This window comes from Xanthocytophaga flava (assembly GCF_030068545.1).
In the GTDB taxonomy this organism is placed as follows: domain Bacteria; phylum Bacteroidota; class Bacteroidia; order Cytophagales; family 172606-1; genus Xanthocytophaga; species Xanthocytophaga flava.
Window position 1 is genome coordinate 115,343 of the sequence record NZ_JASJOR010000005.1, and the last position, 230,686, is coordinate 346,028.

Below are 230,686 nucleotides of genomic sequence, written 5' to 3' on the forward strand. Positions count from 1 at the left end.
TTGGCATCAACTGATGCAGGTGGGAAAAATGCTGTACGAAATTTGTCTTTCCGTTCAGGAAATATAGAAGTAGCAGCTACCGGTATATTTGAATTTTATTCTTATAATAAATTCTTTAATCAACGCCCTCTTTTTAGCCCTTATTTGTTTGCGGGTATTGGAGTTAGTTACTTTACTCCTCGTACCAAGTATCAGGGAAGTTGGTATACCTTGCCTCGTTATGATACTGAAGGAGTAGACTATAGCCAGTTTACACCTGTAATACCTTTTGGTTTTGGGGTGCAGATTGCATTGGCAAACGAGTGGGATTTAAGTATTGAAGTGGGATATAGAAAGATATTTACAGATTATCTGGATGATGTAAGTACAGTTTACCAGAACAATGCAACAATGGATCCTATTGCAGCTGCTTTGGCAGACCGGACAAAAGAATTAGGTGGAGCAGCTCCTACCTATGATTCAAATGATAAGGTTCATTGGAATGAAGGACATAAGAGAGGTAATCCAGATAGAAAAGATTCTTATATTATTGTTGCCGCAAAATTAGAGTATACAATCAATCCATTGGTTAAAACCCGTCGTAGCAACGTTAAATTCAGAAGACCTAAATTTTCTGGAGGTACAGGTGGCTCTCGTCAGAAAAGAAGAAGATAAATCAGATAAATATATTGTGTGAGGCAGTCTGGATAAATACAGGCTGCCTTTTTATTTTGCTATAAATCGTTTTACCTTCGTGTCCATATTAAATGGCCTTCTAAATGACAGAGAAAAAAATTGTTAAAGAGTCACTTACCACAATGACCGAGATGGTATTTCCCAATCATACCAACGGCTTAAATAATCTGATGGGAGGGTGGCTTATGTACTGGATGGATATAGTAGCTGCGATTGCTGCTCAGCGGCATGCCAGTGCTATTGTTGTAACTGCTTCTGTAGATAATATTTCTTTCTCAGAACCCATTAAGGTGGGAGATGTAGTAACACTAAGAGCACAGGTTACTCGCGCTTTTAACACCTCTATGGAAGTATATATTGAGGCTTGGACAGAAAATATTCCTAATCGTCGGAAGCTGGCTACTAATAAAGCTTTTTTTACATTTGTTGCTTTGGATAAGGATGGCAAACCAACTACAGTGCCAGAGGCAGTTCCTGAAACAGAGGCAGAAAATTCGTTATATGAAGGCGCCTTACGTAGACGCCAGTTACGGTTGATTCTTGCTGGACGTATGACTCCCAATGATGCTAATGAACTGAAAGCAATTTTTGATATAAAAGAATAAAGAAAATGCCCCTTACACAAGGGGCATTTGTTATTGTGTGGCAATATAATGTAGTGTAGAAGTATTTTCAGGTTTTAATGTTTCGATTGCCATTTGATGAAGGGTGGCAGGTGTGATAGCTTCAATTCGTTCTGTCTCCCGATTAACCTCTTCAACATCTCCCATATTGGCATAAAATGCGAGGTTCATGGCCCGATTAAGAAGTTCTACTTCTGAATATATCAGAGAGGATTCTGCCTGGTTCTTTACTTTAGTTACCTCTGCTTCTGGAATGCCATCTGCTACTATTTCCTCTATAATTTCCTGAATAGCCGCATCCGCTTTTTCCAAGGAAATACCACCATTGATCTGCCCCTGAATTACCATTAGGCCAGGATCTATAGAATTAAGAGTATAGGCGGATATGTTGCTGAAAAGTTTCTGCTCCTTAACCAGATTATCATACAAGCGGGATGACTTTCCTCTCCCCAGGATATCGCTAAGAAGATCTGCATTGAAATAGGCCGATACATCTGTTTTTCCTACAATATGAAATGCCTTATAAATGGCATTCAAAGGAACAGACGCCTCTACTTTCAGTTTTCGTTCAGCAGTTTGTAGAGGCTCTTTAGGTAATTCCCGAACATAGGATTTTCCAGCGGGAATAGGTTCAAACCATTTTTTACACAACTGCTTTACTTGTTCCAGTGTTATATCTCCAGCAACAACCAGAATGGCATTATTTGGGAGATAATACTTGTAAAAGAAATCCTGAACATCTTGCAGGGTTGCTTGTTCTATATGAGAAATGTCTTTCCCGATGGTAGCCCAGCGATAGGGATGTACCTGATAAGCTAGTGGACGAAGTTTTAACCAAACATCACCATATGGTTGGTTATAATATCGCTGTTTGAACTCCTCTATCACTACTTTTTGTTGAATTTCCAACACTTTTGGATCAAAAGAAAGACTCAGCATCCGATCACTTTCAAGCCAGAAAGCCGTTTCGATATTGGCTGCTGGCAATGTGATATAATAATTGGTAATATCAGGAGAAGTGAACGCGTTGTTTTCTCCTCCTACCAACTGCAGAGGTTCATCATAGGATGGAATGTGTTTACTACCACCAAACATGAGATGTTCAAAAAGATGTGCAAACCCTGTTCGGTTTTCATCTTCGTCTCTCGATCCCACATTATAAAGTATATTTACTGCTGCCATGGGTGTACTATGATCTTCATGTACGTATACCTGTAAGCCATTGTCTAATATGAAATTTTGATAATGAATCATGATAATTTCGTTGGTTTTAAGATTGTATTCAGGCAACCTATACTGCTAAACCCTTATATGTTGAAAAGGTTGCATAGTCCGAAAGAAATTGAAAATTATGAATATAAACAAATGAACCGTCAAAGTAGTAATTTCTTATAGTCCATACTTCAGAAAAGTATGAGGATTGAATTTCTAAAAAACATTTGCACATTTGCGATACGCTATTGTTTTCCTATATGAAATTTGACCGCAAACATTACTCTGACGATACACTACGTAACCTTTACCATTCTTTGGTAAAACCTCGTCTGATAGAAGAAAAAATGCTGATTTTGCTTCGACAGAACCGTGTTTCAAAATGGTTTTCGGGTATAGGCCAGGAAGCTATTGCTGTAGGGGCTACTGCTGCACTGGAATCAGATGAATATGTATTACCCTTGCATCGCAATCTGGGAGTATTTACAGTGCGTAATTGTCCGTTACCTAAATTGTTCGCACAATGGCAGGGAAAGCAGGATGGGTACACCAAAGGAAGAGATCGGTCTTTTCACTTTGGGACACATGATGAACACATTATTGGTATGATTTCACACCTAGGTCCTCAGTTGGCGGTGGCAGATGGAATTGCTCTGGCAGATAAACTGGCTGGAAATCCAAAGGTTACTCTGGTATTTAGTGGAGATGGTGGTGCAAGTGAAGGTGATTTCCATGAAGCCTTAAATGTAGCAGCTGTATGGGATCTCCCTGTTATTTTTTTAGTAGAAAATAATGGATATGGACTTTCTACACCCAACAACGAACAGTTCAGATGTCGTTCCTTTATCGATAAAGGAATTGGTTACGGGATGGATGCGTTTCAGGTAGATGGCAATAATGTCCTTGAAGTATATGATACGGTACAGCAACTGTCGCGTAATCTGCGAAAAAGACCTCGTCCGATTTTGCTGGAAGCCTTGACCTTCCGAATGAGAGGGCATGAAGAAGCATCAGGTACTAAGTATGTTCCTCAGGTGCTTTTTGAGGAATGGGGAAAAAAAGACCCGGTTTTGAATTATGAGAGATATTTACTGGAACAAAATGTTTTGACAACAGATGAAATCGAGAAAGTACGCCAAGACATTCGACAGGAAATAGAACAGGCATTGTCTGTGGTTTTTGATCTTCCTGAAGTTGTGGTAGATACAGAAGAAGAACTGGCAGATATGTATTATACTCCTACTTCTTCAGCACACTCTTCTAATGAGAATCCTTCAACAGGTGAGCGGTCAATCCGATTTATTGATGCCATTTCCGAATCACTACGGCAAAGTATGGAACAGTTTCCGGAACTAGTGCTTATGGGGCAGGATATTGCAGATTATGGTGGCGTATTTAAAATTACAGATGGCTTTGTAAACAAGTTTGGTAAGGATCGGGTTCGTAATACACCCTTGTGTGAATCTGCAATTTTAGGTGCCTCATTGGGTTTATCTATCAAAGGATATAAGGCTATGGTAGAAATACAGTTTGCCGATTTTGTAACCAGTGGATTTAATCAGATTGTCAATAATCTGGCGAAGAGCCATTATCGCTGGGGACAAAATGTAGATGTGGTTGTACGAATGCCTACCGGAGCTAATACTGCGGCAGGTCCCTTTCATTCTCAGTCTAATGAAGCGTGGTTCTTTCACACTCCTGGATTAAAGGTTGTCTATCCATCCAATCCCTATGATGCCAAAGGATTATTAAATGCTGCCTTAGCTGATCCTAATCCTTATTTATACTTTGAGCATAAATATCTTTACCGATCTATTTCTGGTCCAGTCCCTGAAGAATACTATACAGTACCTATTGGAAAAGCTGCCTTAGTAAGTGAAGGGGAGGATCTGACGATTGTAACCTATGGATTGTGTGTGCACTGGGCAAAAGAAATTATTGCTGAGCTAGGAGAAGGTGGTTCTGTTGATATCATTGATCTGCGTACTTTATTGCCCTGGGACAAAGAAGCCGTAGCAAAGAGTGTCCAAAAGACAGGCCGCGTCTTGGTGGTACATGAAGATACACTTTCAGGAGGAATCGGAGCGGAGATTGCTGCCTGGATAGGTGAAAATTGTTTTATGTATCTGGATGCACCTGTTATGCGTGAAGGCAGTCTGGATACGGCAGTGCCGTTTTCTCCTGTGTTGGAAAAGAACTTTCTACCCCGAAAACGTATGGAGGAAAAGATTAAGAAATTATTAGTTTATTAATTTTTATAATACTCAAAGAGAATCCCATAGACAATTCATCATATTCAAACTATCTATGGGATTCTCTTTTATTTATTTCCCCGTATTTTTGGTGGTACTATACTATCAAGGAAAGACAGTTGGCACAACTCATTTTTTCTTATTTCTGATAGCAGACTTATTTCCAGAGCTGCCCAACCACAATAGTCCGTCTATAATCAACTTGTTTTGTGTCTCATTGGCAAAGGTAAAGGATAACTCCTTATTGGTGCCATGCTCATAATCTATATCATTGTGACCCATATTAAGATAGAGCATCTTATACTTTTTGTTAGTCCAGACTACAGGATAGTATCCACTATGCCATATCTCATGAGGCTTAGGCCCTGTACCTAGAGGAAAGCTTGTTGAATCAATAGATAATAGTATATCAATATCAGGATTTTTTCGTAAGTCATTACTCCAGCGATACCATTCATTGGGTGATGATTTGAACGTAACAGGCAAATTTTTGGCAGCAGGGTGCTTCGGCTTTTCTACACGTAATACGGCTGAAGTAGGTCTCCATGTATTACTACCATAAGAACCTGAGCCAAGAAAAGTGTTGTGATACCAGTCCCAGTTTTGGGGATAGGTAGAAGGAGTTAAAGCAAAACCTGCAAAGTGAAAACCCATCCATGCCCCTCCATTTTCCATGTATTTTTGGAATGCTTCCCGTTGGGTAGGTAGTTCAGGGCGTGTGTCCAGAAACAATACTACCTGATAGCCAGATAAAAACTGTTCATTCAAATTGTTCCAGTTAGAAGTAGTATCATAGGTAAAATTATATTTGTCTACCATTTGAGGAAACCACTTATTGGCTTCATGAACAAAACTAATATGTGCCTGATCATTCTTTGCCGTATAAAAGGCAATTACTTTGAATTTGGAAGCTACTGTTTGAGCCTGAAGTAGGCTAAGGCCTGTAAGAAGGTAAAGTAAAATTGATTGCAAAAAACGTGTGAATGGTTTCATACGAATTTATAAGTAAGTAGTTTACAAGTGTGGGTTATAACTGAGAGTACAATTTTAAAATCCAAAGGCAAGGCCTGCCGTAAGGGCGTTCTCGTAATTTTTTTCATGAAATCTATAATAATAGGGTGATTTGTGTGGGCCTACACTTTTTCGTTCTTCTAACTTTTCTAAAATGCCCAATCCCAGTATCTTCTTTTGGAAATTACGGCGATCCAGGGGTTTGTCTACTATTGTTTCGTAAAGTTTCTGTAATTCGGGCATAGTAAACTTATCCGGAAGCAAATTATACCCAATAGGCTGGTAATGTAGTTGGGCTTGAAGTGTCTGCAATGCTAGGTCTACCATATGATCATGGTCAAAAATTAATACAGGTAGTTGATGAATGTCCCACCAGACACATTCTTCTGTAAAAAGATCAGGTGTAGGAGTAGCTTTTGAAAATTCTACCAAGGCATAGTATCCAATGGATACAATTCTTTCCATTAACCAGTTATTAGGTGGTATAGGTAATTGCACAGCATTGAGAAAATACTGACTACTTTGCGTTTTCAGACGATCCGGATCTCCAAATGTCTGGTACTGCTTCAAAAATATTTTATCCAGGCCAGTCCGTTCTTTCAAAATGCGTTGTGCTGCTATGTCAATGTGTTCATTCCTCTGTATATGTCCACCTGGTAATGCCCATCCATCCAGATATTTTGACCGCAAAAGCAGAATCTTTAATTGATTGTCATGAAATCCAAACACTGCACAGTCTATTGAAAGATGTGGAACATAAGTAAGATGGCCATTAAAAATGAAGTCGTGTAGTTCTTTTGTTACATTCATACTGAACAAATCTAATATTTTTTATTGCGTAACTAATACATTCTATATTTTTTAGTATTATTGTGTATTAAGTACGCAATAAAAATTTTCTGAGTCAACTTCTTGCCTTATAACGATTACAATCTCCAGTTCTAACACCTGTTTATCTTTCATATTTAATTCTTTTTTATGACCAATTATACTCTCTCTCTATGGTCAATTACGCGGATGGCCTTCCCAGGTATTATTGCTTTGGGTTTATGGAACTATCATTCCAAGCCAGAAACCAGTCAGAATGTAGTACAGCCTACTCCTCCTGAAGAGAATCGTTTTACCAAGATTGTTCTGGCAGAAAAGCTGGATGAACCTATGGAAATGGCACCCTTACGTGATGGAAGGGTATTGTTTATTGAACGGAAAGGTAATGTAAAGCTTTACAGTCCAGACACAAAGCAGGTAAAAGTGATTACAACAATACCTGTGAGTACCAAATACACAGATAAGGAAGGAAAGAAAACAGAAGCTGAGGATGGATTGCTGGGATTAACTCTCGACCCAGGCTTTGAACAGAATCATTGGTTGTATCTTTATTATTCACCTGCAGGAGAAACGTCTGAAAATATATTAGCCAGATACGAACTGAGAGGCGATGAACTGGTGATGGATTCAAAGAAGGTTATTCTCCATGTTGCCACACAAAGAGAACAATGTTGCCATACAGGAGGATCTATGGCATTTGATGGAAAAGGAAATCTATTTCTTTCTACTGGAGATAATACAAGTCCACGGGCAACAGGATTTAGCCCTTTGGATGAACGACCAGGACGTAGCCCTTGGGATGCACAGAAATCATCAGGTAATACCAATGACTTACGTGGAAAAGTACTTCGTATACATCCGGAACCAGATGGTAGTTATACTGTTCCGGAAGGTAATTTGTTTCCCAAAGGTACTGCCAAGACTCGTTCTGAAATTTATACGATGGGTCATCGCAATCCCTATCGTATTTCAGTAGATAAAAAGACTGGCTATTTGTATTGGGGGGATGTAGGAGCTGATTCTGGGGTAGATTCTACCGGGCGGGGAGCCAGAGGTCACGATGAATTTAATCAGGCAAAACAACCAGGTAATTTTGGCTGGCCTTATTTTCAGGGAAATAATAAGCCTTTTTGGGATTATGATTTTGCTACCGGAAAATCTGGTTCTCCTTTTGATCCTACCAAACCTGTTAATAATTCTCCTAACAACACCGGACTTACTGAGTTACCTTCTGCCCAGAATGCTATGATTTGGTATCCTGCCAATGAGTCAATTCTTTTTCCTCAATTGGGTAAAGGAGGACGTAGTGCTATGGCAGGCCCTGTCTATTATAAAGATGATTTTCGTACTGCCAAACGAGCCTTTCCTGATTATTATAATGGCAAACTATTTATCTACGAATGGATGCGGGGATGGATTTTAGCTGTGACATTGGATGAAGATGGAAATTATCTGCGTACAGAACCTTTTATGCCGTCACACAAATTTTCGAATCCGATTGAACTGGAGTTTGGACCAGAAGGTGACTTGTATATGCTGGAATATGGAACTGGGTGGTTTCAAGGCAATGACGATGCTCGGTTAGTACGGATTGAGTACAATGGTGGTAATCGGAAACCTATCGTGGAAGCTACTGTCAATAAGAAAATAGGAGCCACTCCTCTGGCTGTTAAGTTTTCTTCAGAAGGAACACAGGATTATGATCGCGATGCTCTAACATATGACTGGACTATTACAGACAAAAAGGGAATAGCTATACAGACATTTAAAGAGTCTAACCCTGCATATACTTTCACAAAGCCAGGTGTGTATAATGTGGTGCTTACTGTATCAGATGGTAAAGGTGAACCCTCTACCCGTTCAATGGAGATTGTTGCTGGAAATGAAGCACCTAAACTCACTTTTTCTATGAATAAGGGAAATCGGTCATTTTATTTCCCCAATAAGCCATTTGAATACGCCGTTGCTGTAACAGATAAAGAAGATGGCAGCCTGGCCAATGGAAAGATTTTACCTGCTCAGGTAGCTGTGACCATAGATTATCTGAAAGATGGAGTAGATCCTGTAGAAATCGAGGCTGGCCATCGTACTGCTGAAGCTTCTGCTTCATTAGCTACTGGTAAAAAACTGATGGATGCCAATGATTGTAGATCTTGCCATTTTGTAGATAAGAAATCTGTTGGGCCTGCTTATCAGTTAGTTGCACAAAAGTACAAAGGCGACCCTCAGGCGGCAGACCGCTTAACTACCAAAGTAGTACAGGGTGGTGGTGGTGTTTGGGGAGATGCAGTTATGCCTGCACATCCGCAATTATCTGTTTCAGATGCCAAGGAGATTGTGCAGTATGTTTTAAGTCTGGGAGACACCAAAGCCGCCGCAGTGTCTTTACCTGTAAAAGGAAGTTATACTCCTAAAGTTACTACTGGTAATGATCAGGGAGCATTTATCATTCGGGCCGCTTATAAAGATAAAGGTGCCAATGGCGTACCATCTGCCAGTGCAGAAGATGTACTGGTATTGCGTAATCCATCTGTTCCTGCTGGCAATGCAGATAAATCAGGAGGGATTCAGAAATTTAAGCTTCCTGAGCCACCTGTTGAAATGGTGATTGCTATGGCACCTGATAACTACATTGGATTTAGTAAAACCGATCTGACAGGTATAGACTATGTTACTTTTGTTGTAAGTGCTCCTGTCCAGCAATTAAATGCTGCCGGAGGGGTTATTGAAGTGCATCTGGATTCTCCAACAGGACCGATGATTGGACAAAGTTCCACTATAGTACCTAAAGATGCACCAATTACAGGGACTTCATTTACGCCTGATATGGTCAAAGCCAAACTTACCCCTACTCAGGGTATTCATGATGTATATTATGTATTTAAGAATGATAAGTCTGGCGGAAAACCACTATTTATTGTTTTGACGTTGCAATATAGTGCCGGAGAGAATGTTGCGTCTGGAAAATAGAAGTGGTATAAACTAACAGGTTCTGATTTATACAAAGACATTTATCCTTTCACTTTTTAACCCTATTATTATGAATACACATACATCACGTCGCAGATTTATTGAGAAATTAGGTCTTTCGGCAGCTGGTCTCGGACTGGCTGCGGCTATACCTGAAGAATTATTTGCAACCCCTAAAAAGCTGTTTTTTGAAATCTCATTAGCTCAATTTTCTCTGGCTGGTTCTTTGTTTGCTGGCAAGCTGGCAAATCTGGACTTTCCGGCTATGGCAAAAAACGATTTTGGAATCAGTAATATAGAGTATGTCTCTATGTTCTGGAAAGACAAAGCTACAGATCAAGCTTATCTAAAAGAACTTAAAATGCGTACAGATGACCTGGGAGTACGTAATGTGTTGATTATGGTCGACTCAGAAGGTGATTTAGGCGATACAGATGATGCCAGACGAAAACAGGCAGTAGAAAATCACTACAAGTGGATTGATGCCGCTAAGTTTCTGGGCTGTCACTCAATTCGGGTGAATATTAGCGGCAAAGGAACTGATGATGAGATTGCGAAGGCAGGAGTAGATGGGTATGGGCGATTGGTGGAATATGGAGCCAAAAATAAGATGGGAGTGATTATTGAGAATCATTTTGGTCCATCTACTAACCCTGACTGGTTGGTGAAGTTGGTTAAGCAAATAAAGAGTCCCTATGCAGGAGTATTACCTGACTTTGGAAACTTCACTCGTCGTACAGAGCCCGAAGCACAGACAATGGAGGCATTTATGAAAACGCAGGTAATCAAGGAATATGATAAATACGATGGGGTAACGAAAATGATGCCCTATGCCAAAGGTGTTAGTGCTAAAACCCATGTGTTTGATGATAAAGGCAAAGACACAGAGACAGATTTTAATCGCATGTTGAAAATTATTAAAGATGCTGGATTCAAAGGATTTATTGGCATTGAGTATGAAGGTGGTTTTATGAAGATGATGGGCGCTCCTGGAAATTACCTTACTGAGTATGAAGGTATCATGGCAACAAAACGTTTGCTGGAAAAAGTAGGAGGGCAACTTTCCTAAACTTTAGTGCTTGAATTGATTAATGGAGCCTGCACTTTTCCCAGAAAGTGCAGGCTTTTTTATTTGAATAAATTTGTCTGTTTTAGTGAAAAAATGTTAAAATATTAGTTGGGCAATCCGGTCTTTGGAGATACTGATGTATATTTAACGCATGATTATGGATTGTAGATATTTGAGGATTGCTTGTATAGCTATTATAAGCCTTCTCTCCAGGGCTGGATACTGTTTGCCCGTTCAGGACTCTTCCACTGCTGTAGTCACTAAGATTGAACAGATTGTACGGTTATCCCCCACTGTACGGAGTATGCTCAGTGAAGAAAGTTTTCCTGACTATATTAGTCTGGACCCCAAACTACAGGCTGGTATTATATCAAGTGTAAAGTCTGCTGTTAGTCGTAAGTTTGGCGTAAAAGAGGTGGTGATAAATCAGTCTGCCGGAAATTGGCTTGATTTCAGAAATATAGCGGCTCCTGTACAAGTAGATGTCAATCGGGGAAATGGGACAGTCTATATTGCTATTCAGCAGGTAATACAGCTGACTACCACTTCTGCTGATACACTGGGAATGACTATTAAAAACTTTATGAGTACGTGTTCTATTCTGGCACAGGATAAAGATGGAAAGACACTGTTTACGTCTAAGTTGATTCAGCCTTTTAGTACTGCCAATCGGGCTGGACAGGTGTATGGTTTAGTGGAAATTAGTGCAGAAGACTGGAGCAAATTGCTAACTAACGCTATCAATACAGGCTTTGAGAATACTAACAAGCGATTGCCTCATCAAACGTTTTATCGACCTGCCACAGAAGTTTCAGCCTATGGTTTGACAGGTGCATCTCCCCGTTTTTATATTTTACAGGAAACAGAAAAAACAGCAAGCAGTTTCAAAGGATCTAACCGTGAAAAGATTATTTCCTTCCGGCAGTCTGGACGTGTGCCCAGAGTATGGCAATTCAGTCAAAGTTATTCATTAAGTGAAAATTATTTAAGAGGAGAATACCGTACTCGTATTTTACTTAATGATAAAGCATTTGGAACTGAGTATGAGATTACGGTTACAAGTAATGTAACAAAAGACTCCACAAATATATATTCTCGTAATGTGTCTCCTATACAAATCCGGTGTACTGCTCAACGCTTACTGGTAGGAGATTACACATTGAGTGAAAAACGTTTTGAAGGTCAGGTTGGCTATGATGTTTTTGCGATCAGGGCAGTGCCTCCCCGAAATACATTTGAGGTGACTATAAACGATAAAGTGAAGGCCTTGATCCAACGTGGTGGGATTCGAAACCAGAATGGACAAAAACGCCTGGATACGTATACTTTTATTAGCAGAGACATGGATGATAATATGACAGATAAGATATTTTTATCTTATCTCATTTTTCAGATAGCAAATGAATTGGGAAGGGATTTTCTAGGGTATTAAGTACTATGTTACTAAGAGAGCCTTACCAAAAGGCTCTCTTTTTCTTTAACGGGATATATTCTCTATAGATTTCAACCGTGCTTCAAGTTCTCGTTCCTTACGGAACATTTCTTCTTGTGTAGCAGCCAGCTCTTCCATATTTTGGCGCAACTCTTCTTCTTGCGATTTTAGCATCTCGGCTTGTTCCTGTGATTCCTGCAAAAGCTTTTCTGTTCTCATGGCAGTTTTTGCATTGGTAATGGCAGATGCCATAAACTCTCCTGCTTTTTCCAGAAAACGAACCTGATACTCTTCAAATTGATTAAAGCCCGCAAGTTCTATCAATGCCTCAACCTGGTCATTGTATCTCATTGGAACAATAACTAAGCAACCTGGAGTAGCATCACCTAATCCTGAAGTAATTTCAATATAACCTTGAGGAATATCCGTAAGTAGGATAGATTCTCCTTCGAGATAGGTTTGCCCTAGCAGTCCGGTGCCTGCAGGTATTTGTTTCTGAATAAACTTCTTTCTGTCAAAAGCATAACAGGCTGTTAGTTCCAGATAGACATCTTTCTCAGTACCTTGTACTACAAATAAACTTCCTTGTTGTGCATTGATATATTTTGTAAGGAAAGAAATAACCTCATAAGAAAGCTTCTCAATATGGTGCTGATGATTGCGGACTATTTCAGAAAAACGAGCCAAGCCTTCATTGGTCCAGTTTCGTTTTTCTTCCTCTGCTTTTAGTTTTTTCATTTGCTCTCGCATTTGTAACAACTCTCCTGCAAGATTAGACTGATTGAGATGGATATTCTGCTGAGTGAGACCTTGCCAGTCTACATTGTAATTTCCCTGACTTATTTGCTTAACAAAGGAAGATGCTTTCTTGATATTATCGATAGAGTGTTCGATGCTCTTATGAGCTTCATTTGTGTTTAGAGCAGTGCCTGGATCAAAAAGATACTTTCGGTTATTAGTATCCAGATCCGTCAGAAGCTGAAACCGTTGTGTCCCTTCCTTACGAAGTCGTTGAATAACGAATAAGATAGATGGAATACCAATTAACGTTAATAAGATCTGGATGTATAAATTAGTACTGTTGGCATTTGCATATTCCTGTTCTGCTTTCTGAAGGCGTTTTTCTTCAAATGCGTTAATTGTAATTAACAGCTTTTCATATACTTTCCAAAGAGAGAATCCTTTATCCTTACTGAACTCTGCCAGAAAGTCCTGCATGTTATCTTGCTTTATCAACTTTATCATGGATTCATGAAATGTTGCATATTCACGCATTGCTTGTTTCATTGCCTTCAGTTGCTCCCAACCTTTGGGATCATCGTACTGCTGTACTCGCAAAAGACTATCCAGACGTGTAAATGCCCGTTCCATGTCACCACGAACTTCTGATGGTTTAATATACAGAAATCTATCCTCGTGAATAAGAGCATACCCTCGCAAACTTACATCAATGTGTCGTACAGGAAGTTCATAACAGTTCTTTAGCTCTCTGGCAACAGCTTCTGCCTGTAATTTCATGTTGGTGGTATTTTGTACCACAGATCTATTATAAATACTAAGAATACTACCCAGAAATAGTGTAGCAAGCGTAATTAGCAATGAAATGTATATGACATACCGTCTCTGAAATAACTTGCGTACCAGCATAATGGAGAATAATGATGAATGAATAGACTCCTTGATAATAATAGAAGGGCTTGTTTTTCAGGCAAATGTAGTTTAATGGATCAACATTGACACTGATGTTTTACTGGTTTACTAGGAGGCGTAATATGAAACGGTATTTTGTTTGTGCAAGCGCCTGATGAGAATAATTATTTGGTAGTTAAGTAAATAAAATCGGTATTGAAATAGTTTTTTGAGGATATTTACTCTGTACTTACTCATTTTTCAGAATTACTCTTAAAATAATGATAAGGGCTAGTAACTATAGGGTATGTAACTTTTAATAGAGATTTAAACGCTTGATAGTCTAAGGGAGTAAAATACGTGTTAAGTTCACATGTTTACCACAAAAATACTATTCTATTGGCTTACGTATGAATATTCTAGTATGTGACAGAATATAAATAAGTATTGTTTTAAGCACCTGTTGATTTATTTGATTTTGTATTATCTCTGATTTCCCGTAGCAGATCTCGGATCTCTGTCAGAATAGCTGTTTGGGATTCAGGTGGTAATGTGCCTGAACTCTTTGTAAGACTTCTTTGAGTCAATACTTTGCTTCGAAATTCATGAGCATTGATAACACCAATAAGTTTCATCTGGCTTCCATATTGGTGAGAAGATCCTGCCGTTTCTACTTTAATCATTGATAAGTGCCATGCTTTTAGAATGGGGCCTTCCAGAAACGTCAAATCCTGAATGTTTTCGAGTGGAATAGTTTTCTCAATCTGAAAGATAATACCATTACGAAGACGTAGGTTCTTTGTTGTTAAGACACACACCATGTTTTCGTAGAACTTGCGACTATACCATTGTCCCCACCCTAAAACCCATACCAATGCTACAGGTATGCCAATTATAGTAGATACCAAAATAACGAGTATGTACCAGAAGATATACGTTTTTACTACAGGGTTAAAATCTGCCTTTACAATTGTGGATTCATCGGGAGACAGATGAAATTCAGTAGACTGATCCATTACAGAATATAAGCTGAATAAAAAGAGAAAGGATATAAAAACTCCCCTGACATCACATATATCAGGGGAGAAGAGAGGTATATTTTAATTAAATAGCATCAGATAAACTGGTGAAAGTAAAATCGCGAATCTTAAGTGGTGGTATCAGATAATTTATATCTGATTCTGTACTTACTACTCGCTCTGCTTTTCCAATAGCTTCCAAATTGTTTAGCATAATGATTGGGCTTTCATTGAAACGGAAGTTTTTAACAGGATATTTGATTTGTCCGTTTTCAATGTAGAAAGTACCATCACGGGTAAGACCTGTGAGTAACAATGTCTGAGGGTCAACTGGACGAATATACCAAAGTTTGGTAACCAGTATGCCTTTTTCTGTCCCTTTGATTAACTCTTCCAGAGATGCTGTTCCTCCAACCATAATCATATTGTTGGGTTGAGGAATTGCTTTTACGCCTTTCTTTTGAGCCCAATACCGTGAATAGGATAAGTTCTTGACTACACCTTTTTCTATCCAGTTAATTTTTTCCTGCGGTAGACCATCACCAGACCATGGAGAGGCAGGTAAGTCAGGATTGGTAGGGTCAGAGTAAAAAGTGACACGTTCATCTACAATCTTTTCTCCCAATTTTGTTTTACCACCTGCTTTACTGAGAGAAGAACGTCCTTCATCTGCACTACGGGCATCCATATCAAAGAAAAGATTTTCTAAAAGAACAGCCGCCGCTGTAGGCTCCAGTATAACAGTGTACTTACCCGGTTCAATAGCCTTTGCTCCAACAGAACTTACAGATTTCTGAATAGCAATAGTAGTAGCTGCTGCTGTGTCCAGCTTTTTAAAATCACTATAACCACGTATAACATATCCAGAACCTGTACCTTCTTCTGTGCGAACAGTTAGGGAGAAGTTTACATTTGTGCTTGGATAATAGGCAAATAGACCCTTGGAGTTCATCATAGCAGAATATCCGCTGCGATCTTCCATAAATCCTGCTGCAACCAGTTTCTTTGCCTGAGCTAGCTGGAGACTCTTTGCTACTGCTTCAGCCCGAACATCAGGGGATACAGAAGCGGTACTTTCAAAGTAACCTGTTGCTTTAATGTATTGCTGAGGTCCTAATAATCCTACATACTCAGGATTTTCCGGAGCGAGTTTGGCCAGCTCTTCTGAACGGCGTACTACCTTTTCCAGAGATGCTTCATCAAATTCATCAATAGTGGCTGTACCTACTTTTTTTCCAAAAGCAGATTGTACAACCAGGTTTTTATTGATCAAAGATCCACTGGTAGAAACGGAACTGCGGGCATAACGGATGTTACCTCGTTGTTCTCCCGATATATTTACTTCACATTCATCTGCTTTAGAATAGCTTAATACTTTCTGAAGCAATGCTTTAGCTTCAGCTTCTGTTAATATAACTGACATAATTATTCTTGTGTAGGTGTGGTTGACTTTATTTTCCTTTTCTCATGCATTAGATAGAGTTACGAGTATAGTTTCTTCTATCTATACCATTGTACTCTCCATACCATAGACACCATTGTTATAGCTTACGGGCAGTGTTGATGACATTGACACCATTAAATCGGGCAGTAGAACTTCCGTGTGATACTGCACTGGATTGAGAAGGTTGCCCTTTGCCATCAAAGAATGAACCTCCCAGACGGTAGTCTTTCTCGTCGCAAACCTTTACACACGAGTTCCAGAATTCCTGCGTATTAGATTGATAGGCTACATCTTTCAGCATACCTACAATCTGGCCATCTTTTATTTCATAGAAAAGCTGTCCGCCAAACTGGAAGTTATAACGTTGTTGGTCGATAGAGAATGAACCATCACCAATAATATAAATACCACGTTTTACATCTTTGATCATCTCTGCAACTGATAGTGGTGTTTTTCCGGCAGCAAGGGAAACATTTGCCATCCGTTGAAACTGTACCGAACTCCAGCTATCGGCATAACAGCAGCCTTGTGATTCAGCTTCGCCGATAATATGGGCCTGGTCGCGAATAGCCTGATAGTTAACAAGGATACCATCTTTAACCAGATCCCAACGTTTGGTTTTTACGCCTTCGTCATCATATCCTACTGCGCCTAATGAACCGGGTTGAACTTTGTCGGCAAACAGATTGACTTGTTTGCTACCATAGTTAAAGTTTTTTGATTTCCATTTATCGAGTGTGGCAAAGGAAGTACCTGCAAAGTTGGCTTCATATCCAAGCACGCGATCGAGTTCCAGCGGGTGACCTACTGATTCGTGGATCGTAAGCCATAAGTGAGAAGGATCTAATACCAGATCATATTTACCTGCTTCAACAGACTTGGCTGTTAGCTTTGCTTTTGCCTGTTTTGCTCCTGCTATTACATCTTCCAGCATGTCATATCCTTTATTATAACGGGTTGTAATACCTGTCACCTTATCTTTAGGATTAACTTGCAAATATTCATATCCCATTCCCATAGGCGCACTTAGTGATTGACGGGTCTCAAACTTACCTGTCTTGGGATCAATAGCCGTTGCTGTAAATACAGGCCATATCCTATGTATATCCTGATCGATATAAGACCCATCTGTTGACGCAAAGTACTTCTGTTCGTTTACTAAGAATAATAGAGAGTTAATATAATTGGCTCCATTTTTTAAGGCTTCCGCATTAACATTCAACAGCAGGTCCACTTTTTCCTTAATAGGCACTTCAAACGCATTTTTCTGGATAGGTGCTTTCCAGCTTACCTCTCCAAATCCTTTTTGAGGAGCTAACTGAACAGGTTCCTTTAATAATTTGGAATTGGCCTTCGCAATGGCTACTGCTTGTTCTGCAGCTTTGGCAGTGTCAGCTTCACTTTTAGCATCTACCACAGCAGCAAATCCCCAGCAACCATTGGCAATGACACGTACACCTACTCCATAGGACTCTGTATTCACAATGTTCTGTACTTTGTCTTCGCGGGTTATGACAAATTGGTTCAAATAGCGGCCAATACGGATGTCAGCATAAGTTGCACCTTTGGATTTAGCCGCATTTAATGCTGCATCTGCTAAACGTTTTTTAACGGCGACGTCCATGGGAGATTCCAGCATGGCTTCTACTGCAATAGGACGACCGGAAACTGGAATGTTAGGTAGCATAAATGCTCCTGCTCCCATACCGGCTAGTTGGATGAAGTCTCTACGATTCAAGGTAATTTCCTCCTTGGTTTAAGTTAGGTTGGTTTTGAAAAAATGACTCTTCTGCAAACTCTCTTCGGAGAAATACACAATAAGCCATATAAAATTACAGATTTTTAAATTACATAAGATTAGGAGTGGCAGCAATAAAGTAATAGTCAAATTTTTTGAACGGCAGGATTCAGGGAAGTATGGTCTATGTATCAGGATAAGTGGGATGGTAGGGTTAGTCAAAATTGAAGATTTTTTATAATTTCTGTAGTCAGGCTAGTCTATTATTACCTTGTTTTCGGCATTGTTGTATACGATATATAAATAGGAAGTACTCTTCTTTGGTGAAAAAAGTATGGCAAATTCGCTTATTTGATATAATTTGGTGAAGGATGCTTTTCGCAAAAGAGTATAATGTTTTACATACTACCGCCCATCATTTTTTTCTTCCATTCATATAAACAAAAATTATATTTGGGATAATTGAAGAATATAGCTTGTTGGATTTGACTTATAGCAACAGGATATATAATATTTCCAATAAGAGGAGTTGTCAACCTAAAAACCAATCAAAGTGAAAAGAAGAAACTTTATTCAAGCAGCCGGACTTGGATTAGGCGGACTTATGATGCCTATACCTATGTTTGGAGAGTCTGTTGATCCCTCCGTATTTCTGAACTCAGGAATGGAAGTATCTCAGAAAAAACAATTGGCTGACGTGGCATTGCAAGCTGCAAAAAGTAGTGGAGCCTCATACGCAGATGTTCGTATTGGTCGCTACCTGAACCAGTATCTGTTTACCAGAGAAGATAAGGTACAGAATATTGTGAATACAGAATCTTTTGGTGCTGGAATTCGCGTTTTGGTAAATGGCACCTGGGGATTTTCTGCAACTTCTGAAGTAACAACTGAAGGCATTGCCAAAGCAACCAAACAAGCTGTTGCGATTGCTAAAGCAAACTCCCGTTTGCAAAAAGACCCGGTTCAATTGGCTCCACAAAAGGGATATGGAGAGGTGACCTGGAAGACACCTATTCAGAAAAACGCGTTTGAGGTACCTGTTTCTGAGAAAGTGGATCTATTGCTGGCCGCTAATGCTGCTGCCATGAAAAATGGAGCCAACTTCGTGAACTCTGCTATGTTCCTTATAAACGAGCAAAAATACTTTGCCTCGACGGATGGGTCTTACATTGATCAGGATATACATAGGATATGGCCTAATTTTACAGTAACTGCCATTGATCCTAAAACCAACTCTTTCAAAACCCGTGATGCGTTGAGTGCTCCTATGGGAATGGGATATGAATATTTGACTGGAAAGGGAGCAGGCAAAATTGCAGGGCCAACAGGTACAGGTCTCTCTTTATATAAGAACTCATACGACATTATCGAAGATGCTACTGCAGCAGCCAAACATGCCAAAGAAAAGCTGACTGCTAAATCTGTAGAGCCGGGAAAATACACAGTTGTACTGGAGCCTAACCACTTGGGTCTAACGATCCACGAATCGGTAGGTCACCCGCTGGAACTCGATCGTGTACTTGGATATGAAGCTAATTATGCAGGAACCTCTTTTGCCACACTGGATAAGTGGAAAACGAAAACATTTAATTATGGTAGCAAACAGGTAACCATATTTGCTGATAAAACTCAACCTGGTTCATTAGGCGCAGTAGGATATGATGATGAAGGTGTAAAAACCAAACGTTGGGATCTGGTTAAAGATGGGATACTTGTTAATTACCAAGCTATCAGAGATCAAGCCCATATCATTGGCGAAGCCGAATCACAAGGATGTTGCTATGCCGATAGCTGGAGTTCGGTACAGTTTCAACGGATGGCGAATATCTCTCTTGCTCCAGGAAAAGAGAAATGTTCTGTCAATGACTTGGTTAAAGATGTAGAGAAAGGTATTTACATTGCAGGTCGTGGGTCTTATTCCATTGATCAGCAACGCTATAACTTTCAGTTTGGCGGACAGCTTTTCTATGAAATAAAAGGTGGAAAAGTTGTAGGTATGCTAAATGATGTAGCCTATCAATCCAATACGCAGGAATTCTGGAACTCGTGTTCGAAAGTATGTGATGAAAGTGATTATCGTTTATTTGGGTCTTTCTTTGATGGCAAAGGACAACCTTCTCAGATAAGCGCGGTTTCACATGGAAGTTCTACTGCTCGATTTGATGGTGTTAATGTCATCAACACTGCCCGGAAAATCTAATCATCTATTCTTAAAACAAACCTAACCAATGGCAATATTAAGTAAAGAGGAAGCAAAACAATTGCTTACAAAAGTATTAGGCTATTCGAAGGCTGACGAGTGTTCAATAAGCTTGAACAGCAATCATGGAGGAAACATTCGTTATGCACGGAATACAGTTTCTACCAGTGGTGAAGAAACGAACATGACACTGTCTGTACAGTCTTCATTTGGAAAGAAAACCGGAACTGCCAGTATCAATGAGTTTGACAGTGCATCTCTGGAAAAAGTAGTGAAACGGGCAGAAGAACTGGCCAGATTAGCACCTGAGAACCCCGAATATGTAAGTATACTCGGTCCGCAGCAATATGCTGAATCCAAAGCGTATTTTGACAGCACAGGGAAAATCGATCCTGAATTTCGGGCTAATGTAGCTGAAAAAAGTATTTTGCCTGCTTCTAAAAAAGACATAACAGCAGCTGGTTTCCTGGAGCATTCATCTGGTTTTTCTTCCATAATGAATTCCAAAGGATTGTTTGCTTATCATACGCAGAGTGACCTGAACTTTACTGTCACCATGCGTACAAATGATGGGCTAGGTTCAGGATGGGTTACTCGTGATTTTAATGATGCTGCCAAACTGGATTCTGGAGAGGCTTCTGAAATTGCTATTCAAAAGGCAATAGGTTCTCGTAGTGCAAAAGCTATTGAACCAGGTAAGTATACAGTTGTGTTAGAACCTGCTGCTGCTGTAGATCTGATTGAAAATATGATGCGTAGCTTCAATGCGCGTAATGCAGATGAAGGTCGTAGTTTCCTTTCTAAAAAAGGAGGAGGTAATAAACTGGGAGAAAAACTGCTGGACGAACGAATCAGTATCTACTCTGATCCATTGAATGCAGAAGTTCCGGGCTCTACCTGGACCAATGATGGGCTACCTCGCAAACGTACAGACTGGATACAGAACGGTGTAGTAAAGACGATGGCTTATGATCGTTTCTGGGCACAGAAAAAAGGCACGGAAGCTATTGCCTTCCCTTCTAATATTATCATTCCTGGGGGAAACGGTAGTCTGGAAGACCTGATTAAAGGTACAGAAAAAGGCATTCTGGTTACTCGTTTCTGGTATATCCGTTCTGTTGATCCTCAAACATTGCTCTATACAGGTCTTACGCGTGATGGTACTTTCTACATTGAAAACGGACAAATCAAATATCCTGTCAAAAACTTCCGTTTCAATGAAAGTCCGGTCATCATGTTGAACAATCTGGATGCCATGGGAAAAGCACAACGTGTAAATGGCAACCTGATTCCTCCTATGCGGATTCGCGACTTTACCTTTACCAGTTTATCTGACGCTGTTTAAGAGATGAATAGCATTACAGTTTAATTATCTTAGACTGTAATGCTATCTCTGTTACAAAAATATGGAGTTTAGCAAGGCTTTTTTCTTTACACGATTACAATACACTTCCGGTGACTGGAATACTGATCAGCGTATGCCTACCAATCTGATGAACTCGCTGATTGAGTATACAACCATACCTGTCGATATTGAAGAAAAGGTTGTCTCTTTATCAGACAAAGCTGTCTTTTCTTCGCCATTCTGTTATCTGAGTGGACATAAACTGGTTGAGTTTACCAAACAGGAGAAAGAGAACTTTAAGGCATATGTACAGCGTGGTGGTTTTGTGTTTGTAGACGATTGTAATCATGATATCGATGGTCTGTTTGCCAAGTCCTTTGAGCGACAGATGGAAGAGTTGTTTGGCGCCAATGCTTTACAGAAACTCCCTAACGATCATGCCCTCTATTCTTGCTTCTTTGAATTTGAAGATGGCCCTCCCGCTACCAGTGTAGAACTGAATGGTTGGGGTGATGATCTGGTACACGATTATCTGAAAGCCATTCTGGTAAATGGACGTATTGGAGTTTTGTACAGTAATAAGGATTATGGCTGTGAATGGGACTACGATTATCGCAATAAACGTTGGCTGGCCAAAGACAATACGAAATTTGGTGTCAACATTGTTGTTCATGCTCTGACCCGTTAAGCACCTCATGATAAAGAAGACTTTATTATTTTAAAACATCACTTACTATACGGAACTTCCGTATCAGCAACTAATCAAACCATACAAATGTTGAATACGACGACTTATGTACAGGAACTTCAGCAAAAACTAACCCTGTTGAAGAAGGAAATTGGCAAGGCTGTGATTGGGCAGGAAGATACAGTAGAGCAGTTGTTAATTGCTTTGCTGGCGAGTGGACATGCTTTGTTGGAAGGTGTTCCTGGATTAGGTAAAACACTTTTGATACGTTCTGTAGCGCAAGCATTACATCTGAAATTCCGACGTATCCAGTTCACTCCTGATCTGATGCCTTCAGATATTGTAGGAACATCTATTTTACAGGAAGATGAGTCTGGCCAGCGAAAATTTAAATTTATACCTGGACCTTTATTTGCCAATATTATCCTGGCGGATGAGATCAACCGAACTCCTCCAAAGACACAGGCTGCCTTGCTGGAAGCCATGCAGGAAAAGTCGGTAACTTACTCTGGGAAAACCTACAAAATGCAGGCTCCCTACTTTATTCTGGCAACCCAGAACCCGCTGGAGCAGGCAGGCACTTTTCCGTTACCAGAAGCGCAGTTAGACCGCTTTCTGTTATATATCCAGATGGAATATCCAGAGTCCGCAGATGAATTGGAAGTGTTGCGTCAGACTACAGGAAGCAAACAAGCGGCTATTGAACCTGTACTAAGCCAGCAGGAAGTATTGGATTTGCAACATTGGGCTCGAGAAGTGACAGTCCATGATGATTTACTTTCCTGGATTAACCGTCTGGTGCGCGCTACTCGTTCCGGATCTGATAGTCCACAGGAAGTAAAAGATTGGGTACAATGGGGAGCTGGTACACGTGCAGGACAGGCACTAGTTGTTTGTGCGAAAGCGCGTGCCTTAATAAAAGGTCGATATGCTGTGACACCTGAAGATATTGAAGCATTAGCAAAACCTGTATTACGTCACCGCATTCTGTTAAACTTTAAAGCAGAAGCAGATGGTGTATCTCCTGACCGGGTTATTGAAGCACTGCTTTCAAAAGTACGTCCAGCAAAAGGCGCTTAGTCCAGGTATTCTATTTCACCATAAATCCTTCTGCATAAGATTACATCTGTTACTTGATGTCTCAGTCTGTTAAAGTTGAGATATTAACCCATCACCTATTAGGACTATGAGTCAGTCTAAAAACAAACCTATTTCCTTAACCCAATGGTTTACTCCTGAAGAACTTCGAAGTTTAAAAGGATTGGAGTGGCTGGCCCGTAAAGTAGCCCATGAGGCTATTTCGGGTTTGCATGGAGGCGTGCGGCTAGGGCAAGGTACAGATTTTAGTCAGTACCGGACGTATATGCCCGGCGATGACCTGCGCCGGATAGACTGGAAGATTTTTGGACGTACAGATCGGTTGTATCTGAAAGAATCTGAATTGGAAAGCCGTACCCGTTGGTATGGATTACTGGATGCTAGTTCCAGTATGATATACGAAGAGAACGGGATGAGCAAATGGCAGTATGCAAAAATACTCTGGGCTGCTATTGCCTTTATCGCCCGCCAGCAAGGTGATGCGGATGGATTAGCTTTGATTAATGATCAGCAGGTGTTGCATCTGCCTCCTAAAGCGGGTATGGAAAATGCTCGGATGCAGATGCTTTTTCAGGCAGATAGCAAAGGGAAATGGCCTGAGAAGATTCAATTACCTCTGCAACAAGGAGGGTTTCAACATAAATTCATTCTTATTACTGACTTGTATGAACATACTGATGAGCTGGGAGCTTTTATTCGCAGCCTATTGCCTGCCCGCAATGAGGTAATGGTCTTTCATCTGATGGGAAAAAAAGAATTGAATCTGGATTTTTCCGGAGTTACAGTATTTGAGGATGCCGAAACCGGTCAACAAGTACAGACAGATCCTAACCGCATTCGTAGTCAATATGAGAAGCAGGCAACTGAGTTTATACGGTCATCCCGCGATCAGATTCTGAAATGGGGAGCCAACTATTATTTATGTACGATTGAGGACTCTCCAGTTTCTGCATTAAGAGCATTTTTAAAAGGTCAATCTTCTGAAGCATATGTGGCAGGCAGTTAATCCGGTTTATTGGTGGGGATTGGGAGCATTGGCTATTCCCATACTGATTCATTTATATAACCGGCGTCCTACTAAAGTAAAAATATTAGGTAGTCTGAGGTGGCTTACAGAAGTGCAGCCTGCTCAGGCTAATTTTCGTCGTGTTCAGCAATGGCCACTATTGTTGATTCGGCTTGCATTATTGGTAGTGGTGATTTTGTTACTGGTAGATCTCTATACTACTCATACCAATAAAGCCCTTGGTAAGCTTAAAATAGTAATCCTGATTCATCCGGAAGCAGGAGATTCCATACAGTTCCGGCAACTAGCTCAGAAATGGCAAAATGATTCGGTGCAGGTTCGTTGGCTTACACCCAGGTTTTCAGTTATAAATGATCCATTGGAAAAAGATACTGGTAACGTTTTCATATGGTCACTGTTAGCAGAGGCAGATAAAAAATTCCCTTCTGATAGTATTCATGTAATAGCTCCAGACAGATCTGATTACTGGCATGGCAAACGAATACCTACACAAGCTTCACTCTCATGGGAACTGACTCCTGTAAAGAAAGATACTTTCCAGTTAGTACAAGCTTCTCTGATCAATAAGGAGCCTGAACTCCTATGGTTTTATTCCTCTCCAGAATACACAGGTTATGTATGGGAGAAAGGAACTACCAATACTTCTGGAAGGAGGCCACAAGTAGAGTATCTGAAAGATCGACAAATTATAAAAGTAAGTCAAAACCAAAAAAGCTATGAAGTTTCAGTAGGAAGGATCGACACTTTACAAGTAGCAGGAGCAATTGCCGATCAGTATCTGAACGAGTGGCATATTTTTCAGGCATCTGTTCGGGCGGTTGCTGCATTTCATAAAATACCTGTTCGATTTGTTGGGGTTACTGAAAAAGCAGACTGGTTGGTTAGCATGGGAAAAGACTTATCAATAGGTAATTCTGCACAACCAGATCTTTGGTGGAATTACTATCCAGGTAATCATGCAGGATGGATTCAGACAGTAAAAATGGACAGTCTTATTATACATAAGAAACTATCTACAGGGCAAGTATTGGAAGGTGGATGGTTGCAGGCTATAAGACCCTATGTACTGGCTTTCAAAACGAAGAACGTCATCCCACCTGCACTTGATTACAGAAAGATTGATTTGCTTAGTGACAGCCTCACTGTAAATCCCAACATGATAATTGCTGGAACAGACCATTCTGCCTCATACGATTACAGAGTGTGGTTTGGAATGGCAGCATTAGTACTATTAGCCTTAGAAAGGATATGGCCAAAACAAGCGAAATAGAAATACAAGCACAGTCTGTTTGGAAACAATTGCGTTTTCAGCATCAGTTGGGGCATTTTGTACAGCTATTCTTTATAGCTGCCTCTTGTTATTTGTTGGTAGACTTACTTGCACGAATTTTTAACCTAGCCACAGGTTTTGCTTTGCCTGCTTTTATAAGTTTAGTTGTAGTTGCATTTCTGAGTATTCGGTTTAGCCGATATTTACAGGCAGAAGCATTGATTCAATACCTCAATCATCAGTACTCCTGGTTGGAATTTAGTGCTCAGCTAATTCCTATAAGTCCAGAAGGTGTGTTACCACAGTTGCAACGGCAGAGAGTATTGAACACATTGATAGATAAAAAACGTGAAATAAAGGCATGGCCTGATCTGTGCCGGATTACTGTTGTATTTGCTGGTATAGCTCTTATTTATTCGGTTTGGTATATATGGTTTCCCAAAGGATATACTTCGACTGCAGAGTCAGGGAATATAGAATCTACTGCCTTACCCTCAGTTCCTAAAGCACTAACTGGGAAATTACCGGAAGTTGTTTCCATAAGGGTAGAAGTGACGCCACCTGCTTACACACATAAAAGCAATTGGACGGCAAAAGAGCTTTCTTTGGAAGCTCCTGAACAATCTGGGATTCAATGGGATTGCCAGTTAAGTGGAGTAGCAGAAGCTTTTCAGGTAATTTGGAACGGGAAGGATACAATGACTGTCTCTACCACAAAAAAGAATCACTATACCTGGAAATATAACCTAAGGTCTGCTGTTTATTATCAGTTTCGGTATGGTATACATGACAAATGGTTTCTCAGCTCAGTATATACATTGCATGTCATAGATGATCAGGCACCTGTAATTACAGTGCAGAAGCCCGGACCTTATACACTGGTGCTATATGGACAAAAACCAGAAGTGCAGGTAGGGCTGCAACTTACGGATGATTATGGATTGGATCGGGCACATCTGATTGCCACAGTGAGTCGTGGAAGCGGAGAGTCTGTAAAATTCAGAGAAGTAGAATTAACATTTCCAGATAATATAACAGGTAGCCGTACTGCTTCATTGCAAAAGAAGCTCGATTTTACCAGTTTGAAAATGGAGCCGGGAGATGAACTGTATTTTTATGCAGAAACATGGGATCAGGCCAGCCCTTCACAAAAGAGTCGTACGGATACCTATTTTATTCAGTGGGAAGATACTACCTCGCAAAAAACATCCGTAATGGTAGGTATTGCCTTGGACAATATGCCCGCGTATTTTCGGAGTCAACGGCAGGTGATTATAGATACAGAGAAGTTACTGGCTGAGAAGAAAGGATTGGATAACCAGACCTTTAAGACTCGTAGTAATGATCTAGGAGTAGATCAGAAAGTACTTCGCTTGCGGTATGGTCAGTTTTTGGGCGAAGAATTCGAGACAAGTATAGGTAGTGACAGACATAACCATGAGGAAGATGAACATGAAGATGAAGACGAGCATGACCATGATGAGCATAGTGAAAAAGAAGGATCGCAGGAAAAAACCGTTGAGCAGTTACATAGTCACGATCATGGGAGTAATAACTCTCCCACTAAGTTTGGCGAACTAGGAGATATGCTCAATGGGTATGCCCACCGCCATGATATGGAAGATGTTGCTACCTTCTTTGATGAGACTATGAAATCTCAGTTGAAAGCTGCACTGGCTCAGATGTGGGAAGCCGAATTGCGATTACGCACCATGCGTCCTGCCGAGGCACTTCCTTATGAATACAAGGCATTGGAGTTAATCAAATCTCTGCAACAGAAGAGCAGAGTTTATGTTGAGAAAGTAGGCTTTAAACCTCCGCCACTCAAACCTGCAGAGAAAAGGCTTACTGGTGAACTGGAAGATATACAGAGTCCTCATGAAGCATGGGATGCTCACACCATAACTGTGGTTTATCCGCATCTTCGACAAGCTGTAAGCGTTTTGGAAAAGATGCATAATCAGTCTAATTACGCTACAACTACCCCGGATCGACAGATACTGGAAAAAGCCAGTGGTGAATTAGCTTCTTTAATCCTTAAACAACCAGGTATTCGGGCAAGCACATTGAATGATCTCCGGAAAGTTATAGCAGGAGAGAAGATTTCACCAGATACTATCCGACGTATGCAGTGGCAATTACAGCGACTGCTACCAATTGAGAACAAACAGCCTGGATTAGTAGGGAAGGGAAATGAACCAGAACTTGATAATTTTGTAAACGAACTTCGTAAATAAGTATGCATTGGAGTCAACTTCCAACAACAGAGACACTACTGACAGGTTTGGTGGCAGTTGGTATTTTAGGGTTATACCTTTTTATATCACGACAAAAGGTAAGTGGGAGAGAATTGTTATTGCGTAGTTTCCTACTGGCTGTAGTAGCGTTTAGCCTTTGTTTAATTATATGGAAGCCTCAATATGCAAAAGAACAACAAACAGGCCGTGCTATTTTACTAACTGAAAATGGATTGTCTGTACCCGATTCTTTACCTGTATTTGCGTTGCATAGTGTAAAGGAGGATGAATCTGTTACTTCCATCACTGACCTTGCTAAGCTGGAGCGTAGCCATCCGGAAATAAAACAAGTGTTTGTCGCTGGGTATGGACTAGATCCGGAAGAAGCAAAGTCCCTACATAGAATTCAGTTAACTTTTTTACAAAAAGATAGACCGGAAGGATTCAACTGGCTGGATTATCCTCATAAGGTAAAGGCTGAAGAAGCATTGAGGGTGAGTGGAAATTACTATATTCATTCTTCAGATAGCCTCAAGATTCGGTTAGTGACTTCCGAAGGAGCTCAGGATTCCGTCTGGATAACTGAAAAACATCCGGATTTTACGCTGAATGCATATCCTCTGTTACCTGGGAATTTCGTTGGTGAAATACAGGTAATACAAAACAAAGAAGTTCGACATGAACCTTTACCTTATATTGTTACTCCCAAAGAACCTCTGAACGTTATTGTACTCCAGGCTTATCCGGATTTTGAAACCAATTATTTAAAAGACTGGCTGTCTGACCAGAAACATAAGGTACAAGTTCGTGCTCGTATTAGTCGGGATAAATATTCGTTTCAGCAAATCAATCTTCCTATTCAAAAGCAGCAACCGGCTATTTTATCCAAAGCTTCGCTTGGGAATGCAGACCTATTAATTACCGATGCAGAAAGCTTGGAACAGCTCTCTGCCCAGGAGAAAAAGCAGGTGCAGACGGCTATAGATCAAGGATTAGGGTTACTTTTATTGCCAGATGACAAATGGCCTCAGAAAGCAGATGTGTTAGGTAATAAATTTGCTGTTCATACTACTGGTATAAAGCAGTTTATTCCGGTACAGTTATCCGCTTCAGACATTGTCTCTGATGCAATTGAAAAGCTGCCAGTTGCATTCAGTGATAGACAAATTATTGTCCCGATTGTTTACAGCAAAGACAAAGAACCTGTGGCAGCTTATATGCCTGTTGGATCGGGTAGAGTAGGGGTACAATTGACTAATGGCACATATACATGGATACTTAATGCGAAGGACAAAGTGTATAGCACATTCTGGACAGAAGTACTACAGGAACTTGGTCGTAAAAAGGAGCAGACAGAAGTTAAGTTTAAGCAGTTTCCATTTGCATGGGAAGATAATATATCTAGTCTAGTATACACGGATACTGCTGTAGCTGCAATGACTGTTCAATATTTGTCTGGGATTAAAGAAAAAATACAACCAAAAATTGAGTTGCCGGAAACAAGAGTTGCCACCTATCCCTTTTATCCGGCTGAAGCAGGTTGGTTAACGGTTACGTCAGACAAAGATACTACTCATGCAGCAAGTGTTTATGTAGTACAAGCTGACAAATGGAAAGATTTAAGACAGGCAAGCTGGTTTCAGGCTAATTCCCAAATTCGAAGTGTTACTACTATCAATGCAAATCAGACATTTACAACCTGGAAGAATATTCCACTGCTCTGGTTCTTTATGACTTTGCTCATAGCCTTGTCTGTACTATGGTGGAGAGAGAAGGGATAAAATAAAAAATCCCTCTTTATCTAAATTGACGAAGAGGGATTTTAACTAACTTCAGAGATAAATACTTTTATACTTCACGAATCTGATCTAACCTCTCATAGGTTGAGTTATTGCTAATATATTCTGGCACAATCTTCTTCATTTTCATAATAATAGAATCGTTGTCCTGAATAGACAGCAAGTGATTCATTTCTCCCAGGTGTTCCTGAATCAGATTGAAATCATATTCTCTAACCTTGGCAATCATGATTTGAGGATGGTGAGTAGGTACTGTGTTCTCCTCATTACTCAATAATTCTTCATATAATTTTTCACCTGGACGCAGACCTGTAAATACCAGTTGAATATCTTTTCCAAGTGTCAAACCAGACAGGCGAATCATTTTCTTAGCAAGATCTACAATTTTGATAGATTCACCCATGTCAAAAAGGAAGATCTCTCCACCATTGCCCATAGATCCCGCTTCCAGTACTAACTGGCAAGCTTCAGGAATTGTCATGAAATAACGGGTGATCTCAGGATGAGTAACTGTAATCGGACCGCCTATATTGATCTGTTTCTGAAAACGAGGGATTACAGAACCATTGGAACCCAATACGTTACCAAAACGAGTAGTAATGAACTTGGTATGTTGTAAGACTTCATTTGGCTGACGGCTTTCCAGCTCTTCATTCAACGATTGAATATAAATCTCTGCAATCCGTTTGGAGGCTCCCATCACACTTGTAGGATTCACGGCCTTGTCAGTGGAGATCATAACAAACTTTTCAGTATGATATCGAGCAGAGAGATCTGCTACAATCTTAGTTCCCAGTACATTGTTAATGATTGCCTCTGAAGGATTATCTTCCATGACAGGAACGTGTTTGTATGCTGCTGCATGAAACACAATTTCAGGCTGATATTTTCGGAATATTTTACCCATGCGTTCTGCATTGGTAATATCACACAGGATAGTTCTGAAATTAATTCGTGACGACAACGCAAGTTCCTTTACTTCCAACTCCAGATCATACAAGGCAGATTCAGATTGATCGACCAATAATAGCTTTTCTGGTTGAAATGCTGCAATCTGTCTGGCTAACTCACTTCCAATAGAACCTGCCGCACCTGTTACCAGCACAACTTTTCCCTCAATATCTTTCTTAATCCGGGTTTTATCCAGTTGAATTGGTTTGCGTCCGAGTACATCTTCGATATTTACATCCTTGATTTGTTTCAGACTAAGCTCTCCATTGATCCATTTGTGTACAGGAGGAATGTTACGCACTTGTACATTCAGTGCAAGACATTGATCAATGATACGTTTTTTACGTTCAGGAGTAATATCCTGAATCGCAATAATCAGAATTTCTGCTTGTTTATTTTTTACGATCTTATGAAGGTTTTCCGGTGTATTAGGAAGAATAGGCACTCCATCAATTGTATTACGTGCCTTGGAAGGATCATCATCCAAAAAACCTACTACATGCAGGTGTGTATCTTTATCCTGTGATATTGTTTTTTTCGTAATAACCCCAGCTTCTCCTGCCCCATAAATAATAACATTGATTTTCTCACTTTGCTGATTTTTCCATTCAAAGTAAATGATCTTTACCAGAATGCGGAATGCCCCCATGAATAACATGGAGAAAAAATAATCAATAAGCAGAATAGAAACAGGAATCAGATATTGTCCGTAAATATTAGAGCTTCTGTAGGCAAAATCTATAGCACCTACTACCAACATGCTATAGGTGAGAGCTAAAAAAATACGTTTTGCATCTTCTATACTTGTATAACGGATGATGCCAGCAAAACTCTGAGTAACTAAGAAGAAAATAGCTTTTACAATAACAACAACCAGTAAAGAAATCCAGAATTCAGAAAAGTTGATTTGTTCCCATTCAAAATTAAATCTAAGCAGATAAGCTAGTGAGAGTGCAAGGCTACAGAGTAAGAGATCTAATTGCAATACCGTCCATCTGGGAATAACTTTTATAAGTCTGAATAGATTTAAATATCTCATATAGTGCTGGTTTATCGGTCGGTTGCTTATTTTAATATTTTAATAATCAGTAATTTATGCATAATGTGTGCTGGCGGGTTTTTAGCATAAAAAACTGTACCAGCACACATGAAATAAATCAATATCAAGCTACACTCATTGCTTCAGCAGAAGAACTAATCTTCTTGACAAGCCCTTGTAAAACTTTTCCTGGACCACACTCTACAAATTGTGTTGCCCCATCTGTCAACATGTTTTGCACACTTTGTGTCCAGCGTACAGGAGCTGTCAATTGATCTATCAGGTTTTGTTTAATGATTGTTGTGTCTGTAGCAGGTTGTGCATTTGCATTCTGGTATACAGGACATATAGGTGTACTGAAAACTGTTTTTTCAATAGCTGCTGCTAGCTCAGCACGAGCTGGTTCCATTAAAGGCGAATGGAAGGCTCCTCCAACTGCCAGAATCAATGCCCTTTTTGCTCCTGCTGCTTTTAGTTTCTCACAAGCTAGCTCTACTCCACGTACAGTACCAGATATTACAAGTTGACCTGGACAGTTGTAATTAGCTGGGACAACAACATCATCAATCTCCCTACAGATATTTTCTACAACTTCATCATCAAGGCCAAGTACGGCTGCCATTGTAGAAGGTTGAAGTTCGCAAGCTTTTTGCATAGCAGCAGCTCGCTGTGCAACTAAACGTAAGCCATCTTCAAATGAGAGTGCTCCATTGGCTACTAGTGCGGAAAACTCACCCAGCGAATGCCCTGCAACCATATCTGGCTGAAAGTTAGAACTTATCTTAGCTAATACAACAGAATGTAAAAAAATAGAAGGTTGAGTAACATTCGTTTGTTTTAGTTCCTCTTCAGTGCCAGAGAACATCGTATCTGTAATTCGAAATCCTAAAATCTCATTTGCTTGTTCAAATAATTCACGAGCTTTGGCAGATTCTTCATAAAGGTTTTTTCCCATACCCGTAAATTGTGCGCCTTGACCCGGAAAGATGTATGCTTTCATGTGGTTAATAAGAGAAGTTGGTTAAAAGTAAGAGTATTTTTTTATAGTATAAATTCTTTTCCATAATTGAACTTTTAAATCAGAAAAGAACCAAATACACTTCAGCATGTATTTCTTTTACAAACGATTAATACTACAAAGTATAGGAATTCATTGCTGAAATGCAACTCTCTGACTAGCAATGAATGTATTTCCAACGGTTGATACGTACGAAAAAAACAGGAGAAAGGTTTGATTACATACAGATATTTGCCGGTCTATTATATAAAAAATACAACAACTAATGAGACTTTGTTGACTATCAGGTATTCTGGTTAGGGCTATCTTATTTATGGCAAAACCTTGCATAGCTAAATATATGCAAGGTTTGTTCACAATCTGTATGTTGTATAATGATTAAAATACTTGTATCCAGCCTTTGATCTTTACTATTTCATCTTTTCGTTTTAACCGAATGAATTTTACTTCTGCCAGATAATAATATACTCCTGATGATACTATTTCTGGTAGCGTATTTTCTCCAGAACCTATTCTTCCTGACCAATTTATATAAATGCTTTCATTTGTCTCATATACTTTTCGGCCCCACCGATTATAAACCGAAAATTTTACTGACTCAACAAAACGTGGACAAGGATAAGGTTTGAATAAGTCATTTTGGTGATCTGGTAGTGTTGGTGTAATCACATTGGGCAAAGCATAATAGGGACAATTATCCTGACAAACAATATTACTCGGTGCACTCTCATTGCCACTCCTGTCTACCACTGTCACATAATAACAGCCGGCAAACGAAGTTAGATTGATGTGGTTGTATACCTGAACAGGACTCCATACACTGTCGATCAGGGTGAACTCCGTGTCTTCTTCATACCGTTTGTAATAAATCCGGTAGTGTGATAAATCCTGATCACATTCTTTGTCTCCTTCTGTTTGTGGATACACCCAGCTCAAATGATTGGAGTAAGTGCTCACACTACAGAATGAAGGAGACGAACTGCCTTCTTCGGATGCCCATTGGGCACACGGAGTCGGATCAATAGCCAACACCACCGCACACGGTTTGACCGTATCCAAGGGAGTGCTACACAATTCCTGTGAGGCATTGATCAGCGGATCTTCCAGCAAGCGCTCATTGTAAGTGCCCACCGTCTCCACATAATAACAATACAGCGAATCCTTGTTGAGTTTGATTCCATTGCCGGTGTCAATATAGGTGAAACTAGCGGCACTGCTGACCGGTACTTCGGCCAGTTTGACATAGGCTTTGGGCACCTGATTCTTTTTAGTCTGATCTTCCCGGTAGACAATGTGAGTTGAGTTGGTATTGTCCCACGGCACCTGAGCTGTCCACTTGAGCTGAATGGCATTGGGCAAAGGAGTGGCCGACAAACGAACACTCGAAGCGGGCTGAGAGGAATCTGCCCTGGCTCCATTGGACGAAAGCAACACCACTACATAGGTGTACGGATTCACTTCAGTGTTCAAGCCACTATCGGTAAAACTCAGATACGATGTCGTATCTGGAATACTTGTTTGTAAATCAGAGGTGAACACGGGAGTGGAGCCAAAGCTGGTCGAAAAGCCAGTGGCCCGAAACACCTGATAGCGGTAGGGGCCTGGGATTTCTGCCGCATTGATTTCAAGCGGTTGTGCCCAGCGCACCTTTATTTGTCCCTGAGCCAGATCGGTTTTGCTCACAGAGACATGGGTGATGATCGGTACAGTGAGTTTTAAGCGGGCACACACCTGATCAGATAAAATGCCTGCCCCACCGGAAGTGCCCGTGAAAGCGGCACTGACCCGGTAGGCATACTGAATCCCTTTTTTCACTGTCTGATCCAGAAAGCTAGTGCTTGTCGCAGTCACTCGTCCTACCAGGGTGTAACCTGCCGGAACAGATTTGGCACAGGGGTCAATCTGATCAGGAGAACAGCCCTGTTTTCGCCAGATCAGCAGTTGGGTGGCACCCGAACAGGTGTATGGGTCCCAGCTAAGGCGGATGGCATTGGCCTCTACGATAGGTTTGAGCCCTGTCACCGGTGGACCGACCACGGTGATGCGCCAGGTTTTGGTATCGGTCAGTTGATTGGGCACAGGAGCATTGTCTTCTGCTTTGAAAACCACATCATACGGTTGGGCCCGCACCTGTTGACAAACCGTTTTCCATTCAAAGTTGCTTTGTGCCGGATTTCCCTGATACTGGTACTGATCTCGGACCTTGGGTGGATGGTTGGGAGGGTCCAGGGTAGCAGCTGGTTGATGGGGAAACAAGGCGGTGGAGGTAGAGAAAATAGCCGATTCGGAGGAAATGCGAATCGATTGGTTTTTGTCCGGATCGGTGGCTCGGATAATGGCTTTGAGCACGGTTCCGGCTATAATACAGGTGTCTTTGGGAATGATCAGTTCGGGTCGTTTGTTGGGTTGATCGCGGACAGTGATTTGCATGTCACGGACAATCTCACCGATTTTGATGTAGCCAGCAGCGGTTTTACGCCATTCCTCAACCACAAAGGCAATGTTGTATTCGGCATATCCTTTCGAACCGATGCCATAGGCACCGGGTGCATCCCAGGTAATGTCTCCGTTTAGAGGATTGAGCACAAAGGTGGGAGCCCCTGCTCCGGCTTCGGGAATACCCAGTGGAGGAGCAACAGTTTCGGGCGAACGATAGTTAGCCACCGTGAGGGTGACACTTTGTCTGGGAATAATCATTTTGTAGGAGAGGCTATCTCCATCGGGATCAAAGGCAGCGGGGTTGTGGGTAAACTTTTGACCTACTTCGGCATTGTCGACCGGAGGATTCCGTAACTGGGGGGTGCTGTTGGAACCAATACTGGGAATAATATTGAGTACAGTTTCCACATAAAAGGGGGTTAGAACCGAATTACTCATATTGACAATTTCTGCATTTCGGAATTGTTCCTGAAAGTAAATCACATAAGAACCTTGACTTGGAAAAGTGTAAGTGAAGGTATACGTGAGCTCTTCCGTTTCATAACCTACTACACGTTTTGGAAGATTAAGGCTATCATTCAGATTGGCAATAGGTGATAATCTCTGTCCATTTGAAATGGGAACCACTATAATAGTTGCGTTAGGCTGCTCAGCACATGTAGGACATGCATCTCTGTAAAGGGTAAGGGTAAAGATATAAGTAGGAGTACTCAGATTGTTTGGGTCTCGTACGGCTGTTATTTGTCCCGCACGTATATGTGTCGCATAGCACATCTGTGATGTGAGTACTATAAAGGTAAATAGTGAAAAGAATGGTATATAGTGTTTCATAAGTGGATTGTATTTTGACTACAAAACGCTTATAGTAACAATGAAAGTATATCTGGAGAAATAAAGTTTGAATAGATTTTATTGTGAAGTAGATTTTACTCCAGAATAATAGTAAAAGCACTTTTAACTAAAATCTTACTGCAATGCAAATTGTAAAAGTGATTAAGTAATCAAGAAAGTAAATCTTTAAAACAATATGTAAGCACAGAGTGTTTTATCTACTAATAGGATACGGAAAACAAATACATGACAATTTACAAGTCAGTGGTAGACAAGTTTCTATTGTTGGATTTCATAGATGGCATTTGTCCAAAGAGATTAGTAGATATTTATATAGTAGAGTGTAGAAAAAGAACAGAATTGCTTGTAAGGTTTGTTCAGTTTATAAGAATAGACTCTATAAATGTTTGGGAGACCCTGATTTCCATTCAAGTAAGTTATTTAGATTGAGTCAAAATAAATGGATTCTTTTGCATGCTATTATTTCCAAATGTACTTTTGAGCGATAGTAAAATATCAAAATAATATCTGTTTCACGTCAAAAACTATCGAGTTATAACATTTATGAATTGGTTAGTAAACGCTTTAACCAGTACCATTGGCCGCAAAGTTCTGATGGCACTTAGTGGCCTGTTTTTAATACTATTTTTGGTAGTGCATTTGGTAGGAAACCTACAATTATTGAAAAGCGATGGAGGGATAGCTTTTAATACATATGCAAAGTTTATGGGCCACAATCCTTTAATCCAGACTGTTTCTATTCTGAACTTTGTTTTTATTCTGACTCACATCTTTGTTAGTTTATTTTTAACAATCCGAAATGGTAAGGCACGTCCTCAAGGGTATGCATATGTGAATAACAGCAGTACCTGGAGTTCACGCAACATGGGAATTTTAGGAACGATCATTCTGGTATTTCTTGTTGTTCACTTAGTGAATTTTTGGGGGAAAATGAAATTAACAGATTTCGGGATTGGTTCTTATGTAGAACATGACACAACTCAGGATTATCTTGATCTATATACAACTACAAAGGCTGCATTTCAGGATTGGTGGTTAGTATTACTGTATGTAGTTTCTATGATTGCGCTGGCATTTCACTTGTCGCATGGCTTCCAGAGCGCCTTTCGCACATTAGGAGTTAACCATCCTAAATATACTCCTTTTCTAAAAGGTTTAGGTCTTGCTTTTTCTATTATAGTACCTGCAGGCTTTGCTATAATTCCTGTTTACATGTTTTTACAAGGATAATTACCTGTCAATTATTCTTCAAAATATAAGACTCCGATAGATACAGCGTTGAATGTCTGAATAATATGGAGCAAAAATCTGAAATCTTAATTGTTTCACCTGTATGAAATTAGATTCAAAAATTCCAGAAGGTCCTTTAGCAGAAAAATGGACTAAACATAAATTTAATCTTAAGTTGGTTAACCCTGCCAACAAGCGTAAATATACAATTATTGTTGTTGGTACTGGATTAGCAGGAGCTGCCGCAGCAGCTTCTCTGGCTGAATTAGGATACAACGTAAAAGCATTTTCATTTCACGATAGCCCACGTCGTGCACACTCAATTGCTGCACAGGGTGGAATTAACGCTGCTAAAAACTATCAAAATGATGGTGATAGTGTTTATCGGCTATTTTACGATACAATCAAAGGGGGTGATTATCGTGCACGTGAAGCAAACGTATACCGTCTGGCAGAAGTGAGTGTCAATATCATTGACCAGGCTGTAGCACAAGGTGTACCTTTTGCCCGTGAATATGGTGGAACACTGGCTAACCGCTCTTTTGGTGGTGCTCAGGTATCACGTACATTCTATGCACGTGGTCAAACTGGTCAGCAGTTATTGTTGGGTGCTTACAGTGCACTGAACCGTCAGATTGCCAGTGGAAAAGTAACGATGTATACACGTACTGAGATGTTGGATGTAGTGACAGTTGATGGGAAAGCACGTGGTATCGTAACTCGCAATCTGGTGACAGGAAAAATAGAGTCTCATGCTGGTGATGCTGTATTGCTATGTACAGGAGGATATGGAAACGTGTTTTTCCTTTCTACCAATGCAATGAACAGCAATGTGACTGCTGCATGGCGTGCACATAAAAAAGGAGCCTTATTTAGCAATCCTTGTTATACTCAGATTCACCCTACCTGTATTCCGGTATCCGGAGACTATCAGTCTAAGCTGACACTTATGTCTGAGTCATTGCGGAATGATGGACGGGTTTGGGTTCCTAAAAAAGTAGGAGATAACAGACCTCCGGACCAAATTCCTGAAGAAGAACGTGATTATTATCTGGAGCGCCGTTACCGGTCATTTGGTAACCTGGTACCTCGGGATGTGGCTTCACGAAATGCTAAAATGGTATGTGATGAAGGACGTGGGGTAGGACCTACCAAACTGGCAGTTTATCTGGATTTCGCAGATGCTATCAAACGCGATGGAGAGCAGAAGATTTCTGAGAAATATGGTAACCTGTTTGATATGTATGAAAAGATCACAGGCGAAAATCCATATAAAATGCCTATGCGTATTTATCCTGCTGTTCACTATACAATGGGTGGATTGTGGGTTGATTATAACCTGATGACAAATATACCAGGGCTATATGCGTTAGGAGAGGCTAACTTCTCTGATCACGGAGCTAACCGTTTGGGTGCAAGTGCACTGATGCAGGGATTGGCAGATGGTTATTTTGTGATTCCTTATACTATTGGTGATTACCTTGCCGGTATGAATCCTTCTACGGATAAAGTGTCTGTTGATCACCCTGAATTTAAAAAGGCAGAACAGGAAGTAATGGATATGACTAAAAAGTTATTATCTATTAATGGGACTAAAACAGTAGATGACCTGCATAAGGAACTAGGCAAGGTGATGTGGGAGTATTGCGGAATGGCTCGGAATGCTGAGGGTTTGAAGATTGCCAAACAAAAGATCAAAGAGATCAAAGCTGATTTCTGGAAAAATGTAAGAGTGTTAGGCAAAAATGAAGAACTAAATCAAAGTCTGGAGAAAGCACACCGCGTTGCTGACTTTATTGAATTAGGTGAGTTAATGGTAGATGATGCTTTGGCTCGTAATGAATCATGTGGCGGTCACTTCCGTGAAGAATACCAGTCGGAAGATGGGGAAGCAGAACGGGATGATGAGCATTATGCCTATGTTTCCTGCTGGGAATACAAAGGACCAGGTCAGGAAGAAGAATTACATAAAGAAGAATTGATCTTTGAAAATGTGAAACTGACAAAACGAAGCTACAAATAAGAGGCTTCTCTTAACTTATTAAAAAAACAAGACCTTTTCTGCTGGATAAGGTTAACACGATACATATGAAACTGAATCTGAAAATATGGCGTCAGAGTGATGCTTCTGCCAGTGGCAAATTGGTGGATTATAAAGTGGATATCAATCCGGAGATGTCTTTTCTGGAAATGCTTGATGTGTTGAATGAAGAGTTAGCCAGAAAAGGGGAAGATCCGGTTGCTTTTGATCATGATTGTCGTGAAGGAATTTGTGGTGCGTGTAGCTTATATATAAATGGCCGTCCTCATGGACCTATGCAGACTACTACATGCCAGTTGCATATGCGTTATTTTAAAGACGGAGAGACCATTATTATAGAACCATGGCGTGCTGCTGCATTTCCTCTTCTTAAGGATTTGGTCGTAGACCGTTCTGCTTTTGATCGTATCAACCATGCAGGTGGCTTTGTTTCTGTGAATACGGGTTCTGCACCAGATGCAAATGAGATACTTATTCCTAAAACAGAATCTGATGAGGCGTTTAACTCTGCTGCTTGTATCGGATGTGGTGCGTGTGTAGCAGCTTGTAAGAATGCTTCCGCTATGTTATTTGTAAGTGCTAAAATCTCTCACCTGGCTTTACTACCTCAGGGACAACCTGAGCGGGAACGTCGGGCAGAAAATATGGTAGCTCAGATGGATGCCGAAGGTTTTGGTGCATGTACAAATACTGGGGCTTGCTCTATTGAATGTCCAAAAGGAATCTCTATGAGCAATATTGCTTTAATGAACCGTGATTTTATTTTCGCTTCTCTTACTTCTAAACCTGAATTAAAGGTGTCTGAAGGCGCATAGTTTATTTCTATATATAGTTAGAACCTGGCATTTGATATACTATTAAATGCCAGGTTTTTCTTTTTTAAGAATGGCATTTCCTTATATGCGGGTAAGAAGGGTAGGAAGCGGGTCGGTTGCGGGTCAGATGTAAAATCCTGATAGTCAATAGGGGTAAGAAGGGTAAGATGTTTAGGGCTAAATGGTAGCAGAAGAATAGGAGCAGAAAGGGTTAGTATATACTATATTTAGTATTTTCTTTTTATATAGTATATATAATACACGTAGTATAGAAAATATTCTTACCCCTTCTTACCCTAACTGATTATCAGGATTTTACATCTGACCCGCAACTGACCCGCTTCCTACCCTTCTTACCCGCATATAAATAGTTTTACTTCAAAGTATTTTAATATTATTTTATGCTCTTTTAGTTTGAAAACTAATTAGTCAACACAGGAAAATATAGTTAATTATAAACAAATATGGAATATGTAATTATAGTGGCAGGAGGTTCTGGGAGCCGTATGAGATCAGATATACCTAAACAATTTCTGGAAGTCAGAGGATTGCCTATTTTAATGCATACTATAAGACGGTTTTATGAATATTCCCAACATATTCAGATAGTTCTTGTATTACCTGTAGAACAATTAGAGACATGGGAGAATTTAAGAGAGAAATATACCTTTACGATTGATGTGAAAGTAGTAATAGGAGGAAAAACGCGCTTCCAGTCTGTCAGGAATGGCCTTCAGATAATTGATAATCTGGAAAGCATGGTTGCTATTCATGATGGAGTACGTCCATTTGTTCCCATAGGGGTAATACAGCGTAGTTTTCAGGTTGCAAAAGAAAAAGGTTCCGCCGTTGCAGCTGTATCTCTAAAGGATTCTATTCGTCAGGTTCTATCAGATGGAACTACACAAAGTGTAAACCGGGCTGATTTTCGTTTAATTCAAACTCCACAAACTTTCCAGACATCTCTCATTAAAAAAGCATTTGAAGTGCCAGAATCTGAACTATTTACAGATGATGCTAGCGTGGCAGAGGCTGCCGGACATAAAATTTCATTAATTGAAGGCGATTACCGGAATATAAAGATTACTACTCCAGAAGATTTGGAATGGGCTCAGTGTGTCTCTTATTAGATGTCTTTATCCTTTTTACTGTTAATAGGTAACTCCAGAATATAATTACAGATGTATGATTTATGTTCTATTTTGTAATTTATTAGGCAGAAACTGTAAATATTTCTTAGTTTAAAATAGAAATTGCATTAGTGAGAAAATATAATGAGCTTATAATAAGCTTGTTGTATTTTTTTTATATATGCAATTTTCTTGTATTATTGCTTGTGATTTTAGTGCACAGCATAAACTTGCATATGTAAGAAAGTAAATAAAACTATTGTAACCCTTTCATTTTAAAAGGATTACTTTGATATACTGAACTACTGTACTGAAAGGTGATACCTTTTGTTACTTACAGACTTAGAGGCTTTTACAGAATTCCAAGTTGCACAAATGATATGAAACAACTCTACATTATGGGAAGATTAATCTTACGCCAGCCATTATTTTTTCTTCTTTCACTTTTTTTTATCTGTAATATCTCTCAGGCACAACCTGGAAAAGATGGTCCTCTTACAGTTTCAACTTCCGGATTAGTCGTCAATAAATATACACGCTTAACAGCAAACATCACTGCCGGAGCCAATACTGCTACTGTAAATAATATTGCAACCGACTTAGGCGGGTTGCAAAACGGAGATCTTATAATGATCATTCAGATGCAGGGAGCCAGCATTACCACTACAGACGATATCAATTATGGGAGTGTTTCTGCTTACAATAATGCAGGTAAGTATGAGTTCAAGTATGTTACAGGTATCAATAGCAACACGTTTCGTGTGAATAGCGCCTTTGCCAATAGCTATACGGTAGCCGGACATGTTCAGGTTGTAAAAGTCCCTCAATACTCAACTCTAACTGTCAATTCTGGTGCTTCTATGACCGCGCCTGCATGGGATGGTGCTACAGGAGGGATTGTTGCTATTCATGCACAAACTACAATTACTGTTAATGGTACGATTACAGTTGATGCTAAAGGGTTCAGAGGTGGAGCTTTTCATAATGCAAGTGATGCAGTTACTAATCCTCCCTATACTAGTTATAGAAGTACTGTCAATACCAACGGGGGGGAAAAAGGAGAAGGGATTGCTGGAAATCAAAGTGAATATACGGCTTTAGGTGGTAGATATAGCCGTGGGGCTCCTGCCAATGGTGGGGGTGGAGGTAATACACACAATGCTGGTGGTGGCGGTGGTGCTAATGGTGGAAATGTTGCGCTATGGACAGGGCAGGGGGTTATGTGTAATACTTGTACAGGATTTGCTGCATGGGCACTTGATCCAGGATATACTGCTAATGGTAATACTCGGACTACCTCACAGGGTGGAGGAAGAGGAGGATATACTAGAGGTATTAATGACGCTAATGCTACTACTACGGGACCTGGTAATGCAGCCTGGGGTGATAATAAAAGAAATGAAGTAGGAGGTTTGGGTGGACGTCCATTAACTGCCGCGCCAGGAAATCGTATTTTTTTAGGTGGTGGAGGTGGGGCCGGTGATGCAAATAGTAATTCAGGAGGCAATGGGGGTAATGGCGGCGGCTTAATTTATTTGTTGGCTAATACTGTAACAGGCACAGGTAGCCTATCTGCCAATGGACAGAATGGTTCCAATACAACTAATCAGAATATTGATGCAGCCAGTGGTGGCGGTGCTGGCGGAACTATAGTAATAGATGCTACTTCTATTACAAACGTATCGCTAAATGCCAGAGGGGGTAATGGGGGGAGCCAAGTGACTCCTATTACTATTACAGGTGAATCAGAAGGTCCTGGTGGTGGTGGCGGTGGTGGTTTTGTTGCTGTACCTACAGGTTCATCGCCTACTATTGATACTTCTCCAGGTATTAATGGTACAACGGCATCTACAGCATTAAACGAATTTCCGGCCAATGGGGCAACTTCGGGTAATAACGGAAGTTCAACTACTTTTTCTCCAACTACGCTGGCTTTTGTTTCGTCTATTACAGATAAACCTATTATTACTGTAAGTAAGCGGGTAGAACCTATAGGACCTATTACTCAGGGAACTCCACGAAGCTTCTATTATATTATTACTGTTCAAAACTCAGGACCAGGCACTGCAACCGGTGTTGAAGTTCGTGATGATCTTGCTTTGATCGGAGCTGGAGTAACCTATACAGGATCTACCTATACCAACCTGGATGGTACAGCCTCTGGTGGGGGAGTAGTGCCGGGTGCAGGTGTTACAAATCTTACATTTGGAAATTATACCCTACCTCCCAATAGTGCAATCGAGTTATATTTTCAGGTGAATTTTAATGGATCACAAGCTGTAGGTATTTACAATAACTCAGCAAGTGCTTATTTTGATGATCCAACATCCGCTGCAAGCCCTGTTATAAAAGTCACTCCTGGAGGGACATATACTGATGGAAGTGGTACGGTAGGAGGTAGTAATTACAATGGAGCTGCTGCAACACTAGAAGATGTAACCATCAACAATACAAACAATGCCCCAACAGCTACAAACAATTCCTACACAGCCAAGCAAAGTGTGCTGATGTATGGAAACGTGATCACTGATAATACCGGAGCAGGAGTAGACTCTGATCCGGATGCAGGTACACGTATTACTGTAGAGACAGATCTGGTTTCCTATAACACAGCACAAGGAAAACTCGTTATTGCAGACAATGGGCAGTTTAGCTTTGTCTCTGCACCAGGTTTTACAGGTGTTTTTACATTTACATACAATTTGATTGACAATGGTTCACCTGCAAGGCAATCCAATACTGCTAGCGTTACAATTCAGGTAAACTCAATGCCTGACACAGATGGTGATGGCATTGCTGATATTACTGATCTGGATGATGACAATGATGGTATTCTGGATATTATGGAAGCTGGTTGTGGTGGTACAGGTGTCATCAACACAGCTTCAAACCTGATTGTCAATGGTAATTTTAATCAAGGTATTCCTGCCTCTACTACTCCTGATCCACAATATATAGCTCCGGGAGGAACCTGGGGTAGTGGAACATGGACAAGTGGGGTTGCTTACAATGGATACAATGTATATCCGGTTGATACACGGATTGCAATTCAGCGAGGTGTAGTTACCTATTCTCCAATTGACCCTACAGACCCTGCTGTTCCAGAATATGGTGTACCTGGTGGGTATCGTGTAGTACAGGGACCTTTTGCCGGAGATGCACCTTTTAATGTACCTGCCTCTGATACCTATTTATATTCCAATGGAAATAGTTTAGGGGTTCAGTATGTTATCTGTCGTCAGACTATTTCTGGTTTAACTCCCGGACGTGATTATATTCTGGTATCCTATACTTCCAATGCTATTAACCCAATACTGACAGATCCTGCGGCACCAGAAGATGGGATTATGCAGTTCTATGTTGATAATGCGGCTCCTTTTGATGGTGCGGATGCGCAGCCTGTGGGTGAAGGATATGTGGTATACAAAGATGGAGACCCTAAATCAGGTCATAATGGAAAAGATTTATGGGATCGTCGTCAGGTAGTTTTCCGGGCTACTGCTCCTACAGCAGTGTTTGAACTTCGGGATGCTCAGTTGGGTATCAATGGAGATGACTTTGTAATTACCTACGCAGGGGTATTTCCTTATAATGACTATTCTTGTGCGAGTCTGCCTGCTGACCCATCCGGAGATGAGGATGGTGATGGGGTCGCAAACTGGCAGGATGCAGATGATCCGGCTCTGGGTGCATTGGGTTTAACAGCCAGTGGCATTCGTACTATATATGCAAGCCTCGACCCGGATGGAGATGGTCTCCTCAGCCAGTTCGATCTGGATTCAGATGGAGATGGTTGTCCTGATGCCAAAGAGGCTGTATCTGGTGCCACTGTAAATGCAGATGGTACGGTAGGTTCCGGAGCCGTATATGGATACAACGGATTTTTCGATTCGTTGGAGTTAATGTCTACTACAGGAGGAACACCTGTTGAAACAGGCACAATCAACTATACGCTGGCTGCTACTTCCGGAAAGTATAACTTTTTAAATAAAACGATATTTACTGCTTGTAGTAATAATGCTCCAACAGCAAGCAACATAATTATTAGAATGCGAAAAAATACTGCCGCATACCCAAATAGCCATACATTCACTACTGGTGAATTTGGATTTGCAGATGCGGATGGTAATTCTCTGGCAAGTGTAATCATTACTTCTCTTCCTTCCCCAGCAAAAGGAAAACTAACGTTCGATGGAACGGATGTGGTACTTGGTCAAGAAATTGCAGCAATTGATCTTTCCAAGTTAGTATTCACGCCTAAGGAGAATGAAGTAGGAGATCCATATAACTCATTTCAGTTTAAGGTGCGTGACAACACAGGTGTTTACAGTGTAGCTGCTAATACCGTCACAATTATTGTCTATGACATTGAAGCCGTTGATGATCTTCCAGGTGGTACACCAATAACCGGTACGCAAAAAGGATTAGGAACTCCTATTGATGTGTTGGCTAATGATATATATCCTGCAAGTCCTGTTATTAATTTAAATATAATAGGTGGCCATGACCCTTGCTTCACAGTATCTGTTGATAACATTAGTGATCCTGCTCATCCAAAATTTATAGTAACGCCTGGAAATGGTTGTACTTCTGGCACAACATATACTTTTAACTACAATTTTGAAGCAATTCCTGGTGTACCTTCCAATAATGCAGTAGTAACTTTTACTGTTGTTGACCCTATTAAACCTATTGATAAGACAATTGTTGTTAGGGTAAATAGTTCCTATACCTTTAATCAAGGTTCATTTGGACAAGGCGGAACTTCTGACTTTAGAATAAATCCAGCAACTGGAAATGGAGTACTACAAAAAATCGCGATTACACAATTACCTCTGGTTGCTGACGGACAATTAGTATTAGATAATGGTACTCCTACACCCACCCCTGTAGTAGTAGGTACAGTAATTGATGTTGCTGATATTCCAAAACTTCGATTTATACCTGCTCCAGATAAAACAGGTACTACAAGCCCAATACTATATGCGGCTATTGATGGCAATGGTTCTACTAGTCCAACAACTGGAACGATTACATTTAATATTGTGGACGCGGTAGATGATCTTGATGTGGATGCATATACGTCAATTGATGTTCTGAATAACGACATAAAAGCTTCTATTGGTACTCCAAGCGTCAGGATAATAACCAATCTGCCATCTTCTTTCTGTGGTAAAATGGTCGTAGATCCTACAGATAATACGACTGTCATCTATGAACCAAATAATGTTGACGGCTGTACAACACCATCCGGGGATTATTTCTTTGAGTATGTATTTGATACTAATATCGGTGGTGTATCTACTGTTACATCTGATACTGCTAAGGTAACTTTTAAAATTACACAGCCTACTTCGGCTGACAAAAGTGTAATTGTTGCTGTAAGTACTCCTACTGTATCTAATTACTATACTTTTAAAGCAGATGACTTCAAAGTGAATGGTGGCTCTGGAACGTTAGGGGCAGTATTCATTGAGAGTGTTCCTTCTAATGCGCCTGGTAATCTAACATATGATGGTGTTCAAGTGACTGCGGGAACTGTAATTCCTGTTAGTGAACTAAGTAAACTAAAATATACATCCAGTGTTAGTGGGGTGCCTTACACTACATTTACTTTTAAAGTAAGAGATACCTATATGGTAGAAAGTCCGACCGCCTCTACAATGACAGTTAATGTGATTGAGGCAAAAGATGATCCCACTATTCCTGAAAATCGTATTTTGGTAGTGCAAAAAGATAATATCACTATTCCTGTACTGGCCAATGATGTTATTGTAGCTGGACCTACTACATTAACAGTATCATTACCTCCTGGAGCATGTTTTGATGTTAACGTAATCAATAATGGATCTACTGATCCTACTATTAATTTTGTCAGTAAAGATTGTCCTGCAGATGTTTATACTTTTACTTATACTGTTACTCAAGGTGCTCTAGGTGAAGAAGTTACAACACCTCCTGCTACTGTAACCGTAACTGTAGTACCAAAGAAGCCTGTTATAAAGCCCGGTGCCACTATTACTGTTACATTCCCTGAAGATAATAGAACTATATCGTTTGACAATCCTGTAAATACTTTTAAGGAGGATGTACAAAATGCATTTGACTACGAGCCAGGAAATGACCCTGGAAATAATCCTCCTATTCCAGGATTAATTACCCGAATCAAAATCGGAAGTCTTCCCCATAAAGGGACTTTGGTTTTAGTGAGTAGAGTTACAGGTGATACTACTGCAGTGACTGTAGGTCAGGAAATTCTTCTTACACAGTTAGATAGCCTACTTTATGAACCAGTACCTAATGAGAATGGAGAACGTTATACAAGTATGACAATCTATGCTGCCGGGGCTATTGGAGAGTATAGTCAGGATGCTGCGCTAGTTCTGATTGATATTACACCAGTACCAGATTATCCATTGGCACAGAATGACTACAATGTAACTTTAATCAATACACCAGTTATTGGAAACGCATTGTCGAATGATAGCGATCCGGATGCTGGCGATTTACTGACTGCAACTGAGGTAGTTGGTGGTACTCCAGGAGGGACAATGACAATTACAAACAATGGTACGTATACCTATACACCACCACCTGGTTTTTTTGGTATTGATACTTACACATATACTGTATGTGATCAGACAGGTTTATGCTCAAAGGCTGTTATTACCATTGTTGTAAATGATACAACAGGTAAAGGCGCCAAACCTCCTATTGCTAGAAATGATAATTATACTACCATTCAAAATAAACCGATATCTGTTCCTGTTTTAGACATAAAAGGTGTATTGGATAATGATAGTAACCCTGCACCCGGTAAGCAGAGCGAACTGGTAGTGACGGCTGTAACAAATGCTCTAACTGCGCAAGGTGGTGTGATTACAATCAATGGAGATGGTTCTTTTACCTACACACCCAAAACAGATTTTGTAGGCATTGATACCTATACCTATATTATTACCAATGCTGTAAATCTTAAGTCTGCTGCTACCATTACAATATTTGTTAACTCATTATTGCCTACCGGACATGAGCCTCCGGTGGCAAGAAATGATTCTAACAGGGTAAACTTTAATAAAGTTAAATCTGTATCAGGAGATATTGATGATCCAAAAAATCTTTTGCATAATGATGACCCTAAGGGTGTTCTTTCAATTGCACCAGTGTCTAACTGGCCTACTACACAGGGAGGAACGATAACCGTTGGTCCAGATGGAAGCTATACGTATCACCCAAGAACTGACTTCTTAGGTACAGATACGTACACCTATACTGTTTGTGACGATAAAGATCCAAAAGGATGTGCTACCGCTACTTTGTTTATTACGATAAATATTCCGCCAGTAGCGCATAACGTAATAGATACACTGATCAATCCAAACCGTCCATCCCCTCCTGAGCCTGCTGGACAAGCATTACAAGTGGTGGCTTTGGATAAACCATTGATAGGTACAGATGAAGATGGTACAGTAGTAGGCTTCTTGATTAAAACTTTGCCAGAACATGGAATTTTATATTATACAGATGCTTCAAATAAAGAATTCGCTGTGTCTATCACAGATACATTAACTTCTTTAGAAGCCAGTACATTAGTATTTGAGCCAGAGACTAATTACTCTGGAATCACTACATTTACCTATATCGCAATAGATAATGAAACATCTGGATCTTTGGTAGATTCGACATATACATTGGTAATCATTAACCGTCCGCTGGCTTTTGATGATGAACAGGTAGTTGTGCCTAATACACCGAATGTGCCTATAGATGCAGCGGCTAATGATTCTGACCGGGATGATGGTACGTTTGATCCTGCTTTCTCTGAGTTAGATCCAAAGGCTATCACTATCATTACACCTCCAGCTCATGGTACTGCTACTGTAACGGATGGTATTATTTACTATTCATCAACAGGTAGCTATGAAGGTTTGGACTCACTGGTGTATGTAATCTGTGATAGTACCACTCGTAATCCAAGCTTGGGTATGACAGATAACCATTTATGTGATACCGCTGTCGTACGCTTTATTGTAAGACCTCCATTCATACCGGAAGGCTTTACACCAAATGGCGATGGACAGCATGACTTCTTTGTGATTGAGAATCCGAATAATGATCAGATTCATTTGCAGGTATTTAACCGTTGGGGTAATCTGGTTTATGAATCCAAGGACTTCAAGAGTACTTATACTGGTGTGGCCAATGACTTCCCAACGAGTACCAGTGACTGGAATGGCAAGTCAAACCGAGGCGTGCGTGTAGGGGAAGAGCTACCAGACGGAACGTACTTCTATATCATCAAATTCAAGAACAGCGGTTTCAATAAATCCCGTTACATGACTATAATCCGGTAATGTTCTCTGCCGAATCTTGTTTGATAGAATAACTCAGGCAAGATTCGGTATAAAGACAGGTTTTCATATATATAAGATACTATTTCCAAGTTTCGTAATTGAAGGTACCAATGAGAAAAAAGATACTATTGTTCCTGTTCTTTTGTGGGGGCATGATCTCCAGCTTTGCTCAACAAGATGCTCAATATAGCCAGTATATGTTTAATATGATGGCTGTAAATCCTGCCTATGCGGGGAGTCGGGATGTACTGAGTATTACCGGTCTGTACAGAAACCAGTGGGTAGGTATGGAAGGTGCTCCGGTAACACAGACCCTGACAGCCGATATGCCTATCCGTAAAGAGAAGATAGGGATAGGTCTATCATTATTTAATGATAATATAGGTTTGACAGCTACACGTGGTATTTCTGGCGTGTATTCCTATCGGATTCGGTTTAATAAAAAAGGAACGCTTGCTTTTGGTATTCAGGGTGGAGTGCTTTATTTCAATGGAGAATATTCCAAGATGGTGCTTAACCCTAATCATACACCTGACCCAACTGTACCTAATGACTATGTGCGGTATGCTCCTGTTGTCGGAGCGGGGATCTATTATTCTACGGATCGTTTTTATCTCGGCGCATCACTTCCCAATCTGGTTAAATATACCCTGACAGATCAGCGTATTATTACATCTGCTGATCCGAATGAACGGGCTATGAAGTTCCGGCACGTTTTCTTAATGACGGGTTATGTAGTACAGTTGAGTCCTTCTGTAGTCTGGAAGCCTTCTGTACTGGCCAAGTTTGTAAAAGGGGCACCACTTCAGTTTGATCTTAATACCAACTTCTGGTTCTATGATCGGTTTGCTGTAGGAGCTTCTTATAGAACAGGAACGGCTATTCTGGGTATGGTTGAGTTTCAGATTACTCCTCAGCTACGTTTGGGGTATGCGTATGACTATGGTCTCAATGCGTTACAACGATACAATGCCGGTACACATGAGATCATGTTACGATATGAATTTAGCTTTGATAAGGCTAAGGTACTGTCGCCACGTTATTTCTAATAGCCAGCAAGTAAAGGGATGAGTAGAAGAGTAAAAACATCTGACAAGAATTTAAACTGCTAAAGTACAATAAGGCATTCTGCGTATAAATATTCATGGAAATGACAAAAAAAATTACTTTTTGGACATTGCTGCTTACATGTTTCCTCAGTTATCAGGCATTCTCCCAGGGGTTAGGGTTAAAAGCTCAGGGGGATAAGGCGTATGCTCGCCTGAAATATGCGACAGCTATCGATCTGTATGAGCAATACTTACAACAGGATAGTACAGATCTTTCGGTAAAAAAGAATCTGGCTGATTCGTATCGGAAAGTAGGAGACAGCAAGAATGCCGAACGACTGTATGGAGAAGTTGTTACAAAAGATCCCAATGATGCCAAGTCCGCATTTGCCTATGCTCAGATGTTATCTGAAAACGGTAAATATGAAGAGGCTAAAGTCTGGTATAGCAAATACCAGCAGCTTAATTCAGGAGATCCGAGAGGAACAGCCTTTACACAAGCCTACAATAATCTGGGAGAACTATATGCAGATTCCTTAGAGTATAAGATTTTTAAAGTAGATATTAACTCAGACCAGTCAGACTTTAGCCCAACCTATTATGATAAAGGGCTAGTATTTGTATCGGGAAGACGTCCTGATAAGAGTTCGAAAAAAGTATATGCCTGGAATAACACAGCTTTTCTCGATCTGTTTTATGTTGACTCAACAGGTATACGGGCTCTGCCTTATGATACTGACACAAAAGTAGATCGCTACACCTCTGCTGATTCGTATAAAACCAAACAAGAAAGCTTACACTCGGATCAAACCCGTAAAACTAGTAACGATAACAGCACACTGGGATACTATGGAGACAATTTCCCCAAGGACAATGGAGGCGTAAATCAGGATACCCGTGTTACGCCTTTTGATAAAAAGATTAACAGCAAATTCCATGAAGGACCCGCTGCCTTTACGAAAGATGGAAATACGATCTATTTTACCCGAAACAATTACCTGGGTAGTTCTCAAAAAGGGGATGATGGCATAGTAAAACTAAAGATTTATACCAGTGAAAAGAAAAATGGAGAATGGAGTCGTCCAAAGGAATTACCATTTAATAACAAAAACTATTCTGTAGGTCATCCAGCTCTAAGCCCGGACGGAAATACATTGTACTTTGTTTCAGATATGCCTGGTGGTTTTGGAGGAACCGACATCTATAAAGTAGCCAAAGGAACGGATGGAAAATGGAGTACTCCTGAGAACCTGGGTAAGGCTGTAAATACAGAAGGCAATGAGATGTTTCCGTATGTAGACAATACCAATAAACTGTATTTTTCCTCAAATGGCCATGCTGGATTAGGTGGTCTGGATATTTTTGAGACGGATCTGAATTCACTGGGGACTGTGGAAAATATTGGTTTCCCTATCAACTCTAAAAAGGATGACTTCGGGATAATCGTAGATTCTACCGGACGCCAGGGATACTTTAGCTCCAATCGTGGCAAAGGTGGTTCGGATGATGATATTTATATGTTTCGTAAATTGGCTGCTCCTATTCAGTTGTTTGTATATGCGTATGAAAATGAGAATACACAGGATACTTTACGGGACGTACCTATCACGGTAAAAGAAGAAGGCAAAGAAGGAGTAGTACCTGGTAAGAATACAAACGGTTTATATACCTTCAATCTAAATCCTGATAAGAACTATACGATCACTGGTAAGAAGGATACAGCAACAGTAACCAAAAATGTAAGTACTACAGATCGTAAGCCTGGCGAAAAGATCAATGAAGCATTACAGTTTATTACAGATCCGGATCTGATTGCAAAGTTGAAAGATCCTAACGGAGGTAAGAAAAAACTGCCTGCCGATTGTGATGAAAACCGCAAACTGTATTCACTGGATAATGTGTATTATGACTTTGACAAAGCTTCCGTTCGGGCTGATGCCAAACCTGTACTGACATCTGTAGTAAAGCTGATGAAAAAATATCCGGATATAGAGATCATTGTATCTTCCTATACAGATGCACGTGGTACCAACGATCCCTATAACATAAAGCTTTCTGCAAAACGATCTGATGCGGTTTACAATTACCTTTTGAAAAACGGTGTAACAAAAAACCGTTTATCAAAAGAAAGCAATAGCGAAAATGCACCTGTAAATGACTGTAAAGATGGTATTGCCTGTACAGAGGTACAGCATCAGTTAAACCGTCGTACTGAATTTTATGTAGTAAAGAACGGTCGTAATATCACCAAAGAATGTGAACTGATCACCTATAAGCTTCCTAATCGCATTGACCCTGCGGATGTACGGTTAATCTATTTTGATCTGAATAAATCAGAGATACGTTCAGATGCAGGCCCTGTACTGGATGAGCTGGTAGAGACATTAAAGCAAAACCCTGGTATTAAAATCGCTGTGGCTTCTTTTGCTGATTCGAGAGCATCTCAGAATTACAATTATGCGTTATCCCGTCGTCGTTTGCAGGAGTCTGTAAACTACCTGATTAATAAAGGTGTAAGCGCTTCCAGAATCAGAATGAAGGAGTTTTATGGCGAAACTCACTTGGCAAACGATTGTCGTGATGATGTAAACTGTAACGAAGAACAACATCAGGCCAACCGCCGTACTGAGATACGAATTATCAGATAATGAGGATTACATAAACAAAAAACCTGCTTTTCAGAAAAAGAGCAGGTTTTTTGTTTATAGTGATATTTATCTTGCGTCAATGCCAGATAGAAAAAGCCGCGATTATAGATTCATTTTAATATTCATCTTCATTGAAGAAGAAATCATCTTTTGTTGGGTAGTCAGGCCAGATCTCTTCAATACTCTCATAAGGCTGACCATCATCTTCTAGTTCCTGGAGATTTTCAACTACTTCGGTGGGAGCACCTGAACGAATAGCAAAATCAATTAATTCATCTTTGGTTGCAGGCCAGGGAGCATCTTCTAGGTAAGAAGCTAATTCTAATGTCCAATACATAGGCATTCTCTTTTATCTATGATAAAATAAAAATTGGTTTGAAAACAGATTAATGCGATACTGCTTTTCTTTGATGGAAAAGCTACAAAATCTAATACCGAAAAGTTCAAAAAATGTTTCAAATAATAAAATAAAATACTATAATTTTTTTGAACAGACTAATAGTACGCATTTTTAACGATACGGACGGTTGGTTCGTATCTCTGCCAACTCATTTTTAAACTGATTTAATAAATTTTCTTTTACCTGAATCTTCCGTTTTTGTACGTTCAGATTAGTTGCTGGCCGCTTATTGTCCTGATTCTGGTCATCGCCATATCCTTGCCGGTTGTAACTGCTGGTTTGACCAACAGAGCCACCTGCTGCTTCACTTTCCTGTAGTTCTAACTGTTGTTTATCTTTGCGTACAAGATCGCTCATGGTGGCTACCTTGATGGTAAGCTGCTCTTCTTTTGACTTTTTCTCAAAGAAGAAATGCTTCCGTTTGATCACACGCATCAGATAATTCATTTCAAAAATTTTGTCACACGCCAGACGGAAACGTTCACCTAATGCTCTATCCTGTTTAAAGGAAGGCACATTGAGATTTTTCCACTCCATCAGCAATGCTTTGGCTCGTTCAGCCGCCACATTCATATCCGGCTGTGTAAATAATGATTCTGCTTCAGCAGTCATTTTTTCCTGAGCCGCCTGCTTAGGATCAACACGTTTGGTAAAGCGTGGAGGTAGGCCTTTAGCCTGATTATAGCGTTCAAAGAAAATATCGGTAGCCTTGCGGAATCGTTTCCAGAGTTTGGTAACCTTATCCGGAGGGAGTTTGCCTACGTTTTTCCAGCGTTCCTGAAGTGCCTTAAATGCAGTCACTGTAGCGTCCCAGTCCTGAGAATATTTAAGTCGCTCGGCCTGGTAAATAATCTCCATATACGAGTCCATACGAGTCTTTTGCTCGAGCATCTTCTGGTTGAAGAAGTCTTTTCTGCGAGCAAAGAAATCATCTAGTACTTTGCGGAAAGATCCTTCAATTTCTTCTTCCAGTTCTTTGGCAACGGCACCGGTTTTAATCCACTTTTCTTTTATCTCATGCAATTTGTCCGCAGCTTCTTTCCACTCTTCACTCAGCCGATGAGGTTCTGCTTCTAAAAGTAGAGCTTGTTTGATCTCAAGATTTCGGTCCCGGTTAACAGATATGTTTTTGCGGAGATCCTCTTCGAGTACATCCAGCTTTTGGTAAAGGGCAGGAAAATCCCCCAGGGCATCATAATCGGCAAAGTAATTACGCAGATGAACCAGTTTCATCAGGTAAGAACCTTTGTTCTGAGCAGTTTCTACAAGGGTATACAGTTCCGCAACTTTTTGTTGTGCAACTTCATAGCGTTTGCGGAAGTATTCCACACTGGCCTCAATACTTTGGCGTACTTCGCCAATTTCACGGTCGGGAAAATCGAAATAACCCTTCAGATATACTTTTCCTTCACTGACGTATCCGTATTCGTCAGACCAGTCAACGTTGTTCATGGTTTGGTTGTATTAAAATTTACTATACTGTTTAGGAAGCAATACTTCGTTCAGTATCGAAAGTCTTGACGGACAGACGATTTGAGTTTGAAAAATAATGGAAATACCAAAGATTACCAACAAGGCAACCAATTTATCTGAATAATACTTTATTTTTTTGTTACTGCAAAATAATGTTTTTTAAAAAAAAGTATACAATACTTCATTACAGTATTTTTCAGATATTTGTCCCACTCAAAAAACGGGAGATGCTATTTTAGTAAAAAAACACTGAACAAGTAAGCATATTCCGGGAACTAAAAAAAGGAAAATAGCCGATCTTTTCTTTGTGATCGTAGTATCTACTTGCTAATCAGGAAGTAGTGAATGTCATTAAAATCTACATATTTGCCTTTGGAAGGTCTGAGCTGTTTTTCAAAACAAACGTATATTAACCTATTTAGGAGAACGCATTATGAGTAACGAGAAAATTATATTTTCTATGAACCGGGTAAGCAAGATTTACCCGTCTACCAACAAGCAGGTTCTGAAAGATATCTATCTGTCATTTTTCTATGGTGCCAAAATAGGTGTCTTAGGTTTAAACGGATCTGGTAAGTCAACCTTGCTGAAAATTATTGCAGGGATAGATAAAAACTATCTGGGTGAAGTAGTATTCTCTCCGGGTTATACAGTAGGTATGCTGGAGCAGGAACCTCAGTTTGATCCTGAAAAGACTGTCATTGACGTTGTGAAAGAAGGAACCAAAGAAATTGTGGATCTGCTGAAAGAGTTTGATGAGATCAATGAAAAGTTTGCCGATCCGGATGCTGATTATGACAAGTTGCTAACCCGTCAGGCTCAGGTACAGGAGAAACTGGATGCAGTAGATGCCTGGAACCTTGACAATAAGCTGGAGAAGGCTATGGACGCTCTTCGTTGTCCTCCACCTGATGCATTGATCAAACACTTGTCTGGTGGTGAAAAACGCCGTGTGGCTATGTGTCGTTTGTTATTACAGGAACCCGATGTATTGTTGCTGGATGAGCCGACCAACCACCTGGATGCAGAGTCGGTTTTGTGGCTGGAACAACACTTACAACATTATAAAGGGACAGTCATTGCTGTAACGCACGACCGGTACTTCCTGGATAATGTAGCTGGCTGGATTCTGGAACTGGATCGTGGAGAAGGTATTCCATGGAAGGGAAATTATTCTTCCTGGCTGGAACAGAAAAAAGACCGCTTAGCTAAAGAAGAGAAGCAGGAATCCAAACGTCAAAAAACGCTGGAGCGTGAGCTGGATTGGGTACGTATGGCTCCAAAGGCTCGTCAGGCTAAGTCAAAAGCTCGTTTGCAGGCATATGATAAGCTGCTTGGTGAAGAGGCAAAACAGAAAGAAGATAAACTGGAGTTATTTATCCCGCCAGGACCGCGGTTAGGAGCAAAGGTAATAGAGGTTCAGAATGTGGCTAAATCATTTGGGGATAAGCTATTATTTGAAAGTTTGAATTTTTCGTTACCTCAGGCAGGTATCGTAGGTATTATTGGACCCAATGGTGCTGGTAAGACAACTTTATTCAAACTGATAACCAATCAGGAAAAACCAGATGCAGGTACGTTTGAAGTAGGCGATACAGTAAAAATTGCCTATGTAGATCAGGAACACGACAAATTGGACGCTACCAAAAGTGTATTTGAGACGATTACAGGAGGTACAGAGCAGATGATGTTAGGCGGACGTATGGTAAACTCCCGTGCCTATGTGAGCCGTTTCAACTTTACCGGAAATGATCAGGAAAAGAAAGTAGGTGCCCTGTCAGGGGGAGAACGCAACCGGGTGCATCTGGCAATGACATTGAAAGATGGGGGTAATCTGTTGCTACTTGACGAACCTACCAACGACCTGGATGTAAACACCATGCGTGCGCTTGAAGAAGGTCTGGAGAACTTTGCAGGTTGTGCTGTAATTATTTCTCACGACCGTTGGTTCCTGGATCGTATCTGTACACATATCCTGGCTTTCGAAGGAGATTCACAGGTATACTGGTTTGAAGGGAACTTCTCTGAATACGAAGAGAACAAGAAAAAACGCCTTGGTGATATTACTCCTCATCGTATCCGCTATAAAAAGCTGGTGTAATCACAGTAAGCAATATATACTCAAAAAGCGTATGATAATCATACGCTTTTTTCATTTATGGAAATATCTTAAGTAAGGCTTTTATATGTTAGTTTATAGAATCTACAGGTGAACTTGAAATGGATTGTAAAACCTGTTGAGTGACATCTTTACCCCCTGACAAGTTTGTAATCAGTGCCATTGGAGTATAGATAATACCCCAGGGAAATCCCCACCAGCCAAAAAATAAAGAAAGCAACGTAAATGGGAGGCTTTTCCCCCAGTGCGATTCGCCACTTCTGATAAAATAGATATCAGTAGGTTTTTTAAAGGTCATAACAAGAACGGAGACTGTAAATTCGAAGTATACGAATTTGCCTCCATATTGAATTTCGCCTAGAATGTCCTGAACGGTAAGACCTTCTGTATTTTTAATTGTCATACGAGTGTATTTGGGTTAGTATGTCTCTTGATCTGTTTAGATTAGAAAATGTAACTTTGCAATAGTTACCGACCTGTAAGTTGTGGTAGGAAAATAGACTATTAAGGGAAAATATGTAGAAAGGAAGAAAATAAACCTGGTGAAAACATACCCAAAAATGTAGAAACTCTATTTATACTACAGCCTGGTATACTTATTTCTGAGATAGATTTATTTCTACTCGGTATGAATAATTATCCAAGACTAACCAAAACAGTCATCATACTGGCAATCCTGGTGTTGATTGTCATTATTCTGGTCTATGCAAGACCTTTTCTGATACCTTTGACATTTGCCGCATTGCTGGCTATGCTCTTATTGCCTTTTACAAAATGGCTAAGGGATAAAGGTATTCATGAAGTTGTCGCTATCGTACTTTCGATATTGCTATTGGTAGGCTTCTTTGCATTGATCTTTTTTCTGATCAGCTTGCAGATATCTGATCTTGCCAAAAATACTTCTCAGATTGAAAAACAGGTCACAGAACGATACCATCAGGTCCAGCAGCTTATTACAGATCAGCTGGGTATTTCACCTGCTAAACAGGAAAAGATGATTAAGGAACAGCAGGCTTCTTCTCCTGGGAAACTTGCTTCGCTTGTCACTGGTTTCCTTGCCGGATTAGGTGGCGTGTTGACAGATACTATTCTGGTACTGGTGTATATCTTCCTGCTTATCTGTTTCCGCAGCAGATTGAAAGGTTTTATTGTACGACTGGTTCCGAAAAAGGAAGAGCCCAAAGCACTTGAAATCGTGAATAATGTACAGCAGGTGACACAAAAGTATTTGAGCGGACTTTCTCTAATGGTTGTGTCTCTGTGGGTGATGTATGGAATTGGGTTTACCGTTGTAGGAGTAAAGAATGCCCTCTTTTTTGCTATACTCTGCGGCATTCTGGAAATCATTCCTTTTGTTGGAAATCTGACAGGTACTACACTTACTATTGTTATGTCTCTGGTGCAGGGAGGTAATACCAATACTATCGTAGGTATTCTGATTACTTATGGATTGGTACAGTTTATCCAATCATATATACTGGAACCCCTGATTGTCGGTTCTGCGGTAAATATCAATCCCTTGTTTACCATTGTGGGATTGGTAGCAGGGGAGATGGTGTGGGGGATACCCGGCATGATCCTGGCCATTCCGTTGTTAGGCATTACAAAAATTGTTTGTGACAATGTAGAGTCTTTACAACCATATGCCTATCTGATTGGGGAAGAGGAAAAGAAGGAAAATGGAATCAAGAAATTCCTTAACAAAACAGGGAAAACAATAAAGGGCTGGTTTCAGAAGAAATGAAGGTGACAGGTTGCATTCTGTATTTGCAATAAATAATTGGGGGATTTCTAAAAATGAGAAATTCCTTTTTATTTAGGGTCAATACTGTTTTACCTATGGTTGTAATCGTTCTTTTTGGGATATGTATAATTGGGAGTGTGGCTGCATTTCTGGTAGCTCTGACACAGCTGCGATGGATACGAAAAGTAAAAACGTATAGTAGAGTAGAGGCACAAATAACAAAAGTCGTGAATGCCAGCTGGAGTGGGGATACTGCTGATCGCGATGGAGGGGAATATAGCGTACCGGTTGCTGAGTTCAAAGTCGAATCAGGCCAAACGATGACTTTTACACTACATGGAAGTGAATATAGAAACTATTCTATGGGACAAGGAATACAGATGGTATACCCTCCCGGACAACCTGAATTAGCAATAGTATTTGAGAAGAAAGAGATAATTAATACAGGCATTAAATATAGTGTAGTCGGAGTAATACTTGCAGGGCTGGCAATACTCCTGTGGTATTGGACTGGGCTGAAATAAGGTGGCCTAAGATATATAAATAATAACTTCCTTAAAAAACAAACAGGCAAGCCAATTAAGACTTGCCTGTTTGTTTTTTATCAGATTTATCGAAAGAATTAATTGCCTGTACTATCTGAATCATTGGTGCGACTTACTACCTTGATCTGTCCGGCTCCGTTTACAGAATGATATTCGCCATTGTACATAGCGTCAGCCTGTACAGGTCCCATACGGAAGGTCCCTGTAGAAACAGCCCGCACTACATAATAATAGTTGCGTGGATAGCTGGTCGCTGTAGCAAACAGATTAATCCGGTCGTCACGGATATCTGAGTAGTCTGGATTGGTTACATCCTTCGCCCAATTCATGGATGGCACTTCTGAGATACGAGGGTTTTCAATTTCAAATCCTGCAGGTAGCATATCTGTAATGACCACATTCGGTACAGTAGAACCATCTGTTGTTGCCAGCGTTATCTTAATCACTACCATATCATTCTGTTTGAATGAATTGCCAGAGATAGGATTGCCAAAGCGGTCATAGAATGTTTTACGTACTTGCAGAAAACTATCTTCTTCTTTCACTGTACTGCTTCGGGTTAATCCCTCTGCTTGCCAGAAGTAATACAAGCTACCCGAACCATTCGGTGATATACTGATAGTCTGATTAATTACACCTTTGCTGGCTACCAGATCCTGTTCGCCTGCTTCTCCTAATGATGTATTACCTGCTTTTACTTCTCCAGTTACATTGGCAGCATTAGAGCCTTTAGCCAATTTACCCAGAGCCAGTAAGCCAAAGGCACGTTCCTGTGTATTCATATAGGATTTCTGCTTCATCTGTTCTGACAAATGTTTCGCCATGATTGGAATTTGCAGGTTCTTAGGATCGCTGTCAATAAGTGCATTCAATGAAATCGCCTCATCACGAATGTATGAATAGAAGCTACCACCCAGCGCTTGTACAGATCGCTCTCCTGAAAAAGCTGATGGAACAATGTTTTTAGCAGAAGTACCATCGCCTAACATTTGATACGCTGCTGCCAACAGATAGCGTGAGTCAATGGCAAGTAATGCCTTACTTGCCTTATAGTAGTTCATGGTAGGTACATCCTGACGACGGGCTAAGGCCAGTACATACAAGGAGTACGCAATCTCTTTTGGCGCAATCTGTTTAGTTTGACGTGTGTTAGATGCATTGTAATAAAAATATTCCTCTAGGTCTTTCTGCTTTACTTTCTGTTGCAGGAAGGAAAGAATCTTATCCAGGAATGTCTCACTCACATCAAATCCGGCACGTTGGGCTTCGATCAGGAAGTGAGCTGCATAGGTTGTTCCCCACCAGCTTGCCTGTCCACCTTCCGGCCAGTAGCTTAATCCTCCATTATACATCTGGAATGTTTGCAGTCGGTTTATGGCTTCCTGAACATTGTAGTTGGCTACAGATGTTTGTGTGGCATTGGCTTTGCCTTTGGAAAGTGATTTGCTCAGTTCTGCAAAATAGAGTTGAGGGAATGCTGTAGAGGTCGTTTGTTCTACACAACCATATGGATACCACAACAATTCATCCAGATCATCAGCAAACTGTACCAAAGGTGAACGGGATACTACCAGCTTACCAGTAGTGGTTGAAGGGATAAAATCAGTAGTCAGATTGAAGTTTTTAGTACCTCCTGCCACTACACCCGAGCCACTCCGTTTAAGCAATGACTGAATCGGACGAATAGTAATATCATTCTTCTCAGTATAAGTACCTCCCAATCCGTTTACTTCCACAATCACCTGTCCTGCCCCCACAGCATCTTTGGCATTGATTGCAAATGTTACACGACCTTCACTATTAGGGTTCACATTTATAGTTTGAGAATCATCTCCTTCTACAGATAAATTGCCTGTTACTTTTACTTTAGCTGTCAGGCTGCCTGCTTTGTTTGTCGTATTGCTCAATGTTACTGGCATTTCTAACTGATCTCCAGGACTAAAGAACCGTGGCAGTGAGCTACTGATGACTACCGGATCGGCTACTTTCATATTGGTGTTGGCAGAACCAAAGGCATCATCCTTATACGCAACTGCCATGATGCGTAGATCGCCTGAAAACTGAGGTACATCAATTGTATACGTGATTTCTCCACTACCATCGGCCGTAAGTTTACCACTCCAGAAAGATACCAGTTTTACGCGTTTGTTGGTTAACGGGTTAACACGTTTTTCCAAACCTGCACCATCCCCACCCACGCTGCTTTTGCTTACTCTCAGATCAGGAAATAATTGTGGATACAGGTCATAGGCATTTACCTCCAAAGCCCGTTTTTGGAAGAAATATCCATGTGGGTCAGGTGTTTTGTAGTTGGTTAACTGAAGAATACCCTCATCTACAACCGCTAGCGTAACTTCCGCATTCGGACGGGTTTTAATTGTAATCGTCTGCTTTGTTTGCGAACGAGACTGGGCAGAGGCCACAATCTCAACAGGCATTTTACGATCCGGATCTTCTACAGTCACAGCTGCATAGCCATGAGCTACTGTTAACGGCATTGCGCCATCATCCAGTGGCTTGATCAGGGTAGCTGAAATATACATGTTAGGCAGATGGTCTGCTTTTATTGGGATACTGATTTTAGCCGACCGTTTGTCTGTATTGACATAATAGTATTCAAATACGCGATTACGTTCTACACTCACCAATATCCGGCCAGGGAATGGTGTTTTCATCAACACTTCGGCTGTTTCACCTACCTGATAGGCAGCTTTATTGGTCTCAATAGTAATTTGCCCTTCACGATTTACTTCAAATGAAGTATTGGCTGTCATACCCCATCCATAGGCATATAGTTCTGCTGAGATGTAGTTTTCTGCCCCTGGACGCATCAGGCGAACTTCATATTCTCCGGATACGCTTGGCACAAAGCTAAAGTTAGTACTTGTGCCATTGATGGTAATAGAACGGTCTATCAGTACTTGTTCTTTCTTCTGAGATACATAACTTAGCTGTCCATAATCATTTTTTTGTAATACAGTCTGCCAGTTTAATTTTACTACCTGCAAATGTGCTTTTACACCCTGCAATGCTTTACCATCTTTGTTTACAGCAATTAATGGTAGTTGTACGGGTTCTTTTGTATTGACATACGAATCTGCCAGTTTCATTCCATAGAATACATCCTGTGTATAGACATCAAAGCGACTGACACGGTTTACAGGTCGTCCGGTTTCATCAAACACAGTGGTAAATATGCTTCCTTCCAATACACCTATATCCTGAAAATCTGCTGGTATAGTGAAAGATTCTTCTGCAATACCTTCGTCATTGGTAGTACCCTGGCGCACATCCTGTTCAAAACGGAAAGGTTTTTCACTGGCAGGAGAGAATATATAGTCTGGATATTCTTTAGCAGAGAAGTATTTCTTTGTCAGGTTAAAGGCCATCTCATAGGAGCGGTTAGCTGCCGGAGGACCAAACAGATTTACGGCTGTAGCTGTTGCCATAAGCTCATCTCCTGACTTTACAAAAGGCTTGCTGGTCTTAACTGTTACCTTGATGCGATCAGGTACAAATTCTTCGATACTCATGGAACGGCTCGTAAGCAATACATCATTAGATGTATACACCTCAGCATTGTAGGTTCCGGTAATGGCGCTAACCGGAAGTTTTACAGATGTTAAGAATGCACCCTGGTCATTGAGTGTGCCTTTCTGGGTAATATATTCTTTGCCATTAGGAAGGACAATCCGGACTTTAACAGGAATGTTACCTGCACTTTTCCATTTGCCATCCCGGATTACAGTATTCAGATTGATCGTTTCTCCTGGGCGATATATATTCCGATCACCATAAATAAAAGCTTGATAGCCTGACAGATTTTCATGAATACCTCCTACTTCATAACGGGAAGTTCCTACGGAAGTCTGACTAAAGAGTAAATAATTGAAATCTTTATCGACGGTACCTGTAATCATCCCAATACTGAATTTGGGAAACTTTTTCCGGATGTCTGCAAACTTGGCTACTCCATCTCCATCTGTCTCGCCTGTTGCCAATACCTGATTATTGGTACTTACCAGATTCACCTTGACTCCTGTCATCGGTTGAGCGGAAAGAATCGAATTGGCAAATACATACACTTCGTCAGGAGTTTCCTTAACCATAAAGCCAATATCTGAAATAGAGACCAATTGCGTGGCTTGCAGGTATTGTTCATCATCTGAACGCACTTTCACAATATAGATACCCTTGAAATCATCAAACTGGGCAAAGTCCAGATTTAATAAGTGGACCCCATTGCCCTTAGGTAGTGTATTCGTCAGGATCTTCTTCTCATAGACAATGTCTCCATATGGGCTGCCATATTCATCAAAATAATATGAAGGGCCATAGTCTGACTCATATTCATAGGAATAATCATAGCTATTCTGGTTGAAGAAGGCATTGATATTATTTTCATATACCTTAAAGATCTTAACCTCAATCTTTGGCACATTGATAATACGTACCCCTATGTTTTTACTCCCTTTACTGGATAGATAAATGGATTTCTTATGTGTAAAGGCAATGGTTGGTTTCATCTCTCCAAATACAACTACCTGAGTGAAATCTTCTTTGAGTGCACCTCCAAAAATGCCTCTGAGCCGTTTGGAAATAATCAGATCATAATTTCCCTCTTTAAAATTACCTTTGATATCAAAGCCATAATCCTGTTTTTCAATGGTAAAGCTGGCAGATGGAGAAAGAGTAATGTGCCGCTGAATATCTCCCTCTTCTACAGTTTGGTTGGTATACACCCGAATCACACCTTTTTCATATTCATATTCGTTGAGTACCTGTACTACCTGAAAATCGCTTTTGTCTGGTGCTTCTGTTTTGAATTCCAGTGGTTTGGGTGTTGCATAGGCACTCTCTGCACATTTTAAGCCTTCCCGGATGGTAAGCTGAACAGCTTTCTTGTCAAAGTTTGCACCACCTTGTACTACTGCTACTGGGATGGCAGAGGCAATTTCAGTGCTCAAAACCTTCGCTGTAACATTTTTACCATCAATATTCATAGCTAACAGGCTTCCTAATTGCATAGGGTTGACCCGATAGTTGAAGTTGACATTAAAACGTAGTTCGGTATTTCCTTCACTATTTTTCACCCAGTACATATCTGTTCCTGCCAGGTTCAGATAGGGTGTGTGAAACTTAATGGGGTCAATACTACCAACAGACAACTTCTCCTGTTTCTCTTTGTCCAGTGTTTTGATATGACTGGTGAGATCATCAGTCACTTTGGCTTCATAGTCAGTGCTGGGAGCAAAGCCTGCATCAGGCGAGAAAGACAGCTCATTAGGAGCGGTCCATTTGAATTTACCACGCACTTGGGGTTCAAATTCAATGTAGTGAGTGGTATCCCATTTGTCTATCAGGGTGTCACCTACCAGATCGTGGGAGAAAGTAAATATGAGATTTTGTTGCTGGGCAATCTCATCCTGAAAATTGCGTCCGTTAATTTCTACCTTATTGCCCCTGCAGGAAATAAGCAGAAAAATGACGCCCAACATCCAGAGGGCACCAATCTTTTGTTTCATAGTGGTTAAAATGAGTGTAGAATAAAAAGCGGGAAAAGTTACAGAAAAAAACAGAGGTTTTGCAAGAAGAAACCGTCGATTATTTTTTGCTGGTTCTCAGAATATTGCAATCTGCACTTGAAACGAAATTAGTGTGGGTAGTAATAAAAACTAATAGCTTCAGATTGTATGTTTTGTAGTGATTTTAGCTACTAGAATACAACTATTTTGTCAGAAAAGGATTTTCAGAAGGGGTGTAAGGTTTGTTCTATTCCAGACAGATAGCCGGAGCCAAACAAATTTAAATGTACCAAAAGCGGATACAGATTATAAATAGCTTTACGTTCCGCAAAGCCTGGTTCTAATGGAGTAGTTTGGGTATATGCATCATAAAAAGCAGGCTCAAAACCTCCAAACAGATAGGTAAAAGCTATTTCCGCTTCTCGGTTACCATAGTACACTGCAGGATCTATAAGGCTGGCATAACCATCTTTACCAGTTAGTACATTTCCATGCCAGAGGTCACCGTGGAGAAGAGCTGGTTTTTCGTTGGGAATGATATCGGGCAATCGGGTATAAAGATGTTGAAATTTAGTATAGAGTGTTTGGGGCATAAGCTGGTTATATACTGCTAAGCCTATTTGTGGCTTTAAACGACACTCAATAAAAAAATCAACTCCGTTGGTATATGGGGTATTAGTTTGTGGAAGTGACCCAATATAGTTGGGGTAGGAAAGTCCGAATTCTGGTTGAGAATGTGTGTGCAAACGAGCCAGAGAGGTTCCAAGATTTGCCCAATAGTTGCTTTTGGCATACATGAAAGGTAAAAACTCCAGTATCAGATAGGTTTTCTGTCCGTTTTGACCATATCCTATCACTTCCGGAACAGATATTTCTCCGGCTTCTTTTAATAGAGTTAACCCTTTTGCTTCACAGGCAAAAAAATCCTCCTCCATGCTTTCATTCCACTTAACAAAAAAAGTCCCGGCACTAGTAGTTGCCTGTATGGTTTGATTGATACATCCACCAGAGAGAAAATGATAATCCAGTATGGATACTTCCTTGCCAAGGGTTGTAAAGAATATTGTCTCCAGAAACTGAACATATTCTTCATGTAAACCACGAAAATCCATAAGTCAGAATATGTTTAGCTGAAGATGATAATAAGAAAGCTATTGTTCTCCTGATGTTTTATTGAGATGATGTTTTTCAGTCAGAAACTCAATAAAACCTTCATTGGCCTTCATTAGCATATGATACACCCGTTCAAAGCCATCCATACTACCAAAGTAAGGATCTGGAACGTTGAGATCAGAGGCTGCTGTATCAAAATTACGCATCATTACTACTACTGCCCGACTAGAAATATAGCCTGGATGTCGTGTAATATTTAGGTAGTTTGAGTGATCCATTGCGACAATGTAGTCATATTCCTGAAAGTCATTCTCGCTGAGTTGACTTCCTTCGTGATGGATCTCAATACCATGTTTACGGGCTACCTTAATCGTACGACGATCGGCAGGTTCGCCAATATGATAATCGGCAGTACCCGCTGAACGACTAACGAGAACGTTCTGCAGACCTTTTTTTACAACAAGATGGTTAAAGATGCCTTCTGCAAGAGGAGAACGGCATATATTTCCCAGACAAACAAATAATATTTTTACCATGAATAAAACATCGCTGGATGAGACAAGGGATATAGCTGGTTTTCCACCTGTTTCACTATAAACTTGCTAATAATTATTTAATAACTAAATATATTATCAGAGACAGTTTTTTGTTGATTTGCAATCTTTTTTTCAGTATTTCTACTTACCTTGCGCCACATTTCAAGCAAATGTATGATTTTAGAAACCATTATGGAAAGAAAAAATACAAATCTGTTCTTCTTATCAGGTATTTTTTTACTTTTTACTTTATTATTGATCGGAAGATCAGTCAAGGATCAATCTGTTAAATCCGATAAGACACAGTCTCTCCAAAAGTCAACAAACCGTAATGTGCCCCCTCCGGCGTGGCTTAAAAATGTAAGCTTGGAGAATGCGGACAACACGGTAGCCCGATAAGGACATTAAATTTCAGGTCTTGGCTAAAAGAAAAACCTCTGTAAAATATGAGGTAGCGGGATTTCTTTGTCATATTACTAACCTGTATACATATATACGTTATAACATTTACAGGTAAGTAGATGAGATGGAATTATTCCTCTTCTTCTACAATCACAAATACATCTTCTGTGTTCTTTTTCATCAGGTAACGCTCACGGGCAAATTTTTCAAGTAGTTGGGGACTTCCCATCAATTCTTCCCGTTCCTTCTTCACTTTTAATACTTCTTTTACGTAGTGCTTTTTTTGTTCTTCCAGTTCAACTGTCTGTTTCCAGAGTTTAAACTGAGAGATCATATCATTGGTATCAAATAACAGCATCCATACAAGGAAAACCGCAGTGGTAGCAAAATAAAAGTTGCGGGTAAAGGGGGGGAGTTTAACAGGCATAGAACAATAATCTACAACACAAAGCTCTGAGAAATACTGGCTACAAGTTGAAAAACCTGTAGCCAGTAATACTAAATTAGAAATTGATGCCTGGGAAATAAGCTGTATTGCCCAGTTCTTCTTCAATACGTAATAACTGATTGTATTTTGCCATCCGGTCAGAACGAGATGCTGAACCAGTTTTGATTTGACCTGTATTCAGAGCAACTGCCAGATCAGCAATAGTGCTATCTTCTGTTTCTCCCGAACGGTGTGACATTACACTCTTATATTTATTGCGTTTTGCCAGATTTACCGCATTGATAGTCTCAGTCAATGAACCAATCTGATTTACTTTAACCAGAATAGAGTTAGCAACACCTTGGTTGATACCATCTTGCAGACGTGTTACGTTTGTTACAAACAAATCGTCACCCACTAACTGGATTTTCTTGCCAGTCAAGTCTGTTAATTCTTTCCAACCTGCCCAGTCATCTTCTGCCATACCATCTTCAATGGAAAGGATAGGATATTTATCAACCCACTCTTTCCAGTAGTTCGCCATCTGAGAAGATGTCAGTTTTTCACCTGTAGATTTTTTGAAGTGATACATTTTGCTGTCTGCATCATAGAACTCAGAGCTAGCTGCATCCAGTGCGATGAAGATATCTTCACCTGGTCTGTAACCAGCTTTCTCAATAGCCTGTAATACTACTTCAATAGCACCTACGTTAGAAGGAATGTTAGGAGCAAAACCACCTTCATCACCTACGTTAGTGCTCATTCCTTTATCCTTCAACACTTTTTTCAGGTTGTGGAATACTTCTACACCCATACGTAAAGACTCAGAGAATGTCTCAGCTTTTACAGGCATAATCATAAATTCCTGGAAGTCGATGGAATTATCCGCATGGCTACCACCATTGAGGATATTCATCATTGGTAGAGGAAGTGTATTGGCATTTACACCACCCAAGTAACGGAATAGTGGTAAACCTGCTTCCTGTGCTGCTGCCTTGGCAATAGCCAGAGAAACGCCTAGAATGGCATTTGCTCCCAATTTACCTTTGTTAGGGGTGCCATCCAGTTCCAACATTAACTGGTCCAGCATATTTTGTTCAAATACAGAATAACCAGTCAGTTCTTCTGCAATAATTTCATTTACATTGGCAACGGCTTTCAATACACCTTTGCCTACATATACTTTTTTATCATCATCGCGCAATTCTACGGCCTCGTGGGTTCCCGTAGATGCTCCTGATGGTACAGCCGCACGGCCTAATTTTCCATTTGCAGTGATTACATCCACTTCTACAGTAGGATTGCCACGGGAATCCAGAATTTGTCTGGCTCTGATTTCTTCAATAAAAGTCATGATCAAGGTTAAATTGGTGATACAAAATATTGAACTCTCTCTGCTTAACGAGATACTATTTTGGCGGGCGAAAATTAGAACTTACTACAGGATTTTCAAAGAAAAAATATAATTAGTAGGTAATTTCCTCGATTTAGAGGCAGATTCTGGTACCTTCATCTCCTCTCAGGAGTTTACATGAGCAACTGGCAGGACGATAGTAAACTTTGTACCCTTACCTTCTTCACTCTGTACTGTAATCTTTCCATGAAGTCTATCCACTGCCTGCCGCACGATATAAAGGCCTAACCCTGACCCATCTGCCCGTTGGGTAGCACGAAAAAACATCTGAAATATTTTTCCCAGATATTCCGGCGCAATGCCTATTCCATTGTCCTGGATCCGAATATTTGTATAATTATCTGTATAACTCACACATACCCATACTTTGCTTTCAGTACGGGGATTGTGGTATTTGATTGCATTGGATAATAAGTTTTTAAATATAATTAATAATTGAAGTTCATCACTTTGAATACTATCGGATGCTGGCATATCAATGACAACCTGAACCTGATCAAAGCCAGGATAATATTCCAGTTCATGCAGACATTGCTGAATTATTTTGTTTAGGGAAACGGGTTTATACTCCAGTGCATTAAACAAACTACGGGAATGGTTCAGAATTGAGTTGATGAATTCTTCAAGCCTGTCAACCCGATTACCTATGAGTTTAATATACTGGTGTTTTTTTTCCAGATCAGATTCAACATCTATCAGACTAAGGAGACCTGCAATAGAAGCTACCGGAGAGCGGATATCATGTGATACTTTATATACATACTGATCCAACTCCTCATTTCTTTGTTTCAGTTCGGAAAGTGTTCTTTCCAGATGTGCTGTTCGTTCAGAAACTTTAAACTCAAGATCTGCTTTTAATGCTGTTAGTTCTTCATTGCTTACCCGTAATGCTCCATTACTCAAACTTAGCTCCTCACTCATTACCTGTAACTCTTCATTCGTAGATTGTATTGCTTTATTTCGCAAGGTTAGCTCACGGTTGAGTTCCTGTAATTGAGCTTCCTGTTGTTTGGTTACCGTTACATCCATAGCTGTACCTTTGGCACATAGAATACCATCCTGATTTTTATATACACGAGCCTTGATATAGATATATTTTAGTTGTCCATCCGGAAGGATTACTCTATAGTTTATACTATAGGGCGCGATGTCTTTAAGCGCCTTGTCCACAATTACTCTAACACGCTCTACATCATCAGGATGAATAATGTTATAAAGGAGATCCAGAGAACTGTCAGTGTAGGCCAGTTCGATTGGCCAGCCAAAGATGCGGTAAAGTTGTGGAGTGCCTCGAAAAGTAAAATTTTCATACTCCGTTTCATAACTTCCAACCTGACTTAGTTCTTCTCCTAACAATAATTGTTCATATCTTTTGTGAAGTTCCTGATCCAAGCGGTTTACTTTGGAAAAAATAAAATGATAGATTAGGAAAATAGTAGTAAAAAAGAATATTAGGATCAACAGTGCTCCCATTGCAGGAGTATAAAGGTTTTGATTGAGCCCATATAGATAGAGTACAATAATGGGTGGTACTCCCAGCATCGCAATACCAAATACATATCGTGCCATTAGATTGCCCAGATAAGGACCAGTAACGATAGATACAATCCCATGTTGAGGATATAAAAGGAGGAGTCCTTGCGCTATACACAGAAATGCAAAACTGCTATGCACAGACATAGCCGAATAACTTTTGAAATCGTAGTAGTCATTGATCTGAAACAAATGCCCCAGAAAAATCAGGTAGCCAGTCAAAAATACAATAATGGCGAGTATGTGACCTGCACTATATCTTTTGTAAATAAAACAGGGAAAGGCTATCCCAATACAGAAAAAACAGATGGCACCTGCAATGGATATTCTGCCTGGCGAGGAGGAACCTATTTTGGAATCAGTTCCCAGTAACTCATCCAGATTTAATGAAAGAATGTGCCAGTGTTCAAGCATAATAGCAAGGCTAATCAGTACAATGATTCCAGACAAAAGAAGCACTAGCCAGAAATAAGGCTTTTTGCTTGCCATCTGAATAAGATTACCTGCTGCTAAAATGAGTAGAATTGCTGTATTAACTTTCATTACAGCATTGCTGATCAAGAAAGTACGTAGGGGTAAGTAGTTAAATAACCATCCTATAAGACCAAGAATAGCAAGCACAATGGTAATACTTGCCAGTATTCTAACAAATAATGTTATTCTGTTGGAGAAATGCACAGCTGCCTCCATTATATAAATGATAAGGTAAACAATATGGAATGGATTTGCCTGATAAAGTATGTCTTTGTGACTCTCCGCTGTCTGATTGATTAACAGGATAGGAGAATAACAAAACAGGTATTGACTGTTAGCTTTGTTTCTCAGATGCTTCTGTAAAGTAAAGAAAAAAAAGTATACAAAATAAGCCTTGCCCGGCATTCACCAGACAAGGCTTATTTTGTATACTTTTAATCCTTTTTAAAGCAGACTCTCTACATTATTACTTTATAATGAATCATTTATAAATTCAAATGTTTAGCAACAGATTGTCTAAGTAACGTCAAGCAGATTTCTGATAGAAAGAAAGTTTATTTGGATGATGCCTGCTCAATGCGACTTTTGCGTTTTTCCAGCACATCCCATACTTCATCCTGCCACTGAAGCGTATTGCCAGTTTGAGAAGTAAGAGCCTGAATAAAATCCGATAGCTTTCTAACAGGATCTTTTCCTAATTTATATACTCCAGATTTGGCTTCCAGTCGTAGCGTAATATCTCCTACTTTGATAGAGGCGTCCTGGTCTTGATAGTATACATTTCTGAAGAAGGTAGATTGGCCATTTTTATCAAACAGCAGTCTTATATCAAGGGTCTGCTTGTAGAAGTTTTCAACCGTTTGACACATATGATCCAGTTTACGATGTTGGATTCTGCGCCATTGTGTAGGAAAAATATCCTGCCACTGCTCCAATGTAATTAACTGTCTACTCAGTTGCTTAGTCATAGGATTAAATCATTATTTTGTTTGTGTGATGTTGAGTATGATTAGATTTACTAAATAACGGGGTCTTAAATTTATACGAAATATAGTGTGGATTCAACTATATTTTTTTACTATAACTTACTAGTAAAGTGCGCATTAACTTATATGAATGAAGTGAATTCATACATACTGTACGGGAATATTTATTGCATGAGAATGCAACAGTTTAGTGAAAACATCAGATAGATTTAGAGAATTGGATTCTCCTGATAATGCAAGTATGTCTACGCTTAGTTGATATAGGTATATCGAAGATGGGTTAGAAGTGTATAACTGCTTAATATGTTACCTGATATGTGAGTTTATTGGACACAAAGATATGAACAAAAGTATTGTTTTTTTCTCTTTCTGAAAAGAGAAAAAAACAATACAAAGAAAGAAATTCCAAAAGATATACTGAGGTCTGTCCAATTTGGAGAATTGTTCCGAATAAAAGGTGTCTTACAGAAATATATTCCTGTTGGACTTTTCCTGATCATTAGGCTTTATCTTTAAATCGTTTGTATAGGAATAATTGCCATTTTTCTTCTGCTACTCCTGCTTTGTCCATTTCAGCTCTGGCTAATGTAAAAAACAAGTCAGATAGCCGGTTGATATAGGCAGGTATTGCCTCATGTACCTCATCTGTTTTAATTAATGATGTGAGGCTACGTTCTCCACGACGCATCTGGGTCCGAACCATATGACACAAAGCGGAGATCTCATTACCACCTGGTAGTAAAAAATAGTCTGACGGGGAGGTCATCTTTGATTCTAACTCATCAATCCAGTTTTCACAAAACTCAGCGCCATCTTCAGGCATAGGATTCGTGTTTACTTTTTTGGTATCCGAAGGTCGGGCCAGATGTGACATCATATCCATCATATCTTTCTGAATTTTATGCAGATTTGCCTGCCACTCATGCTCAGAACCTAGTTTGACACGTAGTAAGCCAATGGTTGAATTAACTTCATCCAGTGTACCGATACATTCAACTCGGACATCGTCTTTGTCAACACGTTTGCCTCCGAAAAGTCCTGTAGTACCTTTGTCTCCTTTACGGGTATATATTTTCATGGTTTTGTGAAATTTAATAGTAAAGTTATAAGGGAATGGTTACCATTCTCTTATAACTTTACATTCTATATTAGAAGGTAAAACTGTAACGCAATGTGAAATTTCTGCCTGGCATATTGTAGCCTCGTTTTTCATAATAGTTTTCGTCTGTGATATTATTTACCAGCAGACTTACTGTGTGCTGATGGGCATAGATATAAGAGGCTGCCATATCAATCACCATAAAGACCGGATACTGAATTTCCGGATATAATAAATCATTATAGTCTGTATCCTTTCGATGACCGACATACCGTCCGTTGATCCGTAAGGAAGCACCTTTCATGTTATTGTATTCAATACCATAATTCATGGTAAGCGATGCTATATTGTAAATGTCTTTACGAGTTGTACTACCATCTGTACCTATGGTGACTTCCTTTGCATGAGAGATAGAGGTAGCGTTTGCAAATACACGGAATGAGTATGCATACTCTTTTAATGCTCCAAAGTCATAGGCTACCTCTGCTTCCAGACCGCGTATCTCACCTTTATTCGCATTTATATAGGTTGTTCGGGATTTGATTGTATCTCCATTGACCGTAAATTCAGGTGTTGTATAACGGGTAGTACGACTCGTAATACGATCTTGTACTACTGTAGAGAAATAGGTGATATCTGCTGTAAATCCAATAGCAGGTTTGATAAACCGGATTCCTGCATCCCAGGTAATGCTGTTTTCATTAGTCAGCTCTGGGTTACCTTGAGTAATGGCAACTGATTTGTTGCTGCCCAATTGAGAAAATCCCGCCACCTGATAGGCATCCGGAGTCACAAATGCACGGCCAATAGTAGCATGCACTTTCAACGGTTCGATAATCTGGTATTGTGCACCCAAACTTGGACTTAGAAAAGGATTGGTTTCATTGCCTGGCGTATAAGTAGTAAGAAGTGGAGTTGCTTTTACATCAAATGTAATTCTGTCAAACCGAAGGCCTGGTGTTACTGTCAGGCGGTTATTCAGGAAGAAAAACTGACCTTGTGCATAAATGGCTGTTGAGTGTAATGCATAGTTAGGACTGTAAGGTCTTGTTTCTGTCGTATCATTGGAATAGGAATGTGTTTGAATAGATACACTAGTATAGTCTATACCCAGAGTAAGTTGATGAATACCTAGTTTCAGTACATCTTTTACCTGTATTCCCTTCCAGGAAGATTGACTTTGGTAAGAACGATAAGGTGGTATTTTTACACCATTATTTTCGAGTGTATAATTATCAGATGTTTCCTGAGCAGTATATCCCTTTAGGCTAAGCTGGTGAATGCCCATTGTGCCAGCCAGACTTACTTCGCCATTTGCCCGACCAATGTCTTTGGTACTAGGCTGGGTATTTCCATATTCAATGTCACTAGGTGATTCTATACTATGTGCCAGAAAACGTTCTCCCCGAACATCCAGACGCCAGTTGGAAGTAAGCTGATAACCTGCCCGTAGCGAACCCGAATAATAACTCAGTTGTGTATAATCTCTGCGGATTCCATCACCACGGCTGTCATTGATTTCAGTAGCAGGTTGTTTTATATAATATTTGATGGCCGTACCTCCATGAAGTGCATTGCGCAACCAGTTGTCTTTTCCGGTTTTATAGTCATCATTGCGACTAAAGGATTGAAAAGACAAATCAAAGTCTAGCTTCTCTGTCAGATTGCCTCCCGTTTGACCACCAATACGTAAGGAACTATAGGAACCATATTCTGCCAAAAGAGAAGAGTGAATTTTATCTGTTGATTTTCGGGTAATGACATTCACCACACCACCCATTGCCTGAGCTCCATAGAGTGCAGAGGCTGGTCCTTTAAGTATTTCAATACGTTCAATACTACCCGGATCAATAGTTGCCAGGTTTACGGTACCTGCCGGGCGACCATCTACCAGCAAAAGTGTACGTTGATTGATGCCACTAAACTGAGGCCGAAATCCCCGTATACTTACACCTCCCAGCAAACCAGGATACTGTAATACACTGACTGAAGAGTTCTTCTTTACCAGATCTATAGCGTCTATAAAGGATGTTTGTTTAATATCCCTTTGGGAGATAATATCGATTTGCTGAGGGATTCGTTCTTTTTCTATAGAAGAACGGGTTGCCGTAACTACTGTTTCTTTTAATTGATAAGACCAGATAGAATCAGCTACCTGTTGTTGAGCAATACCTGATTGAACAGTTACAAGAAACAGAATAACAGCGAATATAAATAGAATAATAGATAGCCTTAAGTTCACAGTTCAATTTAATTAAATGAATAAAAACAATGAGCTGAACGCAAGGACAGGCATATCACTTCAATCTTAATAATAGATTGATGATGAGTACTATGCACTGTACTTTTCTCCCGAAAGCTCAGCGGGTATAAATCTCATCCAGGCAGGTCTTCTGGCTCTCCTGACTTTTGATTGTCTTCCCATCTGATAACAGACAGTGACATGGTATATCAAAAGCTTTGTAAACAGGATTACAGCAGCGGGGACTGCTCCGGATTTGCACCGGATTCCCTTTTAAGTCTACCTGATCAGATCGAAGAGGTAAACACCTGTATGTGAAAGCTAAACAAGCTTCTACTGGTATTTTTGATTTAAATTAGTATCAGGTAATTGTACTTATTTGTTTTTTCCATAGTTGAAGTGCAGCTAGCACTTCAGCCATAGAGTTGTATTTTACAGAAATTCCGTTCTGATAAAGAGTCCAGTCAGGTTGATTGTTAGTAAATAAAGCCTCTATTCTATATGCACTTGTCTGGTCTGTTTCGATACAAAAACCTTCCCGTTGTAGTGCGCGACGTGTCCAGAATACCAAATCCTTATGACCACTAAGTCCAATGACAGGACCCTGGCTATCGTTATGTAATACAAAGCTTCCTGTTGCTTGGTCAAAGTGAAGTCCTTTGCGGGCGAAGGCTGATTCAAAGGCTCCTTTGAGTACAAGGTCTTCAGGTGTACCCACCTCTAAGCTGCCATCAGGTAGTAAGATCCATACTTTGTCTGCTGCCTGTAATGCTAAGTCCAGCTCATGAGTGGAGAGCAGAATAGCTTTCTGGGTTTTCTTTGCCAGTTGATGCAGCAATTGCATCATTTCCACACGACTGGGTAGATCCAGATGGGCTGTTGGCTCATCCAACATAATCATGTCCGTATCCTGTGCCAAGGCACGGGCCAGCATCACTTTTTGGCGTTCCCCATCGCTCAGGTACTGAATAGAACGATGCTGGTAGGCTGTTATACCTATCACATCCATTGCTTCATATACTTTGGTCACATCCTTAGCTGTAAGAGTACCCAGCCAGCTTGTATAGGGGTAACGTCCCAATGCTACTAGTTCATAGACTGTCAGATTGCCTGTTCCTACCCGTTCTGTAAGTACCATACTTAGCTTTCGAGCTAAATCCTGGGGTTTTAAATCAGACAAGGGTAAATTGGTAATACTAATATAGCCTTCCAGCGCAGGATGTAAACCTGCAAGTGTACGCATCAGCGTAGACTTACCTGCCCCATTTGGGCCTAGCAGGCATACCAGCTCTCCCTGCCATAAGTTCAGCTGCAAAGGACCCGCTATTTTATATGTTTGTTCTTTAGATAGACGATAGCCAATTGACAAATCAACAGCAGTGAGTATAGATTTTCTTGCTGTCATACAAAGGATGCTCTTAGATTACTTCGGGTCACAATAATCCATATCACAACAGGAGCACCCAACAGGGATGTCACTATATTGATAGGTAGTACTGTCTGGCTGCCTGGCATATGTGCAATAAGATCACAGGCCAGCATTAATAATGTACCAATGAGACAAGTGCAGGGAATCAATACCCGATGATTGGAAGTATTAAATAACGAACGTGTTAGCTGTGGTACTGCGATACCAATAAAGCCAATGGGTCCACAGAAGGCTGTAATACTACCAGTAAGCAGACTGGTGCTTGCCAGAATAATGGCTCGTGCCCATCCCACTGTCAGGCCCATACTTCGGGCATAATTTTCACCTAATAACAAAACATTCAATGCTTTGGATGAGGCAAATGCTAATACTAGTCCCACTATTACTGTAGCTGCCAATACATATAGATGATAGTCTGTTACCCCTCCCAGTGAGCCGAATGTCCATAGTATATATTCCTGTAACTGTTCTGGCTGACTAAAATACTGCCATATACTGATAACAGATAAGGTTATAGTTCCAATCATAACACCAACAATCAACAGTACTACATTGTCTCGTATACGTCCTGCAATCAGTACTACCAGAAATAAAACCAAGGCCGAACCCATTGAAGCTGCTACTACAATCAGCCAACTACCAGAAATACCCAGTTGCCGGATAGCTGGCATACTGGTAATATGTCCATTGGAAAGCATTACTACTGCTACACCTAGTGCTGCTCCTGCTGTGATACCTAGTTCTGAAGGGCCTGCCAGTGGATTGCGAAACAATGTCTGCATTTGCAGGCCACTTACAGATAGACCACATCCAACCAATACAGCTGTAATGGCTTTGGGAATACGAATTTTCTGAACAATATAAAGCCAGGCTGTTTGTTCGGATGTCTGCTCAAATAGAATACGTACTACCTCCCGAAAAGGAATAGATACAGAACCCAGCATAATATCCAGCAGAAAGCCTGTAATGATGAGAAAAATTAATGAACTCACCACGATCTTTCGGAAGGAGGAATGGGATTTGGACATAGTACGGCCAGCCTCAGTATTTTGGGAAATCATTGTACCTGTTTGTAATACACCAGTTCGTGATCAGGCAGTAATTCCGGATGAAGTATCTTAATCATATCTGCTAGTATCAGGTGAGGACTTACCGCGCCAGACTCCCAGTAGTCGTTAGCTCCCTGTTCATTGGTCCGTTTGTTATAATTATATACTTTACCTGTTTTGAAGGAGATAAAGTCCCCATATCGTTTGTCTTTGGCCAGAATATCCTGTTTGGTATCAATGAATCCTACATTGAGCCAGTATTCAGCTTCCAGTGCTATTGGATACACAGCTTCAAAACTGAGAGGCAGGCTACCTGTAGTTTTCTCATTTCGCCAATGATAATCTGTGCCCGCATCTTCAAAAAAGTGAGCCATGTAGCTATCTCCATCCGGAAGAAACCAGGTGTCCTTGTATGTCATACCAGTAATGATACTTGGCTTATGTTTCACATTGCGGGTTAGGTCCGACAATCGTTTATACTCTTGCGCAATTTTTACAAACTTTTCATTTGCAAGTGCTTCTTTGTTGAGTAAGGCTGCCATTAACTTCACCCATTCAGCACGTGCCAATGGAGTAGTTTCTACCCATTCAGAATTAATCAGCACAGGAAGGCCTGCATCTGTAAGGGTTTTATAGTGATCCATCCGGGCTGTTGCGCTTCCCACTGTCATAACCAGGTCAGGATGCATCGTAATCAGCTTTTCTTCATTGATTGCTTGATCGTTGCCAACTTCTGTGATTTCTCCTTTGGCAATTCGTTTGAGTACTTCTGGGGAGGAAACATATTTCAAATTGCCCAACCCGATTAATGTATTCTGGGCATCAAGAAAGCTAACCAGACCTACGTGCATAGACGACATGCCAACCAGATTACGGACAGGGATCTCAATTTTCTGATACAGATCATAGCCTGCGGGACGTGGGGTGCCACGTTGTAGTAAAAGGTAACGTGCTGTATCTCCTTTTGCTTCAAAAGGATTGAAGATATGCACTATCTTATAATGGTTGAAGTATTGGATGGTAAATCCTTTGGCATACTCAATCTCAACTTTATCCGGAAAATAGTTTTGCTGGATAGCAGTGGTTTCTTCTGCGGAATCTGATTTGGATGAGGAACGGCAACTGGTCAGTATTCCAGTCAGACAGTAGAGAGCTACTATCCAAGATGAACAGCGAACCAGTGAAGGCAGCGACAAAATCCTTTTGTGGCTGCTTCGGGTTAGGTTTTTTTTTGTTTTCATGAATACATGCGCCTTTCTTCCGAAAGCGATAAGTATGAAACCCCAACAGGCAGGTCTTCTGACTTCCCCAGATCTGACTCCTTCCCGCTCAATGTAAAAATGAACAGTGGAATAGCAACTTGTCAGTCTCGGATAGGACGGGGTTACAGCAGCGGAGACTGTTCCGGATTTACACCGGATTCCCTTTTAAAGTAAACACTACGAGTTGTATCGCTTACTACCTTCAGGAATGGCAAAGCTAAGAAAATTTTATGGATTTGGTGAGAGAAACAAAAAAGCCCGATGTTATAAGTATGAACATCAGGCTGGTAGTGGAGATCTATATAAGATAAGTTTTACAACTGACTTAACAGTTTATCTCGCATTCCCCAAGCATTTTTATTCTGAGGATTTGTCTCTGTTGCTTTGGTATAGAAAAGGATTGCCATTTGGGGGAGTCCCTTTCGCATATAACATTCACCTATAAGTTCATAGTTATAGGACGTATCCTCAGGCTTGCCGTTCAATAACAAACTTAGTTGGAAAATACGGATTGCTTCATCAAATTTTTGTCTTCGCATCAGGTATTTGCCCGTGCTGATGAGATCGCCAATCTCAAATGAAAAGTCATAGATGTCTTGTTGTGTTTCCCGAATATGACGATAAAAAGCCAGCCCCTGTTCAAAATCCTTTAGAACCTTTTCCCGTAGGTCCAGATATACTGATTTTTTGGGTAGAGAATAGGGTTTGTCATGTAAAATAGCATAGATAGCATCTTTCAGTGGATATACTTTAAAGTTCTGATTGTTGGTCATCAGAATAATGGTGATGCCTTCTTTTACATTGCAGGACATCAAAGCCTCATAGTTAAAATTGGAACCATGATGCTGATGCCAGGTCAGTTGTTGGTTTTCAAATTCAGTGCTGCCGAGACTGGTTTCATTATCTCCAAAGCTTTCTGCCAGTTCCTTAAAAGAAGTTTCAGAAATGAGTTGATAGGAATGCAGACAAGTTGTCCATTTGTAAAGATCTTCTACGGGTAATCTAAGCCATCCGGTAAGGCTTTGAGTAAAGTTGGCAGGCTCTACAAAATTGTTATCAAACGGACGTGCTGTAGTTACATCGACAGTATAGGCGTCAATAACTGTTTGGGACATTTTACAGGGTTTGAAAATGTATTTCTTTACAAATTCCGTATAAGAGAGTCCAGAGATCTTTTCAATGATCCAGCGTTGCAGATACACATTGAGGTAACTATAAATAAAAGCAGTACCTGGTTCAAATTCCAGTTTAGGCAGCTGAGTCAGAAAGGTGCGAACCTCTTCTTCGGAACTTGCATTGGACGCAGGTAAGCCACTCGTATACTGAATCAAATGTTTTATCTGAATCTTATCAGCCCAGGATGGAAGAAAGGTAACATATTTTGATACTTTGTCCTCCAGCTTTAGCTTTCCTTTTTCTTTTAAAATCATGATACTTACTCCATTAAACTCTTTCGAGATAGAACCTATGTCAAAGCGCATAGAAGGAGTAAGCATTTTGCTTTTTGCCGCATCAGCGTAGCCAAACGAAGACAGATAGATAATCTTGCCTTTTTGAGCTACCAGTGCATTGCCATTAAAGATTCCGCGTTGGTTTGCAGCTTGTAACAGTGAGTCAATGCGTTTGATCTTATCTGTCTGTGCATAGCTACAGGTAATAAGAAGTACAAATACAAAAATGAAGATAGATTTCATAGTTTACACAGATTGCCTGGGGATAGTAGTTTTTTGCAATAGTATAAACAAGGATATGCTTTGTGATGGAAAACTAGCTAAACTGCTCTATATTCTTGTGAATGACTTGAGTTCAGTTTCTAGTATATACATATTCGTTTTACCTTTAGGAAATTAAAACCTCATATGAAGCAACTGTATATATGGAGCTGGTATTTTGTCTGTATTACTTTTTTATCTTCCTGCCAGTCTCAATCTGTTGCCAATCTGTCTACTGAACCACTAATTTCCAAACCACGGTTTCAGATAGGTGATAACCTTCAATGGGCTGCTACAAACTATAATGATAGCCACTGGATGTTGCAAAGAGGTGATACAAAAGATAAAGTATTTTGGATAAGAATTGCTGTTACACTGCCTCAGCCATCTACAGATCATCTAGGGCTTGCTATTCATTCATTTGGGGCATTTGAGTGTTATTGGGATGGAAAACTAATAGGAAAGAATGGTATTGTACAGGATAGTCTGAATCAGGAAATACCTGGAATTGTCGACAGTTATTATCTGCTTCCTGATTCTGCAGTAGTGACTGGTACACATACACTAGCTTTGCGTATGTCACAGGCATATATAAGTGATAACTACCGACGAGTTAGTGCTCGAATTACCGACTATACCTCTCTGATACGATCACCTTTATTGCAAACCTCCTTTATGTGTATGCTGGCTGGCGCATTTCTTATGACATCATTGTATTACCTGTTTTTATATAGCCAAAACCGAAAGAGATATGTGGTATTGATGTTTGGTGTGGTTTGCTTTCTTTTTTGTGCATTGCTGATGCTGGAATACCTGAAATTCTATATAGATATTCCTTACACACATTTTTATACGCGACTGGAAGTTATAGGTATCCTGACACTTATTATCGCTTTTTTGATACCCTGGTACTTTGCCATACAGTTTACATTACCTAAAAAGTCTGTCTTTTTATCTGTTATGGGAGCCTGCCTGCTTGGTATCTACATATTTTACTATGGTCATTATGATTTGACAGCCCAGTTACTTAGTTTCTCTATGTGGATTTTTTCCGTTGGTATAACTGTAGTTTCACTCCAAAAGCATTTCAAAGAAGCTTTGATTGTACTCGTAGGTTTATTGGCAAGTCTTGTGGTACATATTCTTGTATATTATGATATCAGTCTGTTTGTAAGTTTTGTATTGATTGTTTTGTGTATGTTGTACCTAATGGCTGTACGTACCCGTGAACAGGAAAAAGCGTATGAGTCGTCGTTGTTGCTTTCGGAGAGATTAAAAAATGAATTATTGAGAAAGCATATTCAACCTCACTTTCTGATGAACACACTAACCTCTCTTATCGATTGGGTCGAAGAGTCTCCTAAAGAGGGAGTAGTTTTTATTGAAGCACTGGCAAAAGAATTTGAATTGCTCAGTGTAGTGGCTGAGCATTCCCTGATTCCCATCCGACAGGAAATAGACCTATGCCAAAGCCATCTGATAGTGATGAAATACCGTAAGGAAATTAACTACCAATGGAAAGAATTAAACATTGATCAGGAAGAGTATATACCACCAGCAATTTTACATACGATTCTGGAAAATGGTATTACTCATAGTCTGCCATTAGAAGATGGCTCTATTCGATTCCAATTACATTTTGAATCTACTCCACAAACAAAAAAATACGAACTAACTGTCTTTGCCAGAAATCGTCCGGTTCAGCCAGGGAAGACGGGTACAGGTTTAAAATACATACAAGCCCGGCTGACAGAAAATTATGGTTCGTTATGGAGTTTGGAAAGTTGTGCAGTCCCAGAAGGTTGGAAGAGTACCATTACCATTTATCATCCTCACCGTGCTATCAGATAGACAACCAATACTCCTAATGCTGCATACAATGTACCAATTTTAATCAGCATGGCTGTAGTTTGTCTGCGGTCTTTGATAACTTCTCTTTTAAAAGTCGAATTGGTTTCTGTCGCTCTGATTTTTTGAATAGCTTCCTTTCCCTGAATAGAATACAAAAGTTTTTCTTTTAGAGAAGGATTATCGTCTGCCAGTTTAAAAAGCAGATCTGTACGTTGCATACAAACAGCATGGACTATGGCACTAAAATAACGTCTTTCACTGTCGTCAGATAACTCTATCAGGTTATTTTTTAATTCTGTATAGGAGATAGTAGAAATGTTGTTGACTGTATGCTGAGTAAGTTGACTGCGGGAACTTTTGGCTTCTATGACACTGTCTCGTATAATTTTGAGTCTGTTATCTGCAAAAACCCTGAAGTCCTGATAATAATCCTGGGTATTCGTAAACCTATCCCAGTATCTGTATCCTTCATAGAAGCTATAGTGATCAATAGGATACATAGCATTGACTTCTACACTTAAGGTAGAAAAGTTAGTATGCCAATAGCCATTATTTATGTATTGGTTAATTTCTGTTTCATTAGTAACTGTATCTATTTCTATCTTTAAGACTTTCTTGTCAGGTGTATCTGATAAGAGTACATATAACTTATTCTGATCTTTTTGGATCTTTGTGTTTGTGCCAATGAAAAGATATGTATCTGTACTTCTCTGCCTTGATAATGTATCAGTTTGAATGAGACTATAACTAGACCCCATTGGTTTATTCCAGTAACCTAATCTGAACAGATAAGCTGACTGATCATTTATTTCAATGAAAACAGTGTGTGTTTTTTTTGTACTGGAGAGAAATAGTTTTTTAGAATTACCTTGTCCATAGACAGTTACCAGACAGAAGCTAATTGCCCAGATAAATACTATATTTTTCATCTTTGGTGAGTGTAGGTTTATAGTTGTAGATTACCATATAGATGCTGTTTTAACTGAATAGTTTTATAATAAACCTAAAATAATTTTAATTATATAGCATATTTATGTGTTTCCTGAATTCTTATTTAAAACAGAAGCAGAATTACTACAATGAAAATCCTTATTGTAGAAGATGAAGGACGTATTGCCCGGCGACTGGAACGAATGACTCGTCAGTTTTTTACAGATACACTAGAAGCACTTCATGTTTGTGAATCACTGGAAGAAGGTCAAGCTTACTTAACTACTCACACCTTTGATCTGGTGTTGCTGGATCTGAACCTGAATGGTGCAGATGGCTTTGAGTTATTAAAAGTTGTTGTTGCAGAATCCTTCCATACCATTATTGTCTCTGCTTATAAAGACAAAGCTATTACCGCCTTTGAGTATGGTGTGCTGGATTTTGTACCAAAGCCTTTTAGTGAAGACCGGTTAAATCAGGCTTTTTTACGAGTTTCTGCCAGAGAGAAAGTTATTACCATGGGAGTCCGGTTTCTGGCTGTGAAAAAGAAAGGGAATAGTATACTTATAGATGTTCAGGATATTAGCTATATCAAAGGATCTGGTATTTATTCAGAGCTTCATTTGAAAAATGGTAAGAAAGAGATCCATGATAAATCACTGGAACGCCTGGAACAACTCCTACCTCAGACATTTGAACGAATCCATAAATCGTATCTGGTGGAGACTTCACAGATCAAAGAAATTATAGTCCAGTCAGGGAGTAGCTACAAAGTTCTGCTTACCAATGGAGAGTTATTACCTGTGGGACGTACACGATATAAGATATTAAGGACAAAATTATTTGGAAAGGAATAAGTTTGAATGCAGATAGGGATTTAAGGAAAAATATCAGGCTTCTGATATTATTGGAAGTTTATCATAAGTCTGATGTTTTCTAAATACAATCAGAATATTGATATTTTAAAAAACTGACCAGAATTCGAATATTTCCGAGATGTGACCATAATTCAGGTCAAACTCAAAAATGATTCGAATTCTGGTCAAAAACAGTTTTGATCAACAGGCTTTCCTTGCTATTTGTTGTTGTACTGGCAACCAGAATTTAAATCTTATTTCTCATAAATCAGGTGCTCATCAAAGCCCATTTCTACCAGTTGTGTATACGCATCCAGGATGTCTTCTGGAACATCCTGATAACTTTGAAACCCTTTTTTGGGGTAGAGCTGGATACGCTGAAGATCACCGATCATAATATGAATCACATCTTCCAACTGGATGTCTGGAGTGGCGTAATCTTCAAATGCAATTTGTGGAGACGTAACCCGTATATCAATCTCAGGACCTGGCCATTGTTTCTGAAAAGTAGCATAGGCTCTACGTTCCATATAGGGCTTTTGAACCAGAATCAGACTTTTTACATCTATATTATGGTAACGAAGAAGAGCATAGGTCAGAGAAATGTTTTCACCTGTATTTCGGGATCTGCTTTCTGTCAGAATCTTTTCCGGAGGTACTCCCATGTCCATCGCAATACGAGAAAATATTTCAGCTTCAGAGTCGGACCATAAGCCTTCTGTAAGTCGGCCTAATCCTCCGGAGAATACAAGCAATGGGGCATACCCATCAAGTAAAAGCTGTGCTCCCCGTTCGGCAACCCGGGTATCATGGCTTCCTAATACAAGTATACAGTCAGCTGGTTGAATGGTATGGTGGACATGGTGATAATCCCATATGCGTTTGGCAAGGGAAAGAGTGTGAGGATCTAAAGACATAGAATTTAGTTTGTAACAGAGTGGCAATTGGATTAGTACGAAGAATGATAAATATCTGCTTGGTTTTGAGTTAGATAGATAATTAGGTCATTCATATGATTTGATTCTGCGCCGAATTTCCCTCATTTGGGGATAGAAAAAATTTTCTTTTTTTATTTTTAAATTGGATTTAACAAATATATAGCATTAAATTGCTTTTATCAAGCCACTTTCACCACTTATTATGCCTGTATTTTTAGCATTATCAGGAATTCTGCTGTTAATTTTTCTTATCTCCTATGTCCGGCTGGACACATTTATTTCATTCATTCTGGTTTCTATTGGGCTAGGCCTTGCTACAGGTATGTCTGTAACCAGTATTGGCAAATCTATTCAGACCGGTATCGGAGGGACACTGGGTGACTTAATATTGATTATGGGGTTTGGAGCCATGCTTGGTAAGGTAGTGGCAGAAAGTGGTGCAGCACAACGTGTCACCCAAGCCCTGATACAGGTATTTGGTAGACGATACATCCAATGGGGTGTTGCACTGGCTGGTTTTATTATCGGGATTCCTCTTTTTTACAATGCCGGATTTATTATCATTGTGCCTCTAATCTTTACTATTGCTTCAAGCACTCAGTTGCCCTTATTATATATTGCTATACCTATGTGTTCTGCCTTATCGGTAGCACATGGCTATCTGCCTCCTCACCCTTCTCCACTGGCAATTTCTATCCAGCTTAAAGCCGATATAGGTGAAACGTTATTATACGGATTTCTGGTAGCTATACCCGCTATTGTTGTAGCAGGGCCATTATTTGGTAAAACCTTACGAAACATTCAACCTTTGATTAAACCGTCTCTTTTTCAGGCTACACCCTTAAAGGATTCTGAATTGCCAGGTTTGGGAGTTAGCTTATTTGTTACATTACTCCCATTGGTATTGTTGTCTCTTACCTCTATTATTAAAAAATTTGAGTTCGACTCAGTAATTATTCAGCTGGTTGCAGAACCTTATATTGCTATGCTAATTTCTGTATTACTGGCAGTATATCTGCTGGGATTACGGAGAGGGAAAACAATGAAAACTATGATGGTTCAGCTGGAAGAAGCTTTTAAAGCTACTTCTGTGATTTTACTGATTATTGCAGGAGCAGGAGCTTTGAAACAGGTGTTGAATGATAGCGGTATCAGCCAATACATTGCAGAGCGCCTGATCACTTTACCCATATCTCCTCTGATACTAGGGTGGCTGATGGCTGGTGCTGTTCGGATTTGTGTAGGGTCTGCAACTGTGGCAGGTCTGACCGCTGTAGGTATACTGGCACCTATGATTCAGCAACAAACAGGGATTAAGCCTGAACTAATGGTACTATCCATTGGAGCAGGTAGCCTGATGTTATCTCATATTAATGATGGCGGATTCTGGATGTTTAAAGAATATTTCAATCTCACTGTAAAGCAAACCTTGCGTACCTGGACTGTGATGGAAACCATTGTCTCTGTAGTAGGACTGCTGGCTGTATTAGCCGTAAACGCACTAATTGTATAATGGTATCCACTGGCTCTTGTCTTGGCATTTATTTTTTTGATATCCTTTACATACAAGACCTTTACAATTTTCGTATAACTGATTTACTTCCTGAATCTGGAGTTGATTACCTCTTTGAATTATAGCAGGCTTCCAACAAGAGCAAGACGATTTTATTCTGAAAAGCAGATAAACTGGGATTCTGTAAAGATTTTTCGACCGAAATCCGGTGACCTTATGTATGTAAGACTTATACATAGATAAGATTTTACTGGACAGAAGTTGGAAAACTGATTTATGATCTATAGAATATGCTTGTACTGTTTTGAATATCAGTCAATTATTGTATTTTTTCAGAGGAAGTACATAATTGAAGAGGAAGTACATAATTGAAAATGAATTACTTACAGAATATACCAGCTTTGAAGCAAACAATCTATATAGAAAAAAGTTATAATTCAGCCTTCATATCTCCAGCTATTGATATACAAACCAAGTTGCAGCCCAAAAGATGTCTTTGCAGCTTTATAAAATTATACTAACTAACTTCTCATGAAAAGACACTAGCAAAATAGGATAGACCCTAATCTTATTGCTAACAATAAAGCTGAGGATGAGCATTGTTATGCCTTAGAAAACGAATTGAGTAGCTTTATAAATCAAAGAACGGAAGCAGAAGTTCTGACGTACAAGTATATTTCTTTAGAATTATTTAAACGAATTCATAAACGTTCCTATGTCTGAGTTGACTGTTGCACATGCTTATGAGGATGAAACTGAGCAACTATTGTCTCAATTGCGAATGATATTAGATCAGTTGCAGCCCAATTTGCAGAAGATTAATCAGATGAATGATACAAAGAAACAATTGAAAGAACAATTGTCTCTGGCTATACAGAATCTTTCTGCATTTAGACAAGTTGCTTCAGAACTCAAAAGTGGAGGCCGTCGGACTAAATCTATACCCAAAGGAACATCCGCCCAGGAACAGGAATTTAACCTGTTTCGTCTTGTGAGTGATGTGGTGCCTGACGGGATGTTTATTGTAGAAAGTGGTATTATTCAGTATGCTAATCAGGCAGTAGCTAAGCTTCTGGGTGTTGAAAATCCTTCATTACTTCTTGGAATGCTTGTTACAGATGTGATCGTAGCGCCTGAAGAAGATATGATTTTGCTACAGATGCAGAAAGCAACAGCTGGAGAACCTGCCCAGCCATTGATCGGAAAGTTCCTGCGTCAGGATGAATCCAGGCTGGATGTAGAACTATTTATCTCTAAGGTATCTGTAGGAGCCCTTCCAACGCTATTAATCACAGCCCGTGATCTGACTGATAAAATACAGGCACAGGATGCAAGAGAACGCTTGGAGTATTTGCTAAAGGAAACTTCTTCTGTTATTTATGCGGCCTCTCATATGCCTCCTTATCATGTTACCTACATGAGTGAGAATGTATGGTTTATGACGGGGTACTCTGCACAACAGTTTATAAACGATACAGAGTTCTGGATGTCCCGTATCCATCCGGAGGATAAAAATATCGTTTTATCCGGGCTGACGCATATTTTTGAGGTAGGGTTTCTGTCTATAGAATGTCGGTTTTTGTTTGCAGACGATCAGTATCACTGGGTATATAATCAGTTTCGGCTAACCTATGATACTGATAGAAATGTAAATGGGTTGGTTGGGTGTTTGCTGGACATTACAGACAAGAAGAAAGCTGAACAGGAAGCAGCTTTACTATTGGAAGAAACACAACGTTTCAATGAGGAACTTCAGGCAAGTGAAGAAGAATTAATGCAGACACTGGATAAGACAGTCGAATTAAATAATGAGCTGGCTGCCAGTGAAGAATTTAACAGGCTGATTATTGACAATGCCAATGAAGGAATTATCGTTTTTGATAACGATTGCAAGTACCTCGTCTGGAATAAATACCTGGAACGGCGAACTGGACGATTGGCAAAAGATATAATTGGACAATCACCCATAGAACTATTTCCTGAGATTTATGGTGAAGATGCTCCTTTTGGTGAAATTCTGAAACGGGCGTTAACTGGTGAAACTATCATATATCCAGATACAAAGATAACTCTTGAAGGGAGAGAATTATGGGTTTCCGGATCTTTCAGTCCTTTTCGGAACAGAGATGGCGAGATGACAGGTGTCATTGTGATAGTTAATGGCCGCACCGAACAAAAGCAAGCTGAATTGGAGATAAATCGTCAGAAAAACCTCTTGCAGGCTTTCTTTGATGCTGCACAGTTTTTTATATGTATTTATGAGGTACAGGAAGATGATTATTCCCTGTTATTGCCTAATAACTATCTGGCTAAAAGATTTGGTCTAACTGTAGAGGAACTTAGTGGCAAAAAAGCTTCTGAACTACCTATTGCTGAAGCTGTACGGGAAAATTGGCTCAATCTTTTAAAGCGGTGTCTGAAAGAAGGAGTTATAGAGCAGGTTGAATTTGTCCAAAACTATGCTGATCAGGGACCACGATGGTTTTTCTGCAATTTTAATAAAATAGAAGGTACAAACAATGTCTGTGCAATTCTGATAGATATAACCGAGCGGATGCAGATTGAGGAAGAAAAGAATAAGGTTCTTCTGGATATGCAACTGCTGAACACTGAATTGCAGAGAAGTGAAGCCAAATTACAGGAGGCACAGAAAATTGCCAGGTTAGGAATGTGGGAATATGACCTTGGATTGGATTATGCTGAATGGTCAGATGAACTATTCCACATATTTGGTATCACGAAAGAACAAGGATCATTAAGTAGAGCAGCTTTAATTGAAGCTACTGATCCTGAATATAGAGACTTGCTTATACTATCTTCGCAAAACGCAGTTGAAAAACAACAAGAGTATAGAATTGAACTGAAAATATGGAGGCCTGATGGAGACTTTCGCTGGCTTTTTATGATGGGGCAACCTATAGTTGATGAGACTGGAGTGGTAATCCGGCTAAGAGGTGTATGTTACGATATTACACAGCTAAAAGTGGCCGAGGAAGAAAAAAGCAGATTGCTTCAGGAAACACAACAGCTAAACAAAGAATTACAAGCTAGTCAATCTAAATTAAGAAAAGCTCAACGTATTGCCAGGTTAGGTATATGGGAAGTAGATGTGGCAACCCGAACCTTAGAGTGGTCTGAAGAGTTGTTTCACATATTCGGTATTGAAGATACTTCTGAGGCACCTACACTCAGCACATTCTATGAAATGGTCGATCCTGAGTTTAGGGCTTCTCTGAAGGCATTGGGGGAGGCTGCCATTTTCTTTGGGGAGTCCTATGAGATAGAGATGCGTATCTTACCAAGGGATATTGCGTTTCGCTGGGTGATTGGAATCGGACAACCTGTATATGATGATTCAGGGAAGGTGGTACGGGTAGTAGGCGCCTGTTATGATATCACGGAACAAAAGTTAGCACAAAATAAGATCAGAGAGTTACTTATCCTCTCCAATGAGATCAATGACAGATTGCTTACCAGTGAAGAAGAACTTCGGCAATCTCTGGAAAATACACTGGAGTTGAACGAACGGATTATGGAAAGCGAACAACGATGGCAGTTTGCTCTGGAAGGAAGTGGAGAAGGGCTATGGGATCGAAATATGCTTACCAATCAGGTGTATTTCAGTGCACGGGCCAAAGAAATACTAGGCTTCCATACAGATGAGATTGTAGACAGATCAGAACAATGGCTGGATAAAGTACATCCGGATGACAGAGAGTCTGTATTACAGGCTCAGTTACAGCATATTAATGGAGAAGTAGAAGTATATCACGCCGAATACAGAGCCATGGGCCGAAATGATGAATACTTATGGTTTCAAAGTAGAGGCAAGGTTATCGAAAAAGATGCACTAGGGCGTCCTTTACGAATGATTGGTGTGATTCAGGACATTACTGAACGAAAGAAGATCGAAGAGCAGCTCAGACAACAAAATGAGGATCTGAAAAAGATTAATGCTGAGTTGGATAGTTTTGTCTACCGGGCTTCCCATGATTTGCGATCTCCTTTGACATCGGTCTTGGGGTTGATAGATATATGCCGCTCCGAAGATGAAGAAAAGGAAAGAGTACATTATCTGAACCTGATGGAAAAAAGTATTGCCCGTCTAGATACATTTATTCAGGATATTATCAACTATTCTCGTAACTCCCGTATTGAAGTAGTTCAGGACCCGATAGACTTTGGACAACTTATTCAGGAAACTATGGATGGGTTAAAGTTTATTGATGGATTTGATAACATAGAAAAAAAGGTCACGATTAATCAGCATATACCTTTCTACTCAGATGAATTTCGTTTGAAGATCATTTTTAATAATCTGATTTCTAATGCTGTAAAGTATAGATCTTCTGCCAACCGTACACCTCAGATCCATATTCAGATCACCGTAAATGCACAAATGGCTATTATGGTATTTAAGGACAATGGAATGGGCATCTCAAAAGAAAATCTGGGTAAAATATTTGATATGTTTTATAGAGCGTCTATGACGAGCAAAGGTTCAGGACTGGGACTTTATATTGTAAGAGATGTAATAGAACGGCTAAAAGGACATATCTCTGTTGAATCGGAACTGGATAAGTGGACAGAGTTTGTCATTCGTGTTCCTAACATACTTCCTCAGGAAAACACAGACGAATAAAAGAAATCTAACTAACCAAAAGCACCAGAAGCAAATCACTTCTGGTGTTTTTGTTTTATGTCACCAGAACAAGATTAGAAAACCTGATTTATAGTTCTGGATGAAATAATCGGTTTGGCCTCAACAATATGGCGTTTCGTCGCTTAATGGGGAATGCCTATGGTATAGGGAAAAAGATAGTTTGTCTTTGCTGTATAAAATCTGAACGTGATCCGTGAAAATTTATGGCTGAGAAAATCAAACAAATCACACCAGAACGGAGAATCACATTTGATTCTGTTATCAATGTTCTGACAAGTCATTCTCTACGGGATTTTCCCCGCGAGGAATGGAAAGAAATACCAGGATTTGAAAACTATCATCTGTCTAATTATGGACGATTGAAGTCTCTGTCCCGACGAGTAGAAATGCCTCAGGGGCGTTTTCGGATGCAACCCGAGCGAATTATGCGGCTTTTTGTAACCAAAAGCAAGAATACCTATCTGAATACAGAGTCAATCCATATCAACTGTTCGCTAGGTAAAGAAGGAAAGAAGAAACGGATAGCTCTGGCTCGGTTGGTGTATTACCTGTTTGTGAGGCCCTTCGATCTGGAAGATTATAGTCTGGTGGTTTCATACAAAGACTGTAACAGTCTCAATGTCCACTACACCAATCTGGAACTGCTATCTATCAGCGAACAGAAATATAAGATGTTTGCGAAAGGCAGAGCCCGAAGCTGGCGCGCAGATCATAAGCAAGCTGTTATTCAGTATACAGTGAGTGGTACCGAAATAGCACGTTTCGAAAGTATTTATGCCGCTGAAAAGGCAACTACTATTCCTTCTGGTAGCATCTACACTACGGTATCTGGCAAAAGTTATACAGCAGGAGGATATCATTGGAGGCTCGTTGATCCTGCTCTTCAAGCAGCAAAAAAGGAAACAGAAATAAAGACAGAAGATCCTATTGAGTTTAATCTTTCTTTATGGGAAAAGGCCGGTAAACCCAAAATAGACAAAGTCCTAATTCCTCCTTATCTGAATCTATCACTGGAGGATATGGAAGGGGAACAATGGGCAGATCTGGCACACTACCAGGGATTGTATCAGGTATCTAATCTGGGGAGAGTCAAAAAGCTGGCTGGCTGGAGTAGTGCTACACGAGGTAAAATCTGGTTGCCTGAACAAATTATGGCTCTTCGTCTGAATAGTGGTAAGACAAAAGATTCGGAAGGACAAAACGGCAGATACCTATCTGTAAACCTGACAAAGAACCGACAGAAAAAACAGATCTCTATCGCCAGGTTGGTTTATTGCTGTTTTGTGGCACCATTTGACCTGGCAGATCGTAACCTGGTAGTTATTTCTCAGAACTCTTTGCTGCCAAGTACCAATAACCTGCAGCTTATATCTGTAAAACAACGCAAAGAAAGAGAAAAAGCCCGAAGACTACAGGAAAAAGTCTTGGCTGATATTTTCTGAGTATATAATGGCATTACTGCCCTGTAGTTACTAGTATTTCTTTAGTAATTGCAGGGCAGTTTGCTTATCCTGTAGCAATTGAGCTTTTAGGGCGTCAAGGCCATTAAACTTCTGCTCATTGCGAATCTTTTCAATGAAGGAGACTGTAATATCTGTACCATAAATGTCTTCATCAAAATCAAAGATATTTACTTCGGCTGTACGATGTGTACCATGTATAGTGGGACGCATACCAATATTCATCATTCCTCCATGGATTTTATCAATCACCTGTACCCGTACTGCATATACTCCATCTGCCGGAATCAACTTATAGGACTCTGAAACATGTATATTCGCCGTAGGATAACCAATGGTACGACCCAACTGATTCCCTTTTACTACTACTCCTGTCAGGCTGTAAGCCCTACCCAGGTATTCTGCAGCTATATGTACATTACCTTCCAATAACGCCTGCCGAATCTTGGATGAACTTACCCCAACATGGTCTACATCCTGGCGGGGGATTTCCTCCACTTCAAAGCCATACAATGATGCATTCTGTGATAAATGCTCGAAGCTACCTTCTCTATTACGTCCAAACCGGTGATCATAGCCAATGACTAGCTTCTGGGTACCAATCTTATCTACCAGTATCTGGCGGATAAATTGTTCAGAAGTTAACTCAGAAAAGTCACGGGTAAAGGGTATGATTAACAAATGCTGTACTCCCTGTAGTTGAAGCAGTTCTATCTTTTCTTCTATAGTAGATAGAAGGTGTAGATCTGTGGCTTCTGATACGACTGTACGTGGATGAGGCCAATAGGTAATTACTACACTTTCCCCACTAGTAGTTTGAGCTATTTCGCGTAATCGTGTCAGAATCTTCTGATGACCCAGATGTACTCCATCAAATGTACCACTGGTAACAATAGCGTTTGATAGTTTATGAAATTCTTCTAATGTATGGTAAATATTCATCTGGTAGCTGATTAAAGACAGATAAAGGATTTTCAGCAATGACTCACGATCTCACTATACTCTTATCTGTTTACACATCCTTTTTGTGCAAATTTATAAAATCTTCAATGCTCTGTGCATTTTCTAATCGAAACTCTCCGATACGGGTTCTGCATAATTCAGACATATAGGCTCCAGACTCCAGCAATTGACCGAAATCTCGTACCATACTGCGTATGTAGGTGCCTTTGCTGCATACAATCCGAAAGCTTACTTCTGGAAGCTGTATCTGAGTAATCTCAAATGCTGAAATCAGTACTGTACGAGGTTTGATCTCTACATCTGCTTCTGTTTTACCTTTGCGTGCTTTATGATAGGCGCGCTTGCCATCAATACGGATAGCAGAAAAGATTGGAGGGATCTGTTGTATTTCACCTGTAAGTTTTTGTGCTGCTTCATGAATTTTCTCCACCGTAATATGATCTGTGGGGTATTCTGCATCAAACTCTGTTTCCAGATCAATAGAAGGTGTTGTTTTACCCAATACCAGTTTACCTGTGTATTCCTTTTCCTGAGCCTGGTAGGTATCAATCTGCTTGGTCATTTTTTCGGTACAAAGTATCAGCAGACCTGTTGCCAGCGGATCAAGTGTACCTGCATGTCCGATTTTTTTGGCTTTTATAGCGAATTTGAGTTTTTTAACAACATCAAAAGACGTCCAGCGTAAAGGCTTATTAATAAGAATAACCTGACCCGGATTAGGAGGTATGGGTTGATTTGACGTAAGAGGTGTACTATCCGACATGTAACATAAGAATTTTTTCGGGTTCTATCTTTTGCAGGCAGTTATGCAGAAGTTCTATAGCCAGTAGTAGTGATTCTCCACTTGACTGTTTTTCTTCCGGAGTTTCGTAATATTCCTCTGCAAAATAACGCAGCTTGTCTATGGACAATTGCGAGGGTGCAAGTTTATGAATAATTTTCTCTTTATCTCTGTATGTAAACAGAGTAATTGTTGCTCCTCCCGTGCTTATGCGGTTTGCTTCCTTTGCCAGTTCCAGGTCACTATAACCAAAAACATCATCAAAGTATAGAAACACTTGTGTATATATCCAACCAGCATAAGGGTAGTCTTCTAAAAACGTTGTATAGGTGTAAAAATCTTGTATGAAAGGAAACGTTGTTTTCTTTCGTCCCCACCACAATCTGGTCTCAACAGGTTTCCATGCTTGTTCAACGGCTTTTAAATGTTCCTGATTCAACAAATAAAATGAAGCATGACCCGACATAGAGGTATAAATAAGTTGTTACAATTTTTATAGGCTGAGTCTCTCTTTACAGATAGAGGAAGATCATTCGATTACCGTTTCGCTTTTCTGTAAGACCCCTGCTTTCTTTTGAAACAATTCTATAGGAAAGGCAAAAATAATCACCAGAATACAACCAATTACATTATACCAAAGGAACGCAATAGGAGTCAGCCAGTATAGCAGAAAAACAGTAATCTGAGCCAGAATAGCTCCATAGAATACTGCATAGCTACGAATGCGGCGTATATAGAAGGCACAAAGGAAAATTCCCAGAATTACGCCATAAAACAATGACCCCAGACGGTTAACAGCCTCCAGCAAATTGCCCAATTGGCCTGCATACAAAGCCACTACAATGCTAAATACTCCCCAGCCAACAGTAATCCAGCGAGACGCAGTCAGGTAACGGGCTTCTGATAAGTCCGGGCACAAAATGCGTTTGTATACGTCTATAATAGTAGTAGAGGTAAGCGAGTTTAGAGCTCCGGCTACGGAGGACATAGAAGCCAGTAACACAATGGCAATTAGCAAGCCTACCAACCCGGAAGGAAGAAAACGTGTGACAAAGGAGAGAAATACATAATTGGTGTCCTCTACTTTTTCTACCTTCTTGTCTTGCTTAATCAGATTTGTAACCTGAGTACGTACCTGCTGCATATGCGAACGGGTAGTATGAAACTTCTGTTCGGCTTCCACTACGCCTTTGTCATCCCGCATTGCCTGTATTAGTGTGCGGAGGTCGTGTTGTTGTATCTTGAATAAGGAGTCTTGTTGATATTGTAATGCATTTACCTGCTGTGTATATCCATGATTGTGGAGTGCATCCAGCTCTATATGGTTGAAAAACAGAGGAGGTTGTACAAACAAATAAAAGACAAATACCATAGCCCCAATAAACAGAATCCCGAACTGCATAGGTATCTTCACAATTCCATTCATCAATAAGCCAAGACGGCTCTGAGTTACAGAGCTTCCGGACAGATAACGCCCTACCTGTGACTGATCAGCACCAAAGTAGGAGAGAGACAGAAAGAAACCGCCTATAAGCCCTGACCAGATATTATATTGATTATTAGGATCAAACTTGAGATCAATTACATTGAGCTTGTCAGCTTTGCCTGCTACACGCAATGCATCTGCAAAGGTAATATCCGGCGGCAGTAGCTGCACAGTCAGAAAGCCGGCCACCGCCATTCCACTCAGAATAATAATCATCTGGGTAAGTTGGGTATAGCTTACAGCTTTGGTGCCACCACTTACAGTATACAGCAATACCAGTATACCGTTAAGTACACAGGTCCATTGTACACTCCAACCCAAAATTGATGACAACACAATGGCCGGAGCATAAATACTTACGCCTGTAGAAATACCTCTTTGAATAAGGAACAAGGTCGCTGCCAGCGTACGGGTTTTCAAGTCAAATCGACTTTCAAGGTACTCATACGCTGTATATACGTGTAATTTATGATAGATAGGTACTGCTGTTATGGACAACACTACCATAGCTAGTGGAAGCCCGAAGTAAAACTGCACAAAGCGCATTCCATCGCCATATGCCTGACCCGGTGCAGACAGAAATGTGATTGCACTGGCCTGAGTGCCCATAATTGACAGACAAACAATATACCAGGGAAGGGAGCGGCTTGCCAGGAGGTAATCCTGCATATCACGATTACGGCGCCCTTTCCAGATACCGTATACAACAATAAGAGTGATAGTGGCTATAAGTACCAGCCAGTCAAGTTTGGTCATTCCGGTTCCGAAAGGTGGTTTTCGAATGTATATGAGTAAAGCTGTTTAGTCAGGAACAGCTGAAATATCCTGGCTGCAAAAAGATAGGATTTTTGCCACAGATACAATACTTACGTGGTGAACGGTAAATATATTTTACTCAAATGATTTTGTGAACCAGTAAAACAGCAGAATAAGTGCTACCAGATTCAAAAGGACAAAGCTGTACATCCGAGGCCAGGTATTGAGAAAAGGAGGAAGTTCGTTTGTTGTATCGTTATCCCTAATCGTAAGCATTGAATCAAAACAGAAAGCAGCGTAAATACTAATTTAATTTCAGTTTCAGAATAGCCGGATCAATTATAGAGGCTATATATAAATTGCATGGTCTTAACAGCATTTACGAGCAAAAAGCCCGCCAAAAATAGCGGGCTTTTGTTATTTTTATAAATTAAAGCTTATTTTTTAGCTGCTTCATAGTGTTGGTTTGCTGCATCCCAGTTTACTACGTTCCAGAATGCACCGATATAATCAGGACGCTTGTTCTGATATTTCAGGTAATAGGCATGTTCCCATACATCCAGACCCAATACAGGAGTTCCTTTTTTCTCCGCTACATCCATCAGAGGATTATCTTGATTAGGAGTAGAAGTGATTGCCAGTTCTCCGCTAGGCTCAACAATTAACCATGCCCAGCCAGAACCAAAACGACCTACACCTGCTTTGGTAAATTCTTCCTTGAATGCATCAAAAGAACCAAATTTTTTGTCAATAGCAGCAGCCAGTGAACCTGTAGGTTTGCCGCCTTCATTTTTCTTCAGGATGTTCCAGAAGAAAGTGTGGTTCCAGTGACCACCACCATTGTTGCGAACAGGTGCTGGGTATTTGCTTATATTCTTAATCAAATCTTCAAGGCTTAGATTGGCCAGGTCAGTCCCATTTACCGCGTTATTTAAGTTTGTCACATAAGCCTGGTGATGTTTGCCATGGTGAATTTCCATAGTTGCTTTGTCAATAAATGGTTCTAGCGCATCATGAGCGTACGGAAGGGGAGCTAATTCAAATGCCATAAAAATAAATAGTTTAAGGTTGAAAGTTGAAAAATAGTATAAGTTATTATTACTAAAAAAGGGTTATGGATAATCTTTGTTTAGTATTTTAATTAACACGAGAAAAAACAATTAGTTTCATTGAATTGGCTTTTCTTTCATAAAAGAAGCATTCTTTGACTCCTATTCTCCCGTTATATGATTAGTTTCTAAGGCGTTGAAAAAAGGCTTTTATCAGCGATTCGGATTCTGCTGCCAGCACACCTGATACTACCTGTGTTTTGGGGTGAAGCAGGTTCGTATCTTTCCCTGCATACCCTCGTTTATCATCCGAAGCCCCATACACCAGCCTTCCTATCTGCGCCCAGAATAGTGCTCCTGCACACATTACACAAGGTTCCAGAGTGACATACAGTGTGCATCGGTTCAGGTATTTAGCATTCAGATGCTGAGCTGCAGCTGTAATCGCCAGCATTTCTGCATGTGCTGTCACATCATGCAGCTTTTCGGTCTGGTTATATCCTTTGCCAATGATTTTTCCTTCCGCTACCACAATCGCTCCTACAGGTATTTCTCCTTCCTCAAAAGCATAATAGGCAAGTTCAAGTGCCCGATACATCCATGTCTCATATGTAGGTTGACCAATCATTATCTGTGAATCATGTAGTTTTTCTGCAAAAAAAGAGACTTTCCGGAGAAAATTTAAATCTTTAAAGATTTTTTTTGGAGTTTATATTTTTATCTCTACCTTTGCAGCCCGTAAACGATAGAACAACACGTTTTATGTTTATACGGACTCGTAGCTCAATTGGATAGAGCATCTGACTACGGATCAGAAGGTTTGGGGTTCGACTCCCTACGAGTCCACAACATGTTAAGTACAGCCCGCAGATTTAATACTGACGGGCTTTTTTATTTTCTGCCCTTTCAGGATATCCCCAAAAAAAGCCACTTACAACTATTTTCAAGCCCGATTTGACGGAATTCGCTTGCTCATTTTTCAATAAAAATTGAAAGTGGATTTTTGCGTAATTTCTTATGTATACTAAATAGTGAAAAATTTTTCGGTTACTTTATTACACAAAAGAGATTAAGAACTTTTCAATCCTAATCTCATAGTAACATGCTTAAAAAATGATTACTCTTTTTTGGTTGCGTAAAAATCAAGCCAATCGCAAAGGCGAGTGTCCTATCTGGTGTAGCATATCGATGCATCAGTCCAAAGCCGAATTCTCCTGCAAAATATCTGTTCACCCTGACCAGTGGGATCAAAGAACAGGGTCTGCAATAGGCAAAAACGCCGAATATATCAATCCCCATCTTGAATTGATAGAAGAGAAACTACTTCGTATCAAACGCCAGTTGCAATCAGACGAGAAAGAAATCTCTCCACAAATAATAAAAGAGATGTTACTTGAGAAGAAAGCAAAAGCCGCTATTTTTAGCGATTTGGAGAAAGAACATTATACTATTAAGATACTACGATTAAAGTCCAATTCTGTTAAAAATGAAAACTCACACAGAGCCAATCTTAACAATTTTCTGAAAGAGACTAAACAGCAGAATATTTCAGCTGAGGAAATAGATGAATCTTTTATGGATGATTTTGAAGCCTATCTGGATTACCATGTCAGTAAAAATCATAATTATAAAATCAGACATCTTCGACTTGTAAAACAGATCCTAAAGTGGGCAAAGAAGAAAAAGAAGATAAAAGATAATCCAATCGAGAACCTTGCCTGGGTTAATGGAGAAGATGATGCCACACCCATACTTTCTTCCTATGATGTACATAAGATTGAAAGTACCATCTTTAAGAACGAAGCGTTGCAACAGGTTGCTGATCGGTTCCTGATCCAGGTTTATACTGGCTTCAGCTATATCGACCTGGTGAACTTTCAGCCAGACATGGATATTGTTGAGAACTTCATAAAGAAGGAAAGACAAAAAACGAATGTAGAGGCAATTATACCCGTATTGGACAAATTAAAAGCTCTCCTGGCTAAATATGGAGGAACACCACCACATATATCAAATGTGAATTATAACGGTCATTTGAAGAGTCTGGCTACTATCTGTGGCATTCGGATTAACCTTACTACACGTGTTGCCAGGAAGACTGGGGGGCAGCTCTGGCTCGATTCCGGACTTAGTATAGAGGCTGTTTCCAGGATATTAGGACATTCCAATATTCGGACAACACAAAAGTCTTATGTCAAAGTGACTGAGACCAGGATAGAAATGGAGATGAAGAAAAACGGTCTGTGGTAATAAATTTGTAGTTACAAAAGGTATTTTCCCCGTATTTATTTGGGTGAAAATACCTTTTTTCTTTCAGTAGGAAAAATGCTTTTTCACGGCTACAAACCATTTTTTTATAAATATCTAATTATTTATTCTGTATCAATCTGTACTTTAAATGAAAACATTAGTTTCAATTGCTTTACTACTCATTTCTTCTTTCTCCCTTTTTGCACAAGTTACCCTACCAATCGATCCAACAACTAATAAAGTGTCCTATACGGAAGTTGTTGAAGTTCCAGGAATGACAAAAGATCAATTGCATGCAAAAGCAAATGAATGGCTGGCCAAAACTTATAAGTCTGCAAATGATGTAATTCAGATGAATGATAAGGAAGCTGGAAAGATTATAGCCAAGGGAACAACCAAAAGCTATCTTCATTCAATGGGTAAAGATTGGGATGCAGGATACTTTAGACATACTCTTACCCTTAGTTTTAAAGATGGAAAATTTAGATATGAGTTTACAGATTTTACCCATGATGGAACTGGAGGAAATGGAACTGTCTCAATGGGACCAGTAGAAGGCGAGAAGGGAGCTGGAGGGATGAGTGCTCCAAATACTAAACAATGGAAAACTATGAAGGAGGATCTTGATAAGAGAATGAAAGCTATTGTTGAAGAGCTGAAAAAAGCAATGATTTCCACCAAGGACTCTGAGTGGTAATGAGAAAGGTTTATTACTTTATATCTGCTATTCTCATAGTAGTTGGTGTGATTTGCTCTGGAGTCTTTCTAGGAGTCTTTTTACAAAAGACTCCAGATGTAAAATCAGAGTACATGATAGATCCTGCTATATGGGGCCAATTTGGTGATATAATGGGAGGCGTAGTAGGAACAATATTCTCACTAGTAGGAGTCATTCTCCTTTTTGAGACCTTAAGCGAACAGCGAGCAATATTGGCAGAACAACAAAAAGAACAACGCAATCTTTTTTCGGAAGAACAAGAAGAACAACGTAAGCTTTTTTCGGAAGAGCAAAAAGAGCAACGAAGACTCTTTCAAATACAACAAATTGAATCCAGATTTTTTGAATTACTCGCATTGCATACAAGTAATGTAGAAAAAATGTCTTATGCAGTTGATGGAGACGTGATTGGAAATAGGTCGATTCCTAATCAAAAATTTGAAGGGAAAGACGTTTTTAATCGGATTAAGGTGGAATTTGATTATGTCTACGAATATATCACCAAACATTATTCGTTTGAAAAATCTAGAAAAAGTAATACAGAGTGGATATTAGATTGTATTAGAGCTACTTATAATATAATTTTCTTTGGTATTGAACCTAAAACGCAGGAACTAAGGCTTCATGTATTACGAGCATTCATTTCTGACAATTATTTTTTTGAAAATTTAGCTGCTCATGGTTTTTCTCAAGGGAGCTCGCCTATCAAAGAGCAGGGTCTATTTATGATCAGATTACAAAGGGGTTTATATGGTGGCCATCAATCCCGATTAGGTCATTATTATAGGACATTGTTTCAAATTGTAACATATATAGATAATCAGGATTCTTCACTTCTAAGTGATACAGATAAGTACAGGTATATTAAAGTGCTACGTTCTCAGCTCTCTACTCAAGAACAAGCTATTTTCTTTTTGAATGCCTTATCCCCACTTGGAAACAAATGGAATGCAAACAGCAATACTAAAGAAAGTTTAAGTTTAATAGCTTTTTATAAGCTTATAAAGAATATCCCACTCGGATATTATGAAACTATTAGTCCAAAGCATTTCTATCCTGAGATTATATTTGAAGATATTCTTCAGAATGAAGTAGTTGGTTATCGCATATTTCAAATTACAGGAGAGGCATTGGCTAAGGCAGGTTTTACAACTTTAGATGAGGTAGTACATAAGGTTCAAGTAAACAAAGATGTACCATATATTGATGAGGTTATTGTTACACCTTCTTTAACACAGTTCTTGCCAAATGATGTTCTTCATACTGTTCTTATGCCTTTTACAATAAATTTTACTTATGATGAAATGTACACCCTAGTAACTGCACTGGAAGATGCTGTTAAATCACAAACTAATTAATATCTGTGTAGCATAAAGTGTAGTAATTATATATTTAAAAAGAAGTCAATCCAACAAAATAAAAGATGGACCAGAAAGCTATTACTGATTTACTAGGATTACAACCTATAGCAAACGCAGCTGAATCAATTACAGAAAAGTTTTTAACTGCTATCTCTATTGTTTGTAAGCCCGCATTCGAAGAGCTAGGCTATCTAGCCAAAGATCAAATACGTCGTTGGAGGCTAATGAATATTTTAAAAATGCTTCAAAAGGCAAATGGAAAGCTTGAGTATACTGATGGAGAATTGCAAATTAAGGCAAATCCAAAAGTAACTTTAGCTATTATGGAAAATGCATCGTTAGAGGAAAAGGATGAAGTACAAGAGTTATGGGCAGGGCTTTTTGCTTCCTCTTGTACAGATTCCGGAGAAGATGATCAAAATATAATTTTTGTGGATTTACTAAAGCAACTTACAGTAGTTCAATCCAGAATTTTAAAATATGCTTGTGAACATTCTATAAAAGTACTTTATCCAACTGGCTTTGTAATGTCAACAGAATTGAAAGTAGATCTTCAAAAACTACATGAGATAACTGGAATTAATGATATTTATCGACTTGATAGAGATATGGATCATTTAAGCTCTATTAAATTAATTCATGGTTTGGTAGCTGGATTTGTTGCAAATACTGAAGTTGTAGAAGCAGTTATTACACCTTCTCCCTTAGCTTTAAACCTATATGTTAGATGTTTAGGCAGTAGTAAAACTATAAGAGAATATTGGAAAGAGTCTTTAATAAGTGAAGAAGAGATGAAAGAAAGGAAATTACATACTGCTCCTATCTTCATTTCAGCAACAGAGTAAAGTATTGAGAGGAATTTCAGCAATAAAGTAAATTGCACTAACCCGTTATTTGCCCTATACCCCACAATGGAACAAGCTTACTAACGAGTTTAGTTTTTCCTTAGAAAAATTTCTTAACATAAGAGGTGTTATTTTACGTCCCTCTTTTATGTCCTATCCGGCATAGGCAAAAAATCATAAAAAAAGCATTGTATTTTTCTTATATCACTTATTAACTATGTTTACCACCCAAATTGACTAACTCAAATGATTTCTATTGAGAAAATTAGTATTGTAGATAGAGGGCTCTTTAAAAAAGTATGTGTATTAGATGAGCTTAAGCATATTAATGTTATTTGTGGAAAAAACAATTCTGGAAAATCAACATTACTTGAGGCTATCCAAAATGTTGAGAAACTCCAACAAATGACACTTCAGATTCCAATTGAGGAACTTAGTTCAAGTATACTATTCCATTCTAAAGAGGAACATAGAAAAGGATCTACCATTTACAATAATATAGTTCCAGAATTGATTGAAAATCTCAAAAAGGCAGATATCAGTTATGTATCTATTCAAACTGGAGAAGAAAATTTTTACGATTTTTATAATGAGATAAGTAGGTTATGTGGGTTTTTACCTCTTGACCGATCAAGTCAACAATCTCTAAACTCAGGAGTAAGTATTGAACTAATATTTGCTAATAGTCCTTTTGACATGTTCAGATTTAACTTGTTAAAGCAAGTATTTTTAACTATACCTATAGGTACTTCTCATACTTTTTTAATGATTCCATCTAAAAGAGAACCTGAGATTAGTGCTAATCTAGTAAATTCAATTCCTTCCACATTCAATTTTTCAAAGGGAAACGATTTAATCTATTATTTATTTTATGCCAAAAATCAACCTACAAATAATTATTTGTATAAAAGATATATTTTATTAATACAAGTGTTTTCTGAAGTATCAGGAGGCTATAATTTTGATGTAAACTATTTTGCACGTGATAATGCACAAAAGCAGTTATCATTACACTTAGTTTTTTCTTCAAATACAGTAGCAGATCCAAATTGGTATTATGCTGATAGAGCTAGCTTGGGATTAAGAGATCTACTTGTCATTCTTTCTTATATTATACTTCTTGATTCTCATATTATTCTTCTGGAAGAGCCTGAAAGTCATTTACATGCAGAGGTGCAACGTAAATTGCTAGGATATTTTAATCGATTAAAGGATAAACAATTCTTTATCACTACACATTCTAATGTGTTTCTAGATAGTAATTTTGTTGATAGAATATTTCATACCTCTATTGAAGATGGAGGTCTAAAGTTGAAAGATACTACCAATAAAGCAATCTTACTCCAAGATTTAGGATACTCCGTATTTGATAACTTAGTTGCGGACTTAATTATCTTAGTAGAAGGACCAAGTGATAAACCTGTATTGGAAGATTTCTTAACAAAAATGGATATATGGGGAAAATATAATATTAAGATATGGGCATTAGGAGGAGATATAATGGATAAACAAGATTTAAAGGTTTTTTCTGAATCAGCAACAGTAATTGCTTTAGTTGATAATGATCCTGGAAGTGATGATAAGCGAAAAGCATTTATTGAAAATTGCCAAGTGGTTAAGATCGATGCCCATAGATTAAAAAGATATAGTATTGAAAATTATTTTACACTTGAAGCTTTAAGAAAAGAATTAGGGGAGCGTATTCCTTCAGATTTGTCTACAATTGATCCTGATAAAAAACTGGAAAAACAGATTAACTGGGATTGCAAGAAGAGTAATCGAAATATTGTACGACAAATGTCTTTAGACGACATCTTGGGTACAGACTTATATGATTTTTTGGAAAAAGTAAGAAAACTATGTGAAACCAAGCTACCATCAATTAAGGCTTAATTACATAGTGAGAGAATAAAACTCAAGGCAAAGAATATGATATTATATACATTTCTTTGCCTTGAGTTTTATTGTTATCCAAAAGAACTCTCAGTGTCTATCTCATTCTGCAATTGTTGCATTGCATTATGTTCTGAAAGAACTGTATAGGCTTTGAGAAGTGTTGGAAAGTTTCTTACTCCTATACTAATATCCTGAAGTAAGGTGATCATCTGTCCAGTCAGATCCGGAGCTGATGCGCTTGATTGATTGTTGGAAGAAAGAGCACCTGAAGCAGAGCCTGTAGTTATAATCCCTCCATCCTCAAATCTACGGCTCACAATAGGAGCTCCATTCCGGTATAAACTGCTGTGCAATAAAGAATCGACAATCTCACGATTATTGGCATATGTATTCCTGGATAATATCATATAAGGCTCACCACGTTCCCATTCTCCCAGGTGTTCACCAGTTGCTCCATCAATCATTTTGATTCCTCCATTACTATGAAGCTGGCCAGCTGAAGGAATACCAGCTGTCGCATTAATTTTACCACCCTTCGCATATTGCAATGGAGTCGATGCTACTTTGGCAATCTGTAAAGCACCAATTACACCCGCTGCAATGGCTGAAGGAAACGGAGGAATAGCAGGTTTTGCCATAGCTGCAGTAACGGCAACAGCTGTATTAATAATAGCTTCACCTAACTTTACCTGCTTATCGATACGTGCCTGGCGTCTTTTAATCTCAGTAGTTTTCTTTTCCGTTTCCGCTTCAGCAGCCTGAACAGCAGCATTATATTGATCCTGGTTTAGGCGTTTGGCGTTCAACTCAAACTTTAGAGCATTTACCTTTTGGTTCTTGGTATTCTCTGCAGCTTTGATTTCCTTTTGTGCACTAATTCCCGCAAAATCAGAAATTGACTGTAATCCTGTCTGAGCAATATTGATTAAAGCTTGTTGTACTTCCTGGCGTTTTTGTAGTTCATAGGCTGCTCTTTCATCAATAGCTTGCCTTTCTAAATCTCCTTTCTGGATGATGAACTCAGCTTCAATTAGCTGTTTCTCACTTTCAGTAAGATTCTTGTTTTCTAATTCTATTTGCTTTTGGGTTTCCAGCCGTTTGATCTGCATATCCAAAATCACCTGCTGCTCTGCCTCATAATTTGCCCGATCCTTAGATGTCAGAATCCATTTTTTACTTCGTATTTTATCCTGTTGATCTGCTACTAATTGTGCCTGTACCAAATCGACGTCTGCACTGGCCAGCATAGCTCTACGTCTACGATCATCATACTCTTTGGCAAAGTCTTCATCGGATTTACGACGTTTTTCTTTATACTTATCCTGGATCTTGGATACTTCAGATTGCAGACTTTCCTCAATGGTTGTAATCAGTTCCTTTTTAGTATTAGCTGATGCTTTACTTTGTTCTACTCCTTCTACTTCCCGTCTGGCTCTGAGAGCTGCCTGAGCAATCTCCCTTTGCTCATCATCTTTGATGGCTGCCACCCATAAATCCTGAAGTCTTTTGATAGAATCCGCTTCTGCTTTTTCCTGTTCTTTCCGGAGTTTGTCAGCGTCTTTGGCTGCCTTTTCTGCATCTTTTGGATCAATAGGTTTTGGCTTGGCTGCTTCTTTCTGTTTTTTGATATAGTCATCTAAAGCTATTATCCGGTCATTAATAGAGGTCTTTTCCTGTTCAGTAAGATTCTGACTTGATTTAAGTGTACCTGCAATAGATTGTTTGACACTTTCAGCAGCCTTGATCTGAGCCTGGCTTGCCGTGTTGCCCAACTCCATAAGACCTTTGGCGATAAAGTTGATTTCCTCCATATCAGCCTTTAACTCTGTATTAAGCGTACTAGCTGCCACACTCTCTTTGATCTGTTCTATAGACATAAAAGCTTTGTTAGCCATATTGACCATATCAGCCAAAAATTCAATCACTGCACCAAACAAACCCGTTTTGCCACTACCTAAGGTATTGAGCAAATTGTCCCAGGAATCACCTAAGTTGGAAACTTTACCAGAAGCCGTTTCGGCCTGGTTAGCCATGCCACCTAAAACACCAGGCATTTCTCCTAATCCATACAAGTATTCAGAAATAGCTTCTGAGTTATTTTTAACTACTGCAGTCTGATTTTTAAAGGAAAATGTAACCTGATCACCGCTCTTACTGGCTTTAATACCAAATTCTTTGAGCCGTTCAAACTCTCCAGTCTGAGCATCCAGGAATGCTTCAATATATTGATCCAGTGATTTTCCCTGACTGGAGGCTGTATCTCCCAGTGCTACCAGCTGCTCACGAGTTGGAGTAATGCCTCGGTTTATGAGTTTGACATAGGAATCTGTCCATTCCTGAACGGACATCGGAGTAGTTGCTGCCAGATCCTTGATCTCAGCCATAGCCGCTTTTGCCAGTCCCTTCGATCCTAATGTGGTTGCCAGTACAGTTTCCAGTCGCTGAAACTCTGAAGTAACATTATAGATTGCTTTTCCAAATTCAATGATGGCTGTGATGGAAAAAGCTGCAAGCATAGCAGGACCCAGCTGTCCTACCATGTTTTTAAGACTGGTAAACCCTTTTTGCAGAAAACCACTAGGATTCAGATTGTCATTGATTCCTTTGATTTCTGCATTGACATCGGCTATTCGTTTCTTTACCTGGTCGAACTCCTTGGCTTTATTGATAAAACTTTCTGTACCTGGTGTGAGTGTTTTTAAATCTCTGGCCAGCTGAGCTGCATACCGATCCAGTTGCTGCAGGTTCATGCCCATGATTCCATACTCCTTCCGGAGTTTTTCCATGTCAGCATTGACCTTATTCAATTCCTTCTGCTTGGCAATGAACTCCTCACTGCCTTTTTTCATGGTTTTGAGTTCCTGGTTGACCAGATCTGCTTTTCGCTGCAAGTTGTCCAGTTCGGTTTTCGCCTCCTGACCCATGATCTGCAGATTGACCTGGACATTATCCTGTCTTACGTTTGCCATAGTTATAGCTTACTATTGTTGTAGATTAAAAACCATCCCGGATACTGCCACCGATTACTTGTCCGGTTGTCTGTTGGTATCGGGTTATGATGTTATCGACTAATACATTCAGGCTGGAATAGAAAGTTTTGGCATACCACTTTTTGGGCTTAGTGGTGTTCTCTCTGCGTTTAGCTATGCGGATTCCCCAGGCAATGCGTCTGACTGCAATGTCTTCTGTGGGAATGTGGCCAAACTTATAGCCTGGCACATAACGGAAATTGCTTACCCCTACTTTGCGAACAAACGCTTCGATTTCACTTTGAGGTGGCAATTGCCGATAGGTGAGATTACGCATTTCCCGTATCCTGCCAGACTCGTTGAAATATAAAAGTAGTCTGGCCACATTGTTCTGTGAAGCCTGGAGCACTTCAGCATGCAAGCTTTTGAGTGTTTCTCCGGAGAGGATCACACCTGCTTTGCGCATCGATTCCGAAAGCCTGTTTAATGCATAGGTCCGGTAATAGGTTAGCTCCTCATTGAGTATCCGGGAGAGCTCTTCCGATGTTATTCTATCTGCCATGCACGAAAGTTCGGCAGCCAGCGAGAGGCAAAGTAGGACGGAAAAATGGGATTGATTATTCTTGTTTAGCTATAGGACGAAAGTGGCAAATCCTGGGACGGATTCGATCAATTTATTTTTACGTTTTTTTTGTTTTTTAGAAGATAAAATGTGCCTGTACCACTCATTTCAAACTCTCCAATCTTAGACTCTCCAGGCTGTGAGCGTTCCAGGACTACCGATTTTTAATGGAACAGAGATCTTTAGATTTTCAATCAGATAATCGTTGCCTCGAATGTGTACTTTCTTTTTCAGATCCAGGCTGGTCAGATCCTCCGGACGAAGGGTAACAGGTATCTCTAGGCGACGGCTTCGCTTTTGAAAAGCAATCCAGTCTTTCCAGAAGGTATTGTATAAACCTTTCTCTCCATTCCATTGCAGACTATAATTTCCATCTGGAGAAACATTGGAAGCTTTGGGATATAGTTTGCCCTGTGTATCGTTACTCATGCCATACCAGAAGAGTAAACGAGGTTGAGCATCTGTTTTAACTCCTCCAAATAACACAGTGGTTGCTTTCTGCAATGCATAGGGAACCAGTCTACTGCCAATGGTTTTTACTGGCAATGGGCTTACTTTGGATTCAATGCCTTCTGTCTGGATATCCTCCTGATCGGAATCACTGGAAGCCAACGTATAGGATGCCAGTTGAGCCGTAACAGTCGTATCTGAATCTTTGAATGCACTATCCGAGGAATCTTCCGTAAAAGAAAAGGTATATGTCTTTTCATCTTCAGCCTCCTGGCTCCAGGTAGGTACTACTCTATCTGTCCAATCCAGTTCACAAGGAGCGGAAAGAATATCTTTTAATGGAATCAGTTCTACTTTGCCAGATCTGAGATTAAAAAAGAATCCAAAGTTGAACGGAATCCGGATGGCATTTAAAAACTCCCCAACTGTGATATCAGGAAGCTGCTGCGCATGGTTGACTATATCTTTAAAATGACAAAAATCCTTTCCTGGTATAGCACCCCGTAAACCAAAAACACTATAGGTTGCCTGCATATCCAGAGCATAGTTATTATAAACTATTAATTTCTGCAGCTGGCTATCGGATAAGAGTAATCCGGAAGGAGTAAATCCTGCCAAAGCAAAAATGCTATTGAGTACCTTGTGCAAAAACGGCATAGCGACAGCTGAATAGCGCGTCAGATCATCCGAGCTGTTTTGCTGGTAGTGTGGACCAACTCCATACAAAGTTGTTAAAACTGAGTCTAGCGAGGAGCCGATAGGGACAATCTCATTGATAAACCCATTAAAGTTAGCATCATCCTCATAGAACGCTGTATTACTGACAACTGGAAAAACAATGTCCTCTGTGTTACGAATATTGACATGTTTGTGCTCAGCCGGATAAAAAGAGTAGATTGTTGTTAAGGTAGGTGTATTGATATCGGCTGTCGAAATACCACTACCCAGAATATTAAACTGCTTGGAACCTGCAATACTCACAGATATGGTATTGCCTTTTACATAGGAAATGTGTCCACCTGTATTAATCAGATCTGCATTGAGTTGAGCGGCCAGTCCTGTCAATGTACTTTCCACCGAACCATCAAACATGGAATAATAGGAGCCATAATAACCATCCACCACACTGACAAACAGATCAACTTTTGTATTAACCGTCCATGTGTTGGCTTCCGGAAGCTGTAGAAAGTAAAAACGGGATTCCTCATAAAACTTGTCAAACGAAGTAGAACCCAGATCCAGGGAGCGTAGGCTTTTCTTTCCTACTTCCTGTTGCAAAGATCCAGCTGCAGAGACCAGATATCCCGGATAACTGTTATTGGTGGGTTTATTGAGTTTAAACTTTCCTTTCAGAATCAGGCTGCCATGGGCGAACAGTTCCGCTTTAAATGTCTTTCTCAAGCTACCTGCTGACTGCAGGTTATTAATTCCTCCAAAAATCAAATCTGTCTCTTTGCTTACTGGTAAAGTGAATGGATAGGATTTAGTGCCTTTAACCACTTCCAGATCAAATACAGAGCTGGAGATATCCAAAGCAATCGATGTATTTAAAGAAAAGGGAACCGTAGTTCCCTCTATGCGTAATTCGATCATATACTCAGCTTAAAAGGTCAATAGCTTAAGTTGTAAATGAAAAGCTTTGTGTATTCCATCCGGTAGGACCAGCCAGGAGCGAGAGTACATACGTAGTTCCAGGAGTCAGTATATCCAGTGTGACTACATTGTAATTATATCCCTGATCGTTTACCAGCATTACATCTTGTCCCATGAGCACATTATGGAAAACATTGTTATCTACTTTGCGCATCACCTTGTAATGAACATAATAAGGTAAAGCAGGCAGGGCAGTGCCGGACATAGGCAGAACCGTAATAGCAATCTGGTTAGGTTGGATAAATGGATTTACTCCAGGCTGCTGGCAAGTCAGACGAATGCCATTGGAACCAGAAACATATCCATCAGGAAGAATAGTTGATATAGACTTGCTGGCAGATCCACGTCGAACATAAATCACCAAAGCCCCACTGATCGGTAAATTCAGTACTTGTGGATTACCATAGCCACCGGCTCCTGGCAGAGCTGTCCAGGTACGATTGTTAAAGCTCCATTCAAAGTTTTGATTGGGATCTCCACCGATCAGATTATCAATCGTTACTTTACCAGCTACTGTACTATCGGTAATATTGAAACTCAGCGATGGAATATAGCCACACAAAGTAGACTGTGCATCCAGGAGCTGACCATACTTTTCCCCTCCATTGCCATCGGCCACGATTGTCCAGCGTTCGGTGGTATTGGGTTTACAATCTTCCCGGATATAGGTTCCTTCTGGTTTAAAACTACATACCAGTTCTGACTCAGCTAATGCCTGGGCTTTGGCGAGCGCCTTCTGATCAGCGTCGGCCTGGCTGATTAAACTGGTTTGTGTGGCAGATTTAGTAACGGAAGCTCCTGTCTGATTAGCCGGACAAGTAGCTGTATAGGTTTGAGTAGCCGTAAAGGTAATAGTGGGTATAGTAGAATACCGATTGACGGTATAGGCTGCTTTTAATTTGACTTTCGTACCAAATAAGGTCTCATCATCTATATCATAGAGTAGATCCTTTGTCTGGATCGAGTAGGGAACGGGTCCTTTTGCGCCAAGCAGATAAATCCTTTCCGACAAAAAGAAATCCTGGAAGTAAGCAAAATACTTTTGGCTAACAAAGCCAGTGGATATTTCAATGGTACTTTCTCCGGAAACTTCACTAATCTCAAACTCTCCATCCCGGACCGCATAATCTTCAGATAAAAACCGTTGTACCAGACTCGAAGTAACCGAAAGCGTTTTCTGACTACGACCTGTAAAACAAAGCGTATCAAAGCCTCCCATTCCATTTTGAAAAAGGATATACTTCTGATTGCGTCTGTAACGCGAGTCAAGTTGAAAGCTACGAACCTCAGAAACGGTTGTACCTATCTGGTTTTCCAGCCAGACTTCATATCTAGTCACTGATGCATCCAAACCTAACTGAGTGAAACCTACAGCACAACGGTAAATAGAATTAACCTGGATACCTCCAACAGTCGCTTTTGTCTCTGTAGTACTTGTGCCATTTGCCTGGAAAGACTTTACTTTTAAGTGAAGTGTAGTTAATCCGGAAAAATTAGTCAGAAAGTCCAGGTATTCGGGCTGATCAATCTGAACAGTCTTTGTAACAGGTTGCCAGGTAAGAAACATCTTTGTTGCCTGGAGCACATCGGTTACAAAGACATTGCCTGCAAATTCTTCAAATCCTAAACCTGCCTCTAATGCATAGCGGGTTTGAAGCTGAGTCCAATCTGCATCAAGTGGATCTCTTTTATAACGGATATAGTAAGGCAGTACTGCTCCTGAAATACGAACCAAGCGATCTGCTGCAGCGGTTTCTGTCCCATCCGGAACAGGATTAGTAAACTGACGTTTTAAAAAGTCTTCTATATACAATTCAGCATCCTTGTACACTCCATTTTTAGCTGGTCTGTGAGTTGTCTCCAGATCTGCCAGTTTGATAAATGTAGTAGAATCCGGAGCATCCGGAATATACAGCTCTGCCAGATAGCGTAACTTTTCAGGAGCTATATAACCAGTTGGGAAAGGGATAGTGAGCCGAATGGGATTGTAAACAAGATCCAGGGAATTGTATGGCATAGAAACAGCAATTAGGTATTAGTCCACTTTTCAGGATGATAACAGATCGGTATGGATTTATCCGTCCGAAACTCTACTCTCCAGCCATAGTCATTATCAACAAAAATGGTATGAATCGGATCAATCGAAATACTGTTCAGATCAATCTTGAATTGCAATTGACGGGATTCTTTTCTAAGCCTGCTGATAATATCCAGAGCAATAACTTCTGTATCCTGCCAGATCTGATCCTGCTTGGCATAATCATCCGTATCTGAATTTTTGAAAACAACAAAAGCTGTTTCTCTCCATCCCTGCACATCTGAATTGTTATCAGCCAGGCGCATCGAAGGTGTTTCCAGCCATAAACAGGGATACTTCAACTCAGACCGGGATTGAGAGATTATCCGTTCAGAGGCTCCATGCACAAAGAATTTAATATCTACATGTTCTTTGGCAATGGTGCGGAAATAGCCTATAAAATCAGAAAATTGTGGACTTTCCATAATGAACCAATAGTGTTACGAAGCCAGACGCTCCTGTTTTTTCTTTTGCAGATAAAATAAAATGGTATGGATATCGGTATGGTATACCTTATCAATATCCCCAAATACACCTGTTTCCGCTATATCAAATAGCATTTTTACCCATAATACAGCTGAGTCACCTTTGGGCTGTTCTTCTTTTGTGGAGCTTTTATCAAATACATCATACTGTTTGAAAATGTATTTCTCCAGGTTGATAAAGTACTGCAGCACCATGATCTTATAGGTGATATCCAATTTTTCAAACCTGGCAGCCCGGACATCCGCTGCAGGCGTGGAATACTTCTCTCTACGTTCACCATCAAAATCCGGAGACATTATATTTTTGCCTGGATCTAAAGGCCTGCAAATAGTAGATACCAGTTTATCCAGGTGCGTATACTTACCTCTCAAAAAGATCTGCATGTGTAAATGTCCCATAGCAAACTCAATAGCTGACATATGGGAAAAATCTTTCAAAGGCAGGTAATAGTCTTTCCCTTCAAAACTAAAGTACTCAATCGGGCAGGCATCCATAGGTGTATTCCAGCACCAGCGGACCAGCTCCAATAATTCAAATCTTTCAAAATCGGTCAGCTTTCTAAGTTTCTTTTTAGAGAGAGCCGGACTGATCAGCTCCTGCAGTACATACATGCGCTGTGCAGGTAGTGGGTTTTCTCCCAGTACTGTGGGCAGTATTCTACGGATCTGCTCAATACTACATTCCTTCCAGTTAGAAGGGATCTTATAGGGCTTTTGAAAGATTTTTAATTCAATCATGGTAATGGAAACTTAGAATATAAATTAGAGTTGGGTTCCAAGTACGAACATGACTACAGCTGCCACCACTGCCCAGGTACGTGTACGTTTTGCTTTCTTTTCAGCTTTCAATGTCTTTTTCATCTGTTCATTTAGCTGCTGTTTCTGAAAAGCAATAAAGTCCTGCTGTCCGGCAATAGTAGAATCACGGGCTGTAATCTGAGAAGTCAATATCTTTTTCTCTTCCTTCTGATTGATAATAATCTGATCTTTTGCATACAGATTTGCCTGCTGATGCGAAATGATCTTTTCCTGTTTTTGAGCTGTCTGCCCTGAGAAATAGCCTTTTGTAGTAATTCTGGCTATTTCTTTTAACTGATCCTTTGTAAAGCAAAACATAACCTGGCTCGTATCCTGAGCATTTTTAGGTCCATAAAGCTTTGGGGTAAGATCAATTTCCTGAGCAAATACATTTTGAGCAAATACGCTTGAAGATAGGCAAGTGAAGAAACCAAAGCCTAAAATTACAAAAAACGTTTTCATAATTGTTACTGAGGTTTATCCAGTTTCTGCAAAGATTTAAAGTAACGCATTAATTCTTCATCACTCATTCCATCAATCCGGTGCAAAGCATTCTTTTCATCCTTCCGTAAATGTTGGATATCATTTTTCAACTGTTTGATAAACACATCATGACTGATTACCTTTTCCTCCAGCTGTGCCTTTTCCCTTTGAATGCGCTTCATTTGTATCAGCTTCATTTGATCTGATACCTTTTGAGCAATAGTCAGAGAGTCCATTTTCTTTTCAACACTCTGTACCTTCACCTGAGTAGTGATTACTTCTGCTTTATCATACTGACGTAAAATCAGAAATAAGGAAAAGAAGAGCAGTGTCAGAATAAACAGACACCAGGTGTACATTTTGGTAAAGTCAATGTGAGACTTCACTAGTTGAGTTATCAGGCTCCAGTGATTTTTGATCCACTGAATCAATTTCAGGATTAGAGACAGGTTCATTTTCATTTAATTTTTGGGTAGATTGATTGATTTTCTTTTCAAGAAAGACAGCTATTTGTGGAGAAAGAATCTCCAGCTTAGAGGAAAACCGAACGATTGTAAGTAGAATCGCTGTAAACAAAAGTGTCATCAGTAAGTCCGGCATCCAAAAGAAAGCAATAGGTGTATAACGAGCTACACCACTGGCGACAAACAATAAGAGCACAGCACCAAACAGAGAGCCTGTTACAGTCTTTATTTTCTTTCTTGTCAGTTGCCAGTTTAATTTGTGCTGTTTATGCAACCAGTATAATTCCAGAAACAAGCCAATGTGATAAATGGCAAATAGAAACCAGACACCACCTGCAGGTTTAAAAATGTATTGTTCGATTAGTCCTGTTAATGTGGTAAACAACCAGATCAGTGACAGACTGATTTTGTCTGAATGCACAGACATGTTTTTTCCAATAGATAGGAATAGTTTCATTTGACACGAAAAGAGTTAGAATTGGAGTTGTCTGGCAGCTGGTAGCGTCTGCGAGTAGTGCTTTTATAAACTGTACTGTTCTGGTAGGTTTCAATGGTAGCCGCATTCTCATCCAGGTAGCGTTTCAGCTCAGTTAAATACCGATCTGCCAGCTGCCAGGCATTCTCCTTAATAGGTCCTATGTCAGCCAGAGCGGGTGTAAGTTTATTTCCTGCTGCCAGCATTTGTCCCTGCAGCTTTAAACCAAAACCAGTAGTCACAAACTGTACCTCCGGAATGGATAGAAACAAGGTAAGCTGAGCAAGTGCCTTTTGGATAAGCCCGTAAACAATCGGTTGATAGGGTTCAGGCTGCTCAGAATCCAACACATACGCCTTCATTTCTGCAAATAGTTCTGTTCCAATGGCAGGCTTTATATACAGATCTTCAGCCCTGGCAATAAAGGGACGTAAAGCCAGATAGACTCTGCGTGAGTTGTTTGTTAACAGATATTTACTGAGCTCTTTGGCATTATTGATAAAGAGTTCTTTGCTTTGGGTATAGGCATCCGATTCTTTCCAGGTAGTATAGTCATCTGCTTTCTTTTCCAGGAACTCCAGTGCATTGTCCAGAAATGTATCTGCATTCTCAGTTGTAGTAGTGATCAGCTCGACATAACTCCACTGACGAACGGGAGATGATTTCTCGGAGTTGGACTCCTGTACACCAATATTGCCAACGGTTACATTCAGGAATGGCAATGCATCCAGCAAGGTATAATAAGCCAGGGAGCGTTGAATCCTGGCAATTGCCAGATCCAGTTTGCTATTTGCCTCTGGTGTATCGCCTTCGGCTGGATTATAGTACTCATCCAACTCAGTGAAGAACTCATTCCCAATTACCGGAATGATATAGCGGATCTCTGCCTGCTCGACAAAGGGCATAATCGTATTTTCGCTCAGGTTCTTTTGATTGCCTGCCAGAAAGCGTTTTATATCATCTACGTTCTTAAAGAGTGCCATCGTATTAGTATTTACTGATCCTGATTTATTGAGCCTGGTTAACGGTAGGCTGCATACCTGATTTATTATCTGCCAGTGTGGTTACATCCATATCGACAAACCCGACAAAGATGTCCCGCTCCCAGTTCAGGATCTTTTTGGCGACCTTATTGAAGGGTTCGAGTAGGATTGATCGTTTGGTTTGTGTCCTGAGCGCAATGTGCAACTGATAGGATATCCGTTTCTCTGATCCGGAGCCACCCAGTTTGGAGTTCTGATCAATACCAGCCAGAGATGGATCTATGCCATGACCTGAAGCATGGGCAGTATTAGCCTGTTTGTCCAGTTCGATATAAGCAGCCTTGTCCATTTTGTCATCTATGGATTCAATCTTCCAGCCTGGCAGCTCCTTCCCTGAGGTAGGATCTACTCCATATTCACTGACAAAGGCTTTATTTACGTTCTCCACACCTGAGAGAAACTTGTTCATTTGTTCGAGTAGCTCCGTGCGGGCTTTTTCCTGCTCGTCTTCATCCCCACAATCAGCAAAGTAATCGGCTGGTATCCGGATGTGATACTTTAAGTTATAGCCATTCTTTAAGCCTGAGATATGAAACTTAGGGATCTCATTGGATACCTCTGTCCATTTGCGGGTTCCGAAATACGACATCAGATCATAGTAGATCTGTCCGGGTGTTTCATCCCGTCCATGGTAAAGGAACTGTTTGTATTTGTAAGGGTCTTTCTTGTTCCAGGCTGGAAGGATCTGCGCTTCTGCTTCTTTAAACTGTGACCAGTCCGGATGTATAATATAGTTTTCTATATAGCCGACTTTCGGATTCATGGTAGCTGCCCTCACATTGATTCCATCAAAACACTGCATCGATTCAATACCCAGGGTTTTATCCAGACCAAAAGCTGTATAGGTATTGCCAAAATACTCCAGGTTATAGGCAGCCCGGCGCATGTATTTTTCGGCTTCTACTTCTTCCATCCAATCTTCCTTTTCCGGATCTTCAATGGGTTCCAGGATATGTTTCCGACCTTCAATAATCCGTCTGAAAAAACCCATCCGGCTCCCGATCAGAAAGTCCCTGGCTGTAAGAATCAGTTGGGGCTTGAGATGGTTTTCCCATACCAGCCGAAACATTTGCTGTGGCAGTAGGTTATTGGCTCCCCAGGGAGCTACCTTCAGATTACCTTTCTGTAAAGGTTTACCTCCATTGAGTGTATCAATGGGTTGTCCTCCGGAGAAAGTTACAACGGCTTGCGCATCCTTGAGCACCCAGAAACCGTCTGCCATTTTAACTACATTACTCATAGATAAACAAAAGGATTAGTGCTTAGAGGGTTAGTGCTTGATACGAATACCGTTGTAATGAGTGAGCAAAGCAATTTTTAAGGAGAATGGCTGATCATTCACTACATCATGCAATAAGAGAATACCTTTTTCTTTGATGTTGTACCGAAAGTTGGATGTCTCCTCTTTATCATCTGACAGAACATGATCTGTACTAATTGATTTATCTGCCTGGTTTCCCTTTGCTGGATTGGTACCTGACTTTCTCACACGTGTTTTCTTTCCTGCAGTCCCGTCTTTTTTTATATACTGTAGGGAAAATTCATGAGGCTTGTTATCCCGGACAGCCTGGTCAATTTCTGCCAGTACCACATGTAGTTTAATGGATTTCATAGCTGCTATTTTTTGACAATGTTAGGCAGGCAATTGCCAACAGAGTAGGACGGAATCCGAGCCAGAAAACCATTATTGTCTATTTTTTAGCATGAGCCTTGTAAATGAGTCAATTAGGGGTGAAAAGGACTAGTTATTTTCTTATGGATTATCTTTCACACACGCGCCCGCCCGCGCCCTGTAGCGTAAAGGCAATTGCCACGCTGGTTTTGCCCGAATATATGCCTGGGGGTCTGGGTAGGGGTAAAAAGCAATTGCCAGGGTCATTCTCAGTGAGTTACTGAGCCTGCCCTGGCAATTGCAATAGGATCTTTATCAATTGCTAATTCAGGAATCGTACTTTGGTTGCGCCACCCAGTGACAAACCTAACAGCTTGGCATAGCGACGGTAAATCAGATAGTCAAAGGTATCGGAGAAGTGAGTGGCTCTCTCCTGGTCAATAGGTCGGGACTCATCCTTTTTATCTTTCTTCCAGTCTGTTTTGATTGGACTGTTCTGGATAGATAGAATCAGGAACTTGCATGTGTTCTGATTGATCCTCACCCTTGGCAATCGGGTGTTAGTTTCTGCCAGGATCGCATTGAGTACTCTATGCTTGAGCTGATGAGAAGGATAGGAGTTGATTACGTTCATTGTCCAGCTCCATCCATGCTTACGTAGCTTATCCATGATCTGCTCATAGAATGTTTGATTAGATCCTGCACTCCGCTCATTCCCATTCCTGTCACCATAGATATTGATTCGTTGAGTAGGATGATCCTTGTACGTATCAAGGAGCTTATCCAGTAGCGCATCAACCAGGTTGGTATCTGAGTGCTTTACATATAAGGCATTGACTATCCGGTATTCCATACCATGTTCCTGTCCTATGATACAACAGGTAAAGTCAGCATTGAAGTCAAACGAGACATCCAGTGGCTTTTTAGCATTTACATCCGAATGACTCACATGCGTGAGCCCTGTCAGCTTATCATAATCATAGGTAAAGGATTCATAATATAAATGCCTTCCTTCCTGAAAAGCAGGATAAAAACAGTTTGGCAGTTTATTAATCCGTTCATTCATTACTTCTACCCGAAAATCCAGATCAGGTAATTGAAGCTTCAGGTTTTGGATATAGCGTTCGCCTAACACATGGATATTGTCATAGGCAGTAGATTCGACAAAATGGAACTGATCCGGATAGGTTTTGGCATGCTCCTGGGTCTCAAACACCCACTGTCCGGAAGCCATCCAGGGAACTGAGGTAAAATCACAAAGCTTCTGGTGCATGTAATGAGAGAACCGATGGATGTTTCCCCGGATACTGGGTTGAAGCACCTTACTGATCACTTCATGTTTGATCAGTCCGGATTCATCACAAAAACCTCCATCAAAGGAGCCTCCCCGTGCTGTATCTGCCCGATCCAGGGACAACATTTCAATGGCAAATCCATTGATAAAGGAAATCACCGTATCATACTTTTTGGGAGCATGAAAAGGAATCGGCCAGTAATCCGGTGGCCGTCTGCCTATCACATAGTGACCTGCACGAAGTCTGTGATCATAAGGCAACAATCCCAGACTTTTCCAGGCATCTTCCATAGCTGGAAGTGTTTTATTCAGGATCTGGTTATAAGTAAGTCCTGCCAGGAAGAATTTAGCTCTGGGCAGATGCTCATAACACAAATAGCTTTCAAAGCCTAATGTGGTTGTTTTTCCCGATCCCCGGCCACCCACAAAGGTTTTTCGCTTGGCTGTATGATTGAGAAACAAGGTCTGTTTCTCATTAACATAAACTTGTTTTACTCCCATCACTCCAGATCGGTTATTTCTTCAAAATCAGTATCCTGAATGGATGTATTCTCTTTTTGCTGCCGTTCCAGTATTTTCGGATCATTGGTAAAGATGACTGTAGTAGGCTTTTTGAAGTCTGCCGGATTGAGCAAATCCATTTTGTCTTCAAATAATTTCATGAGTTTACTGGCCTGGTCCTCCAGGCGAGCAGCTGCTTTAAAATCACCTGCTTTTTCTGCTTTCCTGGACAGTTGCTTGAGACGTTCAATCTGAACAGCTCGTAAGCCTTCTTTATCTGAATCGATAATGTTGCCAAAAAGCTGCAGGGATTCACGAACGATCTGGTAACACTGAGGCATGGATAGCCTGGTTTCTGAAATCAGGATCTTGACAGCTTGCTGGAGAAAATAGCCGGCACTGAGTAGGGCAAAAGCACGTCGATACTGTTCCAGCATACGTTGCTGGGTATCATTCAAGGGCTGCTCATCAATCAGGTAAGAGCGATAGATATCCAGTTTGTCGGGTGTTCCTTTGGACATAAAAAAAGCGTTTAAGCAAAATTCGCTCAAACGCTTTGTTAAAAGTAGGACGTGAATTTTATGGTTACACCAGGTGTGCTTCCATTAACTCTTTCCCTATTTTATGAATAGCTTCTTCAATCAGCTTCACATGCTTGTCTGAAGCTTGTCTTAGCCCAGTTGCATACTGTCTTAAAGAACTTCCATTGATTCCGGCAATTTTAGCTATATCTGTTATTTTTAAATACGAGTGCTTTTCAAAAAAAGCTTGTAGATCGTATTCATATATAAATTCAATATCGTTTGCTGTTAATCCCGCAAAATCCGGATTGTCTTTTCCTTCGTTTTCCAGATAATCGGTTAAAGAGTTTCTTAAATCCTGCTCCAACTCTTCTATGGTTTCACCATGACCGTTAGGTCCATAGTCGCGGATCGTTTCAATTCTTGCCCAAAAGCCATTGTCGGCTTTTTCCAAGATTACAGTTAATTGTTTTAAATTTTTCATTGTATAGAACGAATGATATGAGGTTAGGAAATAGCATTTGACCTTTTCAACTTTTGAAGTAGCAGGGTTATTTCAACCCTGCTTGTTTAAGAATAGAATTCACAAGTCCGGGACCTAAATCTTTCTTTCCGTGATCGGGTACAGAGATCGTATTAGTTCTCTCGTTGTGTTTATACATCTTATGGCTTCCACTTTGTCTGACAAAATACCAGCCGTTTGCTTCAAGTCGTCGAATCAGATCATTTGCTGTCATCTTGTTAAAGTTTAAAATTAAAATCAGTGACACAAATGTAACAAATTTGTTGCAGTGTAACAAATTTGTTACAAGGTGTTTTATAAAAAAAAGCACCTGGATTTCCCTAGGTGCTTTACGCTATGTTAAAACTTGTTTTTTAAGATTCAACACCTTCTGTCAGTAGTTTAATCTCAAGATCCAGCTCTCTGATCTGAGTTTCCAGAATAGCGAACTTTTCAGCTTTTTTGATATCGGTTGGATTTTCTTCAGCTGCTTTTTTTGCTTTGCTCAGGTTCGGAGCTAATGCTTTTCGCTGAAGCTTGAGCCGATCCAGCTTGGCCTGAGCTGCTGCCTTTGCTTGCTGCTCTTCAGCTGTTGGTTCAACTGGCTGTTGGTAGTCTGGCTGAGCAATAATTACTTTTCGATCAGCTAGCTGATTGTATTCTGCTTCGATAGCTGAGATATGCTCAATAATAGCTAATCTGTTAGCTACTACAGCTGGCTCATTGCTATCACCTAACTCTATGAGTTTATTGGATAACTCGCTTTTTTCTTTGTAAAGAGCGGATTGCAGCAAAGTAATCTGCTCCAGCTCGCTTTCAGCTGCTGGCTGCTTTGCTGGTTTTACTTCAGCTACTATTTGCTCAGCTGGAGTTTGTTTAGCTGGTTTTGCTGGCTCAGCTGAAATCTGATCAGTAGCTGGCTGACTTTGGTTAGCTGATTGAGCTGACTCCGGAAGCTGATTTTGCTGAGTAGCTTTTTGCTCTGTTTCATCTGTTGGATCTGCTTTGGTAAGATCTGTATTATTGGTGAGATCTTCAGCAGTATCTTCCGGAGCAAAGGCTTCAGGTAGTGCAATACCCTCAATTAACTTTTCCAGCTCATAGGTAAGCTTATCCATGTTATACGGGTTTTCCCGTTTAAGCAGGTTATTGAGCAATATCTTGTTTCTACAATGCTTACTTAATAAGGCGAGTCCGTGAAAGTATTCTTTGTCTTCACTCCTAAGCCAATCAAAGATGGTCTGAGCTTGTTGTGTTTCCATGGGAACAATGTTTTTGATGGCAATTGCTGATTGAGATTGCAAAAATGGCAATTGCCAGGCTGACCAGGTAGGACGAAAAAAGCCACCGGAATCCAGTGGCTTTTTACTGTGTACACTCAATTATACAAATACAAGTATGAAACTATGAGCTAACCTTACTTTTTCTTAGACGTTTCTAAAGCTTCGGTTGTAGTTGCTTCAGCTGTCTTTTTGACGTATCGGCTTTTACGTTCAAATAATGTTGCCATATGCTCCTGTGTAATACTAGTCAATGGAACAGTGTGCTTGTCGATAATAAGGGCACGTAAGCCCTGGGTATTGATTAATTCATACATAAAATGGATCTCCTTTCTTAACCTGCAGCAGGAGCTGCTAATGGAATAACACCTGTATAGAAATAGGGCTCGTTTGGCTGACCACCTGCGAAACCGACCTCACGTCCGTTTTTGTCTTCAAACTTTTTACCGGAGGTATATTTTGATGTAAACATCAAACCACGTGACAAGTTGCCTGCAATCTTTTTCTGACCTAACGCATCCACCCCAATCACAACAAACTCCGTATTGTAAGACTGGTTGATAACCTTATCTACTTTTGGATTAGAGCGTGGGACATACACACCTACACCTACTTTACAGGCCTGGTTACCCTGATCGCCTGTAGTTTCAGAGGTTAGCTCTCCTGTATCGAGGGCAAAGTCCCATTTGACAAAGCCTTTTCCAGTTTTAGGTACAATGTCCTCTGATATTGTGTGAGTTGCTTCATCTGCATCCGGAATCGATTCCAGGTCGCGTTTGGCAATAATGTACAGTTCGTTTTGACCTCCAGGATTAGGTCCACATTCTTCCTGAATACCTCCTAGCGAAACGCAACCAAAAACGGCTCCGACAGCGAGAAGGTAGATAAGCATGGAAATAAATTCAATCATAGTTGTAGTAAAATAGCTGTTTGAAAGATCAAAACAGACCTTCCGTAGAAGGTCTGTTGCTGTAAAGAATTACTTGGTATTAACTTTTAAAGCTGATTATGCAAGCTTGTTAGTATACACATACTCAGGGAAAGCATAATCCACCCCTGAACGCCAGTCCAGCATGATAAGCAGATCACGCTTATCTTCCTGAACCCGTAAACGGTCAATATCTCCTGTTCCTGCAGTGATGTATTTGAAGTTATAGCGAGGAGTGATGATGATGTCATTTTTACCTTCCAGACCTTCTTCTGCAATCAATTCGATCTTAGTGCCATCCAATACCGTTTTCTGATACTGCTGGTTATAAGGCAGAGCCCCAAACTGAGCTCGATAATCTTTGTTGTAGTACTCAATGGAAGTTGGTGAGGCAATGGCCACCCAGTCACGCATCCAGAAACGGGAAGGAACAGCCATTTTCATCAGTTCAAACTTATCTACGGCATTAGTTCCTGAAATAGCTCCTGTTACTACAATCTGCTCATTCTTGATCTTACCAGCAGTGATGTCATTGGAAATGATCTTTAAAAAGCCATCATACATGTCTTTCGGCTCAGTGCCATCATCATCGCGGACACCTTTAAACAAAGCTTCCAGCTGATCATCCTCTTTCAACTGAGCAAAGATCATATCAAAGATCTCAGCCTGGAATGGCATATCCAGTACCGATTCAGGCATCCGGTTTTCCAGTTTGCCCAGGTATGATTTCCAAAGCGCCTCGATGTCTTCTTCATCAAATTCCAGATCCACTTTATTGGGTTTTACATACCCATAGCGAGGATCAGGACGCAATGCATCTTCCTTCGGATCAAAGGTGGAATCTTTCTTACTTGGACGGGCAATGCGCTGCATTTTCAGACGGTTCATTAATACCCGATCCAATACACCTGGCACCAGTGACACATACGAGAAAAAACTACGGTCATCTTTAAGGACCATACGAAGCACTTCCGGATTTTCTACCAGGTGCTGCTTCAATTCGGCTGCTACAGCCGAAAAATCTAAACTTTTTGACATTACAATTCGATAGTTGTAGTAAAAGAAATAAGAAAGGACTGGAGAAAGGTATAACCGTTTAGGCTATACCTTTTTTAGCTTTGATGTTTTTGGTTTCATTCAAATGTTCCTGTGCTTTTTGCGCATTGGGAGACAGCTGAGTGGCAGTTTGCGTAATGGTATTTACCAGATCCTGTGTTCCGGAATTGACAACTTGTTGCTCATTGTGCCATTGTTCCAGGCGAGCAATCTCACCCTCTTTTTGTGTAATGGCAGTATCTTTCTGGGCAATCTGAGTATTGAGCTGGTCAACAGTTGCCTGGTGAGTGGCTTTCAGATCAGTGATCTCTTTGTCTTTGGCAGCCAGTTGTGTCTGCAAAGAGCTGATTAGATTGTCTTTTTCGATCAGGGCATTTTCAGCATTAGCTGCCTGGATCTCGGTTACTTCTGCGTCTGCAGACACTTCCTGGCCTCTGTTAAAAAGGGCAGATAATTTTGGGAAACTCATATATGCGTTGGATTTGGGTGACTGAGTAGATGAACTGACATTTTTTCTTGCCAGGGAAGCAGCAATGTTGATGGCATCCTTTATTGTACCGATGCTGTCAGCTAAACCATGTTGTATGGCTTGATTGCCATTGTATACTTTGGCTGTAAACACATCTTCTTTGCCGGATAGCTTTTTGCCACGTCCATCTTTGACAGTTGAGATAAAGGTGTCATTAATGGAATTCAGACGGGCTTTGAACATATCCAATGCTTCAGCACTGAGTGGCTCGGAACTATTACCTAATACCTTGTGAACAGATGCATCGGCTGTGATGTAGGTAACCTTATAGCCTTCTTTGGCTAACCACCCGGATTCATCCAGGTGAGCCACTAACGTACCAATAGAACCCACATAGGATGTGGTTTTGGAAGACATGACTATATGCTGACTTTGGGAAGCTACCCAATACCCAGCTGAAGCAGTCAAGCCATTGACAAAGGTTACGACTGGCTTTGGTGCATTTTTTACTGTATTTCCAAGCACCTCTGTACCATCAACAGCACCACCCGGTGTGTCAGATTCTAAAACGATAGCTCCAACATCGGGATTCTTAAAAGCTTCCTCCAGGGCAGCTACCACACGGGCAGTACTGGTTCCAGCCTGACAAGCTCCTACTTCTTTCAGCATCGTGCCTTTGATCTTGATAACCTGAACAGTTACCGGATTGCCAGCCTGTGAACCGGAATTGTAAGCAGATTGATAAAAGGTAGATTGGTAAGGAGCGGAGCTGCTCTGATGATCATCTTTCTCTGTTGCAAAGAAGTCCTGGAAAGATTTGCCTTCAGCCAGGCGTTTGAGAATGATAGGCTGATAAATATTCAGGTAACGGCTGTCAAGAGCCCAGGCGTTTACAGATAAAAGAATGTCCAGCATATTTTGCTACATGTTTTCAGTGTAGCAAAATTGCTGGACAATAGACAAGTAAAGTAGGACGGAATTTTACATATGAAATTTAGTTCAGACTATAATTCATGGTAATGACTTCTGTCTTTATTTTGGCTGGTGTACCGGGTCTGTTATTCACTGAGATCTTAAATTGCTTTTCGATCTGATTCCAGTTCATTCGTCTTGTAAAACTCTCAAGGATTGGATCGGGATAACTGGAAAGGATAAACTTGCCTTTAATGGTTGAAAGCTTAGTTAATAGTTTTGCGTAGGCCTCCGGAGTATAGCCTGTGTAGTGGCCACAGTCACTTTCAATATAGGGTGGGTCACAATAAAATACAGTTGATTCCGAATCATAGGAATCGATGACTTTCAAAGCGTCCTGGCATTCGATATTTACGTTTTGCAAACGATCTTTATACTCCTTTTGAGTTTGTACCGCTTCCTTTTTTCGGTTATAGGCTTTGGTACTTTGGCCTGCCCGGTCAAAGCGATATCCACCAGCAATCTTGTTTCCAAATGAACTATTGGTTTGAACAAAGACAGCCCATGCCTTTAGGATATCATCTTCTATGGTATCATCCCGATATACTTTTTTCGCGTAAGCATGTTGTGCACGTGAGTGAAAGGTCTCATCCAATACATCGGAGAACTCTTCGAAACGGTATTTGAGTACTTTGTAGAAGGTGATAAGCTGGTGATTCAGATCATTGATTACCTCATGTTTAGAGGATGGCTTTTGCCAGAAAACGGCTCCACCACCAAAAAAGGGTTCTACATAGACTGAGTGCTCAGGAAGTAAGCTAACAATGAAGGAGGCTAATTTTTGTTTGCCTCCATAATACGAGATTGGGGTTTTAGTTTTAACAGTTGTAGTTGACATAAAAAATATAGAAATAAAAAAAGGTTGCAAGAAAGGGTAGAATCTGAAGCCTTAGAGTGGCTTCAGATTCTTGTAATCAATTAAATAGGTATACAGCTCACCAGGTGAGATATCCCACGGATGTGGACAATCCACTACCATTGCACATAATTCAGAGCAAAAGACAGCTTTTTTTGCCTGCTCCCATTTGGGACCATACCAGGAGCCGGTTATGATCTTGATAATTTTCCACCAAAGGATGCTTACATAATCATAGCGTTTGCCAATGGCATCTGTGAGCCAGAGTGGATAATATTCTCCATTCATGAATACAGTTTTACGCCTAGCCCTTAGCTCCCACACAGATCGAGGTGTCATGGTAACTCCTTTACCGAGTGCTTCGACAATCCAATCCTGGCCACCTAATTCAACTAGTAAGGCACAATGATTCCAGTAAGACTGGGTAAGGAGCCGGATCGGGTACCAGACAAACACAGCAGAAAAAAAGGACTTCCATTCAAAGAAGTTATGTACGAAAATGATACTCTTTACTTTCATAGTTATGTAGTAGTTGATTGTTTCAACGGATGATCAGCTGGAAGAGTAGCCAGCCACTCAGGTGTTATGACAAATTGATAGGCAATACTGCTTATTCCCATTCTCCGCTTCATTCCTTCCTCAATCAGTGATTCGATAGCAAACTTTTCAGGGTTTCTTTTATCGAAAGCCCACCAGATCACGGCATCATACTCTCCGATCTTAAACTCTTCCTGGACATTGGCATAAACAGGCTGGTTATAGTCCGTATATGTCTCTCCACTCACCTGATCGGTGACCTGCGCATAAGCTCCAGTAGGCTTTGAAACGGTAACAATGACAGGCTGACCATTTGCATCTATTGTATCTACAGGTGTACCATTGTCGATTAACATGGGTTTTTGATCAACTTCTAAAAATGGTAAACCTGGATTCTCATCTGCTAATGAATAGAAAATGTGAATGAAGTTTTGTTTTCTGTTATGATAAAGTCCATTATAAATGCAATAGCTTTTTACAGCGCCTTCGGTTTTGATGATAATTTCCATAGTTATAATTTTATAGTAGAGTCAAGTATTATAGTCCATATTTTGCCTTTAGTGCTGCGATTTCAGCATTCACAATGGCAGTTGTTGGATTTTGTAAAAGTCTGATTTCACAGATATTTGCATTGGTGTAAACAGAACCCGCAGAGCTTAATCGGGAACCTATATTGTTTAAAACTGTGGGTTGTGTGCCTGGCTCATAAGTACCACCAGACATTGTTCCTGCAACGGACCCTGTTGGACTGTAATAGGTATTAGTTGTTAGTCCTGCTTGCCAATATTCACCATACACACCATAACTGCTATAGATATTTACAGTACTGCTACTTTGTGTGTAGACTGTTTGATTGTCACGATTTGTGTAATACTTGCTATCAGTGTAATTAAAACCCATCTGATTATACACTAAACGTGTAGAATCTCTATCACCGAGTGTAACAAGGGATACACCTGCACTATCTTTTTTTCCTACAACCAAACAAGCATAGGCTCCTAGTTGGCTAAATCGGGTAAACTGCAAAAACTGGTTTGTTGTAAACCTAACAGCGGGATAGCCATTTAACAGACCAGTCACAAATGTGGGTCTGGCTGTTCCTGTATTGCTGGCATTTCTTCCATTTCCGCTCAAATCCTGCCAGCTGTCAATGGTGGCTCCATTGGCATAGGAACTGAGTAATGACTCGGCCTGGAATAAAAGCGCATACTGTACAGCTCCAGTCCGTATATAGCGTGTTGCCATGATTAGTTAGTATTTGCCTGTTAGATTCAAAAGTCCGGAACTTGTAGAGCTGGTAAGGGCAACTGTGATTGTAAGGGTATAATTGCCACTTGTTGCCTGGATATCTGTATTCACATCAGCAAGAGCCGTACGTGCTGTTCCTCCATTGACTTTATAGCTAATCGTTGCCGAATTGATATTACTTGAAGCGACAGATGAGAAAGTGATTTTTTTGGTATAAAGAATATTAGCCGTTAAAACGGTAGGCAAAAACTCAATTTTCAATTCTTCAGCCAGATCATTAAACTGCTTTTGAGTTTTGCCTGCCTGCTGCAAAACTGTGTCAGTGGCTACAATTGGACCTGAAAGGGTAGTATCTAAGCCTGTCAGAGCCGTATTCCGGATAGTCGCTGCAATATTGGTAATAAAGTAAGCTACTTTGCTAAAGCCTAAAATGATAGAGTCAGTTGCTAATAAAGTTCCGCTTACAGATCCCAAACCTGTCAGCAGCTTTCCTATCACCGCACTATTCAATAAAGTAGCATTGGAGGCTGTACCTGTCACTTGTCCTCCCATCGTGGGATCTGAGGTAATAGTTTTATAGGTTCCATCATCGGCCAGGTACTTGGAACCATCTCCACTTGTAATCAATGTCTTTACCTTTGCCAGGATCTTATCCAGTACATGGGCAATCTTGGCAATACCACTTGTCAGAGTGATACCAATGGCAGTGGCATCAGCTGGTGCACTGGGTGAATAATCGCCCTGAGCTGCTGCATTGACTTTGGTTAGATAAGCAGACAAATCAATATCCAGGCTTTCTTTTTCGATTACCTTTTCCCAGGTTGATCCAGACTGAAAATACCGATAAATAGCCCATCCGGATGTAACAGTAGGATCTCCAGTCGCATCAGTCACCCAGATACTTTCCCCATCCTGGAGCGGTGGCGTGGCTGATGCAATCAGTGCATTCCGTGCTGCAATAGTTGCTACAGGTGCTCGGTTAATGGTTGTTACACTGGAAAGACGCTCTTCCAGATATAGTTTAATCTGGTCAATCGACCAGCCCACATCATTCCCACTATCAGCCAGATCATCGAGAATATTCTTCAAAACGGACTTATCCAGTAAACCCGTTTCATCCAGGCCTAATACACCATTGGGTTGGTTGATGAGTTCTATTCCAATTTTTGCCTGCAATTGTTGCAGGATGTACAAAGCTGTGAGTACACTTCCGTCTGGGAGCTGCAGCTGAGTGTCTGTGTTCTGGATATGAGATCCGGATATTTCCTTCCAGGCAGAGCCTTCAGAAGGAGGGATGTTTTGGTTATTATTGATTTTGGATTGCCAGATCTTTTCCTGATAAGTGACCTGTTTGCCAATTCCATAAATAGTTGTATTGATCCAGACAGGTATACCTGCCAGATCTGAAGCAGAAATAGGCAGTTGACTAAGTTTAAGCTTTCCATTTTCCAGATCTGCTTTATTGCCTAACTCATCCAGTAATGTCCCCGTAGAATCAATAATGGAAAAAACCACATCCCGTGCATCTTCCGGAGTGATGGCTTCCATAACATTATCGACAAATCGCGCTGCTGCGAAATCTTTTAATTGTTGACGATTTAGAGGTGTTTGAGGTACTGCCATATAAGGAAAGCATTAAGAACGTAGAAAACCATAGCTGAATCCGGAAGAGAATGCCTTTCTGGGTGGGGGTGTATCTCCTTCGTACATTAAATAAAAAAAGGCTTTATGAATGGAATCGGTTTTAAAACTGAGCTTGTATCCGTTTTTATCAGAAAAGTCGCTACCTGTATCGAGTTCAGAGCTGAACGTAAGAGGAGCCTCCAGAGAGCCGACAAGCTTTGCATTTTTATTGCCATCTACATACTGACAAATACACCGAACGCCAGTCAGCTCCTGGATAGCAAAAGCCAGATCCGGAGCATCTTTTGGAACATATACCTGTATAGCTTGTTTGAAGTATTCTCCATTTGCCTCATCTGTCATTACTTCCGTAAAGCCTCCAGTCACAAACCAGATATCAGCATAGTGCTGTGGATCATACAGCTGGATAGGCTGCTGTATCACATGCGCGACAGATCCAGGGATGGACTTTACATTATAAACAGGATTGATTCTCAGGTAATGGATTCCTCCCAGGTTATGCCCACAATCCAACGGGATATCATTTAGATTGATGCTCATAAAGTTCCTTTACCCTTCCTGCAATAGAGACAATCAATAAACCAAACCAGAGCACACCTATTACCAGCATACTGAAGAAAGCGACGTAAATGGTCTGATGCTTCTTAGGAGCAGCATAAAAGCTATTCTGAAAAATCTTTTTCAGATTTACGAGCACATAGACAAACCCACCGATCAGGTATAGAAACAGATAGATCATAAGTCCTCTTCAGTTAGAAGTGTATAGGAAAACCAATTTGCACGGCCTGTTCGTAGCGATTCATTAACATTAAAAATCAAATGGTCAAAGCTTAGAGGATTAGCTATTACCTGACAACCGGCTGACCATTTATCCACTTGTATGCTTTCAGTCTTTTCATTTGCCCGATGGATGTTGATGCCAAACACACCTGTGTCCAGGCTGGCAGTGGTAAAATCAAGGACATTATTTTTGTTGTTGTCACGGATTACCGTTACTGGCTTACGTTGTACCAGTGCCTCGTATTTGCCCTGGTGTAATCCCAATTGCCAACAGTCTACATACTGACCAGGCTTTAATATGGCTGTTCCCTTGACGTTTCCCGGATTCAATAGCCAATAAGAGCCTGGATCAGTTGTAGCTTTCCACTCCATGTATACCCACTCTTTTCCATTAAAAACACTAAGCGTCACATAGTCATCAAATTTGTTGGGGACAGGGTTGTTCTTGCGGATTCCTATTATGTTCAGGTGAAAGGGTTTACCGTCATCGAACCATCTGTAATTTTTTGATGCTACCGCTTTTTTAAGTAATGAGAGACTATACTGTGCCATATCCTTAGCTTTGAAGTGATGGCACGAAAGTAGAATTACAAACAGGAGGAGAGTAGGACGGTTTTCTATAATGTAAAACGTCCTATGCAATCAGTCAGAATACTGCTGATTCACATAGGACGAAAGTGGCAAATCCTGGGACGGATTCGATCAATTTATTTTTAATCAGGCTACTGCCTGGAATAGAGCAAAATCAGTTCTTTCATTCTGTTTGGCAATCCGATCTTTGTAATCTCTCCAAACCTTCCTCAGTGTATCCATATCATAATGATCCGGATTGATTTCATACTGATCATAAAATCTACGTACAGCTGACCAATCGCTTTGACCAGCTATGACCTGGCCTATCATATAATGAATGAAAGAGTTTTGCATGTACTTCTCCAGGTATTCACCCAGTTCTTTTAACTTCTGATCTGAAACAGTATAATGCTTCAGATCCTGAGGGAGCTGTACTTTGAGCATATACTTTTCCGGTTGCTGGACAAGTCTTGGCTTTACCTGACGGAATGGTTCCTGGTGAACAATCAAACGCATTAATTTACCGATATCGGATGTCTGATGTATTCTGATCGGCTCAGGTCCGAGTGTTTTAATGAGAAAATCCTTGACGTGTGGACGGAGTGGAATAGTAAGGATTTTTGGCATAGCTATAGTTTTTAACCAAAAATACATTTTTGCTATACCGTACGCCTAATCATAATTAGTAAAAATCCTACATTGTTAGTTTACACAGAAGTGAAATAGGCTTTTTTACTAATATTAGTGCGATTTTTCCAGGTTTAAAGGAGGGAGTTCAGTTCTGCTTAGCTTTTCAACCTTTGAAAGAAATAGTTTTTGCTTATCTGTATTGCCATAGATATCATTCCATTCTGCCCATCGTTCACTCCCTAACATTACATAATTTATATCTGTAACCCAGATTCCAACTGTTGCTCCCAGGCCTGGATCGGTACAGATGTGAAGATCAATCAGACCTCCATTATTATCTGATATAGTAAGAATGTGCATAGTCATTAATTATCCCAGAATTTTATACTAAAGCCATTTTGATGATTATCCCTTTTAAACTCGTTGATCATATTTTCTGTTGCCTGATGCATTCCCTTTCCAGCATTATAAAACTCTTTTTCATAATCACGCCAGGAGAAGATTATCTGATCTTGTGGTATGAGATTTAGAATAATACATTTTATTCCAAGTGCCTCCAGAAATTGCATAAGCACAGACCTCTCTCTACTAGAAGGTAGGTAAGCAACCAGAGGCAAACCTTCACTTTCAATCTTCTCTTCCATATCAGGAAACTGTGCAAGTAAAGTTACCATCAGTAAATCTTTACTTGCATTTTGAAAAGGATTTATGCTATCTGATTTCATAATATCATTCGAAATGGGATGGCTTTTACTTCTTCAGATGGTGCTTTGTGTTTCTGCAGCTCCTGGTCAAATTCTTCTTTACGTGGTTCCTCCTCCTCAACAGCAATACGAGTTATATAACAATGAACTTTAATCCCGCTATTTGTCTCACCTTCCCAGATCCGGGCAGGTACATTATTCAGATGAACAATCTTGTCTGTACTCTCTAGTGTGATTTTCATATTAGCCTTTATTTATCAGTTTTAAACACTTTTTACAGGTAACTCTAGCTGGATTGCTATTACTACTTACTGTACATGAATCCCATCTTTTATTGGATTTACAAGGCACTCCTTTATAATGGATTTTCATAAAGGTTCAGATAATTGTATTGATGAGTGTTTAGCTTTCGGGTTCTGTTTGCATCTGCCCACATGAGCATTTAGAGCTGACTGATTTTTAAAATCTAATCGCTGACAGTACTGGCATATGAGCTGATCAGATGAAGCTAATTTTGATTTTACTAAGGGCTTCTTAACAGATTTTGGAAATCTGATCGGCTCAGCTTCTGGATGATCATCTAATACACTTGTTTTTTCCTCAACTGTTATTTGAGTATTCGTCAATTCGTCAGACTTTTCCTGAATCTCTGCTTCTTTAGAACCAAACCAATTGACCACTGAATTATTATAATAGAGTGCAAATAACTCACAGAAGTACCAGAGTAGATAACTACTTAAACCATAGATCACTATTTTGGCAGCCGTAAAGCTCCAATCATAGTCAATAACACGATTAGCTAACAGGTTTACCAGACAGCTCCCCAAGGCTAGAATCATTGCCTGGCGTTTGGCTCCTGCAAGTACGCTCACTAAAACTCCCAATTCAATCCCAATCGCCCAGGTGAAGGCAGCTGTTATTTTCAGATCTAAACCAAAAGCCTTTTGCCAGTCAGGTCCTCCCATGGTAAGTACCAGAGAGAGATTCATAATCTGGTTAAACTGTATACAGGTAATGGCAACAATCAGAATAACTATAAAGAGTATTCTCATCTTCTGGATATAGCTTTTAAATAGTCTTCATACTCTCTTACAGTGGCCTTCAAAGCAGCATTAAAGGATTCCTTTGACATACCATAAAAAGATTCACAAGCTCCTTCCCGGAATGGCTCTGATCCTTCTATAACACTAAATACAACTACATATACCACTCTTTCAGAATCTTTGTATCTAGTTACTGTTTTGCTGATTTCTGTATAGTAGTTGTCTGGACAGTGATAGTCTATCAGATCATATAGATCCTGATCAAGCTCAGGTTTGGTTTCAAAAAACATAAAATACGATTTTGAGACAGTTTTAGTGGGATTTCTCTTTAGGTCCAACCAGGATTGGATCAGGTATCGGGATTTCAAAACCTCTTTTTTTCCATAAATGCAAGACGTGGGGATGGCAATTCACATATAGTTCTTTGGGAGGGTGAAATTGTATCACACATTCATCCTCATCCCAGAATGTATCTTTTACAAAACACATTTCCTCCCAGGAGGGACAACGATTTCCTGCAAATACAGATACGCTTACATGTTCCCATTGCCCAAACTTGTTTGAGCTATCATTGGAAACCATACACTTTAAAAAGATTTCTCCTGCCTTTAATATAAACATTCCATTGTTACCAGCAGAATCATCAGAAGCCATAAATCCAGTTCTAACTCTACAGTCGTTAGGTGGTGTGTTTTTCATAGGTTGTTATAAAATTTTAGAGGATTATCGACCTGTAAAGGGATAATCCGGGTTGTCATACCCGGATTATGTTTAGATCTTAAAATGGAAGATCATCATCTGGATTCGAAGGTAATGGAGGTGTACTGGAACCATTACTGTAGTTGGTTACTTCTGCCACCTGTTGTGTTTCATTGACATGTTGATTCCCTTGCTGCTGTTGTGGCTCTGATTGCTGTACTATACTTTGCCGTTTGTATACATCAATCTTGTATGCTCTTAGGTTAGTAGCAACGCCTTCTTTTTGTGTCTCTCTCGAAACGAACTTACGGCCATCCAGACGGAAAAAGACTTCAATCAAATCCCCTTTTTGAATCTTGTCAACATGAGTGACCTGATTGCCGGATAATTGAAATTCTGGAGTATTGGGATACTGAGCATTTTCAGTCAGATCTACATAGAATTCACGTACAGCAAGATTATTATCTCCGACATAACGAACTGGCTTTGCTCCCAGGAACTTCCCGGTAACAGATAAAGTATTTGAAATCATAAAATAGTGGGGTTAAAAGGTTTATAACTTAGAAATTAAGTTCAATTGAATCAGCCAAACTCATCCTGGGGCTTATAGTGTTTCATAGCCTCATGTTTCCCTAAAAAGAATTCTTTTAATATTTCCTTCAATGGCACATCAAACGGCCTCTTATGCACCATATCCCACAAGCTGCTATACTGGGGTGGTGTGTCAGAGGAGTATTGACTAAGATGTGTAGGGCTGCAAAAGATGATCGTGCAATCTTCCGGATTAACCTTCTGCAAGGTTTCTGGATCAATCATCCGATCCTGATACCCATCCACAGATGACATGACATCCTCTTCATTGGCTGCATTGGCCTCTTCTTCACTTTCTGTTTCTTTATCCAGATTGTTAAAATTCAGCTCTTTGCATTTATAAAAGGCTCCGAAACGGCTATATAGACGCATTCCTTTGGTGTTATCCAGGATCTCCTGGATCAGATCTATATCATATTCATAGATCTTTCCATAATCATCTACCTGGTACTTTTCCAGACACTTGGGTTCAAAGTGGTATTTGATACATTCCAGTACTCCAGCCAGATATTCTTTAATGCTGCTGCGTTTATTCAGTGCCTTTTTCTTACCAGTTTCCCGGTTAACTGTATATAGAGTTTCAAAATGAATACCTGAGTAATCCGATTTATTAGAGGTATTCTGTCTCCAGTGTTGCTCTATTAAACTTCTTACCTTATTGACTGAGCATCCTGGACGAAGTAAGACCAGACTGTGAACGTGGATGTGTAATCCATGCTTATTGTTCTTTTTTACCTCCACACCATATTCACCTGCATACACCTGCTCTTTCCAGAATGGTAGTTTTCTCAGTTTATTAAACTCAGACATCAACTCACGTGCATAAAACCTTTTGCCTTTATAAAGCCCTTCACTATGTGGTACCGTAAGTACTAAGTGACAGGGATGATACTTAGTACGGATCAGCTCCCCTGCATCATCCTTACCTTCCATCAGATACTGATAGTATTTTGATCGTATAATCTGAGCTTTCCGGAAGTTCCAAACCTGATCCAGCCGATGACGTGAATAGATGGCACAAACAGGTATGGCTATATTACTCAACTTCTTTACTGCATAACACATGGTTGTATATCCCAATGCATACCTGAGATTGATAATCTGCTCTACATGGTTGGCTAAAGACTCACCATATTCATCATACATCAGGATTTTTGCCTTTTGCTGATTGAACTCTGACTTTTTAAAAGGCAGGTTGACAATTCCATACTTTTCCAGCCAGGCATCGATATCCTCAATCAATCGGTTATTTTCCTCCTGTTTGTTTTTCATCAGGTAAGCAAACCGATTATTTTTTTGTACTATTTCCGACTCAGTAAATTTTTTCTTTTGCACTCTGCTGATGAGTTTTCTGGCGAGTTTTTCCGCCAGTTGTTTCTATATTTATCTAGTGAGGTATTAAAATGCTGATTTTCAGCGTTTTATATCGAAAATTTAAGGGAATAAATTTTCGGCGTTTTTCAGGTTCTGATGGACCACTTTAGGAGCTCCGGTATTTATCCAATCTTTGTAATCCTTCTGGATCTCGTCCAATATTTTAAGAGCCTCTTCCAGCTCTTCTTCTTTAAGTATCAGATTACCAATCTTAAGAATGCCACCTACCTTCTGTACTTCTTTCAGCAAGGGTTTAAAAACGTTTACAGGAAACGTTTTTAAGAAGGTATGCTTCTGTTTTGTTGTCGGAGTTGCCATAAGGAAAAAAAGGTTTAGGGTAAAGAAATAGTCACGTACGTTTCATTCCGCTTCGCTACATTACACTACCGTGACAGCCGTTTGATTCGCTATTTTGCTCGAGGAGAATTTTGGGCTCCGTTAAGGAAGGGACGGCTAAGTGCCTGCTTATGCGTCCGTCCGTTCTCCCGTCGCATGGGTCGCTACGTTGTTGACACGGCTAAAGTCAGAGCAACGATACTATACCCAAAGTCTTTATAGATAGGCTCATGTATAAGGATCTGAGCTGAGTCGTGAATCAATGATGTGGTAAACGTTGATCAATTGGCTCAACTGTCGCTCCCTGATGGAGTCAGCCTGGCGAGAGGGAATCCGGAGGAGCTTCCGGACTTCAAACAGAACGCGGATGAGTTTCTCATCGTCGTCTGTATAGTGCTGTAACTTGAGACTTAGAGAAGTCTCTTCTGTTTGAAAAAGTAAAGTGACTTTACCTGGTTTTTTAGTAACTTGGCTATCTGTAAGCCTATTGGGAATCTGAGCCATAACTTGGAATTTTAAAAGACTTCGTGCAAAAACATTCAAACAATCCCAACACAATGCGTTGGGATTGTTTATTTTGAGCAGAGTTAATTTGTTCATTTGCCTATCTCAACCCGCTCTTAGCTCATTTACTAACCATTCAAACGCGCTCAATTGAGTCCTCAGCTTTGCCCTTTCTGCCATGCGTTTGATTCTTATCTGAAAGGGTATAGATCCCTTTAGCTCCTCATTGATTATTGCCAGGCGCTCCTGGATCTGTTCCATATCTGCCTGTGCTCTGTGCAGATCACTCATGCAGCTACCTCACTTCCTTTTGTTGAAAGCTCATACTGAAGAAAATCTTTCCTTGCTCTAACCTGACCATATAGCTCCATTGCATTCTGGATCTTTCCCCAGTAACTGGGATTGAGCTTGTTGTTCGGGAAAGCCTTAATGACAATGACCTTTCTTTGAACAGCATTTAAAATCTGGTTTTCCTGAGCTTGAAGCATAAGGATTTGGTTTTCTAATGAAACAGACGTAGTTTTGTCTTCCATTTTGGTAATTGGTTTAGGACACTGGTTAACGAAATGAAATGAGGGGGAGGCTGCTTCCAACAGCTTCTCTTACCTACTTACAACTTAAAAGAGCCTGCTCTTAGGCGTCGAAAATCTAAAGAGCGGCACAAAGAACTTCTCAAGACCCTGGCTCAGCTAGGGTTTTTGTATTTATAAGCTCCTGATATTGGTTCTGGAGCTCTGCTAATTTTCCAATACATAAAAGCATCTGAGAGTCTAACAGCTTTCTAACCTGATCATCACTCTCATGTACGCCTAATCCCATTACTCTTTGTTTGATCTTTACCAAAAGATCCTGGAGCTTATCTATTTCAGCATTTAGCTGATCTATTGCGTCAAAAAAGCTTTCCTGGCTCATAGTTTTAAATGAAAAGGGATAGGATAAAAAGCCAAAGGATAAATACAGCAACAAGGACAATGACTACTCTGGAGTAATAGCCAGGGTGATAACTATCAGGTTGCCGAAAAGAAAAAAGCCCTTTCATCAGTTGACACTTGTGGTTACAGGTTCAACAGATAAAAGGGTATCAAAAATGATTTCAGGAACAGGCCTGGAGAAATGTACACGTAAGCCAAAACCAGCCATACCAGCAGGAATTGTATACACTCGTGTAACTATGATGCCTAATTCATGAAGACTATTATGGAGAGTTGCCAAAGCTCCGGGCGCACAGTCCATATTATTATAAGTTTTGAGACACATATATATAATTAAGGTTTGGGTGCTTGTTTTTCTTTATTCTTCCGATCTTCCAGTTCCTTTTCAATGGCTGCCAGATTGCTCATAAGTTCCTGCCTGTTGCCTACTGTCATCTGTTCAGCATACGTTTTCATTTCCTCTCTCAACTCTTCCAGATCGGGAGTCTGCATTTTTGTAATCCTATCCTGCCAGGACTGAGCAGGCTGTTTGTTTCCATTAACTGATAGTTTCATTATCCTGGAGTTTAGTTAGATGGCTTTGCTACATTTTCACTTAAAGGATTTTCAATGTACACTTCCCACCATGTTCTTTCGATAGTGTCCCATTTGTCGTCTTTCAATCGTAATTCCACATATCTCGGACTTGTGCCAAATTTTGCAGTGAATGCTTCTTTAGCACGAACCCGATTATGTTTGTTCAATCCCTGGTAGAAATCTCTGATGGAAACGGAAGTGGCCATTGCTTGCATAATATTTATATTATTCGCTATATTGCGCCATAGTTCGCTGTGCTTCGTTCTATGATTGTGCAATAATGTGAATAATTAAAACAAAAAGCAAGTAATAAATTTAAAATGTTATGAATGTTGACATCGAAGTGCCTATGTTTATGCGAATTAAGCAGCTAAGAAAGCAGCTTAATTTGACACAGGAGGAGTTTGCGACATCTATTGGAACATCCAGATCTAATTACTCACAATTTGAAACTGGTAAGTCCAATCTAACGCCTGATTCCATTGCCAAGCTTTCATTGAAATACCAAGTAAATGCGAACTGGGTGCTAACAGGGAAGGGGAATGTATTTGAAAGGGATATCTATAGTGAAGATTTAGCAGCAGATGAATCCAGAGCTATGGACAAATTGGTTGATGAAGCCTTATCTTCAAACAATATATCTAGATTACTTGCAAAAGTTGAAGAATCTGATCAAAGCTCTTCTGAAAAAAGTATGGCATATGAGCTTTCTTTATTGAGAAAAGTTTTGGAAAAGCAGGCAGATCTACAAGAAGAAATGAAGCAGATAAAGGCAGAAAGACAATTGCTGTTACAACAAAACGCAATCCAGGCAGAGACAATTAAGCAACTTGTGGGAAAGTCGTCAGCAAGTAATCGTGCCTTACATTCTGGTACTACTCAAAATAGGCAGTATAGAAGAGCTGCATAATTTTTTTTGTAGTGCCAAAATGGATTCGCTTGCTCATCCGTAAAAACGCGGAAATTAGGCTGTATTAGCATATTCTCGACTCCCTACGAGTCCACTTGAGTATCAAAGGGTTATAGCTGTAAAATGCTGTAACCCTTTTTTCTTGCATAACATTTTGCACAACGCTTCTGGTAATGTTGGGTTGTTTTGTCCTTGCCAAAATCAATCCATACTATTTCTTCCTGATACTATATCTCAAGTCAACTGTAACCTTTTTGTGTAGATTGATATCTAAGGATCGATAAGAGGATATTTCGCTGCCAATTTCTGAGATAAAATCTCATTTGTTTTCTTGGTGAACAGAAAAATGCAATCAGGTTACTATGTACGGTTACTCTTTACTGAAGTATAAGTACAGATATGACCACAAAAAGATATTCCTTTTGCTAAACATATCCTGTTGAAGTTTTAAAAGATAGTTAATTTTCATTCATATTTGCTGTACCTTACTCTTTCGCTACCCGTCTGCAAAATAAATACGATGACTCTAGTAATTAAAGACCTTACCAAACAATACACTAAACAGAAAGCAGGATTAATCGATTATTCTATTACCATTGACAAAGGCATTTTAGGGCTATTGGGACCTAATGGGGCTGGTAAGTCAACCTTGATGAAAATTATTGCTACCATCAGCAAACCTACCAAAGGCACTCTATTTCTGGATGGTGAAGATATAGTGAACAATCCCAATTATATCCGTAAGATTCTAGGCTACCTTCCACAGGATTTTGGGGTATATCCCAATCTGAATGCCTATGAGTTTCTGGAATATATCGCAGCAATGAAGGGTGTGGGAGGTGCTGACTTACGAAAACGGATTGATATATTGCTGGATGGCGTGAACTTAACTGCTGATGCGAAACGACCTATTGGGAGTTACTCAGGTGGAATGAAACAGCGAATAGGCATCGCACAAGCATTATTGAATGATCCTAAGGTGCTCATATTAGATGAACCTACAGTTGGACTGGACCCGGAAGAAAGGGTACGGTTTCGGCACCTGCTTACCGACCTGGCTTCAGATTGTATTATCATTCTTTCTTCTCATATCGTGTCAGACATCGAAACGATTGCTGATCAGGTTGCTGTTATGCAGAGTGGTAGATTGATTACAAAAGGTTTTCTTCCTGATATTATCAAACATGCAGAGGGGAAAATATTTGAGGTGCTAATAGACAAGTCAGCTTTGTCTGATTTTAAACTGAAATATCAGGTCATTAGTACGAGTCGGCAAAATGAGTATACCAGAGTACGTTATTTGTGTCAACATGCTGAGGTAGCTCCAAACTCCACGCCTGTAACTGCTACGTTGGAAGATGCTTATTTGTTTTTAACCCCAAATACCAAATAAGCCTGTGAGATACCTATATAGCATTTTAAAAGCTGACTATCTGCAACGCACCCGTAGTTATGCTTTTCTGATTACACTGGCAGTAACTATTTATGTTGCCTACTCCTTTGTGCCCGAACCCACTGCTTCTTATACTACATTGAACATGGTAGGGTACAAACCTATCTATAATGCTGCCTGGGTTGGTTATGTGTCAGCTATAATGACTTCGGTTATGCTATCTTTGTATGGCTACTTTCTGGTAAACAGTGGTATTAAAAAGGATATTGAGACAGAGGTAGGATTAATTATTGCGACTACTCCTATTACCAATTTTGGTTATCTGCTAAGTAAAATGTTGAGTAATTTCATCGTCTTGCTTACCATTACGGGGTGCACCTTTGTAGTGAGTATAGGAATGTTTTTTCTGCGCACAATCGATCAGTCCTTTATCTTTTCAAACTTCATCTTGCCTTATCTGTTTTTTCCGATACCTGCTGTGTTTGTCATATCAGGACTTGCTGTGGCAGGGGAAGTGTTTTTCCGGAAACATGTGTGGATACAATATCTGGTGTTTTTTTTCTTGTTTAGTATGATAATGACAAACACGCAAAATCAATCCAATAATTCTCTGACATATGTTATTGATCCATTCGGCCTTAAATTTGTGCTTACCAGTATTCGGGAGACGGTAGATACCCAGTTCCATACACGAGTTGATGATATTTCATTTGGGTTCATCTTTTCCAAACATAAAAAGCCTTTCCAGACGTTTACCTGGGACGGAGTGCATTGGACTTCTATTTTTTTACTGAGTCGTTTGGTGTGGATGGGGTTGAGCCTTGGATTGGTTTATGTGTCTTCTTTTTTCTTCCATCGGTTTGATTTCCGGCAAGTAGCTGCAAAAAAGAAAATGTTTAGTCACCTGCCTTCAACAGATTCCACTGACATTGTTCCTGTTACCATTAACAGAGCTTCATTGCCCGCATTGGTGACAAATTATAGCATTATACAGTTTATAAAAACAGAATTACTGTTATTACTCAGAAAGGGGAACCGATGGCTCTGGCTCCTGATTGGAGGACTATGGATTAGTATGTTATTTGTCCCACTGGAGATGAGTCATTCTATTTTGCTGCCTATTATATGGTTTTTGCAGGTAAACAGATGGTCTGACTTAGCCACAAAAGAGAAAACCAATCGATTGCATTACTTTACGTATTCTTCTTATAAACCATTACAGCGTATGTTGCCTGCTCAGATGCTGGCTGGCATTATCCTGGCAATAAGTTTAGCCCTGCCTGTTATTGGACGCTACCTGATGGCCAAGGATGTGTATGCCATTAGTACTATTCTTGTCGGGGCTGTATTGATTGTTTTGTTATCAGTTTGTCTGGGAATAGTAAGTGGAGGCAAAAAGTTATTTGAGATTTTATTCTTTGTCCTTACCTATGCCATTATAAACAAAGTCCCCATGCTGGATTATTTAGGGGCTGTAGCTCATGATAACTTACCTCTCTATACAGGACATTTACTGGTGATAAGCTTTGTATTGGGGCTCACCAGTTTTCTAGTAAGAAGCTACCAGACAAGACATCTCTAAAAATACCTCAGGGTTTTCATTACGACATAGCATTCTTTGTCTTTTGTACAAAGAATGCTATGTCGTAAAACTATCAGATAGAATTGAGCGATAGTTTATTACCCAATTAAAACAATCAAACGAAAGAGAATCTAATTCGGTAATAAACTATTTTGTTTCTGTGTAATAGTTTTAGTATTATTCCTGAGTAAACTCAATCATGGGTACTATATCCGAAGAGTTAACTCACAAGACAAAGACATTGATGCACATACGATGTTGAAACAAAAGTTTTGTTTGTTTTTTTTCTGTTTTTTTAAGGTACTTACTTCATTGGCCTCTCCACAAACGGGTATCATAAGTCCCCATTTGCCAGAAAGATCGTATTTCAAGGATTCCTTAACAAAACAAGAGGCTAAACTAGATCTTAAAATCCTTAAAACAGCTTTACTTCAGGCTCATCCTGGATTGAACCTATATCAATCTATTCAGGATTTTGAGAGTCAGACTACACAACTGGAACATTCACTGCCAGACAAAATATCCTTGACTTCTTTTTTAGAAGCTCTTTCCAGACTGGTTGCCTCGATCCGTTGCGGACACACAAGTATTGGAATCAGTGAAAACCAAATGCAAAGTATTAACCAAACGGAAACCTTTTTTCCTTTTCCCATAAAGATCATTGAAGGACGGGCATGGATTGATTTGGCATTCAAGATCGATGGTAAGAATCTATTGGGAGCTGAAATTGTATCTATTAATGGAAGAAGTGTCGCCAGTCTCTTAACAAGGCTAGCCTCACTTGTTACTACAGATGGAAATAACAAAACGCTTCCGGATACCTATTTGGAAGATCATTTCTATCTGTATTATCTGCTCTTTGTCGAAAAGTCCAGGCAATTTGATTTAATTCTTGGTGAGCAGGTCCAGGAGGAACATATAGACTCTTCAGGTAGATTTTTTAGACAAAGCGACTCTGCACACATGCAATCTACAAGCCGTACTCTTTATTCTGACTCTATTTTTTTTACTGAGCCTGTTCACATCAGAGGAACCAAGTTGACTCATTGTAGAATTGCATCTGTCAGTAAACAAACAGTAATTGAAAACTACAAAAATCGAGTATCTCTTTCCTTATTTTATAGGCAAACAGGAGATAAAAAGGTGGCAAATATCAACCATACTAGTCCCAGTAATCATCATACAAATCAGACCTGCCTTAACTTACTGAAAGATAAAAAGACGGCCATTCTGACCATCACTAGTTTTGACAATGAGGAACTGAGAAAACAAAACATTCGACTCAAACAGTTTTTAAAAGATTCCTTTGACAAACTAGCCAGCAACAACATTTCTTCGCTGGTGTTGGATATCAGGCAAAATACAGGTGGAGATGAAGGCAATGAAGACCTGCTGCTTTCTTATCTGGTAGATAAACCCTATCGAAAATATCAATCTGTTAGTATCAATCCCCCTGATTATTCCTTTCTTGAGTATACATATCTTGCCAATGGCAGGAAAGCAAGAAAATTTCGTAAATCTCTTCAGAACGAGTTCTCCCTTGATTCCAACCATGTATACACTCGCAAAGATGGTTTTTTCAAACCCACTAAGTTACACAAGCCTACCTTCAAAGGGAATGTCTATGTTTTGATTGGTGGTAGGGTTTTTTCTGGTGCCAGTGAATTTATTACCTTACTGGATCAGAACCGCCAGACGGTTTTCATTGGCCAGGAAAGTGGGGGGAATTATTACGGCAATACTAGCGGTGAGTATATTTCGGTACACTTACTAAATAGTGATTTTGAACTTACCATTCCACTTTGTTTATACAGACTTTCTGTGACTCAAACCGCTATTGGGCAAGATGCAAATACTTTTTCTAATTCCTCAAACACCAAAAACTTACCGAGAGATCATGGTCTTGTCCCTGATTATCAGATTTATCAGACCCTGTCCGATCTGAAAAGCGGAAGAGACACTCTGATTGATTACACCTTACAGCTAATCAGCAAAAAAAGATAATATGAGTTGTTTCAGAATTATTCCCGTGTAAATTCAATCATGGGTATCTTTCTAACAGAGTCAGTATACAACTCCAAACCAGGTAAATAGTTTTCAAAAAGTGTATATAATATGTGAGACCCACGCATACCTTCAATCATAGCAGCCACATCTTCTTCTTTGGTTACTTCACTACGAAGATCTTCCAAATCTTCTGGAGAAATAACATCGCCATCGGTAAGTTCTTTTTCTATATCAAGTTCTTCTCCATAGTCAACTGTTGTACCATCCTGAGAACCTCTTTTCCAGCGTGTTTTCTTACCATTTTGAATCACTACATAGTTATACGCAGTTGAAGTACTACCATAGTTAAGGCTTACAATGTCTGAGTGAGGAAAGACGTTGATTAACGTTTTTTCTGTAACAGAAGCTTCTGTATTTTGTAAGGCGAAGGCAAGAGGTCCGTTTACTACTATAAGCACTCGATTGTAATGTCCTATCCAGAGGATATTATCAAAAAAATCATAGGTTACAGCACCTAGATTTTCCTGACCCGTTCGTTTATAGTTGCCTAAGTTGAGTTTTTGCAGAACAGATTCATAGTCGTCTGTTTCATCAAAGTTGGTTATTAAAACAAGGGCAAGATTATGACTCATAGATACAGCTATAATTTGTGATATGGTGTATTGAATTGTTTATAAGGGTAAATAAAGGTATTGGTTATATGAATAAAAACGAAATGGAAATTCGTCCGGAAGAACACACTAATTGGGACGCAATTACTCAATTGACACAGGCAGCTGATGATCTCGTTGGTGACATGAGAGGCAGGACAGGTGGGAACTGGTTACATAAGTTACTTTTCGAGTTGCTTCTCTGATTAATAGATGAGTGTAAGCTATTGTAAATAGTCTAATGAATTATAGAAAGCAATTTTTTATCAGTGTATATGATAAGATATCCAGTATCCTTCTGGTATATTTTATTGTATCAATTAGTATTTTCCTGTATTTCTCTAAACAGTTAGTGCCTATCCTTAACTGGTCTCAGTGGCTTCTGTTTTTGCTTATTCATACTATAGTTGGTTATAGTATGTGCTATGGTATATCAAGAAGTGAGAATGCAAGATTCAAAAAAATAAGTATGGTCCCTGCTATGCTTATCACTCTGATACTACTCATAGCCTTTCTTATATTCTTGGGAATTATGGTCTTTCTACTTTTAACAGGGGGAGCCTATTTATAGTGATTCATTTGACTATGATAAAGTATTTAAAACAAACATTTGTCACTAAAGAAGATAAGAAAATAGGCTATCTATTCTTGTACCTTTTCCTGCTCTATTTGACTGTTATTCTATCTGTTACGTTGGATTTACATCAGAATATGACAGTAACAAAAGGTTTTAATTTCTTTATTGCTTTGGGTGTAGCAAGTATTCCTGTGTTTCCATTTGACTTGTATGTGTTGAATACTCAAAATGAGCGAATTAAGTTAATTCTAACTATTCCTTGTCTTGTATTCACTTTATTGACTCTATTTGTTGATGGAATGTTATTAATAGGTTTATCTTGGCTGTTGTTCCTTGATAGCTAAGTGATATATCTTCAATATTATTTACTATTATTAAATTATGTTTCAACAAAAATTTTTATCTATAATTGTTTTGCTAGGAGCGTTTTTCTTGGGATCACCTGCTTTTGCTCAGGGGACTGTTAGTGAAATGCAAAGGCAAAGTAAAATAGAGGATGCAGACACCTCTATATATGTTGCAGTTTCAGTCCCTCCAGAATTTCCAGGAGGGTTAAAAGCACTTTATGACTTCTTCAAAGAAAATGTCCAATATCCTGAAGAAGCTAAAAATGCAAAAATTGATGAGATACTTTTTCTTATGTTTGTAGTTGAAAAAGATGGAAGTATTTCGAATCCTACAATTAGGAAAAGACTAGGTTATGGCTGTGATGAGGAAGCACTTCGTGTGTTAAAACTTGTACCAAAATTTAAGCCAGCTATGATGAATGATCAACTTGTTCGCTTTTCTTATACAGTCCCTGTTAGGTTTAGTCCAACGTCTAAGAGAAGGTAACGACTACTGACCTTGCTTGTCCAAACTATAATTGTATCCTTAGTAAATAGAAAGAAAACGAATTTGAGCACTTTGATGCAAGTGTTCAAACTCGTTTTTCTAACTACATATGTTCTACTGAGCCTGATACCGCTTTATGGTAAATGTTTTGCTGGAGGCAGTAGCTGGGTTGTTGATCATCTCCAGGACTTTTGCATTTAGGATATACGTTTTACCTTCGGCTATGGTGGCAGCGGTAGGACCCTCGTATCCAATAGTATCTGTAGCCACAAGAGTAGCTGTTTGCCAGTTATCGGTACTTTTCAGTTCTGAGATCACTCCTGAACTATACCCTACCACATACAGGCTTTCACCCTTTAAAGTGAGTCCGTCAGCACCTTCTATAGGAGCAGGTAATGTTACTTCTGAGACAGACTTATTGCTTAGATTTACTTTCAGGATTTTGCCTGTATTGGTCTTATCAACCAGTAAATACCCTCCCTTATGGAAGACAATTCCATTCAGGTTAAACCCTTCTCCTTTGAATAGTTCGTTTTCCAGGAAAATGCTGGCTTTACCTGACTTATCTATTTTGTAAAGGAAGCCCTGAAAAGATTCAGTTACATAGATATTCTCTGCATCATCTATTGCCAAATCATTCGGAAAAACAGACCCGGTAACTAATGAACTCAGGTCATAAGTTTGCACAAGCCGTTTCTGGCTCAGGTCAATTTTTAATACCTTGGCTACCTTGCCTGTAGTAGCACTGCTGGACTTTGCCCCATTTCCAATATCTCCGGTACATACATAGGCAAAGTTGCCGGACACTTTGATTCCATATGTAGAGATTAGTAAAGGATCATTGACAAGTAGGGTATACTTACCCGTAAAATCTACTGTGCCTATAGTTCCTTGTTTGATAGAGCCTACAACAAATGATTGCGACTGACTATCATAGGCAATTCCTTCCGGATAGAGGGCGTCGCTGGAAAAGGTTAGGGTTGACGGAACTTCTTTGACTGGTTTTTCGTCGTCGTTTTTACAGCTGCCTAACAGAAAAAGAGAAGAGGTAAGCATTATTGTACTGACCACTAAAGACTTAATAACACGTTTCATACGGTTGTTGTTTATGTTGATTAATGATACAAAGTAACAGCAATGCGTCGCTCAGTAACTTGTATGAAATGAGGTATCGTCTGTATATTCGGTGGAAGTTAATGTAAGCAAATAGAAATGAAAACAGAACAGCCTGTCCAGCCTTTTGAGGTGCTCGTTTTTGAAGTAGATGACTGGGAGAACCCTCCGCACAAGCATAATTTCTTTGAATTACTCTGTATTCAGGCAGGCTCTGTTCGGCAACGGATCAATGAACATAGCCGCGAATATCCAAAAGGCCAACTGTTCCTCCTTACTCCTCAGGATAGTCATTCGTTGTATGTAGAAGGACACTCCAAATTCTGCTTTGTGCGATTTAACGAATTGTTTTTTCATGAGCAGAAAAATCCCGCTGAGCAATTGATTTTGAAGGAATGGCTTCAGAAGCTGGAATTTATCTTTCACAACCATAACCAATATGGAGGACCTCTGGTGAAAGATGATAATGATAGTATGATGGTATGTGCATTGATGAGCAATATGCTCAATGAATATACCCGAAAGAGTCCTTACTATCAGGACAACCTGAGGAATACGTTACTGATTATACTGAATATTATAGTCAGGAATGTAGAAAATGAGGTTTCAGCAGAGGTGATTAATAAGCCTTCGGCAGTTGTATTTAATAAGATGGTTAATTACATCCATGCCAATATTCATAATCCTACACTGTTGACTCGTGAACATCTGGCTGAACAGTTTGCTATTTCACCAACCTATATTGGAGAGTATTTTAAAAAGCATACAGGTGAAAGCATTCACCAGCACATTATTCAGTATAAACTCAAACTAGTACAAACACGATTGGAATTCAGTGACCTCACTGTATCCGAGATTGCCTACGAACTGGCGTTTACAGATGAAAGCCATTTGAGTAAATTGTTCAAAAAATATGTAGGCGTTAGTCCAAGAGACTATCGACTTCAGAAGAAAGCAGAGCCTGAGGGTATAAACCTATAGATAAACATAGTATAGGGTGTATTTATCAGATTTGCATAAGTTGTTATAGGGAAGAGCATTGATGTTTGTTTGTGCATACTTAAAGGTAGGTTTTATTTGAGTATAGTTTGTTTCATGATTGGCTCATGCGTATAATTCTATGCAAACGGCAAATGGAAGAAGTGGTTTGGTTTATCTGGAAGAAAATAGTTTTTGCCTGGAGTTCACCGCAAAGTTGCCGATGCGTTGAATACACCGCAAAAAAGTTTTTGCATAGAATTAACCGCAAGTTTTGTGTTTGATCGGAATTCACCGCAAAAAGTTTCATGCGTATAGTTCAGGTCAAAGCAACAACATGACCCTAACTATGTGCAGAGTGAAGCAATTTCAAGCCTATATAAGAAATCCTCTGAACTATGCTGAAAAATTAGCTGATTTTCCCATGCCTTTAAGATCTGTTATAGATACAACAACTGCCATATATATGAATACAAACAATCACTCATTTTATAGCTTGCTGAAAAGTCTCCTTCAACAAATTATTGATCTTATACGAGGCAAGAAGAAATCAAGTACGCAGGATCAGCAAGTTGCACCCACAAATTCCGAAGCAGATTTTACGTTTGTTCAGTATGATGTGGCAGAAACAAGTTATCTGATAGATGCAGGAGAGCAACTAGATGTACAAATATACACTAATGAACAGGATACTTTGCATAGTAATAGTATATCTGATGAGGCAGGAAACAATCCTACAATTGATCACCAGCAACATAGCTCTGAAATGGATCATACCCATAAGATGATGCATGATCACGAAGTAAATACTAATTTTGATACATCTTATAATCACGAGACAACTCATGATTTTGGAACAACGTATGATTCGTTTAGTAATGATGATCACAGCACGAGTCATGATCATGGGATAAGTAATAATTCTGGAACAAATTTCGATTATTGATAGAGTATCCGAAAACGTTGATATGTTAATCACAGAAATAATAATTGTTTATTCCCACAAAGTCGCTACAGAATGGATATAGACTCAATTCTGGATAAAATCTATCAAATACCCGAAAAGTCAAAGAAGGCTTTAAAAGAAAGCGTTGGCAGTGTGAGCTATCCCAAAGGATATATTTTATTAAAAGCAGATAAGGTTGAGTCAAATATCTACTTCATACAGAAAGGTATTGCCAGGGCTTATGCCAGTTTGGAAAATACGGAGATAACGTTCTGGTTTGGAAAGGAAGGAGATACGGTTATTTCCATGAAAAGTTATGTAGCGGATCAGAAAGGATATGAAAATATAGAACTGTTGGAAAAGTCCGATTTGTATGAACTCAATACACAACGACTGAGGCACCTGTTTGATGAAGACATCCATATTGCCAATTGGGGAAGAAAGTTTGCCGAACAGGAATTGGTTAAGACAGAGGAAAGGCTTATCTCCAGACAGTTTAGAACGGCTTTGGAGCGGTATAAAGAATTGATGAAACACAGTCCTGATTTATTGCAGAGAGTACAACTAGGGCATATCGCTTCGTATCTGGGAATCACGCAGGTTACATTAAGCAGAATTCGGGCAGAGCTTAGATAATGTGTTCTCATGATAAATCTCAGTATACAAACAGCGTCTTTCCAAATTTGTTAAATTAAGGTTTTCTCTTTTCTGTTTTTCAAAGCAACCGCCCTTTCTTGTACCATTTTTTTCTGGAAATGAAGAAAGTTTCTGGCACGGTGGACATTCGAACCAGTTACTTTCTATTTAGTTATGTACCTTCTTATCTAACACCAAAAACTGAAAAGCATAGTACAAGTAAACCCCTCGTTGTCCTCCTGAAAGGAACTAGTGACAAGATCGGCGGCCTCTCCTTTTGGAGCATATTCTTTCTCTTAGAAACGAAACATGGCTCTATTTGTCACAAGGTTCTTTCAGAAGGACAAAAAAGGAGAGAGATGTAAGGATGGAGAAACCCTTTCAGGAGAGAACAGAAGGTACAGAGTTTATTTTTCTTACATTTACCACTCTACACTGATGTTCAAATCAGTAGCTTTCTTTTCTTCCAAAAAGCAACACACTGCATTTTTTATCATTTGTAAAATTATTGCTCAATCCGATTTGTGACCTTTGCAGAAAAAACAGCAAAACTATGAATTGGATTATATTGATTGTTGCAGGTATGTTTGAAGTGGTATTTGCTTCCTGTTTGGGGAAAGTGAAGGAGACAGAGGGAGCTGAGATGTATTACTGGTTTGGAGGCTTTCTGGTATCCATGGTGATTAGTCTGGGCTTACTGATGAAAGCAATACAAACCTTGCCCATTGGTACTGCGTATGCTGTATGGACAGGGATTGGAGCAGTGGGTACTGTGCTGGTTGGAATTATTGCCTTTAAAGATCCTGCAAACTTCTGGCGGTTATTTTTTATTTGTACGCTGATTGGCTCTGTGATAGGACTGAAATATGTATCTCATTGATTAGAAGCCATGTGATTGGCAATTTTTCGTATTTTTGGATACAACCAAACGGGGTTCGGCTACTTTTTACTGGATTCTTTCTCTCACCTTTGTCATATCCATCCAACCAGCATGGAACGTGGATATATACAATGTGTGTTATATAGTAATCAAAGCTCTTTCAATGACAATACAAACTTTACCCCTTACACAAAGTACATTTTATTCAGATAGTCCGGAATTGTCGGTTGTACGAGATGGGCTTATCCTAATCCCTGATATAAGTGGCTATTCGGAATTTGTGTCCCAAACAGATATCCGATTAGGACAGTCGATTGTATACCGTTTGCTTTCTGCTATTATTCAGGCTAATGAACTGGATATGAAAATAGCAGAAGTAGAAGGGGATGCTGTCCTTTTCTATAGGTATGGACCGCCTCCTTCTGTCTCTATGATTCTGAAGCAGTTTGAACAAATGCGCAATGCATTTAATGAGGTGTTGTCTCATCTGGAGATAGAACATACAGCCCTGTCCTTAAAGATGATAGCCCATTATGGCACGATCAGTGAATTTAAAATCGGAGGGTTTGTTAAGCTGTATGGCGAGTCTGTTGTTGTTGCCCATCGACTGCTTAAAAACCATATAGAAAGCCATAGTTATGTCGTGATTACAGACGAACTTACACAGGCTGCTACCTTGCCTGCAATACAGACAAACGCATTGATAGATTTGCCTGTCAATAGTGTTCCGGAAAGTAAGTTATGTGAAGTGTATGGCAACCTGAGAGAAGTTTGCTTTTCATATTTCAACTATGAACTGTAAACAGAGTTTGCTTTAGCTTATCTCCCTGTTATACGTTTTATGTTAGCCATAAGGATATGTAGAAGCAGAATTCTGGAAATATAACAGGAATGTATAAGACCATCTGTTAAGGGATGTCAGGAGAGCAAGGTAAATACAGAAACTATGTATAGTGAGCGTAATCGTTAATGATCTGGATATAAGTCAAGAGGAGTAATACGGATAATGGGTAAACATACTCTCAATGCTTAGTAAGAACAAAGTAATTCATCGGCCAGTTTGCTGACATAATTGTTTTTTCCAGACGAAAGCCTGCCTTTTCCAGTACACGTATAGATGCATAGTTATTCCGATTGGCTGTCGCTGTAATCCGGTCTAGATGCAATTGTACGAAGCTGTACTCTACCAGCCCTTTTGCTATTTCAGTAGCATGTCCTTGTCCCCAGTAGTGTTCTTGTAGCCGATAGCCTATGTGGAATTCATTTGTTTCTGCCAAAGGTGTAATGCCAGCAGCGCCTATAAAAAGATTGTTGTTACGTTCTACAACAGCCCAGATACCCAAGCCTGTTCCCGTATGGTAGTTTTGCAGGATTTTGGTAAAGCCTGTTCTTTCTTCTGTCTCTGTTTTTATGTTTCCGTCACCTATCAGCCGCATTACTTCGGGACTTGTATTCATCTGAAATACATTTGTCCAGTCTTCTTCACACATCTCTCTTAGTTGCAGTCTTTCCGTTTCGAACAGTATTTTCATTGGGTGATAGAATTGAGTTTGCAGATAGGATTAGGAAGCAGTGATTCTCCATTTCTTCTTATGTATCTTAAAATCATCCCACCACTGTACTCTGTGTTGTACATATCTTGCTGCTCCATAACACACCACTGCCATGCCCAGCATTACATACGTTACTTCACTTCCATTAATGGCAGAAATAATAGCTCCTCCGGCAGAAATGGCTGAAAATAGATACAATCCGGCAATACCAAATCCTCCTCCTACAGGTTGTTTGGTTTGAACCTGCATTTCTGTAATATCCGCTAGTGCAAAATGGAAGGAAGTGTCTCTGCGAATAGCTTTTATAGATTGTATTGAGTACGCTTTATATTTTCTTGCCTCAGACAAGGTATATTTTTGACCTGTAAGTGTATCCTGATATGAGTCAAGTAATCGTACATTCATATAGAGGCTATCATTTTTTAGCTCAAAGCTGTTAACAGATGAAACAAGATATTTACTGTAGGCTGCATACTTTTTTTTGCGTATGTGAGAATTATAGTCATACCATGACAAAAGCAATGTATGAGTGGTTTTGACTTCCAGGATATGAGCGGCATCTACCTTCTGTATTTTATCTTTTTTAGTCAGTGTGATCTGAGCAGTTGTAAGCAAAGGAAATAGGAAAGCTGATAGTAGAAATAAGTGTCTTTGTTTCATTTAATTAGTTATTAAGTGAATCAAGTTGTAGTTGTAGATATGTAATAAGATTGTGAGATACTGGTTTATAAGCAATATAATGAAAAAGAGTAACTATGTTACAAAGGCATATAAATGAAAATTGTAGATGAGAAAACGCCTTCTGAATTTGCAACGAAAGATTTTGGGTTAGCTTGGGAGGTTTGGGTGACATTCAGGGGGATTAACTTACTGATAACCAGCTAAGGTAAGATGGACAGGATCTTTCGACAAAAACTCTCCCCTGCAGGTGGAAATGATGGGAAACGTATACTATATATACTTTTTTTATAACAAATTATCTAAATATATATAAGAGCTCTTACCCTTCTTACCTAACTACATTTTCAATTAGTTAAGTCTATCCAAAATTTTACCCGCATCTTACCCGAACTTTAACTCTGTTACACCTGGTAACACTTGGTTACATTTGTGGTTACACAGATAAGTCTCTGTAAACAAGGGTAGTTACACGGGTTACCCTTATCTCTCATATACGTGTATATAGTATAATATAATACTATATATAAAAGGGAGTATAGCTATTGCTTTATAGTTCCTGGGAACTTTTGCGAAAAATGGCAAAAATGTGTATCTGGTGTTACTCGTTTCATTATCAGTTTATTATGATGTAACCACAAGTGTAGCCGTCCGTAACTTGCGTAACCTTATTTCAAGGATACTCATTCTGAAAAATAATAGAGCTATTTTTATAAATTACAGTGTCTTCATGAGATGGTGTAGTGATATTTATAATTGTAACATGAAAACTTAATGGATAAACATATAATCACATTAATAGTTAGAGAGCTCTCTATACCACTATTGACTAAAAAAATCTTCTTCCTTTTCTCTCCCTTTCTTCTTTTCTATAGTGCATGTCGCAATAAAACTACGGGTTCTGCTCTACCTGTATCATCAGTTGGTTATGAAAATCCTGCTTATACTTATTTACCAGATAAGAAGTTTGTATTTGAAACCAGGCGAATAAAGGATGGAAGATTATTATGGAAAGACACTATAACATTGCAGGTTTTTGCTGAAAAGCTTAGTAATGCCCCTTCTCAAGATAAAATTACCTGGGCATATTCTGATCGAGTGTCTGTCGTAACGGGAATGATCCAAAATGATACAATGGTTTGGATGCATCCTCCCAGAGAGGGTCGCTATAAGCTGACAGAACTTATTCCTTTTCCATCTATAAAGCTCCCAATACAGACAGGTAAACAGTGGGACTATCAATTGGATGCAGGAGAGCATTATTCGGATTCTAATTCATTAGTATGGAAGGAAGATTTACATTTTGATCAGACCTATGAGATAGAGGGGACAAAAGCTTTTTCGTCAAAATTTGGTCTGATAGACTGTTCCGTTGTGAAAGCTACAGGAGTCTGTAAGTATGGCAAAACACAACTCTATTCACTCTATAACAATCGCTATGGCTTTGTCTACTTGGAAGGTATCCTTCTAAATGGGAGTTCCATCGAGATAGAGTTACTGGATGTTCTGGATACAAAGTGGTCGCAAAATGCATCAGCCCCATCTCTTTAACGAATCCAGTGGAAATACATCATACCAACGGTACTGGCAAAAAGGATATAGGCAATATAACTCAACACAGAGGCAATAACTCCTTTCAGAGTACCCAATAAACGGTTTGCTGGCTGATGAAAATCGATAAGTGACCAGGATAGATAGACAATTGTAAATAGATACAGACAGTAATAAAGGGAAGGGTGAATATAACTTAGAAATATGGCTATAGTAGGAAAAATTGTATAGGTACCTGCTGCATAGAAGGCAAAGACAACGTTTTCGGTGTAGGTAAACTTAGACTTTCGAAAGAAGAGCCAGGAAAAGAATGCCAGGATAAATACCAGGATAAAGAAGAAGTTGTTCAGATTTTCTGAAATAAAGTGTCCAACAGATTCTCCTCTTTGAATGGCTTTGTCTGTAGGTGGTTTGGTGCCCATAGCCTTGTACTGGTTGGCAATAGGATCAAATTTAGTGAGTACCCGAACCAGCAAATGCAAGCCAGCCATAATCAGAAAGTACTGGATAGGAGAGGTGTAGGGTTTGCGTTTTCCTCGTATATATTCTGCACAAAACCGTCCAGGCCGGGTTAGCAACTGCTGTATGGTGTGAAGTAAAGGTAGTTCAAATGTAAATACCTGTGCAATAAAGTCTCCTGCTAGTTCCTTCCCTGTAAAACGACCATTGTTTTCCTGCTGACCACATTGGTCACAAAACAATCCATTAAATGTATGGGTACAGTTCTTACAGACAGGCATAGAGGCTTGTAGATGGATAATTGGTTGATGGAAAATACAACTATTTGTGTGTATTAATGGCAATGACTAAAAGAGAAATATTGAAAATATACCTATTGCCAAGCTACTTTATAAAATCGTATCTTGGCAATAGTGTTTTTTGAAAACATTCTGCAGAGAATCATGCTTTGATTTTCGTAATATTGCAGAATGACACAAACGCTGGAAGACTTTTATCAGGAGAAATTTAACTGGGTGCCCGATACACTCAGAAAGGATATCGGACATTTTAATGTATTCCGTATAGAAGATGTCATAAGCAAAAAAGTTTCCCTGTTGCCTTTTAGTCGCAGAGATTACTTTAAAGTGAGCCTGATCATTGGTAGACGTAAGATTCACTATGCAGATCAGAGCATAGAAATAAAAAAGCAGGCATTGTTGTTTTCCAGTCCACAGATCCCTTATAGTATGGAAATGCTGGATGATCAGCAGACGGGATATATTTCCGTATTTACTTCTGCATTCTTTCATCACTTTGGCAATCCACAAGGCTACAAAGTATTTCAACCGGATGGCAACCATATCTTTGAATTGTCAGACGAAGAATGTGCGAAGACATGTGCTATTTATGAAAAAATGCAGGATGAACTGGTAGCAGACTATCTGGAAAAATACGATGCTTTACGAATTCTGGTATTTGAGCTTCTGCTTGGCGCTATGAAGATGCATCCTGCTCCAAAAATAAAAAAGACAGAACCCAACGCTGCCCAGAGAATAGCTCTTCTATTTCTGGAACTGTTAGAACGCCAGTTTCCTATTGATAACCCAAATCAAAGAGTAGCCTTACATACCCCTGCTGATTTTGCTGGGCAGATGTCTGTCCATGTGAATCATCTGAATAAGGCCTTGCGGGAGACGACCGAAAAAACTACCTCTGATATCATTGCCGAACGCATTTTGCAGGAAGCCAAGATACTTCTGAAAGGTACTCATTGGAACGTTTCAGAAATAGCCTATACACTGGGATTCAATGAGGCTACGCATTTTAATAACTTCTTTAAAAAGCATCTTCAGATAAGCCCAACTCAATTTCGGATTGATTGAATTTCGTAAGCTTTGCTTTGAATTGTATTAGGTGCTCCCCTGTCTGAAGAACTACCTTTGTCATACATAAAACAACTAAATAATGACAACGCGAAAAATAGCATTGGTCACAGGTGGTAGCCGTGGCCTTGGAAAAGACATGGCATTGGCTCTAGCCGGCAAAGGAATAGCTGTAGTACTTACCTACCATTCCAATAAAGCAGAAGCAGATAAGGTAGTGGCTGAGATAACGCAATCAGGCGGTAAGGCTGTAGCGCTACAGTTCGATGTTGCCCAAATATCTGCCTTTGATGGATTTCTACAACAGGTAAAGGAAACATTAAACACAATCTGGTCAACTGATACGTTTGACTTTCTAATCAACAATGCAGGTATTGGAGCCTCTATTCCGATTGATCAGTTAACAGAGGATACCTTTGATGAGTTTGTAAATATCCATTTCAAAGGCGTATTTTTTCTGACACAAAAGGCTTTACGCATGATGAACAACAAGGGAGGTGTGGTATTTATTTCCTCTGGTGCTGCTCGTTTCTATGTTCCCGGTTATGCTGTATATGCAGCTAGTAAAGGAGCCATCGAAGTATTTACCCGATATATTGCCAAAGAATACGGCCAGCGCGGTATTCGGGCTAATGTAGTAGCTCCCGGACCTATCGAAACAGACTTCAATAATGCTACTATCCGAAACAACCCACAGACAAAAAACTTCCTCGCATCACAGACTGCTCTAGGAAGAGTAGGTAATGCTGATGACATTGGTAGTGTAGTTGCCTTTCTGTGCACAGAAGATGCAAAATGGATAAACGGTCAGCGGATAGAAGTTGCTGGTGGAATAAATCTGTAAGAGTCTTGATGTATATGTATATGCCTTATTCTAACGAGGATGAGGTATATACATCTAATACTGAGTATAGTATAACAAAAGAAATGGAAATAATACATAACATACATTTTTTGTAAATGTCTTCTTAATTTTACAGAATAGCTACATTCTATTACTTATGCAAAGCGAAGAGGACGAAGATTTTATTGCTATTCATAATCTGATTGGAAAAAAGATAACCAATATTTACATTCTTTTTGGACTGGTAGATGAGTGGTTGGATACTGCGGAATGTTTTCTTGAAATTGAGAAAGAAATTATAATTGAAATTCCTCCTGGCACTACAGGAAACACATGGATAAAAGAGTTAGACCCAAAGGCACAAAGCATATTTAAGGATTTATCGGATATTCCAGTTTATCATTTAAATAAAGAACAAAAATCGACTCCTTCCTATCCGCAGCAAAAACAGAACGTTTTTAATAGAATACGAGAAAAATTTTTTAGGTATAAAGGCCATAAGAAACAATATGAACCCAATAAAGTAGAAGTTCTGGAGAACAAACTGAAATATATTCAGAATAGGACGATTATTGACTATTTATGGTATAAGGGGGGAGATAGTGGCTGTTTCGAATTAGATAACGGCTATCTTATTACTGAAAAAAGTGTAGCTCCTAGTGGAACCGGGCTAGCTGGCTTGCATTACTATGAGAATGTTGAAGCATTACAAAAAGATAAAAAAACAACTCTCTTTCGGTTCTCTGCCAATAGCTAAGATTCTTATAAATTTATTGGAGTCATCCTATTACTACTATTTTTTCAACTTAACAGATTAGAGTATCAATCTTCTATATGCAGTACTTGTTTGTCATTTTCGGAATGCTCTTGTGTAGTGTTGTTTATGCACAACAAGTTCCTGCTATTATTCTTCAGTTTCAAAGAGCAAATGCCCCCCCTGCTATTCCTGAACCACCTATCTATTCAATAGAATATGTGCAACAAAAGACTGGTGATTATGTAGCTCATTGCTATAGGAAGAATAATAAAAAAGTACAATTGAAGACGGTCTATCATATAGAGAAATCATATATTGGTATAGTGACTCAGTGGCTTGAAAGTTCCTAAAAGAACTTTCCTCTATCTGCACTGAATGTCACTGTTGATGAAATAAAACAAAAAATGAAAGATAGCTCCTATCATCTGCATGCGCCTATTCCTGATGATTCTCTGATTAGGACAGATAAATTTATGTTTTGTCAGCCTTATGTGTTTACCAGGAAGATATCGACCGGAGGATTTCATTTTACTCTGAAGTGGCTAACAGAAACGGGAGTTAGATTACACTACCAGTTTGATTCTAATGCAATGGGAATGGCCGCTTTTCCTTTAGCTAACTACTTGTGTGCTTATACTCTTTTGAGAGATAGGTTACCATCAGGATTTCCAGAGTCGACGTTTTTTTCTAAAAATAATCTGATGGATATTCTACCATATTATTATCAAACAATTGAATGCGAGGGGGGCTATTACAAGGAGTTTATACACAAAAATACAGGACAAACTACCAAGGAAAATAATCTGAGAACTGGATGAAATTATGCAGATTATCCTGAACAGCGAAAACACACCCATTAAATGATTAGATAGTCATTTACATATGCAAAGTGAAGAGGAAAATATACATAGGTTAGTAAGGTCTACTCAGATAGAAAGCATCAATTTGGGATTAGAAATAGCAGAGGCATTATGTGTTGATCTACAAAGATTTAAAGAAGATGTCGAAATATTGGACAAATGGCTCTCTCCATGGGCTTATTTTGGTGAATCGTCGGAAAAAACATTACCAGAAAAGATATATGGAATTAATACACTTGAAGAATTATATATAGAAAAGCAACAAGATATTGTTGTTCCATTGCAGATTGCATATTTACAATCCTTAGAGCAATTAACAATAGAAGAATGTGGTTTACTGGTGCTTCCTCCTGCTATTGGAAAACTAAGTTCACTCAAAATACTTAATCTGCCATCCAATAAACTTAGTACTTTACCTAGAGAAATTGGTTGTCTTACTCAATTAGAAGTATTGAATTTAAATGGAAATAAATTTCAATATTTTCCAAATGAACTTCAGAAGCTGGTGCAATTGAAGGAACTAGATCTGTCTAGAAATAAGATAATGCGCTTCCCCTCATGGATCGGTAAGATGTCAAAACTTACTAAGTTGAATGTTGGAGTAAATAGATTGTTATGCTTACCTGTTGAGATTGGGAGTTTACTAAAATTAGAGACTTTAGATGTTGAAGATAATTACATAGGAAGTATACCTGAGGAGATAAGACATCTGACTTACCTTACTTCCTTGAATATAGCAGAAAATGATCTGAATTCTCTTCCTGCTACGATGAGCAATCTCCATGCTTTACAGATTCTGTGGTTGGGGATAAATCAATTTGTTTCTTTTCCATCTGTGATCACAGAATTAACTCAATTAAAAAAATTAGGTCTCCCAAATAATGCAATTAAGGATATTCCTGAGGAGATTAGGAATTTAAAGGATTTGCAGATTTTGGATTTATCTGAAAATCAGCTTACATATCTGGACGATTGGATTAAAGAGTTGTTATCTTTGGAAGCTTTGAGACTAAAAAAGAATCAATTGCAATATATTTCTCCTGCTATTGGCATACTGAAAAATATTCAGGAACTGGATTTGTCAGAAAATCAGTTACCTAATTTGCCTGATACGATACGTACATTCCCCAAGCTTTCTCGTTTACCATTGTATGGAAACCCAATATCAGACGAAACTTTTGCAGAGATCGAGTCATGGTTTGCAGAAGGTACTGTAAGAACAAAACCAATCCTATACCATGTGCCACGACCAGCTCCAGATGTATACAAACTCAATGATTTGTTCCATTCCGGTAAACTAGAAGAAGTGCGACTAGGTATATCTATTGCGCAGACTCATAACCTTGAATTACAATTCTTTCTGGATGATATCGTTTTACTTTTTGAATGGATGTTTCCTGAAGAACGTATTTTCAGAGTTTATTTTTATGAACAACTGGAACGTGTTTTTGCAATAGATGAACTGGATCTTACCAATTGTGGTCTGACTTTTATCCCAAAACAAATAGAGTATCTCACACACATAAAGAAACTACATTTAGCTAACAATCATATTTATGTTTTACCAACAGAGATAAAAACATTAACCCAACTGGAGTTTATTGATCTGTCGCAGAATCCTGTCACAGATATTGTTCTCATTGAATTACAATCCTGGCTTCCTTATTGCAAAATTATACATTGATGTATTTCAGCATTATGCATTCTAGATGAGAGCACGGTTTATATCCTTATCTTGTCCTAGAACTTTGATTTTAGAAAAAAGCTCTCTCTTTTACCCTCACTGTGCTCCTAAAAGGATCTTCCCACCACACCAAGTCGTGACAGGCATGGTGGGAAATTTCTTTCAGAAGGACAAAAAATAAATACATGTTTTTAGTCGTCAGCACTCTCAAGGATTGTATTATCGAGACGAACTATATAGATATTTTACCAAGAATGAGATTTGCACATAGTATTCTATTATCTGCTTGACTCATGAGAATACTCTGTCAGGAAGCTGTTGAGTAATGTATTTAAGGATTCATTGTTTTAAATCGGCCATCAATTTCAGATCGGGACGCATTTCGTATTTGTTCTGATGTGCCGAAGCCAATTTCTTGTTCGTCAGTGGCTAGTCGCTGAAAGATCGAGTCTGCAAATTCATCAAGATTTACACCAAAGGTATGTAAGCCTATACCTCCCAAATCTGTGTTTACGGCAGGTGGTACTACTTCGATCACATTGATTGCGGTGTCTTTGGCCAGTTGATAACGTAGTGATTGAGTAAATGAATGCAAGGCTGCTTTTGTCGCACAGTAGATCGGTACATTCGCCAGTGCAGCAAATGCCAGCCCGGAAGTGACATTGATAATCACAGCATTGGCTTTGGTTCGTAAGTGAGGTATAAATAAAGTCGATAAATGAATAGGCGCATCCAAATTAATAGCCAGTTCGTTATGAGTAGTTGACCAGTCTTCCTGTAAGTTCGTTAGTGAAAGGCGGCGTTGTATACCCGCATTGTTTACCAACACGTTTACTTCCGGATGCTCTTGTTTTACCCATTCCAGTAGGGCCAGGCGATCACTTTCACTGGCTACATCTGTAACTTTGGTTATCAGTTGTGGATAGTGTTGCTGTACTTCCTGTAACTTGTCTTCCCGACGACCACAAATAATAACCTGACTACCCGCTTTTAAAAATCGTTCCGCAAACGCAAAGCCAATGCCTGAGGCTCCTCCTGTGATCAATACGGTATTTTGAGATAATTTCATATAAATGAAGAGTAAAGTAAAAGATGAATCTTAAAAATAAAGGAAACTTTTATACCTGATCAGAAAAACTCCTATCTGTGTCATGTTATAATCCTTTGATGTATTCTCTTGTGCTGGCATAGATTTAGTACCTTCTTTATTGAAAAATGTCTCACCTAACTATTAGTTATATGCAAAATCAGAGAGATAAAGGTGATTATGGTATTACACCAACAGACGAAGAAAAAGAACGCCTGAGTGGTAAAGACCAGAGTGGTCCTACTGCCTTAAATAACGATAAAAAACAAAATGGTACAGATGAGGAGGAAGGTACTGAAAGAGATTCTGACAATAGGGAAGAGCGGAATAAAGACGCTTCTAAAAAAGTACAGACCCCTTATCAGGAAGGCGGACGCTAATAATAAGCATGTTTATTTACTTCACTGCCCTTATCAGAAATGATAAGGGCTTTTTTATGGTTGTATATATACCTATAAGGGATGAGATGCTATAAATAAAAACATAGGAAATACTTGCATCTTCTGTCTCAGCTTTTGTGATATTTTATTATCTTTCAGTAAACTATGAACAAGCTTTTGGTGTTAATACAAAAGCATAAATTCCCTATAGGAATGTCTGAAAAAATACTGAAGAAACTACAGATACTGGCAGATTCTGCCAAGTATGATGTCTCCTGTTCGTCGAGCGGCAGCAAGCGTAAGAATACCCAGAGATGGCTTGGCAATACCAATGGAATGGGCATATGCCATTCTTTTACAGAAGATGGACGTTGTGTCTCCCTATTAAAAATACTACTCACCAACCATTGTATCTATGATTGTGCCTACTGTGTTTCACGACGCAGCAATGATGTACAGCGAGTTGCTTTTACGGTCGAAGAAGTTGTTTCCCTGACAATGCACTTCTATCGTCGTAATTATATTGAGGGCCTTTTTCTGAGTTCCGGTATTTTTAAGAATTCGGATTATACCATGGAACGGTTGGTACGAATTGCCAAAACACTACGTACCGAACACAAATTCAATGGTTATATTCATCTAAAAACCATTCCGGGTGCCAGCGACGAACTGGTACGTGAAGCTGGTTTGTATGCAGATCGCCTTAGTGTAAATGTTGAGTTACCTACCGAACAGAGTTTGGTCAAGCTGGCACCTGAGAAAAATACGGCTGATATCGTAAAACCTATGTCGTTTATCCGGCATACCATAGAAGAAAATCGTCAGGAGATACAACTCTACAAACATGCGCCAGCATTTGTCCCAGCCGGGCAAAGTACCCAGATGATTATAGGGGCTAGTCCGGAATCAGATTGGCAGATTATGCAACAGGCAGATTCGCTCTATAAGAACTTTCATCTCAAACGGGTATATTATTCAGCGTATGTACCCGTACAGCAGGATCAGCGATTACCTGACTTGCATTCCCTACCACCCGTGCAGCGGGAAAATCGTCTGTATCAGACAGATTGGCTATTGCGATTTTATGGATTCTCTGTCAATGAGATTTTCAACCCATCTGCTCCTAATCTGGAAACAGACGTTGATCCAAAACTCGCATGGGCTTTGCGTAACCTGCATCTGTTTCCAGTTGATATTAACCGGGCTGACTATGAGATGATTCTGCGTATTCCAGGACTTGGCGTTAAATCAGCTAAGAAGATTGTGGCAGGTCGGAAGTTTCATCACCTGACTTTAGATCATTTGCGTCAGTTTGGTGTTGCCTTAAACCGTGCCCGCTATTTTCTGATTTGTATCGGCTGGAATGGATATCGACGCGATTGGAATGCTGCTGAAATCAAACGGCAGATCATAGCAGGCAACGCACAATCTACTCAGTTATCCTTATTTTAACTGGCTGCAAGCATTATATGGTACATTTTGTTTATGATGGTTCGTTCGAGGGACTGCTTACTGCTGTATTTGACGTTTATGAAGGCAAAGCAGAGAGAGCACAACTATTTTCCATAAAAACCTATCAGCCTGATGTTTTTGCCGAACGAAGAGACGTACTTACTGACTCAGTAAAAGCCAATCGTGTTTGGAAAGGTCTTTTCCGAAAATTATCTCCACAGGGTTTGCTGAATGTATATTCTGTGTATTTATCTGAAAGGACTGATCGTGAAACTCTTTTACTAGCCTTCTTTCGTCGCGTATTTGCGGAAAGTGTTTCGATTGAAGACGACTTTAGTTCTCCACTCATTGTGCAGATCTCTCAGATTAGCCGACAGATACACCGGGAAAAGCATCGCTTTGAAGCATTTGTTCGTTTCATTCATCTTAAAGGAAATATTTATTTTGCCTCTATCGAACCGGATTTTAATATACTACCTTTAATCGGACCTCATTTTGCGGAACGTTATGCTGATCAGCGATGGATCATTTATGATACGCGGAGACAGTATGGCTTATATTATGATCTACAGCAGGTACAAGAGGTGTATTTTGAGGCTGTTCCTGATAGTTCGGTATTGGATCTGCCTTCGGATCAGGTAGAAGAAGACGAGGCTTTAATGCAGCAACTCTGGCAAGTGTATTTTCAAAGCGTTAATATAGGAGAACGTAAAAATATGAAACTACATCGCAAGCACTTACCTATACGCTATTGGAAGTATTTAACTGAAAAGAAGATTTAAGTATAGGTATACGATTAGCTTGTTTTGCCAGATTTCTGTATATGAGATATGTAAAAGTAACTTTTGTTTCTACCTATGATAAGGTGGCAGGCTTTATTCTGTTATACTTTGCCTTATTGTATGGTTTATGGCTTATATCTGCTAAAATACTCTCACTTCCAGGATTTTAAGAATATGGCTTGACATTGCTAGCAATTACTCATATTCCTCTTACCTACTTATTGGCTTATGCAGTCAACAAAAGCGATAACAGAAATATAAAACTACTAACCCTTATCCCACGAATTATGCTTTCTGTTATCTCCTTCGGCCTTGTATGGTTTTTCCTATTCGCTCTTTTAGCTGGCTTATTGATGGCAGATGCTGCTAAGTAAATAAGCACAGATTTTTGTTAGTTAAGCCGTGGATTCGGTTCTGCCCAATGATGATAGTCTGGATAGGTATTATTGAGTTCTCTGACTGAATTGTCTGCTTCATCTTTGGTACAGGTATACGAACCTACAGCAGATATATCACTTGTTTTAGATTTCCAGACAATACGATAGAGATTAGGATTCTCTACATTGAAGTCGATGATAGCTTCTCGTTTCATAGGATCAATTGTTTAGGACTACTAAATAGACCTAAAACTCTGTGCCTGAAGTAGATTATAGAGTTAATCCTCGAAAAGTAAAGAAAATATATAAAGGCTATACCGAATCAGGCTGCTCCTTGTCCAATTCCCTCAACACGTGCTTCTACAGCTTCTTCACTATTGTGGAATAAACGTGAATTTAGCTGAGTACGTAGTTCCTGTATAGAGAGGTTATGCATCAGATTGCCACTTTTTACCATTGAGATCTGCCCGGTTTCTTCTGAAACAACTACTACCAGTGCATCCGTCGTTTCGGTAAGTCCAATAGCAGCCCGATGGCGCAGGCCAAATCGAGCTGGAATATCCTGCCGTTCGGATACAGGCAGAATACAGCGGGCCGCACAAATACGGTTATTGGCAATTAATACAGCTCCATCATGTAGAGGACTCACTTTGCTGAAAATAGAGACCAGCAATCGTTTGGAGATAGCCGCATCCAGTAAGTCGCCTGAATCTGCATATAGTTTCAGATCTGCGCGTTGCTCGAATACAAGTAATGCCCCTGTCTGTGAAGAAGAAAGTGTTTTTACGGCATCCACAATAGGTACAATGTCCATTCTTCTGTGGATAGTCAGATTCTGACGCAGGCGATTCAGTATAATGTTCTCGTTATTAAATACAGTAGTTTGACCTATCAACAACAGAAATTTCCGTATCTCCTGCTGAAACAAAATTAATACGGCGATGACACCTACACCCATAAACTGTCCCAGAATCTCTGTCAGAAGCTTCATTTCCATGGCTTTCACCAGCAGATAAAAGAAGTACACAGACAGAAATCCCAGAAAGATAGTAATAGCTACACTTCCTTTCAGTAATCGATATAGTTGGTACAACAGGAAGGCTACCAGTGCGATGTCCAATGCATCCACCCAGGTAATTTCCAAGAATCCTATTGCAAATCCAAGCATATCCTTTTGTTACTGATTTAGTGTAAATCAGATTTTTGTGCATTTGCAAAAAGTAAGCCTGATTAGGAATACCAGCTTAGCTTTAGCTACTCGCCATTAAGTTATACAATTTTACGGAATCTACCGCTTCCTTTACATCATGTACCCGCAATAATTGTGCTCCTTTGCTCAATGCGAGTGTATTTAGTACGGTAGTACCATTTAAAGATTCTTCTGGTGTTATATTTAATCTTTTATAAATCATTGATTTTCTGGATATCCCCACCAGCATAGGCAACTCCAGTATGTGAAAATGTTCCAGATTTTTTAACAAAAAATAATTTTGTTCAATGGTCTTGGCAAATCCAAAACCAACGTCCAGTATCACATCCTTTATACCAGATTTGCGTATCATGTGCAATCGGGTGATAAAAAATGTCAGCATTTCGCTAAGCATATCTGTATATTGTGTCAGCTGCGTCATGGTTTGCGGTGTGCCTTTACTATGCATAAGGATATAAGGAACATCCAATCGGGACACTGTTTCAAACATGCGTTCGTCAGCTCCTCCTGAAACATCATTAACCATGACAGCTCCGGCTCGTACGGCGGTCTCAGCTACACTTGCCCGAAATGTATCTACCGATACGATAGCTTCGGGAAAATGTTTCACAATGGCCTCAATTACAGGTGCTACCCGATCTGCTTCTTCCTGTTCCTCAACCTCTGCCGCACCTGGTCGGGTTGAATACCCGCCAATATCCAGAATGGATGCCCCGTCGGATAACATCCGTTCAGCCCGATGCAAGGCTGCATCTGTAGACGACATCCTGCTATTGGCATAAAATGAATCCGGAGTACTATTGATAATTCCCATTACTACGGGCTGTTCCAGTGTCCAGAGCCTTCCGCGTAGGTTAAAAGTTTTCTTTGTGCGAAATAAAAGGTTTTTTGCTTCCAAAAGATATTATTTTTGTGCCAGTAGTACTCTGGATGTCGTTATACAATAAGGTAACTTTCCTGGTTTCAAATTAGTTTTTGAAACAGCGGTTTATTGTTAATAAACTTTAGAGAAATAAAATAAACACTTGTCCATCAAATTTTTATAAATAAATATTTTTTCAGGACGATGGATAATCCTGTTTACCTGGAAAAAATAGATACTGATCATTTCGCTTATTATTCGATTCATGTCTGACAAAACCATTAATGAATACCAGCAGGTAATGCAACGCTGCAAGGATGTCTTTGCCAAGAAAACCCGTGATTATGGCACTGCCTGGCGTATACTCCGTCTTCCTTCTATTACCGACCAGATTTTTATTAAGGCACAACGCATTCGTTCTATTCAGGAAAAAGGCACCCAGAAAGTGGCTGATGATATAACCGGAGAGTTTGTTGGCATTATCAACTATTGCCTTATGGCACTTATTCAGATGGAATTACCTGCAGATGCACCTATGGAAATTCCGTATGAAGAACTGGAAAAATACTACGATCAGGAGGTAACAAAGACACTGGACCTGCAAATTAACAAAAACCATGATTATGGAGAGGCATGGCGCGATATGCGGGTAAGCAGCATGACAGATATTATTCTGATGAAGCTATACAGAACCAAGCAAATTGAAGATAATCAGGGTGTAACACTTATCTCAGAAGGAGTAGATGCCAACTATAGGGATATGATTAACTATTCTGTTTTCTGTCTGATTAAACTTTGGTTGTAAGCATAAAGCTTTCTACTAATATTCCTTGTTCATCCAACGATTGGTCGTTCGCCCCATGTTGGTGTTATCACCAACATGAATATGGGAAACAACTTGTTGGTGATAACACCAACAACGGGTAGAAATCATGATTTTGAGAGTAAAACTATCTGTGTCTGTTATTTACCTGTTGTACTATTGACAAATTATATACATGAAACTTATTAATAACCTTATCCGCATTTTTGTTGGCGTACTGTTTATTTTCTCAGGACTGATCAAACTCAATGATCCTGTTGGAACCAAAATTAAGCTGGAAGAGTATTTTGAAGTCTTTGCTGAGGATCTTTCATGGGCAGCAGGCCTTTTTCATTTTCTTATTCCGATGGCATTAGTATTGGCTGTGGTTCTGTGTGTGCTGGAGGTTGTGTTAGGCATAGCACTATTACTTCGGTATCGTCTCAAAAGTACAGTATGGGTGCTGTTAGGTATTATCGTATTCTTTACTTTTCTGACATTCTACTCTGCCTATTTTAACAAGGTAACCGATTGTGGTTGTTTTGGCGATGCTATCAAACTATCACCCTGGCAATCATTTGGAAAGGATATTTTGTTGCTGGTATTGATTCTGGTGCTGTTCTTCCAGCGTAATAAACTTGAGAGTGATGCCTCCCGGCAGACCCGTATGTATGTAGTCATCGCTACTATATTCTGTACACTTATTGGTATCTATGCCATCTTCTATCTGCCTCCTATCGATTTTCTACCGTATAAAGTTGGAGATAATATTGAAGAAAATATGAAGTTACCTCCGGGTGCACAAAGTGATGTATTTGAAATCACCTATACACTGAAAAACAGTAAATCCGGAGAGAGCAAAGAGATGACAGATAAAGAGTATATCTCTACAGAAATATGGAAAGATACAACCTGGCAGATTGCCAAAACATCCGAACCTCGTTTGGTTGTAAAAGGAGTCCGTCCTAAAATCACGGATTTTTCTGTCACTACTCCTGAAGGTGAAGATATTACTGCTCAGATATTCAAAGGAAATAAACTGGTAATTGTAATTCGCGATATCCGAAGTGCAAGTGAAAGCGAACTCAAAAAGATTAGTACTCTGATTCAGGGAGTCAAAGGCAAACCTGTAGAGCCAATGATATTAACTGCAACTGATGGGACTGTGATGGAGGAATATCGCCACGAGTACCAACTGGCGGCTCCTTTCTTTTTTACAGACAATACTGTACTCAAAACTATGGTTCGTACAGATCCCGGAATCTTACTATTAAAAAATGGAACTGTAACAGGGAAGTGGGGTGATTCATCTATTCCAGATGTTGAAAAATTAAAATATTGATTACTAGTGGATTATATTTCTTTATTTTGATTTTATGTAAAACCGGAGGAAATGTTACATACATTTTTCTTCGGTTTTTATATGTCTTATCATTGGACTTTGCCTTCCTTCTTTTTCTATTTTGGTGAAAAGCCCTCCTTTTCTCATATACCTTGTCTCTGTTTTCAGGTAGTTTATCTCCATTTTTGAGAAACAAGTCTATACTCATTTTGCTATATAGTTCTTTTAACTATTTATACAGCCAGTAAGCAATAGTTGCGAAGAGCAGATGGCAACTAATAACTCCTTAAAACTATATACTAATGAAATTCTCTCTGAAAAAACAACATGTATTAGTAGTAGCTCTGATGTTACTTACTACAATCAGCTTTGCACAAAGTTCAACCAATTCAGACAAAAAAGAACCTAAAAAAGGGCAAGGACCTGCCCGTGGTGGTGAAAAAGAAGACAGAGAAAGTGCCTGGATGAAACAAAACCTGAAGCTTACGGATGATCAATATGCGAAAGTAAGCCAGTTAAACAAGGAGTACGAAACCAAAATGCGTCCTGAAGGAGAGGGAAAGAAATCAGGAGAGAAGCTTGGTGAAAAACAAGGCGGAAAGCCTTCTGCTGAAGATCAGAAAAAAATGGAAAAATTCCAGGCTGAAAAAGAAACCAAACTAAAAGGTATCTTAACTGAGCAACAGTGGAATGACTATCAGGCTAAGAAGAAAGATATGCACAAAGGTCATGCTGGTCAGAAGCCAGAAGGACAAGGACAAAGACCAGAAGGTAAAAAGAAACCTGCCGAAAACCAATAATTGTACACCGCCGTCTGCTTTTACATTTTGCCTGAAATCAGAAAGCCTCCTTTACTCTGTAGTGAAGGAGGCTTTCTGGCTTTTGTGTGAAATAGCTATGGTAAAATCCATACAGCTATTGTACCTTTACTAATCAATCAAATGAGTTAATCTTATCAGGTCAGGTAGAAGCATAGCATGACTTCTTGATTCTCGCTGTAAATTTAAAGTTAGCGTATTTTATAACAGATCACATTGGCAAAAGCACGTACCGTTTATTTCTGCCAGAATTGTGGCACGCAGTCGCCCAAATGGTTAGGAAGATGTCCATCCTGTGGGGAATGGAATACATTTGTTGAAGAAGTCGTTCAGAAAGAAGACAAGAATGAAAAGGGCTCCTGGCGTCCTCCTGGAAATACCAAGTTAGCACCTCGTCCACGTGCACTCACAGAAATTACGTATACAGAAGAGCATCGGACACTCACCAAAGATAAAGAACTCAATCGAGTACTGGGAGGAGGTATTGTTCCCGGATCTCTGGTTTTGATTGGTGGTGAGCCTGGTATCGGGAAATCCACCCTTATGCTTCAGATTGCTGTAAGCTTACCTATGCGTGTACTCTATGTATCTGGTGAGGAAAGTGAACAACAAATCAAGATGCGGGCAGAACGGCTAGGGAAAGTAGATCAAAACTGCTTTATTCTGACAGAGACCAATACTCAGAATATATTCAAGCAGATAGAAGAACTGGACCCTGAGGTATTGATTATTGACTCTATTCAAACGTTACAGTCTACCTATATTGAGTCAGCAGCCGGAAGTGTAAGTCAGGTTCGTGAATGTGCGGCAGAGTTGCTTAAATATGCTAAAGAAAGCGGAACACCTGTATTTATGATTGGCCATATCACTAAAGAGGGAACCTTAGCGGGGCCAAAGGTATTGGAGCATATGGTAGATACTGTGTTACAGTTTGAAGGAGACCGCCATCTGGCTTACCGCATCTTACGTACTACCAAAAACCGTTTTGGCAGTACTTCCGAACTGGGTATCTATGAGATGATAGGTAATGGATTGCGTGAAGTATCCAACCCTTCCGAAATCCTGATTTCTCAACGTGATGAAGAGTTAAGTGGTATTACTATTGGCGCTATGCTGGAAGGCAACAGACCCCTGTTGATTGAGATTCAGTCACTGGTGAGCCCTGCTACCTATGGAACGCCTCAACGCAGTAGTACAGGGTTTGATACCAAGCGTTTGCAGATGCTACTAGCCGTATTAGAAAAGAGGGGAGGATTTAAGTTAGGCACGCAAGACATATTTCTGAATATTGCTGGAGGCTTAAAAGTAGAAGATCCTGCTATCGATCTTGCTATATGTGCTTCTATTGTTTCCTCTTATGAAGATCTTACCCTCTCTCCCAAAATTTGTTTTGCAGCAGAAGTTGGGTTAGGGGGGGAGGTGCGGGCTGTTAACCGTATCGAAAATCGTATTGCAGAAGCTGCCAAGCTAGGCTTTCAGGAAATCTATATTTCCAAGTATAACCTGAAAGGTTTGAATCTTGAAAACTTCGATATTCATGTACATGCCGTCTCTCGCCTTGACGAATTGTTTCTTCGGTTATTTAAATAGACAGAAGCCGGTACCACTGCCGGCTTTTGTTTTTATTGTATTTTCTCGATCTTGGAAGAGTGACTTTATTAATATGAGTAGAATGAAGTTAAGATCAAGCATTTCACTAATTCTGGTATTACTTAGCCTTATCAATTGCACTGACAGCTCAGAGGCGCAGGTACGCATTGAAAAACGGAAGATTAAGAACGGTAATGTCTATACATTTTTCTATCCACAAAATTGTTCTATAGTATTAGCTACTCAACGACCTGATCCACAGAATAAAAAGTATGTCTTTAGTGTAGCTGCTGCCTATACGGATTTGCAAACCACTCAACCGTTGGATTTATTGGTTCATAATGGAAAAGTTCTTCAGACTAATGCCAGAGTGGGTTTTCTGGATGGAGTACTAACCTTTATAAACAACACAATTTCTATTTCGCATATTGCAAAAGGACAATCTCCTACTGCTGCACAAATTGAAGACGTAAGAGAGAGAAAGGGTACTCTTTTGTTGCAGGAGTTGTTAGTCTATGATGGTAAAAACCTAAAAGGAGGAGGAGGGAGTATATTTCAACGAAGGGCTTTGGTTGAATTAAAAGATCATCGTTTCGCTGTCATAGAGAGTATCTCAGACTATGTAACAATGAAGCAGTTTGGAGATGATCTGATCGAAATGGGGGCCTGGAAGGCTATTTATCTGGATATGGGTGATTGGGACGAAGGTTGGTACAAAACAAATGGCAAAGTAGTTAAGATTGGTAATAGACGATCACAAACTGCCAGACAATCTAATTGGCTGGTATTTGCCAAGCCAACATCCCAATAATGTGTTTCACCAAGGTTACCATTTCTTGTTTTTTCCATAAACCAAAGATGTTGTCGGTAAGACAATTCTTTACTTTTATTCATCTTAGCTTTTTAAACCATGAAAGTTACACACTTACTTACTTGCCTGTTTTTATGTATCACAAGTGTAGTATTAGCTCAGGACAAATCTGAAGCACTTGCTCAGAAGGTGGCTGATCCGTGGCTAGCCTTAGTCGACAAAGGGCAGTATGCTGAAACCTGGCAGCAAGCCTCTGCTGCATTTAAACAGCAACTTACATCTGATAAATGGAAAGAAGCATTGGTAAGTGCACGTACCCCGTTTGGGAAAGTTGTTAAGCGTACTTTAGGCTCTGCTCAATACACTACTTCATTACCTAATGCTCCGGCAGGAGAATATGTTGTATTGCAATACCAGTCAGCCTTTGAAAATAAGAGTTCCGCAACTGAAACCGTTTTTATGATGAAGGATGCAGATAAACAATGGCGTCCTGTAGGATACTTTATTAAATAATCTGTTTTGCCTGTAGCCCATTCTATTTCTTTATGAGATTTATTTATTGCCTTTTGGTTGTCATTTTATTGGCTTGTACGTCTGATCTCAATCCACAGACGGTAGTAGCTATTCAACCACTTGGTCAATACGATACAGAGCTAACTTCAATTATTGAAAAGGCTATTAAAAAATATTATGGAGTTAAGGTTACAGTGCTAAAGTCGAAGCCTATTCCCAAAAGTCACTTTGTCAATGTCAAATCTCCTCGGTACAGAGCTGATTCTATTATCCATTATCTAAAAGAAACAAGACCTGCTTCTGCAGATTATGTACTAGGATTTACGGATGTAGATGTCTCTGTCACTAAAATAGACGATTTTGGACGAATTAAAGAGCCTATAGAGCGTTACAAAGACTGGGGAGTAATGGGATTGGCTTATTTGTCTGGTCGTTCCTGTGTGGTGTCTACCTTTCGGGTAAGAAGCAATGAAAAGCTACTAAACGAACGTGTCACCAAAGTCACTCTCCACGAACTAGGACATATGCTGGGCTTACCACATTGTGACAATAAAAAGTGTTTTATGACGGACGCTGTGGAGTCTATTAAGACCATTGACAATACTAAACTTGATCTGTGTGAAGCCTGTAAAAAGAAAATTGGTATGCAGAAGTAGACAATGGATCAAAAAAGAAGGGTGTCTTTCTAAAGACACCCTTCTTTTTTGATATAAGTTATAAGAATAGCTCCTAGAACAAAGAAGTTAACAAATCAGGAGCCAATCCAAAAAGAATAGTTAACAATGTTGCCAGCATCAATACTGTACGGTAAATGCCAGGTATCACAACCTGAGTATCTGCATCTGTTTCTACCGCAGGACGCATATACATGGCAATGATAACACGGAAGTAGTAATAGAAACCTACAGCGGACATCAGGATTGCAACAACCATAATCCATACCATATCATTATCAGCTGCACTGGTAAACACAAAGAACTTACCAATAAATCCAGCTGTTAGAGGCATACCTGCCAGAGAGCACATGGCTACTGTATTTACAAAGGCCAGTAAAGGGGCTTTTTTACCCAAACCATTGAATGCTTCGTATTTATCATTAGCAGTTTGCTCTACAATAATCAGTACACCAAACGCGGTGATAGTAGACAAAGCATAAGCCAGTGAATAGAAAATGATTGCTTTCTGAGAATAGGCATTGAACGTAGTGACTGCCATTAACAGGTAACCAGCATGTGATATACTGGAATAGGCCAGCATTCGTTTGAAGCTTGTCTGGTATACAGCAGTGATATTACCAATGATTAATGTTGCAATAGTAGTAATTGCCAGACATACCCACCAGAATCCATACAGATCAGAGAATGATACAGAAAGAATCTTATACAAGGCTGCAAAGCCAGCTGTTTTTACAATAGTAGACATAAATGCTGTAAAAACACTGGGTGCACCATCGTATACATCTGGAGTCCAGAAGTGGAAAGGTGCAATAGACAGTTTAAATAAGATACCTATCAACATAATAGACAGACCCAGATAAAGCATAGGTGAAATATTGCCACTATGACGAACATAGTTCGCAATCATATGCAGGTCAAAACCACCTGTAGCACCATATACAAGAGCTACCCCAAACAATAAAATGCCTGTTGCAAAAGATCCCATTAGAAAATACTTTAGTGCGGCTTCACCCGAACGCAGATTATCTTTGTCGCTACCTGTAAGGATATACATAGAGATAGAAAGGATTTCCAGTCCTACAAACAGCATAATCAGGTTCTCATAGGAAGTCATCATCAGAGCTCCTACCAGTGAAAACAAAAGGATAGCATAGTATTCAGCTGGCTGAGCATTCTCCTGATTAGCATAGTAGCGGGATAAAGGCACAATAAATAAGGCTGCAAGCAATATAATTCCCGAAAAAGCAATCGAAACATTGTCTGTTGACAACATGGTAGGAAATGCACCTGCATAAGGGCTTATTCCATTTTTATCCAGCAATACACCTACAATCGCTGCCAGTATAAACAGAAGAGTTAATGGCATTAAGATCCAGCGGGATTTCAGAAATCCCAGAAAGAGTGTGACTATGCCAGAAATAGATAAAACAATAATTGGAAGCATTATCAATGATTGTGCTATGTTGTGGTTGAGCCGTAATAGGATTCAATCACACGGTTATTGGAATTCGTTTTGATTCAAAGTGATAGTTAAAACTATTTACCTGTGGCAAGTTGTAGTATTTGTATAACAGCCGGCTCAGTCAGTTTTAAGAAGCTTCCAGGAGCAACCCCCATCCAGAATACCAGTACTACCAGAGGAAGCAGTACAGCTGATTCGGTAAGTGTAATATCTGTTACTTTCTCAGTCCAATGATTTTGCTCACCAAACATAACTCCCTGAAACATTTTAAGCATATACACAGCTCCAAAGATAATAGTCAGACCTGCTATAGCTCCATACCAGTGATTGAACTCATATACGCCTGATAGAAGAAGAAACTCACCTACGAATCCGTTAGTAAGAGGCAATGCCACACTGCCCAGCATCAATATCATAAAGAAAACTGTCAGGACAGGCGTATTTTGTGTAATACCTCCCATTCTGTCAATATCACGTGTACGAAGACGGCGTTGAATAATCTCTGCTACGAAGAATAATCCCACTACGTTGATACCATGTGCCAGCATTTGAATAACTGCACCCTGCATACCTTTTAATGTGAGCGAAAACACCCCTGCTGCCATTAAGCCAACGTGCGCAAAAGAAGAGTAGGCTAATAGCTTTTTCAGGTCTTTTTGCTGAATGGCAATAATTGAACCGTAGATAATTCCAATAATAGAAAGAATAATGACTGTAGTACTCCATTGAGCTACACCTGCTGGTACGATAGGCAGTAACCACCGAATAACACCATAAATACCCATTTTTAACATAATCCCTGACAACAACATAGTAGCCGGTGTAGGAGATTCTGTATAGGTATCTGGTTGCCAGGTATGGAATGGGAAAATTGGCATTTTGATAGCAAATGCAATAAATAAAGCCCAGAATACCCAGCTTTGAGTATGAGAATCTAATGCTACTTTGTAAATGTCTGCAATAGCTGATGAATGGCTACCTGGTGTCTGCATATATAGGTATACCAATGCTACCAGCATAAAAAGGCTACCAAAAATGGTATAGATAAAGAACTTGAATGTGATAGCAATTCTTTTTTCTCCACCCCAGATTGCTGCCAGGAAATATACCGGAATAAGAGCCGCTTCCCAGAACAGATAGAATACAAAAGCATCCTGACTGGTAAATACACCTATCAGAGCTGCTTCCATAAGCAATATAAGTGCATAAAAAGCAGATGAGTGATTGTAGGAGTAGCCAAATGTTGAGAGAACAATCAATGGGGTAAGAATAGTGGTCAGCAATACCAGTAACATGCTAATACCATCCATGCCTCCGCTAAAATGAACGCCCATAGAGGCTATCCATGGATAGTCATAGGCAAACTGAGGCGTAACTATATCTGGAGAGAACTGGGTAATGGCAAATAGAGCCACTGCAAGTTCCGCGAGTGCTACTACAAAGGCTATCGTTTTTGTTATCTCCCCTTTGATAAATGGTAGTAACAAAGATGCAATTGCCGGAATTAAAATTAATGAAAGAGTAAGCATCAATAATCGTTTTGTGTTTACACTTTTAACGTAAACCGTTAAAAAATCGAATATTTTTAGTTTAAGTAAGCATTTATGGATTCAGTGTTATCTGAATAGAAAACCCCAGAAATTAACTAATAGAATCACTACAATACCTATAACCATAGCGAATACATAAAATCCTGTTGTTCCTGTCTGGAAACGGCGTGTCAGTGTACTTAATTGCTTAACTAATCTGCCAATTCCATCTACTAACAAATCAATTACATAAAACTCAAATACCTGGTAGAAGAAGTAGGATAAGGCTGATATAGGTTTTACAAACAGCATATCATAAATCTCATCCACATAGTACTTATTGTAAACGATTTTTTGTACTGCAGGAATAGGGTTTCCTTCTTCTACTGGAACTGTATTTTTAGCAACATACATCACGTAGGCAATAATCAATGAAAGTATTGCAACACCTACAGAAACACCCATTAGCATAAATTCTTCAGAGTGAGATAAGTGTGCATGATGGAAAGCTTCCGGACTAGCTTGTTTTGCATTAGCAAACAGGGGTTCCATGAAATTCGCCAGCCAAGCCTGTCCACCAAAAATTTCAGGGAAATTGATAAATCCACCAATAACAGATAACACTGCCAGAATCATTAATGGAAGAGTCATAGAGATTGGAGACTCATGCAGGTGTTCTCTTTGATAATCTGTTCCCCGGAACGTACCATGGAATGTCAGGAAGAACATCCGGAACATATAGAAAGAAGTCATTGCTGCACCTAATACGCCTAATCCCCACATAAGCGGGCTGTGCATATATACATTCATCAGGATCTCATCTTTAGAGAAGAACCCAGATAGTGGCAATACTGCTGTAATAGCAATAGTACCTAACAGGAAGGTAATCCATGTAATCCTCAGGCTTTTGCTCAATCCACCCATATGACGGATATCCTGTTCGTCACTCATAGCATGAATTACACTACCTGCACCCAGGAATAGCAAAGCTTTGAAGAAGGCGTGTGTAATAACATGGAACATAGATGCACTATAAGCCATTACACCCAAGCCCATAAACATATAACCTAACTGACTAACTGTAGAGTAAGCCAGTACTTTCTTAATATCATTCTGAAAGATACCAATTGATGCTGCTAATAAAGCTGTAGCTAATCCAATGATTCCAACCCATTCCAGTGTTGCTGGAGCTAATGTATAGAGGACATTGGAACGAATAACCATATAAATACCTGCTGTAACCATGGTTGCTGCGTGGATCAGTGCTGAAACAGGAGTAGGACCTGCCATGGCATCCGGCAACCAGGTGTACAATGGAATCTGAGCTGATTTACCCATGGCACCCACAAATAGAAATGCTGTAATCATTGTCAGAGTTACCGTATCTACAGAAGCTGCCTGACCAAAGATTTCACTGTATTCAACACTTCCAAAATGGGCAATAATAAGAAAGATACCTAACAAGAACCCAAGATCACCAATCCGGTTCATGACAAATGCCTTGCGGGCTGCATTTCCATAACTTTTGTTTTTGTTCCAGAATCCGATCAGCAAATAGGAACACAATCCTACACCCTCCCAGCCAAAGAACATAATCACGTAGTTGGAACCCATCACTAGCAAAAGCATCGAAAAGATAAACAGATTCAGGAAGGCAAAAAACTTTCCGAATCCTTCATCATGATGCATATATCCACTGGAATATAGATGAATCAATGTTCCTACTCCTGTTACAACCAATAACATCAATAGTGATAACTGATCAATCAGGAAGGAAAAAGAAATATGAAAGTCACCTACAGCCAGCCAGTTAAAAGCTGTCACCGTGATAGGTTGACTATTGTTGCTTAAGAAATAATTGAACGTATAAATAGATAAAAGGAACGATCCTAGTACCGTTGCTGTTCCAACAATACTGGCAAGTCCTTTGCTGATTCTTCGAAAACCTAATCCATTGATGATAAAACCTAGTAAAGGCAACAATGGGATAAGGAGTACAATAGTAGATATATTCATAAGTTAATGTGCTGATAAGGCACAGTACAGATCAATATGCTTGAATAAATTCGAATGAGATGTCAAAGAATGGTTGCTCTTTTTCAGAATATAGAAAGAACATTACCACTTTAATTTGTTTAGGATACCAACGTCCACGCTTTTCAGATTTCTATAAAGCATTACAATAATAGCCAGGCCAACAGAAACCTCTGCCGCAGCTACTACCATAATGAAAAATACGAATATCTGTCCTTGTGGATCTGAACGATATGCTGAAAATGAAGTGAACAACAGGTTTACTGCATTGAGCATAAGTTCAACGCACATCAATACAATCAGGGCATTCCGGCGTATCAGTACACCCACCACTCCAATACAAAAGAGAAAAGTAGCAAAGAAGATATACCAGTTTAGCGGAACGGTTTTAATAACATCAGGTACTTCCATTTATCTAAAGTAATTAATGACAGAAAGAAAGATCTAATTTTGGAAAGTATGTATACTATTAGATTGTAGGCTCACCCGGATCACGTTTACCTAACATAATGGCACCAACCATAGCAACTAGAAATAGAACAGAAGCCAACTCAAAAGGTAATAGGAAATCGCTGAATAATACTTTACCCAGGTTTTCTACCAGACCAATCTGAGAATCAACTTCAGAACCAGGTTGGATATCTGCTTTTAATAAAGCACCTAATAGTACAGCAAGTAATATCAGTCCCGATATTACTGCAGCAAACTTAACGGCAATAGGTTTCTGAACTTCGGTTTCCCTTCGCAGATTAAGAAACATAATCACGAAGAGAAATAATACCATAATAGCACCTGCATAGACAATGATGTTCACTACTGCCAGGAACTGCGCATTTAGCAACAGGTAATGTCCTGATAATGCAAAGAATGTAATAATCAGATAGAGAACACTATGTATAGGATTGCGGGAAAATACAACCATACAGGCACTGATAATTGCAAGAAAAGTTAAGAACCAGAATACGTTTTGTATCATAGAATAAGAAGTCAGAATTCAGAAGACTGTTGTCAGAACCTGTTACAGGCAAATAAACTGCTGTAGAGAAGTTGCTCAACTTCGTAAATGAAAGTAGGCTGCTGTTTACAACCCGCGCAAAAATAATAGGTTTTTTCAAATAGAAACCGCACTGTTAAGAAAACCAGTGCGGTATAAGAAAGTTTTACGTAAGTTTTCAACTTTTTACGCCAGTATATTTCTGAATACCGGTTGTTGCCCGATCATCCATCTTCTCTACCAGTCGGTCTTTTCCAAAAATTACTTGCTCACGGTCAACAAAGGCAGGGGCTATTTTATCAGGTTGCAGAAAGATAGCAGCTTTGGGACAAGCTTCTTCACACAAACCACAGAATATACAACGAAGCATATTGATCTCATATACAGCTGCATATTTCTCTTCTCTGTATAGTTTTTCCTCTCCGGGTTTCCGCTCTGCTGCTGTCATGGATATAGCTTCCGCTGGACATGCAACTGCACATAATCCACAAGCTGTACAACGTTCACGGCCTTGTTCGTCTCTTTTCAGTACGTGTAAACCCCGGAAAATAGAACTGAATGGACGCTGTTCTTCCGGATAATTGATGGTAGCCTTCTTCTTAAAAAAGTGCTTTATCGTAATACCCAGACCTGTAGCAATAGCAGGAATATACAATCGCTCTGCTACTGTCATTGGGCTATTATCAATTTGTTTTGCTCTATTGGTTAACTTCATATCATATGCTAGTTTAACAATTACAGATAAGCTATTTCTGTAACTGAAAGAATTTATAACATTCTATTATCTGGTATATGCCAGGTTATATCTTGTATTTAAGCTCTTTGAGCCCGTAATTCTTTTTTCTGAGATACAGATGCCTGTAGTACTGCAATGCCTATTACTATTAGTACTGCCACCCATGATAGCCATCTCATTTCCAGCAAAATTCCAGCGCCTGTAAGGATTACATTCAGAATAGCTGCAGGAATTAAGCCTTTCCAACCCAGGTTCATCAACTGATCATAACGGAAACGAGGTAATGTCCAGCGTACCCACATAAAGAAGAATATTCCGAAGAGGATTTTTGCGAACATTACAGCAATGCCAATACCTGTAGCAATATTGTGTCCTGTAGCTTCACCCAATGACTTGATTAATTCATTTTGTACTGCATCCATTCCTGGGTAATTAAATCCTCCAAAGAACAGACAGGCTGTAACTGCTGAAGAAGCAAACATGTTTATATATTCTGCAAACAGGTAGAAACCTAATTTCATACTACTATACTCTGTATGGTATCCACCAATCAATTCTGTTTCGCATTCAGGTAAGTCAAATGGCGTACGGTTGCATTCTGCAAAAGCACAAGTAAGGAAAATGATAAATCCCAGAGGTTGATACAATATATTCCAGTTACCACCATGTTGTCCTTCTACAATAGTACGTAAGGACAGAGATCCACTCATTAATATGATAGCAATAATGGAAAGACCCATTGCTAATTCGTAGCTAATGTTTTGAGACGCTGCACGAACCGCACCTAACAGCGAAAACTTGTTGTTAGATGCCCATCCGCCAATCATCAATCCATATACACCCAGTGATACAACACCGAATACATACAGAATACCAATGTTGACTTCGATAGCCTGTACAAGTACCATATTCTCTCCTACAATGAAGCTATCACCAAATGGTATCACGGCACTAGCCATACAGGCTGTTAGCATTGCCAGTGATGGACCAAAGATGAATAACCATTTATTCGCATGTGCAGGAATAAAGTCTTCTTTAAAAAACATTTTACCTGCATCAGCTAGGGGTTGCATCAAACCACCCCAACCAGCCCGGTTAGGGCCCAATCTGTCTTGTATAAATCCAGCTACCTTACGTTCTGCCCAGGTAGAATAGGTTGCAATAAGCAACGTAATTCCAAAAATGGACAATATAATAAGCGCATTAACTATAAGAGGATCCATTTCTATATAATTCAGAAGTGAGATTAAAATGAAAACTGAGGAATTCCATTCAGAATCCTCAAGATATTATTTGCTATCAGGTCTTACTACAATTCCTACAGGCTTCTTTTCTCCTTCTGGCAATTGCACAGGTAGATCATCAATTTGTTTGTATTGCTGAGCTGCTTGTTTGAAACCAAACTCAGGAATAGCTTTTTTCTCATAGTGATTTGCTGAAATCACAGAGTGATGACTTACTTTTGCCGGACCTTCAATAACCCAGTCACTGGTTTTCTTTTTGTCAAAGCGGCAGGTATTGCATATAAATTCTGTAACCTCACCCCACTCGTTTTTACGGCCTGTCACCCGCAACACGTCTTCTCCTTTATACCATAACGTTACTTTGCCACTGCATTTCTCATGTTCACAATCCCGATGAGCTGTTACAGGTTTAGTAAACCAAACACGTTGCTTAAATCGGAATGTTTTATCTGTCAGTGCTCCAACCGGACATACATCAATCATGTTTCCGGAGAAATCATTATCAATAGCTTTACTAATGTATGTACTGATCTCTGCATGATCCCCACGATTCAATACGCCATGTACACGTTTGTTGGTAAGCTGCTCAGCTGTAAATACGCAACGATAGCATAAGATACAGCGGTTCATATGTAGTTGAATATAAGGTCCTATGTCTTCCCGTTCAAATGTACGGCGCTCTTCCTCATAGCGTTGAGTTCCACGACCATGTTCAAAGGCAAAGTCCTGGAGATGACACTCTCCTGCCTGATCACATATTGGACAATCAAGAGGGTGATTAATTAGCAAAAACTCAACTACACCTTTACGAGTTTCCAGTACTTGTTCATTTACCGTATTTTCTACAATCATACCATCCTGGACTGTTGTAATGCAAGAAGGTACCAGTTTAGGCATAGGGCGAGGATCTTTTGCCGAACCTGCGGTTACTTTCACCAGACATGCCCGACACTTTCCTCCTGTTCCTTTCAATGATGTATAATAGCACATTGCAGGAGGAGCTACATGACTTCCAATCTGACGGGCAGCTTGTAAGATCGTAGTTCCTGGTGCTACCTCGACCTCAATATTGTCGATGGTTACTTTGAATAACTGAGGGGCGGTATTTTCCATTGTTTAATTCCTCTTCAGAAATAGTTTCTTCTAAATCAAAAACTTGATAATACAGACATCCTAACCAAGGATAGTATGTCTGAATACTATATTATAGGTACTTTCTTACTAATCTATTAGGCAAACACAGCTTCTTTACGGTATACTGCACCTTTACGGGTCGCTTCTGATGGATTTTTGATATGCCATTCAAATTCATCTCTGAAGTGACGAATAGCAGATCCTACTGGCCAAGCTGCTGCATCTCCCAAAGGACAAATTGTGTTTCCTTCAATCTTTTTCGCTACATCCACCAGCAAATCAATATCATGCATATGTCCATGACCATGCTCAATTCTGTGTAGTACTTTTTCCATCCAGCCTGTACCTTCACGACAAGGGCTACATTGTCCACACGATTCATGGTGATAGAATCGTGTAAAGTTCCAGGTATTACGCACAATACACTGATCTTCATCGAATACAATGAATCCTCCAGAACCAAGCATAGTACCAGTTGCAAAACCACCATCTGATAACGATTCATAACTCATCAGACGAGATTCTCCATTCGCAGTTTTGGTAATGAGGTTGGCTGGCAGAATAGGTACTGACGAACCTCCAGCTACCAATGCCTTCAGTTTCTTACCATTTGCAATACCACCACAATATTGGTCAGAGTACAAGAATTCTTCGACAGATAAGCCTAGTTCAATCTCATAAACTCCCGGGTTATTGATATTACCACATGCTGAAATAAGTTTTGTCCCAGTACTCTTGCCTATACCAATCTTAGCATATTCATCCCCTCCATTGTTAATAATCCAGCTTGTTGCTGCAATAGATTCAACGTTATTTACCACTGTTGGACAGGCATATAGCCCAGAAACAGCAGGAAAAGGCGGTTTGTTACGAGGGTTTCCACGCTTGCCTTCCAGACTTTCCAGTAAGGCTGTTTCTTCTCCACAGATATAGGCACCTCCTCCCGGATGTACATACAGATCGAGGTTATATCCGGAGCCCAGAATGTTTTTTCCCAGTAATCCTTTAGCATAGGCTTCTGCGATAGCTTTTTCCAGAATACGAATGACAAACATCATCTCTCCCCGCACATATATATAGGAAGTATTGGCACCCAGTGCAAAGCTGGATACAATCATTCCTTCAATAAGTGTATGTGGGCTATGCATCATTAAATAACGGTCCTTGAACGTACCGGGCTCTGATTCATCTGCATTACATACCAGATAACGAGGTTTGCCTTCAGGTTTGGCCAGGAATGACCATTTCATACCTGTAGGGAAACCAGCTCCTCCACGTCCACGAAGGCCAGACTTCTTCACTTCTTCTACTATTGCATCAGGTGACATACTGGTCAATGCTTTTTTTACTGCCGTATATCCACCATATTTCATATATGCGTCAATTGGCTTTAGATCTTCTTTGCCAATATGTTCGGTTAGAATTTTAATACCCATGGTCGTTTATATTTATTTCAATAGAAAAAATGAAAGCCTGTAAGGTAATTATACCCATTCTGTCGCAATCAGATTATCTATTTTTTCCGGAGTCAGATTTTCGTAGTAGATATAGTTTCCGTCTTCTTTTTTCAAACGTACCTGTAATACAGGAGCAAATCCACATGCTGCCAGACATTCAACTGTTTTTAGCGTAAACAATCCATCTGTAGTGGTGCCACCTACTTTTGTACCCAGCTTATTTTCCAGATAGTCAATGATGTTTTCTGCACCTCGTAAACAGCAAGGACCTGTGCGGCATACCTCCAGAACATATTTCCCAACAGGTTCAATCTGAAACATAGTATAGAAAGTAGCTACTTCATATACCTCAATGGGTTGAATACTAAGCAAACCCGCTACATAATCCATTACAGGAGCACTTAACCAATTCCACTCGTTTTGTGCAAGGTGCAAAACAGGCAGCAATGCCGATTTTTGGCGACCTTCCGGGTAACGGGCAATGATTTCTTGGGCTTTTTTCAGGGTTTCCGGTGAGAATTCTACTTTTTCCGGTGTGTTTACCTCTGTCATATCTCTGTTTTTAACTGAATTTTTATACTATATTTTATGCATCGAGTTCTCCTGCAATTACATTCAGGCTACTCATAATCACAATAGCGTCAGATAAGGTTGTACCTACACACATTTCCGGATACGCCTGATAGTAGATGAAAGAAGGTCTGCGAAAATGTAAACGATATGGTGCACGCCCGCCATCACTGACCAGATAAAAACCAAGTTCTCCATTTCCACCCTCTACAGAATGATATACCTCTCCAACAGGTGCTTCTATCTCACCCATGATAATCTTGAAATGATAGATAAGGGCTTCCATGCTCCGGTATACTTCTTTCTTTGCAGGAAGATAATATTCCGGGGCATCTGCAAAATATCGGCCTTCCGGCAGCTTATCTATTGCCTGCTGGATAATACGCAGACTTTGCCAGATCTCCTCATTGCGTACCATAAACCGGTCATATGTATCACCAGTAGTACCTACAGGTATATCAAATTCAAAATCTTCATAAGATGAGTATGGGTTCATAACCCGTACATCATAATCAACCCCTGCTGCACGTAAGTTCGGACCTGTAAAACCATAATTTAAGGCTCTTTCAGGTGTTAGTGGACCTACCCCTTCGGTACGATCTCTGAAGATTCTGTTCTTATTGAACATTTTTTCAAATTCCTTCATAACTGGAGGGAACTCCTCTACCCATTTCTTCAACTTTGCAAGAGCTGTGTCGCTTAGATCACGTTCCATTCCTCCAATACGTCCCATATTAGTTGTCAGACGAGCTCCACAAATTTCTTCATAGATTTCATAAATTTTTTCACGTTCCTGGAAGAAATAAAGAAATCCTGTATAGGCTCCTGAGTCCACACCTAGAATAGAATTACAAATCAGGTGATCTGCAATCCGAGCTAGTTCCATGGCTATTACGCGAATATATTGTGCTCGTTTAGGCACCGTAATTCCCAGAAGTTTCTCTACTGTCATATGCCATCCCATATTATTAATAGGAGAGGAGCAGTAGTTCATCCTGTCAGTTAGAGTTGTCAGTTGATAAAAAGGGCGGTGTTCTGCAATTTTTTCAAAAGCTCTGTGTATATAGCCGATAGTAGGTACACCTGACACAATTTTTTCTCCATCCATTGTCAGTACATTCTGGAAGATTCCGTGTGTAGCTGGATGGGTTGGCCCCAGGTTTAGTGTCGTCAATTCATTGACATACTTCGGAGTTTCGGGGTTTTGCTGTAATAAAGGCTGATTTTCAGGTGCCTGTATTTGATTCCCTGTAACTTGTATTTGAGACATCTTTTCTGCAATTAAGTTTTTAATGATTGATTGTACTTGTTTGGCAATATATCAATCATGGAATCCTATCTTCCAAAATGGAAATCCTGTTTGTCACGACGGGTTTGATCTTCCAGCGGATATTCTTTTCGCATTGGAAAGTAATCCATTTCGTCTACATTCAGGATTCGTTTCAGATTAGGATGGCCTTTGAAAATAATTCCGAAGAAATCATATGTTTCACGTTCCATCCAGTTTGCTGTAGCATACAAGCCTGTTGCTGTTGGAATTTCAGGATCTGTGAGAGGAAAGAATACTTTAATGCGGATGCGGATATTGTTTATCAGGCTGTGTACGTGATAAATAACGCCCAATTCATTCCCAATATTGTCCGGATAATGAATACCACAAAGATCAGTCAGAAACTGAATTTGCAATGTCTTATGATTATATAAATACTGGAGCAGGTCTATGATATTTTCACGTTTGGTTGTCAATGTAAGCAAACCATACGGCTCGTGAATATCAAAGATGCTATCGCCATAGCGTCCAGTTAAATCTTCTATAATTTCCTGATGGGTCATTTCAATTTTCGATTTGGTTTTCTTCCTGTTCTGCAGGAAACCCTGCCTGAAAACAGTATTATTTAAAAAGCCAAAACCCTGGCCTGAGTTTTTAGGCTCAAGTCAGGATTTATTTGATGTTGTAAGACGATAATAAGAGTTGGTATTCTTCACTGTTGCGGCGGCGTAAGGATTCATTCCTTGCCAGTTCCTGAATTTGCATTAAGCCTTCCAGTATTTGTTCTGGCCGAGGTGGACAACCAGGTACGTATACATCTACAGGAACTACGCGATCAATACCTTGAAGTACACTATAGGTATCAAAAATCCCTCCACTGGATGCACAAGCACCTACTGCTATTACCCAACGCGGCTCTGCCATCTGTTCATATACCTGTTTTACTATAGGTCCCATCTTCTTGGCGATAGTTCCCATTACCATCAAAAGATCAGCTTGACGGGGAGAGAAGCTGGGACGTTCAGACCCAAAACGGGAAATATCATAATGCGAACCCATTGTCGCCATAAATTCAATACCACAGCACGAAGTAGCGAAAGGCAACGGCCAAAGTGAATTTGCACGTGCCATTCCAATTACTTTGTCAAACGAGGTTGCAAAGAAGCCTGCACCACTATGCCCCTCCGGAGCTTCAACCATTTTTATATCGCTCATATCCGATTAATGCAGTTTACACTTATTTTATAGAGTAAGAAACATACTTTTAAGGACTATCTCAATACTTGTCTGAAAAGTAGTACTTTATTCAATTATAACTATATAGAATAGTAATTTAGAAACCTTATTTTTATTGTTCCCACTTTAAGACTCCTTTTTTTATTACATAGTAGAAGCCTATTAAAAGTAAGCCCATAAACAGGAGCATCTCCCAATAACCTGCCCAACCTAATTTTTCTTTCCCGAAATTTACTGCCCATGGATACATAAATATGATCTCAACATCAAACAAGACAAATAAAATTGCTGTAAGAAAATACTTGATAGAAATAGGTGCACGGGCATCTCCCTGTGATTCAATACCACATTCCCATGTGTCATCTTTAACCTTACTACGGCGATTTGGACCTAAGAGGTGTGTGGCAATCATAGTTACCACTACAAAACCAATAGCTGCTCCTAACTGGATCAGTATTGGCAAATAATCAGAAGGCAAATAGGTATGATTCATGATATGAATTTTTTCTGAAAATTTAAATGAAAAGATGCTTTGACATAGTACAATTCCAATAGGATAGGAAAGTATAGAAGAGTAATCGGAATTGTAAAGCTATTTCAGATGCAAATATAATAGCAAAAGTAAATCTTTAAGGATATTGTGTCTTTAAAATACAATAAAATCTTACTCTTGCATGGTTAGAACTCTATGAATAGTCCTATCGGGGAAAAATATAAGCATAAAAACGCCTTTCTAGAAGAAATAGGTGTTGTCAATTCCCAAAATAATATTTAGTTTTGCAACCCTATTATAAAATAATGACTTACCTTCTGATAACTTTTTATTGAAAATAAAAGTTCGAACAAGAAGATAATCAACAAAAAGATGACTTTTACCTGTAAAATTGGGCGTACAGCTTTTATCTTGTGTTTGATGCTGTTATTTATAGCATCAAGCTCTGTATCCCTTTGGGCAGGAACAGAATCTGTCAAAGTAAACAAGGTCACAACACCTAAAAAGTCAGCAGAGGATTCAGGTCCTGTTATTAAAAAAACAGATGAAGCTGTTGTCCCTGTTTTTACTGTAAAATTATACCAACAGGCTTTCATTATTTTTGAGAGATTTTCCTATATAATCTCAAATGAGAGACCCCGTCATCCCAATACATATCCGATCTTTCGATCAACCTTCTTTGCCAATATCTTCTCCAATACCATTGCTATCAATGCCCCCTGAGTTTTAAGGGGATCTGTGTTTTCAAACCATACATTTTTGTTCAAATTGATTCCAGTTGTGAATTGCTGGAATGCTATGGTTTCAAAGGCCGATTGTGTCTTTGGGTTATTCCTATATCTATTTATTCTTTAAAAATTTATTACTAATTCATACTTTCTTTATGCAAAATAGAGGTCTCATTATTTTCTTAACCATAGCCTTTTCGGTTGTGAGTTTGTATTACCTGTCCTTTACCTTTGTCTCGCGTCAGATAGAGCAGAAAGCAGTAGATTTTGCTACTGTAAATGGAAAGGTAAATGTTTCACGTAAGCAGGCTTATCTGGATTCTATCTGGAATGAAAAGGTTTTTCTCTGGTCTACCTACAAAGAAGTGAAAGAACAGGAGGTAAAACTAGGTTTAGATTTGAAAGGTGGTATGCACGTAACTATGGAAGTGTCTGCTGCTGAAGTAGTCCGTATCCTAGCTGGTAACTCACCTGATCCAAACTTTCAAAAAGCACTGGAATTGGCTCAGAAAGAGCAAATGACTAAACAAGGTAATTTTGTAGATTTCTTCTATGATAATTTCAAGAAGCTATCTCCTAATACACAGTTAGCATCATTCTTTGCAAACAGTTCTAACCAGAGCTCTATTAAATTTAATTCTTCAGATAGAGATGTTGTTAACTATGTAAAGGGCGAACTGGAGAAGACTATTGATTTGTCTTTTGAAGTACTACGTCGTCGGATTGATGCATATGGTGCTGTTCAGCCTAACATTCAGCGTTTACAAGGTACTAATCGCATTCAGATTGAACTTCCTGGAGTTGATGATCCTAAACGTGTACGTAAATTATTACAAGGAGTAGCTAAACTAGAGTTCTATCAGGTATGGGATATGCAGGATTTCTATCCATACTTTATTCAATTGAATGATTATCTGGTAAAACAGGAGAACGCTAAGAAAGATCTTCAAAAGTCTGATAGCGTATTGGCAAAGCTGGATGCAAAAACAAATCCTGGCAAAACAGATACTACTGGTAACGCACTGGCAGACCAATTAGCCAAGGGCAAGGGGGGGGATTCTGCACAGGCTGCTTCCAAAGCAAATGAGAGTTCTACACTAACCAAATTATTTACTATTACACAAGGTGGTTTACTTGTGAATGTAAAAGATACTGTAAAAGTAAATGCATTGTTATCTCGTCCGGAAGTACGTACTATATTTCCTCAGAACCTTTCGTTTATGTATGATAGCAAACCTGCTGAAGCAGATGCTAAGGGTACACAGTTGATTGCTTTGAACATCATTAAAAAAGGTCGTAATCAAGGCGCATTATTAGGTGGAGAAGTTATTACTGCTGCCCGTCCTAATATTGATCCTGTAACAGGAAGGCCAGAAGTATCTATGCAAATGAATGCATCTGGTGCAAAAAGCTGGGCTCGTATTACAGGGCAGAATGTAGGAAAAGCTATTGCAATTGTTCTTGATAATGTGGTTTATTCAGCTCCAAGAGTACAAGGGGAAATTCCTGGAGGAAGTTCTTCCATCTCAGGTAACTTTACCATAGAAGAAGCAAAAGACTTAGCAAACATATTGGTAGCTGGTAAAATGCCAGTACCTACACGTATTGTAGAAGAAGAAGTGGTTGGACCAACTCTGGGACAGGAAGCTATTAATAAAGGGATGCTCTCTATATTTGGTGGCCTTTTGGTTATCATCCTGTTTATGGTTGGCTATTATAGTTCTTCAGGTTGGGTAGCTAACATTGCCGTTTTCCTGAACATCTTAATGATCTTAGGTGTATTAGTACAGTTTGATGCGGTATTGACCTTACCTGGTATTGCCGGTATTGTATTGACAATTGGTATGGCGGTGGATGCAAACGTATTGATCAATGAACGTGTGAAAGATGAATTACGCGCTGGACAGCCATTATTAGCCGCTACAACTGAAGGTTATCGTGCTGCTTCTGTTTCCATTCTTGATGCAAACATTACTACCTTACTGGCCGGTTTTGTGTTGTTATGGTTTGGGGTTGGTCCTGTTAAAGGTTTCGCCTTTACACTGGTGGCTGGTATCTTCACTTCCTTGTTTACATCTGTTCTCGTTACACGCCTAATAATTGATAGTCGTTTACGGAAAGGAAAATCATTTAACTTCTTTACTGGTTTCTCTAAGAACTTGTTCAAGAATGTTAACTATGATTTTGTTTCCAAACGTAAAATTGCTTACATAGTTTCTGCTGTTATTATTGGAGCAGGTATTGTTTCCATGTTTGTACGTGGATTTGATTATGGTGTTGATTTTAAAGGTGGCTGGACATATGTAGTACAGTTTGATAAAGCTGTAACTAGTAGTGAAGTTGATAACTTATTGGAATCTGTATTGCCAAATGCACAAACAGAAGTGAAAGCCTATGGTGGGACTAACTCTCTACAAATAACAACTACTTATTTGATTGAAGACCCTTCAGAAAATGCGGCAGACAAAGTAGAAGCAACAGTGAAGCAAGGATTAGACAAACTGAATGGTAAGTATACTATTTTAAGTACGGCAAAGGTTGGACCTACTGTAGCCACCGATATTAAGCAATCTTCTATCTACTCCATTATTATTGCGATGGGAGCAATCTTTGCTTATATCTGGATTCGATTCCGTAAATGGCAATATGCAATGGGTGCTACAATTGCGTTGGTTCACGATACATTGATCATTCTGACTGTATATACTTTGTTTAAAGGAATTCTTCCTTTTTCACTGGATATTGACCAGAACTTTATTGCTGCTGTATTAACGATTGTTGGTTTCTCTGTGAACGATACTGTTGTTGTTTTTGACCGGGTTCGTGAAACGTTTGAACACAATAAAGGCGAGTCTCCTGCCAAAGTAGTAAATCAGGCTTTAAATGAGACCTTCTCCCGTACAGTAATTACCTCAGTAACTGTAGTTGTAGTGGTAATCATTCTGTTACTATTTGGTGGTGAAACAATTCGTGGATTGTCATTCGCTCTATTAATTGGTGTAATTACAGGTTTCTATTCTACTATCTATATCGCTTTACCATTTGTGGTAGATGCGTACCGTGATAATAAGGATACTAAAGAAAAAGAATTGCTTGTTAAATAATTCTCTGTGCTTATTGAAACAACAAATGCCCTATCGTAGATAGGGCATTTGTTGTTTTTTATCATAGTGGAAACTTATTATTGAGCCAAACCTAGTATGAGGAGTACCAAACCTACAATAAGTAGTATTAACCCTAGCAGACCTGTGCCTGGTACAACGAGGAAAATAATCCCCAATGCTAACAGAATAATGCCAATCAAAACTGTATTACTAACAGCTTGTGCCGCGGATGCACTTTTAATCTCTCTAATTTCTTTTGTTTCTTCTACACCTAGCTTATCAAGCTTTTTAGTAAGTTTCTTAGCTGCTATTTGAGCCGCCATCTTTTGAAGTTTACTTGGTGCCTTTACTTCTGTTGAAGCTGATTGTTCTGAAAGCTTGGCAAGCATCTCATTAGCCTTCGCTATTTTTCTGGCTTGTTTAGGTGTTGCGTTTTCTGGAGCAACCAATCGAATCGTTTTTTGAGTTGTATTTTGTGTAGAATGATTTACTACTTTTTCAGTAGTCTTGGATTTAGAAACTTCAGGTAGTATTTCAATATCTCCAATTTGTGCTGCTTGTGCTGGTTGTTGAGTTTTTAACTCATCCTGCGCAAAGGTAGAAAATGGAACAAGTAATAACGCTGAAGCAAAAATTGCATTAGTAAGTAGATACTCTAGCTTTTTCATAAAGAGAAATTTTAGGAAAGTGGTAAAAAATATTAGCCTAAAAATTCTACTAAATAATAATGCCAGTATCTGTAATAAGATAATAGAAATAAGAAAAAGATACTTTAATAGATAGAGAATAGAATGATGGTGTAATAGTAGGTAGCCTACTCAATAAGAAATAGTTCTGCTGTAATTTCATCTGCCAGCAGTTTACCTGATTTCGTCAATTTAAGAATTGAACCTTCACGCTGCAATAAGCCTTTCTGAAAATACTCCTCAAGTAGCAATCCACTGTGTTTATATAAGTCATACTGCCACTTTTGTTGCAGTAGTTCAACATTACATCCCCATCGTGTACGTAAAGTAGTCAACAAATAATCGTTAATCTGTTCTGAAATACTTAGTGTTTCAATAGTATATGGAACGGTTTGTTGATTTATAGCTTGGATATAAGCTGCATTATTAGCAACATTAAATTGTCTACTTGTTCCATTATAAGAGTGTGCTGAAGGACCAATGCCTAAATAATGCTTTTGTAGCCAATAACCACTATTATGGCGTGCATACATACCTTCTTTAGCAAAGTTTGAGATTTCATATTGTTCAAAGCCTGCATTTTCCAAGTATTGCATCATCATCTCAAACTGGAGTGCACTAAACTCTTCGTCAATTGGATTGATCTTTTTTTGTTGAACCCATTTTCCGAAAACTGTCTGTGGTTCAATTGTAAGGCAATATGCTGAGATATGAGAGATATTCAGTGCAGTAGCTTTTGACAAATCATTGAGCCACACAGAATGGTCCTGATGTGGAATGCCATAGATTAAGTCGATAGTTAAGTTTTGAAATCCTTTGTCCTGAGCATGTTTTACACAATTTTCCCCTTCAGGTGCTGTATGTGCCCGATGCATATAGCGTAGGTGAGGGTCATAAAAAGATTGAATACCAATGCTAAGTCTGTTTATAGGTAATTGGGTGAAGTTGGTTAAAGTTTTTGTATCAAGATCATCTGGATTAGCTTCCAGAGTAATCTCTGCATCTGAACTTACAGAGTAATAAGAATATATTGCATCAAAAATTTCGGTAAGTTGTTGAAGTGTTAACAAAGAAGGAGTACCCCCTCCAAAATATATCGTCTCCAGATGAGGTTTGTCTAAGTAGGAAGTTTGCAGCTTCAGTTCCTGTATAATAGCTTTTACCATTGCATCTTTCTTAGTTTGATTGGTTGAAAAGTGAAAGTCGCAATAATAACAGGCTTGCTTACAAAAAGGGATATGGATATAGAGGCCAGACAAGACAGTAATGAATAAGTGTACGTTTGGAAAACTAACACTATAAGTAGAGATAGACGAAAAAAATTCCGTTTTAACAATAAAACCTTGCCAGTTAAATGACAAGGTTTTATTGTTAATGTAATTTATGTTTTGAGAAGTTGATCAATTCCAACGTTCAGGACTTTGCCAGACCACTTTTCCTTCTTTGTTTATATAGGTTTGTTTTCCATTCAGAAGAACACAAGCTAAGCCATTTTTGAAGCTGCTATATTCAAAGAGAGGATCATTAGGAATGTCAAATTTAAAATCAAATAACAATTTACCTGTTTTATCAATAAAGGAGTATGTCGGATCTGGAGTCTGATCATAGAAATAAACTCTGTTTGCAGGTGCATCCTTTTGAATAACAGCTCTGTCTTCATGAAATGGATAAACTTTGAATGCTGGAATATCCAGGATTGTCTTCCCCTTGTTGTCTATCAAATAAAACTTTTTATCATATTTTGAATATGTCCATGCAACTTCATCACTAAAAGGCAGAGCTGTAAATCCAACAGGGATTGTTATCGCTTTCTTGGCATTACGATCTATATAAAATGAACTATTAGATTCTTCCAGCAAACACATTCCACTGGAAAATGATTTATAGTAAAAAGGAGGGGCTGATAGTGTGTCCAGTAAAGATTGGTTATAGGAGCCCTTTATTAAAAATACTCCATTCTTGTCGATAAGTCCTGTTCCCTCTTCATTTTTTACCCAGGCATATCCTTCAGAGAAGGAAGAAAAAGGATAAGTACCCACAGCACCTTTACGTGGGATATAAGAGTTAAATAATGGAGCGACAACAAACTCGCCTTTTTTATTTATGAAACCAACTTTGTGACTTTCAGGATCTTCCACTACAGCTAAACCTTCCTGAAAAGAATGAATAGGCCAGTAAGAACCGTCTGTAACATATGTTTTGGCAAAAAGTTGTTTTCCTGTACTATCAATATAAAATGCTTCAAGGACTTTCTTTTTACGTTGAATAACAGCAGTTACACCTTCACTAAAATCACGTATCAACTCATATATAGGCGGTATAATTTCTTTGCCTTTTGTATTTATGATGCCCCATTTACCATTCTTACGTACCCGTGCCATACCTTCTGCAAATTTCCCTACCCGTTCATAAATAGGCGGAATAACAATTTGTCCATTGCCATTAATAAATCCCCATGTATCTCCTACCCGGATAGGAAATAAGGAGGACATACTTTGTAGTTGAGTCTTGGCCTTGGGAGCATAAACACTAGATGGATTTTCTGTGATGTACCTCTCTATCGTATTTGCAGAAGTAGAACTAGCTACATTCTGTTCATAATATAATTTTTCGTATTGTTTTTTTGCTCTCTCTGCATAAGGGCTATTAGGATAGCTCTTATAGAATTTCTGATATGATTGCCAAGTCTGATCTGATGTCAGGCTTTCATATAGTAATTGTTCATATTTGCTTTTAGCTTCTGGAACTTGTTTGGCTGATGGATATTTGATATAAAAGTTCTGATAAGCCTGATAAGTATTTACTCGTTTAGTATCTTCAAATGCCATCACATTTTTATACTCAATTGCTTTTTCTACTACATCAGGTAAACTGGAAAACTTTGAAATTACTTTATCTATTGCTGCTGGGTTTTGAGATGAAATAGCCTCTTGAACAGCTTGTTGTCCAATTGATTGCTTTAGCTTCTGCATTTCGTGAAGTGTCACTCCTAATTTTTGCAGGTTAGCCAATTCTTTTGTCGTGAGAGTAGAATAATATTTTTCTGCAAGGATTAAATAATCTAGCGATTTATAGTAATCGTGAGGCTTATTGTCATTATCTGCATAATAAACTGCCAGAGCATAATATCCGCCTGCATCAAATGAGTTCTTAGTGATAATTTGTTCAATTAATACTTTGGCCGCATTAAAATCTTTTTCTTTTAGGGCTTTTAATGCCTTTTCAAGGTCATCTGTCTGAGTTACAGCGAGAGATGCAATGCTAAAAAGCAAAAGGATATTCAGTATTAGGACTTTCATACTTACTAGTCGTATCAGACCTTACTCTGATTGTAAGATTGGTGGAGAGGTTGTTAGTTAAAATAAAAACAACCAAGTCAAATGAAGGTTGTGTAGTTACCTCATCTGACTTGGTAGAAATAAAAGTATTGTATTTACTACTGGTTTGTATCTTCCCGATAGTATACCATTTTGGTAGCAGATTTTTCATCTGCCCGATCACCAAACTCCTTTGTTGATAAAGGGCGGGATGAATAGTAAATGATTTTCATATTTTTATCAAAGAGCACTTTTACTTGTGAAGTAATCGTTTGGCCTTTGTTTGCCGACTTGCGGAAACATTTAATCACTTCTTTAAAGTCTGCTTGATACATTCCTCCCTTCATAGGTTCTATCGAAAGTGAGTTAGATGCTATAGTACTTACTGCGTCTTGAAAATCAGTATAGTAATTGTTATGCACCTCATCTGTAATTGTTTGAGGAGAAATATCCTGCAGATTAAAGAAACGTTTTACCTTTTTTGCATAATATTTATTTGCATCAAATTTCTGGCTACTTAAATCTTGGTAATAAGAAGTTAGTATATTACGTACAGCTGTTGTTTGAGGATTTCCCTCCTCTACAACTGTTATTTGTGGTTCTTTCGGTTGTTGAGGTATTGGATCTGGATTTTCTGATGGTTGATTCCAGTTCTCATCTGGTGTGATTTTATTGTTTGTATCAGCTTGTGTATTACCTACTTCTGATAGCGTTTGCGATGTATCATTAGGAAGAACTGCATAGTTGGTAGTATCTTCTATCATCTCATAGGGATCTGCGATTTCATCAGATCGACCATTGATAAGTCTTCCTTCTAATCCATCAAATACATTAGCTAAAGCCACATTTAATACACAGCCAATAACAATAACAGTTATTGCAGAAATAAAATAGCGCATTCCTCGGCTGCTAACTTTCCCAATCAATATACTACTTGCTATACGAGGCAACAAAAGACCACCTAGTACTGGGATGATACAAAGTAAAATTAAGTTTATATCCTTATCCAATGTTAACACCATAGAAATAGCACTAGCAAGTACTACACCGATGGCTCCACCAATCAGATAATCCCGTCTGATATATGTTTTAATTTCCTGTAGAAAACGATTTGCCTCCCTATGTTCCGGACGTAGAGATAATATCTTTTGAACAAACGGGTATGCCTTATCAAACTGCTTATATAAAAGCAGGTTTTTAGTCTCATTGGAATAATACCGGATCACCTCATCTGGATTCTCATACACATCTCCAGACAAGCTTCTTTCCGTTTGAGAGCCAGTTTCTGTTGATTCATTAGATGCTTTAGTGCCATCAATGAGAATTTGTTTCAAATGATCAAATTCACCCTGAGTGATTGCTCCTGCTTGTAAAAGATCTTTCAGGGTTTTTAGCTCTTCCAGTATAAATTGGTTATACATAGCCATTCGCCTTATAATAGTAGGGTAATAGTTTTATTATCAATCACACATGCATAGACACGTCGTACTCACAAAACGTTGCATATCAGTCAAATGCCATTACGATAATGGTCAAAATAGAAAATCTTAGAGAAAATGTATTTTTTTATTAAAAATTACATAGATTTTTTTGACTCGTAAAACACATTGTGTTTGCACAAAAACTTAGCAAATATATAAAGAGATCCGTATAAATACATATAAATTATCAACAAACAATGCAAATCTCTTTATAAAATTATATTTCTAATCTGATAATTAAAAGTGGGGTGTTTAAGAAAAGCAACTTTAAGAAAAACTGATAAGTCTATTATTATCTATTTTCTTACATATATAACTAAATTAGTGATAAGGTAAACGTTTTATCTCTATTAATTTTCGCTTTTGCTGCAAAAGGAGATAGAGTATGCTAAAATTTAGTGCCAGTTTATTACTAAATGATCTTATTATAAGATATAGCCTTCAAAATACTATATAAATTATTGATAGTCAATATAAATTGTATTAATGTATACTTTCTTTTGAATTTATACTGGTGAGAGAAGGAGTAAAACATCTGTGCAATAAAAACCTCAAAATGGATCAGTTATCTTGTATTAAAATCATTTTTAAGATTAGAAATAGTGGGTTTTATTGCATTTTTTATAGATGCCTTTTGTATGTGTTGATATGCATATTGATTACCGATATAACATATGCACAAAAAAGGTGGCCAATTAGTTATCATTTTATAGATACATTAAGGCATGCCACACTAATTAGACAGTTGCCCAATGTTGTTACTGACTCAATAAAAGGCATAAGTATTATACAGCAAAGTATTATACGATTACACCAGCAAGGTTATTTGACTGCATCTATTGAGAGTGCACAATGGAGGAAAGATACATTATTGGTATTTGTTCATTTAGGTAACCAATTTAAATGGGCTCGGCTTTTTCAGGGTAATATCAGAGATGATATGCTTAGAGAAGTAGATTATAGGGAGAAGATTTACAGAGATCAACCATTCAACTATCAGGAACTGGCTAACCTGGAGGAAAGAATACTAATGTATTCTGAAGAACACGGATATCCATTTGCAACTATTCAGCTGGATTCTGTCGAGATAAAAGATGAACAGATTGTTGCCTCATTAAAATATGAACCCGGAGTATATATTGTGTTTGATACTATGCGAGTGATCGGTTCTGCACGTTTAAAAAAAAGATTTCTGGAAAACTGGCTTAGAATACTACCTGGGCAACCTTATAGTCAAAAACGATTAAATCAAGCTTATAATCTGCTTAAGCAACAATCTTATTTATCTTTATCTCAACCTTATGAAGTCATATTTAAGAATGATCGGGCTTACATAACTTTTTATGCTGATGCCGGAAAGTCCAGTGAAGCAGATGGGGTTGTAGGTTTCCAACCCAATGAACAGAAAGACGGAAAGTTATTACTTACCGGAGAGGTCAACCTAAAACTAAATAATTTACTCAATGCTGGTGGATCTTTTATATTTAATTGGCAACAGATAAAACCAGGATCTCCCAGATTAAATATTAGTTATACTCAACCTGCATTTTTAAAAACTCCTATTGAAATAAATGGTGCATTCCAACTCTTGAGAGAAGATACTTCCAGTTCTGTATTAAATGGATATGTCACTCTAAACCAACAGCTTAATTTTTATTATAATTTGGGTAACTGGAGTAAGATAGGGATAGGAGTACAACGATATAATTCACGTTTGGCTGATAGCACGATGAGAGGAACAGCCATGCAGGCCGATCTCAATTGGTTATCGTATAATGTGTATTACACATACAAGTATGTTGATAATTTGTTCTATCCTAGAAAAGGGTGGTGGTTAAATGCAAGTATCGCAGCAGGAAATAAGCAAGTGACTCCAAATGGTCAGATTGACTTACAGACTGTTAAACGTTCAAGCCCACAATTTACTTATCAGATTATAATACGAAAATATAGTCGTACGGGGAAAAAGGGAAGTATTTTTTTTCAATTATCTGCCGCTCAGCTATTCAATGAGAATCTTTTTCAGAATGAATTATTTCGTTTAGGTGGTTTGACAAGCATAAGAGGTTTTAATCAAAATTTCTTCTTTGCGTCTGATTATATTGCTTCTACTTTAGAATATCGCTTCTTCTGGGAACAAACATCCTATCTGTTCGCATTTTATGATCAGGCATGGGTAAGAACACGTATTTTGAAAACTTCTGTTAGTGATGTGCCCTCCGGATTCGGAGCAGGTATGAGTTTTAGCACAAAGGCGGGGATTTTTACTATTATGTATGCCTTAGGAAATTCGCAGGCCAGACCTTTTGCTATTGGATATTCAAAAATACATTTTGGTTTAACCTCCCGGTTTTAAAAACAGATCTTAAATGAATATAATCTAATGGTGAGTGATATATATACAGTAGGAAGCGAAATTAATTTGTAAAAGAATAGTATTCTCACTTTATATTTGCATAAAATATTGAAAATGATGTTATCATCATTTTGGTTTTGACACGATCTGAATTTCTATAGTTGTTTGTATATATTTTGAAACGAACACTTCATGATAGAAGTAGTTAGTTTATTCTGTTTAGGTTTCTTTTTTTACTTTAGCAAATATCTAAGTTTTGGATCTACCTGTTAATCTTTTACTGGCATTTTTATGGGCATTTGTGGTTTCTGTATTTGCTATTCCGTCTATTGTACAGGTAGCACATGCCAAGAAGCTCTTAAATGAACCTAATGGACGTAGTGTACACGCATTATTAACTCCACGTCTGGGAGGAATGGCTATTTTTGCAGGCTTTATTTCCGCTCTTGCAATATTTGGCAGATTGGAGCAAGGAGTACAATATGTATTGGCAGGAGCAATACTTCTTTTTTTTATAGGTTTAAAAGATGATATAGTTCCTGTTTCTGCCTTTAAGAAATTTTTTGTGCAGTTGTTGGCTACGGGTATCGTTATTTTTATGGGAGATGTCCGAATCAGTAATTTTCATGGACTCTTTGGGCTTTATGAATTAGAGATCGGTACTAGCTACGCTTTTACTATTATAACGATTATAGGTATTACCAATGCCATCAATTTGATTGATGGGTTGGATGGATTGGCTGGAACCACTATTATTATTATTACTATCGCATTTGGATCTTATTTTTATATATATGATGAAATTCTCTATAGTTATGTTGCTGCGAGTTTGATTGGAGGAACCGTAGGGTTTTTAAGATATAATTTTCATCGAGCCATTATTTTTATGGGTGATGCAGGGTCTCTTACCTGCGGTTTTATTGTTGCAGTTATGGCTGTTCATTTTGCAGAAATGCCTTCTGTAGAAAATTCACCTATGATAGCAATAGGAATTCTCTATTTGCCAGTGTTGGATACTTTGCGGGTGGCTATTATCCGGATCTTAAATGGACAATCACCTTTCGCTGCTGATAAGAATCATATTCATCATTGTCTGATACGTGCAGGGTTAAAACAACTTCAGGCAGTAAGTATACTGGCTGGATTACATAGTACTATTATTGTATTGGTTGTACTAACTGCTTCATGGGGGATGCATATGCAACTAGCAATATTAGGTATACTCTCTATACTTATAAGCTTTGGCTTTTCTTACATAGGGAGAATTAAACAACCTGAAACCATTACAGATTTATCTTCTGGAGAAGTTGCCGCAGAGTAATCAAATAACAATATCTGTTTAGTTAACGAGACTTTGAAAGTTCTTATACAAATATTCTATCAATTGGTATACAGACAGTATGCCCGTATTCTTATAAGTGTTGTAGGGAGTGTGTTGTTGTCCTATACCACATTTTCTCAATCTGCCCCTGATTACAAACTGATTCAGGGATTAGAGGATCAATGGTTGATCTATAATGATAATTATAAAGGATATGTTCCTTATTTTCGAAAGGAGCATGGAGTACAATCAGCCTTAAGTTTATATGTCGATTTACGAAAATATTCGCATTATAGTTTACTGTTACAAGCCCCTGGAGAAACTCATTTATTCATTCAGTCCCAGTTATGCCGAACTTTTCCTGCACAAAGTAAAACTATTTTAAATATTGATAGTTTGCAAAAACAAACTAAAACAAGATTTGTATTGGTTACACTCTATGTTCCGAATGGGCATTTTCAGATACCAACAGCTCAAGTAATATACCCTTATAAAAATAGAACAGAAAAGATTGAGGACAAAGTTGAGGAAGATGATCCTTTAGCAGGAGTTAGAAATAGTTACCAACCTAGGTTAAGAGACCTGTCCGAGTTTCCTGATTTTGTGACAATATGTATTGTGGTCTTGTTGGCATTTTACACTTTTCTTTTAAATTACCATCCTAAAGCATTTAAGCGAAATTTTAGCTTTAATGATATGTTTTCTGCCGATATGCGGGATGATGCAACCTCAATCGCCAAACCTTTGAGTCAGATCAATATTCTTTTTGTTTTGGCACATAGTATGTCATTGAGTTTGTTTTACATGATGGCTCAACGATATTCTGATACTTTTTTTGTGAATGTATTGCCGATACAATTAGCCGATTCCTTTGGCAGCCTGGTTGGATATTTTACTATTTGTGTAGGTATTATATGGATACTTCTTATTGGGAAATATTTTTTTGTATATGCAATTGGTATAGTATTTGGTTTAACTAATGTTGCTTCCATACATTATTATGAATACTTGCTTTTCTCCCGCATTTTTTTTCTGATTGTGCTTCCTTTGCAGTTTATTTTTATGTTATCTTTTCCTCAATGGTTAGGAGGTTCACTAAAAATTATAGTGATATGCCTGTTTATTTTCAATATAATTCGTATTCTGACTATTAGTTCTGTACTAAACAAAATTACTTCATTTCGGAATCTATATTTATTTTCGTATCTTTGTGCCACTGAACTAATTCCCTTAATTATAGGAATTAAATTTCTCGCAAAATAGTTTTTTACCAATCATTTCTGATACAAGAATGAACGCTGTAGAAACCCAACAAGTAGAAGACAGATATTACAAAGTATCGAGTATATTGATTTCACAACCTAAGCCTGCTGATGATAAGTCTCCTTATTTTGAACTGGCCAAGAAATACAAATTAAAGATAGACTTTCGTCCCTTTATTCAGGTTGAACCGGTAGCATTAAAAGAATTCAGAAAGCAAAAGATTGATATTCTGGCTCATACTGCTGTGATTTTTACCAGTAGAAATGCAGTTGATAATTTTTTTCGTATTGCTAAAGAAGCAAAGCTCGAATTGCCTCCAGATATGAAATATTTTTGTATTTCAGAACAAACTGCAAACTATCTACACAAGTATATTACTGTTCGTAAACGTAAAGTATTTGTCGGACAGAAAACTGCGGCAGATATGCTAGATTTGTTACGAAAACACAAAAATGAAAAGTTCTTGTTTCCTTGTTCAGACATTCGTAAGAATGATATTCCTGAGTTTATGGATACAAATGGATTGCAATTGACAGAAGCTGTTTTATATCAGACAGTAGCTTCTGATTTGTCTGATCTCACAGATGTGTATTATGACATTATTGCATTTTTTAGTCCGTCAGGTATAAACTCTCTATTTGTTAATTTCCCTGATTTTAAGCAAAATAAGACGCGTATTGCTGCATTTGGACCCACGACTGCTAAGGCTGTTCATGATGCTAGTCTTATTCTTGATATTGAAGCACCTCAACCTAACGCCCCTTCAATGGCAGGAGCCTTGGAAATGTACATTAAAAAGGCAAATAAAATTTCCTGATTTGATAAAAGGATAAAAGAGAATAGCGCGGTTTCGTTAAGCGCTTGTTATTCAGTGTGTTTTGAGGATTTGGACGTGTTTTTCTTTGTGAAAACGAGTCGAAATGAAGTAAGGTTCTACTCCAATATTTATATAAAATATGCGTTTTACATGTAAAAGCATCATTTTTGGATGATATTAGAGAAAAGTATCGGTTACTATTTTGATATACGTCCAAATCTAATTGCTATATTTAAGCCATGAAACTCCAATTATTTGGAATTAAAGTCTACAGCGGGTTACCATATCTTTTTTGATCTATTTCTTTATTTTAATAGATCATTTGGTATGAATAGCTTGTCTTGTTGTCTCTAGGATGGGTTTAATTTATTTCAGCATCAAATATACGCTATGCGCAAACGAGTACTTTTCTCCTTGTTATTTGTGTGCTTTGGATACGCTCTTGCTGTTGCACAGCAGGATCCTCAGATTACACAGTATATGTATAACAACCTTTTTTTTAATCCTGCGTATGCAGGGGTGGAAAACAAGACAAAATTTCAAACATTATATCGTACTCAGTGGACGGGGTATCAAGGCATTGATGCTGGAGGTGCACCTAATACAGCGTTAGTTAGTTTAAACACTCCTATTTTACGTATCAGAAGCGGATTTGGTTTATATGTTGTGAATGATCGCCTAGGCCCGCAAACAAATACACAAGCTGCCGCTTCTTATTCATATCAGTTTCCTATAGATAAAGGTAAAATTTCTTTGGGGATAAGAGCTGGTATGTATGTGCAAACACTGGATTTTGATAAATACAGGGCTATTGAGCCGAACGACCCTGTTTTAGCAAACAGAACAGGAAAAGAATCACAGGTTAGGCCTGATCTTGCACTTGGCGTATACTATACCTCAGAAAAATTTTATGGAGGACTGAGTGTAAACCACCTGACAGAAGCTGAGTTTAATTTTGGTACAGATTCACTCAAGAATCCATTGAACAGACATATCTATATCAATGCAGGCTATTACTATGATCTTACTTATCAGATCGTTCTCTCTCCTTCTGTATTATTTAAATCTGATTTCAATACCACTTCTTTTGAGGTAAGCACAGTGGCTACCTATAATCAGAAGTTTTCAGCAGGTTTAGCCTTCCGTCAGGGGGATGCAGTTTCTATTTTAACAGGTGTTAGCCTCTTAAAGGATAATTCCTTACGTATAGGCTATTCGTTTGATTATATTATTAAAGCTCAGACTGTTAAGCAAAAAACATCAAATGAGTTCATGCTTACTTATACCTTACCTTATAAGCCACCAGTTATTAAAACAATAAAGCGAACTCCCAGATTTCGAAATGATTAAAAACAAAATACTCTTGCAAACAATAATAAAATACCAAGAGGCGTTTAAACTATCACTAGAGTACAATACTGTGTTTTTATCGTAAATATTACAACGTTTGGATTAGCTTTATCTTTGACAAACAAAATTAATTTTACCGACTAAATTTGTAACTGTCTTTTGAATCAAGCTCGTTAACAGGAATTAAAACAGAAAATTATAATTAAACAGGTGTTATGAATCAAATGAATCGAATGAGACTTTACTGCTGCTTGGTTGCGCTTGCCACTGTATTTTTACAGAGTTGCGGATTGCTGGGTAAGCGTAACAAGAACGACGATCGGGGGGAACTTGTAGGTGTTCCTGGTCGTGAAGGCTGGCGTCAGGAGATCCCGTTCGGAATGGTACCAATCCCAGCTGGTACATTCCACATGGGCCAGGCTGATGAGGATGTGCCACACTCTCTAATAAGTATGAATAAGCAGATCACCATTGGTGGATTCTATATGGATGATACTGAAATCACAAATAACGAATATCGTCAGTTTGTGAATGGTATGCTGAAAGATTCTGCTTCTGTACTGGGAGAAGATTACATCATGAAAGAATTATATCCTGATACAACAGTTTGGGTAAAAGACTTTGCTCACCACTATGGAGACCCGATGATGGAATATTATTACATGCACCCTGCATTTGATGATTATCCTGTAGTTGGTATCGATTGGTTTGCTGCACGTTATTTCTGTGAATGGCGTACAAAATATCTAAATGCTTACCGTGCAAAAGAAGGTAAATTCCCAATGCCGAATTTCCGCCTTCCTTCTGAAGCTGAATGGGAATATGCAGCTCGTGGTGGTCGTGACATGGCTAAATATCCTTGGGGTAACCCATATATCTCAAACGCCTATGGTTGTTTGCTAGCTAACTTCAAACCAGGTCGTGGTAACTATTACAATGATAGTTTCATGTATACAGGGCCTGTTGCATCTTTCTTCTCTAACGATTACGGCTTGTATGATATGGCCGGTAACGTAGCTGAATGGTGTGAAGATGCTTACCATCCTGCAGCAATGACAATTACTTGGGATTTGAACCCTAAATATACAGATGATTCTGAGCCTCGTAAAATTGTACGTGGTGGTTCCTGGAAAGACGTTGCCTACTATCTGGAAACAGGTACACGTACTTTCGAATATCAGGATACTTCTAAAGCTTATGTTGGTTTCCGTTGTGCAATGACTTATCTAGGTCGTTCTTCCGGAGCTGAATTCTAAACTACACCGAAATCCAAAATCTTGAAAGTTTGCGTGAAAGAGTATAGTGTCTAAAATTCTGTTTAGGCACTAGCTGGCTCGCTGTATCCATTCATGTTTTACATAAAAGTGGTTTAATCCATTAATGATCAGTTAATTAAAAAACAATCAATCAATTATTAACTTTAACTATTAAAACAAAATGAGTGCTAAAAAAGGTGGATCTTCTGATTTCTTCTTCGCTAAAGTAATGCCATTTGTATATGGTATTGGTGCAGCAGTTGTAATTGTAGGTGCGTTATTTAAAATCATGCACTGGCCAGGTGCTTCTGAAATGCTTATCGTAGGGTTAGGTACTGAGGCTGCTATCTTCTTCCTGAGTGCTTTTGCTCCTCAACATGCTGATCCGGATTGGACTCGCGTTTATCCTGAGTTAGCTGAAGACTTCAAAGGTGAACTTCCTCAACGTCGTCCTGAGCAAAAAGAAAAAGGAAATGGCTTAACTGCTAAATTGGATGATATGCTTACTAACGCTAAAGTTGGTCCTGAATTGATCAATAGCTTAGGTAGTGGTATGAAAAGCTTAGCTGAAACAGCTTCTAAATTACATAACCTTACAGATGCTTCTGTAGCTACTAACGAGTATGCTCAGAATGTAAAGAAAGCTTCTGGCGCATTGGTTGATATGAACAAATCATATGCAACTACTGTAACTGCTATGGCTGAAATGTCTAATGCAGCTCAGGATGCTAAATCTTACCATGCACAAGTTCAAACTGTGACTAAAAACTTAGGCGCTTTGAATGCTGTGTATGAAATGGAACTACAGGATACTAACAAACACCTGAAAGCTATGCAGTCATTCTATGGTAGCTTATCAAGTGCAATGGAGAATATGGCTCAAGCCAGCAAAGATACTGAACAGTTCAAAGGTGAATTAACTAAATTGACAACCAACCTGACTACACTAAACAAAGTTTATGGTAGCATGTTGACTGCAATGAAAGGTTAATCCGTTTTAGTTAAATAAATCGTTCACTTAATCTGAAAAACTAAAACATACTATGGCTGGAGGTAAAGAAACCGTAAGGCAGAAGATGGTGGGGATGATGTACCTGGTACTAACTGCCCTGCTTGCTCTGCAAGTAAGTTCCGAAATTGTTAAGAAGTTTGAATTGATCAATACGTCACTGGAGCAATCTACTAGTGCTGCGGAAAGCAATAATGATAAAATGGTTGAAGCTATTGCCAAAGAAGCAACAGGAGATAAAGCTAAAGTCCTTACTGCTGCAAAGGAAGTAAAAGAGAGAACTTCTAAAGCTTTAGCAGCATTAGAAGAGTACAAAAAATCTTTGATTGCAGCTACAGGCGGTATCAATCCTGAAAACAATCAGTTTAAAAACCCTAATGGAGAGACTGATGTTGAATCACTAATGATTGGTGCAGAAGGTGCTAAAAATGGAAAAGGTTATGAAATGAGAAAGTTAATCGAAGATCATGTTGCTTCTATCAACTCTGTCGCTAAAACAAACTTTCCTTCTTTAACATTGGATGCTAAAGATGTAAATGGTCTGAAAGATGATGAGGCTCAAAAGAATAAAGATTTCGTTGAGCTTAATTTCCAGGCTACTCCAATGGTTGCTGCATTAGCAGTAATCAGTCAGAAACAAAGCGAGATCGCGCGTTATGAAGCTGAAGCTTTGAAAAAACTGGCAGCTGATCTTAACGTTGGTGTTATCAAGTTTGACAAAATTGTAGCAATGGTTCGCCCTGAGGCTCGTACAATTGCTGCTGGTACATCTTATAAAGCAGAAATGTTCCTTGCTGCATCTTCTTCAGGTATCACCCCTTCTATGACATTTAATGGACGTGGTATCCCTGTATCAAATGGAATGGGTAAAGTTGATTTCAAAGCTTCTGCTAGCAATTACGATAAAGAAGGTAAATCTAAACAAACTTGGAAAGGAACAATATCTTTCCGTTCTCCAAGTGGAAAAGATACAGCATTCTCTGTAACAGAAGAATATACAGTTGTAAAACCAGTTATTCAGGTTCAATCTCAATCTGTAAATGCTCTGTATGCTAACTGCGGTAACGAATTGAAATTTACAGTTCCTGCTTTAGGTGCTGATTACCGCCCTTCATTCTCTGTATCAGGTGGTAGCCACTTCACAGGTGCTAACATTGGTGACATTACTATCGTACCTACTGGTACTCAAGTAGCTGTAACTGTAAGCAGTGGTGGTGCAACAATCGGTACTGAGAATTTCAAAGTACGTCCTGTTCCTAAGCCTGCAATGAAAGTGTTTAGCAACGGTCGTGAATTGGATACAAAACGTGGTTTATCTGCTCCTTATCCTAACTCTCTTGAGATCCGTCTTGTACCTGATGAAGGATTTGCTAACTTGCTTCCAAAAGATGCTCGTTTCAAAGCTACTTCAACTGAAGTATATCTGGTACGTGGTTCTCGTCCGGTTGGTTCTGCTAAAGGTGATGATCGCCTGAGTTTAGGTGGTCTGGTAAGCCAGATGCGTGCTGGTGACCGCCTTGTAATTGAGGTAAAAGATGTAAAACGTATGAACTTCAAAGGTCAATTGATTGAAAGCGGTATCGCAGGTAGTACAATTGTAAGTGCTTCCCTGAACTAATATATAACAAAAGTAGTCTGATATTCGTATTGATATCAGACTACTTTCTGAAATAAAATAATGTGTTGATTGGTATTGTGTTGGTCTCTATACTAAGATACGATCAGTTGACGTTTAAGTAATAACAAAATAAGTGGCTGATGGAATTATCCGTGTCAGCACAAATTATTCACAAAAAAAGAAATTCCAAATGAAAAACGTAATGAAAGGGATTTTTGCGGGTACCATCGCGTTGGGCTTATCAACCTTCTGCTTTGCCCAAGAAGCGGATACCCGAGGTTATAATCCCAATTCTGTGCGCCCAATTCATGAGTCTGACATTATGTTCAAAAAAACTGTTTGGACTAACGTCGATCTGAACGAAAAGCAAAATCGTCCTTTCATGGCGGTTAATAACGAGATTACCCGCTTCGTTATTAACGCTGTAAAAGCCGGATTACTCACTCCATATGCTACAGATTCACTGACTAGCAAGTTAACTGTAGAGGAGTTTGTAAAAAACATCAGTGCTGCTGGTACTCAAATGACGGCAGAGGACAAGAAATTTGAAATTCAACGTATAAAAGAGGATGATTTTTTAACTCCAGAAGAAAAGAAGCAACGTATTGCTGCTCTTGAAAGTGGTGGAGGTGGAAATGAATATCCTGCTTATTATTTCACACAAATGGAGTTGAAAGAAGATTTTATCTTTGACAAACAACGTTCTCGTGCATATTGGGATACACAAGCAATCACTTTCTGGCTTCCTGCCGAAAAAAATGGGGACCTAGGTATCCAGAAACGCATGGCTGCATTTAAATTCAAAGACTTGTACAAATTGTTCAAGAGCAGCCCAAATGCGGTATATTTCAACTCTCAGAACAATCAGGAACACAAGAACTTAGCTGATGCATTTGAATTGCGTCTATTCTCAGGACGTATCATCAAAGTATCTAACCCTGACGACAAAGATCTGACAGAGATCTATGATGGTGGTAAAAAAGGCTTGCTGGCATCTGAATGGATGAAACAACAATTAATGGAATATGAACACAACCTGTGGGAGTTCTAATCCAATACAAGATATAAACAAGAAGGGGCTATTCAGCCCCTTTTTCATTTGTATATATCAAGTTTTATCCTTCTCCTTCAAAGAAATCTCTTACTTTTTGGGCTTTCGATCTACCTACAGCTTCAGTTAATTCCTCCATTGTAGCTTCCCGAAGTTTTTTGACAGACTTAAATAATGTCAGCAGCTTATTAGCTGTTTCTGGGCCTATACCTGGAATGTCGAAAAGTTGAGTAGTCATTGTATTCTTACTACGTAAATCCCTATGAAAAGTAATACCAAAGCGGTGAGCCTCATCACGTATGCGTTGAATTAATTTTAATGACTCTGATTTTTTGTCAATATGAATAGGAATTTCATCACCTGGGAAATAAATCTCCTCCAGTCGTTTGGCTATGCCAATTATTGGAATTTGTCCATAAATCCCTAACTCTTTTAATGCCTGTGTTGCAGCTCCTAACTGCCCTTTTCCTCCATCTATCACAATTAAAGAAGGGAGAGGTGCATTCTCATTCAATAATCGGGTGTAACGTCGGGTAACTACCTCATGCATAGTAGCAAAATCATCAGGACCTTCCACCGTTTTGACTTTATAATGACGATAATCTTTTTTAGACGGGACGCCATTTTTAAAGCAAACCATTGCAGACACTGGATTAGTACCTTGAAAGTTTGAGTTATCAAAACATTCAATATGAGTAGGTAGTACTTTTAATTGTAAATCCTGTTGAAGTTTTACTAAGGCTCTTTTTCCTTTTTCTGCCAGAACCTCTCCTTTCTGCTCCTTTTTTTGAGTAAGATCTCTTTTGAAGTATAGTGCATTTTTCAGAGAAAGATCTACCAGCTTCTTTTTATCTCCAATCTGTGGTATTGTCCAAGATATATGTGGTAACTCGATTTCTAAAGAGGCATTAGTCAGAATTTCTTTGGATTCACTTTGGTGTTCTTCCCGCAAACCCAGAATGATATGTGAAAGAATTTCAGCTTCGGATTCATCCAGTTTTTTCTGAACAAGCGCATTTTTGGTATGTATGATAGAACCGTCTACAATCTGCATATAATTGACATATGCATTCTTGTCATCTGATGCAATTGTGAAAACATCTATGTTTGAAATATTCGGATTAACAATCAACGATTTGCTTTGAAAGCCTTCCAATAAAGATAGTTTCTCTTTGTATTCCTGCGCTCTTTCGAAAGCCAGGTCCATTGCTGCTTCCTGCATTTGGTCCTTAAAGTGTTGTATTGCTGGGTTCAGATGTCCCTTAAGGATATTTTTTACTAGATCTATGTTTTTGTCATATTCCTCTCTGCTTACTAAGCCCTCGCAGGGTCCTTTGCAATTCCCAATATGATATTCCAGGCAAACCTTGAATTTTTTTGCTTCAATATTTTTCTGAGTTAAATTCAGGTTACAGGTACGTATTGTATATAGTTTACGTAGGAACTCCAACAGTGTATGCATAGTTTTTACACTTGCATAAGGTCCAAAGTATGTGCCTAACGATCTATCCAGATGACGAGTGGGTATAAGTTTTGGGAAGGGCTCATTCGTGATACACAAATAAGGATATGTCTTATCATCACGAAGTAATATATTATATTTAGGTTGATATTGTTTGATAAGACTGTTTTCAAGCAATAAGGCATCAAACTCCGAATTAACAACCGTAAATTCTAACCGATCAATTTGAGAGACCATTCGGCGGGTCTTCTGATCATGATTGGCTGACTTGTTGAAATAGCTGGATACCCGATTTTTAAGATTTTTCGCTTTTCCTACATAGATCAATTCATTGTCTATATCAAAGTAACGATAAACCCCTGGTGTATCTGGTAATTTACTGATTTGTTCTTTCAGGACTGTCACTGGGCTGGCAGAATATAAAGGGTGATAGGATTGTAATCTGGTTCACTATGTAAGATTACTTAAGTACAACAGAACGTATGAGTTACTACAAAGATAAACACAAAATTTGGAGGCTTTGGTTTATCTGGCAAGTAAAAGCTTGATATGTATATAGTAAAATATCTAACCATCCTATTTTTATATAGAGATTGGCTCTAACTTCTAGAGGGTTTACAAGATATATTACTCTTGCATAGAATTCACAACGTAAATCTGTCTTGTGCATAGTTCTATTCATGCAAAAGTTTTGCGTTGAATTCTGATCAGATTTTATTTTTGCGGTGAATAATGCACAAGGAAAAAAATGATCGGAGTTCTGGTCAAGATGAAAAATGAGCGGAGTTGTGTGCAAAAGCAAAAGTGTTGTGAATGCTATGCAATTTCTCCACTAATCAGTAATGCTGTTATGTCTTTACTAAAAAAACATTTGCATAGAACTGTGCACAGAGAATAAGTCTGCTTAAAAAAAGACTCATCCTTGGATTAATGGATGAGTCATGTATCAGAAATCAGTATATAATCATTTGTTCGTTATTCAAACCCTTCATTTTCAAGGTCCTTTGCAGAAGGCGCCTGATAGGTTTTGTCTTTTGTCGAGTCAGTAGCAGACGTAATCTGATAGGCTGAACAGTCTAATGTTACAGAAAGTGTGGCTGGTTTCTTAAACTTACCCGGTTTAAAATCAAGCTGAGGATCATTCACAACTTTTTCCATATACATACCCCATAACGGCAGGGACATTTTTCCTCCTTCTCCTGTGCGGTCTCTAAAGTGTATACTTCTATCATCTCCTCCAATCCAGATACCTGTTGCCAGATTCGGCATAACTCCCATAAACCAACCATCTGAGTGATTCTGAGTAGTACCTGTTTTTGCACCTATTTCCGGATAGTCTTTCCATATTTTATACCGATGCAGCCCCTGTGCTGTTCCCCCTCTTTCCTGTACAGCGCCCTGAAGCATATAGGTCATCAGATAGGCCGTTTCTTCACTCAAAACTTCTACATTACGTGGCACAGGTTCCCATATAACATTGCCGTTCTTATCTTCAATGCGGGTAATGTATTTGGGTTCATTCCAAATGCCACTATTTACAAATGTTGAATACACACCTAATAATTCGTAGATAGATACATCTTGAGTTCCTAAGGCAATAGAAGGAACTGCTTCCAATGGACTAGTGATACCCAGTCGTTTGGCATAGTCAACTACTTTTTGAGGCCCCAAATTTTTTACCAGATACGCAGAAATAGTATTAACAGAACGTCCCATTGCCTGGCGAAGAGTAAACTGTCGGCCACTGGGAGGACCATCCGAGTTATTGGGTGTCCAGGGTTTACCTCCTACATCTTCTGCAAATGTGATTGGAGCATCAACTACTGTGTAGCAGGGTGTGTATCCATTGTCAAGTGCCGTTGCGTAGACAATAGGCTTAAAAGATGAACCTGGCTGACGACGACCTTGTTTAACGTGATCATACTGAAAATATTTAAAATCCAATCCACCAACCCATGCTTTAATTTCTCCGGTTGCTGGCACCATTGACAGTAATCCTGTTTGCAGAAATCGCTTATAGTATCGGATAGAGTCCAGCGGGCTCATAACTGTGTCCTTTTCGCCCTGCCAGCTGAAGATTCGCATAGGAACAGGCTTATTCATCTCCTGCCATATTTCGTCTGTGTCGATGCCTGCCTGCTGCAATTCTCTATAGTGGGGAGTTCCCTTTGCTGCATTCTCAATAAAGTTTGCTATTTCCTTACGATTCTCGTCAACCCAGGGATTTTTGCCTTTCCAATGTGCATTAAATTTGACCTGTAATTGTTTCATCCATTGGGCTACTGCTTCTTCTGCATGAGCCTGCATACGGGAGTCAATCGTTGTATATATTTTAAGTCCATCTCTATAAATATCATACCCATTTTCACGACACCATCTTTGTAGCTCTCGTTGTAGTACTGATCGAAAATATGTTGCCAGCCCCTTACTATGATTTTCAACTGTATAGTTTTCAATCATCTTTTCAATAGGCTGCTCCTTATATTTTTCGTAATCAACTTCTGTCAGGTAACTATACTTAACCATCTGCTGCATTACAGTATTCCGACGTATTTTAGCACGATCCGGATTACGTTTGGGATTATAGGCAGTGGTTGATTTTAATAGTCCTACCAGTACAGCAGATTCTGGGATTGTCAATTCAGCAGGCTTTTTACGAAAGAATGTTTGTGCAGCCGTTTTGATACCATAGGCATTACTACCAAAATCAACGGTATTCAGATACATAGTAATGATTTCCCGTTTGGTATAACTGCGCTCTATTTTAATTGCAGTCATCCATTCTTTTGTTTTAATAATCAACAACCGAAGAGGACGCACTGAATACAAACTTCCCTCACTTCCTTCTCCACGAGTTTTATACAGGTTTTTGGCTAACTGTTGTGAGATTGTACTGGAGCCTCTTGGATCTAAGGATATAAAAGAACTAATAATCGCAAAGGTGCCTTTAAAGTCGATACCGGAATGACGTTCAAAACGTACATCCTCTGTAGCTACAAGTGCATTAATCAGATTAGGTGAGATATCTTCATATTCGATAGGAGATCGATTAGATACAAAATATTTCCCCAGTAAGATTCCATCTGCTGAGTATACTTCAGAAGCGAGTTCATTTTTAGGGTTCTCGAGTGTTTTTAAGTCCGGCATAGGACCAAACATCCCAAACAGGTCAACTGAGACTGCAAAGATGTAAAATAAAAGCAAAGCCCAGAATGCAACAAAACTTATCCATACAATACGGATAAACAGGCGGTATGTACCACGTTCAAAAACAATCATGCTTGATTTGACTGATGTTGGTTTGTAAATGTAAAGGTACGTAAATTTTGATGATGGTTATACGAGTGATCTATTTCTGATAGAGAATCAGCTACTCTATCAGAAATAGAAAATATGTGTACCTGGAGATGGGAGTATGTAAAATCTATTTATTGCCAGAACTTTTACCCATTTCGTCAGTTTTCAGAAGTAGATTCTGGACATAGGGCAATAATTTGCTTTGTGGGTACGCTGCAACAAAGTCCTGAAGTGCTTTCCGATAGGCTTCTAATCCCTGAGTTTTACCAACAATCTTAATCTGTAAAACTTTGAATCGTTGCTCATTTAGTGTGCCTGCATATTGTTGCAATCCACTTTGTACCAACTGATCGGCTTCTGCAAAGTTTTGTGCTTCATACAATTGATAGGCTTCCTGAAATGCTCTGTCTGCCTGTATATCGGCCAGATTCTCATCTCGGGTATAGTTAGGATTGCTTACCAGTTTGGCATACAGTGTAGTAGGATATTGAGTGAGCAATCGGTTCTTGACAGTATTTTGTTGTTCATCACCTAATTCCTGATATATCAGAAACATGGCATACAAAACCTCAGCTGCATGTTCTGTCGATGGGAATCTTTCCAATAGTGTTTCATAATCCTTAATTGCATTTTTTTTCTCCAATAACTCTTTATCAAGGATCTTACCTAGTTCGTAATAAGCCTCTTCTATTTTCTCATTGGATTTTTCAATATCTTCAGGGGCCATCGGCAGTTTAGCCAGCATATTCTTCTTCTGTTCTTCTCTGGATGGTTTCTTTGGTTTTTCTGTAACAACAGGTTGAGAATCATTTGAATCCTGCGTTGGCTGGTCTTCTGCAATAGTTGCATCCTTCTGACCTCTTCGCCAGTTATCTTCCAGCTTTCGGTTACCCCATTTCCGTATAAAAGATGTTCTTCCCTGAGCAACAGCTGTTGGATTACTGAAATACCAGTTTACATCATTGGTATTGTTTACAGATTGTTTCTCAATATCCAGATTGTCAAATATAGCTCCTACTTCTCTCGCTATTTCTGAATTCTTCTTATCTTCTGCTTCCTGCTCTTGCTTTTCCTGCTTGTCAATAACTTCGTCAAAGAACTTACTACGGGTAGCGTCATCCATTTTCACAATACGCTGCAAACTATCTTCAGTCTGAATAATAGTATAATGCCTTACAAAATCGTCAAGCACTTTGTGGCGTTTAGTAATAACATCATAATCAGGAGTGCTTTTGGGTAGACCTGCATTGAATGTACTATCATAATAGTTCTTGGCGGCCTGATAGTTTTGCTGTTTCTCATAGTAAATCTCAGCCAGTTTCAGAAAGGCAAGGGCTTTTTGGCGATTATCTGTACCCTTCGCCTGTGAGGATTGACTAAAATAGTCAATAGCTTTATCCAGTCTGTCTTTCCGGTATTCATACATTCCGATTGCATAGAGTATACGACCCTGGTATTCTTTATTTTTTTCATCATGAAGCAATCTGTTAAACTGCTTCAATAATTTTCTTTCGTCTTTTCCCGCATACATCTGGATCATTTGTAGCTGGGCTTGTAAGGCCAGTTCGTAAGACGCATTACTCTTCATCACTCTTTCAAAGTTTGCATAAGCATCTTTTGGCCGATTGTTACGCTGATACAGCTGCCCAATAATATAATACATCCTGGCACGTCTTTCACCAGCACGCATACGTTTTACTGTTTGCTTCAAGACTGCCAGAGTCTGGTCATATTCCTGACGCACCTGATGATAGGATGCTCTGGCTTCATAAAAATCAACCAGGTCATGTTTAGATAATTTATCCTTACGAAGACGGTTAATAACGGCTGAGGCATAGTCATAGTTTTTTAGTTCTGTAAAGGAACGTAGAAGTCCTATCATTGCCCGTTGACGCAGTGCGTCATCTTTGCTCTCACTATTTACATATTTGTAAGTCTGTATCGCATTTTCAAAATCTGCCTGAAGGAATCTGGCGCGTGCCAGTTGAAAATAGCAATCATCCAGCCAATTACTGTTTTTATGGTATTGCACAGGAAGAGAAGCTTTCTCTATAGCATAGGTTGTCTGTGTTTTTACAGTCCCAGCGCGTACAGTATCATGAGCGATTAATACAGCCAGCATTTCATTGTAATCATCTTTTCTTGTACTGAATAATACTTTTTCGGCTTCAGTAAGTCTTTCATTTGCAAGAAAATATGCATTATAATGAGAGTTTAGGTCATGGTAGGCTACACTAACAGGACCCTTACTATATTGAGAACAGGCTGAGAATATTATACTTCCCAAAAGGCAAATAGATAATGGATAGATAACCCTCTGGCATTTGAACAGAGAATATGCAAGCTGCATGCTGATAGGTTGAAACCGTTGGCAGAGAATACGACTCTGCTGAAATAGAGATACACAATATTGTGAAAAGAGGAGGCGCAACTTTATCGAGGTATTAATATTTTTGAAATGATTTCTGATAAGTTCTTACTTTAATGTAACTCTTCAACTCTATTTTCGTTTACAAAAAGAAAAATAGGAAAGTATTGCTGAAGAAATGGATAATACTAATTTTGGTTGATCCTATACAATTTCAGCCTTATATCACGTTTAGTAATGGTTGTAAAAGTAGTGAGTAATCTATAGTAATTCATAAGATTATTACGTTCATTTTATAGAATTGGTTGGGTTAGTAAAATCAACGCTAACATTATCAAACACAAAACTTCACATATATAACTACAATTTTACATTTAATCAGCGTTTCCTTTTTGTGTTTATGAGTAACTTCTAAAACAAATAGCATAAAGTTATGCTTTGTTTCAAACTCTGAACTGAAAACAGGAAACGATCTCCATACGATGAAGGCAAATAGTACATTATGGACACGTCTAACTGAACGATATTTATTAGTTATCAGAAATGAAGATAACTTTGCTGAAAAGACTTCTTTCAACTTTACATATGCCAAGTTACTTGTTATAACAACGGCAAGTCTGATCGTTTTATTTTTAGCAAGTATTTTTGTTTCCAACTTTTTAGTAACCAAATGGTTGAATCCTCCCACAAAAGAAGCTCAGACAACCCGACGTCTGATCGAACTTTCTGCTACTGTTGATTCTCTTCAAAATGCCATTATGGCGCGTGACGAATATCTGTTACGTATACAAAAAACTATTCAGGGTGATAATGAATTTTTGAAAGCTGGTAGTCAGGACACATCTGATGTGAGTACTAAAAAAACAAAACCTCCTGTAAAACCTGCCGATTTGAAAGCTACAAATCCGGTAGACGCCGAATTTAGAAATGAGTTTGAGAGTGCAAGTAAAGCGCAGACTGCTGCAGAGACAGGAAGTGTCAACACAGACATGTTTTTATTTTCTCCGTTAAGAGGAGCTATTATTTCGGATAAATTTAATCCGAAAAATAATCACTGGGGAGTAGATCTGGTTTCCAAAAAAGGAGAGCCTATTCACGCTGTATTAAATGGAACTGTGATTCTGGCATCCTGGACTCAGGATAGTGGAAATATTATTGCCATTCAACATTCTAATCAACTGATTTCTATCTATAAACATAATTCATCTTTACTTAAAAAGGTAGGAGATTTTGTGAAAGCCGGAGAATCTGTTGCTATACTTGGTAATAGTGGAGAACTTACCTCCGGACCTCATTTGCATTTTGAACTGTGGAGTAAGGGAAATCCTGTGAATCCAGAAGATTTCATTGCATTCTAATGTCAGATCAATATGTAACCAATTACCTCAAACTAATTATCATGATAGCTATATAAACAAATGGTATCTATCATGATCACAAATACTTTTATTCCAAACGTTTAACTTAACCAGTACATTTATGTTTAATCGAAACCGCGATACACAAGACTCTATTGAGCTTTCCAATGCGAGCACTCAGATCATGAAAGGTACAACCATAGAAGGAAATATTGATACCTATGGTAATTTACGAATTGAAGGGAAAGTTATAGGCAATATTAAATCGAAAACCAAGGTGGCTTTGGGGGAATCTTCTTATATTGAAGGTAATATCATCGCACAAAATGCCGAGATTGCTGGTGAAGTAAAAGGGACAGTGGAGATTTCAGATATTCTATCTTTAAAATCGACTGCCAATATTGTTGGCGATATTATTACTGGAAAACTGATTGTAGAGGCTGGCGCTGTATGGAATGGAACCATTAAAATGGGGACTGCCTCTGCCAATACCAACAACCGAATTGGAGAAACCTTAAATGAAAAACTCAACGAACAAAAAGAGCCCCTTAAGTGATTATGCCAAATATTCCGGCCTGGCTTTCCAGATGATGGCTACCATTGCGCTTGGCGTATGGGGTGGCACGAAACTGGATCAATGGACAGGCTGGAAATTTCCGGTTTTTACCGTAATTTTGCCAATGATTGGAATTGTAGGGTCTATTATACTATTAATTCGGAGTTTGCCTAAGCAATAATCTTCGCTCGCAAATAGGTGTAGAAGAAAAGGATTTGATAGCTATAATATAGATTCTACACTATTCTAACTAATATTTTCCTGTTTGTTCGCTTTATTTTGAGTGTATGCTTCGTTTTTTACTGTTTAGTGTAGTAGTGGCTGTCCTTTGTTTTTTGTTACAATCATTTTTACCTACCTGGGTAGATCCTTCTATTTGGCTTATTGTGGGTTTTCTATTTATCCTTTCTTTTGCTGGACATGCCTATATCCAATGGCGGCTGAAGGTAGATGCAGAAAATATGACAACTCCCTATTTCTTAATGTCAGGCGTACGTCTGTTGGGGAGCCTCATATTTATTATCTTTTTTATAAAAAACAGCACTTCTAGTATTTTTACCTTTGTACTTAATTTTTTTCTCATTTATTTCTTGTATGTAGGTTTTGAAATCTATTGGTTAGTCACTAACTTGCGGCGCAATTTTTAAAAGCCTTAGTTTCCGACGATCATATGGGTAGTGTAAAGACATACAAAAGCCTCATTCCTAGTTTCTTAGTTCTTTTTTTATTGTTTTTTGCGCCAATGTCCTATGCGCAGGAGCATGCTGCTTCTGGTCATGAAGAAGAGACCTTCAAGATTGGTGAGATGATAGAACACCACGTAGTTGACTCTCATGAGTGGCACTTTGCAACAGTAGGACATACACATATTACATTGCCATTGCCAGTGATATTGTATATTCCTGGTCAAGGTGTAGAAGTGTTCTCTTCTAGTCGTTTTCATAGTGAAGGTTTTAAGGACGAAGGTGAAAAACAGGAACATACCTATAAAGGTTTTTATATTGATGAATTGGATGGTCATCTGAAAAATACAGATGCCTCTCTTAAGTTTTACGACCTGTCTATTACAAAGAATGTCGCTTCTCTGTTTTTGAGTGCAGCTATTTTGATCTTTGTTTTTACAAATATTGCTTCTGCCTATAAGAGACGTTCAGGTCAGGCTCCTAAGGGAATGCAATCACTTTTTGAGCCGATTGTAGTTTTTATTCGGGATGATATAGCAAAGGCAAATATTACAGGAAAAGACAAGCATGGACAGCCTATGTATGAGAAATTCCTGCCTTACCTGTTGACTGTTTTCTTCTTTATCTGGTTTAATAACTTATTAGGTTTATTGCCTGGTGGTGCCAACCTTACTGGTAATATTGCTGTGACTATGTTTTTGGCTGTTGCTACTTTAGTAACAACTCATATTCGTAGTAATAAGTACTACTGGGGACATATTTTTGCGCCTCCTGTTCCGCCTGCTCTATGGGTTATAATGGTACCAATTGAGGTAATTGGAATTCTTACAAAGCCAATTTCTCTAATGATTCGTTTGTTTGCTAACATCACTGCTGGTCACATTATTATTCTGAGCTTGCTGGGTCTGATCTTTATTTTCAAAAATGCATTGGTTGGAGGGGTTGTAGTGCCATTTGTATTGTTTTTGAATGGTATTGAATTGATGGTGGCCATTTTGCAGGCATACGTTTTCACACTGCTTTCTTCCATGTATATAGGCAGTGCTGTTGAAGGCCACGAATCCCACGACGACTTAGGACATTAATCTTTTTCTATCCTTGCTCCTTATAGTGAGGATAGAAAGTAAAAATATTTCTCATAAATCCTCAACCATTCTAAATCAAACAAGTATAAGGAATGGTACAAGCGAGGTGAGGCCGTTTTTCTGCTGAAGTCAGCAGAGTTTGTTTCACTTAATCTGTTTTATTTTCATGTTACTTAATGTTCTTCTTCAAGCTGCTAGTGAAGCTGGTTCAGCTGCAATTGGTGCGGGTATTGGTGCAGGTCTTGTTGCATTAGGCGCTGGACTTGGTATTGGCCGTATTGGTGGTAGTGCTACTGAGGCTATCGCTCGTCAGCCAGAAGCATCTAATAAAATCCAAACTGCTATGATCATTGCTGCCGCTCTTTTGGAGGGTGTTGCTCTGTTCGGTGTGGTAGTTTGTTTCTTGATTGCTACAAAATAATTGATAAGTTCCCACTGACAACAATAGGTTGCAGTGGGAATTTTCATATTACAGATAGGTTAAGTTGAGTGAGAAGAATAACAAGAATACCTGTGGAGTGAAACGCATTAGATGAGTGCAAAAACAAGTAGTTATACACATTAATTTATTATTCTGATTATATGGAATTTGTTACCCCTGGCTTAGGTCTTATTTTCTGGCAGTTTATTGTATTTATCTGTTTACTGCTGATCCTGAAGAAATTCGCATGGAAACCGATTACTGCTGCCTTACATGAACGCGAGCATTCTATTGACAGCGCACTGAAAGCTGCAGAAGAAGCAAAACGTGAAATGTCAAAGTTGAAAGCTGACAATGAGAAATTGTTGGAAGAGGCACGTCTGGAACGTGACTCTATCGTTAAACTTGCTCGTCAGACTGCTGATGGATTGATTGAAGAAGCTAAAGAGAAAGCAACAACAGAAAGCAATCGTATTGTAGAAGCGGCTCGCCTTGCTATTCAGCAGGAACGTCAGGCTGCCATTCAGGACATTAAACAACAGGTAGCTTCTCTATCTCTTGAAATTGCAGAAGTAGTATTACGGAATCAACTAAAAGATGATGCTGCGCAACGGGCATTGGTAAACAAGTTGGTTGATGATGCAAAACTGAATTAAGACAACTGGTCTTGCTGACAATCAAGATACAGTAATGCAGTCTTTATTATTTCACACTTCATATCATACTTGAATTAACATGGCCGAAAGTAGAGCCGCCCATAGATACGCCAAAGCCTTGTTGGACTTAGCCATTGAAAAAGGTATAGTGGAACAAGTGCATACCGATATGCAATTGCTGGCAGATACCTGTGAAGAGAACCGTAATCTGGTTAATTTATTGCAAAGCCCTATTGTATCTCATTACAAAAAGTTTGCAGTATTAAGAGATATATTCAAAAGCCGGGTGAGTGCTGACTCTTTCTCAATATTTGAAATCATTACCAAGAAGAATCGGGAAGAGATCCTGTTTGATGTAGCAAAAGAGTTTCATTCTTTATATAATGATTATAAAGGGGTTCAGGTTGCAGAGGTTATAACTACGTTTGCCGTAGATGAGACGCTTCGTAACCAGTTCAAACAAATGGTTACAAAGTCAACAGGTAAGACAACTGTTGAGTTGAAAGAGAAGGTAGATACCGGATTGATTGGTGGATTTATTTTGCAGATTGGAGATAGACAAATTGATGAGTCTGTAAAAGGAAAAATAAACCGACTAAAACAACAAATGTCTAAGGCATAATCCAATGCCTGGATTTTGAAAGAAATATACAACTTCCTTACTCTGATTTTATCGTTATATAAAATCAATCTATAGATTACAGAATACCTGGAAGTTGATCATAATTTATTCAATTGCTCATTTACTCATTTCTATAAAATATGTCATTAGCAGTAAGACCCGATGAGGTTTCAGCCATTTTAAGGGCACAATTAGCCAATGCCCGCACCGAAGCTGAATTAGAAGAGGTTGGTACCGTATTACAGGTAGGTGATGGTGTGGCTCGTATTTATGGATTATCCAAAGCACAAGCAGGTGAATTGCTGGAATTCAGCAATGGTGTAAGTGGATTGGTACTGAACCTGGAAGAAGACAACGTAGGTGCTGTAACATTAGGTGATTACAGTGGTATTCGTGAAGGAGATACTGTACGTCGTACAGGAAAGATTGCATCTATTAAAGTTGGAGAAAGCATGGTAGGACGTGTAGTCAATACACTTGGTCAGCCTATCGATGGTGGTCCTGCTTTGAGTGGTGATATGTATGATATGCCTTTGGAACGTAAAGCCCCAGGTGTAATCTATCGTCAGCCAGTAAATGAGCCTCTACAAACAGGTATCAAAGCGATTGATGCTATGATTCCTGTTGGTCGTGGACAACGTGAATTGATCATTGGTGATCGTCAGACTGGTAAAACTACTGTAGCATTAGATACTATTCTGAATCAAAGAGAATATTTTGACAGAGGAGAGCCTGTCTACTGTATTTATGTAGCTTGTGGACAGAAAGCATCAACTATCGCACAAGTTGTAAATACATTGCAGAAAGGTGGAGCTATGGACTACACTATAGTAGTTGCAGCTGGCGCTTCTGAGCCTGCACCTATGCAGTTCTTTGCTCCATTTACAGGTGCAGCCATCGGAGAATATTTCCGTGATACAGGTCGTCCTGCTCTTGTAATTTATGATGACTTATCAAAACAAGCTGTTGCCTATCGTGAAGTTTCTCTGTTACTGCGTCGTCCTCCAGGACGTGAAGCATATCCTGGAGATGTGTTCTACCTGCATAGCCGTTTGTTAGAGCGTGCTGCAAAAGTTAATGCTTCTGACTCTATTGCACAGTCAATGAATGACCTTCCTGAATCATTGAAAGGTGTTGTAAAAGGGGGTGGTTCTTTAACGGCACTTCCAATCATTGAAACACAAGCGGGTGACGTTTCTGCTTATATTCCTACAAACGTAATCTCTATTACTGACGGACAGATCTTCCTGGAGTCTAACTTATTTAACTCAGGTATTCGTCCTGCTATTAACGTGGGTATTTCTGTAAGCCGTGTGGGTGGTAATGCACAGATTAAGTCAATGAAAAAGGTGGCAGGTACTCTTAAACTGGACCAAGCACAATTCCGCGAACTGGAAGCATTTGCTAAATTTGGTTCTGATCTGGATGCTGCTACAAAATTGATCATTGAGCGTGGTCGTCGTAACCAGGAGGTATTAAAACAAGCTCAATTCTCTCCAGTACCAGTTGAACAACAAGTTGCTATGATCTATGCATCAACCAATGGTTTGACAGATCATGTAGCTGTTAATAAAATGAAGGATTTCGAGAAAGAATATTTAATGGTTCTAAGTACAAGTTACAAAGATACATTAGCTGCTCTGCAAAAAGGTAAGTTTGATGATAGCATCACAGAGGTGTTGAAAAAAGTGGCAAAAGAAGTTGCTATTCGTTTTGCATAAAATTGTTACTACTCCCTTCTGAGGGAGTAGTTTTTTATAAAATATTACAGAGAGTATATGTTGCTCTTTGATTGCACATAGTACATTAGCCTATACGCACATTTCTATATGCCAAGTTTAAAAGAGGTCAGGGGCCGTATTCAGTCTGTCAATTCAACACAACAGATTACCAAAGCCATGAAGATGGTGGCAGCTGCGAAGTTGCGCCGTTCACAGGATGCAATTTTACAAATGCGTCCATATTCTCAGCGGTTATCTTTGATATTACAGAACATTTCGGCTTCAATTGATGATAATGTTGAGAATCCTTATGCAGAGGAACGTACCCCCAATAAAATATTATTGGTTGTTGTTACTTCTGACAGAGGTTTGGCTGGAGCTTTCAATAGTAATGTTATGAAAGCTACAAATACCCTGATTGCAGAAAAATATAATCAGCAAGCCAGTGCTGGAAATGTTCATATATTGGCGATTGGCAGAAAAGGATTTGATTTCTATAACCGTCGCGGATATACTATTCATAAAGATTTTGTTACTACTTTCTCAATTTTGAGTTTTGGTGCTGCACGCAAAGCTGCTGAGTTTGCCATGGACGCTTTTGTGAAGGGTGATTATGATAAAGTAGAAATTGTTTACAATGAGTTTAAAAATGTGGCTACACAAATTGTACGTGTAGAACAATTTTTACCAATTATTCCTGCTCAGAAGGAAAAAGATAGTTCAAGTAATACAGATTATATTTACGAACCTTCCAAAGAAGAAATCTTTCAGGAACTAATACCTAAATCTTTAAAAGTACAGTTCTATAAGACACTTCTGGAATCAAACGCTTCTGAAAACGGAGCCAGGATGATGGCGATGGATAAAGCGACAGAAAATGCGAAAGAGTTGATTAAAGAATTGCGTCTGGTATACAATCGTAGTCGTCAGGCTGCTATTACAAAAGAGATCCTGGAAATCGTGGGTGGAGCAGAAGCATTATCTCAAGGTTAAAAATAAGATTATACTATACTAAAAGTCTGTCTTTCGGCAGACTTTTTTTATTTTTAACCTATATCTACCTATCTAGTAAGTCTGAAAAGTAAAACACTTATAAATCCTATGTATAAACTAATTCTATTGTACACTTGCCTGCTGTTACCACTTATGATTCATGCTCAAACTCCTGTAAAACCTGATAAAAATAAAATTACACTGGTTATTCATGGTGGAGCTGGAACAATTCTGCGTAAGAATATGACTCCAGAGAAAGAGAAAGCCTATAAAGAAGTATTAAATCAGGCATTGCAAACAGGTTATAAGGTTCTTCAGAATGGAGGTTCTAGTTTGGATGCTGTAGAGGCTACCATTCGTGTTATGGAAGATTCTCCTTTATTTAATGCTGGAAAAGGATCTGTTTTTACGCATGAAGGAAAAAACGAAATGGATGCTGCTATTATGGATGGAAGCACACTAAAAGCAGGTGCCATTGCAGGCGTATCAGTCATTAAGAACCCTGTGAGTACAGCGCGAAAAGTTATGGAAAACTCTGCTCATGTAATGCTTATTGGGCGTGGTGCTGAAGAGTTTGCAAAAGAACAAGGAATGGAAATAGTAGATCCAGCCTATTTTTATACAGAAAATCGGTATCAACAATTGCAAAGAGCTATTGAGGAAGACAAGATTCAATTAGACCATTCCAAGGATAAGGGGAGCCTGGATGAGCCACAACCAGGTGATGAGAAAAAATTTGGTACAGTGGGTGCTGTTGCTCTGGATCAGTATGGTAATCTGGCAGCTGCCACTTCTACAGGTGGTATGACTAATAAACGCTGGAACAGAGTAGGAGATGCTCCTATCATAGGAGCTGGAACATATGCCAACAATCAGACATGTGCCGTTTCTGCAACAGGTCATGGTGAGTATTTTATCCGGTCCGTAGTAGGGTATGATATTTCAGCGTTAATGGAATATAAGGCATTGTCTGTTAAGAATGCTGCTGAAGAGGTTGTTATGAAAAAGTTGGTACAAAGAGGAGGAGAAGGAGGTGTAATTGCACTGGATCGAAACGGAAATTTTGCCATGCCCTTTAATTCAGAAGGAATGTATCGTGGGTATATTAAGGCTGATGGTAAATCGGAAGTTTTGATTTATAAAGAGTAAAAAATAGCACACGAATTGGCATTCCATCTGCAACATTTTGATTAGGATTAGATTGTAGATGGAATGCTCTCTGCTTATTTTATTTATAGAGGACTTCAGTTTCAAACTGACCCGCTTTTTGTGCATGCAGCTTCCAATATACCTCTGCAATTTTATCAGGGTCGAAGTGAGTACCTGGTTTAACAATTCCCGTGATTGTAATTGTAGCTACATGTATTCCTAAAGGGGCTAACTCTGCAGCAAGACTATATGTCAGATTTCGTATACCTGCTTTTCCGACTGCTAATGAAGCATAGGGGTGATAAGGTTCTAATGATAACCCTCCACCTGTGAATAAAATGGTTCCACTTTTTTGCTTTTTCATATTCGGGATAGCAAGTTGTGCAGCTGATAATGCACCTACAACATTTACTCTGAAGTCTTGTACCAGCTTTTCTGGGTCAAGCTTACTTGGACTTGCTTCACGTCCAACAAATGCATTATAGACTAATACATCTGAATACCCAATTTCTCTATGAATAACACGAAAAGCCTTTTCCAAAGAGGCATGATCTGCCGCATCTGCACTATAGGCTTTCGCAAGAACTCCCATCTCTTTTAACTCTTGTACTTGTCTTTCAATATTCTCAACACGACGTGCAATTAATGCAATTGAAAATCCCTCACGGGCAAATCGTTTGGCTACAGACAGGCTGATTCCCGGACCTGCACCAACAATAGTACATACTTTTTCAGAATGTTTCATATAACTTATGGTATATTAAACGAACGGGTTTTAAAAATTGTGGTATAATTCAATTTGATTATATTTCAGAAACTATACAATCAAAATAAATGAAGATTGTTTTCTTATAAGGTATTGATGGCTAAGAAGTTGTTTGTAAGTTGAGATTGTTTTGGTTGCCAATATACAAAAAAGGCCTATCTTTTGAAGATGAGCCTGCACATTGCGCATACATTTAGATTTATTACAAACATACAATATTTGTGTAACTATACTGTGGGACAGGATAGTTGCTTAGCCAGTAATTGTTTCTTTATTCCAGGATAAAAATGGCCAATAGAGAATATGCAAAGTATTTAACTCTTCATGTCATTAAAGAAGGTCTTTTTATTAAGAGAAGATCTGTAAGAAAGCAAATAAGAGATTATCCACTAAACTTTGTCTACTTAATAGGTAAGGGACAGAGCATGCAGTTAGATAGGCCTAGATGCAGGCATGAGTAAGATCTCTACTAGAAGTTAAGGTAAATATAGCAGCAATGTAACAGCTGAGTGTAGAGAGCTCAGCTTGAGGTAATGCTTTCGCTACTAAAGATTTAGATAGAGTCTGCCATAACAAGAAGGCAAACATGTATATACAGGTTTGCCTTCTTGATTTTGAAGCATTAAAGAGCGATTTTACTCTTCTTCGTCATCATCATCCTCGTCGTCAAAGCTAAAATCTTCATCTTCTTCGATGTCAACTTCATCAAAGTCCATCTTTTCGAAGTCATCATCATCTAAATCGAATTCCTCTAAGTCATCGAAGTCTTCTTCATCCTCCTCTTCATCAAAATCATCCCATGAATTTTGGATTTTCTTTAATGGCAGAGTCGCAATGTCTTCTGATAAAAATTGGGTGTTGAGCATACCTGTATGGAATGAATTTTCTGATAAAGGAAAGTTCATGCAAGTCTATTGTTTTTTGTTAAAATTCCCAAGAGGCGAAATAAGTAAAAACAAACATAATCGCAAAAAGTTTTTAAGTGAATGTCAAGTTTTTTCTTGAGTTAGCCGAATGGTTTACAAAATAATGTAGTTGAGCGAGAATGTTTTTATATCAGGTTTTACATTTTTGTAAATTAATATTTTTATAAAATGTCGAAGGGTTTTTTTTATATTTGATGTTTCAAAAGAAAATATTACTCATGACAGAAAAGCGTCACAGAACTTTTCTAAGATTTAATGGTAAATAGTTGGTTTTAAAAGTCTTACTTGGTAAACTCCAGGATATATGCTGAATCAGTAGTTCTACGATATATATGATTACCACGTAATAAAACCATTGCGTTTGTGTTTACGTATGAATTACAGTCCGTATTAATAGCATATTAGTCCATGTCATTTTTGAGTTCAATTCATCAAAATCTAGAATAATTCCAACAAATCACTTAAAAAATTAAAGCCTTTTTTCATGAAAAGAATTTATTCTGTTCTTTTACTTTCCTTAGTTATCCTATCATCGTGTATCACTCATAAGGATGCTGTTAATTTTCAAGGAGAGAACTTTCCTCCATCAAGTGCGAGAGTTTTTCCAAATAAAAGAACTCCCTATAAGATTCAGCCAAATGATGTTTTGGCTATTCGGGTAAAAGGGCTGGAACAAACAGATACAGATTTTCTGAATTTAGAAACATCTGGTGGTTTTAATGCTTTTAACCCTGCTGCAGTTTTTGTCAATGGTTATTCTGTCAATGATTCAGGATATGTAGTATTACCAGTATTAGGATCAATAAAAGTTGCGAATTTAACTATAAATGAAGCTCGGGCGGTTATCCAGAAATCAGTAGATAAACAATTAAAAAACAGTACTATCTTCCTGGCTATGGTTAGCTTTAAAGTATCTGTTATTGGAGAAGTGAAAAATCCCGGACAATACTATAACTACAACAACCAGCTTACATTAATAGATGCATTAGCTATGGCAGGAGATATTACTGATTTTGGAAATCGTAAAAAAATAATGCTGATGCGACAGACAGATACAGGAAATGAGGTTATTAATCTTAATCTGACAGATCCAAATATTATTGTCTCAAAATATTATTACCTGTTACCTAATGATGTTATTTATGTGCAGCCTCTGAAAGGAAAGTATGGAAGACAAAATGCTACAAATATAACTATTATTGCCGCTGTAGTAACTGCAATTGCAGGTACAGTGAGTGTGATTCTTAACCTTAATAGATAACCAATAGTATTACCGTTTTCTCATTTGTGAAAACTAAAACAACACTTACTTTTTAAATTATCCCAATGAAACAGCAAGCTCAAAACGATACTGTTAATCTTAAATTTCTCTTCAATAAGATCGCAAGCCGCTGGTATTTATTTGTGGTTTTTGTACCACTGGCATTGGGTGGTGCTTACTTGTATCTGAGATTCACACCCAAAATATTTGAGGTAAAAGCTTCTATTTTAATTGATGATAAGAGCAAGGATACTCCTGAGCAAGATCGATTTATACGTGGTATGGGCGCATTTGTTCCCAGAACACAGTTAAAAGATGAGGTACAACTACTTACCTCATTCCGTTATATGAAGCAGGTAATGGACCGATTGAATATGCGGGTATCTTATTTTAGTGTAGATGATTATAAAACAGTTGAAGAGTATAATGATTTTCCCTTTCGTGTAAAAGTAGATACTACCAAAGCTCAAATGATCAATGTACCTATATATATTGAGAAGGTAGGGAAAGATTTGTACAAAGTTCAGATTACTGGGAAAAAAGTAACTGTACAGGATATTCAGGCTGACCGGGCATTAGACGAGATTCCCGAAGTAAAGATTCAAAAGGTATTGAAAGTAGGACAAACTTACACTGATAAATACCTGAATTTTTCAATTGAGTTTTCAAGAACTCCTTCTTTATATGATAAAGATGAATATTTCTTTATGATAAATAGTTTAGGTCAGCAGGCTGCTTTCTATCAATCCAATATAAAGGTAAACCCAATCGATGATAAAAATTCTAGTGTAATTGAAATTTCTTCACGTGGACCAATAATAGAAAAAGAAGAAAAAGTAATAAATACATTATTGGATGTCTATCTTGATAATGAGGTTAGAAAGAAAGATACGGAAGGAAAGCGGACAATTGCCTTTATTGATAACGAACTTGGTACTGTTAAAGATTCTATTAGAAGAACAGATGCTAATAATATCTCTGTAAGGACAAGTTCAGGTGTGGCAGGTACTACTTCTGAAGAAATTAGTGCTTTGAACAATCAACTTCAAACGTATACTGTTCAATTACAGGAAGCTCAGGTAAAAGCTGAGGGTTATGAAGCATTGTTAAGAGATTTACGTAATAACAAAGAAGTTGTAGGTGGTGTGAGTGGTGTAGACGATGGTGCTGTTAGTAATTTACTTACTCAATATTCAACATTATTGCAGGAAAAAGCAAGGCTAGCATTAACAGTTCAGGAGGGAAGTGTACGCATGCAGCAATTGGATGCAAGGTTGCAGAGTGTAAAAAATGCATTATTTGATGGACTTACTAATACTAGAAATTTAGCTAGAATCAAAGTAAGTTCACTGTTGAGCCAAGTCAATAGTATTCGAGGTAGGATGAATATGATTCCTCAAACAGAGGTAAATATTCTGAAAGTCAATCGTAACAAAGAAGTACAGGATGAACTGTATAAATACTTACTACAGAAGAAAGCAGATGCTGGTATGGCTTTAGCTACTAATGTTGCTAATAAAGAGGTCATTGACCGTGCAAGAGGGGACATAAATGGTCCGGTTGCACCTAAAGGCTCTGTGATCTATTTGTTGGCAGGAATTATTGGTATGGCAATACCTCTTGGTTTTATCTTTATCAAAGATGCCTTTTCTGACCGTATTTCAGGACAAACAGATATTCAGCTTAATACCAATATACCAACATTAGGAGTTATTGGATATAACAACAAAGCAAATACCTATTTGGTAGCGAATAGCTCAAAATCGGCTATTGCTGAATCATTCCGATCTGTACGGGTAAACCTTCAATATTTGTTCCTGGATACATCAAAGAAAATTATTGGTGTTACCTCCTCGCAACAGGCAGAAGGAAAAACATTCTGTGCTACTAATCTTGCTGTTGTAATTGCACAATCCGGAAAGAAAACATTATTGATAGACTGCGACTTACGTAAACCGCGTGTACATACTCGGTTTAATGTGGACAATGAAAAAGGTCTTGCAACATACTTGACTGGTATGCATGATTGGGAAGAAGTTGTTTCTTCAACAGATACCGATAATCTTTCACTGGTAACTTCAGGTCCAATTCCTGTTAGCCCACTTAACCTGATTGGAAGTCCACGCATGAAGGCGTTGATCGATCGTCTTAAAAAGGGAGATGAGTATGATTATGTCATTATCGATACAGCCCCTCTAGGATTAGTATCAGACTTCCTGATACTGATGAATTATACTGATTTTAATGTGTATATCGTTCGTCATAAAGTTACA

At 39.2% G+C, this 230,686-nt stretch carries 199 protein-coding genes, 1 tRNA gene and 2 riboswitches (2 of these 202 cut by a window edge); of the genes, 88 read left to right on the forward strand and 112 right to left on the reverse strand.

The window, feature by feature from the left end; translation table 11 throughout:
- Together QNI15_RS09560 and QNI15_RS09565 are read left to right on the forward strand one after the other, a co-directional pair.
- Positions 1–654, forward strand: partial view of a DUF6089 family protein gene (locus tag QNI15_RS09560; RefSeq protein ID WP_314000441.1) — the 3' portion only. Its footprint begins 300 nt before the window's first position; only the last 654 of its 954 coding nucleotides appear in the window; its start codon lies off the left edge, out of view; its stop codon occupies positions 652–654.
- A 104-nt stretch (positions 655–758) separates the two neighbouring features.
- Positions 759–1,280 carry an acyl-CoA thioesterase gene (locus QNI15_RS09565; RefSeq protein ID WP_313978585.1) on the forward strand — a complete coding sequence of 174 codons (522 nt, stop codon included), beginning with the start codon at positions 759–761 and terminating at the stop codon, positions 1,278–1,280.
- 30 nt (positions 1,281–1,310) lie between these two features.
- On the opposite strand, the gene QNI15_RS09570 is transcribed toward QNI15_RS09565, so the two are convergent.
- Positions 1,311–2,552, reverse strand: a complete 1,242-nt coding sequence (locus tag QNI15_RS09570) for a M16 family metallopeptidase (RefSeq protein WP_314000443.1) — start codon at positions 2,550–2,552, stop codon at positions 1,311–1,313.
- A 218-nt stretch (positions 2,553–2,770) separates the two neighbouring features.
- Between QNI15_RS09570 and QNI15_RS09575 the strand changes: the two genes are divergently transcribed.
- Complete coding sequence (locus QNI15_RS09575; RefSeq protein WP_314031539.1) at positions 2,771–4,762, forward strand: alpha-ketoacid dehydrogenase subunit alpha/beta; 1,992 nt, start codon at positions 2,771–2,773, stop codon at positions 4,760–4,762.
- A gap of 129 nt (positions 4,763–4,891) precedes the next feature.
- Here QNI15_RS09575 and QNI15_RS09580 read toward each other — a convergent pair whose 3' ends face one another.
- A complete protein-coding gene (locus QNI15_RS09580; RefSeq protein WP_314000447.1) occupies positions 4,892–5,755 on the reverse strand; it encodes a ThuA domain-containing protein in 864 nt (287 codons plus the stop codon).
- A 54-nt stretch (positions 5,756–5,809) separates the two neighbouring features.
- Positions 5,810–6,583, reverse strand: coding sequence for an NUDIX hydrolase (locus QNI15_RS09585; protein ID WP_314031540.1), 774 nt, complete (start codon positions 6,581–6,583; stop codon positions 5,810–5,812).
- Between the two features lie 168 nt (positions 6,584–6,751).
- Here QNI15_RS09585 and QNI15_RS09590 point away from each other — a divergent pair, with 168 nt between their 5' ends.
- The 3 genes from QNI15_RS09590 (at position 6,752) to QNI15_RS09600 (ending at position 12,072) form a co-directional block, all read left to right on the forward strand.
- Entirely contained in the window at positions 6,752–9,571 is a 2,820-nt protein-coding gene (locus QNI15_RS09590) for a PQQ-dependent sugar dehydrogenase (RefSeq protein ID WP_314031541.1), read from the forward strand.
- A 70-nt stretch (positions 9,572–9,641) separates the two neighbouring features.
- Entirely contained in the window at positions 9,642–10,640 is a 999-nt protein-coding gene (locus QNI15_RS09595) for a sugar phosphate isomerase/epimerase family protein (RefSeq protein ID WP_314031542.1), read from the forward strand.
- 226 nt (positions 10,641–10,866) lie between these two features.
- Positions 10,867–12,072, forward strand: coding sequence for a hypothetical protein (locus tag QNI15_RS09600; protein WP_314031543.1), 1,206 nt, complete (start codon positions 10,867–10,869; stop codon positions 12,070–12,072).
- Between the two features lie 45 nt (positions 12,073–12,117).
- On the opposite strand, the gene QNI15_RS09605 is transcribed toward QNI15_RS09600, so the two are convergent.
- The 4 genes from QNI15_RS09605 to QNI15_RS09620 all read right to left on the reverse strand — a co-directional run bounded on the left by QNI15_RS09605 (position 12,118) and on the right by QNI15_RS09620 (position 17,902).
- Positions 12,118–13,590, reverse strand: coding sequence for a GAF domain-containing protein (locus tag QNI15_RS09605; protein WP_314031545.1), 1,473 nt, complete (start codon positions 13,588–13,590; stop codon positions 12,118–12,120).
- Between the two features lie 563 nt (positions 13,591–14,153).
- Entirely contained in the window at positions 14,154–14,717 is a 564-nt protein-coding gene (locus QNI15_RS09610) for a PH domain-containing protein (RefSeq protein ID WP_314000458.1), read from the reverse strand.
- A gap of 88 nt (positions 14,718–14,805) precedes the next feature.
- On the reverse strand, positions 14,806–16,143 hold the full coding sequence (locus QNI15_RS09615) for a TldD/PmbA family protein (protein WP_314031546.1): 1,338 nt from the start codon (positions 16,141–16,143) through the stop codon (positions 14,806–14,808).
- Positions 16,144–16,261: 118 nt separating this feature from the next.
- Entirely contained in the window at positions 16,262–17,902 is a 1,641-nt protein-coding gene (locus QNI15_RS09620; RefSeq protein ID WP_313978562.1) for a TldD/PmbA family protein, read from the reverse strand.
- 553 nt (positions 17,903–18,455) lie between these two features.
- Here QNI15_RS09620 and QNI15_RS09625 point away from each other — a divergent pair.
- The 8 genes from QNI15_RS09625 to QNI15_RS09660 all read left to right on the forward strand — a co-directional run bounded on the left by QNI15_RS09625 (position 18,456) and on the right by QNI15_RS09660 (position 29,548).
- Positions 18,456–20,102: a TldD/PmbA family protein gene (locus QNI15_RS09625; protein WP_314031548.1), complete on the forward strand. Its 1,647-nt coding sequence runs from the start codon at positions 18,456–18,458 to the stop codon at positions 20,100–20,102.
- A 28-nt stretch (positions 20,103–20,130) separates the two neighbouring features.
- Positions 20,131–21,447, forward strand: a complete 1,317-nt coding sequence (locus QNI15_RS09630; protein ID WP_314000466.1) for a TldD/PmbA family protein — start codon at positions 20,131–20,133, stop codon at positions 21,445–21,447.
- 61 nt (positions 21,448–21,508) lie between these two features.
- Positions 21,509–22,135, forward strand: a complete 627-nt coding sequence (locus tag QNI15_RS09635) for a DUF4159 domain-containing protein (protein WP_313978555.1) — start codon at positions 21,509–21,511, stop codon at positions 22,133–22,135.
- A gap of 87 nt (positions 22,136–22,222) precedes the next feature.
- The gene (locus QNI15_RS09640) at positions 22,223–23,215 is read left to right on the forward strand and encodes an AAA family ATPase (protein WP_314000468.1); all 993 of its coding nucleotides are present in this window, start codon (positions 22,223–22,225) and stop codon (positions 23,213–23,215) included.
- Between the two features lie 106 nt (positions 23,216–23,321).
- Complete coding sequence (locus QNI15_RS09645; RefSeq protein ID WP_314031549.1) at positions 23,322–24,239, forward strand: DUF58 domain-containing protein; 918 nt, start codon at positions 23,322–23,324, stop codon at positions 24,237–24,239.
- Positions 24,223–25,530, forward strand: coding sequence for a BatA domain-containing protein (locus QNI15_RS09650; RefSeq protein ID WP_314031550.1), 1,308 nt, complete (start codon positions 24,223–24,225; stop codon positions 25,528–25,530). The genes QNI15_RS09645 and QNI15_RS09650 overlap by 17 nt, the downstream gene beginning before the upstream one ends.
- Positions 25,509–27,767, forward strand: a complete 2,259-nt coding sequence (locus QNI15_RS09655; RefSeq protein ID WP_314031551.1) for a hypothetical protein — start codon at positions 25,509–25,511, stop codon at positions 27,765–27,767. The genes QNI15_RS09650 and QNI15_RS09655 overlap by 22 nt, the downstream gene beginning before the upstream one ends.
- Before the next feature lie 2 nt (positions 27,768–27,769).
- Entirely contained in the window at positions 27,770–29,548 is a 1,779-nt protein-coding gene (locus QNI15_RS09660) for a hypothetical protein (protein WP_314031552.1), read from the forward strand.
- Between the two features lie 67 nt (positions 29,549–29,615).
- Here QNI15_RS09660 and QNI15_RS09665 read toward each other — a convergent pair whose 3' ends face one another.
- From QNI15_RS09665 to QNI15_RS09675, 3 genes are all read right to left on the reverse strand, one after another.
- Positions 29,616–31,556 carry a polysaccharide biosynthesis protein gene (locus QNI15_RS09665; RefSeq protein WP_314000478.1) on the reverse strand — a complete coding sequence of 647 codons (1,941 nt, stop codon included), beginning with the start codon at positions 31,554–31,556 and terminating at the stop codon, positions 29,616–29,618.
- A 124-nt stretch (positions 31,557–31,680) separates the two neighbouring features.
- Complete coding sequence (gene fabD / locus QNI15_RS09670; protein ID WP_314000480.1) at positions 31,681–32,556, reverse strand: ACP S-malonyltransferase; 876 nt, start codon at positions 32,554–32,556, stop codon at positions 31,681–31,683.
- 396 nt (positions 32,557–32,952) lie between these two features.
- Complete coding sequence (locus QNI15_RS09675; protein ID WP_314031554.1) at positions 32,953–35,844, reverse strand: T9SS type B sorting domain-containing protein; 2,892 nt, start codon at positions 35,842–35,844, stop codon at positions 32,953–32,955.
- A 564-nt stretch (positions 35,845–36,408) separates the two neighbouring features.
- Here QNI15_RS09675 and QNI15_RS09680 point away from each other — a divergent pair.
- From QNI15_RS09680 to QNI15_RS09710, 7 genes are all read left to right on the forward strand, one after another.
- Positions 36,409–37,095 (forward strand): succinate dehydrogenase cytochrome b subunit, encoded by a 687-nt coding sequence (locus tag QNI15_RS09680; protein ID WP_314031556.1) that lies wholly within the window; start codon positions 36,409–36,411, stop codon positions 37,093–37,095.
- A gap of 103 nt (positions 37,096–37,198) precedes the next feature.
- Positions 37,199–39,118: a fumarate reductase/succinate dehydrogenase flavoprotein subunit gene (locus QNI15_RS09685; RefSeq protein WP_314031558.1), complete on the forward strand. Its 1,920-nt coding sequence runs from the start codon at positions 37,199–37,201 to the stop codon at positions 39,116–39,118.
- Positions 39,119–39,183: 65 nt separating this feature from the next.
- Positions 39,184–39,951, forward strand: coding sequence for a succinate dehydrogenase/fumarate reductase iron-sulfur subunit (locus QNI15_RS09690; protein ID WP_314031559.1), 768 nt, complete (start codon positions 39,184–39,186; stop codon positions 39,949–39,951).
- 464 nt (positions 39,952–40,415) lie between these two features.
- Positions 40,416–41,081, forward strand: coding sequence for a 2-C-methyl-D-erythritol 4-phosphate cytidylyltransferase (locus QNI15_RS09695; RefSeq protein WP_314031560.1), 666 nt, complete (start codon positions 40,416–40,418; stop codon positions 41,079–41,081).
- A gap of 380 nt (positions 41,082–41,461) precedes the next feature.
- Entirely contained in the window at positions 41,462–49,435 is a 7,974-nt protein-coding gene (locus tag QNI15_RS09700; RefSeq protein WP_314031562.1) for an Ig-like domain-containing protein, read from the forward strand.
- A 110-nt stretch (positions 49,436–49,545) separates the two neighbouring features.
- Positions 49,546–50,484, forward strand: a complete 939-nt coding sequence (locus QNI15_RS09705; protein ID WP_314031563.1) for a PorP/SprF family type IX secretion system membrane protein — start codon at positions 49,546–49,548, stop codon at positions 50,482–50,484.
- 101 nt (positions 50,485–50,585) lie between these two features.
- On the forward strand, positions 50,586–53,132 hold the full coding sequence (locus tag QNI15_RS09710; RefSeq protein WP_314031564.1) for an OmpA family protein: 2,547 nt from the start codon (positions 50,586–50,588) through the stop codon (positions 53,130–53,132).
- A 115-nt stretch (positions 53,133–53,247) separates the two neighbouring features.
- On the opposite strand, the gene QNI15_RS09715 is transcribed toward QNI15_RS09710, so the two are convergent.
- Together QNI15_RS09715 and QNI15_RS09720 are read right to left on the reverse strand one after the other, a co-directional pair.
- Positions 53,248–53,469, reverse strand: a complete 222-nt coding sequence (locus QNI15_RS09715) for a DUF2795 domain-containing protein (RefSeq protein ID WP_313987890.1) — start codon at positions 53,467–53,469, stop codon at positions 53,248–53,250.
- A gap of 174 nt (positions 53,470–53,643) precedes the next feature.
- The gene (locus QNI15_RS09720; RefSeq protein WP_313997664.1) at positions 53,644–54,984 is read right to left on the reverse strand and encodes a DUF349 domain-containing protein; all 1,341 of its coding nucleotides are present in this window, start codon (positions 54,982–54,984) and stop codon (positions 53,644–53,646) included.
- Between the two features lie 454 nt (positions 54,985–55,438).
- Here QNI15_RS09720 and ettA point away from each other — a divergent pair, with 454 nt between their 5' ends.
- A complete protein-coding gene (ettA, locus tag QNI15_RS09725; protein WP_313997666.1) occupies positions 55,439–57,106 on the forward strand; it encodes an energy-dependent translational throttle protein EttA in 1,668 nt (555 codons plus the stop codon).
- Positions 57,107–57,194: 88 nt separating this feature from the next.
- Here the strand turns inward: ettA and QNI15_RS09730 are convergent, their stop codons facing one another.
- Positions 57,195–57,527 carry a hypothetical protein gene (locus QNI15_RS09730; protein ID WP_313987882.1) on the reverse strand — a complete coding sequence of 111 codons (333 nt, stop codon included), beginning with the start codon at positions 57,525–57,527 and terminating at the stop codon, positions 57,195–57,197.
- Positions 57,528–57,752: 225 nt separating this feature from the next.
- Here QNI15_RS09730 and QNI15_RS09735 point away from each other — a divergent pair, with 225 nt between their 5' ends.
- Together QNI15_RS09735 and QNI15_RS09740 are read left to right on the forward strand one after the other, a co-directional pair.
- Complete coding sequence (locus tag QNI15_RS09735; protein ID WP_313997670.1) at positions 57,753–58,868, forward strand: AI-2E family transporter; 1,116 nt, start codon at positions 57,753–57,755, stop codon at positions 58,866–58,868.
- 95 nt (positions 58,869–58,963) lie between these two features.
- The gene (locus tag QNI15_RS09740) at positions 58,964–59,392 is read left to right on the forward strand and encodes a DUF3592 domain-containing protein (RefSeq protein ID WP_314031565.1); all 429 of its coding nucleotides are present in this window, start codon (positions 58,964–58,966) and stop codon (positions 59,390–59,392) included.
- 98 nt (positions 59,393–59,490) lie between these two features.
- Here QNI15_RS09740 and QNI15_RS09745 read toward each other — a convergent pair whose 3' ends face one another.
- From QNI15_RS09745 to QNI15_RS09805, 13 genes are all read right to left on the reverse strand, one after another.
- Complete coding sequence (locus QNI15_RS09745; protein WP_314031566.1) at positions 59,491–64,938, reverse strand: alpha-2-macroglobulin family protein; 5,448 nt, start codon at positions 64,936–64,938, stop codon at positions 59,491–59,493.
- 224 nt (positions 64,939–65,162) lie between these two features.
- Entirely contained in the window at positions 65,163–66,050 is an 888-nt protein-coding gene (locus tag QNI15_RS09750; protein ID WP_313997677.1) for a fructosamine kinase family protein, read from the reverse strand.
- Between the two features lie 39 nt (positions 66,051–66,089).
- Positions 66,090–66,587, reverse strand: a complete 498-nt coding sequence (locus tag QNI15_RS09755) for a low molecular weight protein-tyrosine-phosphatase (protein WP_313997678.1) — start codon at positions 66,585–66,587, stop codon at positions 66,090–66,092.
- A gap of 532 nt (positions 66,588–67,119) precedes the next feature.
- A complete protein-coding gene (locus QNI15_RS09760) occupies positions 67,120–67,416 on the reverse strand; it encodes an FtsB family cell division protein (protein ID WP_313987864.1) in 297 nt (98 codons plus the stop codon).
- A 76-nt stretch (positions 67,417–67,492) separates the two neighbouring features.
- Complete coding sequence (gene eno / locus QNI15_RS09765) at positions 67,493–68,770, reverse strand: phosphopyruvate hydratase (RefSeq protein ID WP_313987862.1); 1,278 nt, start codon at positions 68,768–68,770, stop codon at positions 67,493–67,495.
- Positions 68,771–68,935: 165 nt separating this feature from the next.
- The gene (locus QNI15_RS09770; protein WP_314031568.1) at positions 68,936–71,242 is read right to left on the reverse strand and encodes a sensor histidine kinase; all 2,307 of its coding nucleotides are present in this window, start codon (positions 71,240–71,242) and stop codon (positions 68,936–68,938) included.
- A 149-nt stretch (positions 71,243–71,391) separates the two neighbouring features.
- Complete coding sequence (locus QNI15_RS09775) at positions 71,392–71,805, reverse strand: hypothetical protein (protein ID WP_313997682.1); 414 nt, start codon at positions 71,803–71,805, stop codon at positions 71,392–71,394.
- Positions 71,806–72,322: 517 nt separating this feature from the next.
- Positions 72,323–72,901 (reverse strand): cob(I)yrinic acid a,c-diamide adenosyltransferase, encoded by a 579-nt coding sequence (locus tag QNI15_RS09780; RefSeq protein WP_314031569.1) that lies wholly within the window; start codon positions 72,899–72,901, stop codon positions 72,323–72,325.
- 70 nt (positions 72,902–72,971) lie between these two features.
- On the reverse strand, positions 72,972–75,164 hold the full coding sequence (locus tag QNI15_RS09785; RefSeq protein ID WP_314031571.1) for a TonB-dependent receptor: 2,193 nt from the start codon (positions 75,162–75,164) through the stop codon (positions 72,972–72,974).
- A 124-nt stretch (positions 75,165–75,288) separates the two neighbouring features.
- Positions 75,289–75,491, reverse strand: a riboswitch (cobalamin riboswitch).
- Between the two features lie 34 nt (positions 75,492–75,525).
- On the reverse strand, positions 75,526–76,569 hold the full coding sequence (locus tag QNI15_RS09790; RefSeq protein ID WP_314031572.1) for an ABC transporter ATP-binding protein: 1,044 nt from the start codon (positions 76,567–76,569) through the stop codon (positions 75,526–75,528).
- Complete coding sequence (locus QNI15_RS09795; protein ID WP_314031573.1) at positions 76,566–77,654, reverse strand: FecCD family ABC transporter permease; 1,089 nt, start codon at positions 77,652–77,654, stop codon at positions 76,566–76,568. The genes QNI15_RS09790 and QNI15_RS09795 overlap by 4 nt, the downstream gene beginning before the upstream one ends.
- A complete protein-coding gene (locus tag QNI15_RS09800) occupies positions 77,651–78,883 on the reverse strand; it encodes an ABC transporter substrate-binding protein (protein ID WP_313997693.1) in 1,233 nt (410 codons plus the stop codon). Before QNI15_RS09800 ends, QNI15_RS09795 begins: the two co-directional genes overlap by 4 nt.
- A 31-nt stretch (positions 78,884–78,914) precedes the next feature.
- Positions 78,915–79,123: riboswitch (cobalamin riboswitch) on the reverse strand.
- A 95-nt stretch (positions 79,124–79,218) separates the two neighbouring features.
- Entirely contained in the window at positions 79,219–80,598 is a 1,380-nt protein-coding gene (locus QNI15_RS09805) for a serine hydrolase (RefSeq protein WP_313997695.1), read from the reverse strand.
- A gap of 165 nt (positions 80,599–80,763) precedes the next feature.
- Here QNI15_RS09805 and QNI15_RS09810 point away from each other — a divergent pair, with 165 nt between their 5' ends.
- Entirely contained in the window at positions 80,764–82,467 is a 1,704-nt protein-coding gene (locus QNI15_RS09810; protein WP_313997697.1) for a histidine kinase, read from the forward strand.
- Here the strand turns inward: QNI15_RS09810 and QNI15_RS09815 are convergent.
- Positions 82,449–83,396 carry a hypothetical protein gene (locus tag QNI15_RS09815; protein WP_313997699.1) on the reverse strand — a complete coding sequence of 316 codons (948 nt, stop codon included), beginning with the start codon at positions 83,394–83,396 and terminating at the stop codon, positions 82,449–82,451. The genes QNI15_RS09810 and QNI15_RS09815 overlap by 19 nt on opposite strands.
- A gap of 150 nt (positions 83,397–83,546) precedes the next feature.
- On the opposite strand from QNI15_RS09815, the gene QNI15_RS09820 reads away from it, so the two are divergent.
- Entirely contained in the window at positions 83,547–84,254 is a 708-nt protein-coding gene (locus tag QNI15_RS09820) for a LytR/AlgR family response regulator transcription factor (RefSeq protein WP_314031575.1), read from the forward strand.
- Between the two features lie 254 nt (positions 84,255–84,508).
- On the opposite strand, the gene QNI15_RS09825 is transcribed toward QNI15_RS09820, so the two are convergent.
- A complete protein-coding gene (locus QNI15_RS09825) occupies positions 84,509–85,171 on the reverse strand; it encodes a YdcF family protein (protein WP_313997703.1) in 663 nt (220 codons plus the stop codon).
- 223 nt (positions 85,172–85,394) lie between these two features.
- Here QNI15_RS09825 and QNI15_RS09830 point away from each other — a divergent pair, with 223 nt between their 5' ends.
- The 3 genes from QNI15_RS09830 to QNI15_RS09840 all read left to right on the forward strand — a co-directional run bounded on the left by QNI15_RS09830 (position 85,395) and on the right by QNI15_RS09840 (position 92,810).
- Entirely contained in the window at positions 85,395–86,705 is a 1,311-nt protein-coding gene (locus tag QNI15_RS09830) for a gluconate:H+ symporter (protein ID WP_313997705.1), read from the forward strand.
- 715 nt (positions 86,706–87,420) lie between these two features.
- Positions 87,421–91,347: a PAS domain-containing sensor histidine kinase gene (locus QNI15_RS09835; RefSeq protein WP_314031576.1), complete on the forward strand. Its 3,927-nt coding sequence runs from the start codon at positions 87,421–87,423 to the stop codon at positions 91,345–91,347.
- Positions 91,348–91,571: 224 nt separating this feature from the next.
- Positions 91,572–92,810 carry an NUMOD4 domain-containing protein gene (locus tag QNI15_RS09840; RefSeq protein WP_314031577.1) on the forward strand — a complete coding sequence of 413 codons (1,239 nt, stop codon included), beginning with the start codon at positions 91,572–91,574 and terminating at the stop codon, positions 92,808–92,810.
- 30 nt (positions 92,811–92,840) lie between these two features.
- On the opposite strand, the gene QNI15_RS09845 is transcribed toward QNI15_RS09840, so the two are convergent.
- The 6 genes from QNI15_RS09845 to QNI15_RS09870 form a co-directional block, all read right to left on the reverse strand.
- On the reverse strand, positions 92,841–93,770 hold the full coding sequence (locus QNI15_RS09845; protein WP_313997712.1) for a bifunctional riboflavin kinase/FAD synthetase: 930 nt from the start codon (positions 93,768–93,770) through the stop codon (positions 92,841–92,843).
- A gap of 70 nt (positions 93,771–93,840) precedes the next feature.
- A complete protein-coding gene (gene truB, locus QNI15_RS09850) occupies positions 93,841–94,554 on the reverse strand; it encodes a tRNA pseudouridine(55) synthase TruB (protein WP_313997714.1) in 714 nt (237 codons plus the stop codon).
- Positions 94,544–95,038 (reverse strand): hypothetical protein, encoded by a 495-nt coding sequence (locus QNI15_RS09855; RefSeq protein WP_313997716.1) that lies wholly within the window; start codon positions 95,036–95,038, stop codon positions 94,544–94,546. The genes truB and QNI15_RS09855 overlap by 11 nt, the downstream gene beginning before the upstream one ends.
- Positions 95,039–95,101: 63 nt before the next feature.
- The gene (locus QNI15_RS09860; protein ID WP_313997718.1) at positions 95,102–96,814 is read right to left on the reverse strand and encodes a sodium:solute symporter; all 1,713 of its coding nucleotides are present in this window, start codon (positions 96,812–96,814) and stop codon (positions 95,102–95,104) included.
- Between the two features lie 437 nt (positions 96,815–97,251).
- Positions 97,252–97,863: a superoxide dismutase gene (locus tag QNI15_RS09865; protein ID WP_313987811.1), complete on the reverse strand. Its 612-nt coding sequence runs from the start codon at positions 97,861–97,863 to the stop codon at positions 97,252–97,254.
- A gap of 181 nt (positions 97,864–98,044) precedes the next feature.
- Positions 98,045–98,491 carry a nucleoside deaminase gene (locus tag QNI15_RS09870; protein WP_313997720.1) on the reverse strand — a complete coding sequence of 149 codons (447 nt, stop codon included), beginning with the start codon at positions 98,489–98,491 and terminating at the stop codon, positions 98,045–98,047.
- 144 nt (positions 98,492–98,635) lie between these two features.
- Here QNI15_RS09870 and QNI15_RS09875 point away from each other — a divergent pair.
- The 6 genes from QNI15_RS09875 to QNI15_RS09900 all read left to right on the forward strand — a co-directional run bounded on the left by QNI15_RS09875 (position 98,636) and on the right by QNI15_RS09900 (position 104,930).
- A tRNA-Arg gene (locus tag QNI15_RS09875) sits at positions 98,636–98,709 on the forward strand.
- Positions 98,710–98,976: 267 nt separating this feature from the next.
- Entirely contained in the window at positions 98,977–100,113 is a 1,137-nt protein-coding gene (locus QNI15_RS09880; RefSeq protein WP_314031578.1) for a site-specific integrase, read from the forward strand.
- Positions 100,114–100,261: 148 nt separating this feature from the next.
- Positions 100,262–100,810: a DUF4468 domain-containing protein gene (locus QNI15_RS09885; protein ID WP_314031579.1), complete on the forward strand. Its 549-nt coding sequence runs from the start codon at positions 100,262–100,264 to the stop codon at positions 100,808–100,810.
- Positions 100,810–102,189 (forward strand): putative phage abortive infection protein, encoded by a 1,380-nt coding sequence (locus QNI15_RS09890; RefSeq protein WP_314031581.1) that lies wholly within the window; start codon positions 100,810–100,812, stop codon positions 102,187–102,189. Before QNI15_RS09885 ends, QNI15_RS09890 begins: the two co-directional genes overlap by 1 nt.
- Positions 102,190–102,254: 65 nt before the next feature.
- A complete protein-coding gene (locus tag QNI15_RS09895; RefSeq protein WP_314031582.1) occupies positions 102,255–103,037 on the forward strand; it encodes an Abi-alpha family protein in 783 nt (260 codons plus the stop codon).
- A gap of 246 nt (positions 103,038–103,283) precedes the next feature.
- Positions 103,284–104,930 (forward strand): ATP-dependent nuclease, encoded by a 1,647-nt coding sequence (locus tag QNI15_RS09900; RefSeq protein WP_314031583.1) that lies wholly within the window; start codon positions 103,284–103,286, stop codon positions 104,928–104,930.
- A 74-nt stretch (positions 104,931–105,004) separates the two neighbouring features.
- On the opposite strand, the gene QNI15_RS09905 is transcribed toward QNI15_RS09900, so the two are convergent.
- The 46 genes from QNI15_RS09905 to QNI15_RS10130 form a co-directional block, all read right to left on the reverse strand.
- Positions 105,005–107,902 (reverse strand): hypothetical protein, encoded by a 2,898-nt coding sequence (locus QNI15_RS09905; protein WP_314031584.1) that lies wholly within the window; start codon positions 107,900–107,902, stop codon positions 105,005–105,007.
- Positions 107,903–107,927: 25 nt separating this feature from the next.
- Positions 107,928–108,464: a hypothetical protein gene (locus QNI15_RS09910; protein WP_314031585.1), complete on the reverse strand. Its 537-nt coding sequence runs from the start codon at positions 108,462–108,464 to the stop codon at positions 107,928–107,930.
- Positions 108,465–108,647: 183 nt separating this feature from the next.
- Positions 108,648–110,567 carry a hypothetical protein gene (locus tag QNI15_RS09915; protein WP_314031587.1) on the reverse strand — a complete coding sequence of 640 codons (1,920 nt, stop codon included), beginning with the start codon at positions 110,565–110,567 and terminating at the stop codon, positions 108,648–108,650.
- Between the two features lie 25 nt (positions 110,568–110,592).
- The gene (locus QNI15_RS09920) at positions 110,593–112,644 is read right to left on the reverse strand and encodes a DUF5977 domain-containing protein (protein ID WP_314031588.1); all 2,052 of its coding nucleotides are present in this window, start codon (positions 112,642–112,644) and stop codon (positions 110,593–110,595) included.
- Positions 112,645–112,655: 11 nt separating this feature from the next.
- Positions 112,656–113,129, reverse strand: a complete 474-nt coding sequence (locus QNI15_RS09925; protein WP_314031590.1) for a hypothetical protein — start codon at positions 113,127–113,129, stop codon at positions 112,656–112,658.
- A 15-nt stretch (positions 113,130–113,144) separates the two neighbouring features.
- Positions 113,145–113,927 carry a hypothetical protein gene (locus QNI15_RS09930; RefSeq protein WP_314031592.1) on the reverse strand — a complete coding sequence of 261 codons (783 nt, stop codon included), beginning with the start codon at positions 113,925–113,927 and terminating at the stop codon, positions 113,145–113,147.
- A gap of 24 nt (positions 113,928–113,951) precedes the next feature.
- Positions 113,952–114,449 (reverse strand): hypothetical protein, encoded by a 498-nt coding sequence (locus QNI15_RS09935; protein WP_314031593.1) that lies wholly within the window; start codon positions 114,447–114,449, stop codon positions 113,952–113,954.
- A gap of 5 nt (positions 114,450–114,454) precedes the next feature.
- Positions 114,455–114,856, reverse strand: coding sequence for a hypothetical protein (locus tag QNI15_RS09940; protein WP_314031594.1), 402 nt, complete (start codon positions 114,854–114,856; stop codon positions 114,455–114,457).
- Entirely contained in the window at positions 114,840–115,361 is a 522-nt protein-coding gene (locus QNI15_RS09945) for a hypothetical protein (RefSeq protein WP_314031596.1), read from the reverse strand. Before QNI15_RS09945 ends, QNI15_RS09940 begins: the two co-directional genes overlap by 17 nt.
- 26 nt (positions 115,362–115,387) lie before the next feature.
- A complete protein-coding gene (locus QNI15_RS09950; protein WP_314031597.1) occupies positions 115,388–116,392 on the reverse strand; it encodes a DUF6712 family protein in 1,005 nt (334 codons plus the stop codon).
- A gap of 25 nt (positions 116,393–116,417) precedes the next feature.
- Entirely contained in the window at positions 116,418–117,692 is a 1,275-nt protein-coding gene (locus QNI15_RS09955; protein WP_314031598.1) for a hypothetical protein, read from the reverse strand.
- A 30-nt stretch (positions 117,693–117,722) separates the two neighbouring features.
- Positions 117,723–118,064 (reverse strand): hypothetical protein, encoded by a 342-nt coding sequence (locus tag QNI15_RS09960; RefSeq protein ID WP_314031599.1) that lies wholly within the window; start codon positions 118,062–118,064, stop codon positions 117,723–117,725.
- Between the two features lie 322 nt (positions 118,065–118,386).
- A complete protein-coding gene (locus QNI15_RS09965) occupies positions 118,387–119,859 on the reverse strand; it encodes a hypothetical protein (protein ID WP_314031600.1) in 1,473 nt (490 codons plus the stop codon).
- Positions 119,859–120,380 (reverse strand): hypothetical protein, encoded by a 522-nt coding sequence (locus QNI15_RS09970; protein ID WP_314031601.1) that lies wholly within the window; start codon positions 120,378–120,380, stop codon positions 119,859–119,861. The genes QNI15_RS09965 and QNI15_RS09970 overlap by 1 nt, the downstream gene beginning before the upstream one ends.
- 64 nt (positions 120,381–120,444) lie before the next feature.
- Positions 120,445–120,864, reverse strand: a complete 420-nt coding sequence (locus QNI15_RS09975; protein WP_314031602.1) for a hypothetical protein — start codon at positions 120,862–120,864, stop codon at positions 120,445–120,447.
- A gap of 67 nt (positions 120,865–120,931) precedes the next feature.
- Entirely contained in the window at positions 120,932–121,117 is a 186-nt protein-coding gene (locus tag QNI15_RS09980) for a type II toxin-antitoxin system HicA family toxin (RefSeq protein ID WP_314031603.1), read from the reverse strand.
- Positions 121,118–121,256: 139 nt separating this feature from the next.
- On the reverse strand, positions 121,257–122,264 hold the full coding sequence (locus QNI15_RS09985) for a hypothetical protein (protein ID WP_314031604.1): 1,008 nt from the start codon (positions 122,262–122,264) through the stop codon (positions 121,257–121,259).
- 35 nt (positions 122,265–122,299) lie between these two features.
- Entirely contained in the window at positions 122,300–122,479 is a 180-nt protein-coding gene (locus QNI15_RS09990) for a hypothetical protein (RefSeq protein ID WP_314031605.1), read from the reverse strand.
- 17 nt (positions 122,480–122,496) lie between these two features.
- Positions 122,497–123,072 (reverse strand): hypothetical protein, encoded by a 576-nt coding sequence (locus tag QNI15_RS09995; RefSeq protein ID WP_314031606.1) that lies wholly within the window; start codon positions 123,070–123,072, stop codon positions 122,497–122,499.
- A gap of 96 nt (positions 123,073–123,168) precedes the next feature.
- Positions 123,169–124,128: a hypothetical protein gene (locus QNI15_RS10000; RefSeq protein ID WP_314031607.1), complete on the reverse strand. Its 960-nt coding sequence runs from the start codon at positions 124,126–124,128 to the stop codon at positions 123,169–123,171.
- A gap of 58 nt (positions 124,129–124,186) precedes the next feature.
- Positions 124,187–125,530: a S49 family peptidase gene (locus QNI15_RS10005; protein ID WP_314031608.1), complete on the reverse strand. Its 1,344-nt coding sequence runs from the start codon at positions 125,528–125,530 to the stop codon at positions 124,187–124,189.
- A gap of 79 nt (positions 125,531–125,609) precedes the next feature.
- The gene (locus QNI15_RS10010) at positions 125,610–126,425 is read right to left on the reverse strand and encodes a DNA adenine methylase (RefSeq protein WP_314031609.1); all 816 of its coding nucleotides are present in this window, start codon (positions 126,423–126,425) and stop codon (positions 125,610–125,612) included.
- A gap of 51 nt (positions 126,426–126,476) precedes the next feature.
- Positions 126,477–126,962 carry a hypothetical protein gene (locus QNI15_RS10015; protein ID WP_314031611.1) on the reverse strand — a complete coding sequence of 162 codons (486 nt, stop codon included), beginning with the start codon at positions 126,960–126,962 and terminating at the stop codon, positions 126,477–126,479.
- A 2-nt stretch (positions 126,963–126,964) separates the two neighbouring features.
- Positions 126,965–127,489 carry a hypothetical protein gene (locus tag QNI15_RS10020; RefSeq protein ID WP_314031613.1) on the reverse strand — a complete coding sequence of 175 codons (525 nt, stop codon included), beginning with the start codon at positions 127,487–127,489 and terminating at the stop codon, positions 126,965–126,967.
- A 28-nt stretch (positions 127,490–127,517) separates the two neighbouring features.
- The gene (locus tag QNI15_RS10025) at positions 127,518–128,225 is read right to left on the reverse strand and encodes a hypothetical protein (protein ID WP_314031614.1); all 708 of its coding nucleotides are present in this window, start codon (positions 128,223–128,225) and stop codon (positions 127,518–127,520) included.
- Positions 128,226–128,231: 6 nt separating this feature from the next.
- Positions 128,232–129,851 (reverse strand): hypothetical protein, encoded by a 1,620-nt coding sequence (locus tag QNI15_RS10030; RefSeq protein ID WP_314031615.1) that lies wholly within the window; start codon positions 129,849–129,851, stop codon positions 128,232–128,234.
- Positions 129,852–129,863: 12 nt separating this feature from the next.
- Positions 129,864–130,412 (reverse strand): hypothetical protein, encoded by a 549-nt coding sequence (locus QNI15_RS10035; RefSeq protein WP_314031616.1) that lies wholly within the window; start codon positions 130,410–130,412, stop codon positions 129,864–129,866.
- Positions 130,393–130,611 (reverse strand): hypothetical protein, encoded by a 219-nt coding sequence (locus tag QNI15_RS10040; RefSeq protein ID WP_314031617.1) that lies wholly within the window; start codon positions 130,609–130,611, stop codon positions 130,393–130,395. Before QNI15_RS10040 ends, QNI15_RS10035 begins: the two co-directional genes overlap by 20 nt.
- A complete protein-coding gene (locus QNI15_RS10045; RefSeq protein WP_314031618.1) occupies positions 130,608–131,204 on the reverse strand; it encodes a hypothetical protein in 597 nt (198 codons plus the stop codon). The genes QNI15_RS10040 and QNI15_RS10045 overlap by 4 nt, the downstream gene beginning before the upstream one ends.
- Positions 131,205–131,369: 165 nt before the next feature.
- Positions 131,370–131,852: a hypothetical protein gene (locus QNI15_RS10050; RefSeq protein WP_314031619.1), complete on the reverse strand. Its 483-nt coding sequence runs from the start codon at positions 131,850–131,852 to the stop codon at positions 131,370–131,372.
- A 114-nt stretch (positions 131,853–131,966) separates the two neighbouring features.
- Positions 131,967–132,215: a hypothetical protein gene (locus QNI15_RS10055; RefSeq protein WP_314031620.1), complete on the reverse strand. Its 249-nt coding sequence runs from the start codon at positions 132,213–132,215 to the stop codon at positions 131,967–131,969.
- A 5-nt stretch (positions 132,216–132,220) separates the two neighbouring features.
- Positions 132,221–132,580 carry a hypothetical protein gene (locus tag QNI15_RS10060; RefSeq protein ID WP_314031621.1) on the reverse strand — a complete coding sequence of 120 codons (360 nt, stop codon included), beginning with the start codon at positions 132,578–132,580 and terminating at the stop codon, positions 132,221–132,223.
- Positions 132,577–132,801, reverse strand: a complete 225-nt coding sequence (locus QNI15_RS10065) for a hypothetical protein (protein WP_314031623.1) — start codon at positions 132,799–132,801, stop codon at positions 132,577–132,579. Before QNI15_RS10065 ends, QNI15_RS10060 begins: the two co-directional genes overlap by 4 nt.
- Before the next feature lie 126 nt (positions 132,802–132,927).
- Entirely contained in the window at positions 132,928–133,611 is a 684-nt protein-coding gene (locus tag QNI15_RS10070) for a hypothetical protein (protein ID WP_314031625.1), read from the reverse strand.
- Positions 133,608–133,892 carry a hypothetical protein gene (locus QNI15_RS10075; protein WP_314031627.1) on the reverse strand — a complete coding sequence of 95 codons (285 nt, stop codon included), beginning with the start codon at positions 133,890–133,892 and terminating at the stop codon, positions 133,608–133,610. Before QNI15_RS10075 ends, QNI15_RS10070 begins: the two co-directional genes overlap by 4 nt.
- A gap of 22 nt (positions 133,893–133,914) precedes the next feature.
- A complete protein-coding gene (locus tag QNI15_RS10080) occupies positions 133,915–134,301 on the reverse strand; it encodes a DUF7694 domain-containing protein (RefSeq protein WP_314031629.1) in 387 nt (128 codons plus the stop codon).
- A 79-nt stretch (positions 134,302–134,380) separates the two neighbouring features.
- Positions 134,381–134,833 carry a DUF3127 domain-containing protein gene (locus QNI15_RS10085; protein ID WP_314031631.1) on the reverse strand — a complete coding sequence of 151 codons (453 nt, stop codon included), beginning with the start codon at positions 134,831–134,833 and terminating at the stop codon, positions 134,381–134,383.
- Between the two features lie 50 nt (positions 134,834–134,883).
- Complete coding sequence (locus tag QNI15_RS10090; protein ID WP_314031633.1) at positions 134,884–136,227, reverse strand: hypothetical protein; 1,344 nt, start codon at positions 136,225–136,227, stop codon at positions 134,884–134,886.
- Between the two features lie 99 nt (positions 136,228–136,326).
- On the reverse strand, positions 136,327–136,584 hold the full coding sequence (locus tag QNI15_RS10095; protein ID WP_314031634.1) for a hypothetical protein: 258 nt from the start codon (positions 136,582–136,584) through the stop codon (positions 136,327–136,329).
- Positions 136,585–136,830: 246 nt separating this feature from the next.
- Positions 136,831–137,106, reverse strand: coding sequence for a hypothetical protein (locus QNI15_RS10100; RefSeq protein ID WP_314031635.1), 276 nt, complete (start codon positions 137,104–137,106; stop codon positions 136,831–136,833).
- Between the two features lie 105 nt (positions 137,107–137,211).
- Complete coding sequence (locus QNI15_RS10105) at positions 137,212–137,397, reverse strand: hypothetical protein (protein ID WP_314031636.1); 186 nt, start codon at positions 137,395–137,397, stop codon at positions 137,212–137,214.
- Positions 137,394–137,639 carry a hypothetical protein gene (locus QNI15_RS10110; protein ID WP_314031638.1) on the reverse strand — a complete coding sequence of 82 codons (246 nt, stop codon included), beginning with the start codon at positions 137,637–137,639 and terminating at the stop codon, positions 137,394–137,396. Before QNI15_RS10110 ends, QNI15_RS10105 begins: the two co-directional genes overlap by 4 nt.
- Positions 137,640–137,778: 139 nt before the next feature.
- Complete coding sequence (locus QNI15_RS10115) at positions 137,779–138,018, reverse strand: hypothetical protein (protein WP_314031640.1); 240 nt, start codon at positions 138,016–138,018, stop codon at positions 137,779–137,781.
- Between the two features lie 126 nt (positions 138,019–138,144).
- Complete coding sequence (locus QNI15_RS10120; RefSeq protein WP_314031642.1) at positions 138,145–138,339, reverse strand: hypothetical protein; 195 nt, start codon at positions 138,337–138,339, stop codon at positions 138,145–138,147.
- A gap of 32 nt (positions 138,340–138,371) precedes the next feature.
- A complete protein-coding gene (locus QNI15_RS10125; protein WP_314031644.1) occupies positions 138,372–138,593 on the reverse strand; it encodes a hypothetical protein in 222 nt (73 codons plus the stop codon).
- Positions 138,594–138,604: 11 nt separating this feature from the next.
- Positions 138,605–138,829 carry a hypothetical protein gene (locus tag QNI15_RS10130; RefSeq protein ID WP_314031645.1) on the reverse strand — a complete coding sequence of 75 codons (225 nt, stop codon included), beginning with the start codon at positions 138,827–138,829 and terminating at the stop codon, positions 138,605–138,607.
- Between the two features lie 110 nt (positions 138,830–138,939).
- Between QNI15_RS10130 and QNI15_RS10135 the strand changes: the two genes are divergently transcribed.
- The 4 genes from QNI15_RS10135 to QNI15_RS10150 all read left to right on the forward strand — a co-directional run bounded on the left by QNI15_RS10135 (position 138,940) and on the right by QNI15_RS10150 (position 144,503).
- Complete coding sequence (locus tag QNI15_RS10135) at positions 138,940–139,524, forward strand: helix-turn-helix domain-containing protein (RefSeq protein ID WP_314031646.1); 585 nt, start codon at positions 138,940–138,942, stop codon at positions 139,522–139,524.
- A 520-nt stretch (positions 139,525–140,044) separates the two neighbouring features.
- Entirely contained in the window at positions 140,045–140,917 is an 873-nt protein-coding gene (locus QNI15_RS10140) for an ABC transporter ATP-binding protein (protein ID WP_313997829.1), read from the forward strand.
- Between the two features lie 4 nt (positions 140,918–140,921).
- Entirely contained in the window at positions 140,922–142,499 is a 1,578-nt protein-coding gene (locus QNI15_RS10145) for a hypothetical protein (RefSeq protein WP_313997831.1), read from the forward strand.
- 276 nt (positions 142,500–142,775) lie between these two features.
- A complete protein-coding gene (locus QNI15_RS10150) occupies positions 142,776–144,503 on the forward strand; it encodes a S41 family peptidase (protein WP_314031648.1) in 1,728 nt (575 codons plus the stop codon).
- 17 nt (positions 144,504–144,520) lie between these two features.
- Here the strand turns inward: QNI15_RS10150 and QNI15_RS10155 are convergent, their stop codons facing one another.
- Positions 144,521–145,138 carry a hypothetical protein gene (locus tag QNI15_RS10155; RefSeq protein ID WP_313997835.1) on the reverse strand — a complete coding sequence of 206 codons (618 nt, stop codon included), beginning with the start codon at positions 145,136–145,138 and terminating at the stop codon, positions 144,521–144,523.
- Between the two features lie 17 nt (positions 145,139–145,155).
- Between QNI15_RS10155 and QNI15_RS10160 the strand changes: the two genes are divergently transcribed.
- The 3 genes from QNI15_RS10160 (at position 145,156) to QNI15_RS10170 (ending at position 146,567) form a co-directional block, all read left to right on the forward strand.
- Positions 145,156–145,362, forward strand: coding sequence for a hypothetical protein (locus QNI15_RS10160; RefSeq protein WP_313997837.1), 207 nt, complete (start codon positions 145,156–145,158; stop codon positions 145,360–145,362).
- Positions 145,363–145,741: 379 nt separating this feature from the next.
- Positions 145,742–146,077, forward strand: a complete 336-nt coding sequence (locus tag QNI15_RS10165; RefSeq protein WP_313997839.1) for a hypothetical protein — start codon at positions 145,742–145,744, stop codon at positions 146,075–146,077.
- Between the two features lie 37 nt (positions 146,078–146,114).
- Positions 146,115–146,567: an energy transducer TonB gene (locus QNI15_RS10170; RefSeq protein ID WP_314031649.1), complete on the forward strand. Its 453-nt coding sequence runs from the start codon at positions 146,115–146,117 to the stop codon at positions 146,565–146,567.
- A 114-nt stretch (positions 146,568–146,681) separates the two neighbouring features.
- Here QNI15_RS10170 and QNI15_RS10175 read toward each other — a convergent pair whose 3' ends face one another.
- Complete coding sequence (locus tag QNI15_RS10175) at positions 146,682–147,662, reverse strand: hypothetical protein (RefSeq protein ID WP_314031651.1); 981 nt, start codon at positions 147,660–147,662, stop codon at positions 146,682–146,684.
- 117 nt (positions 147,663–147,779) lie between these two features.
- On the opposite strand from QNI15_RS10175, the gene QNI15_RS10180 reads away from it, so the two are divergent.
- The 5 genes from QNI15_RS10180 (at position 147,780) to QNI15_RS10200 (ending at position 151,922) form a co-directional block, all read left to right on the forward strand.
- Positions 147,780–148,661 carry an AraC family transcriptional regulator gene (locus QNI15_RS10180; protein WP_314031652.1) on the forward strand — a complete coding sequence of 294 codons (882 nt, stop codon included), beginning with the start codon at positions 147,780–147,782 and terminating at the stop codon, positions 148,659–148,661.
- A gap of 463 nt (positions 148,662–149,124) precedes the next feature.
- On the forward strand, positions 149,125–149,604 hold the full coding sequence (locus QNI15_RS10185) for a hypothetical protein (protein WP_313997847.1): 480 nt from the start codon (positions 149,125–149,127) through the stop codon (positions 149,602–149,604).
- Between the two features lie 72 nt (positions 149,605–149,676).
- The gene (locus tag QNI15_RS10190; protein ID WP_313997850.1) at positions 149,677–150,240 is read left to right on the forward strand and encodes a Crp/Fnr family transcriptional regulator; all 564 of its coding nucleotides are present in this window, start codon (positions 149,677–149,679) and stop codon (positions 150,238–150,240) included.
- A gap of 553 nt (positions 150,241–150,793) precedes the next feature.
- Positions 150,794–151,120 (forward strand): DMT family transporter, encoded by a 327-nt coding sequence (locus tag QNI15_RS10195; RefSeq protein ID WP_313997852.1) that lies wholly within the window; start codon positions 150,794–150,796, stop codon positions 151,118–151,120.
- A gap of 163 nt (positions 151,121–151,283) precedes the next feature.
- Positions 151,284–151,922, forward strand: a complete 639-nt coding sequence (locus QNI15_RS10200) for a DUF2652 domain-containing protein (protein WP_314031653.1) — start codon at positions 151,284–151,286, stop codon at positions 151,920–151,922.
- Positions 151,923–152,142: 220 nt separating this feature from the next.
- Here QNI15_RS10200 and QNI15_RS10205 read toward each other — a convergent pair whose 3' ends face one another.
- Positions 152,143–152,652 (reverse strand): GNAT family N-acetyltransferase, encoded by a 510-nt coding sequence (locus QNI15_RS10205; RefSeq protein WP_313997856.1) that lies wholly within the window; start codon positions 152,650–152,652, stop codon positions 152,143–152,145.
- A gap of 30 nt (positions 152,653–152,682) precedes the next feature.
- Positions 152,683–153,333 (reverse strand): hypothetical protein, encoded by a 651-nt coding sequence (locus QNI15_RS10210; protein ID WP_313997858.1) that lies wholly within the window; start codon positions 153,331–153,333, stop codon positions 152,683–152,685.
- 792 nt (positions 153,334–154,125) lie between these two features.
- Between QNI15_RS10210 and QNI15_RS10215 the strand changes: the two genes are divergently transcribed.
- Positions 154,126–154,902 carry a hypothetical protein gene (locus tag QNI15_RS10215; protein ID WP_313997860.1) on the forward strand — a complete coding sequence of 259 codons (777 nt, stop codon included), beginning with the start codon at positions 154,126–154,128 and terminating at the stop codon, positions 154,900–154,902.
- Here the strand turns inward: QNI15_RS10215 and QNI15_RS10220 are convergent.
- A complete protein-coding gene (locus QNI15_RS10220) occupies positions 154,899–155,642 on the reverse strand; it encodes a DUF3667 domain-containing protein (protein ID WP_313997862.1) in 744 nt (247 codons plus the stop codon). The two genes, QNI15_RS10215 and QNI15_RS10220, sit on opposite strands and share 4 nt — an antisense overlap.
- Positions 155,643–155,831: 189 nt before the next feature.
- Here QNI15_RS10220 and QNI15_RS10225 point away from each other — a divergent pair, with 189 nt between their 5' ends.
- From QNI15_RS10225 to QNI15_RS10250, 6 genes are all read left to right on the forward strand, one after another.
- Complete coding sequence (locus tag QNI15_RS10225) at positions 155,832–156,725, forward strand: helix-turn-helix domain-containing protein (protein ID WP_313997864.1); 894 nt, start codon at positions 155,832–155,834, stop codon at positions 156,723–156,725.
- 82 nt (positions 156,726–156,807) lie between these two features.
- Positions 156,808–157,569, forward strand: coding sequence for an SDR family NAD(P)-dependent oxidoreductase (locus QNI15_RS10230; RefSeq protein ID WP_314031654.1), 762 nt, complete (start codon positions 156,808–156,810; stop codon positions 157,567–157,569).
- Between the two features lie 157 nt (positions 157,570–157,726).
- Positions 157,727–158,326 (forward strand): hypothetical protein, encoded by a 600-nt coding sequence (locus QNI15_RS10235; RefSeq protein ID WP_314031655.1) that lies wholly within the window; start codon positions 157,727–157,729, stop codon positions 158,324–158,326.
- A gap of 77 nt (positions 158,327–158,403) precedes the next feature.
- Positions 158,404–158,676: a hypothetical protein gene (locus QNI15_RS10240; protein ID WP_313997871.1), complete on the forward strand. Its 273-nt coding sequence runs from the start codon at positions 158,404–158,406 to the stop codon at positions 158,674–158,676.
- A 54-nt stretch (positions 158,677–158,730) separates the two neighbouring features.
- Positions 158,731–159,144, forward strand: a complete 414-nt coding sequence (locus tag QNI15_RS10245; protein WP_314031656.1) for a hypothetical protein — start codon at positions 158,731–158,733, stop codon at positions 159,142–159,144.
- 64 nt (positions 159,145–159,208) lie between these two features.
- Positions 159,209–160,870 carry a leucine-rich repeat domain-containing protein gene (locus tag QNI15_RS10250; protein ID WP_313997875.1) on the forward strand — a complete coding sequence of 554 codons (1,662 nt, stop codon included), beginning with the start codon at positions 159,209–159,211 and terminating at the stop codon, positions 160,868–160,870.
- Positions 160,871–161,201: 331 nt separating this feature from the next.
- Here QNI15_RS10250 and QNI15_RS10255 read toward each other — a convergent pair whose 3' ends face one another.
- Positions 161,202–161,939 carry an SDR family oxidoreductase gene (locus tag QNI15_RS10255; protein ID WP_313997877.1) on the reverse strand — a complete coding sequence of 246 codons (738 nt, stop codon included), beginning with the start codon at positions 161,937–161,939 and terminating at the stop codon, positions 161,202–161,204.
- 170 nt (positions 161,940–162,109) lie between these two features.
- Here QNI15_RS10255 and QNI15_RS10260 point away from each other — a divergent pair, with 170 nt between their 5' ends.
- The 4 genes from QNI15_RS10260 (at position 162,110) to QNI15_RS10275 (ending at position 164,741) form a co-directional block, all read left to right on the forward strand.
- On the forward strand, positions 162,110–162,337 hold the full coding sequence (locus QNI15_RS10260; protein WP_314031657.1) for a hypothetical protein: 228 nt from the start codon (positions 162,110–162,112) through the stop codon (positions 162,335–162,337).
- A gap of 213 nt (positions 162,338–162,550) precedes the next feature.
- A complete protein-coding gene (locus QNI15_RS10265) occupies positions 162,551–163,789 on the forward strand; it encodes a putative DNA modification/repair radical SAM protein (protein ID WP_314031713.1) in 1,239 nt (412 codons plus the stop codon).
- A gap of 17 nt (positions 163,790–163,806) precedes the next feature.
- Positions 163,807–164,571 carry a TIGR03915 family putative DNA repair protein gene (locus QNI15_RS10270; RefSeq protein WP_314031658.1) on the forward strand — a complete coding sequence of 255 codons (765 nt, stop codon included), beginning with the start codon at positions 163,807–163,809 and terminating at the stop codon, positions 164,569–164,571.
- A gap of 41 nt (positions 164,572–164,612) precedes the next feature.
- Complete coding sequence (locus tag QNI15_RS10275; protein ID WP_314031659.1) at positions 164,613–164,741, forward strand: hypothetical protein; 129 nt, start codon at positions 164,613–164,615, stop codon at positions 164,739–164,741.
- Between the two features lie 221 nt (positions 164,742–164,962).
- On the opposite strand, the gene QNI15_RS10280 is transcribed toward QNI15_RS10275, so the two are convergent.
- From QNI15_RS10280 to folP, 3 genes are all read right to left on the reverse strand, one after another.
- Positions 164,963–165,163 (reverse strand): hypothetical protein, encoded by a 201-nt coding sequence (locus QNI15_RS10280; protein ID WP_313987740.1) that lies wholly within the window; start codon positions 165,161–165,163, stop codon positions 164,963–164,965.
- A gap of 107 nt (positions 165,164–165,270) precedes the next feature.
- Entirely contained in the window at positions 165,271–166,116 is an 846-nt protein-coding gene (gene cdaA, locus QNI15_RS10285) for a diadenylate cyclase CdaA (RefSeq protein WP_314031660.1), read from the reverse strand.
- Positions 166,117–166,198: 82 nt separating this feature from the next.
- Positions 166,199–167,056, reverse strand: a complete 858-nt coding sequence (folP, locus tag QNI15_RS10290; RefSeq protein WP_314031661.1) for a dihydropteroate synthase — start codon at positions 167,054–167,056, stop codon at positions 166,199–166,201.
- Positions 167,057–167,285: 229 nt separating this feature from the next.
- On the opposite strand from folP, the gene QNI15_RS10295 reads away from it, so the two are divergent.
- The 7 genes from QNI15_RS10295 (at position 167,286) to QNI15_RS10325 (ending at position 173,552) form a co-directional block, all read left to right on the forward strand.
- Positions 167,286–167,825, forward strand: coding sequence for a DUF1599 domain-containing protein (locus tag QNI15_RS10295; protein ID WP_313997890.1), 540 nt, complete (start codon positions 167,286–167,288; stop codon positions 167,823–167,825).
- Between the two features lie 193 nt (positions 167,826–168,018).
- Complete coding sequence (locus QNI15_RS10300) at positions 168,019–169,164, forward strand: BT_3928 family protein (protein ID WP_313997891.1); 1,146 nt, start codon at positions 168,019–168,021, stop codon at positions 169,162–169,164.
- 302 nt (positions 169,165–169,466) lie between these two features.
- Positions 169,467–169,964: a hypothetical protein gene (locus QNI15_RS10305; RefSeq protein ID WP_314031663.1), complete on the forward strand. Its 498-nt coding sequence runs from the start codon at positions 169,467–169,469 to the stop codon at positions 169,962–169,964.
- A gap of 234 nt (positions 169,965–170,198) precedes the next feature.
- Positions 170,199–171,572 (forward strand): DNA repair protein RadA, encoded by a 1,374-nt coding sequence (gene radA, locus QNI15_RS10310; protein WP_314031665.1) that lies wholly within the window; start codon positions 170,199–170,201, stop codon positions 171,570–171,572.
- An 82-nt stretch (positions 171,573–171,654) separates the two neighbouring features.
- Positions 171,655–172,383 carry a phosphodiester glycosidase family protein gene (locus QNI15_RS10315; protein ID WP_314031667.1) on the forward strand — a complete coding sequence of 243 codons (729 nt, stop codon included), beginning with the start codon at positions 171,655–171,657 and terminating at the stop codon, positions 172,381–172,383.
- A 99-nt stretch (positions 172,384–172,482) separates the two neighbouring features.
- Positions 172,483–172,896 (forward strand): DUF4019 domain-containing protein, encoded by a 414-nt coding sequence (locus QNI15_RS10320; RefSeq protein WP_314031669.1) that lies wholly within the window; start codon positions 172,483–172,485, stop codon positions 172,894–172,896.
- 32 nt (positions 172,897–172,928) lie between these two features.
- Positions 172,929–173,552, forward strand: coding sequence for a matrixin family metalloprotease (locus QNI15_RS10325; RefSeq protein ID WP_314031671.1), 624 nt, complete (start codon positions 172,929–172,931; stop codon positions 173,550–173,552).
- A gap of 73 nt (positions 173,553–173,625) precedes the next feature.
- On the opposite strand, the gene QNI15_RS10330 is transcribed toward QNI15_RS10325, so the two are convergent.
- From QNI15_RS10330 to QNI15_RS10395, 14 genes are all read right to left on the reverse strand, one after another.
- Complete coding sequence (locus QNI15_RS10330; protein WP_314031672.1) at positions 173,626–175,017, reverse strand: NADH-quinone oxidoreductase subunit N; 1,392 nt, start codon at positions 175,015–175,017, stop codon at positions 173,626–173,628.
- A gap of 92 nt (positions 175,018–175,109) precedes the next feature.
- A complete protein-coding gene (locus QNI15_RS10335; RefSeq protein WP_313997903.1) occupies positions 175,110–176,564 on the reverse strand; it encodes a complex I subunit 4 family protein in 1,455 nt (484 codons plus the stop codon).
- Between the two features lie 87 nt (positions 176,565–176,651).
- Complete coding sequence (nuoL, locus tag QNI15_RS10340) at positions 176,652–178,580, reverse strand: NADH-quinone oxidoreductase subunit L (RefSeq protein ID WP_314031674.1); 1,929 nt, start codon at positions 178,578–178,580, stop codon at positions 176,652–176,654.
- Positions 178,581–178,682: 102 nt separating this feature from the next.
- On the reverse strand, positions 178,683–179,009 hold the full coding sequence (gene nuoK, locus QNI15_RS10345) for an NADH-quinone oxidoreductase subunit NuoK (RefSeq protein ID WP_313997907.1): 327 nt from the start codon (positions 179,007–179,009) through the stop codon (positions 178,683–178,685).
- A 58-nt stretch (positions 179,010–179,067) separates the two neighbouring features.
- Positions 179,068–179,574 carry an NADH-quinone oxidoreductase subunit J family protein gene (locus tag QNI15_RS10350; protein ID WP_313987705.1) on the reverse strand — a complete coding sequence of 169 codons (507 nt, stop codon included), beginning with the start codon at positions 179,572–179,574 and terminating at the stop codon, positions 179,068–179,070.
- 196 nt (positions 179,575–179,770) lie between these two features.
- Positions 179,771–180,307, reverse strand: a complete 537-nt coding sequence (locus tag QNI15_RS10355) for a NuoI/complex I 23 kDa subunit family protein (protein WP_313987703.1) — start codon at positions 180,305–180,307, stop codon at positions 179,771–179,773.
- 98 nt (positions 180,308–180,405) lie between these two features.
- The gene (gene nuoH / locus QNI15_RS10360; protein WP_390902178.1) at positions 180,406–181,551 is read right to left on the reverse strand and encodes an NADH-quinone oxidoreductase subunit NuoH; all 1,146 of its coding nucleotides are present in this window, start codon (positions 181,549–181,551) and stop codon (positions 180,406–180,408) included.
- Between the two features lie 66 nt (positions 181,552–181,617).
- On the reverse strand, positions 181,618–182,685 hold the full coding sequence (locus QNI15_RS10365; protein ID WP_313987697.1) for a 2Fe-2S iron-sulfur cluster-binding protein: 1,068 nt from the start codon (positions 182,683–182,685) through the stop codon (positions 181,618–181,620).
- Positions 182,686–182,801: 116 nt separating this feature from the next.
- On the reverse strand, positions 182,802–184,142 hold the full coding sequence (gene nuoF / locus QNI15_RS10370) for an NADH-quinone oxidoreductase subunit NuoF (RefSeq protein WP_313987694.1): 1,341 nt from the start codon (positions 184,140–184,142) through the stop codon (positions 182,802–182,804).
- A gap of 48 nt (positions 184,143–184,190) precedes the next feature.
- Positions 184,191–184,715, reverse strand: coding sequence for an NADH-quinone oxidoreductase subunit NuoE family protein (locus QNI15_RS10375; protein ID WP_313987693.1), 525 nt, complete (start codon positions 184,713–184,715; stop codon positions 184,191–184,193).
- A 34-nt stretch (positions 184,716–184,749) separates the two neighbouring features.
- Complete coding sequence (locus tag QNI15_RS10380) at positions 184,750–186,003, reverse strand: NADH-quinone oxidoreductase subunit D (protein WP_313997909.1); 1,254 nt, start codon at positions 186,001–186,003, stop codon at positions 184,750–184,752.
- A 65-nt stretch (positions 186,004–186,068) separates the two neighbouring features.
- A complete protein-coding gene (locus tag QNI15_RS10385) occupies positions 186,069–186,566 on the reverse strand; it encodes an NADH-quinone oxidoreductase subunit C (protein WP_313987687.1) in 498 nt (165 codons plus the stop codon).
- A 109-nt stretch (positions 186,567–186,675) separates the two neighbouring features.
- Complete coding sequence (locus tag QNI15_RS10390) at positions 186,676–187,218, reverse strand: NADH-quinone oxidoreductase subunit B (protein ID WP_313987684.1); 543 nt, start codon at positions 187,216–187,218, stop codon at positions 186,676–186,678.
- Positions 187,219–187,351: 133 nt separating this feature from the next.
- On the reverse strand, positions 187,352–187,732 hold the full coding sequence (locus tag QNI15_RS10395) for an NADH-quinone oxidoreductase subunit A (protein WP_313997911.1): 381 nt from the start codon (positions 187,730–187,732) through the stop codon (positions 187,352–187,354).
- Between the two features lie 372 nt (positions 187,733–188,104).
- On the opposite strand from QNI15_RS10395, the gene QNI15_RS10400 reads away from it, so the two are divergent.
- Together QNI15_RS10400 and secDF are read left to right on the forward strand one after the other, a co-directional pair.
- Positions 188,105–188,455: a hypothetical protein gene (locus QNI15_RS10400; RefSeq protein WP_313997913.1), complete on the forward strand. Its 351-nt coding sequence runs from the start codon at positions 188,105–188,107 to the stop codon at positions 188,453–188,455.
- A gap of 160 nt (positions 188,456–188,615) precedes the next feature.
- A complete protein-coding gene (secDF, locus tag QNI15_RS10405; RefSeq protein WP_313997915.1) occupies positions 188,616–191,564 on the forward strand; it encodes a protein translocase subunit SecDF in 2,949 nt (982 codons plus the stop codon).
- Between the two features lie 77 nt (positions 191,565–191,641).
- Here the strand turns inward: secDF and QNI15_RS10410 are convergent, their stop codons facing one another.
- The 4 genes from QNI15_RS10410 to QNI15_RS10425 all read right to left on the reverse strand — a co-directional run bounded on the left by QNI15_RS10410 (position 191,642) and on the right by QNI15_RS10425 (position 196,988).
- Entirely contained in the window at positions 191,642–192,232 is a 591-nt protein-coding gene (locus QNI15_RS10410; protein WP_313997917.1) for a hypothetical protein, read from the reverse strand.
- Between the two features lie 146 nt (positions 192,233–192,378).
- The gene (gene hemW, locus QNI15_RS10415; protein ID WP_449358635.1) at positions 192,379–193,509 is read right to left on the reverse strand and encodes a radical SAM family heme chaperone HemW; all 1,131 of its coding nucleotides are present in this window, start codon (positions 193,507–193,509) and stop codon (positions 192,379–192,381) included.
- Between the two features lie 141 nt (positions 193,510–193,650).
- Positions 193,651–195,549: a WG repeat-containing protein gene (locus QNI15_RS10420; protein ID WP_314031677.1), complete on the reverse strand. Its 1,899-nt coding sequence runs from the start codon at positions 195,547–195,549 to the stop codon at positions 193,651–193,653.
- A gap of 137 nt (positions 195,550–195,686) precedes the next feature.
- Positions 195,687–196,988 carry an SHOCT domain-containing protein gene (locus QNI15_RS10425; protein WP_314031679.1) on the reverse strand — a complete coding sequence of 434 codons (1,302 nt, stop codon included), beginning with the start codon at positions 196,986–196,988 and terminating at the stop codon, positions 195,687–195,689.
- Between the two features lie 886 nt (positions 196,989–197,874).
- On the opposite strand from QNI15_RS10425, the gene QNI15_RS10430 reads away from it, so the two are divergent.
- From QNI15_RS10430 to porN, 9 genes are all read left to right on the forward strand, one after another.
- Positions 197,875–199,404, forward strand: a complete 1,530-nt coding sequence (locus QNI15_RS10430) for a hypothetical protein (RefSeq protein ID WP_313997925.1) — start codon at positions 197,875–197,877, stop codon at positions 199,402–199,404.
- Between the two features lie 256 nt (positions 199,405–199,660).
- Positions 199,661–200,725, forward strand: a complete 1,065-nt coding sequence (locus QNI15_RS10435; RefSeq protein WP_313997927.1) for an MraY family glycosyltransferase — start codon at positions 199,661–199,663, stop codon at positions 200,723–200,725.
- Between the two features lie 33 nt (positions 200,726–200,758).
- Positions 200,759–201,988 (forward strand): DUF4271 domain-containing protein, encoded by a 1,230-nt coding sequence (locus QNI15_RS10440; protein WP_314031680.1) that lies wholly within the window; start codon positions 200,759–200,761, stop codon positions 201,986–201,988.
- A gap of 28 nt (positions 201,989–202,016) precedes the next feature.
- The gene (locus QNI15_RS10445) at positions 202,017–202,805 is read left to right on the forward strand and encodes a uroporphyrinogen-III synthase (protein ID WP_313987658.1); all 789 of its coding nucleotides are present in this window, start codon (positions 202,017–202,019) and stop codon (positions 202,803–202,805) included.
- A 390-nt stretch (positions 202,806–203,195) separates the two neighbouring features.
- A complete protein-coding gene (locus tag QNI15_RS10450; RefSeq protein ID WP_313987655.1) occupies positions 203,196–204,155 on the forward strand; it encodes a PorP/SprF family type IX secretion system membrane protein in 960 nt (319 codons plus the stop codon).
- Between the two features lie 215 nt (positions 204,156–204,370).
- Complete coding sequence (porK, locus tag QNI15_RS10455; protein ID WP_313997931.1) at positions 204,371–205,411, forward strand: T9SS ring complex lipoprotein PorK/GldK; 1,041 nt, start codon at positions 204,371–204,373, stop codon at positions 205,409–205,411.
- A 181-nt stretch (positions 205,412–205,592) separates the two neighbouring features.
- Positions 205,593–206,402 carry a type IX secretion system motor protein PorL/GldL gene (gene porL / locus QNI15_RS10460; protein ID WP_313987651.1) on the forward strand — a complete coding sequence of 270 codons (810 nt, stop codon included), beginning with the start codon at positions 205,593–205,595 and terminating at the stop codon, positions 206,400–206,402.
- A 52-nt stretch (positions 206,403–206,454) separates the two neighbouring features.
- The gene (gene porM, locus QNI15_RS10465; protein ID WP_313987648.1) at positions 206,455–208,038 is read left to right on the forward strand and encodes a type IX secretion system motor protein PorM/GldM; all 1,584 of its coding nucleotides are present in this window, start codon (positions 206,455–206,457) and stop codon (positions 208,036–208,038) included.
- A 190-nt stretch (positions 208,039–208,228) separates the two neighbouring features.
- Positions 208,229–209,089, forward strand: coding sequence for a type IX secretion system ring subunit PorN/GldN (porN, locus tag QNI15_RS10470; RefSeq protein WP_313987646.1), 861 nt, complete (start codon positions 208,229–208,231; stop codon positions 209,087–209,089).
- A 64-nt stretch (positions 209,090–209,153) separates the two neighbouring features.
- Here the strand turns inward: porN and uvrC are convergent, their stop codons facing one another.
- The 3 genes from uvrC to porW form a co-directional block, all read right to left on the reverse strand.
- On the reverse strand, positions 209,154–210,956 hold the full coding sequence (uvrC, locus tag QNI15_RS10475; protein WP_314031681.1) for an excinuclease ABC subunit UvrC: 1,803 nt from the start codon (positions 210,954–210,956) through the stop codon (positions 209,154–209,156).
- A gap of 570 nt (positions 210,957–211,526) precedes the next feature.
- Positions 211,527–213,830, reverse strand: a complete 2,304-nt coding sequence (locus tag QNI15_RS10480) for a penicillin-binding protein 1A (RefSeq protein WP_314031682.1) — start codon at positions 213,828–213,830, stop codon at positions 211,527–211,529.
- Positions 213,831–213,975: 145 nt separating this feature from the next.
- Positions 213,976–216,135 carry a type IX secretion system periplasmic lipoprotein PorW/SprE gene (gene porW / locus QNI15_RS10485; RefSeq protein WP_314031684.1) on the reverse strand — a complete coding sequence of 720 codons (2,160 nt, stop codon included), beginning with the start codon at positions 216,133–216,135 and terminating at the stop codon, positions 213,976–213,978.
- Positions 216,136–216,698: 563 nt separating this feature from the next.
- Here porW and QNI15_RS10490 point away from each other — a divergent pair.
- The 10 genes from QNI15_RS10490 (at position 216,699) to QNI15_RS10535 (ending at position 225,460) form a co-directional block, all read left to right on the forward strand.
- Positions 216,699–217,574 carry a M23 family metallopeptidase gene (locus QNI15_RS10490; protein WP_313997938.1) on the forward strand — a complete coding sequence of 292 codons (876 nt, stop codon included), beginning with the start codon at positions 216,699–216,701 and terminating at the stop codon, positions 217,572–217,574.
- Positions 217,575–217,695: 121 nt separating this feature from the next.
- Positions 217,696–218,130, forward strand: coding sequence for a bactofilin family protein (locus tag QNI15_RS10495; protein ID WP_313997940.1), 435 nt, complete (start codon positions 217,696–217,698; stop codon positions 218,128–218,130).
- On the forward strand, positions 218,093–218,311 hold the full coding sequence (locus QNI15_RS10500) for an AtpZ/AtpI family protein (protein ID WP_313987631.1): 219 nt from the start codon (positions 218,093–218,095) through the stop codon (positions 218,309–218,311). Before QNI15_RS10495 ends, QNI15_RS10500 begins: the two co-directional genes overlap by 38 nt.
- A 561-nt stretch (positions 218,312–218,872) precedes the next feature.
- Complete coding sequence (atpB, locus tag QNI15_RS10505) at positions 218,873–219,898, forward strand: F0F1 ATP synthase subunit A (RefSeq protein WP_313987629.1); 1,026 nt, start codon at positions 218,873–218,875, stop codon at positions 219,896–219,898.
- Positions 219,899–220,064: 166 nt separating this feature from the next.
- On the forward strand, positions 220,065–220,319 hold the full coding sequence (gene atpE / locus QNI15_RS10510) for an ATP synthase F0 subunit C (RefSeq protein ID WP_313997944.1): 255 nt from the start codon (positions 220,065–220,067) through the stop codon (positions 220,317–220,319).
- A gap of 161 nt (positions 220,320–220,480) precedes the next feature.
- Complete coding sequence (locus QNI15_RS10515) at positions 220,481–220,975, forward strand: F0F1 ATP synthase subunit B (protein ID WP_313997946.1); 495 nt, start codon at positions 220,481–220,483, stop codon at positions 220,973–220,975.
- 79 nt (positions 220,976–221,054) lie between these two features.
- Positions 221,055–221,597, forward strand: a complete 543-nt coding sequence (gene atpH, locus QNI15_RS10520; RefSeq protein ID WP_314031686.1) for an ATP synthase F1 subunit delta — start codon at positions 221,055–221,057, stop codon at positions 221,595–221,597.
- Positions 221,598–221,737: 140 nt separating this feature from the next.
- Positions 221,738–223,318: a F0F1 ATP synthase subunit alpha gene (gene atpA, locus QNI15_RS10525; RefSeq protein ID WP_314031688.1), complete on the forward strand. Its 1,581-nt coding sequence runs from the start codon at positions 221,738–221,740 to the stop codon at positions 223,316–223,318.
- Positions 223,319–223,426: 108 nt separating this feature from the next.
- Positions 223,427–224,311: an ATP synthase F1 subunit gamma gene (atpG, locus tag QNI15_RS10530; RefSeq protein WP_314031689.1), complete on the forward strand. Its 885-nt coding sequence runs from the start codon at positions 223,427–223,429 to the stop codon at positions 224,309–224,311.
- Between the two features lie 153 nt (positions 224,312–224,464).
- Positions 224,465–225,460, forward strand: a complete 996-nt coding sequence (locus tag QNI15_RS10535) for an isoaspartyl peptidase/L-asparaginase family protein (protein ID WP_313998065.1) — start codon at positions 224,465–224,467, stop codon at positions 225,458–225,460.
- 79 nt (positions 225,461–225,539) lie between these two features.
- Here the strand turns inward: QNI15_RS10535 and QNI15_RS10540 are convergent, their stop codons facing one another.
- Both QNI15_RS10540 and QNI15_RS10545 read right to left on the reverse strand, forming a co-directional pair.
- Positions 225,540–226,205 carry an SDR family NAD(P)-dependent oxidoreductase gene (locus QNI15_RS10540; protein ID WP_313997954.1) on the reverse strand — a complete coding sequence of 222 codons (666 nt, stop codon included), beginning with the start codon at positions 226,203–226,205 and terminating at the stop codon, positions 225,540–225,542.
- Between the two features lie 656 nt (positions 226,206–226,861).
- Positions 226,862–227,131: a hypothetical protein gene (locus QNI15_RS10545; protein WP_313987610.1), complete on the reverse strand. Its 270-nt coding sequence runs from the start codon at positions 227,129–227,131 to the stop codon at positions 226,862–226,864.
- A 505-nt stretch (positions 227,132–227,636) separates the two neighbouring features.
- Between QNI15_RS10545 and QNI15_RS10550 the strand changes: the two genes are divergently transcribed.
- Both QNI15_RS10550 and QNI15_RS10555 read left to right on the forward strand, forming a co-directional pair.
- On the forward strand, positions 227,637–228,413 hold the full coding sequence (locus QNI15_RS10550; RefSeq protein ID WP_313997957.1) for a polysaccharide biosynthesis/export family protein: 777 nt from the start codon (positions 227,637–227,639) through the stop codon (positions 228,411–228,413).
- Positions 228,414–228,478: 65 nt separating this feature from the next.
- Positions 228,479–230,686 carry the 5' portion of a GumC family protein gene (locus QNI15_RS10555; protein ID WP_313997959.1) on the forward strand. The gene runs 135 nt beyond the window's last position, so 2,208 of the gene's 2,343 nt are visible here — the first part of the coding sequence; it begins with the start codon at positions 228,479–228,481; its stop codon lies off the right edge, out of view.

Coding starts and splice junctions, on each gene's coding strand:
- QNI15_RS09565 (WP_313978585.1), top strand. CDS start 759: ATGACAGAGAAAAAAATTGTTAAAGAGTCACTTACCACAATGACCGAG.
- QNI15_RS09570 (WP_314000443.1), bottom strand. CDS start 2,552: ATGATTCATTATCAAAATTTCATATTAGACAATGGCTTACAGGTATAC.
- QNI15_RS09575 (WP_314031539.1), top strand. CDS start 2,771: ATGAAATTTGACCGCAAACATTACTCTGACGATACACTACGTAACCTT.
- QNI15_RS09580 (WP_314000447.1), bottom strand. CDS start 5,755: ATGAAACCATTCACACGTTTTTTGCAATCAATTTTACTTTACCTTCTT.
- QNI15_RS09585 (WP_314031540.1), bottom strand. CDS start 6,583: ATGAATGTAACAAAAGAACTACACGACTTCATTTTTAATGGCCATCTT.
- QNI15_RS09590 (WP_314031541.1), top strand. CDS start 6,752: ATGACCAATTATACTCTCTCTCTATGGTCAATTACGCGGATGGCCTTC.
- QNI15_RS09595 (WP_314031542.1), top strand. CDS start 9,642: ATGAATACACATACATCACGTCGCAGATTTATTGAGAAATTAGGTCTT.
- QNI15_RS09605 (WP_314031545.1), bottom strand. CDS start 13,590: ATGAAATTACAGGCAGAAGCTGTTGCCAGAGAGCTAAAGAACTGTTAT.
- QNI15_RS09610 (WP_314000458.1), bottom strand. CDS start 14,717: ATGGATCAGTCTACTGAATTTCATCTGTCTCCCGATGAATCCACAATT.
- QNI15_RS09615 (WP_314031546.1), bottom strand. CDS start 16,143: ATGTCAGTTATATTAACAGAAGCTGAAGCTAAAGCATTGCTTCAGAAA.
- QNI15_RS09630 (WP_314000466.1), top strand. CDS start 20,131: ATGGCAATATTAAGTAAAGAGGAAGCAAAACAATTGCTTACAAAAGTA.
- QNI15_RS09635 (WP_313978555.1), top strand. CDS start 21,509: ATGGAGTTTAGCAAGGCTTTTTTCTTTACACGATTACAATACACTTCC.
- QNI15_RS09640 (WP_314000468.1), top strand. CDS start 22,223: ATGTTGAATACGACGACTTATGTACAGGAACTTCAGCAAAAACTAACC.
- QNI15_RS09645 (WP_314031549.1), top strand. CDS start 23,322: ATGAGTCAGTCTAAAAACAAACCTATTTCCTTAACCCAATGGTTTACT.
- QNI15_RS09650 (WP_314031550.1), top strand. CDS start 24,223: ATGTGGCAGGCAGTTAATCCGGTTTATTGGTGGGGATTGGGAGCATTG.
- QNI15_RS09655 (WP_314031551.1), top strand. CDS start 25,509: ATGGCCAAAACAAGCGAAATAGAAATACAAGCACAGTCTGTTTGGAAA.
- QNI15_RS09660 (WP_314031552.1), top strand. CDS start 27,770: ATGCATTGGAGTCAACTTCCAACAACAGAGACACTACTGACAGGTTTG.
- QNI15_RS09665 (WP_314000478.1), bottom strand. CDS start 31,556: ATGAGATATTTAAATCTATTCAGACTTATAAAAGTTATTCCCAGATGG.
- fabD (WP_314000480.1), bottom strand. CDS start 32,556: ATGAAAGCATACATCTTTCCGGGTCAAGGCGCACAATTTACGGGTATG.
- QNI15_RS09675 (WP_314031554.1), bottom strand. CDS start 35,844: ATGAAACACTATATACCATTCTTTTCACTATTTACCTTTATAGTACTC.
- QNI15_RS09680 (WP_314031556.1), top strand. CDS start 36,409: ATGAATTGGTTAGTAAACGCTTTAACCAGTACCATTGGCCGCAAAGTT.
- QNI15_RS09685 (WP_314031558.1), top strand. CDS start 37,199: ATGAAATTAGATTCAAAAATTCCAGAAGGTCCTTTAGCAGAAAAATGG.
- QNI15_RS09690 (WP_314031559.1), top strand. CDS start 39,184: ATGAAACTGAATCTGAAAATATGGCGTCAGAGTGATGCTTCTGCCAGT.
- QNI15_RS09695 (WP_314031560.1), top strand. CDS start 40,416: ATGGAATATGTAATTATAGTGGCAGGAGGTTCTGGGAGCCGTATGAGA.
- QNI15_RS09700 (WP_314031562.1), top strand. CDS start 41,462: ATGAAACAACTCTACATTATGGGAAGATTAATCTTACGCCAGCCATTA.
- QNI15_RS09705 (WP_314031563.1), top strand. CDS start 49,546: ATGAGAAAAAAGATACTATTGTTCCTGTTCTTTTGTGGGGGCATGATC.
- QNI15_RS09710 (WP_314031564.1), top strand. CDS start 50,586: ATGACAAAAAAAATTACTTTTTGGACATTGCTGCTTACATGTTTCCTC.
- QNI15_RS09715 (WP_313987890.1), bottom strand. CDS start 53,469: ATGTATTGGACATTAGAATTAGCTTCTTACCTAGAAGATGCTCCCTGG.
- QNI15_RS09720 (WP_313997664.1), bottom strand. CDS start 54,984: ATGAACAACGTTGACTGGTCTGACGAATACGGATACGTCAGTGAAGGA.
- ettA (WP_313997666.1), top strand. CDS start 55,439: ATGAGTAACGAGAAAATTATATTTTCTATGAACCGGGTAAGCAAGATT.
- QNI15_RS09730 (WP_313987882.1), bottom strand. CDS start 57,527: ATGACAATTAAAAATACAGAAGGTCTTACCGTTCAGGACATTCTAGGC.
- QNI15_RS09735 (WP_313997670.1), top strand. CDS start 57,753: ATGAATAATTATCCAAGACTAACCAAAACAGTCATCATACTGGCAATC.
- QNI15_RS09740 (WP_314031565.1), top strand. CDS start 58,964: ATGGTTGTAATCGTTCTTTTTGGGATATGTATAATTGGGAGTGTGGCT.
- QNI15_RS09745 (WP_314031566.1), bottom strand. CDS start 64,938: ATGAAACAAAAGATTGGTGCCCTCTGGATGTTGGGCGTCATTTTTCTG.
- QNI15_RS09750 (WP_313997677.1), bottom strand. CDS start 66,050: ATGGATTTTCGTGGTTTACATGAAGAATATGTTCAGTTTCTGGAGACA.
- QNI15_RS09755 (WP_313997678.1), bottom strand. CDS start 66,587: ATGGTAAAAATATTATTTGTTTGTCTGGGAAATATATGCCGTTCTCCT.
- QNI15_RS09760 (WP_313987864.1), bottom strand. CDS start 67,416: ATGCCTGTTAAACTCCCCCCCTTTACCCGCAACTTTTATTTTGCTACC.
- eno (WP_313987862.1), bottom strand. CDS start 68,770: ATGACTTTTATTGAAGAAATCAGAGCCAGACAAATTCTGGATTCCCGT.
- QNI15_RS09770 (WP_314031568.1), bottom strand. CDS start 71,242: ATGCCGGGCAAGGCTTATTTTGTATACTTTTTTTTCTTTACTTTACAG.
- QNI15_RS09775 (WP_313997682.1), bottom strand. CDS start 71,805: ATGACTAAGCAACTGAGTAGACAGTTAATTACATTGGAGCAGTGGCAG.
- QNI15_RS09780 (WP_314031569.1), bottom strand. CDS start 72,901: ATGAAAATATATACCCGTAAAGGAGACAAAGGTACTACAGGACTTTTC.
- QNI15_RS09790 (WP_314031572.1), bottom strand. CDS start 76,569: ATGACAGCAAGAAAATCTATACTCACTGCTGTTGATTTGTCAATTGGC.
- QNI15_RS09795 (WP_314031573.1), bottom strand. CDS start 77,654: ATGATTTCCCAAAATACTGAGGCTGGCCGTACTATGTCCAAATCCCAT.
- QNI15_RS09800 (WP_313997693.1), bottom strand. CDS start 78,883: ATGAAAACAAAAAAAAACCTAACCCGAAGCAGCCACAAAAGGATTTTG.
- QNI15_RS09805 (WP_313997695.1), bottom strand. CDS start 80,598: ATGAAATCTATCTTCATTTTTGTATTTGTACTTCTTATTACCTGTAGC.
- QNI15_RS09810 (WP_313997697.1), top strand. CDS start 80,764: ATGAAGCAACTGTATATATGGAGCTGGTATTTTGTCTGTATTACTTTT.
- QNI15_RS09815 (WP_313997699.1), bottom strand. CDS start 83,396: ATGAAAAATATAGTATTTATCTGGGCAATTAGCTTCTGTCTGGTAACT.
- QNI15_RS09820 (WP_314031575.1), top strand. CDS start 83,547: ATGAAAATCCTTATTGTAGAAGATGAAGGACGTATTGCCCGGCGACTG.
- QNI15_RS09825 (WP_313997703.1), bottom strand. CDS start 85,171: ATGTCTTTAGATCCTCACACTCTTTCCCTTGCCAAACGCATATGGGAT.
- QNI15_RS09830 (WP_313997705.1), top strand. CDS start 85,395: ATGCCTGTATTTTTAGCATTATCAGGAATTCTGCTGTTAATTTTTCTT.
- QNI15_RS09835 (WP_314031576.1), top strand. CDS start 87,421: ATGTCTGAGTTGACTGTTGCACATGCTTATGAGGATGAAACTGAGCAA.
- QNI15_RS09840 (WP_314031577.1), top strand. CDS start 91,572: ATGGCTGAGAAAATCAAACAAATCACACCAGAACGGAGAATCACATTT.
- QNI15_RS09845 (WP_313997712.1), bottom strand. CDS start 93,770: ATGAATATTTACCATACATTAGAAGAATTTCATAAACTATCAAACGCT.
- truB (WP_313997714.1), bottom strand. CDS start 94,554: ATGTCGGATAGTACACCTCTTACGTCAAATCAACCCATACCTCCTAAT.
- QNI15_RS09855 (WP_313997716.1), bottom strand. CDS start 95,038: ATGTCGGGTCATGCTTCATTTTATTTGTTGAATCAGGAACATTTAAAA.
- QNI15_RS09860 (WP_313997718.1), bottom strand. CDS start 96,814: ATGACCAAACTTGACTGGCTGGTACTTATAGCCACTATCACTCTTATT.
- QNI15_RS09865 (WP_313987811.1), bottom strand. CDS start 97,863: ATGGCATTTGAATTAGCTCCCCTTCCGTACGCTCATGATGCGCTAGAA.
- QNI15_RS09870 (WP_313997720.1), bottom strand. CDS start 98,491: ATGATTGGTCAACCTACATATGAGACATGGATGTATCGGGCACTTGAA.
- QNI15_RS09880 (WP_314031578.1), top strand. CDS start 98,977: ATGATTACTCTTTTTTGGTTGCGTAAAAATCAAGCCAATCGCAAAGGC.
- QNI15_RS09885 (WP_314031579.1), top strand. CDS start 100,262: ATGAAAACATTAGTTTCAATTGCTTTACTACTCATTTCTTCTTTCTCC.
- QNI15_RS09890 (WP_314031581.1), top strand. CDS start 100,810: ATGAGAAAGGTTTATTACTTTATATCTGCTATTCTCATAGTAGTTGGT.
- QNI15_RS09895 (WP_314031582.1), top strand. CDS start 102,255: ATGGACCAGAAAGCTATTACTGATTTACTAGGATTACAACCTATAGCA.
- QNI15_RS09900 (WP_314031583.1), top strand. CDS start 103,284: ATGATTTCTATTGAGAAAATTAGTATTGTAGATAGAGGGCTCTTTAAA.
- QNI15_RS09905 (WP_314031584.1), bottom strand. CDS start 107,902: ATGGCAAACGTAAGACAGGATAATGTCCAGGTCAATCTGCAGATCATG.
- QNI15_RS09910 (WP_314031585.1), bottom strand. CDS start 108,464: ATGGCAGATAGAATAACATCGGAAGAGCTCTCCCGGATACTCAATGAG.
- QNI15_RS09915 (WP_314031587.1), bottom strand. CDS start 110,567: ATGATCGAATTACGCATAGAGGGAACTACGGTTCCCTTTTCTTTAAAT.
- QNI15_RS09920 (WP_314031588.1), bottom strand. CDS start 112,644: ATGCCATACAATTCCCTGGATCTTGTTTACAATCCCATTCGGCTCACT.
- QNI15_RS09925 (WP_314031590.1), bottom strand. CDS start 113,129: ATGGAAAGTCCACAATTTTCTGATTTTATAGGCTATTTCCGCACCATT.
- QNI15_RS09930 (WP_314031592.1), bottom strand. CDS start 113,927: ATGATTGAATTAAAAATCTTTCAAAAGCCCTATAAGATCCCTTCTAAC.
- QNI15_RS09935 (WP_314031593.1), bottom strand. CDS start 114,449: ATGAAAACGTTTTTTGTAATTTTAGGCTTTGGTTTCTTCACTTGCCTA.
- QNI15_RS09945 (WP_314031596.1), bottom strand. CDS start 115,361: ATGTCTGTGCATTCAGACAAAATCAGTCTGTCACTGATCTGGTTGTTT.
- QNI15_RS09950 (WP_314031597.1), bottom strand. CDS start 116,392: ATGGCACTCTTTAAGAACGTAGATGATATAAAACGCTTTCTGGCAGGC.
- QNI15_RS09955 (WP_314031598.1), bottom strand. CDS start 117,692: ATGAGTAATGTAGTTAAAATGGCAGACGGTTTCTGGGTGCTCAAGGAT.
- QNI15_RS09960 (WP_314031599.1), bottom strand. CDS start 118,064: ATGAAATCCATTAAACTACATGTGGTACTGGCAGAAATTGACCAGGCT.
- QNI15_RS09965 (WP_314031600.1), bottom strand. CDS start 119,859: ATGGGAGTAAAACAAGTTTATGTTAATGAGAAACAGACCTTGTTTCTC.
- QNI15_RS09970 (WP_314031601.1), bottom strand. CDS start 120,380: ATGTCCAAAGGAACACCCGACAAACTGGATATCTATCGCTCTTACCTG.
- QNI15_RS09975 (WP_314031602.1), bottom strand. CDS start 120,864: ATGAAAAATTTAAAACAATTAACTGTAATCTTGGAAAAAGCCGACAAT.
- QNI15_RS09980 (WP_314031603.1), bottom strand. CDS start 121,117: ATGACAGCAAATGATCTGATTCGACGACTTGAAGCAAACGGCTGGTAT.
- QNI15_RS09990 (WP_314031605.1), bottom strand. CDS start 122,479: ATGTATGAATTAATCAATACCCAGGGCTTACGTGCCCTTATTATCGAC.
- QNI15_RS09995 (WP_314031606.1), bottom strand. CDS start 123,072: ATGATTGAATTTATTTCCATGCTTATCTACCTTCTCGCTGTCGGAGCC.
- QNI15_RS10000 (WP_314031607.1), bottom strand. CDS start 124,128: ATGTCAAAAAGTTTAGATTTTTCGGCTGTAGCAGCCGAATTGAAGCAG.
- QNI15_RS10005 (WP_314031608.1), bottom strand. CDS start 125,530: ATGCTGGACATTCTTTTATCTGTAAACGCCTGGGCTCTTGACAGCCGT.
- QNI15_RS10010 (WP_314031609.1), bottom strand. CDS start 126,425: ATGTCAACTACAACTGTTAAAACTAAAACCCCAATCTCGTATTATGGA.
- QNI15_RS10015 (WP_314031611.1), bottom strand. CDS start 126,962: ATGAAAGTAAAGAGTATCATTTTCGTACATAACTTCTTTGAATGGAAG.
- QNI15_RS10020 (WP_314031613.1), bottom strand. CDS start 127,489: ATGGAAATTATCATCAAAACCGAAGGCGCTGTAAAAAGCTATTGCATT.
- QNI15_RS10025 (WP_314031614.1), bottom strand. CDS start 128,225: ATGGCAACACGCTATATACGGACTGGAGCTGTACAGTATGCGCTTTTA.
- QNI15_RS10030 (WP_314031615.1), bottom strand. CDS start 129,851: ATGGCAGTACCTCAAACACCTCTAAATCGTCAACAATTAAAAGATTTC.
- QNI15_RS10035 (WP_314031616.1), bottom strand. CDS start 130,412: ATGAGCATCAATCTAAATGATATCCCGTTGGATTGTGGGCATAACCTG.
- QNI15_RS10040 (WP_314031617.1), bottom strand. CDS start 130,611: ATGATCTATCTGTTTCTATACCTGATCGGTGGGTTTGTCTATGTGCTC.
- QNI15_RS10045 (WP_314031618.1), bottom strand. CDS start 131,204: ATGGCACAGTATAGTCTCTCATTACTTAAAAAAGCGGTAGCATCAAAA.
- QNI15_RS10050 (WP_314031619.1), bottom strand. CDS start 131,852: ATGCCAAAAATCCTTACTATTCCACTCCGTCCACACGTCAAGGATTTT.
- QNI15_RS10055 (WP_314031620.1), bottom strand. CDS start 132,215: ATGCACATTCTTACTATATCAGATAATAATGGAGGTCTGATTGATCTT.
- QNI15_RS10060 (WP_314031621.1), bottom strand. CDS start 132,580: ATGAAATCAGATAGCATAAATCCTTTTCAAAATGCAAGTAAAGATTTA.
- QNI15_RS10065 (WP_314031623.1), bottom strand. CDS start 132,801: ATGAAAATCACACTAGAGAGTACAGACAAGATTGTTCATCTGAATAAT.
- QNI15_RS10070 (WP_314031625.1), bottom strand. CDS start 133,611: ATGAGAATACTCTTTATAGTTATTCTGATTGTTGCCATTACCTGTATA.
- QNI15_RS10075 (WP_314031627.1), bottom strand. CDS start 133,892: ATGTTTTTTGAAACCAAACCTGAGCTTGATCAGGATCTATATGATCTG.
- QNI15_RS10080 (WP_314031629.1), bottom strand. CDS start 134,301: ATGAAAAACACACCACCTAACGACTGTAGAGTTAGAACTGGATTTATG.
- QNI15_RS10085 (WP_314031631.1), bottom strand. CDS start 134,833: ATGATTTCAAATACTTTATCTGTTACCGGGAAGTTCCTGGGAGCAAAG.
- QNI15_RS10095 (WP_314031634.1), bottom strand. CDS start 136,584: ATGGCAACTCCGACAACAAAACAGAAGCATACCTTCTTAAAAACGTTT.
- QNI15_RS10100 (WP_314031635.1), bottom strand. CDS start 137,106: ATGGCTCAGATTCCCAATAGGCTTACAGATAGCCAAGTTACTAAAAAA.
- QNI15_RS10105 (WP_314031636.1), bottom strand. CDS start 137,397: ATGAGTGATCTGCACAGAGCACAGGCAGATATGGAACAGATCCAGGAG.
- QNI15_RS10110 (WP_314031638.1), bottom strand. CDS start 137,639: ATGGAAGACAAAACTACGTCTGTTTCATTAGAAAACCAAATCCTTATG.
- QNI15_RS10115 (WP_314031640.1), bottom strand. CDS start 138,018: ATGAGCCAGGAAAGCTTTTTTGACGCAATAGATCAGCTAAATGCTGAA.
- QNI15_RS10120 (WP_314031642.1), bottom strand. CDS start 138,339: ATGGACTGTGCGCCCGGAGCTTTGGCAACTCTCCATAATAGTCTTCAT.
- QNI15_RS10125 (WP_314031644.1), bottom strand. CDS start 138,593: ATGAAACTATCAGTTAATGGAAACAAACAGCCTGCTCAGTCCTGGCAG.
- QNI15_RS10130 (WP_314031645.1), bottom strand. CDS start 138,829: ATGCAAGCAATGGCCACTTCCGTTTCCATCAGAGATTTCTACCAGGGA.
- QNI15_RS10135 (WP_314031646.1), top strand. CDS start 138,940: ATGAATGTTGACATCGAAGTGCCTATGTTTATGCGAATTAAGCAGCTA.
- QNI15_RS10140 (WP_313997829.1), top strand. CDS start 140,045: ATGACTCTAGTAATTAAAGACCTTACCAAACAATACACTAAACAGAAA.
- QNI15_RS10155 (WP_313997835.1), bottom strand. CDS start 145,138: ATGAGTCATAATCTTGCCCTTGTTTTAATAACCAACTTTGATGAAACA.
- QNI15_RS10165 (WP_313997839.1), top strand. CDS start 145,742: ATGATAAAGTATTTAAAACAAACATTTGTCACTAAAGAAGATAAGAAA.
- QNI15_RS10170 (WP_314031649.1), top strand. CDS start 146,115: ATGTTTCAACAAAAATTTTTATCTATAATTGTTTTGCTAGGAGCGTTT.
- QNI15_RS10175 (WP_314031651.1), bottom strand. CDS start 147,662: ATGAAACGTGTTATTAAGTCTTTAGTGGTCAGTACAATAATGCTTACC.
- QNI15_RS10180 (WP_314031652.1), top strand. CDS start 147,780: ATGAAAACAGAACAGCCTGTCCAGCCTTTTGAGGTGCTCGTTTTTGAA.
- QNI15_RS10185 (WP_313997847.1), top strand. CDS start 149,125: ATGAATACAAACAATCACTCATTTTATAGCTTGCTGAAAAGTCTCCTT.
- QNI15_RS10190 (WP_313997850.1), top strand. CDS start 149,677: ATGGATATAGACTCAATTCTGGATAAAATCTATCAAATACCCGAAAAG.
- QNI15_RS10195 (WP_313997852.1), top strand. CDS start 150,794: ATGAATTGGATTATATTGATTGTTGCAGGTATGTTTGAAGTGGTATTT.
- QNI15_RS10200 (WP_314031653.1), top strand. CDS start 151,284: ATGACAATACAAACTTTACCCCTTACACAAAGTACATTTTATTCAGAT.
- QNI15_RS10205 (WP_313997856.1), bottom strand. CDS start 152,652: ATGAAAATACTGTTCGAAACGGAAAGACTGCAACTAAGAGAGATGTGT.
- QNI15_RS10210 (WP_313997858.1), bottom strand. CDS start 153,333: ATGAAACAAAGACACTTATTTCTACTATCAGCTTTCCTATTTCCTTTG.
- QNI15_RS10215 (WP_313997860.1), top strand. CDS start 154,126: ATGGATAAACATATAATCACATTAATAGTTAGAGAGCTCTCTATACCA.
- QNI15_RS10220 (WP_313997862.1), bottom strand. CDS start 155,642: ATGCCTGTCTGTAAGAACTGTACCCATACATTTAATGGATTGTTTTGT.
- QNI15_RS10225 (WP_313997864.1), top strand. CDS start 155,832: ATGACACAAACGCTGGAAGACTTTTATCAGGAGAAATTTAACTGGGTG.
- QNI15_RS10230 (WP_314031654.1), top strand. CDS start 156,808: ATGACAACGCGAAAAATAGCATTGGTCACAGGTGGTAGCCGTGGCCTT.
- QNI15_RS10235 (WP_314031655.1), top strand. CDS start 157,727: ATGCAAAGCGAAGAGGACGAAGATTTTATTGCTATTCATAATCTGATT.
- QNI15_RS10240 (WP_313997871.1), top strand. CDS start 158,404: ATGCAGTACTTGTTTGTCATTTTCGGAATGCTCTTGTGTAGTGTTGTT.
- QNI15_RS10245 (WP_314031656.1), top strand. CDS start 158,731: ATGAAAGATAGCTCCTATCATCTGCATGCGCCTATTCCTGATGATTCT.
- QNI15_RS10250 (WP_313997875.1), top strand. CDS start 159,209: ATGCAAAGTGAAGAGGAAAATATACATAGGTTAGTAAGGTCTACTCAG.
- QNI15_RS10255 (WP_313997877.1), bottom strand. CDS start 161,939: ATGAAATTATCTCAAAATACCGTATTGATCACAGGAGGAGCCTCAGGC.
- QNI15_RS10260 (WP_314031657.1), top strand. CDS start 162,110: ATGCAAAATCAGAGAGATAAAGGTGATTATGGTATTACACCAACAGAC.
- QNI15_RS10265 (WP_314031713.1), top strand. CDS start 162,551: ATGTCTGAAAAAATACTGAAGAAACTACAGATACTGGCAGATTCTGCC.
- QNI15_RS10270 (WP_314031658.1), top strand. CDS start 163,807: ATGGTACATTTTGTTTATGATGGTTCGTTCGAGGGACTGCTTACTGCT.
- QNI15_RS10275 (WP_314031659.1), top strand. CDS start 164,613: ATGAGATATGTAAAAGTAACTTTTGTTTCTACCTATGATAAGGTGGCA.
- QNI15_RS10280 (WP_313987740.1), bottom strand. CDS start 165,163: ATGAAACGAGAAGCTATCATCGACTTCAATGTAGAGAATCCTAATCTC.
- cdaA (WP_314031660.1), bottom strand. CDS start 166,116: ATGCTTGGATTTGCAATAGGATTCTTGGAAATTACCTGGGTGGATGCA.
- QNI15_RS10295 (WP_313997890.1), top strand. CDS start 167,286: ATGTCTGACAAAACCATTAATGAATACCAGCAGGTAATGCAACGCTGC.
- QNI15_RS10300 (WP_313997891.1), top strand. CDS start 168,019: ATGAAACTTATTAATAACCTTATCCGCATTTTTGTTGGCGTACTGTTT.
- QNI15_RS10305 (WP_314031663.1), top strand. CDS start 169,467: ATGAAATTCTCTCTGAAAAAACAACATGTATTAGTAGTAGCTCTGATG.
- QNI15_RS10315 (WP_314031667.1), top strand. CDS start 171,655: ATGAAGTTAAGATCAAGCATTTCACTAATTCTGGTATTACTTAGCCTT.
- QNI15_RS10320 (WP_314031669.1), top strand. CDS start 172,483: ATGAAAGTTACACACTTACTTACTTGCCTGTTTTTATGTATCACAAGT.
- QNI15_RS10325 (WP_314031671.1), top strand. CDS start 172,929: ATGAGATTTATTTATTGCCTTTTGGTTGTCATTTTATTGGCTTGTACG.
- QNI15_RS10330 (WP_314031672.1), bottom strand. CDS start 175,017: ATGCTTCCAATTATTGTTTTATCTATTTCTGGCATAGTCACACTCTTT.
- QNI15_RS10335 (WP_313997903.1), bottom strand. CDS start 176,564: ATGCTTACTCTTTCATTAATTTTAATTCCGGCAATTGCATCTTTGTTA.
- nuoL (WP_314031674.1), bottom strand. CDS start 178,580: ATGAATATATCTACTATTGTACTCCTTATCCCATTGTTGCCTTTACTA.
- nuoK (WP_313997907.1), bottom strand. CDS start 179,009: ATGGAAGTACCTGATGTTATTAAAACCGTTCCGCTAAACTGGTATATC.
- QNI15_RS10350 (WP_313987705.1), bottom strand. CDS start 179,574: ATGATACAAAACGTATTCTGGTTCTTAACTTTTCTTGCAATTATCAGT.
- QNI15_RS10355 (WP_313987703.1), bottom strand. CDS start 180,307: ATGAAGTTAACCAATAGAGCAAAACAAATTGATAATAGCCCAATGACA.
- nuoH (WP_390902178.1), bottom strand. CDS start 181,551: ATGGATCCTCTTATAGTTAATGCGCTTATTATATTGTCCATTTTTGGA.
- QNI15_RS10365 (WP_313987697.1), bottom strand. CDS start 182,685: ATGGAAAATACCGCCCCTCAGTTATTCAAAGTAACCATCGACAATATT.
- nuoF (WP_313987694.1), bottom strand. CDS start 184,142: ATGGGTATTAAAATTCTAACCGAACATATTGGCAAAGAAGATCTAAAG.
- QNI15_RS10375 (WP_313987693.1), bottom strand. CDS start 184,715: ATGACAGAGGTAAACACACCGGAAAAAGTAGAATTCTCACCGGAAACC.
- QNI15_RS10380 (WP_313997909.1), bottom strand. CDS start 186,003: ATGTCTCAAATACAAGTTACAGGGAATCAAATACAGGCACCTGAAAAT.
- QNI15_RS10385 (WP_313987687.1), bottom strand. CDS start 186,566: ATGACCCATCAGGAAATTATAGAAGATTTAACTGGACGCTATGGCGAT.
- QNI15_RS10390 (WP_313987684.1), bottom strand. CDS start 187,218: ATGAGCGATATAAAAATGGTTGAAGCTCCGGAGGGGCATAGTGGTGCA.
- QNI15_RS10395 (WP_313997911.1), bottom strand. CDS start 187,732: ATGAATCATACCTATTTGCCTTCTGATTATTTGCCAATACTGATCCAG.
- QNI15_RS10400 (WP_313997913.1), top strand. CDS start 188,105: ATGACTTTTACCTGTAAAATTGGGCGTACAGCTTTTATCTTGTGTTTG.
- secDF (WP_313997915.1), top strand. CDS start 188,616: ATGCAAAATAGAGGTCTCATTATTTTCTTAACCATAGCCTTTTCGGTT.
- QNI15_RS10410 (WP_313997917.1), bottom strand. CDS start 192,232: ATGAAAAAGCTAGAGTATCTACTTACTAATGCAATTTTTGCTTCAGCG.
- QNI15_RS10420 (WP_314031677.1), bottom strand. CDS start 195,549: ATGAAAGTCCTAATACTGAATATCCTTTTGCTTTTTAGCATTGCATCT.
- QNI15_RS10425 (WP_314031679.1), bottom strand. CDS start 196,988: ATGTATAACCAATTTATACTGGAAGAGCTAAAAACCCTGAAAGATCTT.
- QNI15_RS10445 (WP_313987658.1), top strand. CDS start 202,017: ATGAACGCTGTAGAAACCCAACAAGTAGAAGACAGATATTACAAAGTA.
- QNI15_RS10450 (WP_313987655.1), top strand. CDS start 203,196: ATGCGCAAACGAGTACTTTTCTCCTTGTTATTTGTGTGCTTTGGATAC.
- porK (WP_313997931.1), top strand. CDS start 204,371: ATGAATCAAATGAATCGAATGAGACTTTACTGCTGCTTGGTTGCGCTT.
- porL (WP_313987651.1), top strand. CDS start 205,593: ATGAGTGCTAAAAAAGGTGGATCTTCTGATTTCTTCTTCGCTAAAGTA.
- porM (WP_313987648.1), top strand. CDS start 206,455: ATGGCTGGAGGTAAAGAAACCGTAAGGCAGAAGATGGTGGGGATGATG.
- porN (WP_313987646.1), top strand. CDS start 208,229: ATGAAAAACGTAATGAAAGGGATTTTTGCGGGTACCATCGCGTTGGGC.
- QNI15_RS10480 (WP_314031682.1), bottom strand. CDS start 213,830: ATGATTGTTTTTGAACGTGGTACATACCGCCTGTTTATCCGTATTGTA.
- QNI15_RS10490 (WP_313997938.1), top strand. CDS start 216,699: ATGAAGGCAAATAGTACATTATGGACACGTCTAACTGAACGATATTTA.
- QNI15_RS10495 (WP_313997940.1), top strand. CDS start 217,696: ATGTTTAATCGAAACCGCGATACACAAGACTCTATTGAGCTTTCCAAT.
- QNI15_RS10500 (WP_313987631.1), top strand. CDS start 218,093: ATGAAAAACTCAACGAACAAAAAGAGCCCCTTAAGTGATTATGCCAAA.
- atpB (WP_313987629.1), top strand. CDS start 218,873: ATGTCCTATGCGCAGGAGCATGCTGCTTCTGGTCATGAAGAAGAGACC.
- atpE (WP_313997944.1), top strand. CDS start 220,065: ATGTTACTTAATGTTCTTCTTCAAGCTGCTAGTGAAGCTGGTTCAGCT.
- QNI15_RS10515 (WP_313997946.1), top strand. CDS start 220,481: ATGGAATTTGTTACCCCTGGCTTAGGTCTTATTTTCTGGCAGTTTATT.
- atpH (WP_314031686.1), top strand. CDS start 221,055: ATGGCCGAAAGTAGAGCCGCCCATAGATACGCCAAAGCCTTGTTGGAC.
- atpA (WP_314031688.1), top strand. CDS start 221,738: ATGTCATTAGCAGTAAGACCCGATGAGGTTTCAGCCATTTTAAGGGCA.
- atpG (WP_314031689.1), top strand. CDS start 223,427: ATGCCAAGTTTAAAAGAGGTCAGGGGCCGTATTCAGTCTGTCAATTCA.
- QNI15_RS10535 (WP_313998065.1), top strand. CDS start 224,465: ATGATTCATGCTCAAACTCCTGTAAAACCTGATAAAAATAAAATTACA.
- QNI15_RS10540 (WP_313997954.1), bottom strand. CDS start 226,205: ATGAAACATTCTGAAAAAGTATGTACTATTGTTGGTGCAGGTCCGGGA.
- QNI15_RS10545 (WP_313987610.1), bottom strand. CDS start 227,131: ATGAACTTTCCTTTATCAGAAAATTCATTCCATACAGGTATGCTCAAC.
- QNI15_RS10550 (WP_313997957.1), top strand. CDS start 227,637: ATGAAAAGAATTTATTCTGTTCTTTTACTTTCCTTAGTTATCCTATCA.